157 protein-coding genes, 1 tRNA gene, 1 rRNA gene, 2 pseudogenes and 2 riboswitches are annotated in these 163473 nt (G+C 34.3%); of the genes and pseudogenes, 131 read left to right on the top strand and 30 right to left on the bottom strand.

The features are described 5' to 3' along the window. Nucleotides 1-8: 8 nt before the first annotated feature. The 4 genes from rrf to OC526_RS07600 all read left to right on the top strand — a co-directional run bounded on the left by rrf (nt 9) and on the right by OC526_RS07600 (nt 4504). Nucleotides 9-125: ribosomal RNA gene (gene rrf, locus OC526_RS07615) — 5S ribosomal RNA — on the top strand. A gap of 691 nt (nt 126-816) precedes the next feature. After that, nucleotides 817-1272 carry a CopY/TcrY family copper transport repressor gene (locus OC526_RS07610; RefSeq protein ID WP_262123253.1) on the top strand — a complete coding sequence of 152 codons (456 nt, stop codon included), beginning with the start codon at nt 817-819 and terminating at the stop codon, nt 1270-1272. A 10-nt stretch (nt 1273-1282) separates the two neighbouring features. Beyond that, complete coding sequence (locus OC526_RS07605; RefSeq protein WP_262123251.1) at nt 1283-3379, top strand: heavy metal translocating P-type ATPase; 2097 nt, start codon at nt 1283-1285, stop codon at nt 3377-3379. Between the two features lie 399 nt (nt 3380-3778). Next, the gene (locus tag OC526_RS07600) at nt 3779-4504 is read left to right on the top strand and encodes a hypothetical protein (protein ID WP_262123250.1); all 726 of its coding nucleotides are present in this window, start codon (nt 3779-3781) and stop codon (nt 4502-4504) included. Between the two features lie 31 nt (nt 4505-4535). Here the strand turns inward: OC526_RS07600 and OC526_RS07595 are convergent, their stop codons facing one another. The 3 genes from OC526_RS07595 to OC526_RS07585 all read right to left on the bottom strand — a co-directional run bounded on the left by OC526_RS07595 (nt 4536) and on the right by OC526_RS07585 (nt 6592). Beyond that, nucleotides 4536-5444, bottom strand: a complete 909-nt coding sequence (locus OC526_RS07595; RefSeq protein ID WP_262123249.1) for a hypothetical protein — start codon at nt 5442-5444, stop codon at nt 4536-4538. A 193-nt stretch (nt 5445-5637) separates the two neighbouring features. Next, complete coding sequence (locus tag OC526_RS07590) at nt 5638-6360, bottom strand: hypothetical protein (RefSeq protein WP_262123247.1); 723 nt, start codon at nt 6358-6360, stop codon at nt 5638-5640. Between the two features lie 94 nt (nt 6361-6454). Then, nucleotides 6455-6592: a hypothetical protein gene (locus OC526_RS07585; protein ID WP_262123245.1), complete on the bottom strand. Its 138-nt coding sequence runs from the start codon at nt 6590-6592 to the stop codon at nt 6455-6457. Nucleotides 6593-6858: 266 nt separating this feature from the next. Here OC526_RS07585 and OC526_RS07580 point away from each other — a divergent pair, with 266 nt between their 5' ends. The 7 genes from OC526_RS07580 to OC526_RS07550 all read left to right on the top strand — a co-directional run bounded on the left by OC526_RS07580 (nt 6859) and on the right by OC526_RS07550 (nt 13943). Then, a complete protein-coding gene (locus tag OC526_RS07580) occupies nt 6859-8283 on the top strand; it encodes an ABC transporter substrate-binding protein (protein WP_262123243.1) in 1425 nt (474 codons plus the stop codon). Nucleotides 8284-8286: 3 nt separating this feature from the next. Then, a complete protein-coding gene (locus tag OC526_RS07575) occupies nt 8287-9159 on the top strand; it encodes a carbohydrate ABC transporter permease (RefSeq protein WP_262123241.1) in 873 nt (290 codons plus the stop codon). Further along, nucleotides 9149-9967, top strand: a complete 819-nt coding sequence (locus OC526_RS07570; RefSeq protein WP_262123239.1) for a carbohydrate ABC transporter permease — start codon at nt 9149-9151, stop codon at nt 9965-9967. Before OC526_RS07575 ends, OC526_RS07570 begins: the two co-directional genes overlap by 11 nt. Then, entirely contained in the window at nt 9968-11050 is a 1083-nt protein-coding gene (locus tag OC526_RS07565) for an ABC transporter ATP-binding protein (RefSeq protein ID WP_262123238.1), read from the top strand. A 1-nt stretch (nt 11051) separates the two neighbouring features. Continuing rightward, nucleotides 11052-11822, top strand: a complete 771-nt coding sequence (locus OC526_RS07560) for a sugar phosphate isomerase/epimerase family protein (RefSeq protein WP_262123237.1) — start codon at nt 11052-11054, stop codon at nt 11820-11822. Between the two features lie 158 nt (nt 11823-11980). Then, nucleotides 11981-13222, top strand: a complete 1242-nt coding sequence (locus OC526_RS07555) for a putative DNA modification/repair radical SAM protein (RefSeq protein WP_262123236.1) — start codon at nt 11981-11983, stop codon at nt 13220-13222. A 1-nt stretch (nt 13223) separates the two neighbouring features. After that, nucleotides 13224-13943, top strand: coding sequence for a TIGR03915 family putative DNA repair protein (locus tag OC526_RS07550; protein ID WP_262123234.1), 720 nt, complete (start codon nt 13224-13226; stop codon nt 13941-13943). 123 nt (nt 13944-14066) lie between these two features. On the opposite strand, the gene OC526_RS07545 is transcribed toward OC526_RS07550, so the two are convergent. Continuing rightward, nucleotides 14067-15422 (bottom strand): aspartate aminotransferase family protein, encoded by a 1356-nt coding sequence (locus OC526_RS07545; protein WP_262123233.1) that lies wholly within the window; start codon nt 15420-15422, stop codon nt 14067-14069. Between the two features lie 13 nt (nt 15423-15435). Beyond that, a complete protein-coding gene (locus OC526_RS07540; RefSeq protein ID WP_262123230.1) occupies nt 15436-16569 on the bottom strand; it encodes a hypothetical protein in 1134 nt (377 codons plus the stop codon). 393 nt (nt 16570-16962) lie between these two features. Here OC526_RS07540 and OC526_RS07535 point away from each other — a divergent pair, with 393 nt between their 5' ends. The 9 genes from OC526_RS07535 to sdaAA all read left to right on the top strand — a co-directional run bounded on the left by OC526_RS07535 (nt 16963) and on the right by sdaAA (nt 24329). Further along, nucleotides 16963-17634 carry a response regulator transcription factor gene (locus OC526_RS07535; protein ID WP_262123228.1) on the top strand — a complete coding sequence of 224 codons (672 nt, stop codon included), beginning with the start codon at nt 16963-16965 and terminating at the stop codon, nt 17632-17634. Then, complete coding sequence (locus OC526_RS07530; protein ID WP_262123227.1) at nt 17624-18739, top strand: sensor histidine kinase; 1116 nt, start codon at nt 17624-17626, stop codon at nt 18737-18739. The genes OC526_RS07535 and OC526_RS07530 overlap by 11 nt, the downstream gene beginning before the upstream one ends. 36 nt (nt 18740-18775) lie before the next feature. Continuing rightward, on the top strand, nt 18776-18922 hold the full coding sequence (locus tag OC526_RS07525; protein ID WP_262123226.1) for a CD1871A family CXXC motif-containing protein: 147 nt from the start codon (nt 18776-18778) through the stop codon (nt 18920-18922). Next, complete coding sequence (locus tag OC526_RS07520; RefSeq protein WP_262123225.1) at nt 18915-19778, top strand: 4Fe-4S binding protein; 864 nt, start codon at nt 18915-18917, stop codon at nt 19776-19778. The genes OC526_RS07525 and OC526_RS07520 overlap by 8 nt, the downstream gene beginning before the upstream one ends. After that, nucleotides 19762-20490: a TlpA family protein disulfide reductase gene (locus OC526_RS07515; RefSeq protein WP_262123223.1), complete on the top strand. Its 729-nt coding sequence runs from the start codon at nt 19762-19764 to the stop codon at nt 20488-20490. Before OC526_RS07520 ends, OC526_RS07515 begins: the two co-directional genes overlap by 17 nt. A gap of 118 nt (nt 20491-20608) precedes the next feature. Beyond that, a complete protein-coding gene (locus OC526_RS07510; RefSeq protein WP_262123222.1) occupies nt 20609-21229 on the top strand; it encodes a superoxide dismutase in 621 nt (206 codons plus the stop codon). 236 nt (nt 21230-21465) lie between these two features. After that, the gene (locus tag OC526_RS07505; RefSeq protein WP_262123221.1) at nt 21466-22698 is read left to right on the top strand and encodes a dicarboxylate/amino acid:cation symporter; all 1233 of its coding nucleotides are present in this window, start codon (nt 21466-21468) and stop codon (nt 22696-22698) included. 80 nt (nt 22699-22778) lie between these two features. Next, a complete protein-coding gene (sdaAB, locus tag OC526_RS07500) occupies nt 22779-23441 on the top strand; it encodes an L-serine ammonia-lyase, iron-sulfur-dependent subunit beta (protein ID WP_262123219.1) in 663 nt (220 codons plus the stop codon). 9 nt (nt 23442-23450) lie between these two features. After that, entirely contained in the window at nt 23451-24329 is an 879-nt protein-coding gene (sdaAA, locus tag OC526_RS07495) for an L-serine ammonia-lyase, iron-sulfur-dependent, subunit alpha (protein ID WP_262123217.1), read from the top strand. A gap of 212 nt (nt 24330-24541) precedes the next feature. On the opposite strand, the gene OC526_RS07490 is transcribed toward sdaAA, so the two are convergent. Continuing rightward, nucleotides 24542-24697, bottom strand: coding sequence for a maltose acetyltransferase domain-containing protein (locus OC526_RS07490; RefSeq protein ID WP_262123216.1), 156 nt, complete (start codon nt 24695-24697; stop codon nt 24542-24544). Nucleotides 24698-24774: 77 nt separating this feature from the next. On the opposite strand from OC526_RS07490, the gene OC526_RS07485 reads away from it, so the two are divergent. From OC526_RS07485 to OC526_RS07415, 15 genes and pseudogenes are all read left to right on the top strand, one after another. Next, complete coding sequence (locus OC526_RS07485) at nt 24775-26112, top strand: MATE family efflux transporter (RefSeq protein WP_262123215.1); 1338 nt, start codon at nt 24775-24777, stop codon at nt 26110-26112. 359 nt (nt 26113-26471) lie between these two features. Next, nucleotides 26472-27554, top strand: a pseudogene (locus tag OC526_RS07480) (ABC transporter ATP-binding protein); the annotation flags it as partial. A gap of 67 nt (nt 27555-27621) precedes the next feature. Continuing rightward, a complete protein-coding gene (locus OC526_RS07475) occupies nt 27622-28656 on the top strand; it encodes an ABC transporter permease (protein ID WP_262123214.1) in 1035 nt (344 codons plus the stop codon). An 11-nt stretch (nt 28657-28667) separates the two neighbouring features. After that, complete coding sequence (locus OC526_RS07470) at nt 28668-30437, top strand: extracellular solute-binding protein (RefSeq protein WP_262123212.1); 1770 nt, start codon at nt 28668-28670, stop codon at nt 30435-30437. 72 nt (nt 30438-30509) lie between these two features. Then, a complete protein-coding gene (locus OC526_RS07465; protein ID WP_262123210.1) occupies nt 30510-31415 on the top strand; it encodes a carbohydrate ABC transporter permease in 906 nt (301 codons plus the stop codon). A gap of 1 nt (nt 31416) precedes the next feature. Next, the gene (locus OC526_RS07460; RefSeq protein ID WP_262123208.1) at nt 31417-32295 is read left to right on the top strand and encodes a metallophosphoesterase family protein; all 879 of its coding nucleotides are present in this window, start codon (nt 31417-31419) and stop codon (nt 32293-32295) included. Then, nucleotides 32282-33616, top strand: a complete 1335-nt coding sequence (locus tag OC526_RS07455) for an MATE family efflux transporter (protein ID WP_262123207.1) — start codon at nt 32282-32284, stop codon at nt 33614-33616. The genes OC526_RS07460 and OC526_RS07455 overlap by 14 nt, the downstream gene beginning before the upstream one ends. After that, nucleotides 33609-34253, top strand: coding sequence for a hypothetical protein (locus OC526_RS07450; protein WP_262123206.1), 645 nt, complete (start codon nt 33609-33611; stop codon nt 34251-34253). The genes OC526_RS07455 and OC526_RS07450 overlap by 8 nt, the downstream gene beginning before the upstream one ends. A 74-nt stretch (nt 34254-34327) precedes the next feature. Beyond that, nucleotides 34328-35694 (top strand): annotated as a pseudogene (locus OC526_RS07445) (MATE family efflux transporter). A 118-nt stretch (nt 35695-35812) separates the two neighbouring features. Then, complete coding sequence (locus OC526_RS07440; protein WP_262123204.1) at nt 35813-36970, top strand: ABC transporter ATP-binding protein; 1158 nt, start codon at nt 35813-35815, stop codon at nt 36968-36970. A gap of 2 nt (nt 36971-36972) precedes the next feature. Further along, nucleotides 36973-37881 carry a carbohydrate ABC transporter permease gene (locus tag OC526_RS07435; protein ID WP_262123202.1) on the top strand — a complete coding sequence of 303 codons (909 nt, stop codon included), beginning with the start codon at nt 36973-36975 and terminating at the stop codon, nt 37879-37881. Beyond that, complete coding sequence (locus tag OC526_RS07430; protein ID WP_262123200.1) at nt 37881-38714, top strand: carbohydrate ABC transporter permease; 834 nt, start codon at nt 37881-37883, stop codon at nt 38712-38714. Before OC526_RS07435 ends, OC526_RS07430 begins: the two co-directional genes overlap by 1 nt. A gap of 3 nt (nt 38715-38717) precedes the next feature. Next, a complete protein-coding gene (locus OC526_RS07425; RefSeq protein WP_262123199.1) occupies nt 38718-40046 on the top strand; it encodes an ABC transporter substrate-binding protein in 1329 nt (442 codons plus the stop codon). A 1-nt stretch (nt 40047) separates the two neighbouring features. Further along, a complete protein-coding gene (locus tag OC526_RS07420) occupies nt 40048-41382 on the top strand; it encodes a CehA/McbA family metallohydrolase (protein WP_262123198.1) in 1335 nt (444 codons plus the stop codon). Then, the gene (locus OC526_RS07415; RefSeq protein WP_262123197.1) at nt 41375-42064 is read left to right on the top strand and encodes an HAD family hydrolase; all 690 of its coding nucleotides are present in this window, start codon (nt 41375-41377) and stop codon (nt 42062-42064) included. Before OC526_RS07420 ends, OC526_RS07415 begins: the two co-directional genes overlap by 8 nt. Before the next feature lie 23 nt (nt 42065-42087). Here OC526_RS07415 and OC526_RS07410 read toward each other — a convergent pair whose 3' ends face one another. Then, on the bottom strand, nt 42088-42744 hold the full coding sequence (locus OC526_RS07410) for an HAD family hydrolase (protein ID WP_262123195.1): 657 nt from the start codon (nt 42742-42744) through the stop codon (nt 42088-42090). Nucleotides 42745-42871: 127 nt separating this feature from the next. Here OC526_RS07410 and OC526_RS07405 point away from each other — a divergent pair, with 127 nt between their 5' ends. After that, nucleotides 42872-44284 (top strand): aspartate ammonia-lyase, encoded by a 1413-nt coding sequence (locus OC526_RS07405; RefSeq protein WP_262123194.1) that lies wholly within the window; start codon nt 42872-42874, stop codon nt 44282-44284. A gap of 9 nt (nt 44285-44293) precedes the next feature. After that, nucleotides 44294-45655 (top strand): class II fumarate hydratase, encoded by a 1362-nt coding sequence (locus tag OC526_RS07400; RefSeq protein WP_262123192.1) that lies wholly within the window; start codon nt 44294-44296, stop codon nt 45653-45655. A gap of 65 nt (nt 45656-45720) precedes the next feature. Here the strand turns inward: OC526_RS07400 and OC526_RS07395 are convergent, their stop codons facing one another. From OC526_RS07395 to OC526_RS07385, 3 genes are read right to left on the bottom strand one after another with little or no spacing between them, the layout of a single operon-like run. Continuing rightward, complete coding sequence (locus OC526_RS07395; protein ID WP_262123191.1) at nt 45721-46380, bottom strand: HAD family hydrolase; 660 nt, start codon at nt 46378-46380, stop codon at nt 45721-45723. A 10-nt stretch (nt 46381-46390) separates the two neighbouring features. Then, the gene (locus tag OC526_RS07390; protein WP_262123189.1) at nt 46391-47365 is read right to left on the bottom strand and encodes a CehA/McbA family metallohydrolase; all 975 of its coding nucleotides are present in this window, start codon (nt 47363-47365) and stop codon (nt 46391-46393) included. Beyond that, nucleotides 47358-47810 carry a hypothetical protein gene (locus tag OC526_RS07385; protein WP_262123188.1) on the bottom strand — a complete coding sequence of 151 codons (453 nt, stop codon included), beginning with the start codon at nt 47808-47810 and terminating at the stop codon, nt 47358-47360. Before OC526_RS07385 ends, OC526_RS07390 begins: the two co-directional genes overlap by 8 nt. A 137-nt stretch (nt 47811-47947) precedes the next feature. On the opposite strand from OC526_RS07385, the gene OC526_RS07380 reads away from it, so the two are divergent. The 5 genes from OC526_RS07380 (at nt 47948) to OC526_RS07360 (ending at nt 51091) form a co-directional block, all read left to right on the top strand. Further along, a complete protein-coding gene (locus tag OC526_RS07380) occupies nt 47948-48487 on the top strand; it encodes a chromate transporter (RefSeq protein WP_262123187.1) in 540 nt (179 codons plus the stop codon). Continuing rightward, nucleotides 48480-49040: a chromate transporter gene (locus tag OC526_RS07375; protein ID WP_262123185.1), complete on the top strand. Its 561-nt coding sequence runs from the start codon at nt 48480-48482 to the stop codon at nt 49038-49040. Before OC526_RS07380 ends, OC526_RS07375 begins: the two co-directional genes overlap by 8 nt. 61 nt (nt 49041-49101) lie before the next feature. Then, nucleotides 49102-49905, top strand: a complete 804-nt coding sequence (locus OC526_RS07370; protein ID WP_262123184.1) for a hypothetical protein — start codon at nt 49102-49104, stop codon at nt 49903-49905. A gap of 72 nt (nt 49906-49977) precedes the next feature. Continuing rightward, nucleotides 49978-50898 (top strand): nucleoside hydrolase, encoded by a 921-nt coding sequence (locus OC526_RS07365; RefSeq protein WP_262123182.1) that lies wholly within the window; start codon nt 49978-49980, stop codon nt 50896-50898. Between the two features lie 10 nt (nt 50899-50908). After that, the gene (locus OC526_RS07360) at nt 50909-51091 is read left to right on the top strand and encodes a hypothetical protein (protein ID WP_262123180.1); all 183 of its coding nucleotides are present in this window, start codon (nt 50909-50911) and stop codon (nt 51089-51091) included. 41 nt (nt 51092-51132) lie between these two features. Here the strand turns inward: OC526_RS07360 and OC526_RS07355 are convergent, their stop codons facing one another. Beyond that, the gene (locus OC526_RS07355; protein WP_262123178.1) at nt 51133-53802 is read right to left on the bottom strand and encodes a cation-translocating P-type ATPase; all 2670 of its coding nucleotides are present in this window, start codon (nt 53800-53802) and stop codon (nt 51133-51135) included. Between the two features lie 456 nt (nt 53803-54258). On the opposite strand from OC526_RS07355, the gene prdC reads away from it, so the two are divergent. The 17 genes from prdC to selB all read left to right on the top strand — a co-directional run bounded on the left by prdC (nt 54259) and on the right by selB (nt 73132). Further along, a complete protein-coding gene (gene prdC, locus OC526_RS07350; protein WP_262123177.1) occupies nt 54259-55563 on the top strand; it encodes a proline reductase-associated electron transfer protein PrdC in 1305 nt (434 codons plus the stop codon). A 10-nt stretch (nt 55564-55573) separates the two neighbouring features. Further along, entirely contained in the window at nt 55574-55996 is a 423-nt protein-coding gene (locus OC526_RS07345; protein WP_262123176.1) for a hypothetical protein, read from the top strand. A gap of 132 nt (nt 55997-56128) precedes the next feature. Next, nucleotides 56129-58066: a D-proline reductase (dithiol) proprotein PrdA gene (prdA, locus tag OC526_RS07340; protein ID WP_262123175.1), complete on the top strand. Its 1938-nt coding sequence runs from the start codon at nt 56129-56131 to the stop codon at nt 58064-58066. After that, complete coding sequence (locus OC526_RS07335; RefSeq protein WP_262123173.1) at nt 58059-58295, top strand: CBO2463/CBO2479 domain-containing protein; 237 nt, start codon at nt 58059-58061, stop codon at nt 58293-58295. Before prdA ends, OC526_RS07335 begins: the two co-directional genes overlap by 8 nt. Beyond that, complete coding sequence (gene prdB, locus OC526_RS07330) at nt 58295-59011, top strand: D-proline reductase (dithiol) protein PrdB (protein WP_262123172.1); 717 nt, start codon at nt 58295-58297, stop codon at nt 59009-59011. Before OC526_RS07335 ends, prdB begins: the two co-directional genes overlap by 1 nt. Before the next feature lie 267 nt (nt 59012-59278). Beyond that, nucleotides 59279-60286, top strand: a complete 1008-nt coding sequence (locus OC526_RS07325) for a proline racemase (RefSeq protein ID WP_262123171.1) — start codon at nt 59279-59281, stop codon at nt 60284-60286. A gap of 12 nt (nt 60287-60298) precedes the next feature. Continuing rightward, nucleotides 60299-61267 (top strand): sulfite exporter TauE/SafE family protein, encoded by a 969-nt coding sequence (locus OC526_RS07320; RefSeq protein WP_262123169.1) that lies wholly within the window; start codon nt 60299-60301, stop codon nt 61265-61267. A 512-nt stretch (nt 61268-61779) separates the two neighbouring features. Further along, nucleotides 61780-62715 (top strand): sulfite exporter TauE/SafE family protein, encoded by a 936-nt coding sequence (locus OC526_RS07315; protein WP_262123167.1) that lies wholly within the window; start codon nt 61780-61782, stop codon nt 62713-62715. 238 nt (nt 62716-62953) lie between these two features. Continuing rightward, complete coding sequence (locus tag OC526_RS07310; RefSeq protein ID WP_262123165.1) at nt 62954-63727, top strand: acyl-CoA dehydratase activase; 774 nt, start codon at nt 62954-62956, stop codon at nt 63725-63727. Further along, complete coding sequence (locus tag OC526_RS07305) at nt 63724-64875, top strand: double-cubane-cluster-containing anaerobic reductase (protein WP_262123163.1); 1152 nt, start codon at nt 63724-63726, stop codon at nt 64873-64875. The genes OC526_RS07310 and OC526_RS07305 overlap by 4 nt, the downstream gene beginning before the upstream one ends. Before the next feature lie 11 nt (nt 64876-64886). After that, complete coding sequence (gene selD / locus OC526_RS07300) at nt 64887-65900, top strand: selenide, water dikinase SelD (RefSeq protein WP_262123162.1); 1014 nt, start codon at nt 64887-64889, stop codon at nt 65898-65900. Nucleotides 65901-65913: 13 nt separating this feature from the next. Next, nucleotides 65914-66522 carry a sulfurtransferase-like selenium metabolism protein YedF gene (gene yedF, locus OC526_RS07295; protein ID WP_262123160.1) on the top strand — a complete coding sequence of 203 codons (609 nt, stop codon included), beginning with the start codon at nt 65914-65916 and terminating at the stop codon, nt 66520-66522. Continuing rightward, nucleotides 66503-66778 carry a DUF3343 domain-containing protein gene (locus OC526_RS07290; protein ID WP_262123158.1) on the top strand — a complete coding sequence of 92 codons (276 nt, stop codon included), beginning with the start codon at nt 66503-66505 and terminating at the stop codon, nt 66776-66778. The genes yedF and OC526_RS07290 overlap by 20 nt, the downstream gene beginning before the upstream one ends. Further along, the gene (locus tag OC526_RS07285) at nt 66768-67910 is read left to right on the top strand and encodes an aminotransferase class V-fold PLP-dependent enzyme (protein ID WP_262123157.1); all 1143 of its coding nucleotides are present in this window, start codon (nt 66768-66770) and stop codon (nt 67908-67910) included. The genes OC526_RS07290 and OC526_RS07285 overlap by 11 nt, the downstream gene beginning before the upstream one ends. Nucleotides 67911-68051: 141 nt before the next feature. Then, nucleotides 68052-69299, top strand: coding sequence for a glycine/sarcosine/betaine reductase component B subunit (locus OC526_RS07280; protein WP_262123155.1), 1248 nt, complete (start codon nt 68052-68054; stop codon nt 69297-69299). A 631-nt stretch (nt 69300-69930) separates the two neighbouring features. Beyond that, nucleotides 69931-71283, top strand: coding sequence for an L-seryl-tRNA(Sec) selenium transferase (selA, locus tag OC526_RS07275; protein WP_262123152.1), 1353 nt, complete (start codon nt 69931-69933; stop codon nt 71281-71283). After that, on the top strand, nt 71273-73132 hold the full coding sequence (gene selB / locus OC526_RS07270) for a selenocysteine-specific translation elongation factor (RefSeq protein ID WP_262123150.1): 1860 nt from the start codon (nt 71273-71275) through the stop codon (nt 73130-73132). Before selA ends, selB begins: the two co-directional genes overlap by 11 nt. On the opposite strand, the gene OC526_RS07265 is transcribed toward selB, so the two are convergent. Beyond that, nucleotides 73133-73227, bottom strand: a tRNA-Sec gene (locus tag OC526_RS07265). Nucleotides 73228-74433: 1206 nt separating this feature from the next. Between OC526_RS07265 and OC526_RS07260 the strand changes: the two genes are divergently transcribed. The 4 genes from OC526_RS07260 (at nt 74434) to OC526_RS07245 (ending at nt 80201) form a co-directional block, all read left to right on the top strand. Further along, entirely contained in the window at nt 74434-74562 is a 129-nt protein-coding gene (locus OC526_RS07260; protein WP_262123148.1) for a YvrJ family protein, read from the top strand. A 9-nt stretch (nt 74563-74571) separates the two neighbouring features. Then, nucleotides 74572-75255 (top strand): peptidoglycan amidohydrolase family protein, encoded by a 684-nt coding sequence (locus tag OC526_RS07255; protein WP_262123146.1) that lies wholly within the window; start codon nt 74572-74574, stop codon nt 75253-75255. Nucleotides 75256-75384: 129 nt separating this feature from the next. Then, a complete protein-coding gene (locus tag OC526_RS07250; RefSeq protein WP_262123144.1) occupies nt 75385-79446 on the top strand; it encodes a hypothetical protein in 4062 nt (1353 codons plus the stop codon). Between the two features lie 77 nt (nt 79447-79523). Beyond that, nucleotides 79524-80201, top strand: a complete 678-nt coding sequence (locus OC526_RS07245) for a hypothetical protein (protein ID WP_262123142.1) — start codon at nt 79524-79526, stop codon at nt 80199-80201. A gap of 718 nt (nt 80202-80919) precedes the next feature. On the opposite strand, the gene OC526_RS07240 is transcribed toward OC526_RS07245, so the two are convergent. Then, nucleotides 80920-81774: a hypothetical protein gene (locus tag OC526_RS07240; RefSeq protein WP_262123141.1), complete on the bottom strand. Its 855-nt coding sequence runs from the start codon at nt 81772-81774 to the stop codon at nt 80920-80922. Nucleotides 81775-83296: 1522 nt separating this feature from the next. Here OC526_RS07240 and OC526_RS07235 point away from each other — a divergent pair. The 5 genes from OC526_RS07235 to OC526_RS07215 all read left to right on the top strand — a co-directional run bounded on the left by OC526_RS07235 (nt 83297) and on the right by OC526_RS07215 (nt 89661). Beyond that, complete coding sequence (locus tag OC526_RS07235; RefSeq protein WP_262123140.1) at nt 83297-83830, top strand: hypothetical protein; 534 nt, start codon at nt 83297-83299, stop codon at nt 83828-83830. 384 nt (nt 83831-84214) lie between these two features. Beyond that, nucleotides 84215-85621: a hypothetical protein gene (locus OC526_RS07230; RefSeq protein WP_262123138.1), complete on the top strand. Its 1407-nt coding sequence runs from the start codon at nt 84215-84217 to the stop codon at nt 85619-85621. Between the two features lie 1550 nt (nt 85622-87171). After that, nucleotides 87172-87777: a DJ-1 family glyoxalase III gene (locus tag OC526_RS07225; protein WP_262123137.1), complete on the top strand. Its 606-nt coding sequence runs from the start codon at nt 87172-87174 to the stop codon at nt 87775-87777. Nucleotides 87778-87780: 3 nt separating this feature from the next. Then, nucleotides 87781-88794, top strand: coding sequence for an NAD-dependent epimerase/dehydratase family protein (locus OC526_RS07220; RefSeq protein WP_262123136.1), 1014 nt, complete (start codon nt 87781-87783; stop codon nt 88792-88794). Between the two features lie 576 nt (nt 88795-89370). Beyond that, nucleotides 89371-89661 (top strand): GIY-YIG nuclease family protein, encoded by a 291-nt coding sequence (locus tag OC526_RS07215; RefSeq protein WP_262123134.1) that lies wholly within the window; start codon nt 89371-89373, stop codon nt 89659-89661. A 311-nt stretch (nt 89662-89972) separates the two neighbouring features. Here the strand turns inward: OC526_RS07215 and OC526_RS07210 are convergent, their stop codons facing one another. Continuing rightward, nucleotides 89973-90995: a M42 family metallopeptidase gene (locus OC526_RS07210; RefSeq protein ID WP_262123132.1), complete on the bottom strand. Its 1023-nt coding sequence runs from the start codon at nt 90993-90995 to the stop codon at nt 89973-89975. 9 nt (nt 90996-91004) lie between these two features. Next, entirely contained in the window at nt 91005-91511 is a 507-nt protein-coding gene (locus tag OC526_RS07205; RefSeq protein WP_262123130.1) for an LURP-one-related/scramblase family protein, read from the bottom strand. 75 nt (nt 91512-91586) lie between these two features. Between OC526_RS07205 and OC526_RS07200 the strand changes: the two genes are divergently transcribed. Continuing rightward, nucleotides 91587-92042: a hypothetical protein gene (locus OC526_RS07200; protein ID WP_262123128.1), complete on the top strand. Its 456-nt coding sequence runs from the start codon at nt 91587-91589 to the stop codon at nt 92040-92042. A 45-nt stretch (nt 92043-92087) separates the two neighbouring features. Here OC526_RS07200 and OC526_RS07195 read toward each other — a convergent pair whose 3' ends face one another. Beyond that, on the bottom strand, nt 92088-92279 hold the full coding sequence (locus tag OC526_RS07195) for a ferredoxin (RefSeq protein ID WP_262123126.1): 192 nt from the start codon (nt 92277-92279) through the stop codon (nt 92088-92090). A 36-nt stretch (nt 92280-92315) separates the two neighbouring features. Further along, entirely contained in the window at nt 92316-92621 is a 306-nt protein-coding gene (locus OC526_RS07190; RefSeq protein ID WP_262123124.1) for a hypothetical protein, read from the bottom strand. Between the two features lie 138 nt (nt 92622-92759). On the opposite strand from OC526_RS07190, the gene OC526_RS07185 reads away from it, so the two are divergent. Both OC526_RS07185 and OC526_RS07180 read left to right on the top strand, forming a co-directional pair. After that, nucleotides 92760-94109 carry a TrkH family potassium uptake protein gene (locus OC526_RS07185; protein ID WP_262123123.1) on the top strand — a complete coding sequence of 450 codons (1350 nt, stop codon included), beginning with the start codon at nt 92760-92762 and terminating at the stop codon, nt 94107-94109. Between the two features lie 9 nt (nt 94110-94118). Beyond that, a complete protein-coding gene (locus tag OC526_RS07180; protein WP_262123122.1) occupies nt 94119-94766 on the top strand; it encodes a potassium channel family protein in 648 nt (215 codons plus the stop codon). A 226-nt stretch (nt 94767-94992) separates the two neighbouring features. Here OC526_RS07180 and OC526_RS07175 read toward each other — a convergent pair whose 3' ends face one another. Together OC526_RS07175 and OC526_RS07170 are read right to left on the bottom strand one after the other, a co-directional pair. Then, nucleotides 94993-96777: a DUF2207 domain-containing protein gene (locus OC526_RS07175; protein ID WP_262123120.1), complete on the bottom strand. Its 1785-nt coding sequence runs from the start codon at nt 96775-96777 to the stop codon at nt 94993-94995. 23 nt (nt 96778-96800) lie between these two features. Then, nucleotides 96801-97346, bottom strand: coding sequence for a LemA family protein (locus OC526_RS07170; RefSeq protein WP_262123119.1), 546 nt, complete (start codon nt 97344-97346; stop codon nt 96801-96803). A 158-nt stretch (nt 97347-97504) separates the two neighbouring features. Here OC526_RS07170 and OC526_RS07165 point away from each other — a divergent pair, with 158 nt between their 5' ends. The 11 genes from OC526_RS07165 (at nt 97505) to OC526_RS07115 (ending at nt 108763) form a co-directional block, all read left to right on the top strand. Beyond that, the gene (locus OC526_RS07165; RefSeq protein WP_262123118.1) at nt 97505-98200 is read left to right on the top strand and encodes a zinc metallopeptidase; all 696 of its coding nucleotides are present in this window, start codon (nt 97505-97507) and stop codon (nt 98198-98200) included. A gap of 153 nt (nt 98201-98353) precedes the next feature. Then, complete coding sequence (locus OC526_RS07160; RefSeq protein ID WP_262123117.1) at nt 98354-99421, top strand: ABC transporter ATP-binding protein; 1068 nt, start codon at nt 98354-98356, stop codon at nt 99419-99421. Beyond that, nucleotides 99421-100305 carry a carbohydrate ABC transporter permease gene (locus OC526_RS07155; RefSeq protein WP_262123115.1) on the top strand — a complete coding sequence of 295 codons (885 nt, stop codon included), beginning with the start codon at nt 99421-99423 and terminating at the stop codon, nt 100303-100305. The genes OC526_RS07160 and OC526_RS07155 overlap by 1 nt, the downstream gene beginning before the upstream one ends. Nucleotides 100306-100314: 9 nt before the next feature. After that, nucleotides 100315-101133, top strand: coding sequence for a carbohydrate ABC transporter permease (locus OC526_RS07150; protein ID WP_262123113.1), 819 nt, complete (start codon nt 100315-100317; stop codon nt 101131-101133). Nucleotides 101134-101202: 69 nt separating this feature from the next. Next, a complete protein-coding gene (locus tag OC526_RS07145; protein ID WP_262123111.1) occupies nt 101203-102573 on the top strand; it encodes an ABC transporter substrate-binding protein in 1371 nt (456 codons plus the stop codon). A gap of 558 nt (nt 102574-103131) precedes the next feature. Beyond that, nucleotides 103132-103593: a CtsR family transcriptional regulator gene (locus OC526_RS07140; protein WP_262123109.1), complete on the top strand. Its 462-nt coding sequence runs from the start codon at nt 103132-103134 to the stop codon at nt 103591-103593. 2 nt (nt 103594-103595) lie between these two features. Continuing rightward, nucleotides 103596-104180 carry a transcriptional regulator gene (locus tag OC526_RS07135; RefSeq protein WP_262123107.1) on the top strand — a complete coding sequence of 195 codons (585 nt, stop codon included), beginning with the start codon at nt 103596-103598 and terminating at the stop codon, nt 104178-104180. Continuing rightward, nucleotides 104177-105163, top strand: coding sequence for an ATP--guanido phosphotransferase (locus OC526_RS07130; RefSeq protein WP_262123105.1), 987 nt, complete (start codon nt 104177-104179; stop codon nt 105161-105163). Before OC526_RS07135 ends, OC526_RS07130 begins: the two co-directional genes overlap by 4 nt. Further along, nucleotides 105145-107577 (top strand): ATP-dependent Clp protease ATP-binding subunit, encoded by a 2433-nt coding sequence (locus tag OC526_RS07125; RefSeq protein ID WP_262123103.1) that lies wholly within the window; start codon nt 105145-105147, stop codon nt 107575-107577. The genes OC526_RS07130 and OC526_RS07125 overlap by 19 nt, the downstream gene beginning before the upstream one ends. Before the next feature lie 107 nt (nt 107578-107684). Then, on the top strand, nt 107685-108113 hold the full coding sequence (locus tag OC526_RS07120) for a hypothetical protein (protein WP_262123101.1): 429 nt from the start codon (nt 107685-107687) through the stop codon (nt 108111-108113). 29 nt (nt 108114-108142) lie between these two features. Further along, nucleotides 108143-108763 carry a Type 1 glutamine amidotransferase-like domain-containing protein gene (locus OC526_RS07115; RefSeq protein ID WP_262123099.1) on the top strand — a complete coding sequence of 207 codons (621 nt, stop codon included), beginning with the start codon at nt 108143-108145 and terminating at the stop codon, nt 108761-108763. A gap of 36 nt (nt 108764-108799) precedes the next feature. On the opposite strand, the gene OC526_RS07110 is transcribed toward OC526_RS07115, so the two are convergent. Continuing rightward, nucleotides 108800-109255, bottom strand: coding sequence for a methylated-DNA--[protein]-cysteine S-methyltransferase (locus OC526_RS07110; RefSeq protein ID WP_262123097.1), 456 nt, complete (start codon nt 109253-109255; stop codon nt 108800-108802). Nucleotides 109256-109357: 102 nt separating this feature from the next. On the opposite strand from OC526_RS07110, the gene OC526_RS07105 reads away from it, so the two are divergent. From OC526_RS07105 to OC526_RS07075, 7 genes are all read left to right on the top strand, one after another. Beyond that, complete coding sequence (locus tag OC526_RS07105; RefSeq protein ID WP_262123096.1) at nt 109358-110644, top strand: glutamate-cysteine ligase family protein; 1287 nt, start codon at nt 109358-109360, stop codon at nt 110642-110644. Further along, a complete protein-coding gene (gene radA, locus OC526_RS07100) occupies nt 110644-112008 on the top strand; it encodes a DNA repair protein RadA (protein ID WP_262123094.1) in 1365 nt (454 codons plus the stop codon). Before OC526_RS07105 ends, radA begins: the two co-directional genes overlap by 1 nt. Nucleotides 112009-112025: 17 nt before the next feature. Next, the gene (locus OC526_RS07095) at nt 112026-112220 is read left to right on the top strand and encodes a hypothetical protein (RefSeq protein ID WP_262123092.1); all 195 of its coding nucleotides are present in this window, start codon (nt 112026-112028) and stop codon (nt 112218-112220) included. Nucleotides 112221-112288: 68 nt separating this feature from the next. Next, nucleotides 112289-112471, top strand: a complete 183-nt coding sequence (locus OC526_RS07090; RefSeq protein ID WP_262123090.1) for a hypothetical protein — start codon at nt 112289-112291, stop codon at nt 112469-112471. Between the two features lie 144 nt (nt 112472-112615). Beyond that, entirely contained in the window at nt 112616-112993 is a 378-nt protein-coding gene (locus OC526_RS07085; RefSeq protein WP_262123088.1) for an FMN-binding protein, read from the top strand. A gap of 95 nt (nt 112994-113088) precedes the next feature. Continuing rightward, on the top strand, nt 113089-113949 hold the full coding sequence (locus OC526_RS07080; protein WP_262123086.1) for a D-alanyl-D-alanine carboxypeptidase family protein: 861 nt from the start codon (nt 113089-113091) through the stop codon (nt 113947-113949). A gap of 9 nt (nt 113950-113958) precedes the next feature. Further along, nucleotides 113959-114897: a type I phosphomannose isomerase catalytic subunit gene (locus tag OC526_RS07075; RefSeq protein ID WP_262123085.1), complete on the top strand. Its 939-nt coding sequence runs from the start codon at nt 113959-113961 to the stop codon at nt 114895-114897. Between the two features lie 364 nt (nt 114898-115261). Here OC526_RS07075 and OC526_RS07070 read toward each other — a convergent pair whose 3' ends face one another. Beyond that, nucleotides 115262-116002: an SDR family NAD(P)-dependent oxidoreductase gene (locus tag OC526_RS07070; RefSeq protein ID WP_262123084.1), complete on the bottom strand. Its 741-nt coding sequence runs from the start codon at nt 116000-116002 to the stop codon at nt 115262-115264. Then, nucleotides 115999-117444: a nicotinate phosphoribosyltransferase gene (locus OC526_RS07065; RefSeq protein WP_262123083.1), complete on the bottom strand. Its 1446-nt coding sequence runs from the start codon at nt 117442-117444 to the stop codon at nt 115999-116001. The genes OC526_RS07070 and OC526_RS07065 overlap by 4 nt, the downstream gene beginning before the upstream one ends. 188 nt (nt 117445-117632) lie before the next feature. Here OC526_RS07065 and OC526_RS07060 point away from each other — a divergent pair, with 188 nt between their 5' ends. From OC526_RS07060 to OC526_RS07050, 3 genes are all read left to right on the top strand, one after another. Then, nucleotides 117633-118283 carry an HAD family hydrolase gene (locus OC526_RS07060; RefSeq protein ID WP_262123081.1) on the top strand — a complete coding sequence of 217 codons (651 nt, stop codon included), beginning with the start codon at nt 117633-117635 and terminating at the stop codon, nt 118281-118283. 116 nt (nt 118284-118399) lie between these two features. Next, a complete protein-coding gene (locus tag OC526_RS07055; RefSeq protein ID WP_316043777.1) occupies nt 118400-119104 on the top strand; it encodes an ABC transporter ATP-binding protein in 705 nt (234 codons plus the stop codon). A gap of 1 nt (nt 119105) precedes the next feature. After that, nucleotides 119106-120695: a hypothetical protein gene (locus tag OC526_RS07050; protein ID WP_262123079.1), complete on the top strand. Its 1590-nt coding sequence runs from the start codon at nt 119106-119108 to the stop codon at nt 120693-120695. Between the two features lie 18 nt (nt 120696-120713). On the opposite strand, the gene OC526_RS07045 is transcribed toward OC526_RS07050, so the two are convergent. Continuing rightward, entirely contained in the window at nt 120714-120971 is a 258-nt protein-coding gene (locus OC526_RS07045; RefSeq protein WP_316043779.1) for an SdpI family protein, read from the bottom strand. 193 nt (nt 120972-121164) lie between these two features. Here OC526_RS07045 and OC526_RS07040 point away from each other — a divergent pair, with 193 nt between their 5' ends. The 5 genes from OC526_RS07040 (at nt 121165) to OC526_RS07020 (ending at nt 125553) form a co-directional block, all read left to right on the top strand. Further along, nucleotides 121165-122325, top strand: coding sequence for a glycosyltransferase (locus OC526_RS07040; RefSeq protein ID WP_262123076.1), 1161 nt, complete (start codon nt 121165-121167; stop codon nt 122323-122325). Then, nucleotides 122294-123295, top strand: coding sequence for a glycosyltransferase family 4 protein (locus tag OC526_RS07035; RefSeq protein WP_262123074.1), 1002 nt, complete (start codon nt 122294-122296; stop codon nt 123293-123295). The genes OC526_RS07040 and OC526_RS07035 overlap by 32 nt, the downstream gene beginning before the upstream one ends. Continuing rightward, nucleotides 123292-123984 (top strand): hypothetical protein, encoded by a 693-nt coding sequence (locus tag OC526_RS07030; protein WP_262123073.1) that lies wholly within the window; start codon nt 123292-123294, stop codon nt 123982-123984. The genes OC526_RS07035 and OC526_RS07030 overlap by 4 nt, the downstream gene beginning before the upstream one ends. Before the next feature lie 158 nt (nt 123985-124142). Further along, complete coding sequence (locus OC526_RS07025) at nt 124143-124499, top strand: DUF2089 domain-containing protein (RefSeq protein WP_262123072.1); 357 nt, start codon at nt 124143-124145, stop codon at nt 124497-124499. Further along, nucleotides 124492-125553: a DUF4097 domain-containing protein gene (locus tag OC526_RS07020; RefSeq protein WP_262123070.1), complete on the top strand. Its 1062-nt coding sequence runs from the start codon at nt 124492-124494 to the stop codon at nt 125551-125553. The genes OC526_RS07025 and OC526_RS07020 overlap by 8 nt, the downstream gene beginning before the upstream one ends. Before the next feature lie 32 nt (nt 125554-125585). Here OC526_RS07020 and OC526_RS07015 read toward each other — a convergent pair whose 3' ends face one another. Then, nucleotides 125586-126125, bottom strand: coding sequence for an ECF transporter S component (locus OC526_RS07015; protein ID WP_262123068.1), 540 nt, complete (start codon nt 126123-126125; stop codon nt 125586-125588). After that, complete coding sequence (locus OC526_RS07010) at nt 126122-126538, bottom strand: DUF1893 domain-containing protein (protein ID WP_262123066.1); 417 nt, start codon at nt 126536-126538, stop codon at nt 126122-126124. The genes OC526_RS07015 and OC526_RS07010 overlap by 4 nt, the downstream gene beginning before the upstream one ends. Before the next feature lie 502 nt (nt 126539-127040). Between OC526_RS07010 and OC526_RS07005 the strand changes: the two genes are divergently transcribed. The 23 genes from OC526_RS07005 to OC526_RS06895 all read left to right on the top strand — a co-directional run bounded on the left by OC526_RS07005 (nt 127041) and on the right by OC526_RS06895 (nt 145248). Next, nucleotides 127041-128159 (top strand): EpsG family protein, encoded by a 1119-nt coding sequence (locus tag OC526_RS07005; RefSeq protein WP_262123064.1) that lies wholly within the window; start codon nt 127041-127043, stop codon nt 128157-128159. Nucleotides 128160-128168: 9 nt separating this feature from the next. Continuing rightward, nucleotides 128169-129185: a YveK family protein gene (locus OC526_RS07000; protein ID WP_262123062.1), complete on the top strand. Its 1017-nt coding sequence runs from the start codon at nt 128169-128171 to the stop codon at nt 129183-129185. 13 nt (nt 129186-129198) lie between these two features. Next, entirely contained in the window at nt 129199-129498 is a 300-nt protein-coding gene (locus OC526_RS06995) for an SH3 domain-containing protein (protein ID WP_262123060.1), read from the top strand. Between the two features lie 50 nt (nt 129499-129548). Then, a riboswitch (TPP riboswitch) is annotated at nt 129549-129636 on the top strand. Nucleotides 129637-129664: 28 nt separating this feature from the next. Further along, on the top strand, nt 129665-130225 hold the full coding sequence (gene thiT / locus OC526_RS06990) for an energy-coupled thiamine transporter ThiT (RefSeq protein WP_262123058.1): 561 nt from the start codon (nt 129665-129667) through the stop codon (nt 130223-130225). A 153-nt stretch (nt 130226-130378) separates the two neighbouring features. Next, nucleotides 130379-130744 carry a GntR family transcriptional regulator gene (locus OC526_RS06985; protein WP_262123056.1) on the top strand — a complete coding sequence of 122 codons (366 nt, stop codon included), beginning with the start codon at nt 130379-130381 and terminating at the stop codon, nt 130742-130744. After that, entirely contained in the window at nt 130737-131420 is a 684-nt protein-coding gene (locus OC526_RS06980) for an ABC transporter ATP-binding protein (RefSeq protein WP_262123054.1), read from the top strand. Before OC526_RS06985 ends, OC526_RS06980 begins: the two co-directional genes overlap by 8 nt. After that, nucleotides 131420-132208 carry a hypothetical protein gene (locus OC526_RS06975; protein ID WP_262123052.1) on the top strand — a complete coding sequence of 263 codons (789 nt, stop codon included), beginning with the start codon at nt 131420-131422 and terminating at the stop codon, nt 132206-132208. The genes OC526_RS06980 and OC526_RS06975 overlap by 1 nt, the downstream gene beginning before the upstream one ends. An 86-nt stretch (nt 132209-132294) precedes the next feature. Continuing rightward, complete coding sequence (locus OC526_RS06970) at nt 132295-133200, top strand: diacylglycerol/lipid kinase family protein (RefSeq protein WP_262123051.1); 906 nt, start codon at nt 132295-132297, stop codon at nt 133198-133200. Nucleotides 133201-133278: 78 nt separating this feature from the next. Next, entirely contained in the window at nt 133279-133758 is a 480-nt protein-coding gene (locus tag OC526_RS06965; protein ID WP_262123049.1) for a CarD family transcriptional regulator, read from the top strand. Nucleotides 133759-133774: 16 nt separating this feature from the next. Next, nucleotides 133775-134875, top strand: coding sequence for a PIN/TRAM domain-containing protein (locus OC526_RS06960; protein WP_262123047.1), 1101 nt, complete (start codon nt 133775-133777; stop codon nt 134873-134875). Then, entirely contained in the window at nt 134876-135598 is a 723-nt protein-coding gene (ispD, locus tag OC526_RS06955; RefSeq protein ID WP_262123045.1) for a 2-C-methyl-D-erythritol 4-phosphate cytidylyltransferase, read from the top strand. Then, complete coding sequence (gene ispF, locus OC526_RS06950) at nt 135595-136068, top strand: 2-C-methyl-D-erythritol 2,4-cyclodiphosphate synthase (RefSeq protein ID WP_262123043.1); 474 nt, start codon at nt 135595-135597, stop codon at nt 136066-136068. Before ispD ends, ispF begins: the two co-directional genes overlap by 4 nt. Further along, a complete protein-coding gene (gene metK / locus OC526_RS06945; RefSeq protein ID WP_262123041.1) occupies nt 136068-137237 on the top strand; it encodes a methionine adenosyltransferase in 1170 nt (389 codons plus the stop codon). The genes ispF and metK overlap by 1 nt, the downstream gene beginning before the upstream one ends. Nucleotides 137238-137245: 8 nt before the next feature. Further along, nucleotides 137246-138295 carry a rod shape-determining protein gene (locus OC526_RS06940; RefSeq protein WP_262123039.1) on the top strand — a complete coding sequence of 350 codons (1050 nt, stop codon included), beginning with the start codon at nt 137246-137248 and terminating at the stop codon, nt 138293-138295. After that, nucleotides 138295-138984, top strand: coding sequence for a 2,3-diphosphoglycerate-dependent phosphoglycerate mutase (gene gpmA, locus OC526_RS06935; protein ID WP_262123037.1), 690 nt, complete (start codon nt 138295-138297; stop codon nt 138982-138984). The genes OC526_RS06940 and gpmA overlap by 1 nt, the downstream gene beginning before the upstream one ends. Nucleotides 138985-139139: 155 nt before the next feature. Beyond that, the gene (locus OC526_RS06930; RefSeq protein WP_262123035.1) at nt 139140-139802 is read left to right on the top strand and encodes a winged helix-turn-helix domain-containing protein; all 663 of its coding nucleotides are present in this window, start codon (nt 139140-139142) and stop codon (nt 139800-139802) included. Nucleotides 139803-140084: 282 nt separating this feature from the next. Beyond that, nucleotides 140085-140205, top strand: a riboswitch (FMN riboswitch). A 65-nt stretch (nt 140206-140270) separates the two neighbouring features. Then, nucleotides 140271-140867, top strand: coding sequence for an ECF transporter S component (locus tag OC526_RS06925; protein WP_262123031.1), 597 nt, complete (start codon nt 140271-140273; stop codon nt 140865-140867). 74 nt (nt 140868-140941) lie between these two features. Next, nucleotides 140942-141388, top strand: a complete 447-nt coding sequence (tsaE, locus tag OC526_RS06920) for a tRNA (adenosine(37)-N6)-threonylcarbamoyltransferase complex ATPase subunit type 1 TsaE (protein WP_262123030.1) — start codon at nt 140942-140944, stop codon at nt 141386-141388. Then, the gene (gene tsaB, locus OC526_RS06915) at nt 141369-142040 is read left to right on the top strand and encodes a tRNA (adenosine(37)-N6)-threonylcarbamoyltransferase complex dimerization subunit type 1 TsaB (RefSeq protein WP_262123029.1); all 672 of its coding nucleotides are present in this window, start codon (nt 141369-141371) and stop codon (nt 142038-142040) included. The genes tsaE and tsaB overlap by 20 nt, the downstream gene beginning before the upstream one ends. A gap of 1 nt (nt 142041) precedes the next feature. Then, the gene (rimI, locus tag OC526_RS06910) at nt 142042-142476 is read left to right on the top strand and encodes a ribosomal protein S18-alanine N-acetyltransferase (RefSeq protein WP_262123027.1); all 435 of its coding nucleotides are present in this window, start codon (nt 142042-142044) and stop codon (nt 142474-142476) included. Then, nucleotides 142476-143486, top strand: coding sequence for a tRNA (adenosine(37)-N6)-threonylcarbamoyltransferase complex transferase subunit TsaD (gene tsaD / locus OC526_RS06905; protein ID WP_262123026.1), 1011 nt, complete (start codon nt 142476-142478; stop codon nt 143484-143486). Before rimI ends, tsaD begins: the two co-directional genes overlap by 1 nt. 15 nt (nt 143487-143501) lie before the next feature. Beyond that, nucleotides 143502-143855 (top strand): hypothetical protein, encoded by a 354-nt coding sequence (locus tag OC526_RS06900; RefSeq protein WP_262123025.1) that lies wholly within the window; start codon nt 143502-143504, stop codon nt 143853-143855. Further along, nucleotides 143845-145248, top strand: coding sequence for a S41 family peptidase (locus OC526_RS06895; protein ID WP_262123024.1), 1404 nt, complete (start codon nt 143845-143847; stop codon nt 145246-145248). The genes OC526_RS06900 and OC526_RS06895 overlap by 11 nt, the downstream gene beginning before the upstream one ends. Nucleotides 145249-145328: 80 nt before the next feature. Here OC526_RS06895 and OC526_RS06890 read toward each other — a convergent pair whose 3' ends face one another. The 5 genes from OC526_RS06890 to OC526_RS06870 form a co-directional block, all read right to left on the bottom strand. Continuing rightward, a complete protein-coding gene (locus OC526_RS06890; protein ID WP_262123022.1) occupies nt 145329-146753 on the bottom strand; it encodes a hypothetical protein in 1425 nt (474 codons plus the stop codon). A gap of 96 nt (nt 146754-146849) precedes the next feature. Next, a complete protein-coding gene (locus OC526_RS06885; RefSeq protein WP_262123020.1) occupies nt 146850-147110 on the bottom strand; it encodes a kinase to dihydroxyacetone kinase in 261 nt (86 codons plus the stop codon). An 8-nt stretch (nt 147111-147118) separates the two neighbouring features. Next, nucleotides 147119-148237 carry a toxic anion resistance protein gene (locus tag OC526_RS06880; RefSeq protein WP_262123018.1) on the bottom strand — a complete coding sequence of 373 codons (1119 nt, stop codon included), beginning with the start codon at nt 148235-148237 and terminating at the stop codon, nt 147119-147121. Next, nucleotides 148234-149325 (bottom strand): 5-bromo-4-chloroindolyl phosphate hydrolysis family protein, encoded by a 1092-nt coding sequence (locus OC526_RS06875; protein ID WP_262123017.1) that lies wholly within the window; start codon nt 149323-149325, stop codon nt 148234-148236. The genes OC526_RS06880 and OC526_RS06875 overlap by 4 nt, the downstream gene beginning before the upstream one ends. A 73-nt stretch (nt 149326-149398) precedes the next feature. Then, on the bottom strand, nt 149399-152248 hold the full coding sequence (locus tag OC526_RS06870; protein ID WP_262123016.1) for an insulinase family protein: 2850 nt from the start codon (nt 152246-152248) through the stop codon (nt 149399-149401). An 85-nt stretch (nt 152249-152333) separates the two neighbouring features. Between OC526_RS06870 and OC526_RS06865 the strand changes: the two genes are divergently transcribed. The 11 genes from OC526_RS06865 to OC526_RS06815 all read left to right on the top strand — a co-directional run bounded on the left by OC526_RS06865 (nt 152334) and on the right by OC526_RS06815 (nt 163142). Next, nucleotides 152334-152912, top strand: coding sequence for a hypothetical protein (locus OC526_RS06865; RefSeq protein ID WP_262123015.1), 579 nt, complete (start codon nt 152334-152336; stop codon nt 152910-152912). Further along, complete coding sequence (locus OC526_RS06860) at nt 152909-153901, top strand: Gfo/Idh/MocA family protein (protein WP_262123013.1); 993 nt, start codon at nt 152909-152911, stop codon at nt 153899-153901. Before OC526_RS06865 ends, OC526_RS06860 begins: the two co-directional genes overlap by 4 nt. 76 nt (nt 153902-153977) lie before the next feature. After that, complete coding sequence (locus OC526_RS06855; protein WP_262123012.1) at nt 153978-154994, top strand: PTS sugar transporter subunit IIB; 1017 nt, start codon at nt 153978-153980, stop codon at nt 154992-154994. Between the two features lie 9 nt (nt 154995-155003). Next, entirely contained in the window at nt 155004-155819 is an 816-nt protein-coding gene (locus OC526_RS06850) for a PTS mannose/fructose/sorbose transporter subunit IIC (RefSeq protein WP_262123011.1), read from the top strand. A gap of 11 nt (nt 155820-155830) precedes the next feature. After that, nucleotides 155831-156922 (top strand): PTS system mannose/fructose/sorbose family transporter subunit IID, encoded by a 1092-nt coding sequence (locus OC526_RS06845; protein WP_262123010.1) that lies wholly within the window; start codon nt 155831-155833, stop codon nt 156920-156922. Between the two features lie 3 nt (nt 156923-156925). Then, nucleotides 156926-157282, top strand: a complete 357-nt coding sequence (locus OC526_RS06840) for a DUF956 family protein (protein WP_262123009.1) — start codon at nt 156926-156928, stop codon at nt 157280-157282. 150 nt (nt 157283-157432) lie between these two features. Then, nucleotides 157433-159490 (top strand): elongation factor G, encoded by a 2058-nt coding sequence (gene fusA, locus OC526_RS06835; protein WP_262123008.1) that lies wholly within the window; start codon nt 157433-157435, stop codon nt 159488-159490. A 15-nt stretch (nt 159491-159505) separates the two neighbouring features. After that, nucleotides 159506-161497: an alpha-amylase family glycosyl hydrolase gene (locus tag OC526_RS06830; RefSeq protein WP_262123007.1), complete on the top strand. Its 1992-nt coding sequence runs from the start codon at nt 159506-159508 to the stop codon at nt 161495-161497. Next, a complete protein-coding gene (locus tag OC526_RS06825; RefSeq protein WP_262123005.1) occupies nt 161497-161994 on the top strand; it encodes an SGNH/GDSL hydrolase family protein in 498 nt (165 codons plus the stop codon). The genes OC526_RS06830 and OC526_RS06825 overlap by 1 nt, the downstream gene beginning before the upstream one ends. 76 nt (nt 161995-162070) lie before the next feature. Further along, the gene (locus tag OC526_RS06820; protein WP_262123003.1) at nt 162071-162922 is read left to right on the top strand and encodes a mechanosensitive ion channel family protein; all 852 of its coding nucleotides are present in this window, start codon (nt 162071-162073) and stop codon (nt 162920-162922) included. Then, complete coding sequence (locus OC526_RS06815; RefSeq protein ID WP_262123002.1) at nt 162909-163142, top strand: DUF951 domain-containing protein; 234 nt, start codon at nt 162909-162911, stop codon at nt 163140-163142. The genes OC526_RS06820 and OC526_RS06815 overlap by 14 nt, the downstream gene beginning before the upstream one ends. Nucleotides 163143-163473: the final 331 nt, after the last annotated feature.

Genomic DNA, 163473 nt, shown 5'->3' with positions numbered 1-163473 from the left:
GTCAAGAATACAGTGGCGATGGCGCTAGGGATACACCTGTTCCCATACCGAACACAGAAGTTAAGCCTAGCAACGCCGATGGTACTCGGAGGGTGACCTCCCGGTAGAGTAGGAAGCTGCTGAATAATTGGACTTAGTCTTTTGACTAAGTCTTTTTTAGTACAAAAAATATACACCTGTCACGAAAAGTCGCCTTCTACGAAGGCTTATCCGCGCTCCCGCGCTACTTCCCGGGGCAAATGATGGTGTCTGAACTCCTGGACCCAAATCAAGGCATATTTGCCTATACCGAACACAGAAGTTAAGCCTCATTACGCTGATGGTATTCGGAGGGTGACCTCCCGGTAGAGTAAGAAATCGCCAAATAATATTTAGCCCGTCCGGCTCGTGGAGGACCCTCCATGGAATGGTCGAGCGAAGCGAGAACTAGTCAATTGACTAGTTCTTTTTTATTAATAGGATACACCAACTTAGCCCGTCCGGCTAATGGAGGGCTCTCCATGGAATGGTCGAGCGTAGCGAGAGACTTAGTCATTTGACTGAGTCTTTTTTAGTATAAATATACATCTGTCCGCGAAAACTTGTTTGCTTACTTAAAACTCTTCCACCCTCTACGAAAATCGGTCCTATATAACTTTTTTGAGTTATCACATCAGTGTCAGCTTATAATTGATATTGAGTGAAATAGAAAATATAGACAATAATAACTGATTACATATTATAAAAGTACTTGACATCATTAGTTTACAATGGTAAACTTATGTTAAGAACTAAGTCTACAAATGTAAACAATAATTAATTAAGGAGGGAAAGTGAATGAGCACAATAGTATCTAAAATCCATATCACGGATGCTGAATGGGAAGTCATGCGCGTAGTTTGGGCGAATGGTCGAGTAACTAGTAAAAAAGTTATCTCCATATTGAAAGAAAAAATGGACTGGACACAATCCACTATCAAAACAATCTTAGGCAGACTAGTTGAAAAAGGTATGCTAACTACGGAGCAAGAAGGTAGAAAGTTTATTTATACTGCAAATATTGGAGAAAAAGAAGCCGTAATAGATTATACAGATGATATTTTTAACCGTATTTGTCGAAAGAAAGTCGGGTATGTAATAGGAAACATCATTGAAGATCATGTCTTAAGCTTTGATGATATTAAGCGACTCGAAGAAATATTAGAGATGAAGAAAGCTAACGCAGTAGAAGAAGTGGAATGTAATTGTCCAGAAGGACAATGCGAATGCCATTTAAATCATCATGGAGAGTAAGGAGCAAAAAATGAAGGATTACAACAAACATACGTCCCATAGTCACCATAATCACGGCGACATGAATCACTCAAAACATGTGAATGTAAGCACGGAAGAACATAGAGACCATAATAAGGATCAACATCACAACCATCATGCTGGCCATGACCACGGTGGGCACAGTGGGCATGAGCATCATCATCATGGAAACTTTAAGGAACTTTTCTTAAAGTCATTGCCACTAGGAATCATTATTATGCTCTTATCCCCTATGGCTGGGTTTGACCTACCATTCCAGTTTACTTTTCCATATTCTGATATTATAGTAGCTATTTTATCTACTATATTAATTATTTATGGTGGACGTCCATTCTATCAAGGGGCAGTTGACGAATTTAAACAAAAAGAACCTGGAATGATGGCTCTCGTTTCTTTAGGTTTAAGTGTTTCATATTTATATAGTATTTATGCTGTTATCGCTAGCTACCTCACAGGTGAACAGGTGATGGATTTTTTCTTTGAATTTGCTTCATTACTATTAATCATGTTATTGGGTCACTGGATTGAGATGAAAGCTATTGGAGAAGCAGGAGATGCACAAGAAGAACTGGCTAAGCTAGTACCAAAAGATGCTCATGTCGTATTAGATGACGATTCCATTGAAACACGTCCAGTTGCTGACTTAAAGGTAGGTGATTTAATTCGTGTTCAAGCCGGAGAAAATGTGCCGGCAGATGGAACTATCGAGCGCGGAGAATCACGTCTAAATGAAGCTCTTTTGACTGGGGAATCTAAGTCAATTAAAAAAGGACCTGGCGATGAAGTGATCGGAGGATCAACAAATGGGGAAGGGGTTCTTTATATTAAAGTACTTGAGACAGGTGATAAGTCCTTTATCTCTCAAGTACAAGATTTAATCAGCCAAGCTCAAAGTCAGCCTTCCAGGGCAGAAAATATTGCACAAAAAGTTGCGGGCTGGCTATTCTATATTGCGGTGATAGTTGCGTTAATTTCATTTGTAGTATGGATGCTTATAGCGGATATTCCAACGGCAGTAAAATTTGCTATCACAACATTAGTTATAGCTTGTCCGCACGCATTGGGTCTTGCTATTCCATTGGTAACCGCCCGTAGCACAAGCTTAGGAGCTAGCCGTGGTTTACTAGTAAAAGACCGAGAATCCTTAGAAATAGCTCAAGATGCAGATGTGATGATTTTAGATAAAACAGGTACTTTAACAACTGGTGAGTTTAAAGTATTAGATGTTGAATTTTTTAATGACAAATATACAAAAGAAGAAATAATAGCCTTATTGGCAGGTATTGAAGGAGGATCTAGTCACCCAATTGCTCAGTCAATTATAAGTTTCGCTGAAGAGCAAGATATACGTCCAGTATCATTTGATTCGATTGATGTGATCTCAGGTGCTGGGGTAGAAGGTAAAGCCAAGGGCCATAGTTACCAATTAATCAGCCAAAAAGCATACGGACGTAATCTGGATATGGATATTCCAAAAGGAGCAACTCTCAGTGTCTTAGTAGAAAATGATGATGCCATTGCTGCTGTAGCTTTAGGGGATGAATTAAAATCAACTAGTAAAGAGTTAGTACAAGCTCTTAAAAAGAACAATATACAACCAATTATGGCAACAGGTGATAATGAAAAAGCGGCTTTAGGTGTATCAGAAGATTTAGGGATTGAATATAAAGCAAATCAATCTCCACAAGACAAGTATGAATTAGTAAAAGAACTTAAAGATGAAGGAAAAAAAGTTATCATGGTAGGTGACGGTGTCAATGATGCCCCTTCTCTTGCCCTAGCAGACGTTGGTATAGCTGTCGGTGCTGGAACCCAAGTGGCACTGGATTCAGCTGATGTCATCTTGACTCAATCTGATCCAGGAGATATTGAATCATTCATTGAATTAGCACACAAAACAACTCGTAAAATGAAACAAAACCTCTTTTGGGGAGCCGGCTATAACTTTATAGCTATCCCTCTAGCTGCGGGAATTTTGGCCCCTATTGGCTTCACATTAAGTCCAGCAGTAGGAGCAATTCTAATGTCTGCGTCAACAGTCATAGTTGCAATTAATGCTATATTATTAAGATTAGACACAAAGTAAATTGACGGTTAACATATCTAATAATTGAAGCCCCTTAACTATAAAAATACTATAGTTTATAAATACCTGGGTTTATCACACCTATTTGTATAATCTAAAATCAAACACACTAATAAGGATTTATCCCTTATGGAATCCAATTACTAGCAGCCTTTGCTCTTATTTCTATATTTATTAGATATGCAGAATCAAAAGACCCATGGAATTATGAGCACGATATGCCAGAAAGTCAAGTTTTAGAATTATCAAAATAAAACAAAGATAATCCAGATAAGCCAAGCTTGTCTGGATTATTTTTTCTAAAATGTGTACGATATTAAAAGTGAAATTAATTTTATTAAAAATATTTAAATGTAGTAGATTTTAGCTTGTTGCAGGCATAAAAAAAGGGAGGCTTATATGGATTTAAATCTAGTAAGACAATTAGAAAATGATTTTGACAATAAGATTGAAGTCTTACTTGATGGGAAAAATCACTTTATTTATAATGAGTCCAACGCTGATTTTTTGTATTGCAACCAAGATAAACTTGCTATTAATTGTGTTGGTAATTCCTTATTGGTTCGTTCTTCTAGCAAAAGATTATTGGATGAATTAGAAGAAACTTATTTTGATTTCCCAGCTGCATGGTTTATGGAAATGGACAATATTTTTAAACTACAAAATATTTTGAAAAAGTATGATATGTCTTTAAATAATATGGGTCCTATTATGGCTCCTAGGCCAAGTTTTGCAAAGTTTGAAAGTGATTATGAATTTAAAAGAATTGATAAAAAGGATTATAATAAATTTAAGGGTTTAGTTAAATTTGCCTTTTCATTTGATGAGGAGATATTTGATGACCAGCTTGTCCTATCATATTATGATGGTGAAAAGCTGATTGCTATTGCTGGGGCAAGTCGAAATTCAAAATATTTGTGGGATATTGGTGTTGAGAAGTTTGATTTTTCTCCTAAATACAGAGAAGTTACTCCAATTTTGATAAATAATTTAGCAGTACTAACACAAAAAGAAAATCCTGACATTACAGTTATATATACTAGTCAGTTTTCTCATGTTAATTCTATAAATCTAGCTATTAGAGCGGGTTATCAATTAGCCTTTTCTTCTATTCTTGGTGGATAAATTAAAAAAGAATCCCATTTGGGACTCTTTTTTAATTTCCTAATTCATGGTCACTTAGGGTTGTTTCTGCTGTAAGCTTGTTGCCTTCTAGTTCTTTAACTTTTGGTTTAAGACCTAGGGCAAATTTTTTGAGTAGCTTTGTTTCTTTGTCTATTTCAACTTCTATAGTTTTTTCAATTTGATCTTGATCAAGATCACTTACATTAATTATATATTCTTCTTGGACATATTTAATTATATCCATAGCCTTATCTTTAATCTCTAATTTGTAAAAATCAGCATTCTCACTAACTTCTAGCTCATCTTTCATATCCATTATAGCTTGGACTAGGCGGTGGTAGTCTGGTTTTATGTCATAGGATTCAATTTTGACATCTGAAACACTTGTTTCTTCTTCTCCTGGTTGTCTTTCTAAAATCATGGCACGGCTATCATCATTTTCAACAAATTTTATTTCTTGTAGGTAGCCGTTGCTCAATTCTTTTTTAGTATCACCCTTTATAATATTTTGATTTTCATCATAAACTGGATCTGCAATAAAGCTTGCATTTTCTTTTCTATCTGGATAGGTATCTTCTATATTTGTCTGCATATGAACTTTTATTACTTTATCATTTTCGTTTTTGATTTCTTCGAATAACTTGTCTTTGTCTATGGATGCTTGATCTAACTGATTTTCATCATTTTCTTCATCTTGCTTTTCTTCCGAAGTTTTTAAGTCTTTATTATCAACTTCTTCTTTTTCTTTATCTTTGGAAACTTGATTGGATTCTTTATTTTCAGTAATTTTTTCCCTTTTATCAGTTACTTCATTTTCGGATTCTGAGACAGTCGATTCATTTTTTATATCTGGATTTGAAGATGTATCTTGATTGTTACATGCTCCTAAAAAGCTAAGTGATAATCCAAGTAGTAAGGCCAACTTTATTTTGTTTTTCATATTTTCCTCCTTCCATTTTTGATAGGAATATTAAAAGATAAAGTAATATGTTAATTATATGCTATATACTTTAATGTATAAACTTATTATTTCTATACCCGGATTAATTTTTTTAAAGCAATGATTTTAATTTTCACTAAAATAGGCATAGAAAAAGGCGATGTATTTCTACATCACCTTTAAGAGCTTTATTTTATGAAGCAAATGAAACTGTTGTTACTATTCCATTTTCAACGTCGATTTTTAGGGCTAGGCCTGAATCTTTAACTTTTTGGTAATATTCAACGAATTCTTCTTTTGAGAAGTATTCTGGTTCTGCAAGTCCACCAACAGCTTGAAGGGTTACATTATCGCTAAGCTTGAAATTGTAAGCTGCATTTTCATATTTTTCAGCACTTTCAAAATCTTCTGGATTTACCAAATAGTCAATAGTTCCTTCAACAGTTAGAGTGTCGCCTTCAATTTTTAGATTTGCAAGATATGGAGAATTGAATTCTTCGTCACGCTCTCCATTTTTTGATGCTGCCAGAGTAGAGAAATATAGTCCATCACGTTCTTCGTATTTGATGTCATTATTTTCTTGGCTTTGCTCTTTATTTGATGCTTGGGCTTCTTCTTCTTTTTTTACATCAATTGTTGAATCTTTTTCTTCCTTTTTATCTGCAGTTTGTGAGTCTTTGTTTTCAGTTTCTTCTTCACTTTTGTCAACAGACTCTTTTTCTTCTGCTGGTTTGTTATTTTCGCTATCTTCTGTTATTGATTCTTCAATTATATCTTTATTTTCTTCGCTTGCTTCTGTGCTTACGGCTGTATTTTCAGCTGCACTTGATTCAGGAGTTCCTGAGTTTGTACATGCGGCAAGGCTAACGGCCATGAAAGCTGCAAGTAGTGTTTTGTTAAAAGTATTAATTTTCATTTTAATCCTCCTTAGCTTATTTTACCCTTTTTTTAGGAAAAATAAATCTAAAATTGATAATTTTTAATTTTGTTCACCAGAAACCATCATCAATTCATATAAAATCCCTTCTCTTACGATTTTTACTAGATTCTTGCATAGAATTATCATTAGCACCTTGATTTGCGCAAGAAGCCAAGCTAGCAACGATAATTGAAGCAAAAACTACATTTCTAAATTTTTGTAAAAGCATACCCTCCGCCTTCAAATGATAAGCACTATCAACCTATTATTACAAAAGATATACCCGCTTTGCAAAGAAAGTTAACTAGTAATTTTTCAAGGTAAAGTTTTATGATGGTTAAAAAATGCAAAAGTAGTTAATTTCTATCATTTATTTTTCTATTTTATGTTTATTATTAACGCACAAATATTTTACAAGTATTTTACATTGATTTGAAACTAAATTTATAAATAATAATTAAAATGTACACATAATAATTGATAAAGGAGAAAAATGTGGTCAATATAAAAAAATTATCAAATCTTGCTCTAAGTATACTTATGTTAGCAAGTTTTAGTGCTTGTGGTAATAATCAAACCACCACAAATGATAACGCTTCTGATTCAACAACTCAAACTGTAGAAACTAATAATACAGATAATATAGAATCAAGTGAAGTAGCTAGTGAAGATAATAAAGAATCATCTGAAACTACTAAAGAAAATAACGGAGAGGTAACTACAATTGAGTACTGGCATGTAAACGCCGAAACTCAAGGTGGAACAACTGTTGAAGAACTAGTAAACAAATTCAATGAAGAACATGATGATATCCAAGTAGTAGCTAGATTTAACCCAGATATGTATAAAGGGCTAATGCAAAATTTACAAGCTGAGCAAGCAGCTGGTAAGACACCTGATATTGTCCAAGTTGGTTGGGCTTTTCTTGAATACTTCTCAAATAACTTTGAGTATGTGTCACCACAAGATGCAATCGATCAATACGCACCAGATGACAAAGACTTCTTAACAGAAAATTTCTTACCTAACGTTCTTGATCTAGCTGTAAACAACAATGGAGACCAAGTAGGCATTCCATACTCTCTATCAAACCCTGTATTATATATTAATAGAGATTTAATGCAAGAAGCTGGCCTAGGCGACAAAACTCCACAAACTTGGGAAGAAATTAGAGAATATGCAAAAATAGTAACTGAAAAAACTGGGAAATATGGTTTCTATGAGCAAGAACCAGCTGACTTCTGGGCTCAACAAGCTATGATTGAATCAAATGGTGGAAAAATGATTGAACTAGAAGACGGAAAACCAAAAGCTGCTTTTGCAACAGAAGAAGGCTTTGAAGCTATGCAACTTATGGCTGATATGCTAAATGAAGATAAATCAGCAGCTCATCTTGGATTTGATGAAGGTCTTCAAGCCTTTACTAATGGAGAAATAGCTTTGTACTACACAACAATAGCGAAAAGAGCTGCAGTAGAAAAAGGTGCTCAATTTAAAGTAGAAACAACACTTTCACCAACATTTGGAGATAAAGAAAGAAAGTTACCTGCAGGAGGATCAATGCTTGCAATCACAGCAAAAGATCCAAAACAGATTGCAGCTGCATGGGAATTTGAAAAGTTCCTTTATAGCGTAGAATCAATGGCAGCTTGGACTGAAGGAACTGGATATGTTCCTCCAAGAAAAGGTGTTGATGAAGATCCAAATGGACTTAAAGAGTTCTTAGCTGGAAATGAACTCATGAAACCAGCTATAGAACAAATGCCATATGTAGCACCATGGGCTTCATTCCCAGGTGATGCAGGACTACAAGCTGAACAAATGCTTCTTGACATGAGAGATAAAATATTTGGCGGTCAACAATCAGCAAAAGATGCAATGACCCAAGCTCAAGAGGAAATTAACCGCATAATGGAGTAAAAAATGAAAAAACTTAAACCATATATATTAATGCTTCCGGCATTACTTGCTTTTGCAGTATTTGTCTTCGCACCATTTCTATATACCTTGTATTTAAGTTTTTTCGATTGGAATATGATTAAACCTACAAAGCAATTTGTAGGTTTATCTAATTATACACTTGTATTAAGTGATCCAATTTTACGAAAAATTTTTATAAATACATTTATTTATATAATTATTATGCTTTTGATGAATTTTGTCATTCCCTATATATTAGCCTTTATATCCCGTTTTATGATCAGTAAATTTCAAAATTTCTATAAAAAAGCATTCTTTCTGCCTTCTATATTGTCACTAGTTATAGGTTCAATACTTTTTGTCTGGATTCTAAACCCAGTAGCAGGACCTGTGGCAATCATTCTTAAAAAGATAGGACTTGCTATGCCAAATTGGTCAAAAACTGATGGTTGGGTAATAGCAGGGCTATCATTAATAGCTTCGTGGAAGAGTTTTGGATATAACTATATTGTTCTTTTGGGAGGAATATTGGGAGTAGACACTTCAGTAATAGAGGCTGCAAAACTAGAAGGAATTAGTAATTTTAAATTATTTACTGACATTGTAATACCAATGTCATCAGCAACAGGTATTTATGTCCTAATTACATCAATTGTTCAAGGACTACAATATATATTTACGCCGATAAAAGTGGTTACTCAAGGGGGGCCAAACTATGCTTCATCAAATTTGATTTACCAATCATATCATGAGGCTTTTGTGTATTATAGAACTGGAGTAAGTGCAGCTTTATCTATGATAACTATGCTTATTTTTGCTGTTTTATTATTCTTAGAATATAAATATATAGAAAAAGGAGTATATTATGAAAACTAAAAATGAATGGTTAACTCATCTAATTTTATTAATTTTCGTAATACTCATGATATTCCCAATAGTTTTTGCAATTTCAAATTCTTTTAAAACTATGCAAGAAAGTGCAAATAACATTATGGGCATTATCCCAGAAAATCCTACATTAGATTCATTTAAATATGTAGCTGAAAGACTTCCAATAAAAAAAATAATAGGCAATTCATTTTTTATTTCAACAACAGTTACTATTTTTAAACTTGTAACTAGCGTACTAGCAGCATATGGTCTAGTTTATTTTGATTTTAAAGGTAAAAATATTATCTATTTTCTAATGCTTATGACAATGTTTATACCATTTACAGTAACAATGGTTCCAAATTATCTAATGATCTCAAAACTTGGATTAGCTGATAAATTAATAGGGGTAGCTTTACCTCAGTTTGCTGATGTAGCAGGTATATTTCTAATAAGACAGGCTATGAGAACCATCCCAAAATCATTAATAGAAGCTGCAAAAATGGATAATATATCCGATTTTCATATTATGAAAGATATAATTTTTCCTATTGTATCTCCAGCGGTAGTATCATCTGGCATAATGTTTTATATAAATTCGTGGAATGAATTTGTATGGCCAACCTTGATTTTAAAATCACGTGATAATTTTACTCTGCCACTTGCTTTACAAATGTTTATGTCTGCAGAAGGAGGAACTGATTTTCCTATTGCAATGGCAGTGTCAGTTATTACTATGAGTTTACCAATTGTTCTATATCTAATTTTCCAAAGATATATTATAGGAACCTATGCAAGTTCAGGAGTAAAATAGATGAAAGAAATTATATTTGATAATGTAGAAAAAAGATATGGGGACAATGTAGTAATACCCCATCTAAATCTAAAAGTAGAACCAGGTGAAAGAGTAATATTACTTGGTCCATCAGGCTGTGGAAAATCAACTACTCTAAGAATGATTGCAGGTCTTGAAGAAATTTCAGGCGGGAAATTAATCATGAATGATAGAGTAGTTAATGATGTAGCTCCTGGTGATCGCGACGTTTCCATGGTTTTTCAAAATTATGCCCTGTATCCTCATATGACTGTAAAAGAAAATATAACTTATGGTCTAAAAGCTAATAAAGTTGATAAAAGTGAAATTGAACGTAGGTTAAAAAATGTTTTGGATATGCTAGCTCTAGAAGAATATAGCGATAGAAAACCAAATCAATTATCTGGTGGTCAAAGACAGAGAGTTGCACTTGCACGTGCAGTTGCTAAAAACTCATCATATCTTTTATTGGATGAACCACTTTCAAACTTAGATGCTCAACTAAGGCTTCAAGCACGTCGTGAATTAGTCAGACTTCATGATAACTTTAACATGACATTTGTTTATGTAACTCATGACCAAGTGGAAGCGATGACAGTTGCTCAAAAAATTGTTTTAATGAATGCTGGTCAAATTCAAATGGTTGGAAGTCCAGACGAAATTTATTACAATCCGTCTAATGTATTTACTGCTAAATTTATCGGTTCGCCTCCAATGAATGTATTCCTAGTATCTTTCGATGGGGGAGATTTAATTTTTGATCAAGAACGTAGAATTAAAGTAAAAGAAGAATTGTTACCATCAATTGATACAACTCCTAATAAAAAATATTACCTAGGAATTAGACCAGAAAACATAAAATTAGTAGAATCTGACACAGAGAACAGTTTAAGAGTTAAGGTAAAATATCTTGAAAACCTAGGTTCCATAACTGCTTATTATTTTGACTTGGCTGATGCAACTGCATGTCTTACATCAGAGAATCACTCAATAAGAGAGGGAGATGAAATAAATATAGCTTTTCCAGAAAAATCTATTAATCTATTTGACTATGATAGTCAGGAAAACATTACAAGGAGATAAGATGATTTATATAAGCACAAATATGTACAAACCAGAAAGTGTCATGAATGTAACAAAAATCCTAGATCATTTTGATAAAAATCAAGTAGGAATTGAATTATTTATTTTCAATAATTCAGAAGATTTCGTTAGCGAAGTTAATGATAATATAGAAAAGTTAAAAGAATATTCTATCACTTTTCATGGACCATATTTAGAAACAGACCACAGTGCTCCTAAAGGAAGCGACTTGTATAATAGAACTATTGAACTTTATAAGCAATCATTAGAATTTGACAAATTACTTAATCCTAAATATATAGTTTTCCATACCAACAATAAAACTATAGAGGGCAAAGAAGAAATGATAAAAAATGCCTTTGAAAACTTGGATGAAATTAAGGGCTGGTCTCAAACACCATTAGTAATAGAAAATGCAGGAGTAAAAAAAAATTCGCTATTTGATGAAGAAGAATTTATAGAAACTCTAAGAATTAGGGAAGAAAATGCACTAATAGATATTGGTCATGTAAAAGCTAATGGCTGGAATTTAGAAAATGTGATTGAAAAACTTTCAGACAAAATTGTTTCCTATCATATCCATACAAATGACGGACTTCATGATCAACATTTAAGTGTATCGAAAGATTACGATGAATTAAAAGATTTTGTAAATTTATACAAAAAATATACACCAGATGCAGATATAGTTCTTGAGTACAATGCAACTTATGAAGGCAAAGAAGATATAGTTGTGGAAGATATTAAGCAACTGCTTGAATACTTAAAATGATCCCCAAAAAGAAAAATCTCTTTAAGAAACGAGCTTATATGAGCTCGTTTTTTAATTTACTTATTAAAAAATCCTTATAGACAATAAGTGACCTATATGGTATAATAAGTTTTACCACACGAGAGATTCCATTAGTGAAAATATTTTGAGGAATTACTATGGATATTAGAGAAAAATTAGAGATTCTTGCGGATGCGGCTAAGTATGATGTTTCTTGTTCATCTAGCGGATCTAATAGGAAAAATAAAAATAATGGCCTTGGTAATGGGTCAATGGGTGGGATATGCCATTCTTATTCTGAAGATGGTAGGTGTATTTCACTTTTAAAAATCCTTATGACCAATGGCTGCATATATAATTGTGAATACTGCATAAATCGTAGGGAAAATGACACTCAGAGGGCAACTTTTAGCCCTGAGGAAGTGGCTAATCTTACTATGAATTTTTATCGTAGAAATTACATAGAGGGATTATTTTTATCATCTGGTATAATAAAAAATCCAGATTATACCATGGAAAGATTGGTTAAAGTTGCAGAGATTTTGCGATATAAATACAATTTTAATGGATATATTCACATGAAAGCCATACCTGGATCTAGTCAAGATTTGGTCAAAAAAATGGGGCTTTTGGTTGACAGGATGTCCATAAATATTGAACTGCCTAGCCAAAAGGCACTGTCAATTTTAGCACCTGAGAAAAAAATCGCAGATATAACAAGGCCCATGGGTGATGTGAAAAATGAAATGATGGTTTATGGGGAAGATAGGAAGAAATTTGCCCATATTCCAAAGTTTTTGCCAGCTGGCCAAACAACTCAAATGATTATTGGTGCAGGCCGTGAATCTGACCTTGAGATTATAAAAACTAGTGAAAAATTATACAGTGATTATGCCTTAAAACGTGTATATTATTCAGGATTTGTACCGGTTGTAAAATCAAAGTTTACCCAAGGCATTGACAAAGCTCCGCTTTTAAGAGAACACAGACTTTATCAAGCAGATTTTTTGATGCGAGGATATAGCTTTAAGGCTGATGATTTACTTTCTAAAAATGATGCAAACTTTGATTTATCAATAGATCCAAAGAGCAATTGGGCCATAAATAATATAGAAAGATTTCCGATTGAAATAAATACAGCTTCATATTTTGAGTTGATGAAGGTACCTGGATTTGGGAGGACTTATGCAAATCGCATCATCGAGGCCAGACAATTTAGAAAACTAACTTATGATAGCCTAAGGGCTCTTAAAATTTCAACCAAAAGAGCTAAACATTTTATTTTGGTAAATGGAGTTTATAGGGGGCTAAAATTTAGGGATAAAAATGACCTAAAAGTTTTGATGAGTGCACCAGATACAAAAAATTACCAGCAACTTTCAATGTTTGATGTGGGTTAAGATGATTTATTATTACGACGGGACCCTAGACGGGCTTTTTACAGTTATATTTGAAAAATACAAGGAAATTGCTAGCTGCGAAATAAAAACTGAAAGTAAGCAGGTAAATTTTTTGGAAAGTGAGCTAATTGAAACTGACCTAGCAAAGTCTGAGCGAGTGATTACAAGCATTAGAGAGAATATTGGTGAGGAATTTTTAGCAAATTGCTTTAAGGTTTTTAAATCTATACACCCTAAAAAAGAAGAAATAATTGCAGTAACGACCAAATCATGCCTAGTTTTTGGAAATGCCTACCTAGGATCTGCCAAAAAATCTGCAGTTTTATTTAATAGGATAGTCCACAAATTTAACCATGAAGTCCATGTTTACAAGGGCTTTACAAGATTTAGAGAAATTCAGGATAATTATCTCTTAGCAGAAATCACACCTGAAAATGATGTTTTGCTCCACATCACCCAGCACTTTTTAAAAAGAATGCCGGCTGAAAAATTTATAATTTTTGACAAAAACCGTCAAAAAGCAAGCCTTTGTGAGTTTGGAAAATATGAGGAAGTTGAAATCTTGGAAATGAATGCAGAAGATAGCGATAAAGAAGCAATTTTTAAGGACGCATGGCGAGGCTTTTATGAAGCGATTGGCATAGATGAGCGAAAGAATGAAAAATTAATGCAAGCAAATATGCCAAAAAAATATTGGAAATACCTGCCTGAAAAGAATTAAAGTCCTAGGATAATTCGTGGTATAGGATTAATTTAAGTTATATTTTGCCAAAGTCTTCAAAAAGGACTAGGTTAACCATAACCTAGTCCTTTTGAGTTTAAATATTTCATTTTACTTTTTATTTTACCAGCCTATTTTTTTATCATCATCTAGCTTTAGATTTCCTTTTTCAAGCTCAGAAAGTCCATTTTCTATGGTATCTAGGGCCTTGTCTATTTGATCTCTTGTTATTACTAGTGGCGGTTGGAATCTTAAAACATTTCCCTTTACTGTTATCATTAAGACTCCATTGTCTTTTAAATATGTGATTAATTTTGATGCACTTTCTGAGTCTGCTTCCTTGGTTTTTTGGTCTTTAACTAGTTCGATTCCACCGTTTAGGCCATATATTCTGACATCGCCTATTATTGGATATTTTTCTTGCATTTTTTCAAAGCGTTCTCTTACATATTCTCCGTCTTTTCTAGATTTTTCTATTAGATTTTCTTCTTCTATTACATCAAAACTTGCAAGGGCAGCTGCACAGCAAACAGGATTTCCAGCGGTTGTAAATACATGGGCTGGTGCTTCTAGGCTATCCATTATTTCTTTTCTTCCGACAATTGCTGAAAGAGGCATGCCTGATGCAAGGGATTTGGCAGTGGTTAATATATCTGGTTCTATGTTGAAGTGTTCTATTGACCACATTTTTCCAGATCTGCCTAGACCTTGGTTTACTTCATCTACTGCAAATACGATATTATTTTCTCTTGTAAATTTATATAACCTATCCATATATTCTTGTGGGGCCTTTAAAAATCCTCCATCACCTTGGATTGGCTCTATTATTACACCTGCTATTTCATCTGCTGGCAGATAGGTATTTAGTGCGTCTTCAAAATACTGCCAATATCTGTCTACAAATTCTGTTTCGCTTTCATTTTCTCTTCTGTCGTAGGTATTTGGAAAAGGCATATACTCGACCCCTGAAACAAGGGGAGTCATCTTTCTTCTCATATTTAAGCTAACTGCTGATAGGGTCATAGAACCATATGTAGATCCGTGGTAGGATCCGGTAAATGATACTATTGTTTGTTTTCCTGTGTAGGCCCTAGAAAATTTCATCATCGCATCATTGGAATCTGATCCAGAATTACCAAATATAACCCTTTTTTCAAAGTCTCCTGGTGTGGATTCGATTAATTTTCTGGCCAATTCTTCAACCTTTGGATTATAAAAGTAGGCTGGTGTGTAGTGCAATAATCTTTCCATTTGCTCTTTCATAGCTGCTAAAACCTTTGGGTGGGAGTGGCCGACATTCATTGCAGAGGCGGTTGCTAATAGGTCAATGTATTCATTTCCATCCATATCTTTAAGGATAGCTCCCTTGGCAGAATCTAGGCATATATCAAAATAGCGGATTTGACCAGCGCTAGCATAGACTTGGTCAGATTTTTTTACCATTTCCACAGATTTTTCATTATTTCTTAAATTTTCCATTTGATTTTCTCCTTTATTCTCTTTCTTTTCTTTCTTTAAACTCTTTTACTATAAATAAAACTATCATTGCTATACCAAAATATCCTGTAAATGGATATACTAAACCTACTAGCTTGCCAAAGGGTAATTGTCCACCGACTAGGGCTAGGAAGGCAACTAGGATTATTAGCATATTTTTTGTGGATTTTTTGGTATTTTCTTTCGTTAATGTATTTGTTACTGTCAAAAGCATGGGAACAGATGTTGAAAATATGCCCGCTAATAAAATTATAACAAATATAAAACTTACGGCAGGACTCATTTTTTGAGCTAAAGTTATAACTGGCACTTCAGCATTTACCAACTCTTCAACATGGCCAAGCATTGCTAAATTTAGGGCAAGTGCTGCTGACATAAGTCCAACTCCACCAACAATTCCGCCAATCCAAGCTTCCTTATTGCTAGTAACTTCTTTTGATCCAAGTTCGACAATAAAAGGAACACCTGCAACTATATTGTAAGCAACAAATAAAACTGCAGCCAACAACCAATATGATCGCGAATTGCCAGCCCCATAAGGTACATCCTTTAGATTACTTAAAACCTGGTCTGCAGATGCAAAATCACCTGGATTTGTAATTAAAGTATAAATTGCAATTGTCAATGTAAAAATTATAAGGCCAGGACCTATCAAAGAAATTACATCTACCACCTTTGTTAAACCAAGTAGGGCGACCAAGCTTATAATAATAGCCATAGCCACTGTTCCAAGTCTAGGATCTAGACCAAAATATTGTTTTAGAGTAGCTCCTGTCCCAGAAACCATTACTATCAAAATTAAAAATGCAAAAAAGGGAGTATAATAGGTCATAAATTTACCAAAATACTTGCCCAAGTAATGAAAGTAGGGACTAGAATTTTCATTATCTTTAGTTCTATACCCATAAGACATTAAAATTCCAGCTACACAGCAGCAAAGAACCATTGCAATTAATGACCCAATTAAGCCCCTATATCCATAAACGGTTAAAAATTGAAAAACTTCCTGACCAGATGCAAAACCAGATCCAATCAAAAAGGCAATAACCGCACCCGCGACTCTCATTACATTTCTAAAACTAACTTTCTCTACGCTATTTGATGACTCAAATATCCTCTTACTTTCCATATTAATTCCTCCTAAATAAAATAAAAAAACTCCCATTCAATTTGAATGAGAGTCTTAAAGAGGTCCCATTCATGTTTTTTAAAAGCGCAAATAGGACCAATTCTATTAATTATTTTATGAATAAAAATAACCTATAAAATTAGCCTCTTATATAATAATATTGATAATGAAAACTATATGAAGATTTGAAACATGCATTTTGCGACCTCTTTTAATTTTTTATTTAATGAAATTATAACTCTTTAGAATAATAAAGTCAAATATTATTTAAAAAAATCTATAATTATTTAATTATAAAATTTAGAAAGGTTTTTAGATTAGCCTTTAAAATAATTTTCTTTACCAAAAATTAACCCATCCATGTGCTATAATCATATTAAAATGGAGGTAATTATGCGTGTTTTAGTCGTAGAAGATGATTTAGATTTAATAAATTTACTAGAAGAAGGCCTAACCATGTATGGTTATGCGGTTGATAAGGCTAGTGATGGCGATCAGGCCATTGAAATGGCTTATATAGAAAATTATGATATTGTAATCCTTGATATAAATTTGCCAAAAAAAGATGGATTCGAAGTCCTTGATGAAATTAGGAAATTTAACCAAGAAGTAAATATAATTATGCTCACTGCAAGGTCTGACATTGACGATAGGGTCAAGGGTTTAGATTTTGGAGCCAATGATTATATGGTAAAGCCCTTTGATTTAAAGGAACTTGATGCCCGTATGCGAGCACTTTTACGTCGTAAATCTGTAACTGAATCAACAATTCTAGAAGCTGGAAATATGAAATTTGACACAGCCAGCCGCGAGGCCTTTGTTGATAATCAAAAAATAAATTTAACCCAAAAAGAGACTGGAATTTTGGAATATTTATTTTTGAATAAGGAGAGATTTGTATCCAGCGAAGAGCTGATTGACCATGTTTGGGATTCAAATGCTGATAGTTTTTCAAATTCAGTTCGAGTTCATATGTCATCTTTAAGGAAGAAAATTAAGGAACTAAGCGGTGAAAACAAGATTCAAAATGTAATTGGCAAGGGTTATAGGATTTATGAAAGCTGATAAGGTCTACAAATCCATAGTTTTTAAGCTAATTACTGCGGTTGTCATTATTTTTATAGCCATGATTAGCATTACAAACTACATGATTAACCAAAAACAAATCCAAATGACTGAACAAATGCTAAGGCAAATTGAAAAATATATGCCATCTTACAGCAATTCTGTGGTTGTAACTGTAAATAATGCCCACCTGCAATCTACAGCAGATTTTAGGATTTATACAATAGTAGTAACTGGCATTGTAATTATAATAGGCTCCTTAATTTTTGCCCTCATTATTTCAAAAATATTAGAGCCACTCAAAAAATTACAGCAAAATATTGCAAAAATTGACATAAATAAACCAGAAACTTTTTCAGAAAAACTATTAATCGAAGATGGGTCAAGTGAAATTGTTGACCTATCAAAAAACTTTAACCAATTAATGGCAAGAATTTATAGGGACTATAGAAAGCAAAAAGATTTTTCAGCCAATGTCGCCCACGAATTGCGCACTCCGGTTGCAGTTATGAAGGCCCAAGTTGATGTTTATAAAAGAAAAAATATTAGCCCAGACCAAGCTATTTTTATAGAAAAAATTGACCAAAATATTGAAAAACTAAAAAGCTTAATAGAATCTGTTTTGATGTTTTCAAAAAACCAAGAGTTAAATATCACTGAAGTATATCTGGGAACTCTAATTGAGGAAATTTTATTTGACCTAGAAGATAGGATTGCCAGCAAAAATTTAATTGTAAACTTTATTAAAGATGAAGATTTGTGTATCCAAACAGATGATGCCCTTCTTCAAAGACTTTTATTTAATATCATCGAAAATTCTATCAAATATAACAAGGAATATGGATCTATAGATATAATCACAAAAAAGGAAAAAAATCGCACAATAATTGAAATTGCAGATACTGGCATTGGTATGACCGATGAGCAAAAAGAAAGAATTTTTGATCTTTTCTACCAGGCAGACAATTCTAGATCTGGGGAAGGATTTGGTATAGGACTTGCACTTTCTAAGCAAATCGTAGATTCACTTGGTGCTGAAATCAAGGTTTTAGATAACAATCCATCAGGCAGTAAATTTATTATTTCATTCTTAACAGAAAATTAACATTTAATTTGCTATTATTATTTACGAGGTAAAGATATGATAGAAATGGACAAAAAAATAATTAGCAAAATCTTACTAGTACTTTCTATAAGCTTTGTGGTATATGGAGCTTATAGGGGTGAAGTCAATAGTGTATTTACCAAGGCAATCAACCTGTGTTTGGAGTGTATAGGCATTGGATAGGATAAAAAATCTCAGCCGCAACACAATTCAAGCCCTAACCGCCTTGGCCTATAATTTCCATATACCAAACTTTTTTAAGGGCAAAATTTACAGCGGAAGCACAAAAAAATTATGCTTGCCAGGACTTAATTGCTATTCCTGCCCAGGAGCAGCAGGATCATGTCCAATAGGTTCTATGCAAGCAGTCATGGGGTCAAAAAAATATAAGTTTTCATATTACGTTTTTGGCATGATGGCATTTTTTGGAGTAATGGTTGGCCGTCTCATCTGTGGTTTCTTCTGTCCCATGGGATGGTTCCAAGATTTACTACACAAAATACCTAGCAAAAAACTCTCCACCAAAAAGTTAAAACCCCTAAGATATATAAAATATATAATATTATTTTCCCTGATAATAGCCTTATCATTTGTGATGAGAGGCAGATATGAAGTAATTCCTCCCTATTTTTGCAAATATATCTGCCCACAAGGAATAATCGAGGGAGCCATTCCTCTTGCGATTAAATCTCCTTCATTAAGGCTAGCCTTAGGAAATCTATTTAACCTAAAGCTAGGGATACTTGTTGCGACAATAATATTATCGATTTTATTTTATAGGCCATTTTGTAAGTGGATTTGCCCACTGGGTGCATTTTATTCATTTTTTAATAAATATTCATTTTATCAAATGGATGTGAATAAAAATAAATGCATCGACTGCGGCAAATGCGAAAAAGTCTGCAAAATGGATGTAGATATAAGAAAAAATAATGCACACTTAGAGTGTATTAGGTGTCATGAATGTACAAAAGCTTGTCCGACAAAAGCCATATCTTCCTCTTTTATACAAAGGAGCGAAAATGAGAAAAGCAAATAATATTTATACAATCATTATGCTAGGCTTAACCCTAGCAGCTTGCCAAAACAATAGCCAGCAAGCAAGTGATGAAAAAATGAAAAATGAAACAAAAACTGAAATGTCTGAGCAAAACAAAGACGAAATGAAAAATGAAGATCAAAAGGCAGATGAAAAAGAAATGCCAGAAGCTGACAAAGAAGAAGCAAAAGATGAAAAAGATATGACCATGGAAGAAACAGATCCAACAAAAATGGCAGATAAAAAAATGCTTCCAAATTTCACAGCAAAAGACCAAGACGGCAATCCATATAGCAAGGAAGATATTGCAAAAAATGATGCAACTGTAATCAATCTTTGGTTTACAGGCTGTTCAGCGTGCATAGAAGAAATGGATGAAGTAAATGACTTGGCAGATGAACTTAAAAAAGAAGATGGCGTTGATTTTGTATCAATGTGTACAGATGTAAATTACGATGAGTCTACAAAAGAAGCCTATGAAAGAATCATAAAAGATAAAAAACCGACTTATAAGGCCCTTGCAGTAGACTATGAGGGAGATATGAAAGAATATCTAGAAGGCATCTTTGTCTACCCAACAACAATCGTAGTTGATAAAAACGGAAATATTATAGGTGACCCAATCGAAGGAACCCTAGTTTCTGAAGACCAACAAGCTAAATTAAAAGAAAATATAAAAATGGCCATCGAGTCATCAAAAGCATCCAAATAGGGTGCTTTTTAATTTTACAAACAATAGTTGATAACAATAATCATTATTGGGTATAATAAAAATAAGTTGGCAAGTAGCTAAACGAAAAAATGAAAAATAACCCAATAGGAGGGATTTTATGTTAGAATTAATGGAATTACCTTATGAATATGACGCCCTAGAGCCAGTTATATCAAAGGAAACAATGACATTCCACCATGATAAACACCATAAGTCTTATGTTAATACAGCTAATGAACTTTTAGAAGGAACAGGATATGAAGAAAAAAAATGTCCAAAATGCCTACTAAAAGCAATCGATGATATTACAGATGATGCTGATAAAAAACAAAAACTTATCAACAACCTTGGCGGAGTTTTAAACCACAACCTATTCTGGAATACAATGAAACCAGGTGGATCTAGCGAACCAGTTGGTGAATTAAAAGAAGCAATCGATAAAAAATTCGGTTCATTTGAAGAATTCAAAAAAGAATTTGAAGCAGCAGGAAAAGGACAATTCGGTTCAGGTTGGGCATGGTTAGTTCTAAATGATGGAGAATTAGAAATCATCTCTACAAAAAATCAAGACAATCCAATCCTAGAAGGTAAACAAGGCATCCTAGGTAATGACGTTTGGGAACACGCTTATTACCTAGACTACCAAAACGCTAGACCAAAATACCTAGAAGAATGGTGGAAAGTTGTAAACTGGGATGTAATCGAAGAACGATACCAAAAAGGCGGTACTTGCAAATAATTAACAAGCATAAAAAAACCGTTGGAAATTTCCAGCGGTTTTAATTTGCCTAAGATTGCTATAAATTTATCACATTATTACTTTATTTAATTAAGATTGAAAAATACTGAGAAAGTTTGCTAGACTATATTAACGTTTTAAAAATTATTGTGATTATATTTTCTTTTTATATCTTTGCATGTTATAATAAGCTTGTAATGATATACATACAATAAATTTATTCACAGGAGATTTTTATGGGACGTTTTAAAAACATTGGATTAGTGCCAAAACTAATCATAGCCATTGCTCTTGGTATATTGGCCGGTAGGTTTTTGCCAGTAGAGCTTGTTAGGGTAGCAGTTACTTTTTCAAAGATATTTGGATCATTTTTATCATTTATCATCCCACTTATGATTTTAGCCTTTGTTACAAAGGGGATTTCTGATTTGGGAGAGGGTGCTGGAAAATTGCTAGCAATTACGGTCTTAATTGCTTATATTTCAACCCTAGTTGCAGGAAGCTTATCATATCTTATGGCAAGCAATATTTTTCCAAAATTTATTAGCCCTGCCCAAGTTGATTCGATAATTGCTTCTCAAAAAGATGGTCTAGAACCATATTTTAAAGTGCCAATTACACCTTTTTTTGATGTAACAAGTGCCTTGATTTTTGCTTTTATGATGGGGATTTCTATTTCTTGGCTTAGAAAAAATAATAGCGGAGAAGTATTATACAAGGCTGTTTCAGAATTTAATGCAATTATTACCAAGGTCTTAGAAGTAGCTATTATTCCAGTATTACCATTTTTTATTTTTGGAAACTTTGCAGAAATGAGCCATACCGGTTCAGTGTTTGCAGTCCTTAGCATATTCTGGAAAATATTTATCTGCATAGTAATCCTACATTTATTATATGTAACTATAATGTTTGTAATTGCAGGATCATACACAGGCAAAAATCCTTTTGCAATGATAAAAAATGAAATCAAAGGATATATGACAGCGGTTGGAACCCAATCGTCAGCAGCTACTATTCCGGTAAACCTAGAATGTGCAAAAAATAATGGGGTCAGCTCAGAAATTGCCGAATTTGTTGTGCCATTGGGGGCGACAGTTCACCTGCCAGGGAGTATGATAACATTAACAGGATGTATTTTTACAATCCTTTATATGTATAATTTGCCACATTCATATGGATTGATGCTTTCACTAATTGTAACTTTGGGTATTGCAATGGTAGCAGCACCTGGTGCACCAGGCGGGGCTGTAATGAGTGCCTTACCATTTTTACCAATAGTAGGTATTTCTCCAGAATCAACCATGGCAACTTTACTAATTTCCCTTTACTTGACCCAAGATTCCTTTGGTACAGCTGCTAATATTTCTGGTGATGTAGCTATTGCAACTGCAGTAGATAAATTTTATAATAAAGTAATCTTAGGCAAGAAAAATTGGAAACCAATACCAGTTATTAATGACCCAAAATAATAGGGTTAGCCTTTGAAAAAGAGAAAAGCTAGCATATTATTTTGTGCTAGCTTATATTTTTTAGTAGATAAGGAGTAAATATGGCAGTAAATGCTTCAATTTTTGACATTATAGGACCAGTTATGGTCGGTCCAAGCTCATCGCACACAGCAGGTGCGGCAAAAATTGCAAATGTAGCAAGAAGAATGGTAGATCCAGGCTTTAATGAAGTAGATTTTTACTTACATGGATCATTTGCCAAAACCTATAAGGGGCATGGTACAAATAGGGCCCTAGTAGGTGGTGTCCTAGGCTATGGGCCAGAAGATGATAGGATAATAAATGCCTTTGAATATGCAAAAGAGGCGGGACTTTCCTATAAATTTATAGAAACTGACCTTGGAGAAGTCCATCCAAACACTGTAAGAATGGTTTTTAAATACCCAGATGGCAGAAATCCTATAGACATCCAAGGATCATCCATAGGTGGTGGGGCCATAGTTATAAATAAGATTTATGGCAATCCAATCGAATATTATGCAAAAAGACCTACATTATTTATGGCCTACGGTGAGCAAAAAGGGATAATTGCATTTGTTTCAAATATTTTATATAGCAATGGCTACAATATCCACGAAATGAAAACCATAAAAGATGGCGATAATGTAATGCTAGTTTGCGAACTAGATGAGCCACTTACAGAACAAGCCCTTGAGACAATAAAAAATGGTAAAGACTTTACCTTTATTAAATATATAGATTAGGATTAAAATATGATCACTAAATTTGAATTACTAAAAGAAAGATGCGAAAAAGAAAATGCAAGTCTTTGGGAACTTTCAATCAAAGATGAGATAGAAAATACAGGAAGAAGTGAAGAAGAAATCTTTGACAGACTCCAAAGAACCCTAGATGTCATGAAAAACTCTTCACATGCAGCCCTAGAAGTGCCAGTAGTTTCAGTAACAGGCATGACAGGTGGAAATGCAAAAGTAATGAATGATTATTTCCTAGGTGGAGATACAGTTTTGGGAGATACAGCAGCAAAGGCAATGGCAATGGCACTTTCAACAAGTGAAGTAAATGCAGCCATGGGCCAAATAGTTGCAGCCCCAACAGCAGGATCATCAGGAATTCTGCCAGCAACACTTATGATAATGTATCACAAATATGGCTATGATGATAGAAAATTAAAAGAAGCCATGCTAATTGCAACTCAAATGGGCCAAGTTATTTTTGACAATGCAACATTTGCTGGAGCAGAAGGTGGATGCCAAGCAGAAACTGGATCAGCATCAGCCATGGCTGCAGCAGCCGTTTGCTATTTAAGAGGCTATGACATAAAGACCCAAGAAAACGCAGCAACTTGTGCTCTTCTAAATGTAATGGGCCTAATATGTGACCCAATAGGCGGAATGGTAGAATTCCCATGTAATATTAGAAATGCAAATGGAGTTATGAATGCACTTGCAAGTGCTGATATGGCAATGGCTGGCGTAAAAGTATTTGTAACATTTGATGAAGCAGTAGATGCAATGAAGAGGGTAGGAGATAGCCTACCATCAGGACTTCGTGAAACTGGAGAAGGTGGAATAGCAGTTTGCCCATCTGCCCTAAGACTTCGTGAAAAATACATTGATGGAACAAATTAAAGAAAAAAATTAAATATAAAATGCTTTTTATTTTCCCTAATGCCTTGGTGTTGGGGAATTTTTTTGAAAAAATTTTAACTTTACTGAAAAGCTTCGTTCCCAGGGAACCTTTATGGTGGGAATAGCTGGATAATATCTATTTGAAATGAAAGATAGACACCCTTAGTGAATTATTTTTTAAAAAGTAAATAATATCATTTTGCAAATACTTATCAAAAAAGAGCGAAGCTTTGCCTCACTCTTTTTGGGATAATTATAATTTTGTTAAAATCTTGCATTTTGCGGCGAGCTTCATACATATCCTGGCGAAGTTCTTTATCACCCGTGTAAAGCATGCCATTTATCATTCTTTGCTTTTGTGTTTTCATATAAAAATCATACCCAGCGATTATTAATGACAATTTAAAAGTTAAGTCGTAAAGTATTATCATCAAAGGAGAGCTTTATGGATCAAAATGTAAACTTAACCAAGGGAGATATTACCAAATCTCTTATAAAATTATCTTTACCCCTGGCACTGACTGCCTTTATACAAATTACCTATGCTTTTGTTGATATGTTTTTTATTGGTCGCTTGGGATCAAATGCTTTGGCAGGAGTGGGTCTGGCTGGATTTTTAATTTGGATTGCAAATGCCATCACTATGGTACCAAAAATTGGTATGGGAGTTTTAGCTTCCCAGGCATTTGGTAGGGAAAACCCCAAAGAAACTATTAGGATTTTAAACAATGGTTATATTTTAACTCTTATTTTGGCTATTATCTACACAATAACAATGCTTATTTTTGGAAATGCCTATGCTTCATTTTTTAATTTATCAGAAATTGCCAGTACTTACGCTCGTGAATATATTTTTATATTGGGACTTGGGATTACATTTTTCTTTATAAATCCTGTCCTATCCCAAAGTTTCCAATCCTTGGGTAATTCCTTGACACCCTTTAAAATAAATGCTATTGGCCTTGTTGCAAATATTATTTTGGACCCTATTTTAATTTTTGGATGGGGGCCATTTCCTCGTATGGAAGTCCGCGGAGCAGCCCTTGCTACAGTTTTAGCCCAAGTTATTGTAACAATTATCTTTGTAATTGTAATTTTTCGTAAAAACAAATTACTAAAAAATTCCCTAATCAAACTTGATTATAGAAGTGATTGGATGGGGCAAATTTTTAAGCTTGGTTTGCCAGCAGCCCTTATGAATGCCTATATGGCAGTTGTAAGTGTGATTTTAAATAAGTTTATGGCTGGCTTTGGAGAGGCGGCGGTTGCGGCTTATTCCATAGGTAGCCAATTAGAATCTATAACTTGGAATACTACAGAGGGTTTACAAGTTGGAATTGCAGCCATGGTTGGTCAAAATTATGGGGCAGAACTATTTGATAGGGTAAAAAAAATTATTAGAAAATCTTTTGAAATTGTATTTCTAATTGGTGCAATCTCAATGGTTGTCTTATACATTTTTAGGTATCCACTGATTAGAATATTTGTGCCAAATGATCCAGAAACTATAGAGCTTGGAGCCTTGTATCTAGCAATATTATCGGTATCTCAAATTTTTATGGCGGTTGAAATTGGCCTAAATGGTGCCTTTAATGGCATGGGAGATACCAAAACCCCAGCCCTCATTGCAATAATTCTAAATACTTTAAGAATACCATTTTCAAAAGTATTTATGCCCATGTTTGGGGTGGCAGGAGTATGGACTGCTATGACCTTTACTTCAATTTTAAAGGGATCCTTTAATCTTGGACTTATCCTAAAAAAAATAAAAAGAGAGCTATAGTAGAAAAAAATTAATTAATCACTTTAACCTAGCAAAATTTCAAGTTTTGCTAGGTTTTTTATTACTCAAATTTATTAAAAATACTTTACCCAGTTTTTAACTAAATTTTACAAAATAGGGGAAATTGTAAAAATATCATTAAGAGTATTTACAAAATATGAAAAAGATTGCAAATAAATGTTAAAAATTAAAGGGATTTTAATTCCTATGATTTTACATCTATATAATATCAATCTAATAAATGTCCTTTATATTTATTAGCGAATGCTGGTTTTTCGGCAAGCTTATTTTCGTGCCTGAAATTCAAATCTTATTAGCATTTCAAATTTTTTCTAAATTAGTACTTACAAGGAGCATGCATGAGCAATATTAAACTTGCGCATATCTACAAAGATTATATAGAAGGCCAACACGTGGTAAGAGACTTTAATCTTGAAATACAAGATGGAGAATTTATCGTACTTGTAGGCCCAAGTGGTTGCGGAAAATCCACAACCCTTAGAATGATAGCAGGCCTTGAAGATATAACTTCAGGACAGCTTTATTTTGAAGATAAATTGATGAATGATGTGCATCCAAAAGATCGAGACATAGCCATGGTTTTCCAAAACTATGCCCTATATCCGCATATGACAGTTGCAGAAAATATGGGATTTGGTCTAAAAATGCAAAATAAAAATCAAGATGAAATTGACAAAACAGTTAAAAGAACTGCAGAAATCATTGGTCTTACTGACTATCTAGATAGACTTCCAAAAGAATTATCTGGTGGTCAACGCCAAAGGGTTGCCCTTGGCCGTGCCATTTCTAGAAATCCAAAAGTTTTCTTAATGGATGAGCCACTTTCAAACCTTGATGCAAAACTTAGAGTCCAAACCAGATCAGAAATTTCTAACATCTCAAAGGAATTTGGCAACACAACAATCTATGTAACCCACGACCAAGTGGAAGCTATGACAATGGCTGATAGAATTGTTTTGATGCGTGATGGGGTTATCCAACAAGTATCTACACCAAAGGATATTTATTTGTATCCAAATAATATTTTCGTTGCAGGCTTTATGGGATCTCCAGCTATGAACTTTATCCCAGCAACCCTTACTGAAGAAGGGCTAAAGACTAGCCAGGGAATTATAAAACTAAATGACGCAATTCTTACTCAACTAGCCTTTAAAGGATATATGGATAGGGAAATAATTTTTGGTATCCGTCCAGAAAATATTGTCCTAGCCGGTGATTTATCAGAAGCAAATGAGCGCTATGTACCATTTACTACCAAGGTGCGTTTAGCAGAAATGCTTGGTTCTGAGACACTAATTCACTTTACTATTGATGAAAAAAATATTATTGCAAAAGTAAACACCCTAGATGAGTTTGCTAGAAATCAAGACTTAACCCTTGCCTTTGACCTAGAATTTGCAAATTTCTTTGATAAAGACTCTACAGATAGAATTGTCCTTGATAATGAGAAAAATTATCAAAATATTGTTAAGGAAGGAGGAAGTGCTAGTGGAAAATCAGACCAACAACTTGACAAATCAAATCAGTCAGACAGAACACATAGCCAAACACACAGTTTCCAAGCCTCCAAATAATGATGATAACGACAATGACCCATACTTTAAGCCGGTGAAAAAAACTTTGTGGCAAAGAATGGCAAGGTATAAAACTTTTTATCTAATGCTATTGCCTGCCTTACTTTTTTTCATAATATTTTCTTATTGGCCAATGACAGGAAATATCCTAGCCTTTAGAAAATTTTCGTTTAACTCTGGCATGTATGGCAAGGGCTGGGTAGGCCTGCAATATTTTAAGGATTTTTTCTCTGATAGGCAAACACCTATTTATATCAGAAACACCCTTATTATTTCAGCAATAAAATTGTTTATCTACCTACCTTTCCCAATAATTTTGGCTTTAATTTTTAATGAAATTGTAAATACCAAACACAGATCTTTTTTCCAATCAGTAAGCTACCTACCATACTTTATCTCTTGGGTAGTCGTAATTGGAATGTTAAACAAACTTTTTGCCCCAAATACAGGTTTAATTAATAACCTTTTAAGAAATATAGGGGCCAGTGATGGTTCCAGATTTTTTATGATGGAAAATAGTTTTTTCTATCCTGCAGTATTTGGATCTTATTTGTGGAAAAATGTTGGTTGGGACTCAATCATCTATTATGCAGCAATAATGGGGATTTCGCCATCGCTTTATGAAGCTGCAGCTATAGATGGAGCAAATAGATTAAAGCAAACCCGTCATGTAACCCTGCCTGGGATTTCAAAAACAATTATGATCTTATTTATCATTTCCCTAGGTGGGATATTATCAGCAGGATTTGACCAAGTTTACTTGATGCAAAATCCAGGAAACTACCAGGTTTCAGAAATAATTGATACCTATGTAGTAAAAACAGGGCTTGAAAAAGCTCGTTATGGTCCAGCAACAGCAGTTGGACTTGTTCAAGGACTCGTAGGACTTGGACTGACAGTTGCAGTTAACAAAGCAGCCGATAAATACGGCGAAAATTCTTTATGGTAAGAGGAGAGAATATGAATATCAAAAAAACTTTTAGCAAAGCGATGCTAATGGCAATGAGTTTAGTTGCCCTAACAGCTTGTGGAAACAATGATGCTAATACCACAACTGACAACAAGACAGAAACAACTCAAAGTGCAGAAAACAAAACAGAAGATGCTGACAAAAAAGATGCTAACACAGCAGAAGAAAACACAGACAAACCAGATACATGGATAGCAGATCGTGAAATCAGACTTTTAGTATTCGAATCAGCTGGAGATACTGGTGAAGGGACAATGAGCCCAGAAATCGCTCAATATATTAAAGACAAAACAGGTATCACACTAACAATCGAATCAGTATCAAATGAAGATTCTTACGAAGCTCTTGCAGCAGGACTTTCATCAGGTGACCTTCCAGATGCAGTTGCTTTTTACCTAGACAACTCAGGTAGACCAGAATTCCCATTACTATTAAAAGCAAGTAATGAAGGAATGTTCCATGATATTTCAGGTGCACTAAAAGAAAGCAATATTTACGGAAAATATTTTGAAGAAGGCTATCTTCCAACAGATACAAAAGATAATATCATGATGAGAGATGACCAAGATGGAGCAACATACCTAGTTCATATGTCAATTAATAGAAATCCTGCAGATCCAGGACGTAAATTATTTGGAAATATGTTTATCAGACGTGATATTGCTGAAGACCTTGGCGTAAAAACAGATGACATCAAAACAAGCGATGATTTAGAAGAATTACTTGGCAAAATTGCAGCAGGTGGCTATGAAGACAATAATGGCAATCCTGTAACACCACTTGGACCAACATCATGGGGTGGTTCTGAAAGACCAAGACCATATAGAGATTTAATGTGGCAAGGTGAAGGCGAACAAAAATTTGCCAAAGACGGAGATACAGTTAAACACGAATCTATGACAGATTACGGTGAAAAAAGAGTTGCAAAAGTACGTAAATGGTTAGAAGAAGGCCTAATGCACCCAGAATTCTACACAATGGAAGAAACACGTGCCCAAGAAGGTATCCAAAACAAATCATTTGCAATCGTATCAGATTCTCATAACTACAGACCAGAAATCGCAAATGGCGAATGGATGCCACTTGGAGATATAAAAAGAGTTGATGGATCTGATAACATGGTAAAACCATACAAATCTGGTTACACAGGTTGGGCAGTACCAGCAACAACAGAAAATCCAGAAGAAGTTGTTAAATTTGCTGATTGGATGGCTAGTGAAGAAGGAAAACTACTATACTTCTACGGTCTAGAAGGCAAACACTACGATATGGTAGATGGCAAACCAGTTCCTAAAAAAGAATTAGTTGAACTTCAAGATGAAAACCCAGATGAAGCTATCAAAGAAGGTTTCAGAGGAGTTAGAGCATTCTGGGGCGAACACTTTGCATACACAGACATGGACAACCTAGGAGACTTTGGTGAAGAATCTTGGGGAGATAGCGTAAGAGGAGACGAAGCTAGTGGAGCTCAAAAACTTCTTGAAGAATATAACTACGACAAAAAATTCGAAGACAAAGAAGTAATCGATGGTCTATATCCAAAAGCTTACCTATACGAATTTGAAGGAGAAGATGGAAATCTTACTCAAGCTCTAGAAGATTGGGATGAGGCAATCCTTAAAGCTTACTATGCTAAAAGTGAAGAAGAAGCAAATGCAATCCTAGAACAATCTCGTCAAAGACTTAAAGATGCTGACATCGAAGGTTTCTGTAAGTTCTTAGAAGAAAAAGAAAAAGATGGAGATACAATATTCTATTAATATTTTAAATTAAAAGCTTTCTCCGAGAATAAGCTAGAATTTCTCGGAGAATCTTTTATTTTAGGGAGGATTATGGACAGTTCAAAAAAAGCCATCCAAACAAGCAGATGGTCCCAAATTATTTTTTATATTATTTTGATACTTATGGCCCTTGCCATTATTTTGCCATTTTTACACATCCTAGCTCTTGCTTTTAACTCAGGAAAAGATGCAGCCAGAGGAGGCATAGCCTTTTTCCCTAGAGAATTTACTTTTGAAAACTTTAGAGAAGTTTTTAAGCAAGATAACCTTATAAATGGATTTTTCATTTCTATATTTAGAACTGTAGTTGGTACAGCCCTTGGTGTATTTTTAATGTCTATGGCTGCTTGGGCCCTTACAATACCAGATCTACCAGGTAGGGGCAAGATAACATTTTTTATATTTTTTACTATGCTATTTGGCGGTGGAACTATTCCATATTACTTAGTCCTAAGTCAATTAGGGCTGACAAATACTATATGGGTTTACATTATTCCAAGCCTTTATAGCGTTACAAATATTTTGCTACTTAGATCTGCCTTTTCTCAAGTACCAATGAGCCTTGTAGAAGCTGCAAGGATAGATGGAATGAAGGAATTTAGGATTTTTACCGATATGGTGCTTCCAATGAGTAAGCCAACCCTTGCTACAGTTACACTTTTTACAGCTGTTGGCCATTGGAATGACTGGTTTGCAGGAAGCTTCTATGTTAGAAATCAAAAACTAAAACCCCTTGCTACAATATTACAAGATATGCTCACCCGCCAACAAGGGCTTGCAGATATCCTTGCCAAAAATTCAGGAGCAGCCTACCAGCAGCTTGATAGGATTCAGGTAACTGGAGACTCTCTACAAATGGCAACCATTATTGTAGTTATACTACCAATTGTAATTTTATATCCATTTATACAAAAATATTTTGTCCAAGGTATCACCATAGGATCAGTAAAGGAATAATATGGAATTTAAAAATAATACATTTAAAATTGTACAATTTACCGACACTCACTTTGGAAACCTACCACATCATGAGGATGATATTAGGACTTTTAACTTAATTGATAAAATTCTAACTGATGAAAAGCCAGATTTGATAGTTCACACAGGTGACATCATGTGGTCTGATGGGGTAAAAAATTCTGATAAAGTTTTTCAAATTGTAATGGAATATTTTGACAAATATGACATTCCCCTTGCTATAACCTTTGGAAATCATGACAGTGAAGAGGGTATAACTCGAAGTGAACTTAGGGATATCTATGAAAAAACTATCAGCAAAAAGCCAGAAAAAAAAGATAGCTTTATTATAGATGATAAGGAAAATTATGTGATTACTTTATCAGGCAATGGAGAAGATATTGCATATTTATACTTTATTGATTCAGGTGCTGACGATAAGCTTGGCTTTGGAACCTATGAGTGGGTTTTACCAGAACAAGTGGAATGGTTTAGGCACACAGCTGATAAAAATAAAAAAAATGATGGCATAAAACGCGGTATAATTTTCCAACACATTCCAATCCCAGAATACTGGCAAAGTAAGGAAAATATTTTATACGGTGTCCAAGAAGAAACTAACGAAGCTATTTCAGCCCCAAAAATCAATACTGGACTATTTGCAAATATGCTACTAAATGGAGAAATTTGGGGCATGCTTGTAGGTCATGACCACGAAAATAACTTTGATAGTGAGCTTTTTGGCATCCACTTAGCCTTTGCAAATTCATCTGGCTACCAAGCCTATGGAGATGTAGCAAAAGGGGCTACAGTTATTGAAATTACAAAAGATCCTTTTGAAATAAAAACTAGAAACATACAGATTGATGCAGATAAATAGAAAACTTTTTACCAAAGAATATCAAAATTTATTTTGGCCGCTTTTAGTAGAGCAAATTTTCCTAACCCTTATAGGCAACTTTAATGTATTTTTATTCTCTTTATTTAACGACCAAATGGTAGCATCAATTGGGATTTCTGACCAATTGCTCAATATTTTTGCAATGATAACCAATATTGTAGTCCTTGGAGCAAGCATTTTAATTATCCAAAATGCAGAAAAATCAAGGCTTGCCTATGTAAAATCAATCCTTAAAGAATCTGTGATTTTAAATGTAATTATCGCCATTTTGATTGTAATAGCCGTATTTTTATTCAATAAAGACCTCTTGATGCTTATGCAAACACCCAGGGAACTTTTGAACGAAACTTCTATATATATAAGGATAGTCTCGGTTTCAATCATATTCTTGGCCATGACATCCCTCATGCTTGGTACCCTGCGTGCCTTTGGTTTTGTAAAAATAGCGGTAAAAGTTTCGGTGATTAATACAGTCTTAGTAATTTTAGGTAACTCATTAATAGTTATCTTTAATCTAGGGGGCATAACATACATTGCCATAGCTACCCTTGTTTCAAGACTTTTGGGTATGCTTTTGACATTTTTTACCCTAAAAAGCAAAATCCCAGAATTATTTGATTTTAAGGAAGGATTTAGGAAAATTCCCCTAAAAAAAGAAATTTTGACCCTTGGCATCCCATCAGCTATGGAGCAGATTTCCTATAATTTTAGCCAGACAATAATAACTGCAATCATAGCATCCTTGGGAACTATTGCAGTAAGTTCTAAAATCTACACCCAAACCATAACTTCATTTATATTTTCAATTGGGGTTGCGGCTGGGGTTGCTGGAAATCTAGTGATTGGTAATTATTACAGAAACAAGGATTTTGAAAAAATAAAAAATTTTGGAGTAACAAATGCAAATAGGATAAGTCTGATTGCAGGAGGAGTAAACCTAATTTTAGCCCTTTTGGGCAGAATTTTGGTAGGGATTTTTACAAAAGATCCAGAAATCACAGAAATAGTGACACAATTACTATTTTTCCAAATTCTGCTTGATCCAATGCGTGTGTCAAATGAAATTTTGGTAAATTCATTAAACGTACTAAAAGATGTAAAATTCCCAGTAATAGTTGGAATTGTAACAACATATGTTTTGGTAATACCACTTTCATATCTTTTTGTAAGCAAGTTTGGCATGGGACTTAGGGCGGTTTGGATAATATTTATCCTAGATGAGGCCCTAAGAAGATTATTATTTACCCTAAGATTTAAGTCGGGTAAGTGGATGAAGATTAACGAGGTAGACAATGGATAGGAAATTTAGAAATATAATAAGCAAGGCCTTTGAAAAGATATATTATTATCTGTCATATTCGCTGATATATATTGTTTCTCTGGTAATGGGCCTAGGATTTTTAACCTTTGCCGGGGCAAATGTTATGCTCTTTGACCTTCATGAGAAAATTGACCATGAAAGGCATAAGGAAAAAATAAAAATCTTTAAGTTTTTTAAGGAAAATATTATAAATTATTCACTAAAATACTTGAAAATCAGTATCTTATATATGACTTTAATTTTAATATTGGCAGTAGATATATTTTATTTCTCAACATCCATCAGTCCATTATTTACTGCTATGTTTTACTTAAACATAATTATGACTTTTGTCCTTGTAAATGCAATGGCAATAAGCTTTTACCTTATGGCAAAATATCCAGAGATGAAATTTAAAGAAATTTCAAAAAATGCCATATCATTGACAATAGTACACATGGTAGATATTTTAGTTTTAAATGTATTTATAATAGTAATAGCCTACCTACTTTCAAAGATTTCCGGTATTTTACTTATCCTTATATTACCTGGGATTGCAATTAATCTATCCTACAGATTTTACCAAAAAATTCTAGCAAAAAAATCTATTACCTATTTGTTGTTTAATTTGAATTAACTTAACTTATAGCCTTAAAAAAGTACCAAGAAAAATCTTGGTGTTTTACATATCAATTAATCTAAGGACGAGTAATGAATAATAGAAATAATATAACAAGTGGGAATATTAACAAATCTCTTCTAAAACTATCATTACCTCTAATTACTACAGCATTTATCCAAGTAGCCTATAATTTTATAGATATGCTTTATTTAGGGAGGATAGGTACAGAGGCTGTTGCAGGAGCTGGTATAGCTTTTTTGTATTCTGGTTTGCAATCTCACTTTCTATCATTCCAAAAGTAGGTATGGGAGTATTTGCATCAAGAGCATACGGATCAAATAATCAAAAAGAGACTATCAAAGTTATACATAATGGCTTAGTTCTTGCAGCTATTATAGGGCTGTTTTATACACTATTAATTTTTATGTTTGGTGATATTTTTATAGATATCTTTAAATTAAGTAGTAAAGCAAATGGATTTGCGAAGGATTATTTATTTTTTAGTGGATTTGGCATTATCTTATTTATTATAAACCCTGTAATTTCCCAAGCATTCATTGCAATAGGAGATCCCCTAATTCCATTTACCTATAATACAATAGGTGCAATTATAAATATCATTCTGGATCCAATTATAATATTTGGATTAGGATCTTTTAAAGGGTTAGGAGTAAAAGGAGCAGCTTTAGCTACTGGTATTGGTCAATTGCTTGTTTTTCTGGGACTTCTTATTATTATTTTAAAAAGAGATGGATTAATAAAAAAAGCATTTGTAAAAAGTGACTATGAATACCGATGGATTAGGGATATTTTTATGCTGGGATTGCCTGCAGGAGTTCTAAGTGGTTTTCAATATATTGTAACGATTATCCTTAATGGATATACATCAAGGTTTGGAGATATAGCGGTAGCAGTATCCTCAATAGGCCATCAAATAGAATCAATAACCTGGAATACAACCGATGCCATTCAGGTGGCTATACAGTCTTTAATAAGTCAAAACTATGGCTTGGGAAATAAGAAGAGGATAAAAGATGCAGTAAGCGCTAGTCTTAGACTAACTATATTTATAGGAATAGTAAGCGGAGCTATTCTTATATTATTTAGAGAAAGCTTAATGAGATTATTTATACCAAGCGATACTGAAGCTATTAATCTTGGAGTGAAATACTTAGTAATAGCCTCGGTAAGTCAAGTATTTTTTTCGGCAGAGTCTGGGTCTACAGGTGTATTTAATGGATTAATGGATTCCAAGACACCTTCTATAGTTGGCTTAGTGTTTAATTTCTTAAAGATTCCACTTTCTCTTATACTTATGAAGAACTTAGGGGTAGAGGGGATATGGATTTCTATAACCATTACTACAATGATAAAGGGATTACTGGATGTTATTTTGATAAAAAGCAAATGCAAAATCTTGCTAAAAAATAATAGCAAACATTTTCATAAATCTTAAAATATTAAAAAAATTTTGCAAAAGAAAACTTTTCTTAATAAAAAATTTACTTGCAGTTAATTTTAATCTTACATGTTTAAATTAATATCTTTATTGAGACTAAACTAAGGAGGGGAAATTGGAAAAAATTGTTTTAGAAAATATATCTAAAAAATATGACAATGCTGATCGATTTTCTGTCAAAGACTTTAATATTAAGATTAAAGAAAATGAATTTATAGTTTTTGTTGGTCCATCTGGATGTGGTAAATCCACAACCCTTAGAATGATAGCTGGACTAGAAGATATAACTGAAGGAAATCTTTATATAAACGGTAAAAGAATGAATGATGTTGCCCCAAAAGATAGGGGAATAGCAATGGTTTTTCAAAACTATTCTTTATATCCACACCTTAATGTTTATGAGAACATAGGTTTTGGATTAAAGATTAGAAAAGTTCCTAAAGACCAGATGGACAATAAAATTAGACAGGCAGCTAAAATCCTAGATTTAACAAGCCAACTAGAAAAAAAACCATCAGAACTTTCAGGTGGTCAAAGACAAAGGGTGGCTCTTGGTAGGGCAATTGTTAAAGAATCAGACATAATGCTTATGGATGAACCTCTTTCAAACCTTGATGCAAAGCTTAGAGTAAGCATGAGAAAAGAAATCGTAGAACTTCAACAAAAACTAGGTTCTACGGTAATCTATGTAACTCATGACCAAACAGAAGCTATGACTATGGCTACAAGAATAGTTTGTATGAATAATGGAGTAATCCAACAAATCGGAACTCCAAAAGAGTTATATGAAAACCCAACAAATTTGTTTGTCGCTGGATTCTTAGGGTCTCCAAACATGAACTTTATAGAAGGAAGAATAGAGGGTGGACAATTCTTTAATAAACATAACCATTTAATTGCTAAAGGTTTAAAAATACCAAACCAAGATCACGTAACCTGTGGTATCAGACCTGAAAATATGGAAATTATGCCTATAGGTTATGGTATGGAATTTGATGTAAAATTCGTTGAGTTACTCGGATCTGACTATCATGTACATGGAAATATGGACGGAGATTCAATGACATTAAGAATACCGGCAAAAGATATCGATGATATTAGCACCGGAGTAATATACATTGATGCAAAAAATGAGTACTTACAATTTTTTGGAAAAGATGGAAATAGAATTTATGGAGATGATATTTTAAATAAAGAAGTAAGTTCAATAGTAAAAAACAAGTCTAATATAAGTTCATCTAAATCTGACAAAATTGTAGTAGAAAGTAGATAATTATGGCTGAAAGAACAATATCATTCCCAGCCAAAATATATAAAAGAGATAAGATGAGGCCATATGAATTTATATTATTTGTAATCCTACCTCTTATTCCACTGGCTGTCTTTTGGTTTATACCAATGATAGCAACCTTCGTATATTCATTTACTAATTGGGATTATATCTCTCCGACCTATGATGTAGTCGGACTTAAGAATTACCAAGATCTTCTAACTTCTAGCGATTTTTATGGTGCATTAAAAAATACTTTTGTATTTGGTATCGGAACAGTAATACCTATTTTAATACTTGGCTTTATATTTGCTTTACTAATCACATCAAATCCAAAGGCTAAAAGTATATTCCAAAGTTTACTCTTCTCACCTTGGATAACGCCAATGGTTGCCATGAGTATAGTTTGGAGCTGGATGTTTAGACCAGAGATAGGAATTATAAATAGAGTGCTTAGTGTTTTTGGTATAAATGGTCCAGCTTGGCTCCAAGATCCAAAATACGCTATGACAGCAATAATCATAGTAACTATCTGGAAACAAGCAGGTTGGGCTATGCTATTTTATACAGATAGTATGAGCAAAATTCCTGAAGGGATTTTTGAGGTAGGTGACCTTGAAGGGGCTAATATATGGCAAAGAATTAGATACATCTATCTACCATATACAAAGTCTACAACTATGGTTCTTCTTATTATGAACCTCATTAACTCGATTCAAGCATTTGACCAAATATCAGTTTTAACTAGTGGTGGTCCCGCTGGATCTACTAGAACACTTTTGTATCTGTTCTATCAAAAAGCATTTGAGTCATTTAATATGGGCGAGGCAACATCGGTAGCAATTATTATAGTAATTATTACAGCTCTTTTAGCTGTTGTTCTACTAAGAGTTCAAAGGAGGTTTAACGATTAATGAGAGAAAGTAAAAGTAGTAAAATCATAAAATATATTTTGCTTATCTTATTTAGTATTTTAACTTTCTTCCCGCTTTTATGGATGATTGTAAACTCCTTTAAACTAAGTGAAAATATATTGAAAAATCCACTATATTTAGCTCCCGACTTCTTAGATTTTAGAAATTTTAAAGGAGCTATGGAGTTAGCACCATTTAATCTATATATTTTTAATAGTATATGGACATCTCTTGCAATAGTATTTTTGCAAGTTCTTCTAAGTCTTATGATGGGATTTGCTCTTTCTAGATTTGAGTTTAAGGGCAAAAAAACCTTATTTAGAGCAATATTTTTAACATATATGCTTCCATCTGCAGCAACATATGTACCTAGCTATGTAATTCTTGCTAATATGGGACTTATAGATACAAAAATGGGAATTATTATTTCCAATATAGCGTCTGTATTTGCTATATATATGTTTTATAACACTTTTAAATCAGTACCAAATGAAATGATAGAGGCAGCAGAAATTGATGGAGCAACCAACACTCAAATCTTATTTAGAGTCTTAGTTCCTGTTTCTAAGTCTACTATTATTACTACATCATTAGTACAATTTGTAGCTATGTACAATAACTACATGTGGCCATCACTTATAACTCATAGTAAAGAAAATTACTTGATTAGTGTTGGCTTAAGTCAATTTTTCTCAGGGCAAGGTAACTTTTCGGCAAACTTACCTAAGCTAATGGCGGCAAACACAATTTCAGTATTACCACTTTTAGTATTATTTATAGTATTACAAAAATGGTTTATAAAAGGAATAAGCGACAGCGGAGTGAAAGGATAAAAAATGAAATCAATCGCAAAATCATTATTAGGAATTGCAGCATCATTGATGCTATTTACATCATGCTCTAGCCCAGTAAAAAACACACAAACCAAAACAAGTTCTGAAACATCAACAACTCAAACATCTACAGATGGTCCTGTAGAAATCCAATATTGGTATGGATTAGGATCTGTAGCTGGAGAAACAATGGAATCTATTATAAAAGATTTTAACGAATCTCAAGATGAAGTTAAAGTTACGGGTGTACAACAATCAAGCTATGATGAAACTTACCAAAAGGTGCAAGCGGCTATAGCTGCTAATCAACCACCAGCAGTATTCATTTCTGGTAATTATAGTTCTATTGCTTCAAAAGGCATTTTTGCAGATATTGAACCATACCTAGATGAAACATTTGACAAAGATGATTACCTAGATGTATTTATGGATCCAGCTTATGTAGATGGAAAACTTTATGGTCTTCCAGCATATGGTACTACACAAGTAATTTATTATAGAAAAGATAAGTTAGAAGAAGCAGGTATAGATCCAAAAGAAGCTTTCAGTTCTTGGGAAAAAGTATATGAAACAAGCAAGAAACTAGTAGATGATGGAGTTACAACATATGGTCACCTTCCAATGTGGGGTCCAGATAACCTAACTGATATTGCACTATCAAATGGTGGGAAAATTCTATCAGATGATGGAACAGAAGTACTAATTGATTCACCAGAATGGGTAGAAGCTTGGAATTTCATAAGAGAACAAGTATATGATAATAAACTTGCTAAAATTGAATCTGGTGGAGAAGGATGGGAATATTGGTATAGAACAATAGATAGCGTGATGAATGGTCAAGCTATGAGTTATACAGGTTCATCAGGAGACAAGGGTAACCTTGACTTTAGTATAATTGATTCAATACCACAACCAGGTCTTAATGGAAATCCCGCAAAACCTCAAGCTGGTGCACTTTATCTAGTAATTCCTGAAAAAGCAGGTGAAGATGAAAAGAAAGCTGCGGCAAAATGGATTCAATATTTTACAAGTCCTGAAGTTTCAGCAAAATGGTCAAAAGCCATAGGATATATTCCAGTGAGAAAATCCGCTAATGAAGTGAAAGAATACAAAACTTTTATAGAAGAAAACCCATATGCAGGAGTTCCATTTGAACAAGCTCAAACAGCATCACCATCTTTTGTAGACCCAACAGGTGGTCAAATTACTGATGAACTTACAAAAGCTGCAGATAAGCTAGAACTTCAAAATGTAGATGCAAGTGAAGCATTATCAGAAGCTAAGGAAAACGCTCAAGCAGCTCTTGATAAATATTTAAGTGAGAAAAAGTAGCATGGAAAAATTTAGCATGGTGTTAGAACCTGGCTATCATAATTTAGATTTAGATATATTTAATATAGATTCTAATATTAAGGTTGGTGTTGAAGGAAAAGAGTTTTTTATGACTCTTTTTCTTTTTCAAAATGATAGACAGATTTGTCAAATAACATGTAATAAAAGTACAAGTAGGATTATTAGTGATGAAAAATCTATAACTTCTCCAGCATGCGAAGATATAGAATCTGATGGAAGTATTTCACTAGAGTATGAACTTTATGTATTTAATAATCAGACAATAGTAGAGATTTCTATTGACTCGGCAGATATCGATGAGATTACTCACTATCAAAACGAAATAGATATTTATAAAGATAGGGTTTTATGTGATGATGAAAAATGGTATGCAGGAGACTTTCACACTCACACATTTTACTCAGATGGAAAACTAAGCCGTGAAGAAAATTTAATAGTTGCAAATATGCGAGATTTAGATTTTTTCACACCAACTGAACATAATGTATTCCATAAAACATGGCCAGAGTCAAATTTACTAATTATTCCAGGTATGGAATTTACAAGCACTCTAGGCCACTTTAATATAATATTTTCTGAAATTTCATCTCTAAAAAAAGGTGACCTTGGAGAATTTCAGACAGAAGAAGACTTTACAAAGCTATTGAAAAGCTATGCAGATAAAGGAATAGTAAGTCTTAATCATCCATTTCTTGCTCCATGGGAATTAAAAATGGGAGACTTTGATTTAAATAATATCATAACAATGGAAATTATTAATGATCCAACATACGAAGATAACCACAAGGCTAACGAGATGAGTTTAAAAGCATGGTCTATTATGCTAAATGATGGTTACAAAGTTGTTGGTATTGGTGGTTCAGATTCTCATAATATTCCACAAGAAACCTATAAAAATAGTTTGTTTCCATCACTTATAGGAGATCCTAAAACTTGGATTTACTCTAAGTCTCTTTCTAAGAAAGATTTAAGACAAGCATTACTATATGGAAAAGTATCTGTTAGCCGTGAAGATGTAATCGAACTACAACAAGATGGCAATAAGTTCTACGCAGAAGTTTATAGAAAAACTTACCACAAGTCTAAGCTTAAAATTCAATGGATAGTAGATGGTAAAATTGTAAGAGAAATACCATCAAATACAGATTATTTTGAGTACAATCCAGGAGAAGAGTATTCGTGGATTAGGGTTGACGTAAGAACAGAAGAAGATTTACTATATGGATTTACTAATCCAATAATTTTTAATAAAGAGATGAAAAAAAACCACGAATTATCAACCTGGAATGACCTACTGGATAAAATGAATGATTAAAGCAATTATATTTGATAAAGACGGAACACTTTTAGAATTTTCAGATATCTGGTATAAAGGAACAATAAAACTATTAGAGAGCCTAAATTTAAAAGAATCAGACTATAATAAATTAAAGTTTGAGATAGGAATAGATAAGGACTCAAAAATACGAGAAAATAGTATCCTAGCCTCTGGAACTATAAAAGATTTAGCAGATTGCATAGATAAATATAGTCATATACCTGTATTAGAAAAGGACATAGAAGATATTTTTATTGAGACTATAAAAGAAAATCCGGAAAAAGTTAAACAGACTTGTGATTTAAGAACTTTATTTACTTACTTAATAGATAATAAGATTAAAATAATAGTATCTACAAGTGACAACCTAAAAGTAGCGGAAAAGATGTTTGATATACTAGGAATTATAACTCAAATAGACTATTTAATATCAGCAGATTGCTTTCCTGCAAAACCAAATCCATCATCAATAGAATTTATTAAAGATAAATTTAAACTTGAAAATGAACAAATACTTATGGTAGGGGATAGCAGAGTCGATATGGAATATGGAATCTTAGTAAAAGCTTCAGTCGGTGTGCTATGTGGTACAGGAAGTGAAGAGATGCTAAGCCAGTATGCTGATATAATAGTAGAAAATCCATTAGAACTTATAGACATTTTATATAAATTTGATTAGAGCAAGGAAGAATCCTTGCTTTTCTATTTCAAATCTTCAGCCTTAACCTCATAAATACCATCAACAGCATAATCAGCAATTGCTTTTATTTCATCCCATTCTTTCTCATTCCAAGGGAAATCCTTGATTCCACAAGTTATTACTCCGGCTGTTTTTGCAGCTTCTAGGGCATATGCGGCATCGTCAAAGAGGATTAGATTTTTTGTAGCTACATCTAGGGCTTTTGCTGCATTTTGCCAAAATTCTACTTGATTTTTCTTTAGATTTGTTAAATCTGGTGTAAAAAATTCTGTGAAGCAATCATATATTCCAAGTCTTTTTAGGGCTACTTTAACAAGGGATGAGCTATTTGATGATGCCACAGCCATTTCATAGCCTTTTTCATGGAGAGCTTTTATAGTTTGTACTGCACCTTCTTTTTCCGGAATAGAATATCTATATCCATCTTCCAGTATTTCATCAAAGTAGTTGGTGACTTCTTCTTCGCTCATGCCTGTTACAAAGTTTTCCCAAATATATTTTACACAATCTTCGTATGACAGGGATTCAATTTGAATTCTATCGTTTTCACTCATAGTATCAAAGCTTTTGCCAGATTTTTCTATCAAATCTTTCATACTTTTTAGCCAAAGCCCCATAGAATCAATCAGGGTACCGTCACAGTCAAATAATAATTTCATATTTTCTCACTTTCTTTTCCTTGTAATTCTATCATACCCGATTAAAATAGATTATTTTGTAAAACGTTTATATAAAGGCTTGTAAGAGTTTTTACTAATCACTATAATGATTATAGGAGGGATAGTGATGACAGATTATAGAAAAGAACGCGATTCTCTAGGTGAAATTGAAGTAGCTTCTGATGCCTTATACGGAGCAAACTCATTAAGGGCTAAAAACAATTTTAATATTACATCCACATCTATGGATAAAGAGATGATTAATGCTATTGTTGAGGTCAAGAAAGCATGCGCTATTGAAAATGAAAAAATAGGACTTTTGACTAAAATTCAAAAAGATGCCATAGTTGCAGCCTGCAACCAAATTTCAGCTGGCCAACACAGGGACAATTTTATAGTTGACCCAATCCAAGGTGGGGCAGGAACAAGCTTTAATATGAATGCCAATGAGGTTATTGCTAACGTTGCTAACACAGCTATGGGCGGGGGTCTTGGAACATATGAACATGTTCACCCAAATGACCATGTAAATTTGGGTCAATCCACCAATGATGTCATTCCAACTTCTGGTAAAATTGCCCTTATTCGATACTATAATGAACTAATTGATGAGACAATTTTATTTATTAGATCAATAGAAAAAAAGGCAGAAGAGTTTAAAGATGTCTACAAAATGGGTCGTACCCAGCTGCAAGATGCTATTCCAATAAGCCTTGGCCAAGAATTTAGGGCCTATGCTAGGGTGATTTCAAGAGATCTTGATAGGTTTAAACTGGCAGTTGAGTCTTTAAGCCATGTAAATCTTGGTGGTACAGCCATAGGGACAGGACTTAATGCTGATCCAACTTATGTTGAAGAGATAGTTGATGTACTAAGCGATGTTACTGATTTACAATTAAAACAAAACGAAGACTTGATAGATGGAACTCAAAACTTGGATGGATTTTTGTATGTTTCAGGCATACTAAAAACTTTTGCAGCTAGCCTTTCAAAAATTTCAAACGACCTTAGACTTATGAGCTCAGGTCCACAAACTGGGATTTTTGATATAAAACTACCTGCCAAACAAGCTGGATCATCCATTATGCCAGGTAAGGTAAATCCTGTAATTCCAGAGGTGGTAAACCAAGTTGCATTTTTGGTAATTGGTAATGATCTGACAGTAACAATGGCGGTTGAAGCAGGTCAGCTAGAGCTAAATGCCTTTGAGCCAATAATTTTCCACAAGCTTTTTGAATCCTTAAAAACTTTAAGGGGAGCAGTCTATACTCTAAGAGTAAATTGCATTGATAATATTGTAGCAAACAGAGAAGAATTAAGCGAAGAAGTTGAAAAAAGTGTAGGACTTGTGACAGCCCTCGCCCCACATATTGGCTATGAAAAATCATCGAAAATTGCCAAAAAAGCACTAAAAACTGGAGAAAGCATCCGTGATATAGTCCTAGATGAAAATTTATTAACAGAAGCAGAAGTGGATAAAATACTCGACTTTAAAAAGATGATAGAACCTGGCATCCTTGATGAGGAAGATTTATTTTAAGAGGTGAAAATGAAAAAAAGAATTGAAAAAGACTCCTTAGGGGAGATTGAAGTCCCAGCTCATGCCCTTTGGGGAGCCCAAACTCAAAGGTCTATGGAAAATTTCCCAAAAGAAACTGAAACCATGCCAAAATCCTTATTAATGGCCCTAGTAAATGTCAAAAAGGCAGCTGCAAAGGTAAATAATGATGAGGGCAAACTCTCTGATGATAAAAAAGATTTGATTAATTATGCATGCAACCAAATTTTGCTTGGTAATTACAATGACCAATTTCCACTAAGCATCTGGCAAACAGGATCTGGTACTCAGACAAATATGAATGCCAATGAAGTAATTGCAAACCTTGCAAACAAAAAAGCTGGAGAGAAAGTCATTCATCCAAATGATCATGTAAATATGAGCCAATCATCAAATGATGTTTTTCCAACAGCCATGCACGTGGCAAGTTTTTTAAATCTTAAAGATAATTTATTTCCAGAAATTGAAGGGATTATTGAAAGTTTATACAAAAAAGAAAATGAATTTGATCTTATAAAAACTGGACGTACCCACTTGCAAGATGCAACCCCAATTAGACTTTCCCAAGAAATTTCTGCATGGAGAGTGATGGTTGAGCGTGATTATGAAATATTAAAAACCACTAGTCAATCTCTAAGAAAGCTTGCAATTGGCGGGACTGCAGTTGGCACTGGCTTAAATGCATCTGATACTTTTGGGGCAAATGTAGCTAAGGAATTATCAGCACTTTTGGATACAGAATTTATTTCAGATACCAACAAATTTTACCAATTATCCAGCAAATCAGCCTTAGTAGCCAGTCATGGAGCTATAAAAACTTTGGCAAGTGATTTGTATAAAATTGCAAATGACATTAGGTTTTTATCCTGTGGGCCTAGGTCTGGGATAAATGAATTAAATATTCCAGCCAACGAACCAGGATCATCCATCATGCCAGGCAAGGTAAATCCAACCCAAGTTGAATCTCTAACAATGGTTGCTATCCAAATAATGGCCAATGACTTTGCAATAACAATGGCGAATTCCCAAGGCCAATTACAATTAAATGCCTATATGCCACTAATCATCTACAACATGGACCAATCCATAAATTTATTAGCCAAATCATTAAAATGTTTTAGGGAAAATCTTATAGAAGGTCTAAAACCAAATAAAGAAAATATAGAAAAAAATCTAGAAAATTCTCTAATGCTTGTTACAGCCTTATCGCCAAAAATTGGTTATGATAAGGCAAGTGAACTTGCAAAATATGCCTTTGATAAGGGACTAACTTTAAAAGAGGCCAATGGGGAATTAGGGTTTTTAGATGAGGAAGAATTTGATAAATTGATTGATCCTTCAAAGATGGTTTAAAGATAATTTTATATTAATTTCAAATAAGAAAGGATACCGAATTACCGGTATCCTTTATATTTTCTCTATCCTAATAAATTATCAGCATCTATTTCCCAAATACCATTTAGATATAGGGTCGCGTTTTCTTTTATATCTTCCCACTCATTTTCGTTGTAAGGGAAGTCTTTTACTCCACAAGTCTTGATACCTACAGCATTTGCAGCTTTTATTGCGTAAATGGCATCATCGTAGAGGATTACATCATTTGCATCTACTCCAAATTGATCGATGGCATATTGCCAATATTCTTTTTCAGATTTTTTGGAATCTGCAAGGTCTGGAGTTGTTAAAAAGCTAAAGTACTGGTCGATATTTAGTCTTTCAAAGGCTAGTTTTAAATAAATTGAGTCAGTTGATGAAGCTATTGCCATCTCATATCCTTTTTCATGGAGTTCTTGTAATTTTTTAAGGGCTCCATCTTTTGGCATCAAAGAATTTTTGTATCCGTCATTGATGATTTCATCAAAATATTCACGGACATCTTCCTTGCTCATATCTTCTGCTAGTTCATCAGCTATAAATTCACACATGCCATCTAATGGTAGGGCCTCGATTTTACCTTTTTCTTCCTTAGAAAGAGTGTCTAATCTAAAACCGTATTTTTCAAATATTTCGTTGATTGGGTCTACCCAAATGTGCATAGAATCAAGGATTGTACCGTCGCAATCAAATAATAATTTCATTTTTTCTCCTTTATTTTACAAATATTGGGGAAGTAGTCACTAGTCTTATATTTTCTGTATCTTTCAGATCCCCAAGGACTTCAAATCTTAGATACCCCTTTTTAGGATTTATAATAAAATCAATATTTTCTCCATAGCAAATGTCTTTTTCGAAAATTTTTTCATTGTTATTATAAATTACAAATTTTTTAGGATTTAAATTTATATAGGCAGTATTTTTAAATTCACCTTCTGTGATAGTAACTTTTCCAGCAAATTCACCTTCATTTGTTTGTCCACCTAATTCAATATTTTCAAATTCATAGACAAATATTGGACCGTAACTTAGGTAAGTATTTGCATTTCTAATGGCAGCTAGGATATTTTTTTCATTAATTTCGCCACTTATGCCGAGCATATTAATAGGTACACTATCATCATCTTTAGATTTGACATGCCAGTCACGGCCGCCTAGGGCAGCTAATTTGTAGCCATCATTTAAAAGTTTTTTCCAAAACTTATATGCTAGATTAGTAGATTTGCTATCTTCAGAGTTTTCTCCATTTATAAGTTCCAAATAGGAGAATTTAGAGTAATCATCTATATTAAATTCAAAGTGACAGCCAGTACAAATAGGGTTTCCCATGTCAAAGGGGTGGTTTATGGAAAATACTGCATCAGGATGTTCGCTACGGATTTGATCGATACAATCTTCAATATTTGTTAGTGTAGCCTTAGTATAATTTCCTGCATCATGAGAGCCCAAAATTAGCAAGTGGCCAAAAAAAGTTGTCCATTCAATGCCATGAAAAACTGGCAAAATGTCTTTATCAAAATTTTTTTCAAATATTTCATCCACGCCAGCGTCAGTGTTGTGGTCAGTTAAAAACATGGCCTTGTAACCAAAATCTTTGGCATTTCTAACCACTTCTTCTGGGGTTAAGTGACCATCAGAATGGTGGCTGTGGGAGTGGAGCAAAACTGGAATATATTTTAAATTACTCATTTATAGCCTCCAATGAAATTTTGGCATCTACATCACTATTGCAAGAGTGCATGGATAGGACAAATTCGTAGGAACCTGAATTTATTTCAAATTTTTTGTAACCACGGGAAGAAAATTCTGGGCTGATTACAACTTCTTGGTCGTTTGCCTTATTGTGGTAGGCGCCAACAAATTTACCTTCATAAAATAAGCTGGTAGTTAGGAAATTTTCAATGTTTGCACCAAGAGTTCCTGTGCGGTCTTCATCACTATAAATCTCATCAGATAAGTATTTTTCTACTGCTTCTTCTAAAACTTCTATATTTTCTCCATAAGGAACATGGGTTGGAGAATAGGATAATTTTATGACTAATCTGTCATAACTTTCATCAAGTTTAAAGGGAAATCGCCTGTGGGTCAGGCTATCTTTTTTATTTAATTTTAAATTTTCATCTATAATTTGCATTTTTATTCCTTTTCTATTTATAAATACCAGAAATAATTATAAAAAAATTCTATTAGGACCATGTTATTTATTTGTAAAATCTAAATTAATAAAAATTTGTGATATACTAAAAAAGAGAAACAAAAAAGGAGTTTATTTTGAATATTTTAATAGATTTATACCTTACTTTTGCCAAAATTGGCCTCTTTACCTTTGGTGGAGGATACGCCATGCTACCACTTTTGGAAAGGGAAGTTGTAGATAATAAAAATTGGGCCAGTCGTGAAGAAATTTTGGATTATTATGCAATTAGCCAGTCCACACCTGGGATTATTGCTGTAAATACTGCAACATTTTGTGGTTTTTCCCAAGCTGGTAATATTGGCGGTATCATAGCTTCCCTTGGTTTTATAACACCTTCAATAATAATTATTATATTAATTGCAAATTTTTTAAGGGCCTTTAGCCATATTGCATGGATTCAGCACGCTTTTGCTGGCATACGTGTAGGGGTTTCTGCCCTAGTTTTTTATTCGGTTTTAAAAATGATTAATAAAAATGCCAAGACTCCCATAAAATTTGCCATTTTTTTACTAACCTTCATTGCCATAGGATTTTTGCAAATATCACCGGTAATTATTGTCATTGCAGTAGGAGTATTTGGTATCTTGCTAGGAAGGATGGGAAAAAATGCTTAGGATGATTTGGGAATTTTTTAAGGCAGGACTCTTTGCTATAGGCGGCGGCATGGCCACCATTCCATTTTTACAAGAAATGGCCAAAAATTTTGGTTGGTTTAGCCAAGAAGAATTGCTAGATATGATTGCCGTTTCAGAATCTACTCCTGGGGCAATTGGCATAAATATTTCTAGCTTTGCAGGATTTAAATCCTATGGAATCCCCGGAGCAATTTTTGCAAGCCTAGCCCTAATAACAGGTCCCATAATTATTACCTTAATAATTGCAAGGATGATGGCAAAATTTAAGTCATCAAAAATAGTTCACGATATGTTTGAAACTATTCGTCCCGCAACGGCAGGACTTATTTTGGGAGCCATGTCATCTGTAATTGCCATGACCCTTTTAAATATTCCCCTATTTAGACAAACAGGAAATCCAGGAGATTTGGTAAAATTATTGCCAATGACTTTATTTATTGTTTATCTATTTGCTCTTATAAAATTCAAAAAAATTCATCCGATTGCAATAATTGGAATCAGTGCTTTAGTTGGAATTATTTTTGGTTTGTAGGGTATAAAATAGTATAGTCTATGGGTGTAGAGAAAAGAATAGATTTATTTTAGGAGAATAAATGAAAAATAAAATATTAGTTTTAGCCATGCTTGCAGTTTTGGCTGGCTGTGGCAATCAAAATACAGATACAAATGTTGAAAACAAAGAAGTTTCAAAAGAAGTTTCAACAGAAGAAAGCGTTTCAACTGAAGAAAGCAAAGAGCCCTTAAAAAGAAAAGAAATTATAAATCCAGAACCAGAATTAAAAAGAGAAACCATTGAGCAAGATTTAGAAAATCACAAAAATATCAAGGAAGAAGTCCTTCGTGACCAATTAGAAGAGGGGGTTTCCGTATTTAAACAACTTGAAGGTGTAAGGATCGATAGCATTAGCGAAGATAGCCCTCAAATATTTACTAGATTAAACTTTCTAAAAGAAGGAAAATTCAGCGGAGAATACTTTGCTACAAAGAATGGCGATGGTTTTGATGCTGGACTTGCAGAAGCTGCCAAAAAAGCTGGAACTGATGAAATCCATGAAAGTACCTTTGATGGACAATTTGAATATGTGGAACAAGTTGATGAAGGGGCATATAAGCTTAAATTAAAAAGTCTATATGTAACTTCGGAATCGGGAGTGGATGAAAATATGCCACAAAAAGCAATTGTAGATTTTGTTAAGCAATTAAATGTGGGCGATGAGTATATTCTTTACTTAGATGGTGCCCCAATTCCCCTTGAAAAAAGAAAGGGAACAGCCCTTGAAAATCAAATAAATCCTCTCCATGGTCCTGAAAAAGATGAGGCAACTCCAGATCATGCCTACGGCCCAATTCTATACAGTCCAAGTGAGGATATAGTTTGGAAATCATGGATATATTAATAATTAGGGATAAGGCGGATTAATTCCGTCTTTTATTTTGTAAAAAATTTATATTTAGGAGATTAGATAATAATGAAGAAAATACCTACAATTTTTGACACAGATCCTGGCATAGACGATGCCTTTGCCCTGAGTTTTTTAAACAAAAGTGAAATCTTTGATGTAAAGATCTTATCCTCAGTTGCGGGCAATGTAAAAATAGAACACACAACTAGAAATTTAAGGGGAATAGCCTATGCCATGGACTGGCAAGTTCCGATATTTAAGGGCCTTGATAGACCAATTTTGGGCAAGCAAGTTTTAGCTGAAGGCTTTCACGGAGAAAATGGCCTTTTAGGATATAAATTTAAGGATGATGAGCTTGCAAAACTAGAAAACCAGCTAGCAATTAAGGCTATGGCAGAAGTTTTAGAAAAAAATGAAAAGACTTTAATCATTGCAGTAGGCCCTCTTACAAACATTGCAAGTCTAATCCTAGCCCGTCCAGACTTAAAAGAAAAAATAAAGGAAATTACAATCATGGGTGGAGCAATTGGCATGGGCAATGTGACAGCCAGTGCAGAGTTTAATATCTTTGCTGACCCAGAAGCCGCTGCCATTGTTTTTGCTAGTGGCATAAAAATAAATATGGTCGGCCTAAATGTAACAACAAAGACTTCTTATGATATAGATATGCATAAGGAATTTAAAAAGTCAAATAAAAAAATAAATGAAATTTTATCAGCTGTTATGGATATAAGGATAGACCAAGCAGGAGCAGAGGAAAACTACACAACCTTTATGCACGATACCCTGGCTGTTATGTATCATACAAATCCAGAAATTTTTAAAAGCCAGATGGTCCATATGGATGTAGAAACAAGGGGAGAATTTACTCATGGCATGACAGTGGCAGATTTAAGAGCTCATTCAAATCTTCATAAAAATGTTAATTTTGTTTCTGATATAGATATAGATAGTTTTAAGAAAATTTTTATGGATGTTTTATTATAAGGAGAAATTTATGAAGGAAGGTAATAAGCTTAGATTTGTAGTGTACTTTCTACTAGGGGTTATATTTATAGCCCAAGGGATTAGAAACCTATCCTATCCAGAAGCAAAATGGTCTGCTATAATTTTAATTATCCTAGGTATAGCAGAAATTTTGCTGACCTTAAACTTATTTAGGGATAAAAATAATTTATAAATCAAAAAAACCTAAGCCATTAGGCTTAGGTTTTGTTTTTATTATCTTCCAATTCTTTTTCTAATTTCTCCAATTATTAATGGTAGGAATGATAATGGGATTATTATCAACCATTCCCAAGAAATAAATTGAAGTTCGAAAAGTCTTCTTAGTGGTGGTACATACATAACTAAAAGTAGTAGGGCAAATGATAGTAGATTTGCCTTTAATAAGTTTTTGTTGCTAAACCAACCTAGCTCTCTTAATGTATATCTTTCACTTCTTACAGAGAAGGCTCTTAAAAGCTCACTTGTAATAAGGGTAGCAAATACCATTGTGTGGGCACCTTCGATATTATTTGGGAAGATGTAGTTTAGGCCAATGATATAGGCTGCAAGTACTGATATTGTAATTGCAATTGATTGTAAGATTACATTTTTACCTGTCTCTCCAGAAAGGATTGACTCGCTTGGATCACGTGGTGGACGCTCCATAATATCAGCTTCTGCTGGTTCTACACCAAGGGCAAGTGCTGGGAAAGCATCTGTTACTAGGTTTAACCATAGTAGTTGGATAGGTGTAAGTGGGCTTGGAAGTCCAAATAGGATTGATAAAAATACTATTAAAACTTCGGCAATATTACATGAAAGTAGGAAACCAACGAATTTTTTGATGTTTGAGAAGATTACCCTACCTTCTTCAACAGCATTTACTATTGTAGCAAAGTTATCATCTACTAAAATCATATCTGCAGTATCTTTTGCAACGTCAGTTCCTGTAATACCCATTGAAATACCAATGTCTGCATTTTTAATTGCAGGCGCATCGTTTACTCCATCACCAGTCATGGCAACAATATTGCCATTTGCTTGAAGGGCATTAACTAATTGCACCTTATTTTGTGGAGAAACTCTGGCAAATATTCTTTTTGTTTTTACAATTTCTCTAATTTCTTCTTCTGATTTGTTATTTAAATCGCTTCCTTGCATGGCTTGGTCTTCATGCTCTGCAATGCCAAGTTCTTTTGCAATTGCAAGGGCAGTTTCAAAATAATCACCAGTTATCATTATTACATCGATTCCAGATGCGTGGCATTCAGCAACTGCAGCTTTTGCCTCAGGTCTTGGTGGGTCAATCATACCTGTAAGACCAACAAATACCATTTCTCGTTCGATATTTTCTGTTGTTAATTCTTCGCCTTCTAAAGTTTCATAAGGTTTAAAGGCGTAGGCCATTACACGAAGGGCTTGTTTGGCAAGTTTTGTATTTTCTTCTAAAACTTGTCTTTTCATATCTTCTGTAAAATCTTCTAGTTTGCCATCAACCATGATTTTGCTTGAATTATTTATCATAATATCTGGCGCACCCTTGGTCATTGCATAATAAGTTCCATCCATTTCGTGGAAGGTTGTCATCATTTTTCTATCAGAATCAAATGGGATTTCATCAATTCTTGGATGAGCTTCATTTAAATCTTCTTGGACAATACCCCATTTTTCAGCAAGGGTTAGCATAGCACCTTCTGTTGGGTCACCTGTTATTTCATAAAGTCCATTTCTCTCAATTAAGTTTGCATCATTTGATAATGAAGCCACAGTCATTAAAAGTTTAATTTGGTCATGATCTGCGATAGTTTCGCCTTCAAAACTTATATCACCTTCTGGAGTATAACCAGATCCAGCTACGTCAAATTCTTTAAAGTCTGTAAATACTTTGGTAATGGTCATCTCATTTTGAGTAAGTGTACCAGTTTTATCTGAACAAATTGCTGTTGTTGAACCTAGAGTTTCTACAGAAACTAGGTTTTTAACAATAGCCTTACGTTCAACCATGCGGTTCATACCGATTGATAAAACAATTGTAACTACAGCTGTAAGTCCTTCTGGTATAGCTGCAACTGCAAGAGATACAGCAACCATAAAGTTTTCTAGCCATGTCATATTGCTTCTAAAGTATCCAACTACAAATACAAGGATACAAACTATAATTACAAGTATGGCAAGTTTTTTAGATAATTCTTTTAATTGTCTTTGAAGTGGTGTTTCCTTATCCTCAACAGAGTCCAAACTTGTAGCTATGTGGCCAATTTCTGTGTCATGACCTGTTGCAGTTATTACACCTTCACCGTGACCATAAGTTACTATAGATGATGAAAATGCTGAGTTGCTACGATCTCCTATACCAACCTCTGTATCATAAACAGCTTGGGCATCCTTTTCTACTGCTACTGACTCACCAGTTAATGATGATTCGTCAATTTGTAAGTTTCTTGAATCAAGAAGCCTAATGTCAGCTGGGATGATGTCACCAGTTTCAAGGATAACAATATCTCCAGGAACAAGATCTTCTGCCTTTACTTTTCCGCGTTTTCCATCACGGACAACAGTTGCTTCAGGACTGCTCATTTTTTGAAGTGCTGCTACACTATCCTCAGCCTGTCCTTCTTGGTAGATACTCATAATAGCATTGATAATTACAATTGCAATAATAATTATTGCTTCGATTTTATCGCCTGTGAAAGCTGAAATAATGGATGCAACTATAAGTAAAATTACCATTGGATCAAGGATTTGCTCTTTGATTTTTTCTAGCATTGATTTTTTATTTGAAGATTCAATCTTGTTTGGGCCATATTTTTCCAAACGAGCTTGAGCTTCGCTAGAAGAAAGACCAGTCTTTGGATTCGACTTAATTTTTTCTAATAATTCCTCTCTAGAACCTTGGTAGTCCATAATTCCTCCTAAAATATTTTAGCAAAAATGGTAATAAAAAAGACTTTTGGCCAAAACTGCCAAAAGTCTTGCCACCGTGTGAGGGTTTATTTAACCGGAAATAAATTCGTTCTGACGATTAAATAATTGGGCTACTCCCTTTTGCTACTCTCATTATAAGCTATATTAAGGAAAAATACAACAACAAAATTAATAATATATTTGTTATTAAGGATTATAAAAAAATTTCCTAAAAAGATTGTTAAAATTTATTAAAAAACATTAGCTAAACTACTTTAAACGATGATTTTTTGCAAAGTTTATTTCTGTATTTTTAAGCAAAGCAAACGTATGCATAAACTTGACTTTTTTGATAAGAAAACATACTATTATTATAGGTAAAGAGACGTCTTTATCAAATAAACGCAATCATGAATGTGTTTTTAATTTACTATAACACAGTAAAAGGAGTATAGAATGTTAAAATTTAACCTAAGAATGGGTATTGGTGCTCCTGCTTCACCTATCGTAAAAGACGGTGATGAGGTTAAAAGAGGCCAAAAAATTGCTGATTTTGACCCTGAACAATTATCAGTACCAATCTATTCATCTGTAAATGGTAAAGTCAAAGAAGTAACTGATGAAGCCATCTACATAGAAAAAACAGATGATAATAAAGAATATCTAAAAATAGATAAAAAAGATAATCTTGCAGATGTAGCAAGAGAAGCTGGTATTATCGGTCTAGGTGGTGCGGGTTTCCCTACTTATGTAAAACTTAATACAGATTTAAAGGGTGAGGGATATCTTTTAATCAACGCATCAGAATGTGAGCCAATACTTGAGCATAACATTGCACAAATTAAAGAAAATCCACAAAAATTCATAGATTCTGTAAAACTTGTTAAAGAAAGCATTAATGCAAAAATGGCATTTATTGCTATGAAAATAATTCACACCGAAGAAATTAAAGAATTAACAAAACTTCTTAAAGAAAACAATATTACAGACATCAGAGTTTTCCCACTTAAAAATATGTATCCAGTTGGTGAAGAACGTGCTATTATCAGAGACGTTTTAAACCAATTACTAGGAGTAACTGACCTACCAAATGTTGCAAATGCAGTTGTAATGAACTCTGAGACAGCTATTGCAATTTACGATGCATATACAGATGGCAAACCACTTATCGATAAAATGATGACTGTTGCTGGAAACCTAAATGATTTAGGTAAAAACGAATATGCAGTAAGAACATATCCAATCGGTACAATTCTTTCTGACATCATCGAAGAATTTGGTGGAGTTCGTGAAAACTCTGGAGAAATCATCATTGGTGGACCATATACAGGTCATACAATGCTTGAAGAAGAAATTTTATCAAAAACAGTTGGTGGTATCATCGTAGCTGATCCATGTGAACAAGTTACAAACCTTGGAATTATCCGTTGTGCTTGTGGACCAAACAAAGATAGATTACTTCACATTGCAGAAATGATGGGTGTCAAAGAAGAAGACTTAGTTGGCTATGAAACATGTAAAAACGCTAAAGAAGTAAAACCAGGCGTATTTAAATGTCAAAACCCAGGTATTTGCCCAGGCCAAGCAGAAAAAGTATTAAATCTTTACAAAAATGGCGCAACTGATATTTTAATCGGTCACTGCACAGATTGTTCAAACACAGTAGCAGCAAACGTTGCAAATATTCCAGTAGAAATGCACCATGCTACAGACCATGCAAAAGATTCAATGGGCATGGAAAGAACAAGAGCAATGAAGTAAAGGAGCAAATATGGCATTAACACATGAACAAGCTCAAGCAAATCTTGATAAAAAAGCTGTATTAGCTTTAAGATCAGTAGAAGGCACAGCAGTAAATGAAGCGCTTCTAGAAGATCCAGCAATGTTTGACCAATTAATAGACTTAGGACTTATTGAAATTCCTGAAAATACACTAACAATTGGGGAAGTTTTAGGTGCAGAACTAAAAGGACTTGTAGAAGGTCTAACAGCTATCACACCAGATTTAGTAGACACATCAAAAGTTGTAAGTGCAGTAGAAGAAACTAGCCAAGAAGTTTCAAACGAAGAAGCACTAGCAGCAACAAGTAGCGAAGATGTTGATATAAGTTTTGACTTTAGTGAAACAGAAAATAACGGATTTGTAATTTCAATTGAAGAAGGAAAAGACATCAGATTAGAATTTGAATTCTAGTTTACTGATTTCAATAAATATATAATTTAGTTAAAATATTGTTAATATACTCAAAAAATAGTATAATAACAGTAAATATAAGTAAGTACTACAATAGTAGTTATTTATAAATATCTTTATTAAGGAGGACATATGTCACTATCAAAAGAAATGGCTGAAAAGCATAAAAATGACCCTGCTGTTCTTTGCTGTAGAGCAGAAGCAGGAACAGTGCTATCAGAACATAACTTAGAAGACCCAGCATTATTTGATGAAATGGTTGATATGGGAATTCTTGAACTTCCAGAAGACACATTAACAATCGGTCAAGTAATGGGAGCTACACTTAACACAACTGCAGATTCACTAACAGCTTTAACACCAGCAAACGCTGATGACTACAAAGAATCTCTAGAAGAGGAAGAAGAAGCTAGTGAAGAAGTAAGCCCAGCTGAAACACAAACAGCAGCAGCAAACCAAGCAAATGCTGGATTAGCTCAAGCAGGCACATTTGCACCAAAACTTGCAAATGGAGTTGTAAAAATCCACATCGGAGAAGGTAAAAACATCAACCTTGAAATTCCATTATCAGCAGCAGCAAATGGAGCAAGCGCAGTTTCTCAAGGTGATAGCGATCTATTAGTTGCAAATCCATCAGAAGTTGACGGAAGTGCAGCAGAAGCAAGCGTAAGCGAAGCTTACGTAAAAAAATCTGTATTAAAAAGAGAAATCGTAAAAATCAACGAAGTTAAATTAGGCGATGAAACAAAAGTTGAAAATGGCGTAATCACAATTAATGAAAGCTTAATTGAAAAAGCAATTGGTTCTGAAAAACTAGTTATGGATATCAAACTAGACATCATTACACCAGAACAATATGGCGAATACTCAAACACAATCATGGACGTTCAACCAATTGCAACAAAATTAGATGGTGCAGAAATTGGTGAAGGTACAACAAGACTTGTTGAAGGTGCTGTAATTGTTGTAACAGGTACAGATGAAAACGGAGTACAAATCGGTGAGTTCGGTTCTTCAGAAGGTGAAATGGACAGAAACATCCTATTTAACAGACCAGGATCACCAGATGACGGAGATATCCTAATCAAAACTGATGTTACAATCAAAGCTGGAACAAACATGGAAAGACCAGGTCCAATGTCAGCACATAGAGCAACAGATGTAATTACTCAAGAAATCAGAAATGCATTAAAAGATCTTGATGAATCAGCTGTTGAAAGAGTAGATGAATTTGAACATGTTCGTCACCCAGGTAAACACAAAATCTTAATTGTAAAAGAAATCATGGGTCAAGGTGCTATGCACGATAACTATATCTGGCCAACAGAACCAGTAGGTACTGAAGGAGCAAAAGCTAACGTAGACTTAGGAAACGTACCAGTAATTGTAAACCCACTTCAAGTACTAGATGGTGTTATCCACGCATTAACATGTATAGGACCAGCATCAAAAGAAACATCTAGACACTACTTTAGAGAACCACTTGTATTAAAAGCTTTAGCAGATCCTGACTATGACGTATGTGGTGTAATGTTTGTAGGTAGCCCTCAAGCAAACACAGATAAATCATATGTATCAAGATTTTTAGGAAATGCAATTGATACAATGGACTTAGAAGGTGCAATTGTTACAACAGAAGGATTTGGTAACAACCACATCGACTTTGCAAGCCACATTGACCAAATTGGTAGACGTGGAGTACCAGTAGTAGGTATGACATATTCAGCAGTTCAAGGACAATTAGTAGTTGGTAATGAACACATGAATGCAATGGTTGATAACAACAAATCTCGTCAAGGTATCGAAAACGAAATCTTAGAAAACAACTGTCTTGCAGAAGAAGATGCTATCAGAGCATTAGAAATGTTAAGAGCTAAGATTGAAGGAGAAGAAATCGAAGAACCAAACAGAAAATGGACACCAGATGTAAAAGAAGCAAACGTAAAAGCTATCGAAGAACAAACTGGTCAAAAAATCGAATTAGTTCCAAACGAAACTTCTCTAAAAATGAGTAAAAAACGTAAAGAAATCTACGAAGCAGACGATTTCGATCCAAAGAAAGATGCATAATAACAACAACTATGATGACCCAATGGGTAATTTAAATTACCTACAAGGTACCATAAAAGGTATTTCCGATGGGGGAGTTCATATATCATTTTTTGGTAGACTTGGGGAACTACACATACCAAAAAGAATGATAATAAGTGAAAAGCCTGCAAAAGTGGGCGATATTGTAGGTATTATGTTAACTTATCCAGAAGTAATTGAAGAATACGAAGAAAAGGAGAATGAATAATGGCTGTAAAAGGTTTAAAATCAGAAATCTTTGTACCTATTACTCCAGATCCAGTTTGGGCTGAAGTGACCAAAGATTTAAAAGATATGACAGTAGCACTTGTAACATGTGCTGGTGTACACTTAAAAAGTGACAAAAGATTTAACTTAGCTGGTGATACATCTTACAGAATAGTTCCTGGAGATGCAAAATCAGAAGATTTAATGGTATCACACGGTGGATACGATAACTCAGACGTTAACCGTGATATCAACGCAATGTTCCCTATTGATAGAATTAGAGAATTAGTAGATGAAGGATTTATCGGAGCTATCGCACCAGAAAACTATGGTACAATGGGTGGTGGTGGAAACGTACAAGTCTTCACAGAAGAAGTAGGTCCAGAAATCGCACGTAGATTATTGGATGAGAACGTAGACGCTGCTATACTAACTGCTGGCTGAGGTACCTGCCACCGCTCTGCCGTGATTTTGCAGAGAGCAATTGAAGAAGCTGGTATCCCAACAGTGCTAATCGCTGCACTACCTCCAGTAGCTAGACAAAATGGTGCACCAAGAGTATCTGCTCCAAGAGTTCCAATGGGAGCAAACGCTGGTGAACCACACAACGTAGAAATGCAAACAGCAATCGTAAAAGAAAGTTTAGAGCTTCTAGAAACTCTAGAAAGCCCAGGACACATTGTTCCACTTCCTTACGAATATGAGGCATCAATCTAGATTTATATATTAAATCTTAACTAGCATTTGAATATTAAGGGGAAGAGCAATCTTCCCTTTGATTTCATTTTATAAGAAAACCTTTATCTAAAAATTTTTGCCTAAGATTGACAAAAATTATTCTAAGAGTTAATCTATAGGTAGAGTAAATCGTTTACTTATATACAAAGCTTGTTGTACTGACTATGCTTTTCCTACTAAATTCAACAAGCCTTTGTATTTACATATTATTAGCAGATATTATTATTTATTTATAAGGAGATTATTATGAAATTTCAAAAAAATATCAACGCTGTAGACGGACATACTGCAGGTGAAGCAGTAAGAACTGTAGTAAGTGGTTTCCCAAAAGTTCCTGGAGCAACATTACCAAAAAAAAAACAATGGTTAGAAGATAACATGGACTGGGTAAGAACTGGTATCATGCTTGAACCAAGAGGACATAATGATATGTTTGGTTCTCTTTTAGTAGACCCAGTAGACCCTGAAGCTGATTATGGAATTATCTTCATGGATGGTGGTGGATACTTAAATATGTGCGGTCATGGTACAATCGGTGCTATGACAATAGCTGTGGAAACTGGAATTGTAGAAGCAGTAGAACCTGTTACTCACGTAGTTCAAGAAGCTCCAGCTGGTATCATCCGTGGTGATGTTGAAGTTGTAGATGGAGTTGCTAAAAAAGTTTCATTCAAAAACGTACCATCTTTCCTATATAAGGCCGACCAAGAAGTAGAACTTCCAGAATACGGAAAAATCAAATTTGATATAGCCTTTGGTGGATCATTCTTTGCAATTGTAAAAGTAGAACAAATTGGTTTAGAAATTGTTCCAGAAAATGCAGCAAAACTAAGAGATTTAGGTATCGAACTTAGAGATATTATTAACAATGAAATAGAAATCCAACACCCAGAACTAGAACACATCAAAACTGTTGACCTAGTGGAATGGTGGTCAGAAACAGACAACCCAGATGCAACACTTAAAAACTGTGTAGTATTTGGCCAAGGTCAAGTAGACAGATCTCCTTGTGGTACAGGTACATCTGCTAAATTAGCAACTTTATTTGCAAAAGGTGAATTAAAAGTTGGTGAAAAATTCTTCTATGAATCAATTCTTGGAACAATTTTTGAAGGTGAAATTGTTGAAGAAACAAAAGTTGGCGAATTTGATGCAATTATTCCACAAATTACAGGTACAGCTTACATCACAGGATTTAATAACTTTATTTTCGATGAAGAAGACCCACTAAACCATGGATTTATTCTTTCATAACAGGAGAAATATATGATTTTAACAGTATTAAAAGCTTTATTTTACATCGCCTTTGTAGGATTTGCTGGTGCATTAGGACTTGATGTATCAAGACATAAAGAAGATTTAAAAACAACATCTGGCAAGGATAAAGCTAAATTATCTGGTATAGGTTTTATTACCAACTTTGGTGATACACTTGGTATCGGTTCATTTGGTCCTATTGTAGCTTTATTCAATGCATTAAAAGTAAATATAAGCGATAGAATTATACCAGGTACATTAAATGTTTCTTGTACCCTACCAGTATTATTTGAAGCTATCCTTTTCACATCCGCAGTAGAAATGGATCCTCTTACACTTGCCCTAATGATAGCAGCAGCTGTAGTTGGTTCATACTTGGGAGCTGGAGTAATTTCTAGAATGGATGAGAGAAAAATCCAAAGAGTAATGGGTATTGCTTTATTCCTAGCAGCGACAATCATGCTTGTTACCCACCCATACTTTGGCTTATTTGAAATGCAAAATGATGCAACAGGATTTAGAGGAATCAAATTAATCGTAGCAATCATTGGTAACTTCATCCTTGGTGCTCTAATGAGTGCTGGTGTTGGTCTATACGCTCCATGTATGGCTATGGTTTCTTTACTAGGTATGAATATCAAACTAGCATTCCCAATCATGATGGGTTCATGTGCCCTACTAATGCCAGCAGGATCAGTTAAGTTTATCAAAGAAGGTGCTTATGATAGAACAGCAGCAGTACTTATAAACTTATTTGGTTTACTAGGTGTAGCTATAGCTTACTGGGGAGTAAAAAATGCAGATATCAACATACTAACATTCGTTATTATAGCTGTAATTTACTACACAGCTTACACAATGTATAAGAAAAGTAAAGCTCCAAGAGCAACAGAAACTGTTACAACAACAGAAACTACAACTACAAAAAAAGTAGATGATGAAGCAGTGGACTCAAAAGAAGTTTACGAATCAAAATAAAAAATATATTTTAGGCAAGGCTTAGGCCTTGTCTTTTTTTGCCTAAAATTCTTATAATCACTTTCATCTAGATATATAAGATTAAAGAAAAATTAACCGGTTTTTGGTAAAGAATAATCAAGTTTAAAAACTTTTTAAAAATGATTGACAAAGTGATTTTAATTTGATAATGTTAACATATAATATCGTTTACATAACATTTACATCTTTAAATTTATTTTTATTTTTATTGGTGTATTTTTTATGCAAATATTTTCAAATCAGTACATCATATGGCTGGCAAATTTTTATTTTTTAAAAGGAGTTACTATGAGATTTCATCAGGAAAATAGTGCTGATTACAGATTTGCTGCAATCAAAACAGTAAGACGTGTCGGCAATGGAATATCTAAAGTGCCAGTGACTGTCACCTTAAAAGGATAATTATTTTTCTTTTATTAGAAAAAATATAAAAACATTTTCATAATTTTAAAAATTAATACAAAAATAAAATAAATTTTAAGGAGATACCAATGATAATTACTATATTAAAGGGATTATATTATGCATATTTTGCTGGATATGCAGCATTTATTGGACGTGACATCTATAAAAACAAAGAAGATTTAAAGAAAACTTCAAAATCTGATAAAATTAAGCAATCATTCATAGGATTTTTAGCAAACTTTGGAGATACTATTGGTATAGGTTCATTTGGAAACATCGTAGCTCTTTTTGGTGCAATGAGAGTTAAGGTTCATGATAGACTTATTCCTGGAACTTTAAATGCTTCTTGCTCACTTCCTACACTCTTAGAAGCAATTTTATTTACATCAGCTATACCAGTTGATCCACTTACCTTAGTCTTGATGATAGCATCAGCTACCATTGGATCATATATTGGAGCTGGTATCATTGCAAAGATGGATGAGAAAAAAGTTCAATTTGTAATGGGGACTGCATTGGCTATTGCAGCTACAGTTATGCTTATTACTCACCCATACTTAGGATTATTTAATATGGAAAATACTGCAATTGGCCTATCTGGAATTAAATTAGTTGTTGCAGTTATCGGAAACTTTATCCTAGGTGTTTTAATGTGTGCTGGTGTTGGTCTATATGCTCCATGCATGGCTATGGTTTCACTTTTAGGTATGAATATCAAATCAGCTTTCCCAATCATGATGGGATCTTGTGCAATCCTTATGCCAACAGCTGGTATGAAATTTATCAAAGAAGAGGCATATGATAGATCATCAGGACTTTTCATAAACTTATTTGGACTTTTAGGAGTAATTGCAGCTTACCTTGGTGTTCAAAACGCAAATATCGATGCTCTAAAAATCGTAATCATATTAGTAATCTACTACACAGCTTTCAATATGATTAGAAAAAGCAGAAGCCAAAAAGAAGAAGATTCATTTATAATCGATCCAGAAATTACTCAAGAAGTTTTTGATGCAAACTAAATAAATTTTTAAAGGCGGGGAAACCCGTCTTTTTTTGTTAAAATATCTTATCAAAAAATTGACAATATTCTAATAAAAAGTTTAGTAAAAATAGAGCTAAACTGGAAATTTTCAGTAAGTACACTTAGCTAAAAAATTTTAAATAACTTTTCAATTTAGAAAAATAAGCCTAAGGCTAGTACACTATTTTTCTTTGTGAGAACGTTTTTTATTTGATACTAATTTTATTGGAGGAAAAATGGATTATGTGGGGATAGACATTGGGTCTACTGCTGCAAAAATAACTCTTATAAAAAATGAGGACATCAAACATTTTGTAATGCCAACCGGTTGGTCCAGCAAGGAAACCGCAGGATTAATTAAAGATAAATTAGAAAATGATTATGGGGTTTATCCAGAAAGTGAAGATTGCCGCACGGTTGCCACAGGATACGGTCGTATTTCTGTATCCTATGCTGATTTTGAAATTACAGAAATCACCTGCCATGCCAGGGGTGGGCGAGAACTCTCTGGTGCAACAACCACCACGATTATCGATGTAGGTGGCCAAGATACCAAGGTAATTAGCCTTGAGAATGGATTTGTGGCTGACTTTTTGATGAATGATAAGTGTTCGGCAGGGACTGGAAGATTTATTGAAATTATGGCAGATAAATTAAACCTAACCTTAGAAGAACTATTTGATATTGCTCAAAATGGAGATCCCATAGAAATAAGTGCCATGTGCACAGTTTTTGCTGAATCAGAGGTCATAAATTATATTGGCGAGGGCAGAAAAAAAGAAGATATAGCTGCAGGAGTTATTGATTCTGTTGCAAAAAAAGTAAGCCAGCTAGCAGGTCGTGCAAAAATTAAAAATGAAGTAATCCTGACAGGTGGCCTATCAAATGTCCCATATTTTGCAAAAGTTTTAAGTGAAAAATTAAATACACCAGTACATACTACAGAAAATGGCAAATTTGCCGGGTCTTTCGGCGCAGCCTTACTTGCAAAGGAGAAGAAAAAAAGATGACAGATATAGTAAAAGAATTACCAGAAGTTTTTGAAGAATTTGCAGAACAAAGAAAAAACGCGTTTTTAGATGTTAAAAAATTAAAAGATAAGGGAATTCCTTTAGTTGGAGCCTACTGTACATATTTTCCAGAAGAAGTAGCTTGGGCAGCAGGAGCAAGTACAGTTGGACTTTGTTCAACCAGTGATGAGACAATCCCAGAAGCAGAAAAAGATTTGCCAGCCAATCTTTGCCCTCTTATTAAATCATCATATGGCTTTGCAAAAACAGACAAATGCCCATTTTTTTATTTTTCTGACATAGTTGTTGGAGAAACAACCTGTGATGGCAAAAAGAAAATGTATGAGCTGATGAATGATATCAAGCCAATGTATATCATGCACCTGCCACAAACACAAAACGAAAAAGCCCTCCGCTATTGGAAGGATGAAGTAATTGATTTTAGAGCCTACTTGGAAGAAAAACTTGATACAAAAATAAGTGATGAAGATCTTATAAAATGGTCAAAGGTGGGTAATGATATAAGAGATGCTCAAAAAAATTTGGCAGATACTATGGAACTGGACCCAGCACCAATGACTGGCCTTGACTTTTTCCATGTAACCTATGGATCACAATTTAAAATGGATAAGACAATTTTGGCTGATGAGATAAATGCCATTGCCGAAAAAATTCGTGCAGAATATGATCCAGAAAAATTAGAGAAAAAACCTAGAATTATAGTTACAGGTTGCCCAATGGGTGGAGCTACAGAAAAAGTTATAAAAGCTATTGAGGATAATGGTGCTGTTGTAGTAAGTTTTGAAAACTGCTCTGGCGAGAAAAATTTTGATAACAATATAGATTTGGAAACTGATGACATCAACGAGGCAATTGCTCGTAGATATTTAGATATTGGTTGCTCAGTTATGACCCCAGATACAAATCGCTATGACTTGCTTGGCAGACTTATTGATAAATACAATGCGGATGGAGTTATCGAAATGGACTTGGTTGCCTGCCACCCATATATAGTTGAGCGTGAAAAAATAAAAAGATTTGTTACAGAAGAAAAAGGAATACCATATATGTTTGTAGAAACTGACTTCTCAAAAGCGGACATAGGCCAGTTAAATACAAGAATGGCTGCCTTCATAGAAATGTTATAAAAAGGAAGATAATGAGTAAAATAGAAGTTTGCGGCGGCTGCAATGCCAAAATTGCTGCAGGAAACTTAGATTCTTTACTAAAAGACATCAGCCCATATAGGCGTGATGATGTTCTTGTAGGATTTGATGGCAAAGATGACGCTGCTGTTATAGATATAGATGGAAAAACTGCAATAATCCAAACTTTGGACTTTTTCCCAGCTATGGTAGAAGATCCATACCTGTTTGGGCAAATTGCAGCGGCAAATTCCCTAAGCGATATTTATGCTATGGGGGGAGAAGTAGTAAGTGCTTTAAACATTGCCATGTTCCCGTTGGAAGAAGATTTTGATATTTTAAGACAAATCCTCCGTGGGGGCAATGATAAGGTAAGTGAGGCGGAAGCTTCCCTAGTAGGTGGCCACTCCATCCACGATAACCTAACTAAATATGGTTTGTCAGTAACTGGAAAAGTTGCTATTGATAAAATTTGGCAAAATAATACTCCTCAAGATAAGGATGTAATTTTATTAACTAAAAAACTTGGAACAGGGCTAATTACAGGTTCCTACAACCAAGGAATGGTAAGTGATGAGGACTTTAAGGCCTGCACTGACCAGATGAAATTACTAAATAAATATGCAAGAGATATTTTTGTAAACTACGATATCCACGCAGCAACTGATGTTACAGGCTTTGGTCTTTTAGGCCACTTATCAGAAATGGCAGGAGATGATTTTTCTATCATAGTAGATAGCAAACAAGTCCCAGTTCTAGAGCCAGCTCTTGACTTAGCCAATGAATTTTTATTCACCACAGGCGGTCAAAATAATAGAAATTATCTAAAAAATGTTGTTGAATTTTACAAGGATGATTTCGCTATGAGCGAGGTATTATTTGACCCACAAACCAGTGGTGGACTACTAGTAGCAGTTGATAGAGATACTGCTGATCAAATCATAGAAGAGTTTAAAAAGCAAAATATGGATATATATGAAATAGGGGAAGTAAAATCAAGAAGATCTTACCCTATCATTGTAAAATAAAAAGGAGATTAAAATGAGAGAAATAGATGTAATTGGCAAAGCTTGCCCAATCCCAGTAATTGAAACAAAAAAAGCTTTAAGAGAAAATCCAGATGAAACAGAATTTGAAATCCTAGTAGACAACGAAGTTTCTACAGAAAACCTAACAAAAATGGCAAATGAATTAAAAATTAATTCAAAAGTAGAAAAACTTGGAGAAAGAAAATACAAGGTTAGCCTAGAAAAAACAGAAGCATCAAGAGACCACAGAGAAATCGAAGACTACTCAGTAAATAGTGCTACAAGCAACAACTATGTTGTAATAGTAAACTCAGATAAAATTGGCGATGGAGATGAAGATTTCTCAAAACAATTACTAGAAGGATTTATCTACTCAGTAACTGAACAAGACCACTTACCAGTAGAAATCATCTTCTATAACAGGGGAGTTTTCCTTACAACAGAAAACGAAAAAACAATAGAAGACTTAAAAAATCTTGAAAACCGTGGAGTTAGAGTATATTCTTGCGGACTTTGCCTAGACCACTATGGCAAAAAAGATAAGCTCGCAGTTGGTGAAATTACCAATATGTACAAAATCGTAGAAGCAATGAGATCAAACAATGCCATCTACCCTTGCTAAGGAAATAGAGCATATCCTATTTTCGTTTGATACCACATCAGCTGCCATGGCTGCTCTTGAAAAAACTGAGCATTTGGCTGGCGCAAGACTAATCCCACTTCCTACCGAAATTGGTGCTGGATGTGGGTTTTGCTTGCGTGTCGACAAAAGTGAATTGGAAAATGCTCTAAATATCCTAGAAAAATCAGACTATGATAAAGTATACACCCTCTACCATGAGGGCAAAAAGAGAGTGATAGAAGAATATGTACTTTGATAACTCCGCTACAACCCTACATAAACCAGCGTCACTAAAGGAAAAATATATAGAGCTTTTAGAAAGTGAATCCTACGGCAATCCATCAAGGTCAGGCCACGTCCTTTCACAAAATTCTATGATGGGGATATATAAGACCAAAATGGACTTGGCAAAAATATTTCATATAGGAGATCCAAATGATATAGCCCTTACAGAAAATGCTAGTTTCGGTCTAAATATGATCATCAAATCATTAGTAAAAGAAAATGACCATGTAATTACAACAACAACTGAGCATAATTCTGTCCTAAGGCCCCTTTACCAATCAGGGGCGGGCTTGTCTTTTCTAGATTTTGATGAAAACTGTGAAGTAGATTTTGATAAGATTTCAGAACTTATCAAAGAAAATACAAGATTTATAGTAACAAACCACGCATCAAATCTGCTAGCAAATCTAAATGACTTGGACAAAATCCACGAAATTGCACATAAATATAATTTAGTAATGATAATCGACATGGCTCAGACAGCAGGCTGTGTGGATGTAGATTTGTCAAAATATACAAATAGCATTTTTGTTTTTACCGGCCATAAGTCCCTTTACGGGCCATCAGGAACTGGCGGAATAATAAAAGTGGGAGATTTTGATTTTTCAAATGTCTTTGCAGGTGGATCAGGGGTAAATTCTTTTGATAAGTGTCACCCAAAAGACTTTCCAGCTATTTTTGAAGTTGGGACAAGCAACTTCCTTTCCCAAATTGCCATGGATGCTAGCCTAAAATTTCTTTTAGAAACTGGCATAGAAAATATAAATGAAAAAATAAAAAAATTGACCAAAAGATTTTATGAGGGCATCGAAAATATAGAGGGCATTAAGATTTATTCTAAAAAACCAGAGGGAGATTTTACAGGAATTGTCTCCTTTAATCTATCTGATATGGATAGCTCAGAATTTTCCCTAATTTTGGATGAAAAATATGAAATGCAAACCAGACCCGGAGCCCATTGCGCCCCACTAATTCACAAACACTTTGGCACAGAAAACCAAGGCATAGTGAGATTTTCCTTTTCATATTTCAACACAGAAGAAGAAATAGATGCTGCAATTAAAGCAGTAAAAGAAATAGCTGAAGACTACAATAACAAGTAAGCCTAGATAATCTAGGCTTTTTTTATTGCCAATTTACAATTGTAGAAATCTTGTCAATAAATCTGAACGTGTTATAATAATATTAGATAAAAGGTTTTCTTACATACGATATTACTTTAGCAAAAAAATCAGGAGGCAAAAATGGGATTTGGCCCTAGTACAAAAATGACAACCATGCATCATTATAGGTGCCCAATAGTAAATGTAGTTTCATCTTATGATGGATTAGAATTTGTAGGAGTAATTGCCAAGGGAGTAGCTGATAAGCAAGCTGATAAGGAAAGAACATCAGTAGAAACAGCTAAAATGGCCAAAGAATTAGGACTTGATGCAGCAATAGTAGCCCTAGATGGCTGGGGCAACCACCACATAGATTTTACAACTGTAATAGGTGAGCTAGAAAAAAATGGTATAGCAACAGCGGGTTTATCTTTCATAGGCCAACAAGCAACATTTGTAGCAACAAATGAGGAAGTAGACCTAGTATTAGACTACAATAAAACAGAATCGGGCTTTGAAACTCAAGTTTTAGGAGAAAATTCTCTTTCAGAAATAGATGCTATGAAGGCCATGGTTGAACTTAGCAAAAAAATGGCCAAACGTGGCAAAAAATGGGACAAGAAAAAGGATCCGAATGAGAAAAAAGAAGGCAAACTTACAAAATCTTACATAAAAATAGATCAAGTAAAATTTGGCGAAGAAAATAAAATTGACGGCCACACTCTAATTATCGATGAAAACATTGCAAAAAATGCCTTAGATGGCCAAGAAAGAATAGTTGATATGAGTGTAGAAATCATAAAACCAGGAGATTACGAAAAAGAAGCCAACACAAACCTAGATGTGATGCCAATTGCCGGTAAAAAATCAGGAAAACTTGGAGAAGGCCAAACAGTAGAGCTAAAAGGCGTAGTGGCAATGATAACAGGGGTAGAAGAAGCCTACGACCTTCAACCTGCAAATATGGGCTCTTGTGACGGTACATTAAAAGAAAAAATTAGCTTTGATAGGGCAGGCACACCTTCAGTAGATGACTATATTTTCCATATAGATTTCACCTTCAAAGAAGGCGAAGGCAGGACAGCAGATGGTATTATCAAAGCCCATGAAATAGCCGATGAAATTATTGGAAAATTAAGAGAAATATTAAAATCATACGAAGGCAAATACGATGAAACAAAAGACTTTTACAATATCAAAAGGCCAGGCAAATATAAAATAGGCATTGTAAAAGTAGTCTCAGGTGTAGGATGTATGTATGATACATTTGTAAAGCCAGATGAGCCAGCAGGAATTATTGGTGGGGAAAATATGAGGCTAAGGAAAAATAGTCCGGTATTTTTGACACCAAATGAAGCAAGAGATGGGGGTATTCATTCACTTTACTAAAGTGAAACGAAATTTTTATTTAAACTAATTATTTATTGGTGACTAAATTTAATTTGATAATTTATTTAATAACTTCGGTTACTGGGGTTGGCTTTAAGGGCGTTTCGATTCGCCCTCCAAAGCATCTTGCTTCGCAAGACCATTCCATGGAGGGTCCTCCATCAGCCGGACGGGCTAGTTTCAAACCACCATGCAAACTCACCCTAACGACCCCTGCGCGGGGGGCGTAATAATAAGGAGGGAATCGCTAAGCGATATCCGTTTGAGAGAAAAATGAAGAATTTGCTTTGCAAATTCTTTTTTTTTAATTTCAGTACAAAAAAATATTTTACAAAAGTTGCGTAAGCAACATACAATTTTCCAAAAAAGAATTCGCTAGCGAACTTCTTCTGCTAATTGCCCCACGCAGTGGCGGAGGGGGTGAAATGGGTCGGGGGTCCGGGGAAGGGCCAAAGGGGTCTCCGCAACCCCTACGGCCCTGCTCCCCGGAAACGGAGTATTATAGTAAAAAATAATAATCATATTAGTTACCAATGTTAATAAAAGATTTTGCAAACTTTTTTAAAAAGTCCCCCATTACTTTGTTACAAATTTAGTAAAATATTGTATAATAAGCATAGATGGAGGCAGTATGGAAAATTTGTATAAAAAATTACCTCAAATGAATGAGATTTTAAATAGATATGATGAAAATCCTGTGATTGTAAAGGACGTTGCAAATAAGGTTTTGGATGATTACCGTTCGAAGATTGCGGCAAAGGAAGATTTTGAAACAGCTGATATATATGCGGATATTGATAGCAAAATCAATTCTTTTAGCCCATATTCACTTTATAACGTGATAAATGCAACTGGGGTTATCCTACACACCAACCTTGGTCGTGCGGTTTTATCAGAAAAATCCCTTGAACGTATCGAAAAAATTGGTGCGTCTTATTCAAACTTGGAATATGATGTGGAAAAAGGAGTGCGTGGATCACGATACACCCACCTTGTTGAAATTGTCAAAAAACTAACCGGAGCAGAAGATGCACTTATTGTAAATAACAATGCTTCAGCAGTTTTTTTAGTTTTAAATACCTTTTGTCAGGGGAAAAATGCCCTTATTTCTCGTGGAGAATTGGTTGAAATTGGTGGTTCTTTCCGTATTTCAGAAATTATGAAAAAATCTGGGGCAAATGTTGTGGAAGTTGGGGCGACAAATAGAACTCACCTTTATGATTATGAAAACGAAATCGATGATGAAAATCTATCAGCTATTGTAAAAGTCCACAAATCCAACTTCCAAATGGTGGGCTACAACGAATCTGTAGATACCAAAGATTTAAAAGAACTAATAGGCGACCGTGACATCCTTCTTTATGAAGACCTAGGAAGTGGATCTTTAATAGACCTTACTCCTTATGGCTATTCCTACGAAAAAACTGTGGGAGATTGCCTAAGCGATGGCATTGACCTTGTAAGTTTTTCTTGCGATAAATTAATCGGCGGATCTCAGGCAGGAATCATAGTCGGTGAAAAAGATTACATTGCAAAAATGAAGAAAAACCAACTTCTAAGGGCCTTTAGGGTGGACAAATTAACCCTAGCATCAGTTGAGGCAACTCTCATAGAATATTTAGATTTTGAAACTATGAAAACCGAAAATCCAACTATCAGGATGATTACAGAGGATGCAGAAACTGTCAAAAAAAGATGCCAAAAACTCTTAAGAAAAATCCAAAAAATTGATGGCATAGACGCAGAAATGGTAGAAAGTGAAGGAAAAATCGGAGGTGGGTCATATCCACTAGATGTCAAAAAAACCTATTCGGTAAAGATAACTGACACTGACATCCACAAGTTAGAAAGCCATTTAAGACTATCAGAATACCACATTATTTCAACAGTTCATGACGGAGCTCTTTACCTAAATGCTCTTACAATTTTTGATAGGCAAATCGATGACATTTATCAGACAGTAAAGGATTATTATGAAAAATAATTATATAATAGGAACAGCAGGCCACATTGATCACGGCAAAACTACCTTAATCAGGGCCTTGACCGGCAATGAAACCGACAATTTAAAAGAAGAAAAAGAACGCGGCATATCCATAAACCTAGGCTTTACTGCCCTTGAACTTTCCAATGGAGAAAAGGCAGGCATAATTGATGTACCAGGCCACGAAAACTTTGTAAAAAATATGATGGCAGGCGTTGTTGGCATCGATATAATTTTGCTAGTAATTGCAGCAGATGATGGGGTCATGCCACAAACTATCGAACACGCCCAAATTCTCCACTATATGGGGGTGGATAATGCCATAATTGTAATAACAAAGAAAAATATGGTAACTCCTGAAATGGTTGATTTGGTAAAGGCTGACATAGAAATGTCCTTTGCAGATACCATTTTGGAAGATGCCCCAATCATAGCTGTTGACTCTGTTGCTGGAGAAAATATTGACCAGCTAAAAGTCCTAATTGAGGAAAAAATTCTAGCGACCGAAAAGCAAGAAGACAGCAAATCAATGAGGATGAATATCGATAGGTCATTTACCCTACAAGGCATTGGGACAATTATTACCGGTACTCTAACTGAGGGCGAAATTCACAAAGACGGCGAATATATGCTCTACCCATCCGGCAAAAAGGTAAAGGTAAGATCAATCGAAAACCACGACATACCTATAGATATTGCCCACAAGGGCCAAAGAATCGCACTAAATCTAGCAAATATTTCATCAAACGAAATCGAACGTGGCGACATCATTGCCCAAAATGATTCGCTGATTAGGGTGAAAAATGTTCAAACTAAGCTTTCCTTATCAAAATTTGATGACATAGAAATTGAGCATTGGACTAGAGTAAGATTTTTCCATGGAACAAAAGAAGTATTGGCCAGGGCTGTACCTCTTGATAAAAAGGAAATTAAATCAAATGAGACTGCTCTTTGCGAATTCCGTCTGGAAGAAGAAATCTATGTAAAAAGAGGGGATAAATTTGTAATCAGGTCCTACTCACCAGTTAAAACCATAGGTGGGGGAGAAATAATCGATACAAATGAGCAAAATCACACAGTAAATTCAAAAGATTATGTAGATTATTTAAAAAATAAGGAAGAATTTAGCGAGATTGATGAGATAAGTGATTTCCTAGATGAGTTCAAATCGCAAGATGAAATTTATACCCATATGGGCATTGAAAAATCAGCCCTTGATCAAGATTTAAAGCAAATGGCAGCCAATAATGATATTCAAATCTTAGGAGAATCCTATATAGCAAGTCCAAATCTAGAAAAAATTGCAAGTGACATTAGCGAATTGGTTAAAGATTACCACAAAAATAACCCCTTGGATGAGGGAATTTCCAAAGAAGAGCTAAGGCAAAAACTTGACCTAAAGCTAGATACCAAGGACTTTGAAGCTATGCTAAAAAATAAAATCCTAACCAAGCACATAATGCTGCAAAGAGGATTTGTAAAAGACAAAAACTTTGCTATAAGCCTTGCCAACGACCAAAAAAGAATAGATGAACTAATGGGTCAAATCATGGCAAATGAGCCAAAACTATCCAAAGAAAGCGAAATTTTTGACAAAAAAGACAAGGATTTATTGGCCTTTTTACTAAAAAATGATTTGGTAAAAATCGAAGAATTTGTAATAAGAAACGAATATTATACAAAATTAGTGGATATGGTAAAAGAATATTTCAAGGATAATGACAAGCTAAAAGCCAAGGAATTTAGAGACTTATCGGGACTTAGCCGTAATCAAGCCATAGTCATATTAGAATACTTAGATAGGAAAAATATTACAAAAAGAGTGGAAGATTATAGAATATTGGTTTAGTGGCGAGAGCGTGTAGGAATCGAACCTACCCAAGAAGTACACTTCTCACAACGGTTTTGAAGACCGCAGAGCACACCAGACACTCATCCGCTCCCATAGCAACTTATATTATACCATAAGTTGCTAAAAAACAACAAAATATATCAGATTAAGTAAAACAATAAAATTATATAGACACACAGATTTAGACAAAAAGCTCACTAAATGGCAAAATAATGAAGATTTGCCAATAGTGGGCTATTTTTTTTGCCCAAAATCGGGAAAAAACAGCTGATTTTTCTATATATAAATAGGAGGTGATAATATGACAAAAATCTTAATCTACAAAGAAGAAAAAGACGATGATAAGACAGAAGAAAAAGATAGCAAAGACTCTGAATAATTAAGAAAGGAGAAAGGCTAAAAAGAGAATTTTGGTAAAAATGTTTAAAAAATTGTTGGTATTTAAATTATGGTATAAGCTTTTCAAAATCACCAGCTGTCACCCTGAGCTCGGCCGAAGGGTCTCAAAGATTAGAGTTCAACTCAAACTCCGTAAACAAAATAATAAAAACCCAAGGAGATCCTTCGACTCCGCAAGCTCCACTCAGGATGACAAGCGGAGAACGGAAAAAGGAAAGATTTTTCCACTACAAAAATTAAAATTTTCTACGGTCGAAATGGCAGACGTTGGAATAACTATTCCCTCAGCCCTCTGTCATCTCGAGCGCAGCCGAGAGATCCAGCCAAGCGCTCAAACAGTAATTACAGATTTCTCCATGCGCTTCGTTTCACTCGCTTAGTCGAAATGGATGATTATAATCTTTAGATGATTAAAGGATAGCAGAAAAAAACGCGCTCGCCCTCACTGTCACCCTGAGCTCAGCCGAAGGGTCTAAAAGATTAGAGTTCAACTCAAACTCCGTAAACAAAATAATAAAAACCCAAGGAGATCCTTCGACTCCGCAAGCTCCACTCAGGATGACAAGCGGAGAACGGAAAAAGGAAAGATTTCTCCACTCAAAAATTAAAATTTTCTCCTGTCGAAGTGACAAGCGTTGGAACAACCATTCCCTTAGCCCCTTGTCATCTCGAGCGCAGCCGAGAGATCCAGCCAAGCGCAAATCGAGTTTATCCTCTACCAGACCCTAGCACCCTGGTCCCCAGAACACGGATAAATTTAACAAAGCATAATTTAAACTTGCTTACCAATCAAAAAACAATTTTACCATATTGTAGCAAAAATCATGGATTAAAAAAGGAGTTTCTTACATCCTTTCTCAATATTTTTCCGTATTTTTAGAAAAAAACGCCACATAACTATGGACATTACAAAATTAATCGGCGATTTGGGCTTTCCTATTGTTGTTAGCCTTATATTAATCTACAAGCTCGACTACAAGTTAGACGAGATACTCAAAGAAATACGTGAACTTAAAAACCCAAAATAAAGGAGAATTATGGACTCAATTGAAAAAATGTTAGCATACGCAAAAAGCAAGCACAGAATGGTTGGCTACTCCATGGCCTATCCCAAAAGGCTGGGGCCAGCCTACCTGGATTGCTCATCATTTGTGTATTTTGCACTGATAGCTGGGGGATTTTTGCCCCAGACTACAGTCATTGGCAACACCGAAACACTCTACAAACTCAAAGGATCAGTTCTAAAGGAAATTTATTCCTACGAACAAGTAAAGTCGGGAGATATATTTATCCGCGGCATAGAAGGCAAATCAGCCGGGGCGGGTGGACACACAGGGATATTCTTAAAAAAAGGTGAGATTATTCATTGCAACGCCGTAAATGGAACGGTTAGCATCAATGGAGAAAGCAATTTTTTAAGGTATTTTCTAGATTGTAAAAGAAGTAATCGTGAAAGATACTTTAGACCCATAGTAAATAATGTGCAAAAGCCCCAACACAAGACAGGTACTGCAAGAGTTAAAGCTGCAACTTATGTAAGAAGTGCACCCAGCACCCAAGCAAACATAGTTGCAATTTACCATAAAGGGCAAAGGATAAATTACGACAAAATAGTGATAGCAAATGGATACCACTGGCTTTCCTATATTGGAAATACCAGCGGTAGACGCAGATATGTAGCCTACAAAAACACTAGGGGCAATCAATGGATGGATTTATAATCCGTCCATTTTTTATACATAATACTTAAATCCCAATTTTCCTAATACGCAATATATTAGACCCTAGGCAAAGGCAAAAAGATATACTACAATAAAGTTATAATACATATATATTCTTTGGAGGAAGCCGTGAAATCAAAAAAGATTATAATAGCCGCCCTATCCCTAGGCCTAATATTTGCCCCAACAAAGCCATTAGTATTTGCTGCTGAATCTGAGCTGGCAGAAGTTGATTTTGCAACTAAAAGACTAAATTTAATTCATAAACAAGAGATAGTTACAGGCAAAACTGAGAATGAGTATAAAAAAATTAAAGCAATAAGCGATGAAGCTTTAAAAATACTTAATAGTGAAAAAAATAAAAAAACTGAACTAGAAAGAAATATTCAAAAACTTAAAACCGAGCTTGAGGCCAATCCTTCAAACGACAGAAAAATAGAGATTGTGACTGAGATTAATAATTTAAAAAGTCAATTAAATCTGCAAAATCAAAAAATAGATGAACTAGATCAAGATTATAAAGAAAAGGAAAAACAGCGTCTTCATCATGACAATATTGCAAGTCCAGAAAGATACCTTCTTAGTGATTACAGATCAGCAGGGAGGGACATCGACATTGAAATAGCAGATGCCAAATACCAAATTAGAGTTTTTAGAAACCAAGGATTATTGGAAGATCAAGAAAGGAATTCATTTATAAGCGAAATCAATGCCGTATCAAAAACAGAAAATCCTGAAGACTACATAAAAATATACGAATCAGCTATAGCAAAGGCAGAACAAAAAAAATCTGAAAAATTAGCAGAAAATACAGAAACAGAGACTGATAACCAATCACCAAACCAAAACGAAACAACCGCATCAAATGAAGAAGAATTAAAAGCAGCCAAGGATTCCGCTTTAGAAAACTTAAAGTCAAAATCAAATCTAACAGAAGACCAAGAAAAATCCTTTCAAGAAGAAATTAACAATGCTGAAAATCTAGAAGAATTAGCTAAAATAAATAAAAAAATAGACGAAGCTGACGAAAAAGCTGCTAAAGCCAAAGAACTATCTGAAGCAAAAGACAAAGCGAAACAAAGTTTAGAAAGTTCAGAACACATAGATTCTGAACAAAAGGCTAACTTTAAAAATCAAATTGAAGAAGCAGATACAATTGACAAAATATTGGAGATAGAAAATAATATCAAATTAGCTGACGAAAAAGCTAAAAAAGAAAAAATAGCACAAGAATTAGCAAATTCAAAACAAATATTAGAAGAAAAACTAGAAAATACAATTCTGACACAAGACCAAAAAGATGAATTTGAAAAACAAATCGTAGAAGCTACTGACAAAGAAACGTTAGCTAATATCGAGGAGGAAATCACCCTAGCCGTAGAAGTTGCTAATAAAGAAAAAACAGCAGAAGACTTAAAAGCAGCCAAAGAATCAGCAATAGAAAACTTAAAAGCAAAAACAAATCTAACAGAAGCCCAAGTAAAATTATTTGAAGAAGAAATTAGCAATGCTGAAAATCTAGGAGAATTAGCTGAAATAAATAAAAAAGTAGACGAAACTGAAGAAGAAGCTTCTAAAGCAAAAGAAGTATCTGAAGCANTAGCCGTAGAAGTTGCTAATAAAGAAAAAACAGCAGAAGACTTAAAAGCAGCCAAAGAATCAGCAATAGAAAACTTAAAAGCAAAAACAAATCTAACAGAAGCCCAAGTAAAATTATTTGAAGAAGAAATTAGCAATGCTGAAAATCTAGGAGAATTAGCTGAAATAAATAAAAAAGTAGACGAAACTGAAGAAGAAGCTTCTAAAGCAAAAGAAGTATCTGAAGCAAAAGATAATGCGAAACAAAGTTTAGAAAATGCAGAAAATATAAATTCTAATCAAAAGACAGATTTTGAAAAGCAAATAGAAGATGCTGAAACTGTAGAGCAGTTATTAGAAATTGAAAGCAATATTAAACTAGCTGACGAAAATGCTAAAAAAGAAAAAGCAAATCAAGAATTAGAAGCAAACAAAAAATCATTAAGAGAAAATTTAAATTCAAAAGAAAATTTAAGACCGGACCAAAAAGAGGAATTCGAAAAACAAATTGCAGAAGCTACAGAAAAAGAAATGCTAGCTAAAATCGAAGAAGAAATAAGATTAGCCATAGAAGTTGCTAATAAAGAAAAAACAGCAGAAGACTTAAAAGCAGCCAAAGAATCAGCAATAGAAAACTTAAAAGCAAAAACAAATCTAACAGAAGAGCAAAAAAAATCACTCCAAGAAGAAATTAACAATGCTGAAAATCTAGAAGAATTAGCTGAAATAAATAAAAAAGTAGACGAAGCTGAAGAAGAAGCTTCTAAAGCCAAAGAACTGTCTGAAGCAAAAGACAAAGCGAAACAAAGTTTAGAAAATGCAGAAAATATAGATTCTGAACAAAAAGTTATCTTTGAAAATCAAATTGAAGAAGCAGATACAATTGACAAAATATTGGAGATAGAAAATAATATCAAATTAGCTGACGAAAAAGCTAAAAAAGAAAAAATAGCACAAGAATTAGCAAATTCAAAACAAATCTTAGAAGAAAAATTAGAAAATACAAATCTTAGTCCAGAACAAAAAGATGCTTTCAAAGATAGAATCTTAAATGCAGAAAACCAAGCCGAACTAGAAGCTATCCAAATAGAAATTGACCAAACTGACGAAAAAGCTAAAAAAGAAAAAGCAAATCAAGAATTAGAATCAAATAAAAAATCATTAATAGAAAATTTAAATTCAAAAGAAAATTTAAGGCCAGACCAAAAAGAGGAATTCGAAAAACAAATTGCAGAAGCTACAGAAAAAGAAATGCTAGCTAAAATCGAAGAAGAAATAAGATTAGCCGTAGAAGTTGCTAATAAAGAAAAAACAGCAGAAGACTTAAAAGCAGCCAAAGAATCAGCAATAGAAAACTTAAAAGCAAAAACAAATCTAACAGAAGCCCAAGTAAAATTATTTGAAGAAGAAATTAGTAATGCGGAAAATCTAGAAGAATTAGCTGAAATAAATAAAAAAGTAGACGAAACTGAAGAAGAAGCTTCTAGAGCAAAAGAAGTATCTGAAGCAAAAGACAAAGCGAAACAAAGCTTAGAAAGTTCAGAACACATAAATTCTGAACAAAAAGTTATCTTTGAAAATCAAATTGAAGAAGCAGAGACAATTGACAAAATATTGGAGATAGAAAATAATATCAAATTAGCTGACGAAAAAGCTAAAAAAGAAAAAGCAAGCCAAGAATTAGAAAATGCAAAAACAGCCTTAGCAGAAAAATTATTTGCTACAAGCCTTAACCAAGACAAAAAGGATAGTTTCCTAGAAAAAATTAATAAGGCAGCTGACCTAGTGGATCTATATGCTATTGACAAAGAAATTGAAATTGCATCAAATCAAGTGGATGAAAATATAGAAAATGAAACAGAAAAAGATCCTTCAAATGAAGAAACTCCATCCACACCAGACCCAGAAGAAGAAAAACCAAAAGATGAAGAAAAGGATCCATCTGAAGAAAATCCAAATGAGGAAGAGGCAGGCAATTTACCGGAAAATCAAGATGATAATCCGATAGAAAATCCAGACCCTAGCAATGAGGACCCAGTCGATGATGACAATGAATTAGAAAACAATCCACAAAACCCAGATCCGGACAATAGCGATACTGATAGTAGTGACGCAAGCGAAAATGTTGAAAATACACCAACAGATGACAACTCAGCTAATGGCAGGGAAAATAATACAGCAGATGGGGAAAATCCAGAAAAAACCAGTCCAGAAGGTCAAAGACCAAGAAACACAAAGATTACAAGACCAATATTTGGCAACACAACCCCAGTATATAGGCCATTAGAAAGCCCTTCCTACCTGCCATCAACAATTACAATCAATGAAACTTCAATTGCAAAAAAAGACACAATTGAACTAAAAGATGATCTAAAATACCTTAAAAAAGGTACTTACAAGATAAGCGACCTAGAAGCAAAACGTGACAAAATAGAAGCAGCAATTAAGAAAAACAAAGCAACAGTCAGAGCCATAGGCATCCTAGAAGACCTTGCCCCAAAAACTTTAGCCAAAAATAGGGCGAAAATCAACGCTTTACTAGAACAATCACAAAGACTATTGGCACAAGCAAACTATGCCCTAGCAGAATACAACTACCTTTTAAGTAAATAAATGAAGATTTATAAATTGCAAAAATGGGTAAATACCAATAAAATGATAATAACAAATATACAAGGAGAAATAAGACAATGAACAAAAAATTATTAACCGCGGCTTTATCAGCAACATTAGTACTAGGATTTGGAGCACAAAATGCATACGCAGCAAACCAAACAATCCCAGCAGACGTTGGAAATCAAACAGTAAACACAACAACAGGTGGGGTAGCTGGTACAGAAGATTCAGACAAAGAACTAACAAAAACAGACAGCACCCTAGACTCAAAAGTGACACCAGCAGACGGTGGCACAAAAGTATTCCCAGCAAAAAATGAAAAAGAAAACAATGCTGAAGGCAACAAAGAAACAACCCCAGCAGACGGCGGCAACAAAGTATTCCCAGCCAAAGGCGATGAAAATAAAGGCAAAGACAACAAAGAAGTAACCCCAGCAGACGGCGGCAACAAAGTATTCCCAGCCAAAGAAAACGAAAATAAAGGCAAAGACAACAAAGAAGTAACACCAGCAGATGGCGGCAACAAAGTCTTCCCAGCTAAAGAAAACAATGCGAAATCAGACGAAAACAACAAAGCAAACGATGAAAGCAAAGTTTTCCCTGCAAAAGATAAAAAAGACGAAAAAGATAAAGACGACAAAAAAGACAAAGAGGGCGGAGACAACCCTAAAACAGGAGTTGCAACAAGCGCAGTAGCAATGACAGCAGCACTAGCATCAGCAGGATTTGCAGTTTCTAAAAAAAGAAAATAATTAAATAGATTAATAAGGAGAGGAGAAATCCTCTCTTTTTTTGTATTGAAGTCACTAAAAATATAAAACAGATTTCTCCATGCGCCCCGCTGCGCTCGCTTAGTCGAAATGGATAATAATATTCCCAGGATGACAAAAGAGTAAGAAAGTGAAAAAAGAAAAGATTTCTCCACTCCAAATCCTAACGGATTTTCCGGTCGAAATGACAAACTGGGGTATATTCGTTCTCCCAGCCCATGTCATCTCGACCATAGCGCAGCGGAGTGGAGAGATCCAGCGTGAGCGTCCACAAAAATAAAAAAAGATTTCTCCAAGCGCTCCGTTACACTCGCTTAGTCGAAATGGAAAGATATAATCCCATGGGATCCAACGTATCTCTAAACTCCGCAATCAAAAAATGTACAAGCCCCACTGTCACCCTGAGCGCAGCCGAAGGGTCTCCTAAATGAGTATTAACATTAAACATCGCAAAAAAATAATAACCCCCTCAGGAGATCCTTCGACTCCGTTACACTCCGCTCAGGACGACAATCTGATGAATAAACATTCTCCCAGACCATGTCATCTCGAGCGCAGCCGAGAGATCCAGCGCAGCGCAAATACAAAAAAAAGGTTGCCTAAGCAACCTACATTTTCCTTATTACCACCTCCAAGGAAGTTATCAAAAAACCTAAAATCAATAACCCCCAAGCCAGCAAAGCAAAACATTATTCAAATTTTAATTAAAAAAACCATCTTTCTCATCATCTTTCACTAGCCATAGGACACCAGCCACGGCCACTGCACCAAGGGCGATTTTACCTAGTGGTAGGCCTCTTTTTGTGTATTTTGCACGAGCCTTGTAGTGGTTTTTTATGCTATAAGCATCCCTTTGATAAGGAGCGGCCAAATAATTACGATTTTGCCTATAATCATTGCCATAATACACTCCATTTAACTGATAATCAGCCGGTGTATCATTGACACTTTCCACATTAATATGCAAATCAAAAGCTCTAGGCTGGTCAAAATCTACGTCATCTTCCACATAAATAGCCCTACTGATTGGCTCATAGTCAAGCTCAGCTTCCTTATAAACCACATCGCCCTTGTCAGCCTTAATCTCAATCCTAGTATCCTTAGGGACTTCACGATAGGACGCCACTTCATTAGGGGCAATATTTGCTTGATTACTAATTTCAATATTTTTTTCAATATTTTCGCCCACATTTACAGTAGTTTTTTTATCAATCGCGCAATCAGTCGCAGGCTCAAAAACCATATTATCTTCTTTATTAATAGTCTTCACAGCAAGCCTATCATTATCTTTAGCCACACGAGCCTTTTCATTTTCAGCTAAAACAGCTTGCTCATCAGCGCCTAATCGATCAATATCCACGCCTTCAGCATCCACACCACCAAAGCCAAAACCAGTATAAAGCTCCTGGCCACGCTCAAGCTTGCGCTCTTTAAGCTCATTAATAGACTTATCCTTCGCCTCAGGGATGTCATCATAAGGACTATCTAGGATATCATCACTATCCTTACTCTGCTCCACAGGAGCCGCCCCAGTCTTCTTATCCAAATCCGCCATATCTTCCTCCTTAATTATATTAGAAAATATTATTAAAATCCTTTTTATCTTTATATATATGTGATTTATACCCAAAAATTTAGGGGCAAAAAATTTTAAGACGTTTTAGATAAATATTTTGCCAGTGTCATAAAAAAATCAGACGACCAAGCCAGCAAAGCACTCCGCTGTCACCCATAAGCGCAGTAAAAAATCTATATAAGTAAACATACAAAAAACCATAGACAAGACCTACATAACGAGGTACACTAAATGACATATAAGACGTTAAGAGTCCGAAGAAAAGTAAACAATTATCCATAAACACCGACAATAAGTAAAAATAATCATTCTTTTAGTCCCCAGTCATCTCGAGCGTAGCCGAAGGGTCTCCTAAATGAGTATTAACATTAAACATCGCAAAAAAATAATAACCCCCTCAGGAGATCCTTCGACTCCGTTACACTCCGCTCAGGATGACATACGAGTAAGAAAGTAAAATGAAAAGATTTCTCCACTCCAAATCCTAACGGATTTTCCGGTCGAAATGACAAACAGAGGGATAATGATTCTCTAAGTCCTATGTCATCTCGACCGTAGCGAAGCGGAGTGGAGAGATCCAGCGTGAGCGTCCACAAAAATATAAAACAGATTTCTCCACTCCAAAAATCAAAGATTTTCTCCAGTCGAAATGACAAACAGGGGGATAATCATTCTCCTAGTACTTGTCATCTCGAGAGTAGTCGAGAGATCCAGCGAAGCGCAAATACAAAAAAAGGTTGCGTAAGCAACCATCACTATCCCCTCAAAAGGACATCGCGAAGCGATTCCAACCATAAAAAACGCATCCCGCGCAGGGACCGTTTAGGGGTGAGGTTTGCGGGGAAGCTTGGAGGGTACTTTGGAGGGGGTATCGGAACCCCCTTAAAGTGGCCCTCCAAATTCCGAAGCATAAAAGTAAAGATAAATATTACCTATATAACCATAATAAAATCAAAAATAAAACACAGATTTCTCCATGCGCTCCGCTTCGCTTGCTTAGTCGAAATGGATAATAAATAATTTCAGGATGACATGGCGGAGGGCAGACGTAAAAGAGCACAAAGCCCTACTGTCACCCTGAGCGCAGCCGAAGGGTCTCCTAAATGAGTATTAACATTAAACTTCGCAAAAAAATAATAACCCCCTCAGGAGATCCTTCGACTCCGTTACACTCCGCTCAGGATGACAATCTGATGAATAAACATTCTCCCAGACCATGTCATCTCGAGCGTAGTCGAGAGATCCAGCGAAGCGCAAATAAAAAAAGAATTCGCTAGCGAACTTCTACTGCTCATTGCTCCACGCAGTGGCAGACGGGGTGCAATGGGTCGGGGGTCTGGGGAAGGGCATAATGGGCATGTCCTCACTCAGCCGGACGGGCTAGTTGCCCCTAGCGCCCTGATCCCCAGAGATCGAAGTACATAATTAAATATAAACATTACCCACATAACCAAAATAAAAATAAAATCAATAATTTAAAATCAAAAAGAAAGGAACCACCATGCAAAACACCAACCCCCAAATCGCCATACTCCCAGAAGAAATCAAAAATTTCGGAATTGGCGCTAGGATCTACACCACAACCACCACTCAACTAATAGAACAAACACCCACCCTCTACCTCAACCAGCTCTACAAACACCGAGGCAGGAGCAAAAAGCAAATGGATGCCATCATCAAAAACATCCTCCAAATCACAAAAAACACCCCCTACGTCATCGACGCCCACCACGTCTTCTTTGGATTTAAGTACCGCACCTCCACCTACGACAAAGAAACCAGAGGCTTCGTCAACGTAGCCTATGTAGACCACATCAAAGACACCACCATAGTCCTCACCACAGGAGAGACCATCGCCACCCTAAACACCTTTGACACCCTCAACGCCAACAAAAACCACGCCAAAACCATGTTCTACCGAGAACAAGCCCTAGTCTCCTACGACTGGCTAAGCGCCTTTGACACCCTAAAAGCCACCATAAGCAGAGAAACCATGCCAAAAGTTACAAAACTCCAACAAACAGACCTTGACTAAAAGCAAAATTCTGCTAAAATAAATATAACTATCAATATAAATATGGGTGATAACCACTAACATGAGTGCAATAAATATCGATAGTTATAAACAAAATTGCCCACAAAAGTCCGCCATACTATAGCATGACAAACAAACTTTAGAAAAATTGCTAAAAAGGACCGGGCAAGACAAAACACTAGCCAATCTTACAAAGCCTAAAATTTACACAATCATTACAAATTTGGAGCAAATATGAATATTTTTATAAGTATATTTTTTAGAAATATTGATAAATTTACCAAATGTGTTGCAAAAGTGTAGAAATTGGTGTAATATAGTTAGTGTAAAGTGAGTACTATTTAAATTACAAAAATAGTAAAAAATTAAAAAGGAGATTTCATAATGAAATTAAACAAAAGAATCGCAGCAGGTGCATTAGCATTCGCATTAGTTACTCCAGTAGTAGCAAACGCTGCACAAGGAACATACATCACAACAGTACTTCCAAACTCAGTAGTTGAAAAAGTAACATATGACGGAAAAACATTCACAAAAATCGAATTCCAAAGAGTATTAGATGAAACAAACAAAATTTATCCAGAATACCTAGAAGCAAAAGCTGACCGCGATGCTTTAAAAAAAGCTTTAGATACAGCTAAAGAAAGATACAACAAAGCTTGGGAAGCATATAGAGCTCAATTTGTAACATTATTTGATATTAAAAAAGAAGATGGTACAGATTTTACTGAAAAAGAACTAAGTGCAAAATTAAAATCAAGATATGAAACAAACTTCGAAATCGCAGTTAGCCACTTAAACGATATGCTTGATGATTCTACTCAAGTAAAACCAGAAGATGTTAAAGCTTACCTTGACAATGGTTATGGTCCAGTAACTGAAGGTTCAAAAATTGATGGAACAAACAGAATTAAAAAAGCACAAGAAGATCGTCAACCAGGTGAATTCGAACAAGCTCTTGACAGACTACACAAAGCTTATGATGAATTAAAAGACGTGGATTCAAAAGTTAAAACACTTCAAGAAATCTACAGAGAATACACAGCAGCTTCTTACGAAAAAGATAGACTTCAAGAAGAATACGATGCAGCAAGCAAAAAATACAACACAATTGAAGGTAAATACCTAGTATTAGTTGGACAATTAAGAACATTTGCTGATGCATTCAACATTGTTGTAGAAGCTACAGACAAAGGTATCACAATCGTTGAAAAAACTCCAGAAGTTAAAGAAGGTCTTACAGAAGAAAAATTAGCTGCACTTCAAGTTTCAATCGACAAAGCTAACGAAACATTAAGAGCAGTTGAAATTCTTAAATCAGTAATGCCAAACACATCAAAAGCTAACATGGCTAAACTTGACGCTCTAGTAGCTGACCAAAAAGCAGCTATCGCTAAAGCTGAAGCTTTAATCAAAGCTAACAAAAAAGTTGCTTTCATCTCAACAGCATACGCTGCAGAAGCAACAAACGAAGATGTTGACGCTCTAATCGAAGAATTAGACAACAACACAGCAGCTATACAAGAAGAAATGAAAAAACTTGATGGCGAAGTAAAAGAAGAAGAAAAACCAGCTGAAAAAGAAGAAGAAAAACCAGCTGAAAAAGAAGAAGACAAAAAAGACGACGACAAAAAAGAAGAAAAAGTTGTTGAAAAAGTAGTTGTTAAAGAAAAAGCAGCTAACAAAAAAGCTGGTTCAAACGCTAAAACAGGTATCGCTGGTGTAGCTGGCGTTGCAGGTGTATTAGCAGCAGCTTCAGTAGCTTACGCAGCAAGCAAAAAAAATAACTAATTATAACCAATAGTTATTTAAGCTAAACAATTAAATAATAAAAGTCAAAATAAGAGTGCACTCGAAAAGACTTTAAAAATTTAAAAAAATAGTAACCGCGGTACTCACTTGAAAATGCTCCCACCAAAAAAGGTGGGAGTATTTTTTTATGACCTAACCCAATCCAGCAATCTGGATTGATGGTAGGTCAGATGTCGCGGTGTTTCAAAGTTGCAAAGCAACTTCGTCAGCAAGCCGACGGAGTGTAAACCGTGATAGAACAAAATGGAGCAAAAAAATCGAGGAAGGTCAAATGCCGCGAAATAGAAATCTCAGATTTCGTTCTGAAGCCGGCTTTTATGGATACAATAAAAACTAGAACGAAGAAGCAAAGCTGGATTGTTGGTAGGTCAGATGTCGCGCAGTCCAAGTGGATAAGCATACACCTATCCAATGTCATCTCGAGCGTAGCCGAGAGATCCAGCGAAAGCGTCCATAATAAATAAACACAGATTTCTCCATGCGCTCCGTTTCACTCGCTTAGTCGAAATGGATAATAATATTCCCAGGATGACAAAAGAGTAAGAAAGTGAAAAAATAAAAGATTTCTCCATGCGCCCCATTCCACTCGCTTAGTCGAAATGGATAGCAAGTTCTCTTAAACTCCTTCGTTCCCCAAAACTCCGCAATCAAAAAATGTTCAAGCCCCACTGTCACCCTGAGCGCAGCCGAAGGGTCTCCTAGATGAGTATTCACATTAAACTTCGCAACAAAATTAATAAAAACCCCAGGAGATCCTTCGACTCCGTTACACTCCGCTCAGGATGACAATCTGATGAATAAACATTCTCCTAGCCAATGTCATCTCGAGCGCAGCCGAGAGATCCAGCGCAAGCGCCCAAAAAAGAAAAACACAGATTTCTCCATGCGCTTCGTTCCACTCGCTTAGTCGAAATGGATAATAATATTCCCAGGATGACAAAAGAGTAAGAAAGTGAAAAAAAGAAAAGATTTCTCCACTCCAAAAATCAAAGATTTTCTCCGGTCGAAATGACAACCTAGGGGATAGCCAATCTCTTAATTGCTTGTCATCTCGAGCGTAGTCGAGAGATCTAGCGAAGCGCAAATACAAAAAAAAGGTTGCTTTGGCAACCAACACTATTCCCTCAAACGGATATCGCGAAGCGATTCCTACCATAAAAAACGCATCCCGCGCAGGGACCGTTTAGGGGTGAAGTTTGCGGGGTGGTTTGGAGGGTACTTTGTAGGGGGTATCGGAACCCCCTTAAAGTGGCCCTCCAATAATCGAAGCATAAAAGTAAATATAAAAATCACCTTTATAACCAAAAAAATTTATAATAAAAAAACAGATTTCTCCATGCGCTCCATTCCACTCGCTTAGTCGAAATGGATAGAAAGTTCTCTTAAACTCCTTCCTTCCCCAAAACTCCGCAACAAAAAAACAAATTAATCAAAAAAACATTTAGCAAATATCTTTCCCAATTGGGTATATATCAATAAAGAACCATGACTTACAAACCCTAGTTTTATTAAAGGAAAGGACTTATTTTATGAAATTTCTTGTATTTTTAGCAAATGGATGCGAGGATGTGGAGGCCATAACTGTTATTGATTACTTGCGTCGTGCTGATATTGATGTGACTACTGTTTCTATCCACGATGGCACTGATATTACTACAAAATCAAATATCATTATAAAAGCGGATGCCAATATTTCTGACATCAATCCGACAGATTTTGGCGGGCTTTATATCCCTGGTGGCACCAAGGGTGCGGAAGCTTTACGTGATGATGATCGTGTCATTGACATTGTAAAAACTTTTAATGATGAGGATAAAATCATTGCGGCCATTTGTGCAGGGCCTATTGTCCTAAACCGTGCGGGTGTTTTGGCAGACAAAAAAGCCACATCTTTTCCGGACATGAAAGATGATATTGACAATTGCAAGGAATATGTAGATGATCAGCTAGTCGTAACTGACGGCAATATCACAACCAGCCGTGGGGCTGCTGTGACTGTTTATCTTGCAATGCGTCTTGTAGAAATTATTAAGGGGGCGGATGCTGTAAAAGAGCTAAATCACGGGACCCAATACGAGGCTGTTGAGAAATATTATGGCATTTCGTATGATTATTTATCTAATGATGGAGAATAGACTATGAATGGATTAAATAAGATTTTTGTCCTAGGCGGGGCAGGATTTTTGGGTTATCACACTATAAAAGAAGCAGTGGACCGTGGCTATGCGGTCAGGACTGTGGATGTGGTGGATTTGCCCGACGAATTAAAATTTAATGACGATGCAAATGTAGACTTTATAGTCCAAAACTTTTTTGCCCTATCAGATGCGGAAATAGTTGAGATGATACGTGGTTGCGATTCTTTTGTCTATGCAGGCGGGGTTGATGAACGCATAGTCCCAGAAAAGCCAGCTAGGAAATTTTTCTATGACAAAAATGTATTGCCAACTGAAAGGATAGCAAGACTAGCCAAAGAAGCAGGGGTTAAAAACTTCGTTCTATTTGGATCATATACATCAGAATTTGCAGAAAAAAATGAGTATCTAAGAGAAAATCTCTACCAAGAAGAACCTTATGTAGAAACCAGACTCCTCCAAGAAAAGGCTGCAATGTATGCAGGAGAGGGGGCAATGAATGTATCTGTCCTAAGGCTGCCACAAATATTTGGCACAATGCCAGGCAAAGTACCACTTTGGTCAATGTTTGTAGATATGCTTAGAAATCAAGAATTTATGCCAGTAACCAGCGGAGGATTTGCAACAATCACAGCAAGTGCCGTAGGCCAAGCAGCCATAAGTGCCTTAGAAAATGGCAAGCATAGAAAAACTTATGCAGTTGCAACTGGATATATAAGCTATGAAGATTTTTACAAAAAAATCCTAGAAGAGCTTGGACAAACAGAAACTACAAAACTAAAAGTAATGAGCTTCGAAGACCTAGAAGAGGCCTACAAAGAAGACGAAAAACTAACCGATCGCCAAGGCATAGAACACGGCATCAGACAAGTAAATATGCTAAGAGCAAACAGCATGGAATTCAAAATCCCAACAAGCATAGCCTATGATGAGTTAAGAGTAAGAGAAGAAAACGCAGAAGCAGCCATAGATGAGACATTGAGGGCTTCGAATTTTAGAAATGTTGAGAAGAAATAAAGAAGGAAAAAAAGAGGCAAGAGCCTCTTTTTTTGTTGGGGTGAAATGACAATTTTGGGGGATATTCAATCCCTTAAATACTTGTCATCTCGAGCGCAGCCGAGAGATCCAGCGCAGCGTCCAAAACAGTAAAACACAGATTTCTCCATGCGCTCCATTTCATTCGTCTAGTCGAAATGGATAAATATAATCCCCAGAATGGCAAGCGGAGAGCAGAAAAAAAGATAAGATTTCTCCGCTCCGAAAATCAAAGATTTTCTCCGGTCGAAATGACAAACTAGGGGATAATCATTCTCCCAGTCCTCTGTCATCTCGACCGTAGCGTAGCGGAGTGGAGAGATCTAGCGTAAGCGTCAACTAAATTCAAAACAGATTTCTCCGCTGCGAAGTCTAACGACTTCTCCGGTCGAAATGACAAACAGGGGGGATAATCATTCTCTAAGTCCTCTGTCATCTCGACTAAGCGCAGCGCACGGAGAGATCTAGCGTGAGCGCAATCATTATCTAAATCCTATATAAAAAATGAGTATCCACTCAAATATTTGGCTATAAATATAAAAAACCAAAGGAGCAAGAATGGAACGCTTATATTATGTATACATGATCACAAATTACACCAATTCCACCCTTTACATAGGTGTAACCAATAACCTCTACCGACGCATGGAAGAACATAGCAAGAAGAAAGCAAATGGATTTACATCGCAATACAATATTTACAAATTAGTCTACGTAGAATCCACCACAGATATATATGCTGCACTTTCTAGAGAAAAACAACTTAAAAAATGGAGTAGGCATAAGAAAGATAGACTGGTCAATATGCAAAATCCAGAATGGAAAGATTTGTTGAAAGAATGGAGGTAGTGGGAAAAATAGATAAATATATATCAACCAAAATAAGTACGCAGTAGCTAGATTTCTCCACTCCGAAAATCAAAGATTTTCTCCGGTCGAAATGACAAACTAGGGGATAGCCAATCTCTAAATTGCTTGTCATCTCGAGCGCAGCCGAGAGATCCAGCGAAGCGTCCAAAACAGTAAAACACAGATTTCTCCATGCGCTCCGCTCCACTCGCTTAGTCGAAATGGATAATAATATTCCCAGTAGATCCTTCGGCTTCGCAATTTAAATAAAAAAACCTGAATTTCCCCACAAAAAAACCAGGACTTTTGTCCTAGTTTTCTTCCAAATACCCTTTTAACAACTCATAAAGTCCATTTAGCCCATCTACATGGGTTCTTTCGTATCCGTGGCTTGCTGCTACTCCGCTTCCTACTAATGCGTGGCGGAAGTCGTTGGCGCTTGCTACTGCTGCTGAGGCGTCTGATCCGTAGAATGGATAGATGTCTATGGCGTAGTCTATATTTTTCTCTTTTGCTTTTGCTATTAGCTCATTTGTCAAATCAAAGTTGTATGGGCCTGAGCTGTCTTTGGCGCAGATTGATACCTTTGTTTCGTCTGTTTTTAGGTCATCATAAACTACTCCCATATCAACTGCTATCATATCTGTGATGCCGGCTGGGTGGCCACTTGCTGCTCCGTGGCCTACTTCTTCATAGATTGTAAATGCAAAGTAGAGTGGACGATTTATTTTTATATTTTTTTCCTTTATTTCTTTGGCAAGGGCCATCAAAACTCCGGCGCTTGCCTTATCATCTAGGTGGCGGGATTTCACAAATCCATTGTCTACCCTAAATCTTGGGTCTAGGGCTATAAAATCTCCTGCTGATATTCCAAGTTTTTCTGTATCTTCTGCTGAATTTGTAATCTCATCGATAACTACTTCCATGTTGACATCATCACGCTTAATCTCTCTTGGGTCGGATGATCCATGGACTGCTGGGTTATTTATTCTTAAAACTCCGGAAAATTCTTTGCCGCTTCTAGTGATGATTGTCACATTTTCTTGTTCAGCATATGCTAGGGGGAATCCTCCAAGGGTGGTTACTCTAAGTCTACCGTTTGATTTTATAGAGCGAACCATTAGCCCTAATGTGTCGACATGGGCTGACATTAGTAGGCCGTTTTCATCTCCTTTTTTGATTGGAACTATTACATTGCCCTTGTTACTTTGGTAGGGTTCATAGCCCATTTTCTTAAATTCTTCTATCAAAAATGTTTCAGCTCTTTTGGTATAGCCTGTTGGTGATGGGGTATTACAAAGTTCTTCTATATATTTTAAAATATCTTCTTTCATTTTTTCTCCTTAGTTTGCACTTGAAGCAGCTGATGCTTGCTCACGGTCTATCATATTATTTAGGCAAATGACAAGGGCCATTAGTTCCTCTGTGTATTTTTCGTCAATGATTGTTAGTTCATAGCTATCTGTCAGGGTAAATATTTTTCTGCGAACTGCTCCAATATTTTGGCCATCTCCATTTTTGATGTCAAAATCATAATGGAAGATATTTCCTACTAGGTCTAGGGTCTCATCATCCATGTAAACATGGACCCTGTGTTTGAAAAATTCTAATTTTTGCTGGATAACCATTGAAGACCCGTCAGCAAATGAAACGGTATATCTTGGGAAAAATGCTAATATTTCGCGGTCGATATTTAAAATCGTATTTCCATTTTTATCACTTACTGCTGATTTGTAGCTTATAAGGGTGAAATCTTGGTCAAGATAGTAGGCTTCTCTGCCATTTTCATCCAAAATTGGATAATGGTCAGTGATTTTGAAAAATTTTTCCTTAAAATATAATTTTTTCATAAATTTATCCTTTACTTCCTTTAAGCTTTTTTCTATTATATAATATTTGTAAGAATTAACAAATTGGGGGTACATATGATTTATCTAGTTACGGCAGTTTTTCTAATCCTTGCTGGAGTCATTTTTTATAAAGGCAAGGACATTATCCTAAGACCTAATATCAACAAAATGGATATTATTTCTATCTTGTTTATATGGATAATATTTTTTACCTTTGCCTATTTTGTCAAGTTTAAGATTCAAGAAACTCTTATCATGTGCATAGTTATGTCAATTTATGTCGTAGCGGCAAGATTTAATAGGGGATTTTTAGCTGATGGGTTTATTTTCCAAGGCAATATTTCTTTTATCAACCAAAAACACAAATTTTCTGACCTAAAACAGGTCAATTTTACCACTGATGATGACCAAGCAGTTTTTACCCTTGTTATCAATTCCAATTCTCTTGATACATGGCGTTTTCCAATTGAGAAAAAGGATCAAATCCTTAAAATTTTTAAGGACAATAATGTGCCAGTTATTTATAAGTAAAAAAAGGTCTAAAAAGCAAGCTGCTTTTTAGACCTTTTTTATCTATTATTCTTGGTGTGATATACAGCTTACTGGGCAAGATTCTTCTGCTTCTAGGGCAGCATCTATAAATTCTTCTGGAATATCGCCTTCTATAGCCTCTGATACATTATCATCATTCATAGAAAAAACGTCTGGGCAGATTGTTTCACACATACCGCATCCGATACATTCATCTTGGTCTACAAAAAATTTCATATTTACCTCCTAAAATATTATAAAATTTTTCAATACTTATATACCCAATTGATTTTCAAAAATTAATTTATTAACGGCCGCCACCACCAAAACATTCCCCTCTAAAGATATATAGAAATTTTCGATTTTTATTCCCTTAAGATTTTCAAACTTCTTATATCTTTCTGTAAAATCATTATCAGTTTCGTTGATTTGCCATTCTTCTTTGACACTTCCTATACCATTTTTATCAATATCTACATTTAGATCGATCTGGTGAAAGTCATCTGCAAATACTTTTGTTGGCAAAAAAATAAGGATACTTAACAAAAATATCTTTGCTATAGTTTTTAATTTTTTCATATTGCCTCCTTAATTTGTTTTGTATGTAGCATTTACCCATAATTTGTGGTAAAAATATATTTTGACAAATGTTTTTATAAAATATAAAATTGCTTTAAGGGGTCTGGATAGGACTATTTATTTGAGAAAGGCAAGTAAATGCAAAAGAAATTTTTAAGAAGAATAATTGATGAAGCTACTGACAAACCACCATTAATTTTGACGATGGGTTTTTTAATTTTAATAACTATTGGAGGCATTATATTATCTACACCTTTTGTAACCCAAAGTGGAGAACGCACTAGGATTGTGGATGCTTTTTTTGTTGCTGCAAGTGCCTCTTGCGTAACAGGGCTTTCGCCAGTAAATACTGCCGAGCATTGGAATACTTTTGGTCAAGTCGTGATTTTGATTTTGATTCAAATTGGGGGCTTGGGTGTCATGTCATTGGCATCGCTTATTCCCTTGATACTTAGAAAAAAAATTGGGATAAAGTCAAGGCTTATTTTAAAGGAGCAATTAAATATCGAAAGCATGTCTGGAGTTCTGCGTCTTTTTAGATATGTTTTATTTTTTACCTTGGCAGTAGAGGGGCTGGGAGCCCTACTTTTGGCAATCCGATTTGTCCCTGCCTATGGTTTTATAAAGGGGATCTGGTTTGCTATTTTCCATTCCATCTCTGCTTTTTGTAATGCAGGCTTTGATATACTTGGGGATTCACTTTATCCTCTACGTCATGATTATTTGGTCAATCTAACCATCATGGCCTTAATTGCCATAGGTGGTCTTGGATTTATGGTTACCAGTGAGATTTATAATAAAAGAGAGTTAAAAATATTATCCACCCATTCAAAATTAGTTTTGCTTACAAATCTAGCATTGATTGTGATAGGGGGCTTAGGTTTTTTTGCCCTAGAGTCTATCAGGGGCGGTATCCTAGAAGGCGAAGGATTGGGCAATGCCATGCTGATTTCATTTTTCCAATCAGTTTCGGCAAGGACAGCAGGATTTTATTCTATAGATATTGGCCAGTCTAGGAGCTCTACTTCCTTGCTACTGATAAGCCTGATGTTTGTGGGTGGTTCTCCAGGTTCAACAGCCGGGGGTATTAAAACTACAAGCTTTATTGTTTTAATTTTGGCAGTTATTTCTGTTATAAAAAATGAAAAAGAACCTGTGGTTTTTAATAGGAGTATAAGCAACGACACTATCAAAAAAGCATTATCAATCTTTATGATTTCCTTATTTTTGGTAATTTTGGTAAGTTTTACTATTTCTACTTGGGAGAGATTTAATTTTATAGATATACTTTTTGAAACAGTATCAGCCCTTGGTACAGTTGGTACCACTAGGGGGATTACAGACCAACTTACTCGTGCATCAAAGGTTATTATTGGTCTATGTATGTATTTGGGTAGGATTGGTCCGATGACTATGGCCTTATCATTTGGACTAAAATCAGATGATAAATTGATAAAATATCCAGAAGGATTTATAAGCATAGGTTAGGAGAAAAATATGGACAAAAATATAATAGTTTTAGGACTAGGCAGGTTTGGTAGTGCTGTTGCAGTTGAACTAGCTAAAAGCGATATATATGTAACAGCTGTTGATTTGGACTATCATTTGGTAGAAAAAATAGCAAGCTCGGTTTCAAATGCTGTTCAGGCTGACATAACAGAAGAAGTAGCTATGAAATCCCTAGGGATAAATAATTTTGATATTGCAATTATAGCTACAGGTTCAGATTTAGAGGCATCTATAGAGGCAACTCTGATTTGTAAAGACAGCGGTGTTGAGCAAGTAATTGCAAAAGCATCAAGTGTAGCCCATGCTAGGATTCTAAAGAAAATTGGGGCAGATATGATTGTCTTCCCAGAGCTTGATACTGCTCAAAGACTTGCAAAGGCTCTTTCTGGCCCAACTTTGATGGAAGTTATAGAATTTTCGGATGAAGTTTCTCTTATAAAGGTAAAGGCTCGCAAAAAATGGGTTGGCAAAAGCCTAGTAGACCTAGATTTTAGAAAAGAATACCAAATGAACGTGGTTGCCTTTGAAAGAGATGGCCATATGATTATAGATTTTGATCCAAATGCCTTGATTGAGGAAAATGATACAATAGTATTAATCGGATCAAATGAAAACGCTAATAGGATACAAGAATAGGTTAAGGGCTTTGATTTAGCAACTAATAAAAAAAGAAAAATATTTTTGAGAAAATGTTTGCATAAATTATTTTTTATGCTATAATATAAGTAGCTATTACATAGCTAGGTTTTTCATTATTAATTCCTTAAAAGTTTTCCCTTTAGAAAACTAGGACTAACTTATTCTTTTCTAAAAGGAAAAAGGGCTAGATACTAGCCCTTTTTCTGTGCTTATTTTTATGTTTCTAACGGCTGCCACCGCCAGCTCCACCAGATCCGCCACCGAATCCGCCTCCACCACCGCCAAAGGATGATGAACCACCGCCACCGCCAGCTTCAAAGCTGCTTAGAGTATTGGATGCGGCAGAGGATATATTTGACGAATAGGTATTTATAGTTGAAATCATATAATAGTCAAATACACTTAAGTTTTCATATTCTGGATATATATCAGTAAAGTTTTTATAAACTTCCTTGCTTATGCCATAGATAGCAGCATATATCATAAAGCTATCCCAAAGTTTTACTTCATTTACATCTCTTTCGCTGATTAGCGAATAATCCTTAAGGTAGTTTTTAAATTTGAAAAATTTTTCGTAAAGGTCTATGCCCTTATTTGTCACTCTAATTTGATTTTTGTAAGGTTCGCTTGCAAATACAGCTAGGGCTTTTTTCTTCCTGTCGTTTGTTAAATATCCGCCTTCTTCAAGATTTTTTAGTGATTGCTTATTAAATTCTTTAAAAAACCTCTCACTAGCGGAGGAATTGTTTCTCATATATTTTTCTATATGTTTTTGAGTTATTTTTCCATCATCTGTATATTCGCTAGCAGTCTCTAGCATTTGGAAAAAATCTTTTTCGATAGGACTCATATCTTTTGGCTGGTGATTGATTGATATATATGATTTTGTATTATCAAATATCAAAAAAGTCTGCTCGATTTCACCAAAGCTGATGGCATTTTCATAAATCCATTTTAGCAAAAATGCATTTAGATAGTTTTCAAAAGTTATATCAGAGCCCTTGGCGCTTGTTGCCAGCAAATAAGTGTCTTCGATATTGCCATCATAGGGAATTTCTCTAAAATATTGGTCTTTAAACTTACTTGGTTTTTCAAGGACCTTATTATTTAGGATTTTGTATTTGCCACCCTCATATTCTGCAATATTTTTAACTATCACTGTAAATATACCAAGGCCAATCAATGAGCTAACTAGTGGGAAAAATGAAAAGAACATGAAAGGATTAAAAAACTTACCTACGCTTTCATTATTTTCACTAGTATCTTCATAAGTATCTTCATTGCTCCCGTAATCAGAGCCTTCTTGGGCCATATTTGCATAAAAATCAAAATCTTGGTCTATCTTGTAAGATGTATCAAAAGTCCCCTTTGGAAAACGTAGCATCAACTGCCCATAATTTACATCTCCACTACTTTCTGCAAGTATAGATCCGTTTTTATTATGCACATCTCCCTCAAAACCAAAACCCCACATCAAAACTTCCTCGTCAAAAGGCTCATAGCCATTGACAGTTATAGAAATTTTATCTGGATTTGGCTCTAGATTTTCTTTTATAAATCTAAAATAAACCATGTCATAGTCATTTAATCCTACGACTAGGGGATTTATATTGTAAGAAAGATTGTAGGTATTTTCTCCAAATTGGCTAATACCCCAGCAAAGTTCTACCTTATCGCCCTCTTCAATCATTCCGTATTTGTAGGCTTTTTGGTCAAAACTTGCATCAATATCCCAGGGATTTTTTTCATCAAAATCGCGTCCGTTTGCACTTACCTTAAAGTCAGTTATTTTTATATCTTGTAAATCTGAAATAACCTTAAACTTTTCTGTGGCATCCTTGTTTTCTTCTTTGGTTTTCCAAGTTTCACTCACATGGCCTATACCATTTTCATCAATATCTACATTTATGTCGATATTATAGATTTGGTCGGCAAATGCTATTTTTGGTATAAAAAGTACGAGTGATAAAAGAAAAATTTTTAATAAGTTTTTGCTAAATTTTTTCATTATTAGCCTCCTATTTGGGCTAATTAGCTATTCCATTTTGGAGCTTGATTACTTACTTCTTCGTTTTTGAAATAATCTTTTTCTCCATAACCAAACATTCCTGCAAAAAGATTTTGTGGGAAGCTTTTGATATATCTATTAAAAGATGTTACTGTATCGTTATAGATCATACGAGAATGACGGACATTGTCTTCGTATTTGTTGATAGAATCCATGGTTGATTTGTAAACTTGGCTTGATTTTAAGTCTGGATAATTTTCTGCTACTGCATAAAATTGATTAAGGGCAGATTTAAATTCATTTTCTTCGCGACTTACATCAGCAGGGCTAGAATTTTTGTTAACACCTGTTCTGTTTTTTGTTATTTTATCTAGGGTTTCACTTTCATATTTTGCATAATCTTTTGTTGCATCGATTAGATTATTTAAGGCATCCCATCTGGATTGGAGTTGGGTGCCGATTTGGTTCATGGCATTTGCTACCATTTCATTCTTGCGTACAAGTGAATTGTAAACGCCAACTATAGCTAAAACGATTAATACTACTATAATTAAAATTATATATCCCATATTTTCCTCCTATATATATTTAATATATTTATATCCTTATTTTTTATAATTAAACTAAATCTTTGCAAATATTTAGTAAAAATTAAGAAAAATTAAACATGTATTTAAATTATTAAAGATAAAGGGTATAATATATAAAAAAGTCAAGGAGGAATATTATGCCTTATTATTATGGATTTGATAGAACTTATATTTTAGTAATTATCGGTCTAATCATAACAATGATTGCTCAGGCAAATGTACAAAGAGCATTTAATAAATATAGCAAAATCAAAACCCAAAAACATATCACTGGAAAGCAAACTGCTGATTATATTTTGGACACTAGGGGATACAATGATATTAAAATCAAGCAAATAAATAATGCTATGGGAGATTATTTTAACCCAGCAACCAAGGAAGTAGCACTTTCTCCCCAATCTATAAATGATTCATCGATTGCATCAGTTGCAGTAGCTGCCCACGAACTAGGCCACGTAATCCAATACAAAGAAGGATATACACCCTTAAGATTAAAATCTTGGCTAGTGCCAGCGGTAAATTTTGGATCAAAGCTTAGTATGCCAATCCTACTAATAGGTATGTTTTTGGCTAAACAAAATTTAATAGACATAGGACTAATATTATTTGCCCTAACCTTAATTTTCCAAATAGTAACCCTACCAGTGGAATTTAATGCCAGCAGACGTGCGCTTGCAGTCCTAGAAGAATCTGGAATGCTAGTAGGGGAAGAAAACCAACATGCTGCAGGTATGCTAAAAGCAGCAGCTTTCACATATGTAGCTGCAACCCTTGCCACAGCCCTACAATTTTTAAGGATGGTTTTGCTATTTGGCAATAGAAATAGGGATTAAATTTTAATAAGCTCCAATCTAATAGAAATTGCAGACCAAATTTTTATAAAACCGACCAATATCATGGTCGGTTTTTTATATGTTTATTACAAAAATTTTACCTTATGATTACAAAGAAGTGATATATTAGTAAAAAACTAGCTTGAGGAATATATGATTGAAATTAGAGATTTACAGAAAATTTATGAAAATGGCTATGAAGCTTTAAAGGATATTGATCTTAAAATTCCTGACGGAGCCCTTGTTACTCTATTAGGACCTTCTGGTTGTGGGAAGTCCACTATTTTAAATATTATTGCAGGAATTCTTGATCCTACCAGTGGGGATATTTTATTTGACGATAAGTCTATAATAGGTCTACATCCAAAGGATAGGAATATAGGTATGGTTTTTCAAAATTATGCCCTCTATCCTCACATGACAGTCCTTGAAAATATAACATTTCCCTTAACCGTTGGGGATAATAAAGTTAGCCAAAATAAGGCAAATGAACTTGCCCAAAAATATATGGAACTAACTTATATTTCAGAATATAAGGACAAAAAGCCTGCCCAATTATCTGGTGGCCAGCAACAAAGGGTTGCAATTGCAAGAGCCTTGGTTCAAAATCCAAAAATACTTTTGATGGATGAGCCACTTTCAAATCTTGATGCACGCTTGCGCCTATCAATACGTGAGGAGATTAGAAATATTGTAAAAAATGTTGGAGTTACAACTATTTTTGTAACCCATGACCAAGAAGAGGCCCTGTCAATTTCTGATTATATCGCTCTTATGGATGATGGTGTCATCCAGCAATACGATATACCACAAAATTTGTACTTAGAACCTGCCAATCTATTTGTAGCAAAATTTATCGGAAGTCCTATCATCAATGTCTATGAGATGAATAAAAATGAAAATATTCTTTCTAGCCCTGATTTTAACATGGATTTGACAAAACTTGACCAAGGACGTTTTAAAGAAAAACTAGCTGATAAAAAATACTTAGTCGGCATTCGTCCCGAGCATTTTAAGGTTGCCAAAGAGGGGATGAAAGTAAAGGTTGAAAATATCGAGATGATTGGCAGGTATATGATATTGCATTTTACTATAAATGGTATTGCTTCTAGGGTGATTGCAGATAGTAAACTAAAAATAAGTTCAGGAGATACTATCAGCTTAGATATCGATTATTCTTCTATATACATTTTTGAAGAAGATGGAAAGAGAGTTTACTAATGGATAAAAAAAAGACTTATAGGGCTGAAAACTCGCCTAGGGCATGGTTATTTTTGTTGCCAGCAATCATTTTTATAGGCATTTTTACAATTTATCCACTTTTTAGAACATTTATAATGTCAACCCAGTCAAATAGCATACTAAATCCTACTTTTATCGGATTTACAAACTTTCCTGTGGTAATTAAGGACCCACAATTTAAACTTGCTATGACAAATACCTTCATTTATGCAGTTACGGTTGTGCCATTGTCTCTTATAATTTCAATGATTATAGCGCTAATCTTGCATGAAAAAATCAAAGGATCTGAGTTTTTTGAGACTATATTTTTTATTCCCTATCTTACATCAGTAATTGCCATTGGGATTGTTTTTAGATATCTTTTCCATGGTCAATATGGATTTATCAATTATGTTCTTGAAATATTTGGCATAGGGCCTTTTGATTTTTTGAACAATCGCAATTACAATATGCCAGCATTGATCATTTTTGGAATATGGAACAGCCTAGCCTTTAATATCATAGTTATTTTGTCAGGCCTTAGGGGGATTGATAAAAATTATTATAGGGTAGCGGAAACTTTTGGAGCGAGCAAGTCTGAGCAATTTTTTAGGATTACCCTACCAGCCCTTTCCAAAATTATAACATTTTTGTTTTTAACAAGCTTCATCCAAGCTTTTAAGGTTTATAACGAAGTTTTTGCCTTATTTAATGGAAAGGCGGGGGTGGGAAATAGGCTTGTGACTGCCGTGTTTTATATTTACAATAAATTTTATGTAGAATACCGCTATGGACAAGCAATGGCAGCTGCAGTTTTACTATTCCTGATGCTTTTGCTCTTAACCTTTGTTCAAAGAAAAATCATAGAAAAACTTACAAAATAGGAGGGGGATATGAGTAAAGTAAATAAAATTTTAGGATATATTTTTGTAATTTTTATGGCAATCATTACCCTTTTTCCATTTTTTTATATGATTTCATCGTCGCTGATGACCTTTCAGGAAGTAACAAGCATACCACCAAAATTATTGCCAGAAACTGCTCAAGCTTCAAACTTTAGTGAAGCTATGAAGGTGGCACCCTTTGCTAGATACTTTTTTAATACTATTTTTGTAACCTTAGTTAATACTTTAGGAACTCTTATAACAACAACTTTAGCAGCTTTTGCCCTTAACTTTTTGAACTTTAAGCACAAAAAGCTGGTAGAAAGTATATTGCTAGCACTTTTGATGATTCCTTTTGAAATCATAGTTTTCACCAATTTTAGAACTATTGCCAAGCTTTCCCTATTAGATAGCTATTGGGCTTTAATTTTGCCTTTTATGGCTAGTGTTTTTTATATAATCTACCTTAGACAATTTTTAAGGTCTATTCCTATGGATTATTACAATGCAGCAAAGGTGGATGGGGCTAGTGATTTTGAGTTTATAACTAGAGTTATGGTACCCCTTTCAAAATCAACTTTATTTACCATCGGACTTTTAAATTTTATTGCTGGATGGAATTCATTCCTATGGCCAATCTTGGTAACAAATAGCAAAAACATGAGGATGATTTCAAACGGTCTTTCTGCTTTTGCTACAGAAGCTGGATCATATATCCACCTGCAAATGGCAGCATCGACCATTACAATTCTTCCAATTTTAATTTTATACTTTATCTTTAGAAGACAAATTTTAGAGGGGGTGTCATACGGCGGATTGAAAGGTTAAAATTGCAATTTTTAAGTTTATAGGGTATATAAAAAATGTAATGACAAATATATATATAAAGGAGATTTTATGAGCAAGAAATTTTATTCATTACTAGCAACAATTATGTTGTCTTTAGCTGTTTTAGTAGGATGTGGCAACCAAGATGCCAATACAGGTACAAATGAAAATACTGCAGAAACAGCACAAACAGAAAATGCAGAAGAAGCTACAGAAAATAAAGAAAATACAGAAGAAAAAGATGCAGCAAAGGAAGAAAATACTGAAAAAGAGGCTGACTCTAGCACAGATGAAGCAGCTGAAATCACATTTTGGCATGCAATGGGTGGTGGCCAAGGTGAAGCCTTAGAAAAACTTGTAGCAGAATTTGAAAAAGAAAATCCAAATATCAAAGTAAACCTACAAAACCAAGGTAATTATGGTGATTTAAATCAAATCTTAGTTGCAACAATGCAATCACCAGATGACCTACCAACTATTACCCAAGCATACCCAGACTGGATGCTACAATTTGAAGATGCAAATCTAGTAACAGAGCTTACAGACATGGTAAATGGCGAAAATGGTATTGAAGATTATGAAGATATCCTAGAAGGTGTACGTCAAGAAATTGAAAAAGACGGCAAAATCATGGGACTACCATTTAACAAATCTACAGAAGTATTCTGGTATAACAAGACACTTTTTGATGAACTAGGCCTTGAAGTACCAACAAATTATGAAGAATTAGTAGAAGTTTCTAAAAAAATCAATGAAGAAAAAGGCATCCCAGGAGTTGGTTTTGATTCACTATCAAACTTCTATGCCACATATCTACACAATAAAGGCGTAGAAATGGATGAAAACCTTGATGTAACAAGCGATGAATCAGTAGAAGCTGTTCAATATTATCTAGATGGTATCAAAGAAGGATACTTTAGAATAGCAGGAACAGACCAATACATGTCAGGACCATTTGCAAATGAGCAAGTAGGAGCATATATTGGATCAAATGCTGGTGAAGTATATGTAAAAGATGGAGTAGATGGCAAATTTGAATATGCAGCAGCACCATATCCTGCAGAAAGTGCAGTACAACAAGGTACAAATATTTATATGTTTGACAATGCAGATGATGCACAAAAGCAAGCAGCCTTTAAATTTTTAAAATTCCTAACAAGCAAAGAATCTCAAATCCAATTTGCCTTAGATACAGGATATATGCCAGCTAGAACAAGTGCAATTGAAGATAGCACATACTCAGAATCTGATTCTGCAATTGCTCCAATACTTGCAGATGCAACCAAAAACCTATACTCAAGACCACTTGCACCAGGTAGCCAACAAGCATATAACGATATTGGATCAGTTCTTGAACAAATCCTTTCAAACACACAAGCAGATGTAAAAGCAGAACTAGAAGCATTCGCACCACAATATAAAGCAGACTTTGCACAATAAAACACTAAAAAATCTTAGGTATACATACCTAAGATTTTTTTTGCCTATAAATACTATTTTTCCTTGTTTCAATCCTTACATTTTGATACAAATATAAATTCTATAAATATAATCAGTACAAAAATAACTACTATAAGGGCAAAATATTTATCTATACATACAAGTATATCTATCCATTTATAATCGTAGCCAATATTTTTAAAATACATATTGCTGGCATTTAAATCTATTGTTGATATGACATATGGGAATGTAAACCCTAGTTATGAAGGGATAAATACACTTTAATTTATAGCAAATTTGCAATAGTTAGAGGAGTAAAATTTGTGGCAATACTTGGATTGTTATGAAAAAATATTCTAAATTATTACATTGTTGGTCTTACTGGCATTGACCTTGAAAAAGTAGTGAAAAAAAGTACAGTTTTAATAGAATCAATAAAGGGATTCTTATTTTTTAATAAAAAAGGTCAGAGATAGTCAAAAGGTCAGAGTTTTTTCTTGACCTTTTGATATATAATTGTAAAATAAAAAGACAATTAGGAAAGTAGGTGAATATATGGCAGGTCTTACATCAGATATTGAGAGATTTTTAAAGGCTATGCTAGAAGAATCTACTGATGGGATGCTTGAGATTGGACGCAATGATTTGGCCATGCAATTTGATTGTGCACCTAGCCAGATAAATTACGTGCTTTCGACAAGATTTACCCCACACAACGGGTATCTTATAGAAAGTAAACGTGGTGGCAATGGTTTTATCAAAATCATAACCATAGTAGAAGAAGATAATTATTTAACATATTTAATCAAAAACCTAAACAGGCAAATGACTGAGGCAAACGCTGATAGCTTGTTTAAGGATTTATATAGTAAAAAATACTTTACCAAGGATGAGTTTTTGATGGCAAAATATGCTACAAGCGATAAGGCTCTGTGTGGAGTTGATAGCAAAAATCGCAATGGTATACGTTCTGACATCATAAAAAATATTCTATTAAGTGTTTTAGCAAGGAGTTAATTATGAAATGTGAAAAATGTGGCAAGGATGCTTCTGTAAGTGTCAAGGCTATAGTAAATGGACATGAGCATGACTTTTATTTGTGCAATGATTGTTTAAAAACATACACAGACATGACTGACAGTGCTGATATTAATGAAGACGGATTTCATAAACTTAATTTAAATAACAAAAATTTAGAAAGTCTTATCCAAAAATTTGTACCATCCCTAGATGATATGATCGATGGATATTATGAATATAAATACAATCAAAATAACCAACCATTTTCATATATGGAAGGTTTAAATGAAAAAACTTGCCCAAATTGTGGCAATCTTGAGTCAAATATCCGCCAAGGAATATTTGGCTGTGAAGAGTGTTTTAAACTAAATAAAAGCCTAACCCAAAAAGTTTTAAAAACCTATAATAATTATGATAAATACACAGGTAGGCTACCAAAAAAAGACCGTGAATTTAAGGAAATGGCACTTGAGATAAAGGCCCTCCAAGAAAAGCTAGACCACTCAATAGCTACCGAGGATTATGAACAAGCTGCTGATTTAAAAGAACAATTAGATGATTTAAATATGAAGGTGAAAAATTGATAGATTATTCAAAAGATATCATTCTAAATTCAAATCTTTCTATTAGGAGAAATATAAAGGGTTTTGATTTTCCAACAACAATTACCTATGAAGATAGCGAAAAGATTGTGAAAATGTTTAGGGATATTTATCCAGATAACCTAGTTTTGTTAAATGAAATAGATGATAATACCCTAAATAAACTCATAAATGACATGGTCCTATCAGAAGATGTTACTAGCAAACTTGCTCAAATTGCAGTGGTTTTTGCTGATGATTACATCATCACCATCAATGATCGTGACCATATAGCCATAAATATCCGCAACTTTGATATGGATGTCAAAAAGGCCTACAAAAAGGCAATTGAAATCGAAAAAGAATTAGACGAAAAATTTGATTTTGCCTTTAAGGCCCAATATGGGTATCTGACTAGTGATGGACGAAATAATGGTGCAGGTCTTGAAATCAGACTAAAGATGTTTTTATTTGCCCTAGTGGATGCTGAGGAATCATATTATGGTTTCAAACAAGGTTTACTTAGCCACGGCATGTATGGGACAAGATACATTCCAGCCTATTATGACAAATATGTAGATGACATTTATCTAGTGAAGAATTTTGGAAATTATCGTGATGATATGGATGACTATGTCCTAAAAATGAGTGCTAATATTGATTCCCTAGTAAGAAATGAAAGAAGATTTAGAAGAGATTATCAGTTATTAAATAATATTTCTGATGATGAGATTATAGAACAGATAGCAATAAGTTTAAATACTCTAAACTCAGGAAAGCTAAACAGTTTAAATACAATTGCAAATGAGCTTTTTAAGCTTAAAAAATACAACAAACTTGGATTTAATACTGATTTAACAAGCAACGAGTTAGACTATTTAATATTTAATCTGACAAAAAATAAGTACAAGGGCAAAAAAGACCCTGAAAGATCAGAGTTTTTGAACTCTTATATTAAGGAGAGGCAATGGAAGCTAATAGATTAAATAAATTAACCCAACAGGCAAGGCGCGAAAGTTACTCTCTAAACCACGACTATATCGGTACAGAGCACTTGCTCCTTGCATTAATGAAAACAGGTTCTGTTGCAACAAAAGCATTAGAGGCTGCCGGAGCAAACTATGATTTGCTTCGCCAAGTTGTAATAAATAATATAGGCAAAGGTCAAGCCATGCGTCCTGCAACAGAATATAGCAAAAAAGTAAGACAGGTTTTAGAACTAGCAAGGCTAAATGCAAACAAATACGGCCAATCTTCTGCAGGCGAAGAAAATGTATTATTTGCAATCCTTGAAGACGAAGACTCACTAACAAACATCATGTTTTTGCTATCGGGAGTAGAAAAAGATATTGTAAAAAGAAATTTAAAAGAGTTACTAAATGACCAACCAGAAGTAGTTGGTTCGGCCAATGAACTTAGTGAAAATGTTTCAAAATTTGCTCGTGATTTAAATGAAGAAGCAAAAACAGGCAAGATTGACCCAGTAATAGGCCGTGATGTAGAAATAGAACGCGTCATCCAAATATTGATGCGTAGGACAAAAAATAACCCAATCCTAATTGGTGAGCCAGGTGTAGGTAAAACTGCAATTTCAGAAGGCCTTGCCCAAAGAATTGTAGAAGGCGAAGTGCCAAAGATAATTAAGGATAAAACTATACTAAGCCTAGACCTTGCAAGCATGATTGCAGGTACAAAATATCGTGGGGACTTTGAAGATAGGCTAAAAAAACTATTTGATGAGCTAGCAAACCGAGATGATGTAATCCTATTTATCGACGAATTTCATATGGTACTTGGAGCAGGAGCAGCAGAAGGATCTATGGATGCTGCAAATATCTTAAAACCAATCCTTGCCAAGGGTGACATTCAAATAATCGGTGCTACAACCATAGAAGAATACAGAAAATATATAGAAAAAGACAGCGCCTTAACCCGTCGTATGCAGCCTATCCAAGTGGAAGAGCCATCATTATCAGACACCAGGAAAATAATCAAGGGTGTCAGAGATAAATATGAGTCCCACCACGGGGTAGAAATGACTGAAGAAGCAATTTATGCTGCAGTTGAGCTAACAGATAGGTATATAAACGATAGATTTTTGCCAGATAAGGCTATAGATGTCCTAGATGAGGCCATGAGTAAGGTCCGTATCAAGGCCTATCAAGAAGAAGAAAGTGATTCTAATCCAGAAGATAAGATCAATGACCTAGTTCGTGAAAAAGAGCAGGCAGTAAAAGACCAAGACTTTGAAAAAGCTGCAGAACTACGTGATCAAATCAACCAAGCCAGATTTGAAATCGAAGCAGAAATCGAAAAGAAAAATAAGGATAAGAAAAACTTATTTATAGGCTTTGATGACATTGCAAGCATAGTTGCATCATGGTCAAAAGTTCCAGTTACAAAATTAACTGAAGATGAAAAACAAAAATACGCAAGCCTTGATAAGCAATTAGAGGGCACTGTAATTGGCCAAGAAGAAGCTATAAAATCAGTAGCCCACGCCATAAAACGTGCCAGAGTTGGACTAAAAGATCCATCAAAACCAATCGGATCATTTATCTTTGTAGGGCCAACAGGAGTTGGTAAAACTTACTTAGCAAAATCTTTGGCTGAAAATATATTTGGGTCAGAAGACCACCTAATTCGTATGGATATGAGTGAGTATATGGAAAAATTTGCCGTATCTCGTTTGGTAGGTTCTCCTCCAGGATATGTAGGCTATGAAGAAGGTGGACAGTTGACAGAACAAGTGAGAAATCACCCATATTCAGTAATTTTATTTGATGAAATCGAAAAAGCCCACCCAGATATTTTCAATTTATTATTACAAATCCTAGATGACGGTAGACTAACAGATGGCCAAGGCCGCACAGTAGACTTTAAAAATACAATCATAATTATGACAAGTAACGTTGGTGTATCAAGCCTAAACGAAAAACAAGCCATTGGTTTTGAAACAGGCAATCAAGAAGAAAAAAATGCCGACCGCACCCGTGAAATCATAGAACGTGAAGTAAAAGATGCCTTTGCACCAGAGTTTTTAAACAGATTAGATGAAGTAATCATGTTTAACCCATTAAGTGAGGCAAACATTGAAGAAATTACACAACTAATGCTAGAAAAAACCAGACAAAGACTAAATAACATCGACATCGACATCACTTATGATGACGAAGTAGTAAAACTTCTAGCAAAAGAAGGATTTAACGAAGAATACGGGGCAAGGCCACTAGAACGTCACATCACAAAAATGATAGACGATAGGCTAGCAGAAGATATCCTAGATAACAAACTAAATAGGGATGCCATAATCCACCTATCAGTAAAAAATGATGAACTAAATTTTGAAAATGTAGCAGGTCAAAAAAAGGAAGCCCTAGCAGTAGAAACAGCAGAATAAGCATGAGATAATAGCTACTCAAAGCCACCCCAAGGGGTGGTTTTATTTTGCAAAAAATTGCCAAATTTAGGGTAATAATACACTAGAAAATATAAAAAGGGTAGATTATGGAAAAAATAAAAAATATAGAAAATCAAAGACAAGTAAGCCTAGCAATACTTGGCATATCTATATTAATTATCATATTTACAATCATCCATGCTAGGGCAATTTCAAACTCAAAAACCTTTGAAGATTATATAGGAACTTATCAGACAATAGACTATGAGTCATACATAGCCAATGTAAATTTTTTTAGAAACGTCATTATACTTTATCCCATACTACTGATTATTTATACGATTTATAGCTTTTCGGTAACAAGTTTTGGAACTTTATATAAAATAATAAATGGACTATCCTGCCTTTTGTCCATATATATCTTGCAAGGGCATTTTATACCTCGCACTATTTTTGCATGGATACTAACAGGACTATTTTTGGTCTTATTTATTGTAATTATGCTAAGAGGTAAAAAAATCGGGAAAAAGTTGTGAAAATTTCTATATATAAGTAAGGAGAGCAAATGAACATATTTTTATCATCATCCCTAGTCGGGGCAAAAAATGGATTTGAAAGATTTATTGAAAAATATCAAGCAAAGAAAATAACATTTATAGCAACTGCAGCAGAAGTTTCACCATACACCCAGTATGTAGATGATGCACGTGAGTATTTTTTATCAAAGGGATTTGAAATAAAAGACCTAGAAGTAAGTAAGGTTTCTGAAGAGCAAGCTAAAGAAATTATAAAAAATACAGAGATTTTATATGTATCAGGAGGCAATACTTTTTACTTGCTCCAAGAACTAAAAAAGAAAGATTTACTAGGATTAATCAAAGAAAAAGTAAGTGAGGGTATGGTCTATATTGGAGAATCAGCAGGATCAGTAATTGCAAGTCCTGATATAGCATATATTAAATACATGGACGACCCAAAAGCTGCACCAGAATTAAAATCAACAAAAGCCCTAAATTTAGTAGAATTTTACCCCCTTCCACACTGGGGTGAGGAGCCATTTAAAGAAGCCGCAGAAAAAATCCACAAGGCCCATAAAGACAGCCTACAGCTAATAGCAATAGATAACAAAGGCGCTATTATCCACAAGGGAGATGATAGATTTGATGTTGACTTTGGGGATTTTTAGTAGAAAAGCAGGGAATCCTGCTTTTTTACTTGTAATTTAATTATTATTTTCAAGGTCAAGTAATTTTTTCTTAAGATTAATCCCATAGGCATAGCCATGCATTTTCCCGTCACTGCCTATGACTCTGTGGCAGGGGGTGATTATCATTAGTGGATTTTTGCCGATGGCAGTGGCAACTGCTCTGACTGCTTTTTCATTTCCTATATTTTTTGCTATGTCCTTATAGGTTTTTGTTTGGCCATAGGGGATGTTTAAAAGCTCTTGCCAGACTTTTTGCTGAAAATTTGTGCCTTCTGCCTTACATAAATCATAAATACTAAATTCTTTTCTTTTGCCATCTAAATATTCATTTATTTGGCTAATAACTTTATTAGTTTCTAAAGTTTTATCATTATTTTCATTAGTTTGGTCTACTAATTCAATTTTTGATATTTTTTGCTTATAGGTTATTTTGATTATCCCAATATCTGTGGTGTAAAATGCTGTTTTCATACCTACATTTTAATATATAATTTTAAATATAAAAAGCATTAATAAAAATTTTTAAATTTTAATGTATAATAATATAAATGAAATTTAAGAATCGAGGGTGTTATGAACTACGATAAAAAAATTGATGCAATTGTTGATTATATAAAATCTGGAGAGAAAAGTGAGGATAATTTCAAAGTTGGTTTTGAGGTGGAGCACTTTGCTATAGATGCAGAAACTATGGAAACTATCACTTATGGAGAAGATGGTGGAGTCCGTGATTCTCTAATGGAGATTGAAAAACTTGGCTATGAGGGTACATACGAGGGCGAAAATATTATGGGACTTTCTGGTGATGGCTTTGCTGTTTCTATAGAACCTGCAGCCCAATTTGAAGTTGCCTTTGGGGCTGAAAAAACTATGGATGAGCTTTTTGATAATTATAAAAAAGTTATGGGAGAGATTGTTCCTATTTTTGATAAGAAAAATCAACTCCTAGCTGAACTAGGTTATCAACCAAAGTCAAAAATTGCAGATCTGCCTTTTATTCCTAAAGAACGTTATAAATATATGTCCAAATATTTTAGAGAATTTGGGGGAACTATGCCATTAAATATGATGCAAGGATCTGGAAGCCTCCAAGTGGCAATTGACTTTAAGGATGAGGAAGATTTTAAGAAAAAATTCTTTGTTGCCAATGCAGTTTCTACATTTTTATACAGTACCTTTGACAATTCTTATATCTTTGAGGGAGAGGTTTATGCTAAGCATAACCTCCGCCAAACCATTTGGGAAAATTGCGACAAACCACGTACAGGTACTTATTCTTTTGCGTTTGATGATGACCTATCATACAGAAAATATGCAGAAAAAATCTTAGCTACTGATAGTATATTTATCCATAAAGATGGAAAAGATATTTATACAGGAGATACTCCTTTCGAAGAAATCTTTAATCAAGATATGAGTAAGGATATGGTATATCATGCCCTTTCTATAGTTTTTCCAGATGTTAGGACCAAACAATATATAGAAGTAAGAATGCCTGATAATGTTCCATATCCATACAATTTTGCAGCAGTTGCCCTTATCAAAAATATGTTCTATGATGAGGAGATATTTGGATTTTTATACCAATTATTCTCTGATATGACCTATGAAAAATCACAAAAACTAAAAGATAAGGCAGTAATGCAAGGGATAAATACCATATATAAGAACAAGAAAATATCTGAATGGATGCTACAAATTACTGGCATGATAGAAGAAGATTATGAATATATAAAACCTTTAGAAGAGCTTTTAAAAAGAGATGAAAAACCTCGCGATATATATGAATCCTTGTACAAGAAAGATCCACAAAAAGCAATCTACAATTTCTCAGTAAATAAATTTATAAAGGAAAATTAGTGGCAAAAATAAAAAAAGCCTTTGAATGCAACAATTGCGGTCACACCCAACCCCTTTGGGCAGGCAAATGTCCAGAGTGCGGTAAGTGGGGGTCTTTGATTGAAGTAACAGTTAAGGAAAGCAAAAAAAACGCAAGTGTAGTTGTTGATGACAAGGCTGCAAAAAAACTAAATACTATTGAAATTAACGAATCTGAAAGAATAAAGTCAAGCTTTGAAGAATTTGACCGTGCAGTTGGAGGGGGACTAGTCCGTGATAGTGTCACAATCCTAACTGCCCGCCCGGGTGCAGGAAAATCTACACTCTTGCTCCAATTATCAAAGGCCTATGCAGATGAGGGTTTAAAAGTTCTTTATGTTTCTGGAGAAGAATCAGAAAGCCAGATCAAATCCCGTGCAGATAGGATAATGGAAAGCTTACCTGAAAATGTATGGATTCTTTCTACAAACTCTATGGATAGTGCCGTTAGTGAGATTAAAAACATAGATGCGGATGTAGTTTTTCTTGACTCTATCCAAACTTTTACCCTAGCAGAGTTTGATAATAAGGCTGGAAGCCCAACTCAAACCATAGAGGTAGCCAACAAGGCAGTAGAAATTGCCAAAGATGAGCATAAAAAACGCGCAATAATTATGATAGGGCACATGACCAAGGCCAACGAAATGGCAGGACTTCGTACTTTGGAACACTTGGTAGATACAGTTTTAGTTTTAGATGGAGAAAGTGATGAGGACCTAAGGGTCTTAACTTCTACAAAAAACAGATTTGGCCGCACCGGTGAAATCGGCTTATTTTCTATGACTGAAGATGGTTTGATAGAGATTTCTAATCCTAGTGAGTATTTTATAACAGCTCGTGAAAATGAAATTGAAGGGTCAGCCATATCTGTTACTAAGGAAGGCTCCAGGCTATTGGAAGTAGAAATCGAGTCCTTAGTCAGCAAATCATTTTTGCCATATCCGCAAAGGATTGGGGATTCGCTAAGAAAAGATGACCTAAACACCTTGATTTCAATCTTACAAGAGCGTGCTGGTCTAAATTTATTTGATTACAATGTAATTATAAAAACTACAGGTGGCCTAAAATTGTCAGAGCCATCAGTAAACCTTGCCATTATGATGTCTATCGCATCTTCTCTTTTAAAAAAGCCCATAGATGACAAAACCGTTTTTATTGCAGAAGTTGGCCTTACTGGAGAGCTTAAAAAAGTACCACAAATTAAACAGCGCATAAAAGAATTAGAGCGTTTGGGCTATAAAAAGTGCTTTGTAGCAAGAAATTCTGTTGATGAAAATGAATTTTCTGGTATAAGGGTATTGCAGAAATCAAATATAAGACAAGTAATTGATGAGTGTTTTAGATAGAAAATTAAGGAGGGCATATGTGGGAGACTATTAAAGAAAGATTTTCAGGAGATGACATTTTCTTTTGGCTTGCCATAGCTATAATTATGTATGTAAATCATACTTTTTTTGATAAACATATAAATATTATTTTATTTATCCTGCCAATAGCTATAATGTATTTAATGGAAATCGGACTAAAAAATCTCCTAAATACCCTAAATATTTGCTAACAATCATAATAACTGTCCTATATATGTTTTCCATGCCAAAATACAGCACAACTTATGCGGAAAACTTTATGAAAGAGAACTATGGTAAGGATATATATTTGCTTCCATATACTACTGACCAGATGAGCTCCTTTAACCCTTACAGTAAGGATATAAATTATTCTTTTATCAGGACTGATGGCAAGGAATACTTATTTAACGCCAGGACAGGCCAGGTTAAAGAAACAAAAATAGATATAGATAGAAAATGAAATATCAAATTATTTTATGATTACTAAAAAATATCGTTAATCTTGATTTTATCAAAATATGTGTTATAATATTCATACAAAAGACATAGCGACTTATTCGCATTCAAAATTTGCCGAAAATGGCGTACATAAAAGGAGAGTTTTATGAAAAACTTAAATAAATTTGCCCTAGTAGCAGCTATGGCATTTACATTTGCAGCTTGTGGAAACAATGCAAATACAGCAGAAAATACAGAAACAGTTCCAGCTGAAGAAGCTCAACCATCAAAAGGTGAAGCAACAGTTGCAGGTTACGGTGGAGACATCAAAGTAACAGTTAACTTTGGAAAAGACGGAGTTATCGAATCAATCGATACAGAACACACAGAAACAGAAGACATCGGAGCAAAAGCTATTCCAGAATTAACAGATGCAATTATTAAAGCAAACGGAACAGAGGGCGTTGAGAATGTATCAGGCGCAACAGTAACATCTGAAGCATTCAAATCAGCTGTAAACGAAGCAATCGCAAACGCAAAATAATTAAAGATACAATAAGCCACCCAAAAGGGTGGTTTTTCTTTGTCAAAAAAACTTGTGGACGTATAGTAAAAATGAAAAATATTACAGAGGGTATTATGAGAAAAAGGTCATACACACTATTAATCCTTCCCTTAGTCATAATAGGTCTTTTTTTAATCAGCCGCTACCAAAACCGTGAGGTCTACGAGTACAACTCAAAAGCGGTCTACGTTTATAATTTGACTGATGATAGGAAGGTCACAGGCAAAAATGAAGATGAAAAACTAGCAATGGCATCGCTTACAAAAATGATGACAGTCTATGAAGCCTTACAAAAAGTAAATGATTTGGGAGCCTATGCACCAGTAGATACAGAATCCTACCAGCAACTTGTAGGAGAAAATGCATCAATGGCAGGTTTTTTTGGTGGGGAAATGACTACATATCGTGATTTGCTATATGGCGCCATGCTCCCATCTGGCGGAGAGGCGGCAGACTCGCTTGCAATCAACATCTCAGGATCAGAACTAGGATTTGTAGGCCTTATGAATGAGAGATCTGAAGAGTGGGGACTAAAAAACACACATTTTCAAAATGTAGATGGCATGGATGATATAGGCCATTATTCCTCTGCCAAAGACATGGCCATGCTATTAAAATACGCCTTAGAAGATGGCAATTTTAGGGCGATTTTTACAAAGAAAAATTATCTGACCCTGCCAACCGACCACCACCCAGAGGGCCTATATATGACAAGTACAGTTTTTGACAAGCTTGAAAATTATGACCAAGATGGTTTTGAAATTATTGGTGGCAAATCTGGTACAACAGACAAGGCAGGATTATGCTGGGCGACACTTTCAGTCAAAAATGGGAAAGAATATATTATAGTTACCATGGGTGCTCCCTACGATGACATCGACAATCCAGGCGATGGCCATATCCAAGACACCCTTGATATTTTAAATAGACTTTAAGGAGAAAATATGCAAAAAGTTTTGATTTTACAAGGAGAATTTGTTGATAAGGTTTGGGGCGGGTCCAGATTAAAAGACGAATTTGACTATAATATAAATTCTGATAGTGTTGGTGAATATTGGGCCATATCTGGCATGGATGAGGCAAGTTCTGTTGTAATAAATGGAGAGCTGGCTGGCCAAACACTAAAAGAACTTTACAAAAATAATAAGGAATTATTTGCTGGTGAAGGCGAAGAAACTTTCCCACTTTTGGTAAAAATAATTGATGCCACAGATGACCTATCTATCCAAGTCCACCCAGATGATCAAATGGGAGCAAAACTTGAAAACTCAAGGGGCAAAACCGAATGCTGGTATATCCTAAATGAAAATCCTGCTTCAATTATTTATGGGCTAAATGCTGAAGATAAGGATGATGCTGTTGAAAAAATTGAAAATAAAAAATGGAATGATGTTTTAAAAGAAGTCCCAGCCACTAAGGGAGATTTTTTCTTTGTGCCAGCAGGTACAGTCCATGCCATTAAAAAGGGATGTCTAATATTAGAAATCCAACAAGCATCTGATATAACTTATAGACTTTACGACTACGACCGCCCAGATAAAGAAGGCAATCTACGCGAACTTCATATAGATAAATCCATCCAGGCTATAAAATTAAATGAAATAGCAGATGAAAAAAATGTAGAAGAAGCAGGCAACCTTATAAAAACTAGCCTTACAAAAAATGAATTTTTTGAAGTAAGAAAACTAGAAACCAGTAACCGAGTAAGCTTGATAAGAAATGCTCCTTACCTATTAGAATCAGTTGTAGAAGGTGTGGGAGTCCTAAGGGTAGATGGGGAAGAATACAATATCAAAAAGGGAGACTTCTTTATCCTGACAAATGAAGTGTCATCTTATGAATTTGAAGGAAACCTAACAATAATTGAGTCAAATATAGCATAAAAAAAGAGCCGAGAGGCTCTTTTTTATTGTAAAATTATTAATAATACCTAAAAATCAAAACCGCTAAGTCAACCTCAAAATTTAAGAATTCATAATCTCAAAATTCTAAAAATTGCAAACTCGCTTTCGCTCAAACAGTGCAATTTTTTAATGAATTTTTCAATTTGAATTCTAGTAAATTTTTCTAAATGACACGCTTGTATTGATTTTTATATTAAATATATATTATCCCAATCAATTACTATCTAAACAAAGAAAATGAGAGAAGTTTAGGCAGAGACTTTTTTAATTTATTAAAATTCTATCTACAAAAACTCAAAACCGCTAAGTCAACCTCAAATGACACGCTTGTTTTGAATTTTGATCAATACATGCCAAAAACCCTCTCAAGCCACATCACAAAGGAGTGGGGTATTATTTTTGATATTAGTCTCATAAATTTTGCTGATGCATGGACAGAAATTAGATCCTTGTATCTAGCTTCTCTTAAAGCTTTTGCCACCAATTTATGGATGTCTTCTGTCCCGTATTTTTTTATGCCATTTTTATCAATTTCTCCAAACTCAGTGTCAACTGGATTTGGGCATAGACTTGTAAGATGGATTTTTCTGCCTTTCAATTCTCGATTTAAGGCGCGGGATAAGCTTATCAAATACGATTTGCTAGCTGCATAGGTCGCAAATTTTGGCTGAGGAATAAATCCTGCTACAGATCCTACATTTATAATCACCGAGTTTTCAGCCATGTAAGGCAAAATCACTTTTATAAGCTGGGTGGGTGCTAGAATATTTAAGTCAATCATCCTTTGATTTTCTTCTAGACTCACATTCTCAAAATAATCATTAAAACCCACACCTGCAGCATTTACTAAGAGACCGACTTTTTGATTTGCAATTTCAATTTCATTTGATATTTTTAAGAAACTTTCCCTGTCAAGCAAATCCAGGGCAAGGATTTTGCTTTTTGTTTTTAGCTGATTTTTAAGCTCTATTAGGCGGTCTTTTCTGCGAGCTATTATCCAAATCTGATCATAGCTTAAATCATCAACTTGGATAGCAAATTCTCTGCCGATTCCAGAACTTGCCCCGGTAATTATTGCAATCATTGGCCTCTTTTAGCTTCCAAAATAAGGTTTTGTTTTAGATTCCACAAGTCTTGGGAAAGGTCGACATAGTAGTTGTGAGGTTGGTCAAATCTTTTTACCTCATCCCATATGCTTTCGATTTCTTTTTTGCAATAAGCTTGGATTTCGTGGATATCTGGTTGGTCATAGACTAGTTTTCCACCTTCAAATATAGGCACTTGCATTAGGCGGGCTTCATAATTGTCCATTTTTTTCATTTTCCATGTAAAGAGTGGGTCAAAGATTACAAGTGGTTTTGAATCATCCACCTCTTCCTCGCGTAGGGTGATATAATCAGCCTCAGCCTTGCCAGTGTTTTTGTCATAAAGCCTATAAACATTTTTAAAGCCTGGTGTTGTAATTTTTTCTACGTTTTCAGATACCTTTATACGGGCCTTTAGATCATCATTTTCATAAATTCCTACAAGCTTATATACCCCACCAAAAACTGGGTCAGACTTACTTGTTATAAGTCTTTCACCAATACCAAAGGCATCGATTTTTGCTCCTTGGGCTGTTAGAGAATTTATTTTAAATTCATCTAGAGAATTAGATGCAACTATTTTTGTATCTTTAAAGCCATTTTCATCTAATATTTTTCTTACTTCTTTAGATAAATAAGCAAGGTCCCCAGAGTCTATTCTCACCCCACCAGTAAGACCTTTTGGTTCTAAAACTTCTTTAAATATACGCATAGCATTTGGTAAGCCACTATTAATTGTATCGTAGGTATCGATTAAAAGTGTGCAGTTTTCTGGATAAGTTTCAGCATAAACTTTAAAGGCTTCATACTCACTATCAAAGGCTTGAATCCACGCATGAGCCATGGTACCAGATGGCTTAAAACCATATGTTTTTGCAGAAAGTGTATTACTTGATACTGGTGCACCAGCTATAAATGCAGCCCTTGCACCTGTTAGAGAAGCATCTGCTCCTTGGGCACGGCGGGCACCAAATTCCATTACAAGCCTGTCTCCAGCAGCCTTTACTATCCTACTTGTTTTTGTAGCAATCAGTGAATTAAAATTCATTGATAGCAATAGGTAAGTTTCTACTATAGAACATTCTATAATAGGTGCCTTAACTGTGATGATAGGCTCGTTTGGAAACATAACTGATCCTTCAGGAAAGGCCCAGACATCGCCGGTGAATTTAAACTCACGTAGGTAATCTAGGAAGCCATCAGAAAAATCTCCCACTTCCTTTAGATAAGCTATATCTTCTTCTGTAAAATGTAGATTTTCTATAAAATCAATTACATCGTTTAAACCTGCAAAGATGGAATATCCACCTTCATCAGGATTTGTCCTATAAAATGCATCAAAAACAGCAATTGTATCCTTCATACCATGGTTAAAATATGCATTGGCCATGGTAAATTCGTAAAAATCACTGAGCATTGATAAATTTCTTACATTACTCATAAAAACCCTCTTTTCAAAATCTTTTCTTCTTTCATTGTATATACAATGGGACAAAATTGCAAACATTTGCAAAATTATTCTTACCAATAATTATGCCCTTTTTTCATACTTTATCCAAAATATTATTAAAATATTATTCTATTAGGGTAAAGATAGACTAAGAACTTAAATTTTGTAAAGGAGGTAAAATGTATATATTTGACATCGACGGGACACTTTTAAATACTATTGATTCAATAAACTTTCATATAAACGAAACTTTCAAAAAATACGGATTAAAATCAGTTCCCAAAGAAAAAATTCGAGAATTTGTCGGCAATGGTCCCAGAGTTTTGTTGGATAAAACTTTAAATTATGTTGGATTTACCGGAGATGAGCTATTAAAAGAAGAAATCTATAATAGATACAACGAGTCCTACAACAACGACCCCCTACACCTTACAAAACCCTTTGAAGGTATCAAAGAATCCCTAGATAAATTAAAAGAAAATGGAGAAATTATTGCTGCATTTTCAAATAAACCTGATGAAACCAGTAATAGAGTGTTAAAATCTATTTTTGGCGAAAAATATTTTGACTACATCCTAGGATATAGGGAAGATTATAAAAGAAAGCCATCTCCAGAAGGGATTATGATTATCGCCAACCACTTTGATGTGCCATTTTCAGATATTTTATACTTTGGCGATAGTGAAGTGGATATGAAATGTGGTAGAAATACAAATATTTTTACCGTGGGATGCTCATGGGGCTTTAGAGACCGTGAAGTTTTAGAGGCAGAAAATCCTGATTTGATTATAGATCATCCAAGTGAAATCACATCTATAAAAAGAATATAAATAAGCATTAACTTATTAAGTATATTTAAAATTATTATAAACTTTATTAATTAAGCTAGATAATATATTGATTCTCTGATATTCTTATGATGAAATATTCTGGGGAGATTGGAGATATGATGAAACTAGTCATAGAAAATTTATCAAAACAATTTGAAGAAAAGAGTGTCTTAAAAAACTTAGATGCTACATTTGACCAAGGTATTATATATGCCCTTTTGGGAAGAAATGGAGCTGGAAAGACAACTCTTTTTTCTTTGATTGCAAAGGAACTTAAGAAAGATAGCGGGGAGATTTATCTAATAGATAATGATGAAAAAATAAATCTTGATAGTAAGGATGTATTCTTTATGCTAGCAGAACCAGAATTGCCAAGGTTTTTAACTGCTAGGGAGTTTATAAATTTTTTTATAGATGTAAATAGGCAAAGAATTGCAGGAACCCTTGACCCTAGTTACTATTTTGACCTGGTAAAATTTGATGAAGATGATAAGGATAGACTTATCCAAGGATATTCGACTGGGATGAGAAATAAGCTTCAAATGATGATGTTTCTTATACTAAAACCAAAAGTTATTTTAATGGATGAGCCCCTTAATTCCCTAGATGTAGTTGTTCAAAAAGAAATGAAAGACCTCATAAAGTCTATAAAACATGATCATATTATAATATTTTCAACCCACATTTTAGACCTAGCCAAGGACATATCAGATGAGATAGTTTTATTACATAAGGGTCAAATAGAGGAAGTAGATAGGCAAATAAAAAATAATCCTGATTTTGAAGATAGGGTCATTGACCTACTCCAAAAGGAGGATTAGTATGGAATATTACAAAAAGTATAGGATTATAGAAAATGCAAATCTAGCAAAAAATATTAACCAAATTATTTATTTTTTCCATCATCTGCCAATAATTGGCAAATACACTGGAGAAAAATATAGGGCCTATGGATTAAAAAAACTTGTCTATGCCCTAGGTCCCATATTTTCTGTTTTGGGTCAGATTTTAAAAAGCATTTTTGCTTACTTTATGGCTTTGGCTTTTGCGGGATTTATCCTATGGCTTATAAAAACTCCATTACAATTTGAAGGGCTAAGGACTAATCAATTTGTCGACCTATCCCTATCAAACCTATCATTTCTAGCCTTTTACCTAAGTGCTGCTATAAATTCAAATAGCATTGCTGGCAATAAGGTTGATATGAGAAATCTAAATAACCAATACAGGCTCGCCCCTAAAGAAAGCGGGTTGATTAAAGGAGTTTTTGACCCCCTTAGGATAGGATTTGGGAGGGGATTTGCTTTTGCAATATTTCTTGGCCTTAAAAACGGATTTTTACTAAGCTTTATCCTTGCCTTTGCAAGGATTATCTCAAACACCTTTACTCTTATTATTTCAAAGAGGCAAAAGGAAATTTATGCGAATAAGTGGTGGGTAAACATCCTATCCTTTATAGTTCTTTTTGCTATTTTTATGAATGTAAAGACTTATAACACTCTTATATTGCTGGTAATATTTGTAATTAGCCTTATAGGATCTATTTTTGCAATGAAATATCTATTAAAACTAGATGACTATGGCAAGGTATTAGAGGATGCAAAGGCTGCAGAAGCTGATATAAGTATAGATTTTGATCAAATTGCCAATGATAGCCTGGCCTTAAAGGATACTGACATAGAAGCTGGCAAAAAAGAAAATGGAAGTGGTTATGAGCTATTAAATAATTTATTTTTTGCAAGGCATAAGAGACTTCTTGCCAAACCAATTTTAAAAAAAGCTGGTATTATCTTTGCCATAGCTGCCCTTGCCCTAGTATTTACAAAGTATAAACTTGGTGATTCTAACTTTGGCATAGAAAATATTTTGCTATTGGTTCAATCAATATTTGTATCGATACTCTTTAATAATCCAAATTCCAGCAGGGCAATGTTCTTAAACTGCGATAGGTCCTTACTCCAATATGGGTTTTATAAAGAGGAAAATGCAATTTTTGCCATGTTTAAGCTTAGGTATAAATCTCTATTAAAGATAAATTTGATTGGCCTCTTAGCAGGTTTTTTGGTAAATATTTTAGCTTTTCTACTTTTTCCAGCTCTAGGCATTAAAAATTTAATTGTGTGTGAGATTTTTGTATTGGCAAGTTTTTTATTTTATATAGCCTTTGAATTATTTATTTACTATATATTCCAACCCTTTAACTTTGAGGCGGCTAATGTTGGACATGGATACAAGCTATTTTACAATATATTAAATTATGCAAATGTAATTTTTATTCCACTAATTATTGGAAAAACATCTAAGGGGCAATTAACTTTAATTATTGTAAGCGCTATAATGCTTGTTTTAATAATTGTTTTTCACCTCCTAGTTAAAATTTATGGGAAAAATACCTTTAGGATAAGAAAATAAGACGACAACACTGCCGTCTTATTTGTCTTTTAGATTAAATTTTTTGCGCATCCTTATTTTTACTATAAGAAATAATAGCAATAGAAATAGTATTGCAAGAATAAATAAAAGCCCGGTCATATAAGACCTCTTAAGTTCTAAATACAGGCAAATAGGATAAATAATTCCAAAAAATAATATGCCTAGGATGATTGAAAGATTTCCTGCAAATTTATTTCCATAATTCCATGTATCCTGATTGTAGCAAACTTCCCATAAGTGAAAGCCTACTTCCATTTCAGGATAGCTACTATGAAAGTGCCTAAAAAATATGCCTATGTAAATGCTAAATATTAAAAGCATGATATTAGTTGCAATTAGGGGTCCCATTTTTCACCTCATTTCACATAAACTATACTAAAATTAATTGATAATTAAAGATGAATTGTAAAAAGTCTTCTTAGCTAATATAGTAATATTAGAGGAATTTATGAAAATACTTATAACAAGCGATTGGTACTATCCGGTTGTAAACGGGGTGGTCCGATCTGTATTAAACTTAAAAAACTATTTAGAAAGTCAAGGTCACGAGGTAAGAGTCTTAACACTTTCAAATACCATTTCTAGTTACCAAACTGAGGAAGTGTACTACATAGGATCTCTTTCTGCAAAAAGAATATATCCAGAAGCACGAATTACAAATATTTTGGCCAAAACTCATCTAAGAAATATCAGAAAATGGGAGCCAGACATTGTCCACAGCCAATGCGAATTTTCTACATTTCTTATGGGAAAAACTTTGGCAAAAATTTTAAATATCCCCTTAGTCCACACCTACCATACGGTTTATGAGGACTACACCCACTATTTTACAAAAAATAAACGTGCTGGTTTAAAAATTGTGGCAGCCTTTAGCAAAAACTTTTCAGATATGTGCGATTATATGATTGCCCCTACTGAAAAAACTGCAAATATTTTGGAATCTTATAATATTGACAGGAAAAAAATTGCTGTAATCCCAACAGGTGTCCATATTTGTGATATGTATGATGAGGATTTAAGGGCTGAGCTAGGTATTCCTAAGGATAAGAAAATATTACTTTATCTAGGTCGTTTGGGAGAGGAGAAAAATATCGAGGAATTGATAGACTTTTACCAAAGGTTGGATGATCCAAATATTGAATTTTTCATAGTAGGAGGCGGACCACATGCTGATAAGCTTAAAGCCTACAATGAAAAATTAAAGGCAAATGTTAATTTTGTGGGTATGGTTGATCCTAGTGAAGTTAATAAATATTACCAAGCAGCAGATATATTTACCACATCATCCACCTCAGAAACCCAAGGACTTACTTATTATGAAGCACTTTCAAACGGCCTTGTCGCTGTCTGCCGTGATGATGAGTCCTTAGATGGTGTATTAAAAAATGGCTTTAATGGATTTAGATTTAATAATTTTGATGAATATAAGACATACATTTACAAAGTTTTAAATAATCCAGATTACCAAAAAGAATTATCTACAAATGCTAGAAAATACGCCCTAGATAATTTTTCTGTAGAAAGTTTTGGTAGTAAGTGTGAAGATTTGTACGAGAAAGCAATAAACGAGTTTGATTATGAAAGTTCTTTTATATACAAAAGATTATGATACAGTTAAAGAAAGTGGTGTAGGTAAGGCAATTGACCACCAAATCAAGGCCTTGTCCCTTGTTGGTTGTGATTTTACCTTAAATGATAAGGAAGATTTTGATATTGTCCACATCAATACAATTTTCCCAAAATCTGTGACCTTTGCTGATAGGGCAAAAAGGCGCGGCAAAAAAGTAATTTACCATGCCCACTCTACCAAAGAGGACTTTAGAAATTCTTTTACATTTTCAAATCAAATAGCTCCAGCTTTTAAAAAATGGCTAGAATATTGCTACAACAAGGGAGATTTGATTTTAACCCCTACTGATTATTCTAAGGGAATTTTAGAATCCTATGAACTAAAAAGACCCATAGAAGTTGTTTCAAACGGGATTGATTTAGATTTTTGGCAGGATAGGGACTTTGATAGGGATAATTTTTATGAAAAATATGGCCTAGATAAGAGCAAAAAATCAATTATTTCTGTAGGTTTGCCTATAAAAAGAAAGGGAATTGATGATTTTATTTATTTGGCAAATCAGATGCCAGAATATGAATTTGTTTGGTTTGGCAAATTAAATCCTGCAGTTTTACCCATAGAAATCAAAAAATTAATTGATAATGCCCCAGCAAATCTACATTTTCCAGGCTATATTTCAAGTACTGACCTTAGAGAAGCTTACAGCGGATCAGATTTATATGTTTTTTTAACCCACGAAGAGACCGAGGGAATAGTCCTTTTAGAAGCCTTGGCTTGCAAGGCCGATATTTTAATCCGTGATATAGAAATTTTTGAAGATGATTATATTGACGGCAAAAATGTCTACAAGGGTACTTCAAATGAGGAATTTGAAGCAAAAATAAAAGGAATATTAAATGGTGAGTTACCATCACTAAGAGAAGAGGGCTACAAAAAAGCAGCCGAAAAATCTATAGAAAATACCGGCAAACGCCTGGTAGAATGCTATGAAAAGGTACTAAATTTATGAGATCTATTTTAAAATTTTTGGGACTTTCCATTATTACAATATTAATCCCAGCTTTTTTTATGGGACTTGCTACAATATTTAATGCTGGTGAGATAATGGTTTTAATAGCCCAAATGTTTGTAATTTTGGTATTTGTATTTATTTTTACAAATCTCTTAAAATACCAAAGAAAATACGAGGCAGAAACTGAAAAACTTTTGTCAGATACCCGTGATGTCCAAAAACTAAAAGATTTAAGGGAAAATCGCAAGACCTACAAATCAAAGGCAGCCATTACCAGTAAAATTTTAAATCAAGAATACAGCCAAGAAGAAGTCGACAATTTATTAAAATATGCAACAACAAATGAAGATATGGAGCATTATTTTTCAGCAAAAATTGACCATGCGGACAAAAATAAACGTGAAGAAATCAGAAGAAAAAGGGATGAATATGAAAATCGCTATGGCAAAAAACAAATGATTTTCCCAGACTTTGATGGAAATTTAAAAACCAGCCTAAAATGGATGGCATTTTTCTTTGTATCAGCATTTTTATATAATTTCCTGCCACCAAGAATATTTACAAATGACATAAGCATGGCATCTTTTTTGCTATTAGGAATGCTTTTTTTAGCGGTTGTCATGGTAAATACCATATTATGGATTGTTCGTACATTAAAATCCTACTGGGCAAAAGATTATATATAAGACTTGAAAATTCAAGTCTTTTTTTATTGAAGAAAATGTGTGTTTTATCAAAGTGTAATTGATAAATTTAAAAATAAAGAAAAAAATATTAAAAATATTAAAATAGACTTTACAAAAATTAAAATTGGTAGTATATTAAAATCAAAAGGAGGCTATCTATGATTAATAAATGTCCAAACTGTGGTGACGAGATGATCATCACATCATATAGATGCAATAGTTGTTATACAGAAGTAAGTGGTGAATTTGAAATTGACAAATTTTCTAGACTTGATAAAGAAGATAAAGAATTTATAGAATTATTTTTACAAAAAAGAGGATCAATCAAAGATGTTGGAGAAGAAATCGGCATTTCATACCCAACAGTTAGAAATAGAATTGATAAGTTAGTAGCAAAACTAGGTGGCAAAATCGATAAAAAAGAAAGCCGTTTAGATATCCTTAATATGCTTGATAACGGCGAAATCACAGCTGACCAAGCCCGTGAATTATTGGAGGAATTAAAAGATGAATGATGAAAAACAATTAATTTTAGAAATGCTTAAAGAAGGTAAAATTACTGTTGAAGAAGCAAATGACTTATTAAGCGCTGTTGGCAATAAAAAAAATCGCAACGAAAGCGACTTTATGGCTAAAATCAACCAATCTATAGAAAGTGTCATCAAAAAAACAACTGATGCTTTCGAATCACTTTCAAATATAGATTTGGACAATATTGACATCAACCAATACAATATCAAAGGCCAAGTAAATACAAATAAGGAAATGAGAATTGATGATGAAATCAACACTATCAATATCGACATTCCATCAGGCAAAGTTTTGATAGAGCGAGCAAGTGATTCTGCAATCACAATCAACCAAGATATTTGGGCGAAAAAAGGCGAACTTTTAGATTATTTAGATATTGAAATTGTAGAAGATGATTTAAATATCAAAATCAACGAAACTTACCAAAATCTTGAAGCAACTTCAATTATAAAGCTTGCCCTAGGCAAAAATCTATACGAAAACCTAAATATTAACCTTGTAAATGGTAATATCGAAATCGAAGATGTTGATTTTACAGAAACTAGCATTAATTCTATAAATGCAAAAGTAAATGTGATAAATTCCCAAGGAAATATCGACATTCAAAATACAAATGGAAAAGTAGATATAAAAAATACCAATGGGGATTTAACAATTGATAATGTAAATGGATCTGTATACTTAGCTAATATTAGTGGCGAAAAAGCAGAAATTGATGCAGTTAGCGGCAATATTAGGGTAGATGGATTAGATACTAAAAACTTATTTGCAGACACAGATTCTGGAAATATTAGAATTTACAATATCAAAGATAGCGAAAAAATTGATTTAAACTCAGGATTTGGAAATATAGTAATAGATAGCGAATCCTATAATGGTGAAATAAAAGCTAATGTTTTAAGCCAAGGCCTAAACTTAAGCGACAAATTTAAAAACAAAATGCAAAAAGAAAAAGGCTATGAAGTTTCTACAAATGTCGAAAAATCAGACATAGAAATCTTTGCATCAGCAGCCTTTGGCAGAATAAATTTAAGATAATAAAAAAAGACCTAACAAGGTCTTTTTTTTATTTAACCAATCCTATTTGTCCTTGGATCATAATTATTTTTTATATTAGCTGGCATCCATTTATATAAAAGTGGAACTAGAACAAGTGCTAAGATAATGCCTGGAAGTCCTTTTACAAAAGATCCAGTAATAAATGGAATGATGCTGATAGCTTCCATATTAAATATATTAAATACAATAGAGGCCACAACACCAGCTACAATTCTACCCACAATCATAGCTCCGATTAGAGGAAGAAACACATTTTTTTGGTATTTTTCGTAAAAATATCCAGCAAAAAATCCGTAAGCTCCTAGTTCAAAAACCATAATTGGAACCATAGGCACCATTGGTGGCATGCCAGTAAGTAGACTTGATAGAACTGGAGTTACTAATCCAATTAATAATCCTGGAATAGGTCCAAGTGTTAAAGCTCCTAGAAAAATAGGAATATGCATTGGTAATAGCACTTGGCCAGGCAGTCCTAAAGTGTGAAATATCATTGGAAATAATATTCCTAAAGCCAGAAAAACTGCTGAATATACTAATTTTTTTGTAGTCATTTATTAAATTTCTCCTTAACTTTTTTTATTAGCTCATCAGCATTGTCAGTGGCTAGTGATAGCTCTTCCATAGGGCACATGCCAGTATTATCCCTATTTCTTATCTCCTTTACTTTTTTATCGTATTCATATTCAATATTTGTATTATCAAGAATACTGATGGCATTTTCTGATATAAGCTGGGCATAAAGCTTGCTTATATTTGCTTCTATCAAAATAAGTGCGGCAGCCCTACCTATTACTTTATCTGCAACAGCAGCATCCTTTAGGATTTTTTTATCACTGTCATAGACATCTATAATAGGCAATAAGCCATTTTTATCCGACTTATAAACAACATTATTTTCTTTAACTACAACTATGGAATGCTTATTTTCTAAAAGTGTAGTTTTTGCTAAATCAATATTATTCATAACAATTATTCTAACATAAGTAGTTAATATATTCAAAAGGATTAAGGTATTTAGAAAATTTTTGCTGATATAATTTATCCAGATAATTTTTTATACAAAAAAACAGCCAAGGCCGCTGCCTGACTGTTAGAGCTCTCACTAAGGTTTTTTGCAAAAATTTATGCTAAGAAGAGTTTTTATAATTGTGAGAGAAGCACAAAAGTTTGAGGGTTTAGACTTTTGTACCCGGAAAGGTAAACAGTTGACACAAATTTATTATTAAGGAAGAGTACGCATATGCGATGAAAATTAATCTGTCAGCTTCAAACTGTTCCCTTGATACATATATTAATGGATAATTGTTTTGTTTTCATAAGGGATTTGTAAAGTTAATGTTAAATATAGATGAATTTTAATTAAATTTTTTAATTATTTATAAATTTCACCTAGGGTTTTATATTAAAAATATTTATTAATATTCAAAAATTCTGATATAATAGGCTTATGATAAGAAGGGGAAAGTATGGGATTTGCTTTATTTACTCTAAGTGAGCTTAGCTTATTTTTAATTAACAATTTCATAAAATTTAAGGATAATAATAAGAAAAATCTTGCTGCAGGGCTCATGTTTTTTATTATGTTTGCCTTTGCAGCCTTTAGGGGATCAGGAGATGCTGATTATTACAATTATTTGTGGTTTGCAAAAGATATAGGGACAGATTTTTCAAAAGTTTTAAACTTTTCCTATCCAGTGGAATTTGCCTTTAGGTTATTTTCTTATTTGATAAATACTTTTGGTTTATCAAGGCAATGGATAATTGTGATTATGAATGCCCTTTCAATAATTCCTGTGGCATATATATCCATAAAGAAAAGCAAAAATCCTTTTTTATCCGCAATTATATTTTTGCCAATATTTATCCAATTTGATATGCAAACGGCAAGAACTGCAAGTGCAGTTGGCTTAGGACTTATGAGCATTAATTTTTTTAGTGAGAAAAAATTCTTTAAAAGCTTCTTGTTTTTTGTTTTTGCCATGACCTTTCATAGGGCAAGTGTAATATTATTGCCATTTTTATTTTTTATGGCCTTTGAAATTGGCAGATTTTTTAAAATTCTAACAGCAGGTCTTGCCTTTGTTGCATCAGTTTTTTCAAGCCTTATGTTTAGGATTTTAGCTCAAATCTTATCTGCAATTGGACTAGGACGAATGGCAACTAAGGTTTTAAATTATACCTTTACTGGGCAATTTGCAGGAGCTATGAAATTTTATGACCCAAGAATTATCTTTGCCGCAGCATTATTTATAACAAGCTTGATGTATTTTAGAAAAAAAGATTTTGGCAAATTTACTATAGAAGAAGCAAGTATAAAGGCCATGTGGTTTGCCCTTTTGGTACTATTAGTATTCAGGTCATCAACTGCTATTGCCTTTAGATTTTCAACCTTTTTTACGATTTTGGAAATTATTTATATACCCCTTGTTTTAGAAAAAATAAAAAATATCGATAAGCTAGGCCGATTTTTAATTGCCCTTGCCATTGTTATTTTTATCATACCCTACGCCATTTTCTTAATGGCCAAGGCCCCAAGTTATGACTTTTTCTTTACAAATTTAAATGCAATTCACTCATTAAAATAGGAGCATATTATGTTAACAACACAAGATATTAGAAAAGCAATCAATAAAAATAAGTGGCTGATTATTATTCCGGCACTCTTGATTGGATTTTTGGCTTATTTTACCCAAAATATTTTGCCAGGAGATTATGAGGCTGAGGCAGTATTAATTGTAACAAGCAATGATGATGAGCCAATTACCTACAATAAGCTAATTTTAAATGAAAAACTTGCCAATGTTTATTCCCAATTTTTGGAATCAGAAAATCTATTTGAAACTGTTTCAGAAAAAATCGATCCAGACTGGGATAGCAAAAAAGTTTCTAAAAACTTTGACTATGATGTCAACCCTCAAGGCGGAGTAATTAGCTTGACATATAAGGATACAAACGAAAAACGCGCAGAAGATACCCTTACACTTATTGCAGAAGAATTTAGGTCATATACAAGAAATTATTTGCATATGGAAAATATTGAGTATTTGCAAAATGTAGTTGTAAGTAAGGCCTCAAAAATCCGTGGAATAATTTTTGCAATCTTGGGCCTGTTTGTAGGGGCCTTGCTAGGAATTTTATTGCTTATCCTTAAAGAACTATTATCAGATAGGATTTCCACTGCTGATGATATTCGCCAATTAGATTATGAAGTTTTGGCAGATTTAACTAGGGATAAAAATTCTGAGCTTGCAAAAGTTAAAAGAAAAATAAAAACTAAGGGAGCAAATGCAGTAATAGGCCTTGTTCACTTAAAAAATGCAAATACAAAAGTCAATATTGCAGGTGAACTTGCTGATATTTTAAATGGACTTGTAATTAGCCCCGAAAATGAAAAAAATATTTCTGATGAACTTAAGGGACTAAAAGCAAATTATCCATATATTTTAATTAATGAAGCTAACTTTAACAGCCCAGAAGCCATAGATTTGGCTGAATATGAAGATTACAAAATCCTATTACTTTCAAAAAATGCCTTAAAAAATGATTTGGAAAATGCTGTAAATGAGCTAGAAAGACTGGAAATTGATATTTTAGGGGTGATTTATTATTAAAAAAGTTTTATTATTGCTTTGTCTTTTTTCTCTTACTGCTTGTAAAAATGATGATAATTACAAGGACCACGATATAAAAATTTATGAAAATAAAAAGCAAGGTCAAAAAGATGATAGCCCACAGATTGGCGGGCTTTATGAAGTGAGTCAAAAAACTGATATTTATGCAGATATGGATGAAAAAAGTGCATATGATAAGTTGGATGCAGGATCTGTTGTTAAGATAGTAAATGAAAGCGAAGATGGCTTTGTAAGAGTAGAATTTAACGGTGATTCTTTATATATAAAAACAAAATACCTAAAAGAAATATAGGGGCTATCAGCCCTTTTATTTTTGCATTTTTTTATAAATGTAATATAATAAATATGCACTAGGGGTGCCAGTTGGCTGAGATCATACCCTTAACCTGGTCAAGGTAATGCTTGCGGAGGAAAGTGTCTAAACCTCTCTAAGTATGTGCAAAAGGAGGTATTTTTTTATGCAAAATAATCAGACAAGATCATCTTGGACAACCAAGATGTTAGTAGAAGGCGCACTAGCTATCGCCTTATCATTTGTTTTAGCTAGATTTAGACTTTTTCAAATGCCACAAGGTGGAGAAATCACACCTGGACAAATGATTCCATTAATTATATTTTCGCTTAGATATGGAGCAGGTAAAGGATTTTTAATCGGTGCAGTATATGGAATCATCGATATGCTATTTGGAGGATATGTAATCCATCCAATCCAAGCAATTCTTGATTATCCAATGCCATACGGATTGATTGGTCTATCTGGACTTTACTCAGAAGAGTTTAAAAGAACTCACCAATTTGGACCAATATTAAAGGGAACACTTATTGCAATTATTGCAAGATTTGTAACCCACGTATTATCAGGTGTAGTATTCTTCTCATCATATGCTCCAGAAGGACAAGGAGCGCTAGCTTATTCATTAGTTTATAATGCATCATACCTAGCTGTAGAATACGCAATCGCCCTAGTAATACTATTCTTATTAAAGAACTTTTTAACCAAAGACTTACCAAAAATGTAATTGAAATAAAGAAAGCAACCCTAAAAGGTTGCTTTTTTTATGCTTAAAAATAATATTTGAAAAATTTAAATTAGCTCTTGCAAAATAAAATTTAGCTGATATAATATTATTGCACTAAGATAGTAATACAACAATACAAAAACGGAGGCGCGGATGGAATTTGATTCATCAAGACCAATTTATCTGCAACTTCTAGAAGAATTTAAGGTAAAAATATCAACTGGCCAGTGGGAACCTGGAGCAAAGATCGACTCTGTAAGAAATCTAGCAAGAGATTATGAAGTAAATCCGAATACAGTTCAAAAAGCACTAGTAGAACTGGAACGAGCTGGTCTAACAGAAACTAGACGAACAGCAGGCAGATTTGTAACAGATGATAAGAACTTAATTTCAAAATTAGAAGACAATTCTTTTTATAAGATAGCAGATGAATTTATAAGTGGAGCAGAAAGTTTAAATCTAAAAAAAGATGACGCAATTAACCAATTAAAACAATATTGGGAGGAGAAAAATGATTGATATAAAAAATTTAACCAAGGTTTATAACGGTAAGGCAGCCCTAGATAATGTAAATTTAACTTTGGAAAATGGGCAAATTGTTGGCCTAGTTGGGGAAAATGGATCAGGGAAGACAACCCTATTAAGAATTCTTGCAGGACTTGAAAGAGATTATATGGGTTTTGTAAAAATAAATGGGCAAAAACCTGGTGGCCATACAAATAGTATAGTTTCCTACCAACCTGACCATATGCCCTTAGATAAAAGCATGAAAATAAATGATGTGGTTAGCATATATGAAAAATTTTATGAAGATTTTGATAGCAAAAAGTTTTATGATTTGCTAAAAGGATTTAATATTTCAAGTGAATTAAAGCTTGGAGAATGTTCAAAGGGTATGCGTGAAAAAGTTCAAATCGCCCTTACCCTTAGCCGAAAAGCAAAAATATATTTATTAGATGAACCAATCAGTGGGGTGGATCCCAAATCTAGAAAAATGGTAATAAATACCATTATTGAAAATTTTGATTATAATGGAATTTTGCTAATATCTACTCATTTGATTTCTGAAATTGAAAAAGTTTTGGATAGGGCGGTTTTTGTAAAAAATGGAAAAATAATCGTAAATGAAAGTGTAGATGACATAAGATTAAATCATCAAATGGGTGTAGAAGATTACTTTACGGAGGTTATGTAATGGGAAAATTATTTGGACAAATTTTTAAGGAAGATATTAAAACTATAATATTGTGGTTATTTTTACCCTTAGCTGCAGTTACAATTTTTTCTCAGCTAATAAGGGTTTTTGAGAGCTCGTTTTTAGTTGGAATTGGATTAGTACTTTCTGGGATACTTTTAGTAGCAGGACCACTTATTGGTATTGCAGTTTTAACAAAAAATGACAATCAAAGATTTTATGGCGATAATGCATCATTTTATTCAGCCTTACCTTTTAGTTCTGCTGAAGTTACAGGAGCAAGATACATCAATTATATATTAATTGGACTTATTATTGCTATATCTATTGTTTTGAATTTCATACTATTAACTATTACCCAATCCAATGCACCATTAAGTTTTGCTGAACTTTTTGGGGAAATCTCAGAACTACTTAGCAAGATAGATATTAGGATATTTTGGGGAGTAATACTAAACTTTTTTATGATTGGACTTTCATTTGCATCTATGATTATGTTTGCGAATACAGCTGGTCATTTAAAAATATTAGGAGTTTCAAAATCTGCTTCAGCAATTATATTTTCCATAATATTTATAATTGTTGGATATTTATTCACTAAAGTTCAAGGGTGGATTATAGCTGATTATATGACTACTGTTAACTCAGGTGAATTTAGTCTTGAAGTTGCAAATAATGCACCTGTTATGAAGACGGTTATTCTACCAGCCTTATTTAACATATTTGTTGCAGCTATATTTTACATCTTAACTCTTAAAATCCACAAAGATAAATTAAGTGTTGCTTAAATTAGATGCCAAATTGGCATCTTTTTTATTTACAAAAATCCTATAAAGTGTATATTTTTCTTAAATAAAGAAATAAAGGAGATGCCATGAAAGATGCCCTTTTTGTCTACAACCCAAACAGCGGCCAGAGAATAATAAATGAATACTTGCCCTGGATTATAGACTACCTTAGCGAAAGAGAATATTTAACAAGCGTTTATGCAACTCAAAGTCGAGGGGATGCTCGCTACATAGTAGAAAAAATGGGCCATCGTTTTGACGAAATCATAGTCAGCGGTGGAGATGGTACCCTTGATGAAGTTATTTCTGCAGTTTGTAAAAGAGAAATTGATCCCCTAATAGGCTACATACCAACTGGATCTACAAATGATTTTTCAATATCATTAAATATCCCAGCAGACATAGAAAAAGCCACAAAAGTTGCTACCCGTGGATATCAAAAACATATTGATGTAGGAAGGCTAGATGAAAAGTATTTTGTGTATGTAGCAGCCTTTGGGACTATTGCCGAGGTTTCTTATAGTACAGGCCAAGATGTAAAGAATATTTTTGGTCGTTCTGCCTATATTTTTGAGGGCTTAAAGCAAACTTTACCCCTAGTTAACATCCCAGCATATAAAATGGAAGTAGAAGTAGATGGAGAAGTCATAGGTGGAGAATTTATCCACTTTATGGTTACAAATTCTGTTTCTGTTGGAGGTTTTGTGGGTATAACCGGTGAAAATGTAGGCCTTTCTGATGGGATTTTTGAGCTAACTATGGTAAAACGCCCCCAATCTCTGGCTGATATAAATAAAATTGTTTTTGGAATTACAAATAGAAAAGAAAATGATATGCTAATTCTCCGCCAAGGCAGGGAATTTATTGTAAGAACTGATCAAAAAGTAGCCTGGGCCCTTGATGGAGAATACGGGGGATCTACTACCCTTGCCGACATTAGGGTCTTAAAAGAGAAAATTAGGATGAGAACAGGACTTAGGGATAGGGTCTAGGTATTTTGGCAAAACTTTAATTTATTTACTAAAAGGTTCAAATTTGTTATAATAATAGTGAGAACCTAGGAGGTAAAAATGTTTAAAATCGGCGATAAAATCGTATACCCAAACCACGGTGCGGGTACTATTGATTCTATTGAAAAAAAGGAATTTTTGGGAGAAGAAAAAGATTATTACATCCTAAAAATGCCAATTGGTTCTATGGATATTTCAATTCCAATAGCAAATATTGATAAAATGCATATAAGAGATGTCATCGGCAAGGAAGATGGCGATGAAGTACTTAGAATTTTGGATGATGAACCAACAGAAATGTCTAGCAACTGGAATGTAAGATACAGAGAAAATCAAGAAATTATTAAGACAGGCGATATTTTCGAAATTGCAAAGATGGTTAGAAATCTTACAATTTTGGATAAGGAAAAAGGTTTATCAACCACAGAAAAGAAATTGTTAAATAGAGCAAGAAGAATTATGGCTAGCGAATTAGTCATGGCAGGTTCTCTAGATAAAGAAAAAGCTGAGAAAATGATAGACGAATCTATCGGACTTTAGTAATCAAGGAGTGTTAATGAAAAGAGTTTTTGAAATTCTTATCACACTAATTGGCCTAGTCCTTGGCATAGTAGTTTTAAATGTATTCAATGCCGCAAGTTTGTTAATTCAACCGAGCGGCATTATATTTATCATTGCTAATGTTATAGCAGGCCTAGTTGGTGGGATAATATTTTATTTATTATTTGCATCATTTGCAGATAAATTTATGGCAGGCATTTCAAATATTGAAGGCCAAATGAGCGACATACCGGCAAGCAAACTTATTGTTGGAACAATTGGGGCAATACTTGGTATTTTAATTGCAACTTTAATCTCAAGACCTTTAACCAGCCTACAACTACCTTATGTGGGCAATTCAATTTTTGTGCTATTATCTATTTTATTATATATCGGTTTAGGTTTTTTAGGTTGGAGAGTGGCAGCTAAAAATAGCGATGATTTTGTCAATTTGTTTAAAACCAGCAAAGAAAATAAGGACTTAAAATCAACTTTTAAACTTGATAGAAGCAAAAATCCTGCAAGCCCAAAAGTACTTGATACATCAGTGATTATAGATGGAAGAATAGTTGATATTATTGAAACTGATTTTATAGAAGGGGAGCTAATTATTTCTGAGTTTGTCCTAGAAGAGCTCCAACACATAGCAGATAGCCCAGATGACTTAAAACGCGAACGTGGTCGCCGCGGGCTTGATATTGTAAATGCAATTAAAAAGTCAGATAAAATAAATCTAAAAATAACAGATCAAGATTATCCAGAAATTAAGGAAGTGGACAGCAAACTTTTAAAACTTGCCATGGATTTGGGAGCAAAAGTCTTTACAAATGATTACAACCTAAACAAGGTGGCAGATGTCCAAGGCATCCCGGTTTTAAACATAAATGATTTGGCAAATGCCCTAAAACCAGTAGTAATTCCAGGTGAACGAATGAGAATAGACGTCATCAAGGAAGGAAAGGGCAAAAATCAAGGTGTAGGATATCTTGACGATGGTACAATGGTAGTAGTAGAAGATGGGGATAAATTTATCGACCAAACTATAAATGCTGTTGTAACCAGTGTTTTACAAACTTCTGCAGGACGTATGATATTTGTAAGAAGCGAAGAGGATTAAATGTTTGATGGCAAATTTTTATCAGCTATAATCACATCCGCAGGCTCAGGCAGACGTATGAATAGCGATATTAACAAACCTTTTTTAAATATCGATGATAAAAAAATAATCGAACGTACTTTAGAAACTGTAACAAGTATTGAAGAATTTGACGAAATAATTTTAGTAATCAGAAAAGAAGATGAAGAGATTATCAAATCAATACTAAAAAATGACAAATTTTCTAAAAAAGTAAACTATGTTTTTGGTAGCAGCACTCGCGAGCTATCGACATTTGAAGGACTAAAAGCCTTAAATAAAGATTGTGAATTGGTCTTAACCCACGATGGGGTAAGACCTTTTGCAAGTAGACAGCTTTTTTATAATACACTTAAGGAGCTAAAAAATTATAAGGCAGTAATAACTGCAACAAAAACAAAAGATACAGTTAAAATTTTAGATGAAAACATGGTTGTTGATTTTACGCCAAACCGTGCCTTTGTCTACAATGTTCAAACTCCCCAAGCCTTTGACAAAAAAACTATATTTACCATGTATGAAAAATACGTAAAAAGTGAATTTAAAATAACTGATGACAGTCAATTATTTGAGTTTTTTGATAGGGAAACACCAGTAAAAGTGGTTGAGGGAGAATATTCAAATATCAAAATTACCACAAATGAAGATATACTTTTTGCAAGAGCATATATTAAAAAACAAGAAGAAACTGAGGAAAATAAATGAAAATTGGTATAGGCTATGACGTTCATAGGCTAGTAGAAAATAGAGATTTAATCCTAGGCGGCATCAAATTTGATTATGAAAAAGGTCTTTTGGGCCATTCTGATGCAGATGTTTTGACCCACTCCATTATGGATGCAATTTTGGGAGCCCTAGGGCAAAGTGATATTGGAAAATTATTCCCAGATACAGATCCAAAATACAAGGATATTTATTCTATAGACCTACTTGACCATGTGGTTGAGCTTATGGACCAAAAGGGCTATAAAATTGGCAATCTTGATACAGTTATCATCTGTGAAATGCCAAAAATCAGCCCAAGAAGAGATGAAATTAAAAACTTATTAGCAGAGCATTTAAAAACACTACCTGAAAATGTATCCATCAAGGCATCTACAAGTGAAGGCCTTGGATTTACTGGAGAGGGTTTAGGAATTGAAGCTCGTGCTGTTGTAATATTAGAGGAGAAATGATGCGTAGATTTATAGCAAGCGAATCAGTAACAGAAGGCCACCCAGATAAGGTTTGCGATAGGATTTCAGATGCAATCCTTGATGAGTGTTTAAAACAAGATAAAAATGCGAGAGTAGCCTGTGAGACAGTAACTTCAACAGGTTTGGTATTGGTTGTTGGAGAAATTTCTACAACAGCTTATGCACCAGTAGAACAAATTGTCCGCCAAACTATTAAAGAAATTGGCTATGATGATCCAAATATTGGTTTTGATTATTCAAATGTAGCTGTTCTTACATCCTTAATCGAGCAATCACCAGACATCGCCCAAGGGGTAAATAGCGCCCAAGAATTTAAGTCAACAAATGATAAATACGACCAAATTGGAGCAGGCGACCAAGGAATAATTTTTGGTTATGCAGACAATGAAACTGAAGAATATTTGCCAGTTTCTATAAACTATGCCCACAAACTTGCCCAAAGACTAACAGAAGTTCGTAAAAATAAAGTACTTGACTACCTAAGACCAGATGGCAAAACTCAAGTAACTGTAGAATATGATGATGATAAATTAGTTCGTATTGACAATATAGTAATTTCTGCCCAACATACAGAAGATATAAGCCTTGAACAAATTAGAGAAGATATTATAAATGAAGTTATAAAAAAAGTAATAGATCCATCATTAATCGATGAAAATACTAAAATTTATGTAAATCCAACAGGCAAATTTGTAATCGGTGGACCAAAAGGCGATAGCGGGCTAACTGGAAGAAAAATAATTGTAGATACCTACGGTGGATATTCAAAATCTGGTGGTGGAGCATTTTCTGGAAAAGACCCTACAAAAGTAGATAGGTCCGCAGCTTATATGGCAAGATATGCAGCTAAAAATATGGTTGCTGCTGGCCTTGCTGAAAAACTTGAAATTGGTATTTCTTATGCAATTGGTGTTGCCCATCCACTTTCAATATTTGTAGACAGCTTTGGTACAGGAAAATATGATGATGAAAGATTACTAGAAATTGTCAAAGAAAACTTTGACTTTAGACCACAAGCGATTATAGATAATTTGGACCTATTAAGGCCAATTTACAAAAATACCTCAAGCTATGGGCATTTTGGCAGAAATAATCCAGAATTTACCTGGGAAGCCCTTGATAAGGTAGAAGAGCTTAAAAAATATTAGGAGAAAAAATGGCAAGGATTAGAAGAAGTGTAGCTATAGACCTTGGTACAGCCAAAGTTTTAGTTTTTGTAAATAACAAGGGAGTGGTCCTTAGTGAGCCATCAGTAATTGCTGTGGATGTTTTAAAAGATGAGATACTTGCTGTGGGAGATGAAGCAAAAAAATTAGTCGGTAGAACCCCAGGAAATGTAAAAGCAGTTATGCCCTTAAAAGACGGTGTTATAGCAGATTTTCCATCTACTGAACGCATGCTAAAATATTTTTTAGATAAGTCATTAAGTAAAGCACTATTAAAACCAGATGTATTAATTTGCGTACCAAGTAGGGCAACTCAAGTAGAAAAAAGAGCAGTCCTTCAGGCAAGTGAAAATGCTGGAGCCCACAGGACATATTTAATCGAGGAAGCCCTTGCAGCTGCAATTGGCGCTGGAGTTGATATTACAGATGCTGGCGGAGAATTAATTGTAGATATAGGTGGGGGAACTACTGATATTGCAGTGATTTCTATGGGTCAAATCATAGCTAGTACATCAGTGCCAGTGGCAGGACTTACATTTGATACTGCAATTAAAGATTATATTAGAAAAAGATATGGTCTTTTACTTGGAGATAACAAGGCTGAAGAAGTAAAAATTGAGGCTGGAAATGCAGAGATTGATGGATCTATAGAAGTTACTGGGCGAGAAATTGCTACAGGACTTCCACAAAAAGTTTTTGTTCCGGTAGGAGAAATAGAGCTTGCAATTAAGCCTTATGTTGATTTAATCGTAGATGGGGTAAAAAAAGTATTAGAGGTAACTCCTCCAGAGCTTGCAGCAGATATTTACGAAAAACAAATAATTTTAACTGGTGGTGGGGCTTATACCATCGGCCTACGCCAAAGATTGGCTGAAAAATTCCAAATAGATGTAAATATAGCGGAAAATGCCGACCAATGTGTAGTAATTGGTACAGGACGCGCCCTTACATGGCTTGATGAAATAGACCAAAGCGCTGATGATTCCGTAAAAGCTAAGCAAAAAGAGTTAGAAAGTAATGAAAAACTAAGGAGAAGATAATGACAAAAACTTTAGTAATGGTTAGACACGGCCAAAGTGAATGGAACCTTGCAAACAAATTCACTGGATGGGTAGATGTTGATTTATCAGAAAAAGGCCAAGAAGAAGCAATTGAAGCTGGTAAAAAAATTAAAGAAGCAGGCATAGTTTTTGACCACGCTCACACATCAATTTTAAAAAGAGCAATCAAAACTTGTAACTATGTCCTAGAATATTCTGAACAATTATTTGTGCCGGTAGAAAAATCTTGGAGACTAAACGAACGTCACTATGGTGCCCTACAAGGACTTAATAAAGCAGAAACAGCAGAAAAATATGGGGATGAGCAAGTTCATATTTGGAGAAGATCATATGATACACTACCTCCAACTCTTTCTGAAGAAGAACAAGAAAAGCAATTAAATATGAGACAATTTAAGAATCTACCAAAAGATGTAATTCCAACAGGAGAAAACTTAAAAGTTACTCTAGAAAGAGCATTACCATATTTCTTTGATAATATTGCACCACAACTACTAAAAGATGAAACAATCCTAGTAGCAGCTCACGGAAACTCACTAAGAGCATTAGCAAAACACATCGAAGGTATCTCAGATGAAGATATAATGGACTTAGAAATCCCAACAGGTCAACCATTAGTTTATGAACTAGATGATGATCTTAAAATGATAAAAAAATACTATTTATAAAAAATAATTTAAAGGGCTTGCTTAAAGCAGGCTCTTTTTTCTTGACAAAGTTCAGTCAAATTTGTATTTTATATACAGATGATAAAAATTTATATAAAAAAATCTTTACATTGTCTTATTAAAAGGCTATAATTATGGATAGAAAAGGAGGAGATATGAAAATAGCATCAGTTGAATATGAAAATGGTGTTTCATCTCTCTTAAATTCCCAGTTTGATAAAAACGAAGTAGTTATACATAAATTTGAACAAATGGAAGACCTAATAGGTCTTGATCTTAGCGAATACGATTTGATTTTAGTTGATATGACCTACAATAAATGTCTCCAGGTAATTCAATACATAAAGCAAACAACTACTACACCTGTTATTTATCTAACAGAGAGAAACGCAGATAATCCTTACGAACAAGAGCTAGATGACAAAGACTTTGTCATTCATTCAAATACTCGTGAGGAATTTATTAATTCAGTTTTTGAAAAAGTAGAAGAAATCAATGATACAAACATTGTCCGCCTTGGTTTTTGTACAATGGAGGAGGATAATGGGATATTTAGGATTGGAAATGACATTCTAGACCTTACAAAATTTGAAATAAGTATTTGCTCAGTTTTAATTTCAAATATGGGTAAAGTTTTAAGCAAGGATGACATTGTGGAAGCCATGAACAAAAAAGGCATGAAGACCACAGAGAGGTCTGTAAGAGAGCATATCAGAAAAATTCGTTTAGAATTTAAAAAGGCAAATCTAAATCCTATAGAAACTATTAATCGCAAGGGCTATAAGTGGGTTTTGGATAGTTGTAAGCCAAATGATTAATTTTGTGAAATTGTTTTCAAATTTAATTGATATTGGATTGTGATTGTGATATAATGTTGTCAAGAACTAAATAGGTTAAAAGTCCATACGGTAATAGGTAATCATCTTGGCGTTTGTGGTAATTCCGTGCCTAATTGGCACGAGTCCTCTATACGCCGGATAAGTTTCCTCGGGCGTGCCGCCCTGCGGCCACTCCGTGGAGGTTCCTCTCTTAGCCGGACGGGCTTTCCTCGGACTGCGTCCTCAGACCACTCCGTGGAGGGTCCTCCTCTAGCCGGACGGGCTTGTTTTCGGGGTAAGGTGAAATTCCTAAACCGGCAGTTATAGTCTGCGAGCCATTTTTTTGGTTGATTTGGTGCAATTCCAAAACCGACAGTTATAGTCTGGATGGGAGAAGTATATATTTTTTGTATTTTTTTCGTGCCCCAAGATTAGGGCATTTTTTATTGCCCACTTTAGGAGGTAATTATGATTCAAAGAAGAAGTAAATCGTTTAGTTTAGACAGAATGGTAAAAGTTGGTATTTTGGCGGGTATATCATATTTATTGATGTTTATTCAATTGCCTATTCCAATAGCTCCACCTTTTATGAAAGTTGATTTTGCTGATGTTCCAGCACTTATTGGTGGCTTTGCTATGGGCCCTTGGTATGGGGTTTTAATCCAGCTAATTAAAAACGTCCTTAACCTTTCAAAGACTATGACAGGTGGGGTTGGGGAATTATCTAACTTTGTTGTAGGATCTACCTTTGTTTTGGTATCATCACTTATTTATCGCAACAAAAAAACTCGCAAAAATTCTATCCTAGCCTTAATTTTGGGTGTGATTGCTATGAGTGCAGTTGCAACTTTATCAAATGCCTTTGTAGTTTTCCCAATCTATAGCAAGGTAATGAACATAGACCTTGAAGCCTTTGCTGGTATGATTCCTGGAAACTCACTGGTTAAAAATTATATTACACTTATGATTTTTTCAGTAGCTCCATTTAATATTATAAAAGGTGCTATCGAATCAATCGTAACTCAAATACTATACAAACGCATATCACCATCACTTAAATTTTAATTTTAAAATCATCCCTAGCTTATCTAGGGATTTTTTTATTATAAATAGTATAATACTTAAGATAAAGAGGATTTATGATTATAAATAATTTAAATGAAATGAGGGACTTTGCTCATAAATTTGCATCCCTTTTAATAGATAATGATGTTATAAATTTAATAGGAGATATGGGTGCTGGCAAGACCACCCTTACTAATTTTATTGCCGAGTATTTTAATATAGATGATAGCTCATCTCCAACCTTTTCTATTGTAAATATTTATGAAGGGGATAAAACCATCTACCACCTTGACTTATATAGGATGGAAGATCCTTATGAGCTTTTAGAAATTGACTTTGAAACATATTTTTATCCAGATAATGCAATTACCTTTATAGAATGGGCAGAAAATGGAGGAGCTTTCTTGCCAAATGGTATGATAAATGTTGAGATTTCAAAAATAGATAGTAATACTCGCGAGATTAAAATCCTAGATGATACAAAAAGGGGGCAAATGATAAATGAATATTTTAGCAATTGACACCTCAACTATGATTTCAACAGTAACTATAGCAAGTGATAATGAAATTCTTGGAGATTTTAATGTAAATCAGCAAAAAACTCACAGTGAATCCTTGGTTCCTATGATTGAAAATTTGTTGGATTTGTTAGGGATGACTATCAAAGATATAGATGCCTTTGTTATCTCTGAGGGGCCAGGATCTTTCACAGGTCTTAGAATTGGTATGACTGTTGCAAAAACTTTGGCACAAGTAAATGAAAAAAAACTTATCCCAATTAGCACGCTTTTGGCTCTTGCAAACAATTCTTCAAGTGAAAAACTAAAAGCACCTATGCTAGATGCTAGGGGCAATAGGGTTTATGCAGCAGTTTATGATAAGGATTATAATGAAATTATAAAAGAAGACCTTTATGAGATAGAAGATTTTATAAAACTTGTTGATGATTTAAAAGAGGAAGTAGAGCTTATAGGAGAAATCAGCGGAAAATATTGTGAGCAATTTAAAAATGCCCACACTTTGCCTATAAATTTTAATAATTGTATTGGCAAGTCTCTTATAAGATTAGGGCTTATTCATATAAATGATAGCCCAGATTTGTTTGAAATTAGCCCAAATTACCTTAGAAAATCCCAAGCAGAAAGAGAATACGAGAAAAAGAACAAGGTGTAAAATGATTAGAAAAATGGAAATTTCAGATGCAGATGAGGTTTATAATATAGAAAACCAGGCATTTTTTGAACCGTGGTCTAAGAAAAATCTTATAAAAGATTTGAAATCTAATTCATTTTTAAATCATTATGTTGCAGAAGTAGACGGCAAGGTGGTTGGATTTTATATATCAAGCCATGTAATGGATGATGCGGAGATATTTACCATAGCAGTGGACCGTGATTTTCAAAAAAAAGGAATTGCCACCAGCCTCTTAAACCACCTAGTAGAAACAAGCCTTTCAAAAAATATAAAAGAAATTTGGCTGGAAGTTTCTACAAAAAATACTGCAGCCATCAATTTATACAAAAAATTTGGTTTTGAAGTAATGGGCATTAGAAAAAATTATTACCAGAAAATTGGCGAAGATGCCTACAATATGAAAAAGGAATTGTAATGACAGATTTTTATACTATGGGGATTGAAACCAGCTGTGATGACAGCTGTGTAGCAATTCTTAAAAATGATAGAGAGCTTTTAATAAATTTAATATCATCGCAAATTGACATCCATACACTTTTTGGTGGGGTAGTCCCAGAAATTGCAAGTAGAAAACATCTAGAAGCTATAAATCCTTTGATAAAAAAAGCCTTGGATGATACAAATCTGACTTATGATGATATAGATTTGATTTCTGTAACCAAGGGACCAGGACTTATGGGATCACTTTTGGTCGGAATTTCTGCAGCAAAGGCCCTATCCCTTGCAACAAATAAACCAATGATTGGTACAAACCATATGCAAGGCCATATTTGTGCAAATTATCTTGCTCACAAGGATTTAGAACCACCCTTTGTAACACTCGTTGTTAGCGGTGGCCACACTTATCTAGTAAAAGTAAATTCTTATACAGATTATGAAGTTGTGGGCAAAACTCGTGATGATGCAGCGGGTGAATCCTATGACAAAGTTGCAAGAAAAATGGGGCTTGGCTATCCAGGTGGACCAAAAATTGATAAACTTGCCAAAGAAGGAAATGGATCTTCCATAGATTTTCCAAGGGTAAGACTTGAAAAAGATTCATATGATTTTTCTTTTTCAGGACTTAAAACAGCGGTCTTAAACCATATGAACCAAGAAGAACAAAAGGGAAATGAAATCAATAAGGCAGACCTTGCTGCAAGTTTTCAAGAGGCAGTTGTGGATGTTTTGGTAGAAAAATCCATGCGACTTTTAAAAGAAACAGGCTTTAATAAATTTGCCCTAAGTGGCGGAGTTGCAGCAAATAGTAGATTAAGAGAACGTATGGCAGAAGAATGTGCCAAAGAAAATATCAAATTTTATTATCCATCCCTAGAACTTTGCACAGACAATGCAGCGATGATTGCCATGGCAGGGTATTTAAACTACCAAGCAGGCGAAGAATCTGATAAATTTATGAAAGTTTACCCAAATTTAGAAATTTAAGATATAATATAAATTATGAGAAGAAAAAGAAGTGAAAGCATAGACTTATTAAAAAAATATAATAAAATGCAAACAGCAAGTTCTGTAATTTGGATACTGGCAGGTATCGGAGTATTAGTTTTTGGGATTTATTATAAAGAAATCTTTGAAATTGTATTTGGTATCCTTGCCTTTATTTACGGGATAGCTGTCTTAAGAATTAGAAATGTAAGTCTAGGGGCAATAGCAAGAAATGAAAGGAAAAAACTAAATCTTTTAGTTATTGCAATTGTAGTATTTTCACTAGTAAATCCAATAGGAAATATCCCTGTAATCTATGATTTATACAAGAGAGATTACATTTTAAGAGGAGGATTTGATGAAAAATAAGATTAAGATTTTTTGTCTAATCCTCGTTTTTATGCTTACAAATACATCTTGTGCCAAAAGAAGATTAGACCAATTAGAGGCAAGACGCACCCAAACAATTGTAGAAGATGGGGGATTTAACGGAAAAGATGATGTTTTTTACCCAGATAATATCGACAAATACGATACAGAATCATATTTAAAATGGTACAAAAACCTACAAAATCCGCCAAAATTACAATTACCAGCCCCAGAAAATCCAAAGGCACTTACAAATAAGCAAATGGTAGAGGACTTTAATTATGTTTTCAATGAATTAAAGGCAAATTATCCATTTTTTGGAGTTTTAAAAAGGGATTACAATATTGATTTTCTAGGCTCTTACAAAAAATATTTAAAACGCATAGAAAATGCAAAAACCGACCAAGAATTTATCGATGAAATGACAGGGATTATGGGTGAGCTAAACAACTCCCATGCAAGGATTGCAGACACTGCCTATGTAGAAAATACCTTAAAATATTATTCAAAAAATTGGAATACACCATCAATTTATTTTGAATTTTTGAAAATGAATAAGCAAGTGGTTAGAAACCGCTACGATTTAAAGGGCGAGCAAACTCAAGATTCACAAGGCGAATCTCAAAAAAGGGCCCTATCATTTATAAACAAAAATAAAACTACAAATCTAACTTTAGAAAGCCCAGCAGAAGGCATAGCCCTTTTAAAAATAAATTCTATGGTTGACCCAGAAAAATTTAGCCAAGATGAGGCGATTTTAGATGAGTTTTTAAGAAATAAACACCTTTATAAGGCGCTAATAATAGACATCCGTGAAAACTACGGGGGCAATATGGATTATTGGCAAAAATTCCTTTTACCAAAAATCCTAAAAAACCCAAAATCAGTAACTAACCACTTATTTTTCAAAGACTCAGATAGGGCCAAATTAATCTTAGCAGATGATACCTTAAATATCGAAACCCTAAAAAATGTTGATATTTCAGGGGTAAAGCTAGAACATTCAAGTGATCTTAAAAACTTTGACTACTATATAAAAGACACGATTACAGTAAATCCAGATGAATCTAACAAAGAATATGGATTTGATGGAAATATTTACCTGATGGTTGATAAGGCGGTATTTTCAGCTGCTGAAGGTATGGCAAGTTTTATGAAAAATTCTGAATCAGCAAGCCTAATCGGCCAAACAACCGGAGGGGACGGGATAACCCTAGGAGTAATAAATGATGTTATGCCAAATTCAGGCCTAGTTTTTACCTATACAAACACCCTAGGCTATGCACCAGATGGCACAATAAATGCAGAAAAACGCACTGTCCCAGACATACAATCAGAATCCTTTAGAAACTCTATAGAAACAATTCAAGAAATAGAAGCTGGGAATTTCTAAAAAATAAAACTCGAATCAATATGATTCGAGTTTTTTATTTGTAATAATTAATCTAATTTTACAAAAATATTAGTTTTTAATTATTTTTTGTTTTTTTGATTTTTATTTAAGAAGTAATATGCTCCAAGGGCTATTACCAGGATTGCAACTACATAGCCTAGGCTTTCTATACCTGTTTTTACAACGCTTGCTGCATTTGTATTTTCTCTTGGTACTAGATTTTGGTTAGCTTGGCTTTCGTTGAATTTTTCTTGATTTTCTTCTTTATCTTCTGGCTTTTCTTCAGTATTATTTTTTAATTCTGGAGCCTTGGTTTCATTGTCTATTGTAACTGTTTTTGGTGGTTGTTTTTGCTCTGTATTTTCAGTTGAACCAGTGTTTTCTTGGGGATTTGTACTTTCAGCTTGCTGTTCATTTTGATTTTCTGCTGAACCTGTTTCATTTATTGCTTTTTCTGTAAATGGGTATAGCCAGGAATCAGATCCTAAATCTGCTGTATAATTTGCAGATGCATCTAGTTCAGAATCGGATATTATCCCATCAGTATTTGTATCGATTGCATCTACTTCTCTTTTTTGTGCATCTGACAATTCTTTGTATTTGCTGCTTGTTTTTTCATTTTTTAAAAATGCTGATTCGTTTTGGCTGGCAGATGAGCCTGAATTTTGGGATGGGTTTTCTATTGTTTGGCTTTCTTCAACTAGTGTTTGACTATCTGAATCTGTGTTTCCTGCGATAAAATCTTGGTTTTTGATTTCTGTTTCATCGTAAGATATTAAAGTCTCTGGTATTTGATAATTTTCTTTGTCAGGACTTAGTAGGAAATCATTTAAAAGCTGTTTTGCTTGTTGATTTTCCTTATTTTCTTTAGCTAATTTTAAATGTTCATCGTATTTTTCTTTTAGATTCTTATCAGCCAAGTAATAAGCCTTTGAATTTTCAATTGCTTTTATATTTTGCTCTAGGTTTTCATTTTTTTCTGCATTTTCATCTGCAAAAAGAATGCCATTATCGATGAAGTTTTTTGTTTGATTTTCAATATTTTTTATTTCTTCATCTGATAGGGATATAGGATTTTCTTTTTGATTTTGGCTAATTAATAGCTTTAGATATTCGCTTTGATCATTGATTTTGCCAAGGTCATCGCCATTTAAAATTTTTTTGCTATCTTTGATAACTTCAGCAAAGCTTTGGCCATCGATTTTGTTGATTAGTTCGATATTTGCTTTTAGATTATAGCGAAGTTTGTATTCTTGACCAAATTTACCTGCTAAATCTTTTAAATTTTTTTCTAAGTCAGGGCTTAGATTACTATCATTATTTTTTTGGTCTATTAGATTATTGTAGGCTTCAATCTCGTTTTTTGATGCCTGATCAAAATTTTCTAATGTATTTATATTTTGAATTTGTACCTGGTCTTCACTTGCAAAAGCGCTGGTCAGCGGAGCGGCTAGGCCAATAGCAAGGGATAGAGCTAGGATTTTTCCGTAATTTTTAATTTTCATAATATACTCTTTCTCTTTACGCTTCTTTATATTATTATATTAAAAAATAAGGATTTTTCAATCGAAAAAAGCCAGGACAAATTGTCCTAGCCTTTATTATCCTTGAAGTCCTTCAGCTTGTCTTAGCATATTTTCTACAACTATGTCGTGGATTTCTCCAAGACTTGCTGCATATTTTAAGATTTCCCAAGGTTTGTTTGTGTGAAAGTGGATTTTGATTAATTCTTCATCACCTACTGCAAGGAGGCTGTCGCCTTCAAAGTTTTCTGTAATGTGATCAAAGATTTCATCTTCATCCAAGTCTTCGCCTGCTATTAGCATTTGTGTATCAAATTTAAAATCTCCTATATCTACCATATTTCCTCCTAATTACTATTTCCTTTTGTTAAATTTCTTTTAAGTTCATCCTCTAGCCTAGCAATCTCTGCTTGGGCCAGAGTCCTATTTTTCTTACCCTCGATTTGGATATTTCTAACTTCTTCTATTGTAGAAATTAGCTGGTCGTTGGTATGTTTGATTGTATCTAGGTCTATAATACCACGTTCTGTAGCCTTTGCAGTTTCTATTGTGTTTTGTTTTAGGGTATCTGCATTTTTTCTTAAAAGTTCATTGGTTAGGTCGGTTACTCTTTGTTGGGTGGCAATGGCTTGGTTGGTGTGGTTCATGCCTAAGGCTAAAACCATTTGGTTTTTCCAAAGTGGAATGGTATTTACAATTGTGGTTTGAATTTTTTCTGCCATTATAGAATTTGATGATTGGACCATCCTGATTTGTGGTGCCATTTGGATTGAAACCATACGGGTTAGGTCCAAATCGTGAAGTTTTTTCTCAAAACGATTTGCCTGCGCCTTTAGGTCATTTACCTTTTGGGCATCTAGTGGCAAGTTTGATTCTTTGGCTTGAGATTCAAGTGCTGGGATTTCACTTGCATATGTTTCTTTTAATTTACGATTCCCAGCCTCAATATACATGGTAATTTCTTTGTAATATTCTTCGTTTAAGTCATACATTTGATCGAGCATAGAAATATCCTTCATCAGTGTTATTTGATGATTTTCCAAAGTTTTTGCTACTTCATCTATATTTTTTTCTGCTGATTGGTAGCGGACTTTTAAATATTCTACCTTATTTGCTTGTTTTTTCAAAAATCCAAGGGGACCAGAAGCTTCTTCACGCTCCATATCGCGTATGTCCATAACAACAGAATCAAGCAAGCCTCCAATCTCTCCTAAGTCCTTATTACGAACTGTATCTAAGGTTTTTTCTGAGAAATTTGAAATCTTTTTTTGAGCACCTGATCCATATTGGAGAATGATATTTGTATCATCTAGGTTAATTTTTTTAGAAAAATCATCTATCATTTTTTCTTCTTCGGGAGAAAACTTAACATTATTTTCTACCAAATCAGGATTTTCATTGCCTATATTATCTAATTTGCTATCATTTTCATCAGCGCCATCTAAAGTTAATTTTATATCACTCATTGATTACTCCAATCGTCTTCTGCATAACCTTCTTGGTTTAATAATAAATTTATTGTGTCAATATCAGTTTTTATATCCATGGCCCTATCTGATAAAAGTTCTACTTTGATTTTATCAAAGGCTGCGCCGATGGTAATTATAGATTCATTGATTTGATCCATAGAATTTAAAATTTTGCTATCATTTGTACGCATCATCTCAAAATCATAATAAGTTTCTACTAGTTTTGCAGTTGTTGGCAAATAGTAGTCGGCAAACTTGTTTAGGGCATAGGACTTATCTGGATATTTTTCTACAATATTTAAAATATCAGTCGAATTTTTTAATATCTTATCTACATTTTCCCTAAAATCTTGCTTGCTAATTTTGGATTGACTTAACTTTATTTCTTCAATATAGTTTTTACCCTGATTTAAGATTTCCTTTGCCCTTTCAGCTGACAAGTCTTCTACTAAAACTTCATCTTCTTCATATGATTTTACTCTAGGCTCTGGGATTTCTTTTTTCTTCTCTTTATATAATCTAAAGGTAGGAATGTCTAGGATAAAAAGAGAATCATTTTCTACTATACGAGCTTGGTAAAAATATCCTCGCTTCATCATTTTTGTAAGGTCAGATACAGTTTTTTCTTCACTTTGGGCAACAGAACTTGCCAAATCTCTTATAGAAATAACTGTATTGTTGCCAAGTTCTCTTAAAAATCTTACATAATTATTTGTTAGTCTAAAATACTCTTTGGAAGCTCTCCATGTAGTATAAGGCACTGCAATACTTAATATTGCAAACAATATTGTCATTATAAAAGGGAAAAAGCCTCTAAAATTTACAAATTCTGAAAAGAAACTAATAGTTATTATGGGCAAAATTATTCCACTTATAATTGCCCCTGCTTGCCAACCCTTGGCCTTTGAAAGCTCTGGTGGTTTTTGGGCACAGACTTCCTTATTTCTTGTTTGGGGTAAGTTTTCATCTTTTTCATTAGCTTCTGTAAATTTTTTTAGGGTAGAATTTACCGATTTTTTAATTGTTTGACCGATTTCGTAAAAGTCTATATCATTAAAATCAAAATTATTTTTATTATCACTCATAGGCACTCCTTGTCTACATATTATCATACCCTAAATATTAACAAATTTAAATCGACTTTCAATTTATATCAAATTAGTCATCTAAATCAATTATCTTATCGAAACTATCCTTAATATTTGTTAAACTATTGCGATTACCAAAGGCTACTAGATTATCTTTTTGCATGGATTTTTCAAATAAATCACTATATGCCTTTATATCATCAAGTTTTGCGTTTTTTATCTGTCCTAAAATCTCTTCTGGATTTATAGGATTATCCTTTTTGTACCTACCATAATCTTCATCTGCTAGGGATTGAGGAGATTTTGGCCTTAAAATGCTGCCCATAGATGAGATTTGTTGGTTTTCAAAGTCTCTATCTGTAAGGTAAATATTTTTTGTAAGCTGCCCAATGGAATTAAAACTTTCAATAGTTTTTAAAATATTTGGGTCGCGGTAGGAGTAGGTAGAAAGAAGTCCTGACCTATTTGCAGTAATACCTGCTCCATAAGCCCCGCCCTTGGCACGGATTAATTCGTAAAGGTAAGGGTTTGATAAAATTGAAGTTGCTAGCATCAACTTGCCATCAAATTCACTTCCAAATTCTTTTATATTTGCAGTTTTTGAAATATAGTTTACATTTGCATTTGAAAGGATGGCTTCTTTGTAGTACTCAGGCTTAAAATTAATGTCAACCGTATCTTGTTTTTGCATTAATGAATCAAATTGTGAGTTAATAATTTGTTTCATCTTAGCAAAGTCGTCTTCAGAAGAGGTAATATTAATTTCTAGACTCTCTGTAAAGATTTTTTTGTAAATGCTAGTAATTTTTGCTAAAAATTCATCAAAATTATTTTTAACCTCATTTATTACTGATTTTAAAAATAAATAGGAACCTATACCGCTTAGCTGATCTTTAATCATCATGTTTTTATCAATATGGGCATTTGCTCTATTCATGGCTAATATATGGCCTTGGTCATACATTACTGATTCAAAATATGATTTTTTCATACGAAGGACTTCCAAAATCCTCTTTTGATTGTCAAATACAGAATTAAACATAAAATCTGCCATCAAATCAAGTCCCTTTTCGGCCGTTTCAATTGTTGATGTAAAGGAAACTTTTTCTAACCTTGCTATTTTTTCATCATTTACATTTATAAATGTATTTGAAAAATTTGGGCTAGACAAGTATTGGAAAAGCACATCATCAATTTCTGTATAATCCATATTTTCAGTATTTACTGAGCCCATAAAATCATTTATAAGTGAAAGGTAGGAAAGCTCATCTAAATTTAAATGGTTGATGTCAAAATAAAGGGAAGTGTAAATCAAACCTGCTGTGTCAATGTCGTGATAAATATAGGTAAATTTATCTTTTACAATTTCCCTGGCAGTTTTTTCTACCCTTGTTGGGACATCTTCGATATTTAATACTGGAATTGTTGCTTTTTCTTCCTCAGTGTCTACCTCATTTTGGTGGATTTCTAATTTTTCCAAATCACTTTTTATTTTTGCTAATTCATCATCAGTCATATTTTCATTTAAATTAGCAATATACTCGTCTAAATCCTTTTGTTTATTAGTCATATAATCACTACTTGGTTTTGCAATGTAGACTAATTTTGTTGGATTGTCTATAAAGTTTTCTTTGATGAAATTTTCGTAATAGTCTGTGTCAATTAATTGTCTTAACTCATCTAAATAATCAATTATTTGGAAGGTCTCAAAAATTGGCTTGTCAAATCTCCACATCAAGAAATAGGTCAAACCACGCATTACAGAAATTAATTGTTCCCTTTGCCCATATTCAAAAATAGAAAATGCAGCTTTTAAACTTTCCTTATTGATGCCATCCGCAGCTTCTTTTAGGCCATTTTCAATAATTTCTACATATCTATTTAATTTTGCGCTATCAGCTTTTTGAGCTTGCAAGATAACAGCACTTCTAACCCCATATCCGACTCTTGCAGAAAAGTCATCTGGGTCTATTTCCATATTTATTTGGGTTTTGATTTTGGATGAATCCATGTGAAATAGGGCGCTGATTAGGATTAAAAGGGTCAGATAGTATTTTGTATCTTGATCTTCCTTAGTCAAAAATCCATATAGCAAGTAGTCAGCATTTTCTTGGTCACTATTGCCAGGATAGGTTGATTTTATAGTATCAGAATAGTAATTATCAGGCACTTTTATATCAAAATCAAGGTCCTTATAATCATAATTTGCTAAATATTCCTTATCCAAGTGATCCAAATAAAAATCTATATCCAAGTCACCATAAAAATAAATATAGGCATTTGAAGGATGGTAGTGAGTGTCATAGAAATTTACAAATTCATCATAGGAAATCTTGTAAATATCAGCAGGATCTCCGCCTGATTCGTATTGGTAGGGGCTATTTTTATAAAGATGAGCGACAAAGTCATTGTAAACAAGTTCATCAGGGTCGGTAAGAGCACCCTTCATCTCGTTATAAACTACACCAGAAATACCTGAAATTTTGTCATCTTCTATTTCATAATGCCAGCCTTCTTGGTCCAAAACTTCTTTTTTGTGGCGGACGCTAGGATTGAAAACAGCGTCGAGATATACATCAGTTAGATTATAAAAATCTTTGTCATTTTCACTAGAAACTGGATAAACAGTCTTGTCTGGGTAGGTCATAGCATTTAAAAAAGTTTGGAGCGATGAGCTTGCCATATCCATAAATGGCTCGCGGGTTTTGTATTTTTTTGACCCATTTAATACTGAGTGTTCCATAATATGGGCCATGCCCTTGGAATTTGTTGGTGGAGTTTTAAATCCTATACCAAAAGTCTTGTTTTTATCATCGTTTTTTACATAAACAACTTGGGCTTTGGTTTTATCGTGTTCGTAAAGATAAACCTCCACGCCCATTTTTTCGTAAGCTTGTTTTTCTTTTAAAGTGTAAGTCATAATTCCTCCGTTTTTTTAACTATACTCCAAGAAATATTTATCGATATTGGGTAAAAATTTAATAGGACTTTACTTAGGAGGATATATGAAAAAAATTAAAACTCAGGAGCTTACAGTCATGGCAATCTCCCTTGCCCTGATGGTGGTTTTGGGTTCAATTTTATATTTTGTGGGCAGGTCTTTGCCTATACCTGGAGGTAGGCTTTTGGCCATGGCTCCTGCTTTTTCTTTTATATTTACTGCTCTCATACTTAGGATTAAGAAAATCGGTGTTATATCTTTAATCTCTTTTGTATTTGGAATATTCTTATTAAAATTTTCTATCTTTGGAGTGATAGCTATTTGGGCCAGTGCATTTTTGGCTGATATTTTGACGTTTTTACTAATCAGAAAATACAAATCTTATAGGGATATTTATCTAACAGTGCCTATAAATGGATTTTTTCAGGTATGGACTTCCTATTTTGTAGTGATGAGATTTGTTCCAGAATCCAAATTCACCCAGGCAGCTTTAATTCCAACCTTAATCCTGTCGCTGGCAGTATATTTAATAGGCCTTTACTCATCAAAATATTTTATAAAATTAATGGATGAAAGGTCTCTATTAGGCAAAAATTTTGATGATAAGCAAATGAAGATGAATTATGAAAGGGGTAATAAATGAAACTTGGTATACTTGGATCAGGCAAAATCGTAAAAGAAGTTTTGCCAGTTTTAAAGGAAATCGAAAATATAGAAGTTGTGGCAATTGCAGCCCGCAATGAAGAAAAATTACAAAATTTATGTGAAGAATTTGCCATTGAAAAATATTATCTGAGCATAGAAGCCTTATTAGCTGATGAACAGATTGATACTGTATATGTTGCCTTACCAAATAATTTGCATTTTTATGCTATGGATAAGGCAATTGATGCTGGAAAAGACATCATCTGTGAGAAACCATTTACAACTAATAGCTATGAAACTGAAAAAATAATCGAAAAAGCAAAAGAACATGAGGTGATGATTGTTGAGGCAATCAGCCATAGATTTATACCAAATGCCATTGAGGCAAAAAAAATTGTTGATGACCTTGGAGATATAAAAATAGTTTCCCTTAACTATTCCCAATATTCTTCAAGATATGACAAATTTAAAGAAGGAATTATTGAGCCGGTATTTTCACTAGAAAGTGCTGGAGGAGCTCTAATTGATCTAAATTTATATAATGTTGCCTTTGCAGTTGATACTTTTGGCCTACCAAAGGATGTAAAATATTTTGCAAATATTGAAAAAAACATAGATACATCTGGAATTGTAATCTTAGATTATGATGACTTTAAAATATCCTGCATCGGATCAAAAGATTCTGCTGCACCTATGATAAATACCATCCAAGGAACAAAGGGAACTATAGAAATCCCAGATGCTCTAAATAGCTTTGAGGAATTTAACCTAGAAGTGGTGGGAGATGATGGGCAATATTCTTTCCAATTTAACCAAGAGGGCAAATCAAGATTGTATTATGAATTCGTTTGCATAGAAGAAATTTTAAGAACTCGAGATACAAAAAAAGAAAAAGAACTCTTAGAAAAAACCCGCAATTATATGGAGGTTATAACAAAAGCAAGATTTGATGCAAATATTTATTATCCATCTGATAAAATTCTTTAATAGTGTGATATAATAAACTTGTAAAATCATTTTCATATGAATTTATGTAAATATCATTTTTATGAAAGGAGAGAAGATGGTAGGAATAATACTTGCAAGTCACGGCCATTTTGCTGAAGGTATCAAAGAATCTGCCCAAATGATTTTTGGCGACCAAGAAAAATTTGAAACAGCAATTCTTTTGCCAAGCATGGGACCAGATGACTTAAGAAGTGAGCTTGAAGCTTGTATCAAAAAAGTGGATAGCGATGAGATTTTATTTCTAGTTGATCTTTGGGGAGGCACTCCATTTAACCAAACTTCAAATTTGCTTGAAGGCCATGAGGATAAATGGGCAATAGTAGCAGGAATGAACCTTCCAATGGTTATAGAAGCCCTATCAGAAAGATTTACAAATGAATCTTCACATGCAATTGCAAAAGCAATCATAGGCTCTGCCAAAGAAGGGGTGAAAATCAAACCTGAAGACCTAAATGAAGTTAGCCAAAAACCAGCAAATAATGAAGCTGATGATGCCCAAGCCCTAGTTGATGCAAAAAAAGCATCTGATGGATCAATCCCAGAAGGAACAGTGATTGGAGATGGCAAAATCGATATTGTCCTTGCACGTATCGACACCAGACTTTTGCACGGTCAAGTGGCAACTAGCTGGACAAGGGCAACAAATCCTGACCGCATCATTGTAGTTTCAGATGCAGTTAGTAAGGATGCCTTAAGAAAATCTATGGTAATGGAGGCAGAACCGCCAGGAGTAAAGGCTCACGTAGTACCGGTTTGGAAAATGAAAGAAATTTTAGAGGATCCAAGATTTGGAGCAACACGAGCTATGCTCTTATTTGAAAAACCAGAAGACGTATTAGAATTAATGGAATTAGGTGGCAAGATTGATCATCTAAACATCGGATCTATGGCTTATTCGGATGGAAAGGTAAACCTTACAACATCAGTATCAATGGGACAATCAGATGTGGAAACTCTAGAAAAACTAAAAGAGCAGGGTGTTACTTTTGATGTTAGAAAAGTCCCATCAGATAAAAAAGAAAATCTAGACAATATGCTTAAAAAAGCACGTACAGAATTAAATATGAATTAGGAGAGGAAAATGACTGCTATTAATATTATATTAATTTTTGTAGTTGCCTTCCTAGCTGGTTGTGAAGGAGTCCTAGACCAATTCCAATTTCACCAACCAATTGTTGCTTGTACCCTTATCGGACTTGTAACAGGACACCTAAAAGAAGGTATTATGCTAGGTGGTGCGCTACAAATGTTGGCCCTAGGTTGGTCAAATGTTGGGGCGGCTATAGCTCCAGATGCAGCCTTAGCATCTGTAGCATCTGCAATTATTATGGCCCTGGCCCTAAATGGAGGATCTACAAATGCTGCAGAAGCTAGAAGTACAGCTATCACTCTAGCTATCCCATTATCAGTGGCTGGTTTATTTTTAACCATGCTTGCAAGGACTATAGCAATTCCTATGGTTCACGCCATGGATAATGCAGCAGAGACTGCAAACTTTAAAAAAATAGAAAGAATCCACTGGTCAGGTGTTGCTATGCAAGGACTTAGAATTGCAATTCCAGCACTTATTTTATGTTTTATCCCTGCTAAGGCAGTAACGGATGCCCTAAATGCTATGCCAGAGTGGCTAAAAGGTGGTATGCAAGTAGGTGGTGGCATGGTTGCAGCAGTTGGTTATGCCATGGTTTTAAATATGATGAGTACCAAAGAAACCTGGCCATTTTTTGCCCTAGGTTTTGTTATCGCTGCTATCCCTGATATTACACTTATAGGTATTGGTGTTATCGGTATTGCATTTGCCCTTATTTATATGAAGCTAAAAGGTATTGCTCAAAGTGGTACAGGAGCTAGCGGAAATTCCGGCGACCCACTTGGCGATATTATAAATGATTATTAAGGAGGGATCTTATGACTGATAACAAAAAAGAAAAAGACAAAGAAGTTTATGAAGCAGATTCAAGTAAAAAAGTTATAAAAAATGAAGACCCTGCTGTAAAAAAAGAAGTAATAGTAGAAGAACCTGCTAAAACTGAAGTTGTTGAAACAAAAGAAGAAGTTTTAGACGAGAAATTAGAAACTAAAAGTGCAGATAGAATAGAATTACCAGAAAATGTAAGAAGAAAAATCTGTAACCGCCACCAATTTTTACAAGGAACATGGAACTTTGAAAGAATGCAAAATGGTGGTTGGGCTTATTCAATGATACCAGCTATCAAAACTTTATATCACGACGAAGCTGGTCAAGCAGCAGCATTAAAACGCCACTTAGAATTCTACAACACCCACCCATACGTTTCTGCACCAGTTTTAGGTGTAACACTTGCTATGGAAGAAGAAAGAGCAAATGGTACTGCAATTGATGATGCAGCAATTAACGGGGTAAAAGTCGGTATGATGGGACCACTTGCAGGTGTTGGAGACCCAGTATTCTGGTTTACAATTAGACCGATACTTGGAGCCCTTGGCGCATCCATAGCTTTAAGTGGAAACCCACTAGGACCAATTTTATTTTTCGTAGTATGGAACCTAATCAGATATATTTTCCTATGGAGAACTCAAGAAGCGGGATATAAGGCTGGTAATGAAATTACAAAAGACTTATCAGGCGGACTATTAGGTAGGGTAACCCTGACAGCTTCAATCCTTGGTATGTTTGTAATTGGGGCTCTAGTTCAAAGATGGGTAAGTGTAGACTTCCCAGTGGAAATCACAAGAGTAGCTCAAGATAGCAAAACATTTATCGATTGGGCAAATCTACCAGGTGGATCAGAAGGCATAAAACAAGCCCTAGAAATGTATGAAACATACGGAGCAAATGCCTTTAGTCCAGAAAAAGTCACAACCTTACAAGATAACTTAGATATGCTTATCCCAGGCTTAGTTCCATTATTACTAACACTTGGTGTTTCAAAACTTCTTAAAAAAGATGTTTCTCCAATTACAATTATCATTGCCCTATTTATCATCGGTATCGTTGCTAGATACTTTAATATAATGTAGGTTATGATTAAATCACAGAACAAAAATATCGACTTATCGATAAAAGCAAGGCATCTCCAGGGTTTTACTAGCTCTGGGGATCTTGTTATTGGTAATAAGGCAATTGAATATTACAATGAAAAAAACCCTAGGGATTTTATCCAAATTCCATGGAGCGAGATCGAACTTATAACCGCTGAAGTTATATTTAAAAAGAAAATTCCAAGATTTGCTATCCACACCAAGCAAAATGGGGATTTTATCTTTTCGACAGTGGATAATAAAAAAACTTTACGAGCAATTAACAATTATATACCAAGTGAAAAGCTTAGAAAATCATTATCCTTTGTGGATTATATAAAAAGAGCTTTCAAAAATTAGAGTGCCCATGGGTGCTCTTTTTTTATTAATTTATGAAAACATTTGCAAAAAATGTGGTAAAATATAGAAATTTGCTATATAATTAACTTATAAGGATTTAGAAAGCATATTTATTTTTAAAATATAAATGTTTTCACAAAGGAGAAAAATATGAAAAATTATACTACATCCCAAATTAGAAACTTAGCTTTAGTCGGTCACTCAGCAAGTGGTAAGACAAGTCTTGCTGAAGCACTTATATATAAAACAGGTGCAATTGACAAAAAAGGAAGAGTTGAAGAAGGATCTACAGTTTCAGACTATGAAGCTCAAGAGAAAAAAAGGGGGATTTCAATCCAAACTTCAATCATTCCTATAGAATACGAAGACTACAAGATAAACTTTATAGATTCTCCTGGATTTTTTGACTTTGAGGGTGAGGTTTTGCAAGCCTTAAGAGCTAGTGAGGCAGCACTTTTTGTAATTGACGGAGAAAATGGAATTGAGGTTGGAACAGAAAAATATTGGAATTATACCCAAGAGATAAATCTCCCATCAATTATTTTTGTAAACAAACTTGATAAGGAAAATGCTCATTTTAATAAGGTTATATCAGACCTTCATATAGAATTTGGCAAAAAAGTTACACCTCTTACCCTCATGCTAGGACAGGGAGATGAATTTGAAGGTGTTATCGATGTTTTAGATAAAAAAGCCTACACATATGAAAACGGTGAGAAAAAAGAAGTGGAAATCCCAGAAATCCGCCTAGCAGAAGTAGATGCAGTTTATGAAGAAATTATCGAAGCAGTTGCCGAAACTGATGATTCGCTAATGGAAAAATTCTTTGAAGGCGAAGAATTTTCTGAAAGCGAATTTAGAAAAGGTCTTACAGAAGCCATCCTAAACGGAACTGTTGTCCCACTTATTGCCGGATCTAGCGAAAGAGAAATAGGACTTACTCAGTTATTAGAAGTAATTACAAAATACATGCCATCAATTGATGATGAAGTGGCTCATATTGGTTTTAGAGTAAAAGATGGCTATGAAGCATTTGATGCAAATGAGGATGCACCATTCTCAGCAGTAGTTTTCAAAACTCTTGCAGATCCATTTGTTGGTAAAATTTCTATTTTTAAAGTTTTGTCAGGTTCAGTTGCTAAAGATGATAAGTTTTTAGATGTTACAAAAAATAAAGAATTAAAGGCGTCAAATTTATTTTTCCTAAGGGGCAAGGAACAAATAAAGGCTGACAAAGTAATTGCAGGGGACATCGGTGCATTTACAAAACTTGATGAATTATCAACAGGCGATACTCTTGCAACAGCTGCTAATAAAATAGAATACAAGCCAATCAAATATCCAAAACCAGTTTTATTTTATGCTATAAATGCAATTAGTAAAAACGATGAGGATAAGATTTCAGAAGCCTTACAAAAATTAATTGAAGAAGATCCTACTTTCAAAGATGACAGAAATACAGAAACCCACCAACAAATCCTATCAGGTCTTGGAAATGTTCAGTTAAAAGTAATTATGGATAAACTTCGTGATAATTATGGAGTAAATACAGAAATAGTAGATTACAAAATCCCATACAGAGAAACCATAAAAGGTAATTCTGATGTTCAAGGTAAACACAAAAAACAATCAGGTGGTGCTGGCCAATACGGAGATGTATTTATCAGGTTTGAGCCAACAGAAGAAGATTTTGTATTTGATGAAGAAGTGTTTGGAGGAGCAGTTCCTAAAAACTACTTCCCAGCAGTAGAAAAAGGCCTTGAAGAATCCCTATTAGAAGGACCTCTAGCAGGATTTAAGGTAACTGGTATCAAGGCAACCCTTTACGATGGTTCTTATCATCCTGTTGATAGTAATGAACAAGCTTTTAAATCCGCTGCGAGAATTGCCTTTAAAAAGGGTATAGAAGAAGCAGACCCAATTCTTTTAGAACCAGTTATGAAACTTGAAATTAGAGTTCCAGAAACTTACATGGGCGACATAATGGGAGATATGAACAAAAGACGTGGCAGAATTTTGGGCATGGACCCACAAGCAGATGGCAGCCAAATCATACTTGCCGAAGCTCCACTTGCAGAAGTTTTAACCTATGCCATTGACTTAAGAAGTCAAACATCAGCAAGGGGATCATTCTCCATGGAATTTGAAAGATATGAAGAAGTACCAAAAGAAATTACACAAAAAGTTATAGAAGCGCACAAAGAATAAGTTTAGGAGGCAAATATGGCAAAGTGGGAAATTTTAGACATTGACCCTTGGATAAAAGATTATGAAAATGATATAAATCTTAGAATGAGCGAATATGAAAAAGCAAAAGATAGACTCATAGGAGATGGCCAAACACTTTCTGACTTTGCCAATGCCCACCATTATTACGGTTTTCAAAAAACAAAAACTGGTTGGGTTTACAGAGAGTGGGCACCAAATGCAGATAGCCTTTATTTAATCGGTGATTTTAATAATTGGGACAGGCATTCCCATCCAATGAAAAAAATAAATGATGAGGATTGGGAAATATCTGTAAAAGGCATCAAAACCATTCCTCATGGATCCCGCATAAAGATTTTAGTAGAGGCAAATGGCAAAATTTCTGATAGGATTCCACTTTTTGCAAAAAGAGTAGAAAGAGATGAAAAAGGGGATTTTGCAGCTATAATGTATAATCCGCGATCCAAATTTAAGTGGACCGATGATGATTTTAAAATTCAAAATGATGATTTATTAATATACGAAGCTCATATTGGTATGGCTGGTGAAGAGGGCAAAGTTTCAACTTACAAAGAATTTGAAAAAAACATCCTACCTAGAATCAAAAAAGCAGGTTATAATACTGTTCAATTGATGGCCATAGCTGAGCACCCATATTACGGATCCTTTGGCTACCAAGTTAGCAATTTTTATACGCCAAGTTCTTGGTATGGGGGGATTAATGATTTAAAATCGCTTGTAAATACCGCCCACGAAATGGGATTAAATGTAATTATGGACTTAGTTCATTCTCATGCCGTAAAAAATACCGTCGAGGGTATCAACGAATTTGATGGCACCGATTACCAATTTTTCCATACAGGAGAAAAGGGAGAGCACCCAGATTGGGATAGCAAATTATTCGACTATGCAAAACCAGGTGTAGCACATTTCCTACTTTCTAATGTAAAATACTGGCTAGAAGAATTCCACTTTGATGGTTTTAGATTTGATGGAGTTACATCGATGATTTATAAAAACCACGGCCGTGGGATAAGTTTTGACCATTATGATAAATATTTTTCTATGAATACAGATATAGAAGCGATAAACTATCTGCAAATGGCCAATGAATTAGCCCGTGAGGTAAAAAAAGATGTAATTACCATTGCAGAAGATATGTCGGCGATGCCAGGTTTGTGCCTGCCAATTTCTAAAGGTGGAATAGGTTTTGATTATAGACTGGCTATGGGTATGCCAGATTTTTGGGAACGCACCCTCGACAAACGCGATGAGGATTGGGATTTATCCAATCTGTGGTACGAACTATCCACCCACCGTCCAGAGGAAAAACGCATAGCTTATGTAGAAAGCCACGACCAAGCTTTAGTTGGCTCAAAAACCACAATCTTTACCTTAGCAGACCAAGAAATGTACTGGCATATGAATAAGGATGATGACAACTATATAATAGAAAGAGCCCTTGCCCTTCACAAAATGATTAGGTGGATTACAATCTCCATGGGATCAGACGGATATTTAAATTTTATGGGTAACGAATTTGGCCACCCTGAATGGATAGATTTCCCAAGAGAAGGCAATGGATATTCCTTTGACTACGCCAAACGCCAATGGTCGCTTTTAGAAAATGACAATCTAAAATACCAATATTTAGCCAAATTTGATCAAAAAATGCTAGACTTTACTCAAAATCATGAGCAATTGGGCAATAGGATTTTTAGGCTATGGATAGATAATGACAGAAAAGTAATTGCATATAGAAATAAGGATGTGGTTTATATTTTCAACTTCCACCCAACAAATTCATACGATTCATTTGCAGTTCCAATCCATGATACAGGAAAATTTAAGGTATCTATGGACACCGACCAAGTAAAATTTGGAGGTAAAGGACGCATTTCTCATGAATATGTCTACAAAACAGAAAGATTAGCTGGCACAGACTATGACGGGATAAAAATTTACATCCCAGCAAGAACAGCCCTTGCCCTACAAAGGATCGATTAATGAAAATAATTTGCCTAGGAGATTCATATACAGAAGGCTATTTGGTAGACAAATCTTATGCAGATTTGCTAAAAGATTATGGACATCAAGTAATAAATTTAGGAAAAAACGGGGACCGCACTAGCGGCATGCTAGAAAGATTTAAAGGAGATGTCTGCGATATACAAATAATATTTGCAGGTACAAATGATTTTTTTGATGCTACTAGCCCAGACCAAGTTTTTGAAAATATAAAAGAATTGCTTAACAAATCAAAAGGCCAGCAAAACATAATAATCATTCCACCCCTAATGGAAATAGATGATTCCTATCCCAGATACGCTGAGATAAATGAGAAAATAAATAAACTGGCAGCCTTAGAAAAGAATCTTAAGGAAACGATAATAGACGCCAGAAAAATAAAACCTTCTTATATAGATGGACTTCATATGCGAGAAGATTTTCATATAAAATTAGCTGGTGAGATTCTAAATGTAATTCAAAAAACACAGGAATAAAAAATCCTGTGTTTTTATATGGCAAAATTGGAGAATACATTATAAAATATATAATGTAGCAAAAAAAGGAGGAGAAATGCCAGATATAAACTTAAATCAATTAGCCAAAACAAATATTATTAAAGATATAATATTAATATTAATCATTATAGTTATCAGCAAAATCTTGCTTAATAGCCTATCACATCTTATGGCCAAGGCCTTTAAAAACAAGATGGATGTAGACGGCTATAGAAAAGTAAGAATAGAAACACTTAGCAAAAATCTATATACTGTAATTCGATTTATAGTAGGATTTATCATTGTGATGATTATTCTAGATATGCTAGGAATAAATACTAGATCAATAATAGCAACTGCAGGAATAGGTGGGGTTGCCATAGCCTTTGGTGCACAAACTCTAGTAAAAGACATAGTAACTGGAGTAATTATCATCCTAGATGATACATTTAGGGTGGGAGATTGGATAAAAACAGCAGGAGTAGAAGGAACTGTCGAAACACTTGGTATGCGTCATACAAAAATCAGAGACTACGACGGATCTCTTCACACCATACCAAATTCACAAATCACAAATGTGCAAAACCTAAACAGTGGGCCAATAAGATTTGATTGTAATATCTTCTTATCATATGATGTAAGTTACGAGCAAGCCCAAGACTTAGTCGAGTCAGTATCAAAAAAACTAAAAGCTGATCAAGAATTAGGCAAATACCTTATCCAAGACGTAAGTATATTTGGAATAATGGAAATCCGCGAAAACTCATACCTACTAAGAACAACAGCAGTAGCAGTCCCTGGCCACCAATGGGTACTAGGTAGAAAAGAAAGAAAACTAATTATAGATGAGATATCTAAAAGAAAACTAAACCCAAGTATACAAGTAGTAGCCCTAGCAAATGGAAAGGAAATAAATGAAGAAGTATAAGCAAGGAGACATTATAACTCTTAAAAAAGGCCATCCGTGTGGAGAAAACAAATGGGAGATAGAACGCATGGGAGCAGATATGAAAATAAAATGCCTAGGATGTGAAAAATCAATTTGGCTAAAACGCATAGACTTTGACAAAAAGATAAGGAAAATCCAAGACAAAGATGGCAAAATGGTATCAATTGTAAACTATCAACCAGAAATAGAAGAAAATTAAAAAAACTATTGACATAATATTCAATATCTGTATAATAGAAAAAGTCGACACCAAAAGTCAGGATTTAAATAATAAAAAAATTCTTGACAAGATATAAAAAAGGTGATAGACTATAAAAAGTCGATACATTAATATGTAAAGCTACAGTAAACTTTTTGTAAAAATCATTTAAAAAAAGTTGACGAGTTTAAAAATTAATGGTAGACTATAAAAGTCGTTAAAAACAACGACACAATGAACCGGATGTTTAAACAAACATCTAAAATGAAATTTAATATCAATGATTATGTAAAATAAAAACATAATCAACCTATCAATAAATAACAAACAA

The organism is Anaerococcus sp. Marseille-Q5996 (assembly GCF_946893725.1).
Lineage (GTDB): Bacteria > Bacillota > Clostridia > Tissierellales > Peptoniphilaceae > Anaerococcus > Anaerococcus martiniensis.
The sequence above is the reverse complement of the archived record's forward strand: the minus strand, read 5'-3'. Positions and strand labels throughout refer to the sequence as shown.

What these genes read in the sequence shown, in the direction of transcription:
- OC526_RS07390 (WP_262123189.1), bottom strand. Translation starts at nt 47,365, where the DNA reads ATGAGTAATTTAAAATATATTCCAGTTTTGCTCCACTCCCACAGCCAC.
- OC526_RS07415 (WP_262123197.1), top strand. Translation starts at nt 41,375, where the DNA reads ATGATTAAAGCAATTATATTTGATAAAGACGGAACACTTTTAGAATTT.
- OC526_RS07230 (WP_262123138.1), top strand. Translation starts at nt 84,215, where the DNA reads ATGAAATTAAACAAAAGAATCGCAGCAGGTGCATTAGCATTCGCATTA.
- OC526_RS07245 (WP_262123142.1), top strand. Translation starts at nt 79,524, where the DNA reads ATGAACAAAAAATTATTAACCGCGGCTTTATCAGCAACATTAGTACTA.
- OC526_RS07325 (WP_262123171.1), top strand. Translation starts at nt 59,279, where the DNA reads ATGAAATTTCAAAAAAATATCAACGCTGTAGACGGACATACTGCAGGT.
- OC526_RS07530 (WP_262123227.1), top strand. Translation starts at nt 17,624, where the DNA reads ATGAAAGCTGATAAGGTCTACAAATCCATAGTTTTTAAGCTAATTACT.
- OC526_RS06850 (WP_262123011.1), top strand. Translation starts at nt 155,004, where the DNA reads ATGACTGCTATTAATATTATATTAATTTTTGTAGTTGCCTTCCTAGCT.
- OC526_RS07385 (WP_262123188.1), bottom strand. Translation starts at nt 47,810, where the DNA reads ATGCAAATTATAGATGAAAATTTAAAATTAAATAAAAAAGATAGCCTG.
- OC526_RS06840 (WP_262123009.1), top strand. Translation starts at nt 156,926, where the DNA reads ATGATTAAATCACAGAACAAAAATATCGACTTATCGATAAAAGCAAGG.
- OC526_RS07535 (WP_262123228.1), top strand. Translation starts at nt 16,963, where the DNA reads ATGCGTGTTTTAGTCGTAGAAGATGATTTAGATTTAATAAATTTACTA.
- OC526_RS07600 (WP_262123250.1), top strand. Translation starts at nt 3,779, where the DNA reads ATGGATTTAAATCTAGTAAGACAATTAGAAAATGATTTTGACAATAAG.
- OC526_RS07110 (WP_262123097.1), bottom strand. Translation starts at nt 109,255, where the DNA reads ATGAAAACAGCATTTTACACCACAGATATTGGGATAATCAAAATAACC.
- thiT (WP_262123058.1), top strand. Translation starts at nt 129,665, where the DNA reads ATGCAAAATAATCAGACAAGATCATCTTGGACAACCAAGATGTTAGTA.
- OC526_RS07030 (WP_262123073.1), top strand. Translation starts at nt 123,292, where the DNA reads ATGAGATCTATTTTAAAATTTTTGGGACTTTCCATTATTACAATATTA.
- OC526_RS07545 (WP_262123233.1), bottom strand. Translation starts at nt 15,422, where the DNA reads ATGGAAAATTTAAGAAATAATGAAAAATCTGTGGAAATGGTAAAAAAA.
- OC526_RS07555 (WP_262123236.1), top strand. Translation starts at nt 11,981, where the DNA reads ATGGATATTAGAGAAAAATTAGAGATTCTTGCGGATGCGGCTAAGTAT.
- OC526_RS07405 (WP_262123194.1), top strand. Translation starts at nt 42,872, where the DNA reads ATGACAGATTATAGAAAAGAACGCGATTCTCTAGGTGAAATTGAAGTA.
- OC526_RS07525 (WP_262123226.1), top strand. Translation starts at nt 18,776, where the DNA reads ATGATAGAAATGGACAAAAAAATAATTAGCAAAATCTTACTAGTACTT.
- OC526_RS07005 (WP_262123064.1), top strand. Translation starts at nt 127,041, where the DNA reads ATGGGATTTGCTTTATTTACTCTAAGTGAGCTTAGCTTATTTTTAATT.
- OC526_RS07505 (WP_262123221.1), top strand. Translation starts at nt 21,466, where the DNA reads ATGGGACGTTTTAAAAACATTGGATTAGTGCCAAAACTAATCATAGCC.
- OC526_RS07420 (WP_262123198.1), top strand. Translation starts at nt 40,048, where the DNA reads ATGGAAAAATTTAGCATGGTGTTAGAACCTGGCTATCATAATTTAGAT.
- OC526_RS06900 (WP_262123025.1), top strand. Translation starts at nt 143,502, where the DNA reads ATGAGAAGAAAAAGAAGTGAAAGCATAGACTTATTAAAAAAATATAAT.
- OC526_RS07060 (WP_262123081.1), top strand. Translation starts at nt 117,633, where the DNA reads ATGTATATATTTGACATCGACGGGACACTTTTAAATACTATTGATTCA.
- OC526_RS07310 (WP_262123165.1), top strand. Translation starts at nt 62,954, where the DNA reads ATGGATTATGTGGGGATAGACATTGGGTCTACTGCTGCAAAAATAACT.
- OC526_RS07165 (WP_262123118.1), top strand. Translation starts at nt 97,505, where the DNA reads ATGCCTTATTATTATGGATTTGATAGAACTTATATTTTAGTAATTATC.
- OC526_RS07115 (WP_262123099.1), top strand. Translation starts at nt 108,143, where the DNA reads ATGAACATATTTTTATCATCATCCCTAGTCGGGGCAAAAAATGGATTT.
- OC526_RS07210 (WP_262123132.1), bottom strand. Translation starts at nt 90,995, where the DNA reads ATGAAAGAAGATATTTTAAAATATATAGAAGAACTTTGTAATACCCCA.
- OC526_RS07260 (WP_262123148.1), top strand. Translation starts at nt 74,434, where the DNA reads ATGGACATTACAAAATTAATCGGCGATTTGGGCTTTCCTATTGTTGTT.
- tsaB (WP_262123029.1), top strand. Translation starts at nt 141,369, where the DNA reads ATGAATATTTTAGCAATTGACACCTCAACTATGATTTCAACAGTAACT.
- OC526_RS07055 (WP_316043777.1), top strand. Translation starts at nt 118,400, where the DNA reads ATGATGAAACTAGTCATAGAAAATTTATCAAAACAATTTGAAGAAAAG.
- fusA (WP_262123008.1), top strand. Translation starts at nt 157,433, where the DNA reads ATGAAAAATTATACTACATCCCAAATTAGAAACTTAGCTTTAGTCGGT.
- OC526_RS07280 (WP_262123155.1), top strand. Translation starts at nt 68,052, where the DNA reads ATGGGATTTGGCCCTAGTACAAAAATGACAACCATGCATCATTATAGG.
- sdaAA (WP_262123217.1), top strand. Translation starts at nt 23,451, where the DNA reads ATGATCACTAAATTTGAATTACTAAAAGAAAGATGCGAAAAAGAAAAT.
- sdaAB (WP_262123219.1), top strand. Translation starts at nt 22,779, where the DNA reads ATGGCAGTAAATGCTTCAATTTTTGACATTATAGGACCAGTTATGGTC.
- OC526_RS07095 (WP_262123092.1), top strand. Translation starts at nt 112,026, where the DNA reads ATGTGGGAGACTATTAAAGAAAGATTTTCAGGAGATGACATTTTCTTT.
- OC526_RS07025 (WP_262123072.1), top strand. Translation starts at nt 124,143, where the DNA reads ATGATTAATAAATGTCCAAACTGTGGTGACGAGATGATCATCACATCA.
- OC526_RS06975 (WP_262123052.1), top strand. Translation starts at nt 131,420, where the DNA reads ATGGGAAAATTATTTGGACAAATTTTTAAGGAAGATATTAAAACTATA.
- OC526_RS07190 (WP_262123124.1), bottom strand. Translation starts at nt 92,621, where the DNA reads ATGAAAAAATTAAAAACTATAGCAAAGATATTTTTGTTAAGTATCCTT.
- OC526_RS06925 (WP_262123031.1), top strand. Translation starts at nt 140,271, where the DNA reads ATGATTCAAAGAAGAAGTAAATCGTTTAGTTTAGACAGAATGGTAAAA.
- OC526_RS07035 (WP_262123074.1), top strand. Translation starts at nt 122,294, where the DNA reads ATGAAAGTTCTTTTATATACAAAAGATTATGATACAGTTAAAGAAAGT.
- OC526_RS07160 (WP_262123117.1), top strand. Translation starts at nt 98,354, where the DNA reads ATGATTGAAATTAGAGATTTACAGAAAATTTATGAAAATGGCTATGAA.
- OC526_RS06940 (WP_262123039.1), top strand. Translation starts at nt 137,246, where the DNA reads ATGGCAAGGATTAGAAGAAGTGTAGCTATAGACCTTGGTACAGCCAAA.
- OC526_RS07205 (WP_262123130.1), bottom strand. Translation starts at nt 91,511, where the DNA reads ATGAAAAAATTATATTTTAAGGAAAAATTTTTCAAAATCACTGACCAT.
- OC526_RS07225 (WP_262123137.1), top strand. Translation starts at nt 87,172, where the DNA reads ATGAAATTTCTTGTATTTTTAGCAAATGGATGCGAGGATGTGGAGGCC.
- ispD (WP_262123045.1), top strand. Translation starts at nt 134,876, where the DNA reads ATGTTTGATGGCAAATTTTTATCAGCTATAATCACATCCGCAGGCTCA.
- OC526_RS07075 (WP_262123085.1), top strand. Translation starts at nt 113,959, where the DNA reads ATGCAAAAAGTTTTGATTTTACAAGGAGAATTTGTTGATAAGGTTTGG.
- selB (WP_262123150.1), top strand. Translation starts at nt 71,273, where the DNA reads ATGAAAAATAATTATATAATAGGAACAGCAGGCCACATTGATCACGGC.
- OC526_RS07395 (WP_262123191.1), bottom strand. Translation starts at nt 46,380, where the DNA reads ATGAAATTATTATTTGATTGCGACGGTACAATCCTTGATTCTATGCAC.
- OC526_RS07305 (WP_262123163.1), top strand. Translation starts at nt 63,724, where the DNA reads ATGACAGATATAGTAAAAGAATTACCAGAAGTTTTTGAAGAATTTGCA.
- OC526_RS07410 (WP_262123195.1), bottom strand. Translation starts at nt 42,744, where the DNA reads ATGAAATTATTATTTGACTGTGACGGTACCCTGATTGATTCTATGGGG.
- OC526_RS07465 (WP_262123210.1), top strand. Translation starts at nt 30,510, where the DNA reads ATGGACAGTTCAAAAAAAGCCATCCAAACAAGCAGATGGTCCCAAATT.
- OC526_RS07180 (WP_262123122.1), top strand. Translation starts at nt 94,119, where the DNA reads ATGGACAAAAATATAATAGTTTTAGGACTAGGCAGGTTTGGTAGTGCT.
- OC526_RS06880 (WP_262123018.1), bottom strand. Translation starts at nt 148,237, where the DNA reads ATGAGTGATATAAAATTAACTTTAGATGGCGCTGATGAAAATGATAGC.
- OC526_RS07490 (WP_262123216.1), bottom strand. Translation starts at nt 24,697, where the DNA reads ATGAAAACACAAAAGCAAAGAATGATAAATGGCATGCTTTACACGGGT.
- OC526_RS07220 (WP_262123136.1), top strand. Translation starts at nt 87,781, where the DNA reads ATGAATGGATTAAATAAGATTTTTGTCCTAGGCGGGGCAGGATTTTTG.
- OC526_RS07485 (WP_262123215.1), top strand. Translation starts at nt 24,775, where the DNA reads ATGGATCAAAATGTAAACTTAACCAAGGGAGATATTACCAAATCTCTT.
- tsaD (WP_262123026.1), top strand. Translation starts at nt 142,476, where the DNA reads ATGACAGATTTTTATACTATGGGGATTGAAACCAGCTGTGATGACAGC.
- OC526_RS07120 (WP_262123101.1), top strand. Translation starts at nt 107,685, where the DNA reads ATGGAAAAAATAAAAAATATAGAAAATCAAAGACAAGTAAGCCTAGCA.
- OC526_RS06815 (WP_262123002.1), top strand. Translation starts at nt 162,909, where the DNA reads ATGAAGAAGTATAAGCAAGGAGACATTATAACTCTTAAAAAAGGCCAT.
- OC526_RS07010 (WP_262123066.1), bottom strand. Translation starts at nt 126,538, where the DNA reads ATGAATAATATTGATTTAGCAAAAACTACACTTTTAGAAAATAAGCAT.
- OC526_RS07575 (WP_262123241.1), top strand. Translation starts at nt 8,287, where the DNA reads ATGAAAAAACTTAAACCATATATATTAATGCTTCCGGCATTACTTGCT.
- OC526_RS07550 (WP_262123234.1), top strand. Translation starts at nt 13,224, where the DNA reads ATGATTTATTATTACGACGGGACCCTAGACGGGCTTTTTACAGTTATA.
- OC526_RS07170 (WP_262123119.1), bottom strand. Translation starts at nt 97,346, where the DNA reads ATGGGATATATAATTTTAATTATAGTAGTATTAATCGTTTTAGCTATA.
- OC526_RS06980 (WP_262123054.1), top strand. Translation starts at nt 130,737, where the DNA reads ATGATTGATATAAAAAATTTAACCAAGGTTTATAACGGTAAGGCAGCC.
- OC526_RS06930 (WP_262123035.1), top strand. Translation starts at nt 139,140, where the DNA reads ATGAAAATAGCATCAGTTGAATATGAAAATGGTGTTTCATCTCTCTTA.
- OC526_RS07360 (WP_262123180.1), top strand. Translation starts at nt 50,909, where the DNA reads ATGAAGGAAGGTAATAAGCTTAGATTTGTAGTGTACTTTCTACTAGGG.
- OC526_RS07570 (WP_262123239.1), top strand. Translation starts at nt 9,149, where the DNA reads ATGAAAACTAAAAATGAATGGTTAACTCATCTAATTTTATTAATTTTC.
- OC526_RS06825 (WP_262123005.1), top strand. Translation starts at nt 161,497, where the DNA reads ATGAAAATAATTTGCCTAGGAGATTCATATACAGAAGGCTATTTGGTA.
- OC526_RS07240 (WP_262123141.1), bottom strand. Translation starts at nt 81,774, where the DNA reads ATGGCGGATTTGGATAAGAAGACTGGGGCGGCTCCTGTGGAGCAGAGT.
- yedF (WP_262123160.1), top strand. Translation starts at nt 65,914, where the DNA reads ATGAGAGAAATAGATGTAATTGGCAAAGCTTGCCCAATCCCAGTAATT.
- OC526_RS07135 (WP_262123107.1), top strand. Translation starts at nt 103,596, where the DNA reads ATGAAATGTGAAAAATGTGGCAAGGATGCTTCTGTAAGTGTCAAGGCT.
- OC526_RS07185 (WP_262123123.1), top strand. Translation starts at nt 92,760, where the DNA reads ATGCAAAAGAAATTTTTAAGAAGAATAATTGATGAAGCTACTGACAAA.
- OC526_RS06870 (WP_262123016.1), bottom strand. Translation starts at nt 152,248, where the DNA reads ATGACTTACACTTTAAAAGAAAAACAAGCTTACGAAAAAATGGGCGTG.
- OC526_RS07425 (WP_262123199.1), top strand. Translation starts at nt 38,718, where the DNA reads ATGAAATCAATCGCAAAATCATTATTAGGAATTGCAGCATCATTGATG.
- OC526_RS07150 (WP_262123113.1), top strand. Translation starts at nt 100,315, where the DNA reads ATGAGTAAAGTAAATAAAATTTTAGGATATATTTTTGTAATTTTTATG.
- OC526_RS07605 (WP_262123251.1), top strand. Translation starts at nt 1,283, where the DNA reads ATGAAGGATTACAACAAACATACGTCCCATAGTCACCATAATCACGGC.
- OC526_RS06845 (WP_262123010.1), top strand. Translation starts at nt 155,831, where the DNA reads ATGACTGATAACAAAAAAGAAAAAGACAAAGAAGTTTATGAAGCAGAT.
- OC526_RS07065 (WP_262123083.1), bottom strand. Translation starts at nt 117,444, where the DNA reads ATGAGTAATGTAAGAAATTTATCAATGCTCAGTGATTTTTACGAATTT.
- rimI (WP_262123027.1), top strand. Translation starts at nt 142,042, where the DNA reads ATGATTAGAAAAATGGAAATTTCAGATGCAGATGAGGTTTATAATATA.
- prdC (WP_262123177.1), top strand. Translation starts at nt 54,259, where the DNA reads ATGTTAAAATTTAACCTAAGAATGGGTATTGGTGCTCCTGCTTCACCT.
- OC526_RS06895 (WP_262123024.1), top strand. Translation starts at nt 143,845, where the DNA reads ATGAAAAATAAGATTAAGATTTTTTGTCTAATCCTCGTTTTTATGCTT.
- OC526_RS07000 (WP_262123062.1), top strand. Translation starts at nt 128,169, where the DNA reads ATGTTAACAACACAAGATATTAGAAAAGCAATCAATAAAAATAAGTGG.
- OC526_RS07045 (WP_316043779.1), bottom strand. Translation starts at nt 120,971, where the DNA reads ATGGAAGTAGGCTTTCACTTATGGGAAGTTTGCTACAATCAGGATACA.
- OC526_RS07140 (WP_262123109.1), top strand. Translation starts at nt 103,132, where the DNA reads ATGGCAGGTCTTACATCAGATATTGAGAGATTTTTAAAGGCTATGCTA.
- OC526_RS07125 (WP_262123103.1), top strand. Translation starts at nt 105,145, where the DNA reads ATGGAAGCTAATAGATTAAATAAATTAACCCAACAGGCAAGGCGCGAA.
- OC526_RS07155 (WP_262123115.1), top strand. Translation starts at nt 99,421, where the DNA reads ATGGATAAAAAAAAGACTTATAGGGCTGAAAACTCGCCTAGGGCATGG.
- OC526_RS07565 (WP_262123238.1), top strand. Translation starts at nt 9,968, where the DNA reads ATGAAAGAAATTATATTTGATAATGTAGAAAAAAGATATGGGGACAAT.
- OC526_RS07085 (WP_262123088.1), top strand. Translation starts at nt 112,616, where the DNA reads ATGAAAAACTTAAATAAATTTGCCCTAGTAGCAGCTATGGCATTTACA.
- OC526_RS07365 (WP_262123182.1), top strand. Translation starts at nt 49,978, where the DNA reads ATGAAGAAAATACCTACAATTTTTGACACAGATCCTGGCATAGACGAT.
- OC526_RS07610 (WP_262123253.1), top strand. Translation starts at nt 817, where the DNA reads ATGAGCACAATAGTATCTAAAATCCATATCACGGATGCTGAATGGGAA.
- OC526_RS07375 (WP_262123185.1), top strand. Translation starts at nt 48,480, where the DNA reads ATGCTTAGGATGATTTGGGAATTTTTTAAGGCAGGACTCTTTGCTATA.
- OC526_RS07020 (WP_262123070.1), top strand. Translation starts at nt 124,492, where the DNA reads ATGAATGATGAAAAACAATTAATTTTAGAAATGCTTAAAGAAGGTAAA.
- OC526_RS06830 (WP_262123007.1), top strand. Translation starts at nt 159,506, where the DNA reads ATGGCAAAGTGGGAAATTTTAGACATTGACCCTTGGATAAAAGATTAT.
- gpmA (WP_262123037.1), top strand. Translation starts at nt 138,295, where the DNA reads ATGACAAAAACTTTAGTAATGGTTAGACACGGCCAAAGTGAATGGAAC.
- OC526_RS07195 (WP_262123126.1), bottom strand. Translation starts at nt 92,279, where the DNA reads ATGAAATTTTTTGTAGACCAAGATGAATGTATCGGATGCGGTATGTGT.
- OC526_RS06820 (WP_262123003.1), top strand. Translation starts at nt 162,071, where the DNA reads ATGCCAGATATAAACTTAAATCAATTAGCCAAAACAAATATTATTAAA.
- OC526_RS07080 (WP_262123086.1), top strand. Translation starts at nt 113,089, where the DNA reads ATGAGAAAAAGGTCATACACACTATTAATCCTTCCCTTAGTCATAATA.
- OC526_RS07560 (WP_262123237.1), top strand. Translation starts at nt 11,052, where the DNA reads ATGATTTATATAAGCACAAATATGTACAAACCAGAAAGTGTCATGAAT.
- OC526_RS07320 (WP_262123169.1), top strand. Translation starts at nt 60,299, where the DNA reads ATGATTTTAACAGTATTAAAAGCTTTATTTTACATCGCCTTTGTAGGA.
- OC526_RS07435 (WP_262123202.1), top strand. Translation starts at nt 36,973, where the DNA reads ATGGCTGAAAGAACAATATCATTCCCAGCCAAAATATATAAAAGAGAT.
- OC526_RS07015 (WP_262123068.1), bottom strand. Translation starts at nt 126,125, where the DNA reads ATGACTACAAAAAAATTAGTATATTCAGCAGTTTTTCTGGCTTTAGGA.
- selA (WP_262123152.1), top strand. Translation starts at nt 69,931, where the DNA reads ATGGAAAATTTGTATAAAAAATTACCTCAAATGAATGAGATTTTAAAT.
- OC526_RS06960 (WP_262123047.1), top strand. Translation starts at nt 133,775, where the DNA reads ATGAAAAGAGTTTTTGAAATTCTTATCACACTAATTGGCCTAGTCCTT.
- OC526_RS07040 (WP_262123076.1), top strand. Translation starts at nt 121,165, where the DNA reads ATGAAAATACTTATAACAAGCGATTGGTACTATCCGGTTGTAAACGGG.
- ispF (WP_262123043.1), top strand. Translation starts at nt 135,595, where the DNA reads ATGAAAATTGGTATAGGCTATGACGTTCATAGGCTAGTAGAAAATAGA.
- prdA (WP_262123175.1), top strand. Translation starts at nt 56,129, where the DNA reads ATGTCACTATCAAAAGAAATGGCTGAAAAGCATAAAAATGACCCTGCT.
- OC526_RS07290 (WP_262123158.1), top strand. Translation starts at nt 66,503, where the DNA reads ATGCCATCTACCCTTGCTAAGGAAATAGAGCATATCCTATTTTCGTTT.
- OC526_RS07315 (WP_262123167.1), top strand. Translation starts at nt 61,780, where the DNA reads ATGATAATTACTATATTAAAGGGATTATATTATGCATATTTTGCTGGA.
- OC526_RS07450 (WP_262123206.1), top strand. Translation starts at nt 33,609, where the DNA reads ATGGATAGGAAATTTAGAAATATAATAAGCAAGGCCTTTGAAAAGATA.
- OC526_RS07515 (WP_262123223.1), top strand. Translation starts at nt 19,762, where the DNA reads ATGAGAAAAGCAAATAATATTTATACAATCATTATGCTAGGCTTAACC.
- selD (WP_262123162.1), top strand. Translation starts at nt 64,887, where the DNA reads ATGAGTAAAATAGAAGTTTGCGGCGGCTGCAATGCCAAAATTGCTGCA.
- OC526_RS07370 (WP_262123184.1), top strand. Translation starts at nt 49,102, where the DNA reads ATGAAAAATAAAATATTAGTTTTAGCCATGCTTGCAGTTTTGGCTGGC.
- OC526_RS07585 (WP_262123245.1), bottom strand. Translation starts at nt 6,592, where the DNA reads ATGCTTTTACAAAAATTTAGAAATGTAGTTTTTGCTTCAATTATCGTT.
- OC526_RS07175 (WP_262123120.1), bottom strand. Translation starts at nt 96,777, where the DNA reads ATGAAAAAATTTAGCAAAAACTTATTAAAAATTTTTCTTTTATCACTC.
- OC526_RS07470 (WP_262123212.1), top strand. Translation starts at nt 28,668, where the DNA reads ATGAATATCAAAAAAACTTTTAGCAAAGCGATGCTAATGGCAATGAGT.
- OC526_RS07590 (WP_262123247.1), bottom strand. Translation starts at nt 6,360, where the DNA reads ATGAAAATTAATACTTTTAACAAAACACTACTTGCAGCTTTCATGGCC.
- OC526_RS07345 (WP_262123176.1), top strand. Translation starts at nt 55,574, where the DNA reads ATGGCATTAACACATGAACAAGCTCAAGCAAATCTTGATAAAAAAGCT.
- OC526_RS06965 (WP_262123049.1), top strand. Translation starts at nt 133,279, where the DNA reads ATGTTTAAAATCGGCGATAAAATCGTATACCCAAACCACGGTGCGGGT.
- OC526_RS07455 (WP_262123207.1), top strand. Translation starts at nt 32,282, where the DNA reads ATGCAGATAAATAGAAAACTTTTTACCAAAGAATATCAAAATTTATTT.
- OC526_RS07595 (WP_262123249.1), bottom strand. Translation starts at nt 5,444, where the DNA reads ATGAAAAACAAAATAAAGTTGGCCTTACTACTTGGATTATCACTTAGC.
- OC526_RS07070 (WP_262123084.1), bottom strand. Translation starts at nt 116,002, where the DNA reads ATGATTGCAATAATTACCGGGGCAAGTTCTGGAATCGGCAGAGAATTT.
- OC526_RS07090 (WP_262123090.1), top strand. Translation starts at nt 112,289, where the DNA reads ATGAAAGAGAACTATGGTAAGGATATATATTTGCTTCCATATACTACT.
- OC526_RS07200 (WP_262123128.1), top strand. Translation starts at nt 91,587, where the DNA reads ATGATTTATCTAGTTACGGCAGTTTTTCTAATCCTTGCTGGAGTCATT.
- metK (WP_262123041.1), top strand. Translation starts at nt 136,068, where the DNA reads ATGCGTAGATTTATAGCAAGCGAATCAGTAACAGAAGGCCACCCAGAT.
- OC526_RS07355 (WP_262123178.1), bottom strand. Translation starts at nt 53,802, where the DNA reads ATGGACTACCAAGGTTCTAGAGAGGAATTATTAGAAAAAATTAAGTCG.
- OC526_RS07510 (WP_262123222.1), top strand. Translation starts at nt 20,609, where the DNA reads ATGTTAGAATTAATGGAATTACCTTATGAATATGACGCCCTAGAGCCA.
- OC526_RS06985 (WP_262123056.1), top strand. Translation starts at nt 130,379, where the DNA reads ATGGAATTTGATTCATCAAGACCAATTTATCTGCAACTTCTAGAAGAA.
- tsaE (WP_262123030.1), top strand. Translation starts at nt 140,942, where the DNA reads ATGATTATAAATAATTTAAATGAAATGAGGGACTTTGCTCATAAATTT.
- OC526_RS07430 (WP_262123200.1), top strand. Translation starts at nt 37,881, where the DNA reads ATGAGAGAAAGTAAAAGTAGTAAAATCATAAAATATATTTTGCTTATC.
- OC526_RS07235 (WP_262123140.1), top strand. Translation starts at nt 83,297, where the DNA reads ATGCAAAACACCAACCCCCAAATCGCCATACTCCCAGAAGAAATCAAA.
- OC526_RS07335 (WP_262123173.1), top strand. Translation starts at nt 58,059, where the DNA reads ATGCATAATAACAACAACTATGATGACCCAATGGGTAATTTAAATTAC.
- OC526_RS06890 (WP_262123022.1), bottom strand. Translation starts at nt 146,753, where the DNA reads ATGAAAATTAAAAATTACGGAAAAATCCTAGCTCTATCCCTTGCTATT.
- OC526_RS07105 (WP_262123096.1), top strand. Translation starts at nt 109,358, where the DNA reads ATGAACTACGATAAAAAAATTGATGCAATTGTTGATTATATAAAATCT.
- OC526_RS07540 (WP_262123230.1), bottom strand. Translation starts at nt 16,569, where the DNA reads ATGGAAAGTAAGAGGATATTTGAGTCATCAAATAGCGTAGAGAAAGTT.
- OC526_RS07050 (WP_262123079.1), top strand. Translation starts at nt 119,106, where the DNA reads ATGGAATATTACAAAAAGTATAGGATTATAGAAAATGCAAATCTAGCA.
- OC526_RS07145 (WP_262123111.1), top strand. Translation starts at nt 101,203, where the DNA reads ATGAGCAAGAAATTTTATTCATTACTAGCAACAATTATGTTGTCTTTA.
- OC526_RS06970 (WP_262123051.1), top strand. Translation starts at nt 132,295, where the DNA reads ATGAAAGATGCCCTTTTTGTCTACAACCCAAACAGCGGCCAGAGAATA.
- OC526_RS07285 (WP_262123157.1), top strand. Translation starts at nt 66,768, where the DNA reads ATGTACTTTGATAACTCCGCTACAACCCTACATAAACCAGCGTCACTA.
- OC526_RS06885 (WP_262123020.1), bottom strand. Translation starts at nt 147,110, where the DNA reads ATGGTAGATATAGGAGATTTTAAATTTGATACACAAATGCTAATAGCA.
- OC526_RS06860 (WP_262123013.1), top strand. Translation starts at nt 152,909, where the DNA reads ATGAAACTTGGTATACTTGGATCAGGCAAAATCGTAAAAGAAGTTTTG.
- OC526_RS06855 (WP_262123012.1), top strand. Translation starts at nt 153,978, where the DNA reads ATGGTAGGAATAATACTTGCAAGTCACGGCCATTTTGCTGAAGGTATC.
- OC526_RS07400 (WP_262123192.1), top strand. Translation starts at nt 44,294, where the DNA reads ATGAAAAAAAGAATTGAAAAAGACTCCTTAGGGGAGATTGAAGTCCCA.
- OC526_RS07460 (WP_262123208.1), top strand. Translation starts at nt 31,417, where the DNA reads ATGGAATTTAAAAATAATACATTTAAAATTGTACAATTTACCGACACT.
- OC526_RS07215 (WP_262123134.1), top strand. Translation starts at nt 89,371, where the DNA reads ATGGAACGCTTATATTATGTATACATGATCACAAATTACACCAATTCC.
- OC526_RS07255 (WP_262123146.1), top strand. Translation starts at nt 74,572, where the DNA reads ATGGACTCAATTGAAAAAATGTTAGCATACGCAAAAAGCAAGCACAGA.
- OC526_RS06865 (WP_262123015.1), top strand. Translation starts at nt 152,334, where the DNA reads ATGAAAAAAATTAAAACTCAGGAGCTTACAGTCATGGCAATCTCCCTT.
- OC526_RS06875 (WP_262123017.1), bottom strand. Translation starts at nt 149,325, where the DNA reads ATGAGTGATAATAAAAATAATTTTGATTTTAATGATATAGACTTTTAC.